Origin of the sequence: Pseudomonas sp. CIP-10 (genome assembly GCF_020911845.1) — a bacterium.
GTDB classification, from domain to species: domain Bacteria; phylum Pseudomonadota; class Gammaproteobacteria; order Pseudomonadales; family Pseudomonadaceae; genus Aquipseudomonas; species Aquipseudomonas alloputida.
In genome coordinates, this window is the sequence record NZ_CP087160.1 from 542,154 (window position 1) to 720,000 (window position 177,847).

Sequence of the window (177,847 nt, forward strand, 5' to 3'; positions counted from 1 at the left end):
TCTTGTATGGTTGGCTCCCCCTGAATCTGAGCCTTGCGGGTTTGTCTATGAAGTCGGTTGAAGAGCAGCTGGCGCTTATCAAGCGCGGTGCGGAAGAAGTACTGGTCGAGTCGGAACTGGTGGAGAAGCTCAAGCGCGGCCAACCTCTGCGCATCAAGGCCGGCTTCGACCCGACCGCTCCGGACCTGCACCTGGGTCACACGGTGCTGATCAACAAGCTGCGCCAGTTCCAGGATCTGGGCCACCAGGTCATCTTCCTGATCGGTGACTTCACCGGCATGATCGGTGACCCGAGTGGCAAGAGCGCCACGCGCCCGCCGCTGACCCGCGAACAGGTGCTGGAGAACGCCGAGACGTACAAGCAGCAGGTGTTCAAGATTCTTGATCCGGCCAAGACTGAAGTCGCGTTCAACTCTACGTGGATGGACAAGCTGACCCCTGCCGACTTCATTCGCCTGGCTTCGCAGTACACCGTCGCGCGCATGCTGGAGCGTGATGACTTCGACAAGCGTTACACCACCAATCAGCCGATTGCCATCCACGAGTTCCTCTACCCGCTGGTGCAAGGCTATGACTCGGTGGCGCTGAAGGCGGATGTTGAGCTGGGTGGTACCGACCAGAAGTTCAACCTGCTGATGGGGCGTGAACTGCAGCGGTCTTATGGGCAGGAAGCGCAGAACATCGTGACCATGCCACTGCTCGAAGGGCTCGACGGTGTGAAGAAGATGTCGAAGTCGCTGGGCAACTATGTCGGCATCCAGGAAGCGCCAGGGGTGATGTACAGCAAGCTGGTGTCGATCCCGGATACCCTGATGTGGCGTTACTTCGAGCTGCTGAGCTTCCGTTCGATGGAAGAAATCGAGCAGTTCCGGGCCGATGTTGCCAATGGCGCCAACCCACGTGACATCAAGATCAAGCTGGCGGAAGAAATTGTGGCGCGCTTCCACGGTGAGGAGGCTGCAGCCAATGCTCACCGTGCTGCCGGTAACCGTATGAAGGAAGGCGAGCTGCCGGAAGACTTGCCGGAGATCGAAGTGGCTGCGGCGGAAGACCTGCCAATTGCTGCGGTGTTGAATCGGGCTGGTCTGGTCAAGAACTCGGCTCAGGCGCGAGATTTGCTGAGTGGCGGCGCGGTGAAGGTTGATGGTGCAGTAGTCGACAAGGACTTCATGTTTGTCCTTGGTGCTACGCATGTGTGCCAGGCGGGCAAGAAGTCGTTTGGCCGGGTCACCCTCAAGGCTGAGTAATTGCCTGGATGGTTTAGCTATATAGAAGCGGGGAGGCCGATAGGCCTCCCCCGCTTCGTTTTCAGCAATATTAAGGTTTCTTGAAATAAAAGGTTGACGCCCTCTCGAATCCCCTTATAATGCGCCCCACTTCCAGCGACATCGGAACGAAAAACTCCTTGAGATTCAATGAGTTAAGTAGTGAAGGCAAAAGCTGGAAGGGCTACGATCGAATGATCGAAAGCGGTTGAAATGGTGGTTGACAGCGCTTCCAAGTGCTGTATGATTCGCCTCCCGCTACGAGAGATCGCAGCGAGCCAAGTGTTTGAAGCTAAACGAGTTTCTCGCAAAAAACTTCAAAATAAACGCTTGACAGGCTCTGAGGAAAGCGTAGAATGCGCGCCTCGGTTGAGATGAAAAGCTCTTAACCAAACGCTCTTTAACAAATTGAATCAAGCAATTCGTGTGGGTGCTTGTGGGTATGGACTGATAGTCAAAAAGATTATCAGCATCACAAGTGACCATGCGAGAAATCACATAGTCATTTGAGATTGCTGAGCCAAGTTTAGGGTTTCTTAAAAACCCAAGCAGTATTGAACTGAAGAGTTTGATCATGGCTCAGATTGAACGCTGGCGGCAGGCCTAACACATGCAAGTCGAGCGGATGACGGGAGCTTGCTCCTTGATTCAGCGGCGGACGGGTGAGTAATGCCTAGGAATCTGCCTGGTAGTGGGGGACAACGTTTCGAAAGGAACGCTAATACCGCATACGTCCTACGGGAGAAAGCAGGGGACCTTCGGGCCTTGCGCTATCAGATGAGCCTAGGTCGGATTAGCTAGTTGGTGGGGTAATGGCTCACCAAGGCGACGATCCGTAACTGGTCTGAGAGGATGATCAGTCACACTGGAACTGAGACACGGTCCAGACTCCTACGGGAGGCAGCAGTGGGGAATATTGGACAATGGGCGAAAGCCTGATCCAGCCATGCCGCGTGTGTGAAGAAGGTCTTCGGATTGTAAAGCACTTTAAGTTGGGAGGAAGGGCAGTAAGCTAATACCTTGCTGTTTTGACGTTACCGACAGAATAAGCACCGGCTAACTCTGTGCCAGCAGCCGCGGTAATACAGAGGGTGCAAGCGTTAATCGGAATTACTGGGCGTAAAGCGCGCGTAGGTGGTTTGTTAAGTTGGATGTGAAAGCCCCGGGCTCAACCTGGGAACTGCATCCAAAACTGGCAAGCTAGAGTACGGTAGAGGGTGGTGGAATTTCCTGTGTAGCGGTGAAATGCGTAGATATAGGAAGGAACACCAGTGGCGAAGGCGACCACCTGGACTGATACTGACACTGAGGTGCGAAAGCGTGGGGAGCAAACAGGATTAGATACCCTGGTAGTCCACGCCGTAAACGATGTCAACTAGCCGTTGGAATCCTTGAGATTTTAGTGGCGCAGCTAACGCATTAAGTTGACCGCCTGGGGAGTACGGCCGCAAGGTTAAAACTCAAATGAATTGACGGGGGCCGCACAAGCGGTGGAGCATGTGGTTTAATTCGAAGCAACGCGAAGAACCTTACCAGGCCTTGACATGCAGAGAACTTTCCAGAGATGGATTGGTGCCTTCGGGAACTCTGACACAGGTGCTGCATGGCTGTCGTCAGCTCGTGTCGTGAGATGTTGGGTTAAGTCCCGTAACGAGCGCAACCCTTGTCCTTAGTTACCAGCACGTTATGGTGGGCACTCTAAGGAGACTGCCGGTGACAAACCGGAGGAAGGTGGGGATGACGTCAAGTCATCATGGCCCTTACGGCCTGGGCTACACACGTGCTACAATGGTCGGTACAGAGGGTTGCCAAGCCGCGAGGTGGAGCTAATCTCACAAAACCGATCGTAGTCCGGATCGCAGTCTGCAACTCGACTGCGTGAAGTCGGAATCGCTAGTAATCGCGAATCAGAATGTCGCGGTGAATACGTTCCCGGCCTTGTACACACCGCCCGTCACACCATGGGAGTGGGTTGCACCAGAAGTAGCTAGTCTAACCTTCGGGAGGACGGTTACCACGGTGTGATTCATGACTGGGGTGAAGTCGTAACAAGGTAGCCGTAGGGGAACCTGCGGCTGGATCACCTCCTTAATCGACGACATCAGCCTGCTGATGAGCTCCCACACGAATTGCTTGATTCATTGTCGAAGACGATCAAGACCCTATATAGGTCTGTAGCTCAGTTGGTTAGAGCGCACCCCTGATAAGGGTGAGGTCGGCAGTTCAAATCTGCCCAGACCTACCAATATGCGGGGCCATAGCTCAGCTGGGAGAGCGCCTGCCTTGCACGCAGGAGGTCAGCGGTTCGATCCCGCTTGGCTCCACCACTTGCTGTACCTTGATCAAACTCAGAAATGAGCATTCGCGTCGAATGTTGATTTCTGGCTTTTGTCAGATCGTTCTTTAAAAATTCGGATATGTGATAGATATAGACTGAACACCAGTTTCACTGCTGGTGGATCAGGCTAAGGTAAAATTTGTGAGTTCTGCTCGAAAGAGCAACGTACGAATTTTCGGCGAATGTCGTCTTCACAGTATAACCAGATTGCTTGGGGTTATATGGTCAAGTGAAGAAGCGCATACGGTGGATGCCTTGGCAGTCAGAGGCGATGAAAGACGTGGTAGCCTGCGATAAGCTTTGGGGAGTCGGCAAACAGACTGTGATCCAGAGATCTCTGAATGGGGGAACCCAGCCAGCATAAGCTGGTTATCTTGTACTGAATACATAGGTGCAAGAGGCGAACCAGGGGAACTGAAACATCTAAGTACCCTGAGGAAAAGAAATCAACCGAGATTCCCTTAGTAGTGGCGAGCGAACGGGGACCAGCCCTTAAGTTGGTTTGAGATTAGTGGAACGCTCTGGAAAGTGTGGCCATAGTGGGTGATAGCCCCGTACACGAAAATCTCTTATCAATGAAATCGAGTAGGACGGAGCACGAGAAACTTTGTCTGAATATGGGGGGACCATCCTCCAAGGCTAAATACTACTGACTGACCGATAGTGAACCAGTACCGTGAGGGAAAGGCGAAAAGAACCCCGGAGAGGGGAGTGAAATAGAACCTGAAACCGTATGCGTACAAGCAGTGGGAGCCTACTTTGTTAGGTGACTGCGTACCTTTTGTATAATGGGTCAGCGACTTATATTCAGTGGCGAGCTTAACCGAATAGGGGAGGCGTAGCGAAAGCGAGTCTTAATAGGGCGTTTAGTCGCTGGGTATAGACCCGAAACCGGGCGATCTATCCATGGGCAGGTTGAAGGTTAGGTAACACTGACTGGAGGACCGAACCGACTACCGTTGAAAAGTTAGCGGATGACCTGTGGATCGGAGTGAAAGGCTAATCAAGCTCGGAGATAGCTGGTTCTCCTCGAAAGCTATTTAGGTAGCGCCTCATGTATCACTGTAGGGGGTAGAGCACTGTTTCGGCTAGGGGTCATCCCGACTTACCAAACCGATGCAAACTCCGAATACCTACAAGTGCCGAGCATGGGAGACACACGGCGGGTGCTAACGTCCGTCGTGAAAAGGGAAACAACCCAGACCGTCAGCTAAGGTCCCAAAGTCATGGTTAAGTGGGAAACGATGTGGGAAGCTTAGACAGCTAGGAGGTTGGCTTAGAAGCAGCCACCCTTTAAAGAAAGCGTAATAGCTCACTAGTCGAGTCGGCCTGCGCGGAAGATGTAACGGGGCTCAAACCATGCACCGAAGCTACGGGTATCATCGTATGATGATGCGGTAGAGGAGCGTTCTGTAAGCCTGTGAAGGTGAGTTGAGAAGCTTGCTGGAGGTATCAGAAGTGCGAATGCTGACATGAGTAACGACAATGCGAGTGAAAAACTCGCACGCCGAAAGACCAAGGTTTCCTGCGCAACGTTAATCGACGCAGGGTTAGTCGGTCCCTAAGGCGAGGCTGAAAAGCGTAGTCGATGGAAAACAGGTTAATATTCCTGTACTTCCAGTTATTGCGATGGAGGGACGGAGAAGGTTAGGCCAGCCTGGCGTTGGTTGTCCAGGTTTAAGGTGGTAGGCTGAAATCTTAGGCAAATCCGGGATTTCAAGGCCGAGAGCTGATGACGAGTTGCCGTTAGGCGACGAAGTGGTTGATACCATGCTTCCAAGAAAAGCTCCTAAGCTTCAGATAACTGGGAACCGTACCCCAAACCGACACAGGTGGTTAGGTAGAGAATACCAAGGCGCTTGAGAGAACTCGGGTGAAGGAACTAGGCAAAATGGCACCGTAACTTCGGGAGAAGGTGCGCCGGCGAGGGTTAAGGACTTGCTCCGTAAGCCCATGCCGGTCGAAGATACCAGGCCGCTGCGACTGTTTATTAAAAACACAGCACTCTGCAAACACGAAAGTGGACGTATAGGGTGTGACGCCTGCCCGGTGCCGGAAGGTTAATTGATGGGGTTAGCGCAAGCGAAGCTCTTGATCGAAGCCCCGGTAAACGGCGGCCGTAACTATAACGGTCCTAAGGTAGCGAAATTCCTTGTCGGGTAAGTTCCGACCTGCACGAATGGCGTAACGATGGCGGCGCTGTCTCCACCCGAGACTCAGTGAAATTGAAATCGCTGTGAAGATGCAGTGTATCCGCGGCTAGACGGAAAGACCCCGTGAACCTTTACTATAGCTTTGCACTGGACTTTGAATTTGCTTGTGTAGGATAGGTGGGAGGCTTTGAAGTGGGGACGCCAGTTCTCATGGAGCCATCCTTGAAATACCACCCTGGCAACTTTGAGGTTCTAACTCAGGTCCGTTATCCGGATCGAGGACAGTGTATGGTGGGTAGTTTGACTGGGGCGGTCTCCTCCCAAAGAGTAACGGAGGAGTACGAAGGTGCGCTCAGACCGGTCGGAAATCGGTCGTAGAGTATAAAGGCAAAAGCGCGCTTGACTGCGAGACAAACACGTCGAGCAGGTACGAAAGTAGGTCTTAGTGATCCGGTGGTTCTGTATGGAAGGGCCATCGCTCAACGGATAAAAGGTACTCCGGGGATAACAGGCTGATACCGCCCAAGAGTTCATATCGACGGCGGTGTTTGGCACCTCGATGTCGGCTCATCACATCCTGGGGCTGAAGCCGGTCCCAAGGGTATGGCTGTTCGCCATTTAAAGTGGTACGCGAGCTGGGTTTAGAACGTCGTGAGACAGTTCGGTCCCTATCTGCCGTGGACGTTTGAGATTTGAGAGGGGCTGCTCCTAGTACGAGAGGACCGGAGTGGACGAACCTCTGGTGTTCCGGTTGTCACGCCAGTGGCATTGCCGGGTAGCTATGTTCGGAAGAGATAACCGCTGAAAGCATCTAAGCGGGAAACTTGCCTCAAGATGAGATCTCACTGGGATCTTGAATCCCCTAAAGGGCCGTCGAAGACTACGACGTTGATAGGTTGGGTGTGTAAGCGCTGTGAGGCGTTGAGCTAACCAATACTAATTGCCCGTGAGGCTTGACCATATAACACCCAAGCAATTTGCTGACGCAGATTGCGGTGGTGAAGACGAAAGACCCGAAAATTCGTAAGACCACAAATATCGCATATCCGAATTCGCTGGGCTGTCCATCTGGACATTCTGGCAACAGAATTTCTTGACGACCATAGAGCATTGGAACCACCTGATCCCATCCCGAACTCAGTAGTGAAACGATGCATCGCCGATGGTAGTGTGGGGTTTCCCCATGTGAGAGTAGGTCATCGTCAAGATTCATTTCGCAAAACCCCTATCTGCACATGCAGGTAGGGGTTTTGTCTTTGTGGGCAAAAAACCTGGCCTGCCACTGCTTCTCTCTGTGATTGCGATACAAGGCCGCTCCTGCAGGCCCTTTTCCTATGCAAGCCAACAGCCCATGGCTATCATGCCTCCCTTATTCCAAGTCGAGACTGGCATGCTGAAGTTGTTGAATCTCCTCAAGGACGGTCGGTTCCATTCCGGAGAAGCTCTGGGGGCAGCCCTAGGGGTGAGTCGCAGCGCAGTTTGGAAGCAGCTGCAGCATCTGGAAAGTGAGCTGAACCTCACCATTCACAAGGTTCGTGGGCGCGGTTACCAGTTGGCCGCGCCACTGGCTTTGCTTGAGGCCCAGGCAATCGCCGAGTTCGCCGTGGGCGAACAGTGGCCGGTATTCATCCACGAAACCATCGATTCGACCAATGCCGAAGGCTTGCGCCTTGCCAGTGAAGGGCGGGCGGCTCCATTCCTGGTTCTGGCTGAGCGCCAGAGCGCCGGACGCGGTCGGCGCGGCCGGCAGTGGGTCAGTCCATTTGCTGAAAATCTCTATTACAGCCTGGTGCTGCGCGTCGATGGAGGCATGCGTCAGCTCGAGGGGTTGAGCTTGGTAGTGGGGTTGGCGGTAATGCGCACCTTGCAGGCGTTCGGTGTAAAGGATGTCGGGCTCAAATGGCCTAACGATGTGCTGGTACGTGGGCAGAAGATCACCGGGATTCTCCTGGAGTTGGTGGGCGATCCTGCAGATGTCTGTCATGTAGTGCTAGGCATTGGTGTCAATGTAAACATGCAGGTAAACGAACAGGTCGATCAGCAGTGGACCTCTATGCGGCGTGAGGTTGGAGCAGCCATAGATCGCAATCACTTGGTAGCGCTGCTCAGTCAGCAGCTACAGCACGAATTGGCGCGCCATCGCCGCTACGGCTTTGCTGCATTCCAGGAGGAGTGGGAGCAGGCACACTTGTGGCAGGGGCGCAATGTATCGCTTGTTGCTGGTAGTACACGTATTGATGGTGTGGTTCTTGGCGTCGACGGGCAGGGTGGTTTGCGCCTTGAGGTGGACGGGATGGAAAAGAGCTTCAGTGGTGGTGAGCTCAGTTTGAGGTTGCGTGATGATTCTTGAGCTCGATTGCGGTAACAGCTTCATCAAGTGGCGGGTGATCCATGTCGCCGATGCTGTGATTGAAGGTGGCGGGATCGTCGATTCCGACCAGGCGCTGGTGGCCGAAGTGGCTGCGCTCGCTTCAGTACGCCTCACGGGATGCCGTATTGTCAGTGTGCGCAGCGAAGAAGAAACCGATGCGCTTTGCGCGTTGATTGCTCAGGCATTTGCCGTGCAGGCAAGAGTTGCCCACCCTGTCCGTGAAATGGCAGGTGTGCGCAATGGCTATGACGACTATCAGCGTCTGGGTATGGATCGTTGGCTGGCGGCGCTGGGGGCATTTCACCTGGCCAAGGGCGCGTGCCTGGTGATTGACCTGGGTACCGCGGCCAAAGCGGACTTCGTGTCTGCAGATGGCGAGCATCTGGGGGGCTACATCTGCCCGGGTATGCCATTGATGCGTAGCCAGTTGCGCACTCACACCCGTCGTATCCGCTATGACGATGCCTCTGCGGAGCGCGCATTGAACAGCTTGTCACCAGGTCGCTCGACTGTCGAAGCGGTGGAGCGCGGTTGCGTATTGATGCTCCAGGGCTTTGCCTACACCCAGCTTGAGCAGGCTCGTGTGCTATGGGGTGAGGAGTTCACCGTGTTCCTCACTGGCGGTGATGCGCCGCTGGTGAGGGCGGCCCTGCCACAGGCGCGGGTCGTGCCTGACCTGGTTTTCGTTGGCCTGGCAATGGCCTGCCCATTGGATTGAGGTGCCTATGCGCTGGTTGTTTCTGCTGTTACTGGTGCTCAACGTCTTTTACTACGTATGGCATCAGCAGGAAGCCCCGCTGAAGGTCAAGGAAGTCGCCCCATTGTCGCTGTACAAGGGGAATCAGCAAGAAATCCGTCTGTTGCGTGAGACAGGTGTGTCGGCACCGCCCAAGCGTCGTGATGAATGCCTGGTAGTCGGAGGCGTGAAGGGGCAGGAGCAGTTGGATGCGCTGCGTCAACGCCTGCTGAGTCTGGATATTGCCACCTCGCCGGTTGCAGGACAGCTGCCTGGGGCGGATGGTCGCTGGCTCAAGGTTGCTCCAGAAAGCGAGCGTTTGTTGGACCAAACGGTGCTCTTGGCTCTTTCCAATGATTTCAAAGACTTAAAACATAAAATTATTTTCTGCCAGGGTATTGCAACTGGCGAATAGCTTGATAGAATGGCGCCCGCTTCACAGGGAACACCACTCAGGTGGTAGAGCTGGAAGCGGTGTCAAAGCAGCTAAGTTTCAGATTTGATTGAAAAAATTTGAAAAAACGCTTGACACTAGGACGGCAGACAAATAGAATGCCGGCCACATCTGGAGGGATTCCCGAGCGGTCAAAGGGGGCGGACTGTAAATCCGTTGCGAGAGCTTCGAAGGTTCGAATCCTTCTCCCTCCACCAGTCTTAGCGAGAGCCGCAAGCTCCGCGGGTATAGTTTAGTGGTAGAACCTCAGCCTTCCAAGCTGATGATGCGGGTTCGATTCCCGCTACCCGCTCCAAGTTTGCTGGATTTTGCACAAAGTGTTTCGCTCTTGTAGCTCAGTTGGTAGAGCACACCCTTGGTAAGGGTGAGGTCAGCGGTTCAAGTCCGCTCAAGAGCTCCATATAAACAAGGCAGATATGAAAATATCTGCCTTTGTTTTATCAGCGCAAGACTATTTCTTCTGCGGAGGATTGTATCGATGGCTAAGGAAAAGTTTGATCGTTCCCTTCCCCACGTTAACGTCGGCACTATCGGCCACGTTGACCACGGTAAGACCACTCTGACCGCAGCTCTGACTCGCGTTTGCTCCGAAGTTTTCGGTTCGGCAATCGTTGAGTTCGACAAGATCGACTCGGCTCCGGAAGAAAAAGCGCGCGGTATCACCATCAACACCGCTCACGTTGAGTACAACTCGACCATTCGTCACTACGCTCACGTTGACTGCCCAGGTCACGCTGACTACGTGAAGAACATGATCACCGGTGCTGCCCAGATGGACGGCGCGATCCTGGTTTGCTCGGCCGCCGATGGTCCGATGCCACAAACCCGTGAGCACATCCTGCTGTCCCGTCAGGTAGGCGTTCCGTACATCGTGGTCTTCCTGAACAAGGCTGACCTGGTAGACGACGCTGAGCTGCTGGAACTGGTCGAGATGGAAGTTCGCGACCTGCTGTCCACCTATGACTTCCCAGGCGACGACACCCCGATCATCATCGGTTCGGCTCGTATGGCGCTGGAAGGCAAAGACGACAACGAAATGGGCACTACCGCTGTTAAGAAGCTGGTAGAAACTCTGGACAGCTACATTCCTGAGCCAGTTCGTGCTATCGACCAGCCGTTCCTGATGCCGATCGAAGACGTGTTCTCGATTTCGGGTCGTGGTACCGTTGTTACCGGTCGTATCGAGCGTGGTATTGTCCGCGTTCAGGATCCGCTGGAAATCGTTGGTCTGCGTGACACCACCACCACCACCTGCACCGGTGTTGAGATGTTCCGCAAGCTGCTGGACGAAGGTCGTGCTGGCGAGAACTGCGGCGTTCTGCTGCGTGGCACCAAGCGTGACGACGTTGAGCGTGGTCAGGTTCTGGTCAAGCCAGGTTCGGTCAAGCCGCACACCAAGTTCACCGCAGAAGTCTACGTCCTGTCGAAGGAAGAAGGCGGCCGTCACACTCCGTTCTTCAAAGGCTACCGTCCACAGTTCTACTTCCGTACCACTGACGTGACCGGTAACTGCGAACTGCCGGAAGGCGTTGAAATGGTAATGCCAGGTGACAACATTCAGATGACTGTTACCCTGATCAAGACCATCGCAATGGAAGACGGTCTGCGCTTCGCTATCCGTGAAGGCGGTCGTACCGTCGGCGCCGGTGTCGTAGCAAAAATTATTGAATAAGTAGTTGATTTACTTGATCAGGCCGGTATAATGGCCGGCCTGATACAGCGTTACAGGTCAGTAGCTCAATTGGCAGAGCGACGGTCTCCAAAACCGTAGGTTGGGGGTTCGATTCCCTCCTGACCTGCCATTTCACCTCGGTGTGATGGCTTTCTTCTTACAGGATCCTCCTCGATGACCCCCAAAACTGAAGCCCAAGAATCGCGTTTTGATCTGTTCAAGTGGCTGGCTGTAGTGGCTTTGGTGGTTGTTGGTGTCGTGGGTAATCAATACTACTCCGCCTCTCCAATCCTGTATCGCGTTCTTGTGCTTCTCGTCCTTGCTGCTGTCGCGGGCTTTGTAGCTCTGCAGACTGCGAAGGGCAAGTCGTTCTTTGCGTTGGCGAAGGAAGCTCGTACCGAGATTCGTAAAGTCGTGTGGCCGACCCGCCAGGAAACCACCCAGACCACGCTGATTGTCGTGGCTGTCGTGCTGGTTATGGCACTGCTGCTGTGGGGGCTCGACTCCCTGCTCGGCTGGGCGGTCTCCTTGATCGTTGGCTAAAGGTGTCCCGTGGCTAAGCGTTGGTATGTTGTGCATGCTTACTCGGGTTACGAGAAGCATGTAATGCGCTCCCTCATCGAGCGCGTCAAGCTGGCTGGCATGGAAGACGGTTTCGGCGAGATCTTGGTCCCGACCGAAGAAGTCGTCGAAATGCGCAATGGCCAGAAGCGCAAGAGTGAGCGTAAATTCTTCCCTGGCTATGTACTGGTCCAGATGGAGATGAATGAAGGGACTTGGCACTTGGTCAAGGACACCCCTCGCGTGATGGGCTTTATCGGCGGTACTGCTGACAAGCCTGCACCGATTACCGATAAAGAAGCTGAGGCCATCCTGCGTCGCGTTGCCGACGGTAGCGATAAGCCGAAGCCCAAGACGCTGTTCGAGCCAGGTGAAGTGGTTCGAGTCATTGATGGTCCGTTCGCTGACTTCAATGGTAGTGTCGAAGAAGTTAACTACGAAAAGAGTCGCCTGCAGGTTGCGGTGCTCATTTTCGGTCGCTCTACTCCGGTGGAGCTCGAGTTCAGCCAGGTCGAAAAGGTCTAGGCGGACGAAGCATCCCATACCCCGCAGCCCTGTGTGCTGCGGGGTTTTGTCGTCACTGGGATAAAACGCAAGTCATCCGGGGAGCCATCAGGCGTTCGTACCCGATTTTGGAGTAGCTCATGGCTAAGAAGATTCAGGCTTACATCAAGCTGCAAGTTAAGGCCGGCCAGGCCAACCCAAGCCCACCCGTTGGTCCAGCTCTGGGTCAACATGGTGTGAACATCATGGAATTCTGCAAGGCCTTCAACGCCCGTACCCAGGGTCAAGAAGCCGGCCTGCCGACTCCAGTGATCATCACTGTCTACAGCGACCGTAGCTTCACCTTCGAGACCAAGAGCACCCCTGCCTCGGTTCTGCTGAAGAAAGCTGCTGGCCTGACCAGTGGTTCGGCTCGCCCGAACACCGTTAAAGTCGGTACCGTTACCCGTGCTCAGCTGGAAGACATCGCGAAAGCCAAACAGGCTGACCTGACTGCCGCTGACCTGGACGCTGCTGTACGCACCATCGCTGGCTCTGCCCGCAGCATGGGCCTGAACGTGGAGGGTGTGTAATGGCTAAGCTGACCAAACGCCAAAAGGCAATCGCCGAGAAAATCGAAGCAGGCAAGGCCTACAACTTCGAAGAAGCGGCAACTCTGCTGGCCTCGCTGCCTGCTGCCAAGTTCGTCGAGTCCTACGACATCGCTGTTAACCTCGGTGTTGACCCGCGTAAATCCGACCAGGTCGTACGTAGCGCTACCGTGCTGCCACACGGCACTGGCAAGACCGTTCGCGTTGCTGTCTTCACCCAGGGTCCAGCTGCTGAAGCTGCTCTGGCTGCCGGCGCTGATCGCGTAGGTATGGACGATCTGGCTGCCGAAATGAAAGGCGGCGACCTGAACTATGACGTCGTTATCGCATCGCCTGATGCCATGCGCGTTGTAGGTCAGCTGGGTCAGGTTCTGGGTCCTCGCGGCCTGATGCCTAACCCGAAAGTTGGTACCGTGACCCCAGACGTAGCCACTGCCGTGAAAAACGCCAAGGCTGGTCAGGTTCGCTACCGTACCGACAAAAACGGTATCATCCACACCTCCGTTGGCAAGATCGGCTTTGAAGCTGACAAGCTGAAGGAAAACGTTGAAGCCCTGATCGCTGACCTGAAGCGTATCAAGCCAGCTTCCTCGAAAGGTATCTACGTTAAGCGCGTCACCCTGAGCACCACCATGGGCCCAGGTCTGGTCATCGATCAGAGCTCGCTGAACGTGTAAGAACATGGCGGCGCGACCAGTCGCGCCGCCAGCAAAAATTGGGGTCCCTGCCTGGCGGGGGCTATCCAAGACCGTAGGCGGCGCAAGCCTTAAAATATCAGCCCACGCAGATGGTGCTCCCGATTCGTTACCGAATCAGACACCAAAACGACATCCGGCCTCGGCCAGATGAAACGGTAAAAACCAGGAGTAAACCCGTGGCAATTAAACTCGAAGACAAGAAGGCCATCGTCGCTGAAGTCAACGAGGCTGCCAAAGTCGCTCTGTCCGCTGTCGTGGCTGATGCCCGTGGTGTGACTGTAAGCGCAATGACCGGACTCCGTAAAGAGGCCCGCGAAGCTGGCGTATACGTACGTGTAGTGCGTAATACCCTGCTCAAGCGCGCTGTTGAAGGCACCGAATTCTCGATCCTCAACGACGCGTTCAAAGGCCCGACCCTGATTGCTTTCTCCAACGAACACCCGGGCGCTGCTGCTCGTCTGTTCAAAGAGTTCGCCAAGGGTCAGGACAAGTTCGAGATCAAGGCAGCTGCGTTTGACGGCAATTTCATTGCAGCGAACCAGATCGACGTGTTGGCTACCCTGCCGACCCGCGACGAAGCTATTGCACGACTGATGAGCGTTATTCAAGGCGCCACCAGCAAGCTGGCTCGTACTCTGGCAGCCATTCGCGACCAGAAAGAAGCTACCGCCGCCTAAGGCGTGCGAACTCTTTCAAAATCATACGTTTAATTTGATGGCTGCGTAGGCTGTCACCCCAATACAGGATTGAGTCATGTCTCTGACTAACGAACAAATCATCGAAGCAATCGGCCAGAAAACCGTTCTGGAAGTTGTTGAGCTGATCAAAGCAATGGAAGAAACCTTCGGCGTTACCGCTGCTGTTGCCGCTGCTGGCCCAGCTGCTGCTGCTGCCGTTGTTGAAGAGCAGACCGAGTTCAACGTTGTTCTGGTTGAAGCCGGCGACAAGAAAGTGAACGTGATCAAAGCCGTTCGCGAACTGACCGGTCTGGGCCTGAAAGAAGCCAAAGAGAAAGTCGATGGCGCTCCTCAGGTTGTAGCTGAAGGCGTTTCGAAAGAAGCCGCTGAAGACGCTAAGAAGAAGCTGGAAGAAGCAGGCGCTAAAGTCGAGCTGAAGTAATCTCGACCTTGCGAAGCCAGCCTGAGCGTTGAGCGAAAGGCTGATGGCTGGTGGCTTATGCCACCGGCCTTTTTCCGTTATTGGTGGCCGGTCAGGCCGGTCCCGATAACGAGCTGCAAGACACCCATGTGGGTGGCGCAAACCAAGGGGTTTGCACGATTTTCTGGCTGCTCCCGCCGGGAGAAGCCAAACAAGCAGGTGACCAAGCTGGGGAACGCTGATGGCTTACTCATACACTGAGAAAAAACGTATCCGCAAGGACTTTAGCAAGTTGCCGGACGTCATGGATGTGCCTTACCTCCTGGCCATCCAGCTGGATTCGTATCGCGAATTCCTGCAAGCGGGAGCATCCAAGGATCACTTCCGCGACGTCGGCCTGCACGCGGCCTTCAAATCGGTATTCCCGATCATCAGCTACTCCGGCAATGCTGCCCTGGAGTACGTAGGCTATCGCCTGGGCGAACCCGCCTTCGATGTGAAGGAATGTGTCCTGCGTGGCGTGACCTTCGCGGTCCCACTGCGGGTCAAGGTGCGCCTGATCATCTTCGACAAGGAATCGTCGAACAAAGCGATCAAGGACATCAAAGAGCAAGAAGTCTACATGGGTGAAATCCCCCTGATGACTGAGAACGGTACCTTCGTTATCAACGGTACCGAGCGTGTGATCGTTTCCCAGCTGCACCGTTCGCCTGGTGTGTTCTTCGACCACGACCGTGGCAAGACCCACAGCTCGGGCAAGCTGCTGTACTCCGCTCGCATCATCCCTTACCGCGGTTCCTGGCTGGACTTCGAGTTCGACCCGAAGGACTGCGTGTTCGTGCGTATCGACCGTCGCCGCAAACTGCCGGCCTCGGTGCTGCTGCGCGCCCTGGGTTACAGCACTGAAGAAGTGCTGAATACCTTCTACACCACCAACGTGTTCCACATTTCCGGCGAAAAACTCAGCCTGGAACTGGTGCCACAGCGTCTGCGTGGTGAAGTTGCAGTCATGGACATCCATGACGAAACAGGCAAAGTCATCGTCGAGCAAGGCCGCCGTATTACCGCGCGCCACATCAACCAGCTCGAGAAGGCCGGCGTCAAGCAACTGGACGTTCCAATGGAATACGTCCTCGGCCGCACTACCGCCAAGGCTATCGTGCATCCGGCTACCGGCGAAATCCTCGCCGAATGCAACACCGAGATGACCACCGAGCTGCTGATCAAGGTCGCCAAGGCGCAGGTTGTCCGTATCGAGACCCTGTACACCAACGACATCGATTGCGGTCCGTTCATCTCTGACACTCTGAAGATCGATACCACCAGCAACCAGCTGGAAGCTCTGGTCGAGATCTACCGCATGATGCGTCCAGGCGAGCCGCCAACCAAGGATGCAGCCGAGACCCTGTTCAACAACCTGTTCTTCAGTGCCGAGCGTTACGATCTGTCCGCCGTAGGCCGCATGAAGTTCAACCGTCGTATCGGTCGTACCGAGATCGAGGGTTCGGGCGTGCTGAGCAAGGAAGACATCGTCGAGGTTCTGAAGACCCTGGTCGATATCCGTAACGGCAAAGGTATCGTCGACGACATCGACCACCTGGGTAACCGCCGCGTACGTTGCGTCGGCGAGATGGCCGAGAACCAGTTCCGTGTTGGCCTGGTGCGTGTCGAGCGCGCGGTCAAGGAACGCCTGTCGATGGCGGAAAGCGAAGGCCTGATGCCGCAAGACCTGATCAACGCCAAGCCGGTAGCGGCGGCGGTGAAAGAGTTCTTTGGTTCCAGCCAGCTGTCCCAGTTCATGGACCAGAACAACCCTCTCTCGGAGATTACCCACAAGCGCCGCGTCTCTGCACTCGGCCCTGGCGGTCTGACCCGTGAGCGTGCCGGCTTCGAAGTCCGTGACGTACACCCGACCCACTATGGCCGTGTGTGCCCGATCGAGACCCCTGAAGGTCCGAACATCGGTCTGATCAACTCCTTGGCGGCCTACGCCCGCACCAACCAGTACGGCTTCCTGGAAAGCCCGTACCGCGTGGTGAAGGAAGGCGTTGTCAGCGACGACATCGTGTTCCTGTCGGCAATCGAAGAGGCGGATCACGTCATCGCACAGGCTTCGGCCGCGATGAACGACAAGAAGCAACTGATCGATGAGCTGGTAGCAGTTCGTCACCTGAACGAATTCACCGTCAAGGCGCCGGAAGACGTCACCCTGATGGACGTTTCGCCGAAGCAGGTTGTTTCCGTTGCAGCGTCGCTGATTCCGTTCCTCGAGCACGACGACGCCAACCGTGCGTTGATGGGTTCGAACATGCAGCGTCAGGCTGTACCAACCCTGCGTGCCGACAAGCCGCTGGTAGGTACCGGCATGGAGCGCAACGTTGCCCGTGACTCCGGTGTCTGTGTGGTTGCTCGCCGCGGTGGTGTGATCGACTCGGTCGACGCTAGCCGTATCGTTGTTCGCGTTGCCGACGACGAAGTGGAAACCGGCGAAGCAGGTGTGGATATCTACAACCTGACCAAGTACACCCGTTCGAACCAGAACACCTGCATCAACCAGCGTCCGCTGGTGAGCAAAGGTGACAAGGTTCAGCGTGGTGACATCATGGCCGACGGCCCGTCCACCGATATGGGTGAGCTGGCTCTGGGTCAGAACATGCGCATCGCGTTCATGGCGTGGAACGGCTTCAACTTCGAAGACTCCATCTGCCTGTCCGAGCGTGTGGTTCAGGAAGATCGCTTCACCACCATCCACATTCAGGAACTGACCTGTGTGGCGCGTGACACCAAGCTCGGCCCAGAGGAAATCACTGCGGACATCCCGAACGTGGGTGAAGCCGCACTGAACAAGCTGGACGAAGCCGGTATCGTTTACGTAGGTGCTGAAGTTGGCGCTGGCGACATCCTGGTTGGCAAGGTCACGCCAAAAGGCGAAACCCAGCTGACTCCGGAAGAAAAACTGCTGCGCGCAATCTTCGGTGAGAAGGCCAGCGACGTTAAGGACACCTCCCTGCGTGTGCCAACCGGCACCAAGGGTACTGTCATCGACGTACAGGTCTTCACCCGTGATGGCGTGGAGCGCGATAGCCGCGCGCTGGCCATCGAGAAGATGCAGCTCGACGAGATCCGCAAGGACCTCAACGAAGAGTTCCGCATTGTTGAAGGTGCAACCTTCGAGCGTCTGCGTTCTGCCCTGAATGGCCAGGTGGTTGATGGTGGTGCGGGCCTGAAGAAAGGCACCGTGATCACTGACGAGGTGCTGGACGGTCTGGAGCACGGCCAGTGGTTCAAACTGCGCATGGCTGAAGATGCACTGAACGAGCAGCTGGAAAAGGCTCAGCAGTACATCGTCGACCGTCGCCGTCTGCTGGACGACAAGTTCGAAGACAAGAAGCGCAAGCTGCAGCAGGGCGATGACCTGGCACCGGGCGTACTGAAGATCGTCAAGGTTTACCTGGCAATCCGCCGTCGCATCCAGCCGGGTGACAAGATGGCCGGTCGTCACGGTAACAAGGGTGTTGTCTCGGTCATCATGCCGGTTGAAGACATGCCGCACGATGCCAACGGTACTCCGGTTGACGTCGTACTGAACCCGCTGGGTGTACCTTCGCGTATGAACGTTGGTCAGATCCTTGAAACCCACCTGGGCCTCGCGGCCAAGGGTCTGGGCGAGAAGATCGACCGCATGCTCGAAGAGCAGCGTAAAGCTGCTGAGCTGCGCGTGTTCCTGACCGAGGTCTACAACGAGATCGGCGGTCGTCAGGAAAACCTCGACGAGTTCACCGACGAAGAGATCCTGGCCCTGGCTAACAACCTGAAGAAAGGCGTGCCGATGGCTACCCCGGTCTTCGATGGTGCCAAGGAGCGCGAGATCAAGGCCATGCTGAAGCTGGCCGACCTGCCAGAGAGCGGCCAGATGGTGCTGTTCGACGGCCGTACCGGCAACAAGTTCGAGCGTCCTGTGACCGTTGGTTACATGTACATGCTCAAGCTGAACCACTTGGTGGACGACAAGATGCACGCGCGTTCCACTGGTTCCTACAGCCTGGTTACCCAGCAGCCGCTGGGTGGTAAGGCGCAGTTCGGTGGTCAGCGTTTCGGGGAGATGGAAGTGTGGGCGCTGGAAGCATACGGCGCGGCATACACCCTGCAAGAAATGCTCACAGTGAAGTCGGACGACGTGAACGGCCGTACCAAGATGTACAAGAACATCGTGGATGGCGATCACCGTATGGAGCCGGGCATGCCCGAGTCCTTCAACGTGTTGATCAAAGAGATCCGTTCGCTCGGTATCGATATCGATCTGGAAACCGAATAACACGTGACGCGAAGGGGAGTGGGGCAGGTAATGCCCGCTCCCTGCTCCGCCAGGAGGAAAGGCCTTGAAAGACCTACTGAATTTGCTGAAAAACCAGGGTCAAGTCGAAGAGTTCGACGCCATCCGCATCGGTCTGGCGTCGCCTGAAATGATCCGTTCGTGGTCGTTCGGTGAAGTTAAGAAGCCGGAAACCATCAACTACCGTACGTTCAAGCCTGAGCGTGACGGCCTGTTCTGCGCCAAGATCTTTGGCCCAGTCAAGGACTACGAGTGCCTGTGCGGCAAGTACAAGCGCCTCAAGCACCGCGGCGTAATCTGCGAGAAGTGCGGCGTTGAAGTTGCCCTGGCGAAGGTTCGTCGTGAGCGCATGGCGCACATCGAGCTGGCCTCGCCGGTTGCCCACATCTGGTTCCTGAAGTCGCTGCCGTCCCGTATCGGCCTGCTGATGGACATGACCCTGCGTGATATCGAGCGCGTGCTCTACTTCGAGAGCTATGTCGTTATCGACCCGGGCATGACTACCCTGGAAAAGGGCCAGCTGCTGAACGACGAGCAGTACTTCGAAGCGCTGGAAGAGTTCGGTGACGACTTTGACGCCCGCATGGGTGCCGAGGCTGTCCGCGAGCTGCTGCACGCTATCGACCTGGAGCACGAGATCGGCCGCCTGCGCGAAGAAATTCCGCAGACCAACTCGGAAACCAAGATCAAGAAGCTTTCCAAGCGTCTGAAGCTGATGGAGGCTTTCCAGGGCTCGGGCAACCTGCCTGAGTGGATGGTCCTGACCGTCCTGCCAGTGCTGCCGCCGGACCTGCGTCCGCTGGTTCCGCTGGATGGTGGCCGTTTCGCGACTTCCGACCTGAACGACCTGTATCGTCGGGTGATCAACCGTAACAACCGTCTGAAGCGCCTGCTGGATCTGTCGGCGCCGGACATCATCGTGCGCAACGAAAAGCGCATGCTGCAGGAAGCGGTCGACGCCCTGCTGGACAACGGCCGCCGTGGTCGCGCCATCACTGGCTCGAACAAGCGTCCGCTGAAGTCCCTGGCCGACATGATCAAAGGTAAGCAAGGTCGCTTCCGTCAGAACTTGCTCGGTAAGCGTGTTGACTACTCGGGCCGTTCGGTAATTACCGTAGGTCCGACCCTGCGTCTGCACCAGTGCGGTCTGCCGAAGAAGATGGCCCTCGAGCTGTTCAAGCCGTTCATTTTCGGCAAGCTGGAAATGCGTGGTCTGGCGACCACCATCAAGGCTGCCAAGAAGATGGTCGAGCGCGAGCTGCCAGAGGTGTGGGACGTTCTCGCCGAAGTGATTCGCGAACACCCCGTACTGCTCAACCGTGCACCGACTCTTCACCGTCTGGGTATCCAGGCGTTTGAACCCGTACTGATCGAAGGTAAGGCTATCCAGCTGCACCCGCTGGTCTGTGCTGCGTACAACGCCGACTTCGACGGCGACCAGATGGCCGTTCACGTGCCGCTGACCCTGGAAGCCCAGCTCGAAGCGCGTGCGCTGATGATGTCGACCAACAACATCCTGTCGCCAGCCAACGGTGAGCCAATCATCGTTCCGTCGCAGGACGTTGTACTGGGTCTGTATTACATGACCCGTGAAGCGATCAATGCCAAGGGCGAGGGTCGCGTGTTCGCCGACCTGCAGGAAGTCGACCGCGTATTCCGCGCCGGCGAAGCCGCCCTGCACGCGAAAATCAAGGTTCGTATCAACGAAACCGTGAAAGAGCGTGATGGCTCGGTGGTCAAGAACACCCGCATCGTCGACACCACCGTCGGTCGTGCGCTGCTGTTCCAGGTTGTGCCAGCAGGTCTGCCGTACGACGTGGTCAACCAGCCGATGAAGAAAAAGGCGATCTCTAAGCTGATCAACCAGTGCTATCGCGTGGTTGGTCTGAAAGAGACCGTTATCTTCGCCGACCAGCTGATGTACACCGGTTTCGCTTACTCGACCATTTCCGGCGTTTCCATCGGTGTTAACGACTTCGTTATCCCGGACGAGAAAGCCCGCATCATCGGTAACGCTACCGACGAAGTGAAGGAAATCGAGAGCCAGTACGCCTCCGGTCTGGTAACCCAGGGCGAGAAGTACAACAAGGTCATCGACTTGTGGTCGAAGGCGAACGACGAAGTGTCCAAGGCGATGATGGCCAACCTCTCGAAAGAGAAGGTCATCGACCGCGAAGGCAAGGAAGTCGAGCAAGAGTCCTTCAACTCGATGTACATGATGGCTGACTCGGGTGCGCGGGGTTCCGCAGCCCAGATCCGTCAGCTGGCCGGTATGCGTGGTCTGATGGCCAAGCCGGACGGCTCCATCATCGAGACGCCGATCACTGCGAACTTCCGTGAAGGTCTGAGCGTACTTCAGTACTTCATCTCGACTCACGGTGCTCGTAAGGGTCTGGCGGATACCGCACTGAAAACCGCTAACTCCGGTTACCTGACTCGTCGTCTGGTGGACGTTGCCCAGGATCTGGTTGTGACCGAGATCGACTGCGGCACCGATCAGGGCCTGGTGATGACGCCACACATCGAAGGCGGCGACGTTGTAGAGCCGCTGGGTGAGCGTGTATTGGGTCGTGTCATCGCCCGTGACGTGTTCAAGCCAGGCACCGAGGACGTTATCGTTCCGGCCGGTACCTTGGTCGACGAGCAGTGGGTTGAGTTCATCGAGCTGAACAGCATCGACGAAGTGATCGTGCGTTCGCCGATCAACTGCGAAACCCGCTACGGCATCTGCGCCAAGTGCTACGGTCGTGACCTGGCTCGCGGTCATCAGGTGAACATCGGTGAAGCTGTCGGCGTTATCGCTGCCCAGTCGATCGGTGAGCCGGGTACCCAGCTGACCATGCGTACGTTCCACATCGGTGGTGCCGCAAGCCGTACTTCGGCTGCCGACAGCGTCCAGGTGAAGAATGGCGGTATGGTGCGTCTGCACAACCTGAAGCAGGTTGAGCGTGCCGACGGTAACCTGGTTGCCGTATCGCGTTCGGGTGAGTTGGCGATTGCCGACGAGTTCGGTCGTGAGCGTGAGCGCTACAAGCTGCCTTACGGTGCGGTGATTTCGGTCAAGGAAGGTGAAAAGGTCGAAGCTGGCGCCATCGTTGCCAAGTGGGACCCGCACACTCACCCGATCGTTACCGAGCTGAAAGGTACCGTGACCTTCGTGGGCATGGAAGAAAACATCACCATCAAGCGTCAGACCGATGAACTGACTGGCTTGACCAACATTGAAGTACTGGACGTCAAGGATCGCCCTGCCGCAGGCAAGGAAATCCGTCCAGCAATCAAGATGGTCGATGCCTCAGGCAAGGACCTGTACCTGCCAGGTACCGACGTACCTGCCCAGTACTTCCTGCCAGCCAACGCCCTTGTCGGTGTGGCTGACGGTGCGCAGATCGGTGTTGGTGACGTTATCGCGCGTATCCCGCAAGAAACGTCGAAGACCCGTGACATTACCGGTGGTCTGCCGCGTGTTGCCGACCTGTTCGAAGCGCGTCGTCCGAAAGAAGCCTCGATTCTGGCTGAAGTCAGCGGCACCATCGCATTCGGTAAAGAGACCAAGGGCAAGCGTCGCCTGGTAATCACTCCGACCGACGGTAGCGATCCGTACGAAGAGCTGATTCCGAAGTGGCGCCACCTGAACGTCTTCGAAGGTGAACAGGTAAACCGCGGCGAAGTTATCTCCGACGGCCCGAGCGATCCGCATGACATCCTGCGTCTGCTGGGTGTGAGCGCGCTGGCGAAGTACATCGTCAACGAGATCCAGGATGTTTACCGTCTGCAAGGCGTGAAGATCAACGACAAGCACATCGAGACCATCCTGCGTCAGATGCTGCGCAAGGTCGAGATCTCCGAGTCGGGCGATTCCAGCTTCATCAAGGGCGACCAGATGGAACTGACTCAGGTGCTGGTAGAGAACGAGCGTCTCGCTGGCGAGGACAAGTTCATCTCCAAGTTCACCCGTGTGCTGCTGGGTATCACCAAGGCCTCGCTGTCCACCGAGTCGTTCATCTCCGCGGCTTCCTTCCAGGAAACCACCCGCGTACTGACCGAAGCGGCTGTAACCGGCAAGCGCGACTACCTGCGCGGCCTGAAAGAGAACGTGGTCGTGGGTCGTCTGATCCCGGCTGGTACTGGTCTGGCCTACCACAGCGAGCGTAAGCGTCGCCGTGATGCCGACAAACCGCTGCGTGTAAGCGCCAGTGAAGTGGAAGCTGCACTGACCGAAGCGCTGAATTCCAGCGGTAACTAAGTACAGGGCAAGGCCCCGGCAAGCCTCGGGCGAGCATCGGCGACATGAAATGTTGCCGATGATCGGGCGGGGAGGGCCGGGGCCTCGTCTTGACTGGGTGCAAGATCCTCTTTAGACTTTTGTACCCTTAAATTTGGTGAGGCTCCGTCTCGCCAATTTTTGGCTTTCTTGCAAGACAATAGAGTCGCAAGACAATCAGTGGAGCTAGTAGATGGCAACTATCAACCAGCTGGTACGTCAGCCGCGTAAGCGTTCGGTCGAGAAGTCCGACGTTCCTGCGCTGCAGAACTGCCCGCAGCGTCGTGGCGTGTGCACCCGTGTGTACACCACCACGCCGAAAAAACCTAACTCGGCACTGCGTAAAGTATGCCGTGTGCGTCTGACCAACGGTTTCGAGGTTTCCTCGTACATCGGTGGTGAAGGCCACAACCTGCAAGAGCACAGCGTCGTCCTGATTCGTGGCGGCCGTGTAAAAGACTTGCCAGGTGTTCGTTACCACACCGTTCGCGGCTCTCTGGATACTTCGGGCGTTAAAGGCCGTAACCAGGGTCGTTCGAAGTACGGTACCAAGCGTCCGAAGTAATCGGTCGTTTGCAGACATCCATTTTTTTGAGTCGATAAGAGTAAGGTCGGGCGTGGGTCGAATGACCTGGTCCCGGGCTAACCTGAAGACCGTTTGAGGGCTTATCATGCCAAGACGTCGTGTAGCAGCAAAACGTGAGATCCTTGACGATCCGAAGTACGGATCCCAGATCCTCGCGAAGTTCATGAACCACGTGATGGAAAGCGGCAAGAAGGCCGTAGCCGAGCGCATCGTTTACGGTGCCCTGGATACCGTCAAAGCACGCAAGAACAGCGACCCCCTGGAAATCTTCGAGAAAGCTCTCGACGCCATCGCTCCGCTGGTCGAAGTAAAGTCCCGTCGTGTCGGCGGTGCCACTTACCAGGTTCCGGTTGAAGTTCGTCCATCCCGTCGTAACGCTCTGGCAATGCGCTGGCTCGTAGACTACGCCCGCAAGCGCGGCGAGAAGTCGATGGCTCTGCGTCTGGCCGGCGAGCTGCTGGATGCTGCCGAAGGCAAGGGTGCTGCAGTCAAGAAGCGTGAAGACGTTCACCGTATGGCTGAAGCCAACAAAGCGTTCTCGCACTACCGCTTCTAATTCAAGCATCAATCTTTTTGCGAGGGCTTTATGGCTCGTACTACAGCAATTAACCGCTACCGTAACATTGGTATCTGTGCCCACGTTGACGCGGGCAAGACCACCACTACCGAGCGGATCCTGTTCTACACAGGTCTGAGCCACAAAATGGGCGAGGTGCATGACGGCGCCGCGACCACCGACTGGATGGTGCAGGAGCAGGAGCGGGGTATCACCATTACCTCCGCTGCCGTTACCACCTTCTGGAAGGGTTCCCGTGGTCAGTATGACAACTACCGCGTAAACGTCATCGATACCCCTGGCCACGTTGACTTCACCATTGAAGTAGAGCGTTCGCTGCGTGTACTCGACGGCGCGGTCGTTGTGTTCTGTGGCACCTCCGGCGTTGAGCCGCAGTCCGAAACCGTATGGCGTCAGGCCAACAAGTACGGCGTTCCGCGTGTTGTTTACGTGAACAAGATGGACCGTGCTGGTGCAAACTTCCTGCGCGTCGTAGGTCAGATCAAGAACCGTCTGGGTCACACTCCGGTTCCTGTTCAGCTGGCCATCGGTTCGGAAGATAACTTCCAGGGTCAGGTTGACCTGATCAAGATGAAGGCTATCTACTGGAACGACGACGACAAGGGTACTACCTACCGCGAGGAAGAAATTCCTGCGGATATGGTCGAGCTGGCTAACGAATGGCGCAACAACATGGTTGAAGCCGCCGCCGAAGCCACCGAAGAGCTGATGAACAAGTACCTTGAAGAAGGTGAGCTGTCCGTCGAAGAGATCAAGGCAGGCCTGCGCGCGCGCACCCTGGCCAGCGAGATCGTTCCGGCTGTCTGCGGTTCGTCGTTCAAGAACAAGGGTGTTCCCCTGGTTCTCGATGCCGTTATCGACTTCCTGCCAGCTCCGACCGAGATCCCTGCGATCAAGGGTATCCACCCTGACCTGATCGACGTGCCTAAGGACGAAGTCAAGCCAGAGCAGTTCGACGAGCGTCATGCTGACGACGACGAGCCGTTCTCGGCCCTGGCCTTCAAGATTGCCACCGACCCGTTCGTTGGTACTCTGACCTTCGTTCGCGTTTACTCGGGCTTCCTGACCTCCGGTGACTCCGTCATCAACTCGGTCAAAGGCAAGAAAGAGCGCGTTGGTCGTATGGTCCAGATGCACGCCAACCAGCGTGAAGAGATCAAAGAAGTACGTGCAGGCGACATCGCTGCTCTGATCGGCATGAAGGACGTCACCACTGGTGATACCCTGTGCAACGCCGACAAGCCGATCATCCTTGAGCGTATGGACTTCCCTGAGCCTGTGATTTCGCTCTCTGTAGAGCCGAAAACCAAGCAGGACCAGGAGAAGATGGGTATCGCACTGGGCAAGCTGGCTCAGGAAGACCCATCGTTCCGCGTCAAGACCGATGAAGAAACCGGTCAGACCATCATCTCCGGTATGGGTGAGCTGCACCTGGATATCCTCGTTGACCGCATGAAGCGCGAATTCAACGTCGAAGCCAACATCGGCAAGCCGCAGGTTTCGTACCGCGAGAAGATCACCAAATCCAACGTCGAGATCGAAGGCAAGTTCGTTCGTCAGTCGGGTGGTCGTGGTCAGTTCGGTCACTGCTGGGTTCGCTTCTCCGAGCCGGACGTGGACGACAAGGGCAACATCACTGAAGGTCTGGTGTTCTCCAACGAAGTCGTTGGTGGTGTGATTCCTAAGGAATACATCCCTGCGATCCAGAAGGGTATCGAAGAGCAGATGAAAAACGGCGTTGTTGCCGGTTATCCTCTGATCGGCCTGAAGGCCGCGGTATTCGACGGTTCGTACCACGACGTCGACTCCAACGAAATGGCGTTCAAAATCGCTGCTTCGATGGCGACCAAGCAACTGGCCCAGAAGGGCGGTGGCGTGGTTCTCGAGCCGATCATGAAAGTCGAAGTTGTAACCCCGGAAGACTACCTGGGTGACGTGATGGGTGACCTGAACCGTCGTCGTGGTCTGGTCCAGGGTATGGATGAGTCGGTCTCTGGCCGTGTCGTCCGTGCTGAAGTACCGCTCGGAGAAATGTTCGGTTACGCAACCGACGTTCGTTCCATGTCTCAGGGTCGCGCAAGCTACTCCATGGAATTCTCCAAATACGCCGAAGCTCCGTCGAACATCGTCGAAGCACTCGTTAAAAAACAAGGCTAATCCCCTTTAGGCAAGAGGTTCACTGTCGTGGCTAAAGAAAAATTTGATCGTTCCCTTCCCCACGTTAACGTCGGCACCATCGGCCACGTTGACCACGGTAAGACCACTCTGACCGCAGCTCTGACTCGCGTTTGCTCCGAAGTTTTCGGTTCGGCAATCGTTGAGTTCGACAAGATCGACTCGGCTCCGGAAGAAAAAGCGCGCGGTATCACCATCAACACCGCTCACGTTGAGTACAACTCGACCATTCGTCACTACGCTCACGTTGACTGCCCAGGTCACGCTGACTACGTGAAGAACATGATCACCGGTGCTGCCCAGATGGACGGCGCGATCCTGGTTTGCTCGGCCGCCGATGGTCCGATGCCACAAACCCGTGAGCACATCCTGCTGTCCCGTCAGGTAGGCGTTCCGTACATCGTGGTCTTCCTGAACAAGGCTGACCTGGTAGACGACGCTGAGCTGCTGGAACTGGTCGAGATGGAAGTTCGCGACCTGCTGTCCACCTATGACTTCCCAGGCGACGACACCCCGATCATCATCGGTTCGGCTCGTATGGCGCTGGAAGGCAAAGACGACAACGAAATGGGCACTACCGCTGTTAAGAAGCTGGTAGAAACTCTGGACAGCTACATTCCTGAGCCAGTTCGTGCTATCGACCAGCCGTTCCTGATGCCGATCGAAGACGTGTTCTCGATTTCGGGTCGTGGTACCGTTGTTACCGGTCGTATCGAGCGTGGTATTGTCCGCGTTCAGGATCCGCTGGAAATCGTTGGTCTGCGTGACACCACCACCACCACCTGCACCGGTGTTGAGATGTTCCGCAAGCTGCTGGACGAAGGTCGTGCTGGCGAGAACTGCGGCGTTCTGCTGCGTGGCACCAAGCGTGACGACGTTGAGCGTGGTCAGGTTCTGGTCAAGCCAGGTTCGGTCAAGCCGCACACCAAGTTCACCGCAGAAGTCTACGTCCTGTCGAAGGAAGAAGGCGGCCGTCACACTCCGTTCTTCAAAGGCTACCGTCCACAGTTCTACTTCCGTACCACTGACGTGACCGGTAACTGCGAACTGCCGGAAGGCGTTGAAATGGTAATGCCAGGTGACAACATTCAGATGACTGTTACCCTGATCAAGACCATCGCAATGGAAGACGGTCTGCGCTTCGCTATCCGTGAAGGCGGTCGTACCGTCGGCGCCGGCGTTGTGGCCAAAATCATCGAGTAATCACTCGACCGATTGAAAAAAACCCCCGCTCAGCGGGGGTTTTTTTTATTGGGTTGACACTAATTGGGGGCGTCTATAGAATCACGCCTCCTTTTAGCGGGCGTAGTGCGTCCGTTGGGAACAGCCTGGAGTCTGAAATCCAATGCAAAATCAGCAAATCCGTATCAGGTTGAAGGCTTTCGACCATCGCCTGATCGACCAATCCACCCAGGAAATCGTGGAAACCGCGAAACGTACTGGTGCACAAGTGCGTGGTCCAATTCCACTGCCTACCCGCAAAGAGCGTTTCACCGTTCTGGTCTCCCCGCATGTCAACAAAGACGCGCGTGACCAGTACGAGATTCGCACTCATAAGCGTGTTCTGGACATCGTCCAGCCAACGGATAAAACCGTTGACGCGCTGATGAAGCTTGATCTGGCGGCAGGTGTGGAAGTACAGATCAGCCTCGGCTAAGACTTCGGTCTAGTCGTGTAACGCTCTGAAATGGGCGGCCATAGCGGGTGAAAGCCCCGTACACTCATGAGGTTTACAACATGACTATTGGTGTAATCGGTCGCAAGTGCGGTATGACCCGCATTTTCACCGAAGAAGGTGTCTCCATTCCGGTCACGGTCATTGAGATCGAGCCGAATCGCGTCACCCAGTTCAAAACTGAAGAAACCGATGGCTACCGTGCAGTGCAAGTCACTGTCGGCGAGCGTCGTGCTTCGCGTGTGACTGCCGCTCAGGCAGGCCACTTCGCCAAGGCCAACGTTGCCGCTGGTCGCGGTGTTTGGGAGTTCCGTCTTGAAGAAGGCGATTTCCAGGCTGGCGATCTGATCAAAGCTGAACTCTTCACTGCAGGCCAGCTGGTTGACGTTACTGGTCAGTCCAAAGGTAAAGGCTTCGCCGGTACCATCAAGCGCTGGAACTTCCGTGGTCAGGACAACACCCACGGTAACTCCGTGTCGCACCGTGTTCCTGGTTCCATCGGCCAGTGCCAGACTCCTGGTCGTGTGTTCAAGGGCAAGAAAATGTCCGGTCACATGGGCGCCGAGCGCGTGACTGTTCAGTCCCTGGAAGTAGTTCGCGTAGACGCTGAACGCAACCTGCTGCTGATCAAGGGTGCCGTACCTGGCGCTACTGGCGGCGACGTGGTTGTACGTCCAGCTGTCAAGGCTCGCGGTTAAGGGGAAACTGACATGCAACTTAATGTAAATGACGCTCAGGCGATCGAAGTTTCCGAACTGACTTTCGGTGGCGAATTCAACGAGACGCTGGTTCACCAAGCAGTCGTGGCCTACATGGCTGGCGGCCGTCAGGGTACCAAGCAGCAGAAGACCCGTTCCGACGTGGCTGGTGGCGGTAAGCGCCCATGGCGTCAGAAGGGTACTGGCCGTGCTCGTGCTGGTACCACTCGTGGTCCGATCTGGCGTGGCGGTGGTGTAACCTTCGCAGCTCGCCCTCAAGATCACTCGCAAAAGCTCAACAAGAAGATGTATCGCGCAGCTCTGCGCTCCATCCTCGCTGAGCTGGTGCGTAGCGACCGTCTGGTCGTGGTTCAGGACTTCGCTGTTGAAGCACCGAAAACCAAAGATCTGCTGAACAAGCTGAACGGCATGGGTCTGAGCGACGTATTGATCGTTTCCGACGCTGTTGATCAGAACCTGTACCTGGCTGCTCGTAACCTGCCGCACGTCGATGTACGTGACGTACAAGGTTCCGACCCGGTCAGTCTGATCGCATACGAGAAAGTGTTGATCACTGTCTCGGCCGTGAAGAAATTCGAGGAGCTGCTGGGATGAACCAGGAACGCGTATTCAAAGTCCTCCTTGGCCCGCACGTTTCCGAGAAGGCTACCGTTCTGGCTGAGAAAAAAGGCCAGTTCGTATTCAAGGTTGCTACTGATGCAACCAAGCTGGAAATCAAGAAAGCTGTCGAAGGCCTGTTCAACGTAAAAGTTGAAAACGTGTCGACTGTTAACGTTCTGGGTAAAACCAAGCGTACCGCACGTGGTCTGGGCAAGCGTAATGACTGGAAGAAGGCGATCGTCTCCCTTCAGCCAGGCCAAGATCTCGATTTCAGCAGCAGTGCTGAGTAAGGAAGGGGTGCATCATGGCAATCGTTAAATGCAAACCGACTTCCCCTGGCCGCCGTTTCGTGGTCAAGGTGGTCAACAAGGAGCTGCACAAAGGCGCTCCTCACGCACCGCTGATCGAGAAAAAATCGAAGTCTGGTGGTCGTAACAACAATGGCCGCATTACCACTCGTCACGTTGGTGGTGGTCACAAGCAGCATTACCGTCTGGTCGACTTCCGTCGCAACGACAAAGATGGCATTCCAGCCACTGTCGAGCGTATCGAATACGATCCAAACCGTACTGCTCACATCGCCCTGCTGTGCTACGCAGACGGTGAGCGTCGCTACATCATCGCGCCTAAAGGCGTGAGCGCTGGCGACCAGCTGATCGCAGGTGCCCTGGCCCCAATCAAGGCCGGTAACTCCCTGCAGCTGCGCAACATTCCAGTAGGTAGCACCATTCACGGCATCGAACTGAAGCCGGGTAAAGGTGCTCAGATCGCTCGTTCCGCTGGTGCTTCGGCTCAGCTGATCGCTCGCGAAGGTGTCTACGTGACCCTGCGTCTGCGCTCTGGTGAAATGCGTAAAGTCCTGGCTGAGTGCCGTGCGACCCTGGGCGAAGTCTCGAACTCCGAGCACAGCCTGCGTTCGCTGGGTAAAGCTGGTGCCAAACGCTGGCGCGGCGTTCGCCCAACCGTTCGTGGTGTTGCCATGAACCCGGTTGACCACCCACACGGTGGTGGTGAAGGTCGTACCTCCGGTGGTCGTCATCCGGTATCGCCATGGGGCTTCCCAACCAAGGGTGCTAAAACCCGTGGTAATAAGCGTACCGACAACATGATCGTCCGTCGTCGCAAGTAACTAGAGGGATACGACAGTGCCACGTTCTCTGAAAAAAGGTCCTTTTATCGATCTTCACCTGTTGAAGAAGGTCGAAGTGGCGGTGGAGAAGAACGATCGCAAGCCAGTTAAAACCTGGTCGCGCCGTTCGATGATCCTGCCACAAATGGTCGGTCTGACCATCGCGGTTCACAACGGTCGCCAGCATGTTCCAGTTCTCGTGAACGAAGACATGGTCGGCCACAAACTGGGCGAGTTCGCCGGTACCCGCACCTATCGCGGGCACGTGGCTGACAAGAAAGCCAAGCGTTAAGGGGTAAGGAAATGGAAGTAGCCGCTAAGTTGTCGGGCGCTCGCATCTCCGCCCAGAAAGCCCGCTTGGTCGCCGACCAGATCCGCGGGAAGAAGGTGGGCGAAGCGCTCAACCTGTTGGCCTTCAGCAGCAAAAAAGCCGCTGAAATCATGAAGAAAGTCCTCGAGTCGGCCGTAGCCAACGCCGAACACAACGAAGGCGCAGACGTTGATGACCTGAAGGTCTCCACCGTCTTCGTCAACGAAGGGCGTTCGCTGAAGCGCATCATGCCACGTGCCAAAGGCCGTGCTGATCGCATCGTCAAGCGGTCTTGCCATATCACTGTCAAGGTTGCGGACAAGTAACGGAGTCGATCAGATGGGTCAGAAAGTACATCCCACTGGCATTCGCCTGGGAATCGTCAAGGAGCACACCTCCGTCTGGTACGCAGACGGTGCTACTTACGCAGATTACCTGTTGAAGGATCTGAAAACGCGTGAGTACCTCCAAGACAAACTAAAAAGCGCGTCCGTAAGCCGTATCGATATTCATCGTCCGGCTCAAACTGCACGCATCACCATCCACACCGCTCGTCCCGGTATCGTTATCGGTAAGAAAGGTGAAGATGTCGAGAAGCTGCGTCAGGACCTGACCAAGCAGATGGGTGTGCCTGTGCACATCAACATCGAAGAGATCCGCAAGCCGGAACTCGACGCTATGCTGGTTGCGCAGAGCGTAGCTCAGCAGCTGGAACGCCGTGTAATGTTCCGTCGCGCCATGAAGCGCGCGGTACAGAACGCCATGCGTATTGGTGCCAAGGGCATCAAGATCCAGGTGAGCGGTCGTCTCGGCGGTGCTGAGATTGCTCGTACCGAGTGGTATCGCGAAGGTCGTGTGCCTCTGCACACCCTGCGTGCCGATATCGACTACAACACCTACGAAGCTCACACCACTTATGGTGTGATCGGTGTGAAGGTTTGGATCTTCAAAGGCGAAGTTATTGGTGGTCGCCAAGAAGAACTGAAACCACAAGCACCAGCGCCTCGTAAAAAAGCTGCTAAGTAAGGGGTACGCCAAATGTTGCAACCAAAGCGTACAAAATTCCGCAAGCAGATGACTGGCCACAACCGTGGTCTGGCACTGCGCGGTAGCAAAGTCAGCTTCGGCGAATTCGCCCTGAAAGCTGTTGCTCGCGGTCGCCTCACCGCTCGCCAGATCGAGTCCGCACGTCGTGCGCTGACCCGTCACGTTAAGCGTGGCGGTAAGATCTGGATCCGTGTGTTCCCGGACAAGCCGATCTCCAAAAAACCTCTTGAGGTTCGTATGGGTAAAGGTAAGGGCTCCGTGGAATACTGGGTTGCCCAGATCCAGCCAGGCAAAGTCCTGTACGAGATCGAGGGTGTTTCTGAAGAGCTGGCGCGCGAAGCTTTCGCCCTGGCTGCTGCAAAGCTGCCTCTCGCCACCTCCTTTGTTAAGCGGACGGTGATGTGATGAAAGCGAATGAACTTCGTGAAAAATCGGCACAGCAACTGAACGAGCAACTGCTCGGCTTGCTGCGCGACCAGTTCAATCTGCGTATGCAGAAAGCAACTGGCCAGTTGGGGCAGTCGCACCTGCTCTCGCAAGTTAAGCGTGACATCGCTCGCGTGAAAACTGTGCTCAACCAGCAGGCAGGTAAGTGATCATGGCTGAAGCTGAAAAAACCGTCCGTACGCTGACTGGCCGTGTCGTCAGCGACAAAATGGACAAGACCATCACCGTTCTGATCGAGCGTCGCGTAAAGCACCCGATCTACGGTAAATACGTTAAGCGTTCGACTAAGCTGCACGCGCACGACGAAGCCAACCAGTGCAAGATCGGCGACAAGGTTTCCATCCGTGAAACCCGTCCGCTGGCCAAGACCAAGTCCTGGGCACTGGTTGAAGTCCTCGAACGCGCTGTTGAAGTCTAAGGGCTAGGGGTCGGAGAAATTTTATGATTCAGACTCAATCCATGCTCGATGTGGCCGATAACAGCGGCGCTCGTCGCGTCATGTGCATCAAGGTACTCGGCGGTTCGCACCGCCGTTACGCCGGTATCGGTGACATCATCAAAGTAACCGTCAAGGAAGCAATTCCGCGCGGTAAGGTCAAAAAAGGCCAGGTGATGACCGCTGTCGTCGTACGTACCCGTCATGGTGTTCGTCGCGCTGACGGTTCCATCATTCGTTTCGACGGCAACGCTGCTGTTCTGCTGAACAACAAGCAAGAGCCGATCGGCACTCGCATCTTCGGGCCAGTGACCCGTGAACTTCGTACTGAGAAGTTCATGAAGATCGTCTCGCTCGCCCCTGAAGTGCTGTAAGGAGATCCGACATGCAAAAGATTCGTCGTGACGACGAGATCATCGTGATCGCCGGCAAAGACAAAGGTAAGCGCGGTAAGGTGCTGAAGGTTCTGGCTGATGACCGTCTGGTTATCGGTGGCGTGAACCTGGTCAAGCGTCATACCAAGCCTAACCCGATGGCGGGCGTACAGGGCGGTATCGTCGAGAAAGAAGCGCCTCTGCACGCTTCCAACGTTGCCATCTTCAACGGTGAAACCAACAAGGCTGACCGCGTTGGTTTCAAAGTAGAAGACGGTAAAAAAATTCGTGTCTTCAAGTCGACCCAAAAAGCGGTTGATGCTTGAACACTGCTAGGTAGAAGACCATGGCACGACTGAAAGAGATTTACCGGAACGAAATCGCTCCTAAGCTTAAGGAAGAACTTAAGCTGTCGAACGTGATGGAAGTTCCGCGCGTTACCAAGATCACCCTGAACATGGGTCTGGGCGAAGCGATCGGCGACAAGAAAGTCATCGAGCACGCTGTTGCCGACCTGGAAAAGATCACCGGTCAAAAGCCGGTCGTGACTTTCGCTCGCAAATCCATCGCTGGCTTCAAAGTCCGCGAAGGCTGGCCGATCGGCGTCAAGGTGACCCTGCGTAGCGACAAGATGTACGAATTCCTGGACCGCCTGCTGGCGATCTCCCTGCCTCGGGTTCGCGACTTCCGCGGCCTGAATGCCAAGTCCTTCGATGGTCGTGGCAACTACAGCATGGGCGTGAAAGAGCAGATCATCTTCCCGGAAATCGACTACGACAAGATCGATGCTCTGCGCGGTTTGGACATCACCCTGACCACCACTGCTCGTTCGGACGACGAAGGCCGCGCTCTGCTGCGTGCTTTCAAGTTCCCGTTCCGCAACTGATTGGAGTAGGAAAATGGCCAAGAAGAGCATGAAGAACCGCGAGCTGAAGCGTCAGCTCACGGTAGCAAAGTTCGCTAAGAAGCGTGCTGAGCTGAAAGCGACCATCGTCAACCTGAACGCCTCTCCAGAAGAGCGTTTCGCTGCCGTTGTCGCTCTGCAGAAGCAGCCACGCGACGCTAGCGCCTCGCGCCTGCGCAACCGTTGCCGCCTGACCGGTCGTCCTCACGGTGTATACCGTAAGTTCGGCCTGGGCCGTAACATGCTGCGTCAAGCTGCAATGCGCGGTGACGTACCAGGCCTGGTCAAGGCCTCCTGGTAATCGCTGCAGGCAAGGCGCGGGTGGAAGGGGAGCAATCTTCCGACCGCCGGTGACCTTGCCAACAAACAAGCCCCTATATGGGGCTTGTTTCGTTTCTGCCTTGTGTCTAGAATGACCGGCTCACCTGAGCCTGGGTTTTTGCCCAAGCCGTTCGGGTGGTTGTCATAGCCGCAAGGCTAATAATTCTTGTATCAGGAGCATCTAGCCCATGAGTATGCAGGACCCGTTAGCGGACATGCTAACTCGCATCCGTAATGCCCAGATGGCTGAAAAGTCCGTCGTAAGCATGCCTTCCTCTACCCTGAAGGTCGCGGTTGCCAAAGTTCTGAAGGACGAAGGTTACATCGCTGGCTACCAGGTAACTGGTGAGGCCAAGCCTTCCCTGTCGATCGAACTGAAGTACTTCGAAGGCCGTCCGGTCATCGAGGAACTGAAGCGCTCCAGCCGTCCAGGCCTGCGCCAGTACAAGGCCGTCACCGATCTGCCGAAAGTACGTGGCGGTCTGGGCGTGTCTATCGTCTCCACCAACAAAGGTGTGATGACTGATCGCGCTGCGCGCGCTGCCGGTGTCGGCGGCGAAGTTCTGTGCACAGTGTTCTAAGGGGGGGTAGACATGTCTCGCGTCGCTAAGAACCCCGTTAAGCTGCCATCCGGTGTCGAAGTCAAATTCGCCGGTCAGCAGCTTTCGGTGAAGGGTGCCAAAGGTACTCTCGAACTGAACGTTCACTCGTCTGTTGAAGTTACCGAAGAGTCTGGTGAGCTGCGTTTCGTCGCTCGCAATGGTGACCAGCAAGCTCGTGCCATGGCCGGTACCACCCGCGCTCTGGTCAACAACATGGTCCAAGGCGTAAGCCAAGGCTTCGAGCGCAAGCTCCAGCTGGTCGGTGTTGGTTACAAGGCACAGGCTAAAGGCACCGTCCTGAACCTGGCCCTGGGCTTCTCTCACCCAGTGGACTACGAACTGCCAGCCGGTATCACCGCTGAAACACCTAGCCAGACCGACATCCTGATCAAGGGTATCGACAAGCAGCTGGTAGGTCAGGTGGCCGCTGAAATCCGCGACTTCCGTCCGCCAGAGCCTTACAAAGGTAAAGGTGTGCGTTACGCGGACGAAGTAGTCCGTCGTAAAGAAGCCAAGAAGAAGTAGGGCCTAGTAAATGACCGACAAAAAAGTTATTCGACTGCGTCGCGCTCGCAAAGCACGTCTCAAGATGCACGAACTCGAAGTCGTGCGCCTGTGCGTGTTCCGCTCCTCGCAGCACATCTACGCCCAGGTCATTTCGGCCGACGGCAGCAAGGTTCTGGCAAGCGCCTCGACCTTGGACAAAGACCTGCGTGATGGCGCCACTGGCAACATCGACGCGGCCACTAAGGTTGGCAAGCTGGTAGCTGAGCGTGCGAAAGCCGCCGGTGTATCTCAAGTTGCCTTTGACCGTTCCGGCTTCAAGTACCATGGCCGCGTCAAAGCGCTGGCTGATGCTGCTCGTGAAGGCGGGCTGGAGTTCTAAGTTATGGCAAATAACGATCAAAAGCGCGACGAAGGCTACATCGAGAAGCTGGTTCAAGTTAACCGCGTTGCCAAAACCGTAAAAGGCGGCCGTATCTTCACCTTCACCGCGCTGACCGTGGTTGGTGATGGTAAAGGTCGTGTTGGCTTCGGCCGTGGCAAGTCGCGCGAAGTACCAGCCGCGATCCAGAAGGCCATGGAAGCTGCTCGCCGCAACATGATCCAGGTTGACCTGAAGGGCACCACCCTGCAGTACGCCACCAAGGCTGCCCACGGCGCCTCGAAGGTTTACATGCAGCCTGCCTCGGAAGGTACCGGTATCATCGCCGGTGGCGCAATGCGTGCTGTCCTGGAAGTTGCTGGTGTTCAGAACGTTCTGGCCAAGTGCTACGGTTCGACCAACCCAGTGAACGTGGTTTACGCCACCTTCAAGGGTCTGAAAGCCATGCAATCTCCTGAATCCATTGCCGCCAAGCGTGGCAAGAGCGTCGAGGAGATCTTCTGATCATGGCAACCGTAAAAGTAACGCTGATCAAGAGCGTCTCGGGCCGTCTGCCTAACCACAAGCTGTGTGTTAAAGGCCTGGGTCTGCGTCGCATCGGTCACACTGTAGAAGTCCAGGATACTCCCGAGAACCGCGGGATGATCAACAAGGCTTACTACATGCTGAAGGTCGAGGGCTAATCGATGAAACTCAATGATCTGAGTCCAGCGCCGGGTTCCCGTCGCGAGAAGCATCGTCCAGGTCGTGGTATCGGTAGCGGTCTGGGTAAGACCGGCGGCCGTGGCCACAAAGGTCAGACTTCCCGTTCGGGTGGTTCGATCGCTCCTGGCTTCGAAGGCGGTCAACAGCCGCTGCACCGTCGCCTGCCGAAGTTCGGCTTCGTTTCCCTGAAAGCCATGGACCGCGCTGAAGTGCGTCTGTCCGAGCTGGCCAAAGTGGAAGGCGACGTGATCTCCGTGCAATCCCTGAAGGATGCCAACGTGATCAACCAGCACATTCAGCGTGTGAAAATCATGCTGTCTGGCGAAGTTACTCGCGCAGTCACCATCAAGGGTATCGCAGCCACCAAGGGTGCGCGTGCGGCTATCGAAGCAGCTGGCGGCAAATTCGAGGAATAAATGGCTAAGCAAGGTGCTCTCTCTTCGCTCGGTAAGGGCGGGATGTCGGAACTCTGGGCTCGTCTGCGCTTTCTGTTCATGGCGATCATCGTCTATCGGATAGGTGCGCATATCCCGGTTCCCGGCATCAATCCGGACCGTCTGGCGGATCTGTTTCGGCAGAATGAGGGGACCATTCTTAGCTTGTTCAACATGTTTTCCGGTGGCGCGCTCGAGCGCATGAGCATCTTTGCACTGGGGATCATGCCGTACATCTCGGCATCGATCATCATGCAGTTGATGACGGCGGTCAGCCCGCAACTGGAGCAGTTGAAGAAGGAAGGTGAAGCTGGCCGTCGCAAGATCAGCCAGTACACCCGCTACGGCACCGTTATCCTGGCACTGGTCCAAGCCATTGGCATGTCCATTGGCCTGGCCAACCAGGGCGTGGCGTTTTCTGCAGGCCTGGGCTTCCACGTCGTCGCTGTTTCCACTTTCGTGGCAGGCGCGATGTTCATGATGTGGCTGGGCGAGCAGATCACCGAGCGCGGTGTGGGCAACGGTATCTCGATGTTGATCTTCGCAGGTATCGTTGCCGGTCTTCCGAGAGCAATCGGGCAGTCTTTCGAGTCTGCACGCACAGGCGATATCAACATTTTCGCCTTGGTCGCCATCGGTTTGCTGGCAGTAGCGATTATCGGTTTTGTGGTGTTCATTGAGCGTGGTCAGCGTCGTATCGCCGTTCATTACGCCAAGCGTCAGCAGGGCCGCAAGGTCTTCGCTGCGCAGACTAGCCACTTGCCGCTGAAGGTGAACATGGCGGGGGTTATCCCGGCCATTTTCGCGAGCAGCATTTTGCTGTTCCCGGCTTCGCTGGGTGCCTGGTTTGGTCAGTCCGAAGGTATGGGCTGGCTGCAGGACATCTCGCAGTCGATCGCTCCTGGTCAGCCGTTGAACATTCTGCTGTTTAGTGCAGGGATCATTTTCTTCTGCTTCTTCTACACAGCGTTGATGTTCAACCCGAAAGACGTAGCGGAAAACCTGAAGAAGTCCGGTGCCTTTATTCCGGGTATCCGTCCTGGTGAGCAGTCGGCGCGCTACATTGATGGCGTTCTGACCCGTTTGACCATGTTCGGTGCTCTTTACATGATGGCCGTCTGCCTTCTGCCCCAGTTCCTGGTGGTGGCAGCAAATGTGCCGTTCTACCTTGGCGGGACCTCGTTGCTGATTGTGGTAGTGGTTGTGATGGACTTCATGTCCCAAGTACAATCGCACCTCGTTTCGCACCAGTACGAATCCCTGATGAAGAAAGCCAACCTGAAAGGCTACGGTGGCAGCGGTTTGCTGCGCTGATACGCCCCTAAGGTTCGAGGAGTCGGTAATGAAAGTTCGTGCATCGGTGAAAAAGCTGTGCCGTAACTGCAAGATCATCCGTCGCGAAGGCGTCGTACGAGTGATCTGCAGCGCGGAACCGCGTCACAAACAGCGCCAAGGCTGAGTGTGATCTGCGCTTCAAACCCAGCAGCTAGTGTGCTGCTGGGTTGATTATTCGTTTCTACAGCGATATTATCTCGCGCCCTATTTCTTGGCTTCCGGGGCGTAGGTAGCTGTCAATTGGAGTCCCACTGAATGGCCCGTATTGCAGGCGTCAACATTCCAGATAACAAGCATACTGTTATCTCGCTGACCTACATCTATGGTGTCGGTCGCACAACTGCACAGAAGATTTGTGCAGACGCTGGTGTAAACCCAGCCGCGAAGATCAAGGATCTGAGCGACGAGCAAATCGAAACCCTGCGTGGCGAAGTCGCGAAGTTCACCACCGAAGGTGACCTGCGTCGTGACATCAACATGAAGATCAAGCGCTTGATGGACCTGGGTTGCTACCGCGGCCTGCGTCATCGTAAAGGTCTGCCGGTTCGCGGTCAGCGCACCAAGACCAACGCACGCACCCGTAAGGGCCCGCGTAAGCCGATCCGCAAGTAATCGCCCAGGAATATAGACATGGCAAAACCTGCTGCTCGTCCTCGTAAGAAAGTCAAAAAGACAGTGGTTGATGGCATCGCCCACATCCATGCTTCTTTCAACAACACCATCGTGACCATCACCGACCGTCAGGGCAATGCTTTATCCTGGGCGACCTCCGGTGGTTCGGGTTTCCGTGGTTCGCGCAAATCCACCCCGTTCGCAGCTCAGATCGCTGCTGAGCGTGCTGGTCAAGCTGCGCTGGAATACGGTCTGAAGAACCTCGACGTTAACGTCAAGGGTCCAGGTCCAGGTCGTGAGTCCGCCGTTCGTGCATTGAACAGCTGCGGCTACAAGATCGCCAGCATCACCGACGTGACGCCAATCCCGCACAACGGGTGCCGTCCGCCGAAGAAGCGTCGCGTGTAATCAGGAGACAGAAGAATGGCACGTTACATTGGTCCAAAATGCAAACTGTCTCGTCGTGAAGGCACCGATCTGTTCCTGAAGAGCGGCGTTCGCGCTCTGGAATCGAAGTGCAATATCGAAGCAGCCCCAGGTATCCACGGCCAGCGCCGTGGCCGTCAGTCCGACTACGGCACCCAGCTGCGTGAGAAACAAAAAGTCCGTCGTATCTACGGTGTTCTGGAGCGTCAGTTCCGCGGTTACTACCAAGCTGCTGCCTCGAAAAAAGGCGCAACCGGTGAGAACCTGCTGCAACTGCTCGAGTGCCGTCTGGATAACGTCGTTTACCGTATGGGCTTCGGCTCGACTCGTTCCGAGTCCCGTCAGCTGGTTTCGCACAAAGCGATCAGCGTCAACGGTAAGACTGTAAACATTCCATCCTACCAAGTTCGTCCGGGTGACGTGGTCGCAGTCCGCGAGAAATCGCTGGGCCAGTTGCGCATTGTTCAAGCCCTTGAACTGTGCGCCCAGCGTGGCCGCGTTGAGTGGGTTGACGTGGATGCTGCTAAAAAGTCGGGCGTTTTCAAGAACGTTCCTGCTCGCAGCGACCTGTCTGCCGACATCAACGAAAACCTGATTGTCGAGCTCTACTCCAAGTAAGGGCTAGAAAATAGGTGCATCCATGCAGATTTCGGTAAATGAGTTCCTGACTCCCCGCCACATTGATGTGCAGGTAGTCAGTCCGACCCGCGCCAAGATTACGCTCGAGCCTCTCGAGCGTGGTTTCGGCCATACCCTGGGCAACGCGCTGCGCCGCATCCTGTTGTCCTCCATGCCTGGCTGTGCAGTAGTCGAGGCCGAGATCGATGGCGTACTCCATGAGTACTCCGCGATCGAAGGTGTTCAGGAAGACGTAATTGAAATCCTGTTGAACCTGAAAGGTCTCGCTATCAAACTGCATGGTCGTGACGAAGTTACGCTGACCTTGTCGAAAAAGGGTTCGGGGGTGGTTACCGCTGCCGATATTCAGCTGGATCACGATGTCGAGATCGTCAACCCCGATCACGTAATCGCGAACCTGGCGTCGAACGGCGCTCTGAACATGAAGCTCACTGTAGCTCGTGGTCGTGGTTACGAGCCGGCCGACTCCCGTCAAACCGACGAAGACGAAAGCCGTAGCATTGGCCGTCTGCAGTTGGACGCCTCCTTCAGCCCGGTGCGTCGTATCGCCTATGTGGTCGAGAACGCCCGTGTTGAACAGCGTACCAACCTGGACAAACTGGTCATTGATCTGGAAACCAACGGCACCCTGGATCCTGAAGAGGCTATCCGCCGCGCTGCGACCATTCTGCAACAGCAGCTGGCCGCGTTCGTCGACCTCAAAGGTGACAGCGAGCCTGTCGTAGTCGAGCAGGAAGACGAGATCGATCCGATCCTGCTGCGTCCGGTTGACGACCTGGAACTGACTGTACGTTCGGCCAACTGCCTCAAGGCGGAGAACATCTACTACATCGGCGACCTGATTCAGCGTACCGAAGTAGAGCTGTTGAAGACTCCTAACCTGGGTAAGAAGTCCCTGACTGAAATCAAGGACGTTCTGGCCTCTCGTGGTCTGTCTCTCGGCATGCGCCTCGACAACTGGCCGCCTGCAAGTCTTAAGAAAGACGACAAGGCGACCGCCTGATCGTCGTAATCACCGAACGTAGTGTTTGGTAAGGAATGAATCATGCGTCATCGTAAAAGTGGACGTCACCTGAGCCGTACCAGCTCTCACCGCAAGGCTATGTTCCAGAACATGGCAGTGTCGCTGATCGAGCACGAGCTGATCAAAACCACCCTGCCGAAAGCCAAGGAACTGCGCCGCGTTGCCGAGCCGCTGATCACCCTGGCCAAGGAAGACAGCGTTGCTAACCGTCGTCTGGCCTTCGACCGTACCCGTTCGAAGTCCGCTGTTGGCAAACTGTTCAACGACCTGGGCAAGCGTTACGCCACCCGTCAGGGCGGCTACCTGCGCATCCTGAAGTGCGGTTTCCGCGCTGGCGACAACGCGCCTATGGCGTACGTCGAGCTGGTTGATCGTCCGGTCGGCGGTGCTGTAGAAGCTGCTGAGTAAGACGTTCTGTCTGCTACAGAAAACCGGGCCTAGTGCCCGGTTTTTTGTTTTTACATCTATTGTTTATTTCTATTGATGTAAGTCATGTAATGAATTTGTTCCTGTAATCTTGCTCGTCAATACTCTCTCTACAGCCGATTAGCCGGCCCTTGAAGACCGAAAAGGAGAGCCCATGAGCAAGATTCTCACCACCGCCAGCGGTGCACCTGTAGCCGACAACCAGAACTCCCGCTCCGCCGGCCCGCGCGGTCCGCTGTTGCTCGACGACTTCCACCTGATCGAGAAGCTCGCCCATTTCAATCGCGAGAACATTCCTGAGCGTCGCGTCCATGCCAAAGGCTCGGGCGCCTACGGTACCTTTACCGTTACTCACGATATCACCGGCTATACCAGCGCCAAGCTGTTCGAAGAGGTCGGTAAACAAACCGAGACTTTCTTACGCTTCTCCACCGTTGGTGGCGAGCGCGGCTCTGCAGATACCGAGCGTGACCCGCGTGGCTTCGCGGTGAAGTTCTACACCGAGGAAGGCAACTGGGACATCGTCGGTAACAACACGCCAGTGTTCTTCATTCGCGACCCATTGAAGTTCCCGGACTTTATCCACACCCAGAAGCGCCACCCGCAGTCCAACCTGAAGAACGCTCAGATGATGTGGGACTTCTGGTCGCATTCCCCAGAAGCGCTGCACCAGGTCACCATCCTGTTTTCCGATCGTGGCATTCCGGACGGCTATCGCCACATGCATGGCTTTGGCAGCCACACCTACAGCCTGATCAATGCAAAGGGTGAGCGCACTTGGGTCAAGTGGCACTTCAAGACCCAGCAAGGCATCAAGAACCTCACCCCGACAGACGCTGCACGCCTGGCAGGTACCGACCCGGATTACGCTCAGCGCGACCTCTTCGAGGCCATTGAGCGTGGCGACTACCCGCGCTGGACTGTCTGCATTCAGGTGATGAGCGAAGCCGAGGCTGCCAGCCGCGACGAGAACCCATTCGACGTGACCAAGACCTGGTCGCAGAAGGATTATCCGCTCATCGAGGTGGGTGTGCTGGAGCTCAACCGCAACCCGCTCAACTATTTTGCAGAGGTCGAGCAGGCCGCGTTCGGCCCGAGCAATATGGTGCCCGGCGTCGGTCTTTCACCGGACCGCATGCTGCAAGGCCGTGTATTCGCCTACGCCGACGCGCACCGCTATCGCGTTGGCACCAACCACCAGCAATTGCCAGTCAACGCGCCACGTTGCCCGGTCAACAGCTATCAGCGCGACGGCTCGATGGCCACCGGCAGTTACGGTAGTGCACCGAACTACGAGCCAAACAGCTACAGCGATGCCCCGAAACAGTCGCCACGTCATGCTGAGCCAGCATTGGCCCTGAATGGTTCGGCTGATCGCTACGATCACCGTGAGGACACTGACTACTTCAGTCATGCCGGCGCGTTGTTCCGTTTGATGAGCGATGAGCAGAAAGCCCTGCTGATCAGCAACATCGCCGGTACCATGGCCGGTGTCAGCGAAGACGTGATTCAGCGTCAGCTACAGTACTTCTTCAAGGCGGATCCGGCCTATGGCGAAGGGATTGCGAAGGCTTTGGGCATCAATCTCGCCTAAGTCGAAGTGATAAGAAGAACCGCCCTCATTTGGGCGGTTTTTCAATGAATATCACTACTGTTTAACCGATTTTTTGCGTCTGATTGCGCGTTTTTCAGTGACCATAGGCAAAAGCTGGTTCACACTATGTGGCATAGACGTTTTCACATGGAGAATCAGGGCGATGCAAGGCCACCCGGATGTAATCAACTATCTCGTCACGCTGCTGAAGGGCGAACTGGCGGCACGCGACCAGTACTTCATTCATTCGCGCATGTACGAAGACTGGGGCCTGTCCAAGCTCTACGAGCGCATCAACCACGAGATGGAGGAAGAGACGCAGCACGCCGATGCCCTGATGCGTCGTATCCTCATGCTCGAAGGGACCCCTGACATGCGTGCGGATGACCTGGAGGTCGGTAGCACCGTGCCGGAAATGATCGAGGCAGACCTCAAGCTCGAATACAAGGTGCGCGGTGCGCTTTGTAAAGGCATCGAGCTATGCGAACTGCACAAGGACTACGTCAGTCGTGACATCCTGCGTGCGCAGCTGGCCGACACCGAAGAAGATCACACCTACTGGCTTGAGAAGCAGCAGGGCCTGATCAAGGCCATTGGGCTGGAAAACTACCTGCAGTCGCAGATGTAAGTTACCCACAGGCTCAAGTAAAAGCCCCTGGCACCCTCGGTACCAGGGGCTTTTTCATTGCGCTGGCAACACTTAGGCCCGGTCCCGCTCCAGCAATGGTTTCAGGTAATGGCCGGTATATGACTGCTTCATCTCGCTCAGCTCTTCTGGCGTACCGCAGGCAATGATCTGCCCACCCTTGGAGCCGCCCTCAGGCCCCAGGTCAACCAGCCAGTCGGCAGTCTTGATCACATCCAGGTTATGCTCGATCACCACCACGGTATTGCCGTGGTCGCGCAGGCGATGCAACACATCCAGCAGCTGCTGGATATCGGCAAAGTGCAGACCGGTAGTAGGTTCGTCGAGGATGTACAAGGTCTTGCCGGTATCGCGCTTGGACAGTTCGCGCGACAGCTTCACCCGCTGCGCCTCACCGCCGGACAACGTGGTCGCTGATTGCCCCAGTTTGATGTACGACAGGCCCACATCCATCAACGTTTGCAGCTTGCGCGCCAGCGCCGGCACCGCATCGAAGAACTCTCGGGCATCCTCGATGGTCATTTCCAGCACCTCGTGGATGTTCTTGCCCTTGTACTTGATCTCCAGGGTTTCGCGGTTGTAGCGCTTGCTCTTGCACACGTCACACGGCACGTAGATGTCCGGCAGGAAGTGCATTTCCACCTTGATCAGGCCATCGCCCTGGCAGGCCTCGCAACGGCCCCCCTTGACGTTGAATGAGAAACGCCCCGGACCATAACCACGCGAGCGTGACTCCGGTACACCGGAGAACAGCTCGCGGATCGGGGTGAAGATGCCGGTGTAGGTCGCCGGGTTGGAGCGTGGTGTGCGGCCGATCGGGCTCTGGTCGATATCCACCACCTTGTCCAGGTGCTGCAGGCCGTCCATGCTGCTGTGCGGTGCGGCTTCCAGACTGCTTGCGCCATTGAGTGCCGTGGCGGCCAAGGGGAAAAGGGTGTTGTTGATCAGCGTCGATTTGCCCGAGCCGGATACACCAGTCACGCAGGTCAGCAGGCCGATTGGTACTTCCAGGTCGACGTTCTGCAGGTTGTTGCCACGCGCGCCTTTGAGCTTGAGCTGCAGCTTCTTGTTGCGCGGCGTGCGCTTGGCCGGCACGACGATCTTCTTGCGCCCGGACAGGTACTTGCCAGTCAGCGAATCGGGATGGTTCATGACCTCCTGGGGCGAGCCCTCGGCGACGATCTGCCCACCGTGAACACCGGCGCCTGGGCCGATATCGACCACGTAGTCGGCCAGCCGAATGGCGTCCTCGTCGTGTTCCACCACGATCACCGTGTTGCCCAGGTCGCGCAAATGGTTCAGGGTGGCCAACAGGCGGTCGTTGTCGCGTTGATGAAGGCCGATGGACGGTTCATCGAGGATGTACATCACCCCCACCAGACCGGCGCCGATCTGGCTGGCGAGTCGGATACGTTGCGCTTCACCGCCGGACAAGGTGTCGGCGCTACGATCCAGGGTCAGGTAGTCGAGGCCGACATTGACCAGGAACTGAAGTCGTTCGCAGATTTCCTTGAGGATTTTTGCCGCGATTTCGCCACGGCGGCCGGTGAGGGTCAGTTGACCAAAGTAGTTGCTGGCTTCACCGATCGGCAAATTGGTTACCGCCGGCAGGGTTTTCTCGCCCACCCACACATGGCGCGCCTCGCGGCGCAGGCGCGTACCCCGGCAATCCGGGCACGGTTGCGTACCAAGGAACTTGGCCAGTTCTTCACGCACTGTGGCCGATTCGGTTTCGCGGTAGCGGCGCTCAAGGTTCGGCACAATGCCTTCGAACGGGTGCGATCGCTTGACGATATCGCCTCGGTCGTTGAGGTATTTGAAGTCGACACTCTGCTTGCCGCTGCCCTGCAGGATCACCTTCTGGTGTTCGGCCAACAGCTCACCGAAAGGCTCCTCCAGGCTGAAGCCGTAGTGCGCTGCCAACGAACCGAGCATCTGGAAGTAGTACACGTTACGCCGGTCCCAGCCGCGGATCGCGCCTTCGGCCAAGGTCAGTTCCGTGTTGACCAGGCGTTTGGTGTCGAAGAACTGCTTGACCCCCAGGCCGTCGCAAGTCGGACAGGCGCCCGCCGGGTTGTTGAAGGAGAACAGCTTCGGTTCCAGCTCGCTGATCGCGTGGCCGCACACCGGACAGGCGAAGCGCGCGGAGAAGATCGTCTCCTCGCCTTGTTCGTCGTCCATCGGTGCCACCAGGGCAATACCGTCGGCCAGCTTCAACGCGGTCTCGAACGATTCGGCCAGGCGCTGTTGCAGGTCGGCGCGGACTTTGAAGCGGTCCACCACCACATCGATGCTGTGCTTCTTCTGTTTGTCCAGCTTGGGCAACTCATCGAGTTCGTAGAGCTTGCCGTTGACCCTGGCCCGCACGAAGCCCTGGGCGCGAAGCTCGTCAAACACCGCCAGGTGTTCGCCCTTGCGCTCGCGCACCACCGGCGCGAGCAGCATTAGCTTGCTGCCTTCCGGGCGCTCCAGCACCAGGTCGACCATCTGGCTGATCGTTTGCGCCTCCAGCGGGATATCGTGGTCCGGGCAGCGTGGAGTACCGACGCGGGCGTACAACAGGCGCAGATAGTCGTAGATTTCGGTGATGGTGCCGACCGTGGAGCGCGGGTTGTGCGAGGTCGACTTCTGCTCGATGGAAATCGCCGGTGACAGGCCTTCGATGGTGTCGACGTCGGGCTTTTCCATCATCGACAGGAACTGCCGGGCGTAGGCCGACAGCGATTCCACGTAGCGGCGCTGGCCTTCGGCGTACAAGGTATCGAACGCCAGGGACGACTTGCCGGAACCGGACAGGCCGGTGATCACGATCAACTTGTCCCGGGGCAGGGTCAGGTCGATGTTCTTCAGGTTGTGGGTACGTGCCCCACGAATCAGGATCTTGTCCACTGCGGCCTCGCTTGGCGGGCATAAACAAGGAAGTATACGGCGCGCCAGTATGACGCGGCAAAGCGTCGCGTTGATGCCGTCAAGCTGTCGGACTGATAGAATCGCCGCCGGTTCACACGAGGTTAATCCATGCACGACACCCACAACGAGCGTATGAGTGGCGGCGAAACCCGCGCCGCTGGCGGCCTTGCCCTGGTCTTTGCCTTTCGTATGCTGGGCATGTTCATGGTCTTGCCGGTACTGGCCACCTACGGCATGGACCTGGCTGGTGCCACGCCTGCCCTGATCGGCCTGGCCATTGGTGCCTATGGCCTGACTCAGGCGGTATTGCAGATCCCGTTCGGGATGGTTTCTGACCGCATCGGTCGCCGACCGGTGATTTATCTGGGGCTGGTGATCTTTGCCCTGGGCAGTGTGCTGGCGGCCCAGGCTGACTCTATCTGGGGCGTGATTGCCGGGCGCATCCTGCAGGGCGCGGGGGCAATTTCTGCCGCGGTGATGGCACTGCTGTCGGACCTCACCCGCGAACAACACCGGACCAAGGCCATGGCCATGATCGGCATGAGCATCGGCCTGTCGTTTGCTGTCGCCATGGTCGTTGGTCCATTGCTGACAAGTGCCTTTGGTTTGTCAGGTTTGTTCCTGGTTACGGCCGGGCTTGCCTTGGTCGGCATCCTGTTGATCGCGTTTGTCGTACCCAACACCCACAGCATTTTGCAGCACCGCGAGTCGGGGGTGGCGCGCCAGGCCATCGGCCCGACACTGCGTCATCCGGACCTTCTGCGCCTGGACATAAGCATTTTCATCCTGCACGCCGTCCTCATGGCCAGCTTCGTTGCGCTGCCACTGGCGTTCGTCGAGCGTGGCGGCCTGCCCAAGGAGCAGCACTGGTGGGTGTACCTGACTGCGCTGTTCATCTCATTTTTTGCAATGGTCCCGTTCATCATCTACGGCGAAAAAAAGCGCAAGATGAAACGAGTGTTGGCCGGCGCAGTCAGTGTCCTGCTGCTGACAGAGATATACTTCTGGGAGTGGGCTGACGGTTTGCGCGGACTGGTGATTGGCACCGTGGTATTCTTTACCGCATTCAACCTGCTGGAGGCTTCGCTGCCTTCTCTGGTGAGCAAGGTATCGCCTGCCGGTGGCAAGGGGACGGCAATGGGGGTGTATTCCACCAGCCAGTTCCTCGGTGCAGCGTTAGGCGGGATCCTTGGCGGCTGGTTGTTCCAGCACGGTGGGCTGAACACGGTGTTCCTCGGTAGCGCGGTGCTGTGTGCTATCTGGCTGATCGTCGCCTTGCGCATGAACGAGCCGCCATATGTGACCAGCCTGCGCATGCCCCTGACGCCTGAGGCGGTCCGGGAAGCCGGCCTGACCGAGCGCCTGATGGCCGTGCCGGGTGTGACCGACGCTGTGGTGGTGGCAGAAGAAGCCGCCATCTATATCAAACTGGATACGAAAATTTTGGACCGTGCGACCCTCGAGCGACTGGTGAATCCAGCCTCTTCGGCGTGCGAAGCCTAGGAGAACGTTATGGCCCGTGGGGTTAACAAAGTCATTCTGGTCGGTACCTGTGGCCAGGATCCCGAAGTCCGCTACCTGCCCAACGGTAACGCCGTGACCAACCTGAGCCTGGCCACCAGCGAGCAGTGGACTGACAAGCAGTCGGGCCAGAAGGTCGAGCGTACCGAGTGGCACCGTGTGTCGCTGTTCGGCAAGGTTGCCGAAATCGCTGGCGAGTACCTGCGCAAGGGTTCGCAGTGCTACATCGAAGGCAAGCTGCAGACCCGCGAGTGGGAAAAAGACGGCATCAAGCGCTACACCACCGAGATCATCGTCGACATCAACGGCACCATGCAGCTGCTCGGCGGTCGTCCGCAAGGCCAGCAGCAGGGCGGCGACCCGTACAACCAGGGTGGCGGCAATTACGGTGGCGGCCAGCAGCAACAGTACAACCAGGCACCGCCACGCCAGCAGGCCCAGCGCCCGCAGCAGGCCCCTCAGCGCCCAGCGCCGCAACAGCCTGCGCCGCAGCCGGCGGCTGACTTCGACAGCTTCGATGACGATATTCCGTTCTGATCAGAGCGATAAGGCGTTCAGCAAGACCAGAAACCCAGGGCAATTGCCCTGGGTTTTTTTATGGGCAGCACCGCGTATCTGGCATCGCTTTCAGTAGAACAACCGCGGCTCCGCCGAATCCAGCAGGCTTGCCAGCTTGGTCAGGGCAAAGCCCAGTGCCTGGCGGCTGGGTGCCATCAGGGCGATGCGCACACCGCTGGTGGGGTGGCTGCGTTCTGGCAGGAACTGGCTGCCGCTGACCACCGTTACGCCGTTATCACGCGCCAGGTTGGCAAACTCGTCGCTGGTCCACGGTTCTGGCAGCTCCAGCCAGATATGGAAGCTGTGAGGCTGGGTGCGGATCTTGTATTGGCCAAGAATCTCCCGGGCCATGTGCTGGCGCGCGGCCGCCTCCTGTTGCTGCATACGCACCAGCTGGTCGGCCTTGCCGCTGTTGATCAGGTTACTGGCCAGTTGCGCCATCAGTGGCGATGGCATCCACACGCTGCTGCGTACCATCGATGATAACCGCGACAGGGTTTGCGGCGGGGCGTACAGGTAGCCGATGCGCAGTGCCGGCAGCACGCTTTTGGACAGGCTGGTGAGGTACACCGAGCGTTCAGGCGCATACGCTGCAAGCGGCTTGTAGCCCGGGTCGGGCTCGAGAAAACCGTAGATATCGTCATCCACGATGAACAGGTCGAACTCACGGGCGATCTCGGCGATAGCCTGGCGCCTTGCTGGGGGCATGATCGAGTTGGTCGGGTTCTGGTGCGTGGTGACGCACACCAGCAGGGAAGGGCGGTGTTCCAGGCAGGCCGCGCGCAATGCCTCCGGGATGAGCCCGTGTTCGTCCATGGCGACGCCGCGCAGGCGCCGGCCCAGGCTGTGGGCCAGGGATATGATGCCCGGGTAGCAGAGCGACTCGCACAGCACCACATCGTCACTCTTCGACAGGCTGCTGATGGCCACCAGCAGCCCATGCTGGGCGCCAGCAGTCAGTACCACCTGCTGCCAGCGAGCATCAGGCAGCCAGCGCTGTATCCAGGTCGCACCGGCTTGTTTGTGGGACGTGTGGCCACCTTCTGTCACATAGTCGAGTACCTGCCCCAAGTCCGAGGAGGCGGCCAGTTCGCGGATAGCCGTGCCTAGCCACTCGCTCATGTGAGCGTCGTTGGGCTTGATGATCGAGAGGTCGATCTGGCTACTCTCGCCGGCAACGGGTGTGGGCACCGACGGGGCGGGTAATGGCTGCCGCAGTTGCCTGACAAATGTGCCTCGGCCTACCTCGCCAGCCACCAAACCACGCTTGGCTGCTTCGTCGTAGGCCCTGCCAACCGTGCCGGGGGTTACATTCAGCGCCTCGGCGAGGTCCTTGAGCGTGGGTAAGCGATCGCCTTCTGCAAGCCGACCACGTTCGATGTCCTGTTCAAGGGCATCAGCGATCATCAGGTAAACCGGCTGTGTTTGATGGCTGTATTGGGGGACCCACATGGAGATGGCACCAGGCTCTGCAAGAGCGCGAAAGCCTAGCATGAAAGCTCGGATGCAGGTAATGATGGTAATTGGTTAAATTGAATTGAATTTATTTGAGATTGAATCGATTCAATTTTTGAAATTACAATCATCGCACCGATCAGGCCAGCCGCTCTCAGGCTGCGCCTGGCATAACGCTCCACTGGATGGACTTTGCTATGGACATGTTGGGTTCTTACTGGGCGGAGCACGGGTTGCTGGCAATCCTCATGCTTGGCGCGATCGCTTTTGTTGCGGGCTTCGTCGACAGCATTGCCGGGGGTGGAGGTTTGTTCCTGGTGCCGGGTTTTCTGCTGGTTGGCATGCCGCCCCAGGTGGCACTGGGCCAGGAAAAACTGGTCAGTACCCTCGGCACGCTGGCGGCTATCCGCAACTTCCTGGCCAACAGCAAGATGGTCTGGCAGGTAGCGTTGGTGGGGGTGCCGTTTTCGCTATTAGGCGCCTACCTGGGGGCACACCTGATCGTATCGATCTCGCAGGAAACGGTGGGCAAGATCATCCTGGCACTGATCCCGCTCGGCATTCTCATTTTCCTTGCCCCCAAGGATCGTCCGGTCGAGGAGCGCGAGCTGTCTTCGCGAATGCTGTACACCGTAGTGCCGTTGACTTGCCTGGTCATCGGCTTCTATGACGGCTTCTTCGGCCCCGGTACCGGCAGCATGTTCATCATCGCTTTCCATTACCTGCTGCGCATGGATCTGGTCTCCAGTTCAGCCAACTCCAAAACCTTCAACTTCGCTTCCAACATCGGTGCTTTGGTGGCGTTCGTCAGCGCAGGCAAGGTCGTCTACCTGCTGGCATTGCCACTTGTGGCCTGCAACATCCTCGGTAACCACCTGGGCAGTTCCCTGGCCTTGCGTAAAGGCAATGACGTGGTGCGCAAGGCGTTGGTGTTCTCGATGCTCTGTCTGTTCATCAGCCTGGGCGTGAAGTACCTGACCTGACCCATTGATAGGAGATAACCAATGAAAACCGCATTTGTAACCGGTGCTTCCTCAGGCTTTGGCCGCGCCATCTGCTGCACCCTGATCGGCAAAGGCTACCGGGTGATCGGTGGCGCCAGGCGCATGGACAAACTGAAAGCACTGGAGGCCGAACTGGGCGTCAATTTCATTCCGCTGGCGCTGGATGTCACTGACCCCGTATCGCTTGAGAAGGCGGTCGAGCAGCTGCGTGAGGCGTCGCTGCAGATCGATCTGCTGGTCAACAATGCGGGGCTGGCGCTGGGCGTGGACCGTGCCCAAACCAGCAGTGCCGCAAACTGGCAGCAGATGATCGACACCAACATCACCGGCCTGGCCATGGTCACCCACAAGATCCTGCCGCAAATGGTGGAAGCCGATAGCGGCATGATCATCAACATCGGCTCGATCGCCGGCACTTACCCCTACCCGGGCGGTAACGTGTATGGCGCCAGCAAGGCGTTCGTCCGCCAGTTCAGCCTCAACCTGCGTGCCGACCTGGCTGGCACCCGGGTGCGGGTGAGCAACATCGAGCCGGGGCTGTGCTCAGGCACGGACTTCTCGGTGGTGCGCCTCAATGGTGATATGGACGCCGTGCAGGCCTTGTATCGGGATGTAGAGGCCCTTCTGCCGGAGGACATTGCAGCGACGGTAGCCTGGGTTGCCGAGCAGCCGGCGCATGTGAATATCAATACCATCGAGATCATGCCTGTGGCGCAGAGCAGTGCGGCGCTGAATGTGGTGCGCAACTTGCCACGTGCCTGATCGGGGCCGCACCACTGACCCAGGTCATCGCACCTTCTGGATTCTTGACTAGTCTTATCCTTTGGCGGCCATCAATTGGCCGCCACCGTGACTACCAAGAGGCGCCGGCAATGTTCCGCGCGTCCACCACCTGATCAGGAGTGCACGATGGACCTGAACCGTCGGCAGTTCTTCAAGGTCGCCGCCGTCGGCCTTGGAGGCTCGAGCCTTGCGGCGTTGGGCATGGCCCCAACGCCGGCATTCGCCGAGCAGGTGCGTCACTTCAAGCTGGCGCATACCAAAGAAACCCGTAACACCTGCCCCTACTGTTCGGTCGGCTGCGGCCTGATCCTGTACAGCCAGGGCGATGCGGGGAAAAACGTCAAACAGAACATCATCCATATCGAAGGGGACGCCGACCACCCGGTCAACCGCGGCACACTTTGCCCGAAAGGCGCCGGCTTGCTGGACTTTATCCACAGCCCGAGCCGCCTGCAGTACCCCGAGGTTCGCAAGCCGGGCAGCAAAGAGTGGGTGCGGGTCAGCTGGGACGAGGCACTGGACCGCGTCGCCGACCTGATGAAGCAGGACCGCGATGCCAACTTCATCGAGAAGAATGCCCAAGGCCAAACGGTCAACCGCTGGCTCACCACCGGTTTTCTTGCCGCTTCCGCTGCTTCCAGCGAGGCTGGCTACCTGACCCACAAGGTCATCCGCGCAACAGGCATGCTGGGGTTCGATAACCAGGCACGTGTCTGACATGGCCCGACGGTGGCAAGTCTTGCCCCGACGTACGGCCGTGGCGCCATGACCAACCACTGGTCCGATATCGCCAACGCGAATCTGGTCCTGGTGATGGGTGGCAACGCAGCAGAAGCGCATCCGTGCGGCTTCAAGTGGGTGACCGAGGCCAAAGCGCACAACAAGGCGCGGCTTATTGTGGTCGACCCGCGGTTTACCCGTACCGCTTCGGTGGCGGACTACTACGCGCCGATCCGTACCGGCACCGATATCGCCTTCATGGGCGGGCTGATCAACTACCTGCTCAGCAACGACAAGATCCAGCACGAGTACGTGCGCAACTACACTGACGTGTCGTTCATCGTCAAAGAGAACTATGGCTTCGAGGATGGCCTGTTCAGCGGCTACGACGAGGCCAAGCGTGTGTACGCCGACAAGTCCGGCTGGGGTTACGAGCTGGGTGAGGACGGCTATGCCAAGGTCGACCCGACACTGCAGCACCCTCGCTGCGTGTTCCAGCTGATGAAGCAGCATTACAGCCGCTATACCCCGGAACTGGCGAGCATGACCTGTGGCATGCCACAGGACGCCATGATGAAGGTCTGGGAAGAGATCGCCTCCTGCTCGGTTCCGGGCAAGACCATGACGATCCTTTATGCGCTAGGTTGGACGCAACATTCGATCGGTGCGCAGATTATCCGCAGTGCGGCCATGGTCCAGCTGCTGCTCGGCAACGTCGGCATGCCCGGTGGCGGGGTCAATGCCCTGCGCGGGCACTCCAACATCCAGGGCCTGACCGACCTCGGCCTGCTGTCCAACTCGCTGCCGGGCTACCTGACCCTGGCCGGTGACGCCGAGCAGGACTACGCCGCCTACATCGACAAGCGCGCTTCCAAGCCGCTGCGGCCTGGGCAGTTGTCGTACTGGCAGAACTACGGCAAGTTCCACGTCAGCCTGATGAAGGCCTGGTACGGCGCCAACGCCACGGCGGAAAACAACTGGGGTTATGACTGGCTGCCCAAACTCGATGTACCGGCCTACGACGTGCTGCGCATGTTCGAGATGATGGGCCAGGGCAAAGTCAATGGTTATATGTGCCAGGGCTTCAACCCGATCGCCGCGCTGCCGGACAAAAACCGCGTCACTGCGGCACTGGGCAAGCTCAAGTGGCTGGTGATCATGGACCCCTTGGCCACCGAGACCTCGGAATTCTGGCGTAACGTCGGGCCGTTCAACGATGTCGACACGGCCTCTATCCAGACCGAAGTAATCCGCTTGCCCACGACCTGCTTTGCCGAGGAAGACGGCTCGCTGGTCAACAGCAGCCGCTGGCTGCAATGGCACTGGAAGGGCGCAGACGGCCCGGGCGAGACGCGTACCGACGTGCAGATCATGAGCGAGCTGTTCCTGCGCCTGCGCCAACGTTACCAGGCCGAAGGGGGGGCCTACCCTGACGCGATAATGAATATCAGCTGGCCGTACAAGATCCCTGAAGAGCCCTCCCCGGAGGAGCTGGCCAAGGAGATGAACGGCTGGGCGGTGGCTGATGTCACCGACCCGACTGGCGCGGTGATCAAGGCGGGCCAGCAACTGGCGGGCTTCGGTCAGCTCAAGGACGACGGTAGCACCGCGTCTGGCTGCTGGATCTTTGCCGGTAGCTGGACCGAACAGGGCAACCAGATGGCTCGCCGCGACAACAGCGACCCGTATGGCATGCATCAGGTGCAGAACTGGGCCTGGGCCTGGCCGGCCAACCGCCGCATCCTTTACAACCGTGCCTCCAGCGACCCGCAAGGCAAGCCGTGGGACCCGGAGAAAAAGCGCCTGGTATGGTGGAACGGCAAGGCCTGGACCGGCACCGACGTGCCGGACTTCAAGGTCGATTCGCCGCCCGAAGCGGGGATGAACCCCTTCATCATGAACCCCGAAGGCGTGGCGCGTTTCTTCGCCATCGACAAAATGGCCGAAGGCCCGTTCCCTGAGCACTATGAGCCCTTCGAAACACCGATCGGCATCAACCCGCTGCACCCGCAGAACAAGAAGGCCACCAGCAACCCGGCCGGGCGCATCTTCGATTCTGTGTGGGACACCCTCGGCACGCACGATGAGTTCCCTTATGCGGCGACCACCTACCGGCTGACCGAGCATTTCCACTTCTGGAGCAAGCATTGCCGGCTCAACGCCATTGCCCAGCCCGAGCAGTTCGTCGAGATAGGCGAGGTGCTGGCCAACGAGAAAGGCATCAAGGCCGGCGACCGGGTACGGGTGTCGAGCAAGCGTGGGCATATCGATGCGGTGGCGGTGGTGACCAAGCGGATTCGCCCGCTGCAGGTCAACAATCAGACCGTGCACCAGATCGGCATTCCGCTGCACTGGGGCTTCACCGGCGCTACCCGGCATGGCTACCTGACCAATACCTTGGTGCCGTTCCTCGGTGACGGCAACACGCAGACGCCAGAGTCCAAGTCGTTCCTCGTGAAAGTGGAGAAACTCTGATGGCCAGCCAAGACATCATCGCCCGCTCGGCCACCACTACCGTGCCGCCCTCGGTGCGTCAGCAGGAGGAGGTCGCCAAGCTGATCGACACTACCAAGTGCATCGGCTGCAAGGCCTGCCAGGTGGCGTGCTCGGAGTGGAATGAACTGCGTGACGAGGTTGGCCACAACCACGGCACCTACGACAACCCCCAGGACCTCACTGCCGAGACCTGGACACTGATGCGCTTTACCGAGCACGAGCGCGACGACGGCAACCTGGAGTGGCTGATTCGCAAGGACGGTTGCATGCACTGTGCCGAACCAGGTTGCCTGAAGGCCTGTCCGAGCCCGGGTGCGATCATCAAGCACGCCAACGGTATCGTCGATTTCAACCAGGACCACTGCATCGGCTGCGGCTACTGCATCACCGGCTGCCCGTTCAACATCCCGCGTATCTCGCAGAAAGACCACAAGGCGTACAAGTGCACCCTGTGTTCCGATCGCGTCAGCGTGGGGCTGGAGCCGGCGTGTGTGAAAACCTGCCCGACCGGGGCGATCGTGTTCGGCAGCAAGGACGAGATGAAAGTGCATGCGGCCGAGCGCATCGTCGATCTGAAGTCGCGGGGCTACGACAAGGCCGGGTTGTACGACCCGGATGGCGTCGGTGGTACCCACGTGATGTACGTGCTGCACCATGCCGACACACCGAAGCTGTATGCCGGCCTGCCGGACCAGCCAGTGATCAGCCCGTTGGTGGGGTTGTGGAAGGGCTTCACCAAGCCGCTGGCGCTGTTGGCCATGGGCGCGGCGGTGCTGGCGGGGTTCTTCCACTATGTGCGGATCGGCCCACAGCGTGTCGAGGAGGATGAACACCCGACACCGCCGGACGAAAGCGTGCATCAAGTGGACCCGTCGGTCCATGTCTATGATCCGAAGCAGCCCGGTGGGCAAGGGGAGCAGCGGCCATGAACGACAACAAACCCATCCTGCGCTACAACGCCAACGAGCGTAGCAACCACTGGGTGGTGGCGATCCTGTTCATCCTGGCTGGGCTGTCGGGGCTTGCGCTGTTCCATCCGGCGCTATTCTGGCTCAGCAACCTGTTCGGCGGCGGGCCGTGGACGCGCATTCTGCATCCCTTCATCGGGGTGGCGATGTTCGTGTTTTTCCTCGGCCTGGTATTGCGCTTCTGGCGGGCCAACTTCATCACCGCCAATGACCGCCTGTGGCTGCGCCGGGTGGACCGGGTAATGCGCAACGAGGAGGAGGGCGTACCGCCGATCGGCAAGTACAATGCCGGGCAGAAGCTGCTGTTCTGGACCCTGCTGGTGTGCATGCTGGTGCTGCTGGTCAGTGGCGTGGTGATCTGGCGCGCATACTTCAGCCATTGGTTTGGCATCGATGTCATTCGCTTGTCTGCGCTGCTGCATGCGCTGGCGGCCTTCGTGCTGATTCTCAGCATCATCGTGCACATCTACGCCGGCATCTGGATCAAGGGCTCGATCGGCGCCATGCTGCATGGCTGGGTCAGCCGCGCCTGGGCCCGCAAGCATCATGAATTGTGGTACCGCGAAGTGACCGGCGACAAGACGCCGGGTGATCACGGACGAAAAGAAGGATGAGCGCTTGAGCATCATACTTGAACCCGGGCAGATCGAAGCGTCGGCAGTCACGCCGCCATTTCTGCACCTGCCTGCCGCCAACCTGTTTGAACTGCGCGCCGCCCGCCTGGAGCAACTGGCTGAGGGCAACGCGCTTGGCGACTACCTGAGGTTGATTGCGCGGTTATGCCGCATCCAGCAGCAGCTTGTGGATAATCCGCCCGGCGGCATACCGGTGGCCGAGGCGCGTCAGCGCCTGTGCATGGACCATGGTTTGCCGCCGCTGGCGGCTGACAGCCTGGTGCGTGAAGGGCCATGGCTGGTCTGGTTGCAGGCACTGCTAGAGCACCTCAGCGGCGAAACCCGTGGCCCGATGGGTGAGGCCCTGCAGGTGCTACGAGGCAGTGATGACAATCAGCGCAAGGGCTGGGGCATTGCTTTGCTGGCAGGCCAGTACGATGGTGTGCCTGCAGCACTGGTGCCGTTTCTCGGTGCCGCGTTGCAGGCGGCCTGGTCCAGCTGGTTGCTGGCGCTGCCCGCACACCAGCTCAAGCCTGCCGGCAGCCTGGCCCAATGCCCGGCTTGTGGTTCGCCGGCGATGGCCGGGGTGGTGCGCAACCGTGGAAAGCACAACGGCTTGCGTTACCTGGCCTGTTCGTTGTGTGCCTGTGAGTGGCATGTGGTGCGGGTCAAGTGTGTGTACTGCGAGTCGAGCAAGGATTTGCGTTACACCAGCCTTGAGGATGATCGCCATGCGCCAGGCAAAGCGCCGCTGCGCGCGGAATGCTGCCCCGGGTGCGACAGCTACCTGAAGCAGAACTACCTGGAGAACGATGCGGCGGCCGAGCCGCTGGCCGATGATCTGGCCAGCCTGGCCCTGGATATACGTCTGGACGGGGAGGGCTTCCATCGCCTGGCGCCCAACCTGATGCTCGCGCCCGGTGGCGGGTGAGTGTCTACACTGAAAGATCGACTTGCCTTCTTCGCGGTCAAACCCCTGCCTACAGGTAATTGCGCCAACCCGCTGTACTTGTAGGAGCGGGTTCACCCGTGAATGGGCCAGCACAGACAACGGATCAGTCCAAGGTAGTACCGCATGTCCAACAGCCTTGCCAGCGACACCCCACGCCTGCCGTCCATCGATACCCTCCTTCGCCACCCGGCTTGCCTCCCTCTGATCGATCGCCACGGCCGTGACGCCGTGCTGAATACCCTGCGCCAGTTGCTCGACGACCTGCGCGAGCCCGCCCGTCATGGCGAACTCGGCAGCGCCGAACTGGCTCCGGAAATCCTCCTTGGCCGCAGCGGCGAACGCCTCGCCCTCCAGCAACGCAGCCAGGTTCGCCGCGTGTTCAATCTCACCGGGACCGTGCTGCACACCAACCTGGGCCGCGCCTTGCTACCGGAAGAAGCCATCGAGGCCATGCAGACCGCGGCTCGTTACCCGCTCAACCTGGAATTCGACCTGGCCACCGGCAAACGTGGCGACCGTGATGACCTGATCGAAGGCCTGATCCGCGAGCTGACCGGCGCCGAAGCCGTCACCGTAGTCAACAACAATGCCGCCGCCGTGCTGCTAGCGCTCAACAGCCTGGGCGCGCGCAAGGAAGGCATCATCTCTCGCGGCGAGCTGATCGAGATCGGTGGTGCCTTCCGCATTCCCGACATCATGGCCCGTGCCGGCGTGAAGCTGCACGAGGTTGGCACTACCAACCGTACTCACGCCCGCGACTACGAGGCCGCCATCGGCCCGCGCACTGGTCTGCTGATGCGGGTGCATTGCAGCAATTACAGCATCCAGGGCTTCACCACCCAGGTGCCTACTGCCGAGCTGGCACGTATCGCCCACCAACATCAACTGCCACTGCTTGAAGACCTGGGCAGCGGCAGCCTGCTCGACCTTACCCGCTGGGGCCTGCCCGCCGAACCCACGGTACGCCAGGCCCTGGCCGATGGTGCCGATATCGTCACCTTCAGTGGCGACAAGCTGCTGGGGGGGCCGCAAGCCGGGATCATTGTCGGCCACAAGGACTTGATCACCAGGATCAAGAAAAATCCGCTCAAGCGTGCCTTGCGCGTCGACAAGATCACCCTCGCTGCACTCGAAGCGGTGCTGGCGCTGTACCGTAACCCCGATCGCCTGGCCGAGCGCCTGCCCAGCCTGCGCCTGCTGACTCGCAGCCAAGCCGAGATCCAGGCCCAGGCCGAGCGCCTGGCGCCTGAGCTCCAGGCGCGCCTCGGCGAGCAATGGGCCATCCGTGTAGAGCCTGCGTTGGGCATGATCGGCAGTGGCAGCCAGCCGGTTGCGCGCTTGCCCAGTGCCGCGCTGTGCCTGCGCCCGCAAGTGTCGAAGAAGTTGCGCGGGCGCAGCCTGCATGTGCTGGAGCGCGCCCTGCGCGACCTGCCGGTGCCGGTGCTGGGCCGCATTGACGACGATGCCCTGTGGCTGGACCTGCGTCAGCTGGATGACGAAGCCCAGTGGCTGGCCCAGTTGCCAGCCCTGCAGCTGGGGCCGGTGCAGTGATCGTTGGTACCGCCGGCCACATCGACCACGGCAAGACCGCACTGCTGCTGGCGCTGACCGGCCAGGCCGGCGACCAGCGGCAAGAAGAGCGCGCCCGCGGCATGACCATCGACCTTGGCTACCGCTATGCGGCGCTGAGCGAAGGCGCGCCGCTGACCGGCTTCATCGATGTGCCGGGCCACGAGCGTTTTATCCACAACATGCTGGCCGGCGCCCATGGCATCGACCTGGTGTTGTTGGTAGTGGCGGCCGACGACGGTGTCATGCCACAGACCCGTGAACACCTGGCGATCATCGAGCTGCTGGGCATTCCCCAAGCGTTGGTGGCGATCAGCAAATGCGACCGGGTCGAGCCGTCGCGTCTGGCCGAGGTGCAGATGCAAGTCAGTGAACTGCTGGCGCCTGGGCCATATGCCGGTGCGCGGCAGTTTCCGCTGTCGAGCATCAGCGGGGAGGGCGTGGACGCGTTGCGTCAGGCCCTGCTGGAGGCCGAAGCAGGAACACGGCAGCGTAGTGTCTTCGGTGGTTTTCGCCTGGCCGTCGACCGTGCCTTTGCGGTTACCGGCGCCGGAGTGGTGGTCACCGGCACGGCACTGGCCGGGCGGGTCAGTGCGGGTGATACGTTGTTGCTGGGCAAGGCCGGCAAGGTGGTACGCGTGCGTGGCCTGCATGCACAGAACCAGGCCGCGTTGGTGGCAGAAGCAGGCCAACGGGTGGCGCTGAACATCGCTGCCGAGCGCCTGGCCGTGGAGCAGGTGCACCGGGGCGACTGGCTGGTGCCCGAATGGTTGCATGCGCCCAGTGTTCGGGTGGATATCGAGCTTAACCTGTTACCTGGCGAGAAGCGTGCTTTCGAACATTTCAGTGCTGTGCATGTGCACCTCGGCACCCAGGATGTAACGGCCCGGGTCGCCTTGCTCGAAGGCGAAAGCCTGGCTGCCGGCCAACGCATGTTTGCCCAGTTGTTGCTCAACGCGCCGTTGCAGGCCGTGCACGGTGACCGCCTGGTGCTGCGCGATCAGCGCGCCCAACGCACACTGGGCGGCGGCAAGGTGCTCGACCCGTTCGCCCCAAGCCGCCAACGCCGCAGCGATGACCGTCTGCAGCAGTTGCAGGTGCTGCGCGATGCAGCGGATCTGGAGCAGGCACTGCCAGCACTGCTTGCCAGTGCACCGGGCGGCATTAGCCCGCAGCGACTCGAGCGGCAGTTCAACCGCCTGCGGGAAACCTGGCAGTTACCGGATGATGTGCGGGTGGTGGCCACCCGGCAGGGCCAACTGCTGTTCGCCAACGCCCAATGGCAGGCGCTCAAGCAGCAGGTTCTGGAACAGCTGGCGCGCTTTCACGAGCAAGAGCCCGACCAGCTCGGCCCGGACCGCGATCGCCTGCGGCGCTTTGTAGCCTTGCCCCTGGAACGGCCGGCTTTCGTCAGCCTGCTGGATGAACTGCTCGACGACAGCGCCATCGCCAGCAGCGGGCCATGGCTGCATCTGCCCGACCACAAGGTGCAGTTGAGCGAAGCCGACAGTGCATTGTGGGCACGTCTACAGCCGAAGTTGATCGCAGGGCAATACGACCCACCTTGGGTCAGGACGCTGGCGGGTGAGGACAACCGTGCCGAAGCCGATGTGCGCCTGTTACTGCGCAAGTTGGCCCGGCTGGGCCTGGTGCATCAGGTGGTGCGCGACCTGTTCTATCCAGAGGCTACGCTGCAGCGCATGGCAGCGTTGATGCTGGGGCAGGCCAGCGAAACGCAGATAGTGCAGGTTGCCGCGTTTCGCGATATGTTGGGCATCGGTCGCAAGCGCAGTGTGCAGATTCTGGAATACTTCGACCGCATCGGTCTGACCCGGAGGGTGGCCGACCAGCGTCACATCCGCGCCGACAGCGCCCTGGCCCAACAGCAGGCCAGGCACTGAGTTCAAGGAAGGCAATCGCGCCCGGTGGCGCGGCCGGGCTTCAAACCCGGTTGGGGACGGCAGCCGTTCCCGGGCAGGTTCGACTCCCGCTGCCTTCCGCCATTTTTTCACCCTTTAGGGCCTCTTCGCGGGTGAACCCGCTCCTACACAGGAAACGCAATCGTCGTAGGCGCGGGTTTACCCGCGAAGAGGCCCTCAAAGGCGCTGATCAAGCCCGTTCGCCACACAGGTCCAGGACAAACCAGCGGTCCGCTGCGTCAGCATCCAACCCTGCGCCCAGTAGCGCCACCATCTTGCCCAGCGCTGCTTCACGGGTCATGCCACCGCCACTGACCAGGCCGGCCCCGCGCAAGCGGTTGCCCGCTGCATAGGTGTCGAACACCACCGAGCCTTCCGGGCACTGGCTGATAGCCGCCAGCATCACGCCGCGCTGGCGCGCTGTGCTCAGCACATTCAGCAGCGCCTGGTCATCCGATGGCCCGGTACCGCTGCCGTAGCACTCCAGCAGCAAACCCTGCACACCACTGTCTATCAAGGCCTGCAAATGCCCGGCCTGAAGCCCTGGGAATACTGGCACAACCGCCAGGTTGACCGGCTTGCGCGGCTGCTTGTAGCCCAGTTCGGCAGGGATCGTATCGGCCCGCTCAGCGTCACGGTGGCGTGGCAGCGCAGCAAAGGCATCGAACGCTTCGCTGCGTAGCTTCGACGCCCGACAGCCATGCAGCAGCTGACCGTGGAAGTACAACTGCACGCCATCTTCCAGGCCGTGTTCGAACTGGCGCAATGCGCCGCACAGGTTGTCCCAGGCATCGCTGTCCGGGGCACCTGCCGGCAGCATCGAGCCGGTCAGCACTACCGGTGCTGGCAGGCCCAGCAACAGGAACGACAACGCAGCAGCGCTGTAGGCCATGCTATCGGTACCGTGCAGCACCAACACGCCATCGTGGCCCGCGACATCCACCGCCGCGACGATGGCATCGCGCATCGCCAGCCAGTTGTGCTGTTGCATATTGGCGCTGTCGAGCAGCGGGTTCAGCTCGTGCAGTGTCCATTGCACCTGGGGTGCATTGGCCATCTGGGCAAAGTGTTCACGCATCCGCGCGTCAAAACCACCGGCCGGTGCCAGGCCTTCGGGGGTTTCGAGCATGCCGATGGTGCCACCGGTATAGAGAACGAGAAGATTCTTTACTGCGCGCATGGAAAGCATCCGTAGCGGTGAGCGGACAAAGAAAAGCCGCCCGCGGAAGGGGCGGCTGGGCAGGGGAGGATATCAGCGCTGTGTCTGAACTTGGCCGACTGCTTTGTCAGTGGCTGTTTCCACCTGCGGATTGGCAGGCCAGGCATTGCGGTCCAGGTCCAGGTCGGCAAACTTGGACGAGTCGAACACAGGCTGCTTTACACCGGCCTTGCGCTGGTCGTCATAGTCGCGCATGACTCGCAGGCCGACCTTGAACAGCAGGGCCAGGGCCACCAGGTTGACGAAGGCCAGGCAGGTCATGGTGATGTCGGCGAAGGCGAACACGGTCGACAGGTCTTGCATCGAACCCCACACGACCAGTGCCAGCACCAGGCCACGGAACACCATCAACACTGCGCGGTTACGGCTGAGGAATTGCAGGCTGTTCTCGCCGAGGTAGTAGTTGTAGAGGATGCAGGTGAAGACGAACAGCGACAGCGCCACGCTGACGAACACGCGCCCCCAGTCACCGACTACGGCGGCCAGCGAGTTCTGGGTCAGGACGATGCCGTCACCTTCGAAGCCCGGAGTGTAGAAGCCCGACAGCAGGATCAGCAAGGCGGTGCAGGTGCAGATCACGAAGGTGTCGAGGAACACGCTGAAAGCCTGGACCACGCCCTGCGCGCCCGGGTGTTTCACGGCAGCCACGGCAGCGACGTTCGGTGCACTGCCCAGGCCTGCTTCGTTGGCGAATACGCCACGTTTCACGCCCATGACGATGGCGCTGCCGAGCAGGCCGCCAAACGCCGGGTCGAGGCCGAAGGCGCTCTTGAAGATGGTTTCCAGCATGGCTGGCACGTGTTCGATCTGGGTGCCGATCACGTACAGGGTCACGCCGATGTAGGCCAGGGTCTTGACGGGTACCAGCAGGTCCGACACTGCCGCGATGCGCTTGATGCCGCCGATGAAGGTGATGGCCAGCAGTACGGCCAGCACAATACCGGTGTGGCTTGGGTCGAAGGCAAAGGCATTCTGCAGCGAGTGGGTGACGGTGTACGACTGCAGGCCGATGAAGGCGAAGCCGTAGGTGACCAGCAGCAAGATCGAGAACACGATGGCCATGCTCTTGCGCTTCAGCCCGTGCTGGATGTAGTAGGCCGGGCCGCCACGGTACAGGCCGTCGCCATCAGCGCGCTTGTACACCTGGGCCAGGGTGCACTCGAAGAAGCTGCTGGACATGCCCACCAGTGCGGTAACCCACATCCAGAACACGGCACCAGGGCCACCCAGGGTCACTGCGATACCGACACCGGCGATGTTGCCGGCGCCCACGCGGCCGGCCAGGCTCAGCATCAGGGCCTGGAAGGAGCTCAGCTGGCCTGCCTGGCCACGCAGCGATTCCTTGAACACGCTGAACATATGGGTGAAGTGGCGGAACTGGACGAACCGGGAGCGAATGGTGAAGTAGCTACCCAGCCCGACGATCAGCACGATGAGGAGTTTCCCCGAAAGGAAATCGTTGATTACTTCGAGCATTGGAAAATGACCTCGATTCTTATTCTTCGTGTGGAAAGACCAGCGGACGGCAGGCGCACCGCTATTCGTTGGGGCGCATGGTTGGCTATGACAAGAGTGGTTACAATTTCGCGGATTGCTCTGACTTGATGCGACTTGATGCTACAATGGCGTCATTCGCGTCACCCGGATTCCGCATATGAGCGATCACTTCGCTACAAACCTCAAACTTGCCTGCAGTCACTACCGCTCTATTTCCGAAGTTTGCCGCCAGCTGTCGATCAACCGCGCGCAGTTCAACAAGTACCTGAGCGGGCAAAGCCGTCCGACGGCTTTCAACCTGAAGCGTATCGGCGACTTCTTCGGTGTCGAGGATTACGAACTGAACCTGCCCGCCGAGCAGTTCGCCCGTCTGATCGGTGCGCGGGTATCGCCCCAGGCCCAGCAGCCCAGTGACCCGATCAGCGAGTTGTTCCGCCCGTTGCACGAACATGGCGGCAACCTTTCGCGCTATTGCGGTTACTACTTCGAGTACTCCAACTGCATGTCGGTGCCGGGCACGACCCTCGTGTCGCTGGTGCACCTGTGGGAAGAGCGCGGCCGTTTTTTGTTCGAGCGCCAGGAACGGCAGGAGCGCTCCAGCGCCACCGATCAGCATGCCGAGGTACGCTGCCGCTACCTGGGTGCGGCGTTCCAGCTGCAGGACCGGATGTTCCTCATCGACTACGAGTCGCTGACATTCAACGAAATGAGCCAGACCATCCTCATCCCCAGCTTCAAAAGCCGCATTACCCGGCTGAATGGCCTGAAGGCCGGCGTATCCAGCGGCGACCGGCGCAACCCGGCCTGTACCCGGGTGGTGTGGGAATACCTGGGCGAGGAGATCAATCGCATCAATGCGTATAGGCAGGTGAAACTGTACCGGCCGGATGATCCGCGCATAGATGACGATGTGCGTGAGCGGTTGAGTGTGGCGCCGTTGCGCAACGGTCTGTTCGAGATCGAGTAATGCTCAACGCCTCAAGCATTGTCGAGGATGAACGTTGCTACTGCGTCCGCAACCTGGTCCGCTATTGTTGGAGTACTGCGCAAATGAGCCGCGATGCCATGGTCGCAGTCGGTAAGAAACAGGCATTGCAAACGTGACGCTGAAACTGCTCGCATCAAGGCGAGGGTAACTTCTTCAGGAATCGGGCTATAGCGTTCAGTGCCAGCAAGCCACAGGTTGCCAGCGCTGGTGCCGGGGCCTTTGCCGAATCGCTGGGAGTTGAGCCCGTCGTACTCGCCGATCACCATCAATACTCTTCCTCGAAACTGGTTGAGGAAGGTGTAGCTATCGCTCTCCAGAAAACCGAAAGGCTTGTTGATGGCGGCAGTGAATGCCGGGCCGAACGGCGCCTGGTGGGCATCGTCTGGATAAACAGCAGGGCAGATCAATACGATGTTGTCCACTTGTGGCAACTGTGCTGCAAGCTTAAGCGTAATGGCCGCGCCAAGGCTGTGGCCAATGAGCGTTCGGCATCGAGGCGCGATATGCGCGTGGAAACGCTTTGCTTCATCAAGGTTCGTCGCCAGTGACGGCGCCGTTGCGCCTGGCTCGCTGGCGAGGCTATGACCTGACAGATTGCCAGTGAGTGAACCAATGCCTGCGGTTTGCAGGCGATAAAGCAGAGGGTTGAGCCGGGTAAAGTCGGAACGCGCGCCCCCCAAAACGAATGCGGGGGCTGCGCGCTCGATATCAGGTACCAGCAATCGCGCCTGTTGCTGGTAGTTTTCAAAGACTTCATTGATGAACAGCTCTTTGCCCGGAGCGGGCTCGTCAAACTGCCACTTCACGCGCTGCGGGGAAGCCTTTTGAATGTGCATGGTGCTCTCTAGAAGAACTGGTTGAGCCATTCGCCGAGCGGGTTGCCGGTATCGAGCAGCAGTTTGAGTGCCATGATGCAGCAGACACTGACCAGCAGCGGTTTTATGAGGCGCGAGCCGAAGCGCACTGCGCAGCGAGCCCCCAATTGTGCGCCCAGAAAGGCGGCGAGCGCCATTGCCAGCGCCAGCGGCCAGATGATCGCCCCGCTGAGAGAAAAAACTGACAATGCGCCCAGGTTACAGGCCGCGTTCAAAAGCTTGCTGGACAAACGTCAAGTCGATTTCGATTATGGAGTATTTTTCTGTGCTCAACCACGGACCAGCAGCGGGTCTTCAGTGAGCACCTTTCTCGAGTTGATCGGCGAATATACGAGCACTGAAGTGCCACTCCTTTAGCCTCCGCTCCACCCAAATCAGCAAGGGTTTGGCTTGCAAAGGCTATGGCTTGGCTTTGCTCTGGGTAGAAATCCAGGTAGGCAGCTTCCGAATGAAGCATTGAACGTTCCTTGTCGTTTTTAGGTGAAACTCCCTGGCTGGCAAGTGGGGAGTCGACTATTCAATGCAGTTATGCCGAGACGTGGTAGTCAGCCCATTCCTCGTATGTCGTAGGAGATTTCTGTCTGTGGCGGTATTGAGCAGTGAAACGGTGGAATCACCCCCCTGTGGCATCGAACGGGTCCGGTGTTGGACTTCCCGGGCAGGAAACCGCAAAATGACTCTTTTTTCTCATCAACCTCTCCGGATCTGCTGACTCTATGCGTATGCGCCTAATGCTGTTGGGTGGTGGCAATGCCCTCGGGCAAGCGCTGATTCGTCTTGGGGCCGAGGAGGACATCGCATTCCTGGCACCGCGCCCGCCCGAGAACGGCTGGGCGCCCTCAAGCCTCACTCAGCTGCTCGATGACCATCGCCCCGACGCGCTGGTCAACCTGGCCTATTACTTCGACTGGTTCCAGGCCGAGTCGGTCAGCGAGCAGCGCCTGGCTCAACAGGAGCGGGCGGTGGAGCGGTTGGCAGAGCTGTGCCAGCACCATCAGATCACCTTGGTGCAGCCCTCCAGCTACCGTGTGTTCGATGGTTCGCGGGCCACGGCCTATAGCGAAAAGGACGAGCCAGTGCCGCTGGGCTTGCGTGGCCAGGCCCTATGGCGCATAGAGCAGAGCGTGCGTGCGGCCTGCCCGCAGCATGTGTTGCTGCGCTTTGGCTGGTTGCTGGACGAGAGCATCGATGGCGCGTTGGGCCGCTTCCTGACCCGTGCCGAGCAACCACAGGAACTGCTGCTGGCCGATGATCGACGTGGCAACCCGACGCCGGTTGATGATGCCGCCCGAGTGATCCTGTCGGTGCTCAAGCAACTGGATTGCAAAGCGCCGCTGTGGGGCACCTACCATTACGCCGGCAATGAGGCGACCACGCCGCTGGCGCTGGGCCAGGCGATCCTCGCCGAGGCCGGTCAATACCGCCAGCTGGCCGTTCAGGCCCCCACGCCGCAGGCCCATGCCGCGCGCCCGGATGCCAGCGAAGAGCCACAGCACGCGGTACTGGCCTGCAAGAAAATCCTTCATACCTTCGGTATCAAGCCGCGTGCCTGGCGCGCTGGTTTGCCACCTCTACTGGACCGGTTCTACCGCCATGGCTGACGCCCCCATCCTGATCACCGGCGGTGCCGGCTTCATTGGCTCCCACCTGTGCGATGCGTTGTTGGACAAAGGCTACGCCGTACGCATTCTCGACGACTTCTCCACCGGCCGGCGAAGCAATCTGCAGGTCGACCACCCACGGCTGGAACTGATCGAAGGTGATGTTGCCGATGCAGGGCTGGTCACTCAGGCTGCGGCTGGCTGCCGTGCTGTGGTGCATCTGGCGGCGGTAGCGTCGGTTCAGGCCTCGGTCGAAGACCCGGTGCGTACCCACCAGAGTAACTTCATCGGTACCCTCAACGTTTGCGAAGCCATGCGCGTGCATGGCGTGCGCCGGGTGCTCTTCGCCTCCAGCGCAGCGGTGTACGGCAACAATGGTGAAGGGGAGTCGATTTCCGAAGACACGCCCAAGGCGCCGTTGACCCCTTATGCCGTGGACAAGCTGGCCAGTGAGCAGTACCTGGACTTCTACCGTCGCCAGCATGGTCTGGAGCCGGTGGTGTTTCGCTTCTTCAATATCTTCGGGCCACGGCAGGACCCTTCCTCACCGTATTCCGGGGTGATCAGCATCTTCTGCGAGCGCGCTGTGCAGGGCTTGCCGATTACAGTGTTCGGTGACGGCGAGCAGACCCGTGACTTCCTTTACGTGGGCGACCTGGTGCAGGTGATGGTGCAGGCACTGGAGCAGCCGCAGGTCGAGGAGGGGGCGGTGAATATCGGGCTGAACCAGGCGACCTCACTGAACCAGTTGCTGGCTGCGCTGGAGAAGGTTGTTGGGAGCTTGCCAGCGATCAGCTATGCGGCGGCGCGATCGGGTGATATCCGCCATTCGCGAGCGGATAACCAGCGGTTGTTGGCGCGGTTCAAATTTGCGCAGGTAACGCCGATGGTTGAAGGCCTGACAAAGCTTCTCGGTAAAGGCTGAGCCCCGCGGGGCTGCTCAGCAGCCCTGACATCACCCATGCCGCACCCTTCTGCGCTGGCAATCTTCGGGATGTAAGACCCGCCCATCCTGGCCACGGACCTGCAATATTTCAAGCGCCTGCCCCGTCACGCCGTCCACCAGTTCCGAACGCGCTTCTCCCGCCTCGAACAGAAACCGCTCCCCCCACTGCCTCAAACCAACCACCACTGGAAACACCGACCGCCCTTTGTCGGTCAGCACATATTCTTTATAGGCACTGCCATCCGACGCCGGCTGTGTCATCAGCAACCCACTTTCCACCAACAGCTTTAGCCGCGAGGTGAGGATGTTCTTCGCCAGCCCCAGGTTCTTCTGAAATTCACTGAAACGCCGTAGGCCGTCAAAGGCATCGCGCAGGATCATCAGCGCCCAACGGTCACCCAGCACCTCCAGAGCGCGGGCCACGGGGCACTGCGCATTGTTTTCATCGAGCATGGGGCAAGCCTGTCTTGATTACCTGGTTGCAGATTAAAACCACATTTGCTAAATAGCCAGCATGTGGTTTCAAATTGAAACCAGATTCCAGAGGTTTTGCCCGATGACACCTTCGCTGACACGCTGGATAACCCTGTTGCTTGCCACCACCAGTGCGATGGCTGTGGCGACGGTGTACTTCGCTCAACCGCTGCTTGAGTCGATGGCTGCTGAGTTGGGGGTGGCGCAGCAGCAGATTGGCTGGGTCGTTGGCGCGACCCAGGGGGGTTACGCCCTGGGGCTGCTACTGATTGTGCCGCTCGGGGACTTGGTCGACCGTAAACGTCTGTTGCTTGGCCAGTTGCTGTTCTCGGCGCTTGCGCTGGTCGGCGTTGGCATGGCGCCGAACTGGGCAATATTGCTGCTGGCTCTGGCTATCGCCGGGTTGATGGCAGTCATGGTGCAGGTGATGGTGGCTCATGCCGCGAGCCTGGCCTCACCTGGCCAGCAAGGGCAGGCGGTAGGCACCGTCACCAGTGGTGTGGTGCTGGGTATTCTGCTGGCACGGCTGGCTTCGGGCGGGCTCGCTGACCTGGCCGGTTGGCGAAGTGTGTACCTGGTCGCCGCAGGGCTCTTGATGGTGTTGGCGCTGGTGCTGTGGCGCAGTCTGCCCGGCGGGCAGCCGATGAGGAGTCGGCCGGGTTACCGGGCGCTGATCATGGCTCAGTTCAGCCTGTATCGGCACGACCGGTTGCTGCGCCAGCGCGGCGTGTTCGGTGTGTTGATCTTCGCCGCATTCAGCGTGCTGTGGAGTGCCATGGTCATGCCACTCAGCGCTGCGCCGCTGACACTGAGCCATACCGAGATCGGCCTGTTTGGCCTGGCAGGTGTGGCGGGCACGCTGGCGGCTTCGCATGCCGGTCGTCTGGCCGACCTTGGACGGGGTGAGCGTACGACCGGGGTGTCGTTGGCCCTGCTGACGCTGTCATGGCTGCCAACAGCGTTCGTCGAGCATTCATTGCTGGCCTTCGTGCTGGGTGTGCTGATGCTGGACTTTGCCGTGCAGGCAGTGCATGTCACCAACCAGAGTCTGTTGCTGGCCGGGCGTGGTGCGATGGCTAGCCGTTTGATCGGCGCCTACATGTGTTGCTATTCGCTGGGCAGCGGTTTGGGGGCGGTGTTGGCGAGCTGGGTGTTTGCACACTGGGGCTGGGTTGCGGTGTGTGGGCTTGGCATGGGCATCAGTGCCGCCGCACTGTGCTACTGGCTATGGCTGCAACGCGCGAGGGCGGCCGAGGCCGCCCTGCGATGTTCAGGTCAGAACTTGTAGCCAAGGCCGACCATGTATACCCATGGGTCGACGTCGACGTTGACCTTGGTCTTGCTGTAGCCAAGGGCGGTCGGGCCGTTGACGCTGGCCTTGGTGTCGATGTCGACGTACCAGACCGAGGCGTTTACCAGCAGGTTGTCGGTCAGCAAGTAGTCCATGCCCAGTTGGCCGGCGATACCTACCGAATCCTGCAGCTTGAGGTTGCTGAAGCCTTGTTGCTTGCGTGCGCTGCTCAAGTCTTCGTCAAAGAACAGGGTGTAGTTGATACCGACGCCAGCGTACGGCTGGAAGCGCGAATTCGGTTCCATTGGGTAGTACTGCAGCGACAGCGTCGGTGGCAGTTGCTTGATGTCTGCCAGCTTGCCGTCCAGCCCGCCGCCCAGGCCTTTTACGGCGACGGTGTGCTTGAACGGGGTAGCTGCCAGCAGCTCCAGGCCGATGTGGTCGGTGAGCATGTAGGCAAAGGTCAGGCCCAACTGGGTATCGCTGTCCAGGGTCGCCTTGGTGCCCGACACCTTGTTGCCGTCGAACTTGAGGTCGCCGCTGCTCTCGTTCGGGGCGGTGGTGATGGCGCCTGCGCGCAGGATCATGTCCCCCGCCTGATAGGCGTGGGCGGCAGGGGCGGCGAGCGCAAGGGCCACAAGCGAGGCACCCAGCAAGGACTTGTTCATGGAAGCTCCCAAAGGACGTTATTAATCGAGTGGTCCAATGGTACGGAGCTGGTTAAACGGAAAGTTTGACCCAGCTCAAAGAAGCGTCTTCACGAATTCGAAACAGTTCTCATCTCAGCTCATAAGCGTAGATTTTCTCGGCTTCCATCTGGTAGCCGGCGTCGGCCAACTCGCTGCTGGAAGCTCTAACCTGCATCTTTCCCTCGATCCAGTAGGGCTGGTAGAGGTCTTCGACGCGCACGCCCATCTCGCTGAAAATGTGCACGATCTGGTTCGGCGGTGGCGGCGGCACGTGGATGCACGCGCCATAGTAAGGGACCAGCAGGAATTCGGTGGTGCGGCCTTCTTCGCTGACCTCCAGTGGCACGATGTAGCCGGGTAGTTTGACCTGTTGGCCGTCGAGGCTTTTTACCACTGGCGCGTCGGGCGCCTGTTGGCGCGCAGGTGGGGCGGATTCGGCAGACAGGGCGTTGCTGAGCTGTGACATGTCGTGCAGCGGGGTGAGTTGCGGCGGGATGACCGGGGCGCCTTCGGGGATCAGGGCGGGCCAGTCGAGTTCGCGGGGTTCCGAAGCCCACAAGGGCATCGCTACGGTAATCAGCAGGCTCAGTAGTATCTGCAGTGCTGGCCTCTTCGCGGGTGAACCCGCTCCTGCAAGGGGAACACGACCCGGTGTAGGAGCGGGTTTACCCGCGAAGAAGTGCAGGAGGTAATGGATCATTCCGCGCTCTCAGAGGTGTAGGGTCAAACCATCGGCCAGCGACTGCCGATAGGCCCGCCATGCCGGCACGCTGCCCATCAGCAACGCTGCGCCAAGGATAATCGCTAGCAAGGTCCACTCATGAATGCTCGGCAGCGCCAGCGGCAGATACAAACCATAGTTGGCCTGCACATAACCCTGCGCCAGGGCGATACCCGCATATAGCAAGCCAAGCCCGGCCACGATCCCGACCGAGGCCAGTGACAGTGCTTCCAGTACCAGCAACCCCGCAATATGCCAAGGCCGGGCCCCGACCGAACGCAGTATCGCCATCTCTCGGCGGCGTTCGTTGAGGCTGGTGAGAATCGCCGTGAGCATGCCGATCAAACCGGTCAGCACCACGAACAGTGACACCACGAACAATGCCTGTTCTGCAGTGCCCATCAGGCTCCACAGCTCCTGCAGGGCGACCCCTGGCAGGATCGCCAGCAGCGGCTCGCTGCGGTACTCGTTGATCTCTCGCTGCAAACTGAAGGTTGCGATCTTGCTGTTAAGGCCAAGCATGAACGCAGTGATGGCGGCAGGTTGCAGGTCCATGGTACGGGCCTGCTCGGCGCTGATGCGGCCGGCGCCACGGGCGGGTACGCCGTTGTGCCAGTCGATATGGATCGCTTCCATGCCGCCCAGGCTGATATGCAGGGTGCGGTCGACGGGTGTGCCGGTGCGCTTGAGTACGCCGACCACGGTAAACGGCTTGTCGTCGTGCTTGACCAGGCTGATTGCGGCCACACCGTGGGCCAGCACCAGCTTGTCACCCAGCTTGTAGTGCAATGCCTCGGCCACTTCGGCGCCGAGCACCACTTCGAACGGGTCGTTGGCGAACGTACGCCCCTGGCTCAGTTCCAGGTGCTGGCGGCGGCCGTACTGGTAATGGCTGAAGTAATCCGTGGTGGTACCCATCACTCTGTAACCGCGGTGCGAGTCGCCCAGCGAGATCGGGATTGCCCACTTCACCCGTGGGTCCTGTGCATAGTGCTGGAAGCTGTCCCAGCGGATGTTGTTGGTCGCGTTGCCAATGCGGAACACCGAGTACAGCAGCAGGTTCACCGAGCCGGAGCGTGCACCGACAATCAGGTCGGTGCCGCTGATGGTGCTGGCGAAGCTGGCACGGGCTTCGGTACGGACCCGCTCGACAGCCAGCAGCAGGCACACCGACAGGGCAATGGCAAAGGCGGTCAGAAACGCCGTGAAGCGGCGGTTGGCCAGGCTGGCCAAGGCAAGGCGGAGCAGGTACATCAGGCCTCCTGGGGCTTGGCAGCGCGGTTCAGTTCGGCAAGCGACAGGTGGCGGTCGAACAGCGGTGCCAGGCTCTGGTCGTGGCTGACGAACAACAAGCTGGCACCGGCGGCACGGCACTCATCGAACAGCAGGCGGATGAACGCTTCGCGGGTGTCTGCATCCAGTGCCGAGGTCGGTTCGTCGGCAATCACCAGCTCAGGCTGGCCGATCAGAGCGCGGGCGGCGGCGACCCGTTGCTGCTGGCCGATCGACAGGCTGTCGGCGCGGCGGGCGAGCATGGCAGGGTCGCCCAGGCCCAGGTGGGTCAGCAGCGTGCTGGCCGCCTGGTCAACACTGCCATGGCGCTGCTCGGCGCGGGCCTTGCGGCTGCGCGAGAAGCGGCAGGGCAGCTCGACGTTTTCACGTACCGAGAGGAACGGCAGCAGGTTGAACTGCTGGAAGATATACCCGGTGTGATCGACCCGAAAGCGGTCGCGGGCGCCCTGGCTTAGGCTGCCAAGGTCCTGACCGAGCAACTGGATGCGGCCCTGGACCGGCACGTTCACCCCGCCCAGCAGGCCCAGCAAGGTCGTCTTGCCACTGCCGCTGGGGCCCTTGAGAAACAGCGCTTCACCAGCGTCCAGGCGTAATGCCGGAATATCCAGCAGCGGCGGGTGACCTGGCCAGGCGAACATCAGGTCATGCAGATCGATCAACGGCTGGTTCATTCAGAAGGCGACCGTTGCCTTGGCCGGCGTGGTTTCCACGCCTTTCTGGCCATTGGGGCCGATCAGTTGCACGTTGATTTTCTGGGTGGCGGGGAAGGCCTTGAACAGCGGCGCCAGGTCCAGCTCTGTCAGTTTGTCGGGGGTGGCGCAAGTCAGCTGATAATGGGCGCCGATGTCGCTGTGCTGATGGCCGTGCTCGTGCTCGTCACCCTCGTCGTCGGCCTTGGAGGCGTCAACGAAGAGAGGGCTTTCCAGTGCCTGCTGGTCTTCCTTGCAGCCTGCGGCGGCGGAAAGGCCGAACAGCTTCAGTGGTTGTTCAAGTTGCTGGCGCACGGCGGCGACTTTGGCCTTGTCGGCATCGTTGCTGGCGGCATGCTCGAAGCCGACCAGGTTCATTGCCGGGCTGTCCAGTTCCAGTTCCAAGGTATTGCCATCGAGCACTGCGTTGAGCTTGGCTACGCCATGCTCGTGGGCGCCGAGGGAGCCGTGGGTGTGGTCATGATCATGGTCATCGTGAGCATGGGCCACGGCCAGTGGCAGCAAAGCGAAGGGCAGGGCGAGCAGCAGGCGACGCATGGACGACTCCGGAGCGGGCTGAAAGATAGAGTTATGTTATAACAGCTTCTTGGCGTGCCGCCAGCCTGTGTGGCGCATGTTTCATGTTGCGGTAGCATGGCTGCATTGATTTGGGCTCAAGGAATGCATCATGAGAATTCGTGGACAGATTGGTGATTGGCCGGTGGACCTGACCATCGAGCTGACGCCTGAAGAGTGGGCGCAACTGGGGCGGCAGACCGAGGTGCCGATGGTAGCCCAGGCGGCCGCGACAGCTGCGGTGGTCGCGCCGCGCCAAGATGACGGTCAGTGGGCTGCGGCGCGTGATGTGTTGCGTCTGGCAGGACAGATGAGCGGGCCGGAATTGCTGGACCGGCTGGAAGGGTTGGCGGGGAGTACGGCGGCGGGTAAACGGTTGCTGGTGCGCTTGCGGCACAGCAGTGAGGTAAAGGTAGAAAGTGGCGTGGATGCGCCGATGTATCACTGGGTGGGGTGAGTGCTGTTTTCGCTGTTGGAGCCAAGCCTGCGCGCTCGCCTGTAGGAGCGGGTTTACCCGCGAACACCGGCAGAGCCGGTGCCAGCCACTGCGTTGGCTTCTTCGCGGGCATGCCCGCTCTCAAAATCTGAAAAGCCTGCGCGCTCGCCTGTAGGGGCGGGTTTACCCGCGAACACCGGCAGAGCCGGTGCCTCCACTGCGCTGGTTCCTCGCGGGCATGCCCGCTCTCACAGGTCCAGCGCAGGCTTCAAGGTCACTCAGAACATCGCCGCCGACAGCTTGCGACGATAAACACCAACCAGCGGGTGATCGCCACCCAGCAATTCGAACACCTGCAACAGCGCCTTCTGCGGCAGCCCGTTCTCGTAGCCACGGTTACGCTGGAACAGCTTCAGCAGCCCCTCCAGCGCCGCCTCATACTGCTGGCGCGCCAGTTGCTGAATGCTCAGCTGATAAGCCGCCTCGTCGTCTTGCGGGTTCTGCGCCAGACGGCTTTTAAGGTCTGCCACTTCCGGCAGGCTGGCAGCCTGGCGCAGGAAGGTCAGCTGGGCCTTGGCACCGGCCAGTGCAGCTTTGTGTTCGTCAGTCTTGACCGCATCCAGCACCACTTGCGCTTCGCCCAGCTCGCCACGCTCGGCCAGGCAGCGGGCATACAGGATCAGCGCCTCGACATTGCTGTTGTCCTCACCCAGCAGCGCCTGCAACAGCGCTTCGGTTTCGGCAAAACGGCTTTCGGCAAACAGCGCCTTTGCCTGCTCCAGTGGCGAGGCGGTGGGCGCGGCTGGCAGTTGTACATGCGGCTCGAGCATGGCGCGGATCGCCGACTCCGGTTGCGCCCCGGCAAAACCGTCCACCGGCTGACCGTCCTTGAACAGCACCACTGTCGGCAGGCTACGGATGCCGAACTGGGCAACCACCTGTTGCTCCACGTCGCAGTTGATCTTGGCCAGCAGCAGTTCGCCCTGGTAACCCTCGGCAATCTTTGCCAGCAATGGCATCAGCGCCTTGCACGGCGCGCACCACTCGGCCCAGAAGTCCACCAGCACTGGCTTGTGGAAGGAGTTCTCGATCACCAGTTGCTGGAAGTTGGTATCGGTGGCGTCGAAAATGTAAGGCGTGTCTTGGGTCATCGCGACTCTCGCAAACTCGTGTATGGCACCACTATAAGGTGTCGCGGCTGGCGTGGTACAGGCTGACCCGGCGGAATTCGTGTGGCTCGGCCAAGTCCGGCAGGGTCAGTGCTTCGAGCACGCCCAATTGCTGGTACAACGGGTGGTGAAAGTCACGTACCCGCGAGTCGGCCACCAAGGCCTGCCGACCGCGGCTCAGGAAGGCATCCAGCAGCGGCAGGTTGGCGCGGTCGTACAGCACATCGGCAACCAGGATCAGGTCGAAGCGGTCTTCCTCGGCAAAAAAATCGCTGCTGTAGCGTAATGTCACCCCGTTCAGTGCTGCATTCGCACGGCAGGCATCGAGGGCCAGCGGGTCGAGGTCGCAGGCCACCACTTCCCGTGCACCGGCGCGTGCAGCAGCAATACCGGCGATACCAGAGCCGGCGCCAAAGTCCAGCACGCGCTTGCCCGCCACCCACTCCGGGCGTTCGGCCAGGTAGCGGGCCATTGCCAGCCCGCTGGCCCAGCAGAAGCTCCAATAGGGAGGTTCTTCAAGAATGCGCCGGGTTTCTTCGCTGCTGAAGGCGCGATCCATGTTCTGGTCGTCGATCAGCCATAGCTTCAGGTCACAGTCGGGCAGTTCGCTGACGATCAGGCGTGCTTCGCCGATCAGGCCGCTGAGGGCCTGTTGCAGGGCCAGCGGCATCACTTAAGGCGCCTTCTCGAAACGCAGCGGGCCGGTGGCCTGGGTTTGTGCTTGGGTAATGCGCACCGGGGGCAGGTGCATGATCAGCTGGCCGGAGTTGCTGGCGCGGCCACGCAGTTCGACCCGGGCACCGGGCGGGAAGGCTTCGGGGTTGAAGCGCAGGTGGTAGGGCAGTGCCTGGCCGGTACCGGTCAGATTACTGCTGGCCAGCAGGCGCTGCGGGCGGTCGCGTTCGTCGATCACCAGCAAGGCCAGTTCCACCTCGGCACCCGCCGGAATTTCCAGCAAGGTGCCGCTCAGCTCGCGCTGGTAGGCCGGCAGCGGGCCCAGTACTTCGGCCTTGGCCGAAGGGGCTGGCGCGGGCACTGGGTTGTCGGTCTTTGGCCTGTCGCTGCCGCAGGCGGCAAGCAGAGCGGCGCAGCACAGCACGACGAGCGCTCGGTAGTGCATGGGGGAGTCCTTCACGGGCATATTTCCCATGGATGTTAACCCCTTTGGCTTGTCTTGCCAGTGCAATGCGCTACCATGGCCCTCCCTTTTTTTGTTGCCTGCCACCATGCACTGTCCCTTTTGCGGTGCCAACGACACCAAGGTCATCGACTCTCGCCTCGTCGCCGAGGGCGAGCAGGTGCGCCGCCGCCGTGAATGCGTGGCCTGCGGCGAGCGCTTCACCACCTTCGAAACCGCCGAGCTGGTGCTGCCCCGGCTGATCAAGCAGGACGGCACGCGCCAGCCCTTCGACGAAGAAAAGCTGCGCGCTGGTATGCAACGGGCCCTGGAAAAGCGTCCGGTCAGCGTCGAGCGCCTGGAAGCTGCGCTGGCGCACATCAAGAGCCGGCTGCGTGCCACAGGCGAGCGCGAAGTCAAATCGCTGGTGGTCGGTGAAATGGTCATGGCCGAGTTGCGCAAACTCGATGAAGTGGCCTATATCCGCTTTGCTTCGGTGTACCGGCGCTTCCAGGACCTCGACGAGTTCCGCGAAGAAATCGACCGCCTGGCCCGTGAGCCAGCTAAAGAGTGAACATGCCCAGCCAAGCTGCCATTCTCGACGCTCACTACATGGCCCGCGCGCTGGAGCTGGCGCGTAAAGGCCTGTACACCACCCACCCGAACCCGCGCGTAGGCTGCGTGATCGTGCGCGATGGCGAAGTGGTCGGTGAAGGCTGGCACGTGCGCGCCGGCGAGCCCCATGCCGAAGTGCATGCTCTGCGCCAGGCCGGTGAACTTGCCCGCGGTGCTTGTGCCTACGTCACCCTGGAACCATGCAGCCACCATGGCCGTACGCCACCGTGTGCCGAAGCACTGGTCAAGGCCGGCGTGGCGCGTGTCGTAGCCGCCATGCAGGACCCTAACCCACAAGTGGCGGGGCAGGGCCTGCGGCGCCTGGCCGAAGCCGGAATCGAAGTGGCCAGCGGAGTGCTCGAAGCCGAGGCCCGCGCCCTCAACCCAGGCTTCCTCAAACGCATGGAGCACGGCCTGCCGTTCGTTCGCGCCAAGCTGGCCATGAGCCTGGATGGCCGCACTGCCATGGCCAGTGGTGAAAGCCAGTGGATCACCGGGCCGGCCGCGCGCTCAGCCGTGCAGCGCTTGCGCGCCCGCTCCAGCGTGGTGCTGACCAGCGCCGCCAGCGTGCTGGCAGACAACGCACGCATGACCGTGCGTGGCGCCGAGCTGGGCCTGGATGCCGAAACAACCGCCCTGGCACTCAGCCGCACACCCTTGCGGGTGCTGGTCGATGGCCGCCTGCGCCTGCCACTGGCGGCGCCGTTCTTCCAGGCGGGCCCAGCACTGGTGGTGACTGCTGTCGCAGATGACCCGCGCTATGCCGCTGCCGGCCACGAATTGCTCAGCTTGCCGGGCGACAATGGCCAGGTCGACCTGGCGGCGCTGCTTCGCGCCCTGGCTGCCCGCGGCGTCAACGAAATCCTGCTGGAAGCCGGTGCCGGCCTGATCGGTGCCTTCGCACGGCAAGGCCTGGTCGACGAGTACCAGCTGTTCGTCGCTGGCACCTTCCTCGGCTCTCAGGCCCGGCCACTGCTGGACTGGCCGATGGACAAGATGAGCGAAGCACCACGGCTGAAAATTACCGAAATGCGCGCAGTGGGCGATGACTGGCGGGTCACGGCCATCCCCCTGCTAGCGCCCGGCGTATAATGCCGGGCTTGCCCCGCGCAAACCGTTTTTGAGGAAGACCCCATGTTCACCGGCATCATCGAATCCATCGGCACCATCCGCAGCCTGACTCCCAAGGGTGGTGACGTGCGCGTCTACGTAGAAACCGGCAAGCTCGACCTGGGGGACGTCAAGCTCGGCGACAGCATCGCCGTCAACGGTGTATGCCTCACGGCCGTAGAGCTGCCGGGTGACGGCTTCTGGGCCGATGTCAGCGTCGAAACCCTCAAGCGCACCGCCTTCATCGACCTCAAGAGCGGCAGCAAGGTCAACCTGGAAAAAGCCCTGACCCCCACCACCCGCCTGGGCGGGCACCTGGTCAGCGGCCACGTCGACGGGGTTGGCGAAATCATTTCGCGCAGCGATAACGCCCGCGCCATCCAGTTCCGCGTGCGTGCACCGAAGGAACTGGCCAAGTACATCGCCCACAAGGGTTCGATCACCGTCGACGGCACCAGCCTGACGGTCAATGAGGTCAATGGCGCCGAGTTCGAGCTGACCATTGTCCCGCACACTCTGTCCGAAACCATCATGGCCGATTACCGTGCAGGGCGTCGGGTAAACCTTGAGGTCGACCTGCTGGCCCGTTACCTGGAGCGCTTGCTGCTGGGTGACAAGGCCGCCGAACCGAGCAAGGGCAGTGGCATTACCGAAAGCTTCCTGGCCGCCAATGGCTTCTTGAAATCCTGATTGAGAAGGGGGTGCCGCGTGGCGCTCAACAGCATCGAAGAACTGGTCGAAGACATCCGCCAGGGCAAAATGGTCATCCTGATGGATGACGAAGACCGCGAGAACGAAGGCGACATCATCATGGCGGCCGAATGCTGCCAGCCGGAGCACATCAACTTCATGGCCAAGCATGCCCGTGGCCTGATCTGCATGCCGATGACCCGCGAGCGTTGCGAAACGCTGAAGCTGCCGTTGATGGCACCGCGCAACGGCTCGGGCTTCGGCACCAAGTTCACCGTGTCGATCGAGGCCGCCGAGGGCGTCACCACCGGTATTTCCGCCGCCGACCGCGCCCGCACTGTGCAGGCTGCTGCTGCCAAGGACGCCAAGGCCGAAGACATTGTCAGCCCTGGTCACATCTTCCCGCTGATGGCCCAGCCGGGCGGTACGCTGGCGCGTGCCGGCCACACCGAAGCCGCCTGTGACCTGGCGCGCATGGCCGGTTTCGAGCCAAGCGGCGTGATCTGCGAAGTGATGAACGACGACGGCACCATGTCGCGCCGCGCCGAACTGGAAGTGTTCGCCGCCGAGCACGGCCTGAAGATCGGCACCATCGCCGACCTGATCCACTACCGCATGATCCACGAGCGCACCGTGCAGCGTGTTTCCGAGCAATCGGTGGAGAGCGAGCTGGGTGAGTTCAACCTGGTCACCTACCGTGACGCGGTCGAAGGCGACGTGCACATGGCCTTGACCCTGGGCAAGATCTGCGCCGAAGAGCCGACCTTGGTACGGGTACACAATATGGACCCACTGCGTGACCTGCTGCTGGTCAAGCAGCCAGGCCGCTGGAGCTTGCGCGCGGCCATGGCCGCAGTGGCCGAAGCCGGCAGTGGCGTGGTGCTGCTGCTGGGGCACCCGCTGGACGGCGACGTGCTGCTGGCGCACATCCGCGAAAGCGCGGGCGATGCACCGGCCAAGGCACCGACTACCTACAGCACCGTGGGGGCCGGTTCGCAGATCCTGCGCGACCTCGGTGTGCGCAAGATGCGCCTGATGAGTTCGCCGATGAAGTTCAACGCGATATCCGGATTCGATCTGGAAGTTGTAGAATACGTGCCCTCCGAGTGACTTGAGGCGGCATTGACGCCCTCTGCTCGAGTCCAGACCCCTGTCGAGGCCGCTTGTATGCGGCCTCGCTCTTGAAGATGAGAATATCGGAATGACCCTGAAGACCATCGAAGGTACCTTCATCGCCCCCAAAGGTCGCTATGCTTTGGTGGTTGGCCGCTTCAACAGCTTCGTTGTCGAAAGCCTGGTAAGCGGTGCCGTTGATGCCCTGGTACGCCACGGTGTCAGCGAAAGCGACATCACCATCATCCGTGCCCCGGGTGCATTCGAGATCCCGCTGGTGGCACAGAAGGTCGCCCAGCAAGGCGCCTACGACGCGATCATCGCCCTGGGCGCCGTGATCCGTGGCGGTACCCCGCACTTCGAATACGTGGCGGGCGAGTGCACCAAGGGCCTGGCCCAGGTGTCCATGGAGTTCGGTGTTCCGGTGGCCTTCGGCGTACTGACCGTCGACTCCATCGAGCAAGCCATCGAGCGTTCTGGCACCAAAGCCGGCAACAAAGGTGCTGAAGCTGCCCTGTCCGCACTGGAAATGGTCAGCCTGCTGGCGCAGTTGGAGGCCAAGTGATTAGCGACGAAAGCGATCGTTTCAACCCGCGCGATCCAAAACCTGCGGATGCCGGCAAGCCCTCGAAGAGCGCCAAGCGCCGCGAAGCCCGCAAGCTCGCGACCCAGGCCCTCTACCAGTGGCACATGGCCCAGCATTCGCTGAACGAGATCGAAGCGCAGTTCCGGGTGGATAACGATTTCACCGATGTCGACGGTGCCTATTTCCGCGAGATCCTGCATGGGGTCCCGGCAATCAAGGGCGAAATCGACAAAGCGCTGGTGCCTTGCATGACCATCGCACTGGAAGAGCTCGACCCGGTCGAGCTGGCCGTGCTGCGTCTGTCCACCTGGGAACTGATCAAACGCGTCGACGTGCCGTACCGCGTCGTGATCAACGAAGGCGTGGAGCTGGCCAAGGTCTTCGGTGCCACTGACGGCCACAAGTTCGTCAACGGCGTGCTCGACAAGCTAGCCCCGGCGCTGCGTGAAGCAGAAGTCAAGGCGAACAAGCGCTGATCCTGGCGCTGCCTGGTCATGGGTGAGTTCGAGCTGATCAACCATTACTTCGCCGCTGCGCCCTGTGCGCAGGGCGGCGAGGGCGTGGCGCTGGGTATCGGCGACGACTGTGCCCTGCTGGACCTTCCCCCCGGTGAGCAACTGGCGGTGTCGACCGACACCCTGGTCGCCGGGGTGCACTTTCCTGCTGTTTGCGATCCGTTGCTGCTTGGCCAGCGATCGTTGGCTGTGGCGGCCAGTGACCTGGCAGCCATGGGCGCGACTGCAATCGGCTTTACCCTCGCACTGACCCTCCCTGACGTTGGCCCTGACTGGCTGGCGGCCTATGCCAACGGCCTTGGTCGCATGGCCCACCGTTGCCGCATGAGCCTGATCGGTGGTGACACGACGCGCGGCCCCTTGAGTATCACCGTCACCGTGTTCGGCCGCGTGCCGGCTGGCCAGGCCTTGCGCCGCAGCGGTGCAAGGCCGGGTGACCTGTTGTGTGTCGGCGGTTCGCTGGGCAAGGCCGCCGGTGCCTTGCCCTTGGTGCTGGGCGAGCGCGAGGCGCCTGCCGCGCAGGCCGAGCCGCTGCTGGCCCATTACTGGTCACCGATGCCGCAGCTCACCCTCGGTGCCCTGCTGCGTGGCCGGGCCACGGCGGCGCTGGACATCTCCGACGGGCTGCTCGCCGACTGTGGGCATATTGCCAAGGCATCCGGTGTCGCGTTGGAGGTGAACCTGGCGCAAGTGCCAGTGTCTCCTGCTCTGGAGGCCTTCCTCGGCCGTGAAGCCGCCGTGCAGGCGGCGCTTACCGGTGGCGACGATTACGTACTGGCCTTCACCTTGCCACCCGAGGCGCTGGCGCCCTTGGCAGCCTTCGATTTTATCGAAGTGCATACCGTCGGTCGTGTGCTCGAAGGGCAAGGCGTGACCTTGCGCGACGCACAGGGCCAGGACATAACCCCCGTCCAGCGGGGCTATCAACACTTTAGGGAGAGACCGTGACCGATCACCCCAACCAGGTGCCTGCGGAGTTCGTTCCGCCTTCGGTCTGGCGCAACCCGTGGCACTTCATCGCTTTTGGCTTCGGTTCTGGCACCTTGCCCAAGGCGCCAGGTACCTGGGGCTCGCTGGTGGCCATACCGTTTATCCCGCTTTGGCAGATGTTGCCCGACTGGGGATACTGGCTGTTGCTCGGCGTGAGCATGCTGTTTGGCTTCTGGTTGTGCGGCAAAGTTGCCAATGACTTGCGTGTACACGACCATGAAGGCATTGTCTGGGACGAGATTGTCGGCATGTGGATCACCCTCTGGCTGGTGCCGGAGGGCTGGCAGTGGCTGTTGGCAGGGTTCCTGATGTTCCGCTTCTTCGACATCCTCAAGCCGTGGCCGATCCGCTGGATCGATCGTCATGTGCACGGGGGCGTCGGCATCATGCTCGACGATATCCTGGCCGGCGTGTTTGCCTGGCTGGGCATGCAGGTTCTGGTGTGGGCGGTTGCCTGAAACAGGGAGTGCGTGAATGGCCGTAAGGACTGTACTGCTGGCAATGCTGCTGAGTATTGCCCCGTGGGTAACAGCTGCCGAGGGCATCCCGAAACAGATCCATCTGGTTAGCGAGGAGTGGCTCGACTACACCAATGCCGACGGTACCGGGGTGGCCTGGGATGTGCTGCGCAAAGTGTTCGAGCCGGCCGGCGTCGAGGTGGTTACCCAGAGCGCGCCCTACAGCCGGGCGGTTGGCCTGGTCAAGCGCGGCGAGGCTGATGCCTGGGTTGGCTCGTACAAGGAAGAGAACGACGACAACCTGTACCCGCGCTGGCACTTCGACATGGACCACATCTATGCCCTGGGGCTGGCCAGCAAACCTGCGCCTACCCTGGATACCATCGGCAAGTACCGGTTGGCTTGGGTGCGTGGTTATGATTACGGCAGCTACTTGCCCAATGTGCACGAATTCCGCGAAATCCAGCGTCGCGAGGGCATTTTGCCGATGCTCGAGCACGACCGGGTGGACTACTACATCGACGCACTGACCGAGGTCGACTACGTGCTAGGGCAAGCCTCCCAGCCTGAGCGCTTCCGCCGTACCCACGTGGCCGAGTTGCCGTTGTACCTGGCTTTTGCCCGTAACGACCAGGCCAAGGCCCTGTGCGACCTGTTCGACAAGCGCATGAAGGAGCTGGTGCGTAGCGGCGAACTGAAACCGATTTTCGAGCACTGGAAACAGCCCTATCCGTTCAACGCGGGTAGTCACCCGCACTGAGGCTGAATACACCAAGGTACATCGCGGCCCCCTGTGGCAGCGGGCTTGTGATTGAGCGATGGCTTTTTAATAAGTATCGAACTTTTCGATCTTAAGCCACCGTATACAGCCAGCCCACATCCCCCAACCTGCTGATACAATCGGCCCACGAGAAATTTCCTACTTATTCCAGGAGCACAACGTGCCCGTCGTCTTTGTTGCCGCCTCTAAACTCCCGACGCCCTTCGCGACCTTCACCATGCATGGCTTTCTCGACGAAGCCACAGGCCGTGAGCATGTGGTGCTCAGCCTGGGTGATATCGCGGACGGCCAGCCGGTACTGGGGCGCCTGCATTCCGAGTGTCTGACCGGCGATGCACTGTTCAGCCAGCGCTGCGACTGCGGCTCGCAGCTGGAAGCCGCGCTGCAGGCCATCGCCCGCGAAGGCCGTGGGGTGCTGTTGTACCTGCGTCAGGAAGGCCGTGGCATCGGCCTGCTGAACAAGATCCGCGCCTACGAGCTGCAGGATGGTGGCGCCGACACCGTCGAAGCCAACGAACGCCTGGGCTTCGCTGCCGACCAGCGTGACTACGCCATATGCCTGCCGATGCTCGAGCACCTGGGCGTGAAGTCGCTGCGCCTGATGACCAACAATCCGCGCAAGGTCAAAGCCCTGACCGACATGAACATCGTGGTTGCCGAGCGTGTGCCGCTGCACACCGGGCATAACCCGCACAACCGCTACTACCTGGCGACCAAGGCCGGCAAGTTGGGCCACATGCTGGGCAACGAACACCAGGGCGAGGTGCCCCAGGCGTGACTCGCGCCGAGGTCAAGCGGCGCCTGGCGCTGGCCTGGTGGCAGTACCTGGCGGTGGGCCTGGTGCCGCTGCCAGTCATGGCTTGGGCCTTTGGGGGCGGTGATGCACTGATCCCGGTGTTGGCCATGCCACTGTTCATCGCCGGTGCGGCCACCATGTTCCTCAGCCTGCCGCGCTTCGGTGCCTACAAGCGCGCACTTATCGCCACCTCAAAGGTGCTCGGTACGGGCGAAGAAGCCGCTGCCTGGATCGAACTGGCGCGGGTGCGGCGCATGGCCATGCTGTATGCCTGCTTCCCGGCTTGGGTCGCCGCACTGTCGGTGCTGGTCGGTCTGGAGGCAGTGCCGCAGATCCTCCTCGCATTGTCTACCGTTGTAGTGCTGTACCTCTATCGCATTCCGCGCCAGCTGGGCTGATGCGACTGCTACCTGGCCTGCTGGCGTTGTTCGCCTGCACTATACTGGCTGCAGAACCGCTGCGTGTCGTCAGTCTGGCCCCCTCGATGAGCGAGATCATGCTTGAGCTGCAGGCAGACGACCTGCTGGTGGGCGTGCTCGACGGTGGCGAACGGCCTGCTGCGCTGCGCCATTTGCCTTCGGTCGGGCGCCAAGGGCAACTGGACATGGAGCGCCTGCTCAGCCTGCGCCCCGACCTGTTGCTGCTGTGGCCAGGCAGTGTGCCGCCGGCCCAGCGCGACCAACTCAAGCGCCTGGGTATGGCCACCTTCAGCGCCGAACCCCACGATATCAGCCAGCTGATCGAGCAGATCGAGGCCATTGCCGGGCGTATCGGGCGTGCCGAGCAAGGCCATTCATACGCACGAGCGCTGCGTGAGCGGCTGCAGCAGCTGCGCCAGCAGTATCGGCGTGACGAACCCTTGCAGGTGTTTTATCAAGTCTGGGATCGGCCGTTGTACACGCTCGGTGGCCGGCAGGTCGTGACCGACGCCCTGGCCGTGTGTGGGGCGCGCAATGTGTTCGCCGACCTTGGCCAGCCGGCGCCACAGGTGAATGTGGAGTCCGTGCTGCAGCGTAATCCGCAGGTCATCCTGGCAGCTGATGAGGCGCAACTGGCCAGCTGGAAGGCTTGGCCGCAGATTCGAGCGGTGGCTGATGGGCGCCTGCTGGTGGTGCCGGACAAAGGGCTGGAGCGCCCCAGCGGGCAGATGATCGAAGCCACCGCTCGCTTGTGTGCGTTGCTGGACGCTAAAGCGCCGGTGTCCAGGTAATGCTCAAGAGCCAAGTGCGTCTTTCTTCGCGATAGCCGTAGTCGTTGCCCTGATGGTTGTAGTGGACGCGGCTGTACTGCTTCCCCAGCAGGTTATCCAGCTTCAGGTCGAGCGTAAGCTCGCGGCTTGCTACCCAGCTTCCGCGCAGGCCCACGATGCCGTAGCCTGCAATGGGGTCACTATTGCCTTCATCGTTGTAACTGCTGCTGACTGCCTGCCAGGTAGCGCCAACAGCGAAGCGGTCGAACTGGCGGTCCACGTCCAGGCTCAAGGTGCGCCGTGCCCGGCGAGGTAGGGTATGGCCATTCTCCCTGTTGCGCGGGTCGATCAGTGCCAGGCCCAGTTGAGACGTCCAACTGTTCCATTCTTGGCTCAGGGCTATCTCGAAACCGTCGATGCGCGCGGTGCCGACATTCTCGGGTCGTTCGCTGTATTCGATCGCGTCACGCAGGTCGGTGCGGTATAGCGAGGCCTCCAGTTTGCTGTTTTTGCTCAGTTGGCTGCGCCATTGCAACTCATAACTTTTCGAGTGTTCGGGCTTGAGCTCCGGGTTGTTGTAGCCGGGGAAGTAAAGGTCGTTGAAGGTGGGGGCGCGGAAACCTTCGCTGTACGACAGCAACACATCATTGGCCTCGTTGAGCGGTACCGTCAGGCTGCCGCTCCAGGTGGTCTGCCCACCAAACTGCTGATTCTTGTCGTGGCGCAGGCCAAGCTCGGTGGAAAAGTATTCGCCATGAAAGCGATGCTGGACGAACAGCGCATGATTCCAGCGGCTGTCTTCCGTGAAGTCCTCACTCGCATGGACACGGTCTTCGTACCAGTCGCTACCCAACAGCAGGCTGTTGTGTTCACCCAGGGCTAGGTTGTTTTGCCAAGTTGCTTGGTCGCGGTAGGTATTGAAAGGTGAGCTTGAGTGGCTGAGCTTGTCTCGGCTTTCATCGCGGTTTTCGCTGTGGGCCAGCTCAAACCTAGTGCTCCACTGCTCGGTGACCTGGGCATCCAAGTAGCTGCCGATGCTGCTGACAGCGAAGTTCGAATACGGCACCTGAGGGCTTGCACCGCGCGGCTCGTCGAATTCGCGGCGACCACGGCTGTCGAGCAGGTTCAGGCCGGCCTCGAAGCGCTCACCGAAGGTGTGGCTCAGGCTCAGGTTCAACGCCTTGTTGCGGTAGGCGTCGTGGTCACCATCGCTGGCGAAGGATGGCCCGGTCGAGTCGATGCCGGCAGTTTCGTCCAGGCTGGCGCCAAGGTTGAAGCGGGTCGTGTCGTTGCCGCCAGAAAGCCCCAGGCTGTGTTGGAATGTCTGGTTGCTGCCGGCGGCCATGCGCAGGCGTGGCTGCAGACCGGGGCCACTGCTGCGTCGGGTGAAGATCTGGATCACCCCGCCAATGGCATCGCTGCCGTACACCGCTGAGCGCGAGCCGCGCAGTACTTCGATGCGCTCGATCTGGTCGATGTCCAGAAACTGCAGGCCGCTGTCGCCCGAGGTGGCATTGGCGATGCGCACGCCATCGACCAGCACCAGGCTTTGCGCGGCCTTGGTGCCACGGATAAAGATGCCCGGCAGGCTACCACGGCCACCGGTAGGTGCCACTTGCACGCCCGGCACGCGGGAGAGCAGGTCGGTAACGCTGGTGGGTTGCAGGCGGTCGATGTCGGTGCGGGTGAAGACCGTGTTGGCAGCGCTGGTGGCGGTACGCGATTCGACCTGGCGGCTGGCGCTGATCAGCACGTCGGGGAGTTTGAGGGCGTCGTCGCGCTCAGCGGCCAGAAGGAATGTAGGGGCACAGAGAATCGTGGTACAGGCTAATTTTTTCATGGGCAGTTCCAAAGGGTTTCCACAGCACTGTGCTGTCCCCGTAGGAGCGGGTTTACCCGCGAAAGGGCCGGCCCTGCTGGCCAATTTCCACCCGCCGTTCACCGTTGCCGGCGCTACCGTATTCGCGGGTAAACCCGCTCCTACAGTGAGCACACATCGGTGATCGGGCGCAGGCCGTCGTAGGAGCGGGTTCACCCGCGAAAGGGCCGGCCCTGCTGGCCAATTTCCACCCGCCGTTCACCGTTGTTGCCGCTACCGTATTCGCGGGTAAACCCGCTCCTACAGTGAGCACACATCGGTGATCGGGCGCAGGCCGTCGTAGGAGCGGGTTCACCCGCGAAAGGGCCGGGCCTGCAGGCCAATTTTCACCCGTCGTTCACCGTTGTTGCCGCTACCGTATTCGCGGGTAAACCCGCTCCTACAGTGAGCACACATCGGTGATCGGGCGCAGGCCGTCGTAGGCGCGGGTTCAGCCGCGAAAGCGCCCTAGAGCCCGAGCTTGACCATGCGGGCCTTCACCGAAGCCTCGATCCCGGCCGCATCCAGCCCGCACTCAGCCAGCATTTGCGCAGGCTTGGCATGCTCGACATAGATATCCGGCAGCCCCAGGTGCAGAAGCGGCTTGAGCACTGCCTGGCTGGCAAGGAACTCACCCACCGCAGCGCCCGCGCCACCCATGATGGCGTTTTCTTCAATGGTTACCAGCAGTTCATGGCTGCCTGCCAGCTCCAGCACCAGCGCCTCGTCCAGCGGCTTGACGAAGCGCATGTCGACCACCGTGGCGTTGATCTGTTCGGCCACTTGCATGGCCTCGGCCAGTTGTACGCCGAACACCAGCAAGGCCACTTTCTCGCCTTGGCGGCGGACCACACCCTTGCCGATCTCCAGGGGTTGCAGGTCACCGCTGATCGGCGCATTCGGGCCGGTACCACGCGGGTACCGTACAGCGGCCGGACCGTTGTACAGGTGGCCGGTGCTGAGCATCTTGCGCAGTTCGTTCTCGTCGCTGGGGGTCATCACCAGCATGCCCGGGATGCAGCGCAGGTACGACAGGTCGTAGCTGCCGGCGTGGGTCGGGCCGTCCTCGCCGACCAGGCCGGCGCGGTCGATGGCGAACAGCACGTCGAGGTTCTGCACCGCCACGTCGTGGATCAGCTGGTCGTAGGCGCGCTGCAGGAAGGTGGAGTAGATCGCCACCACCGGCTTGCTGCCCTCGCAGGCCATGCCGGCCGCCAGGGTCACGGCATGCTGCTCTGCGATCGCAACGTCGAAGTAGCGCTCAGGGTAGCGCTCGCTGAAGTCGACCAGGTCCGAGCCTTCCTTCATTGCCGGGGTAATGCCCACCAGGCGGTTGTCGGCGGCGGCCATGTCGCACAGCCACTGGCCGAACACTGCGGAGTATTTCGGACCGCTGGCTTTCTTCGGCGCAGCTGGCTTGTCGGCCGGCTCCAGCTTGGTAATGGCGTGATAGCCGATCGGGTCAATCTCGGCAGGGGCGAAGCCTTTGCCCTTCTTGGTCACCACATGCAGGAACTGCGGGCCTTTCAGGTCACGCATGTTGCGCAGGGTGGCGATCATGGTGGGCAGGTCGTGGCCGTCGATCGGGCCGATATAGTTCCAGCCCAGTTCTTCGAACAGTGTGCCTGGCACCAGCATGCCCTTGGCGTATTCCTCGGTGCGACGGGCAATTTCCCAGGCGCCTGGCAGTCGCGACAGCACTTTCTTGCTGCCTTCGCGCATGCTCGCGTAGGTGCGGCTGGAGAGGATCTTGGCCAGGTAGTTGGACAGGCCGCCGACGTTGCGCGAAATCGACATGTCGTTGTCGTTGAGGATCACCAGCATGTCGGCATTGACTTCCTGGGCGTGGTTCAACGCCTCGAACGCCATGCCGGCGGTCAGCGCGCCATCACCGATCACCGCGATCGACTTGCGTGCGCTGTTCTGCAGACGGGCAGCAATGGCCATGCCCAGCGCGGCGCTGATCGAGGTGCTGGAGTGGCCAACGCCAAAGGTGTCGTACTCGCTTTCGCTGCGGCGCGGGAAGGCCGCGATGCCGTCCTTCTGGCGCAGGCTGAGCATGCGGTTACGACGCCCGGTGAGGATCTTGTGCGGGTAGGCCTGGTGCCCTACGTCCCACACCAGCCGGTCGTCCGGGGTGTCGAACACGTAGTGCAGGGCGATGGTCAGCTCGATCACGCCCAGACCGGCACCAAAGTGCCCACCGGTCTGCCCGACGGTGTAGAGCAGTTCCTGGCGCAGTTCGTCGGCCAGCGTCTCCAGGTCGGCTTCGGCCAACCGGCGCAGGCCGGCAGGCGTGTCAGCGCGGTCGAGCAACGGCGTGACCGGGCGTTCGCGGGGGATCTCTTGAAACGTCGTGGGCATCAGGCGAGTCGTTATAGGTGTGTGAAGACGCGGCAGTTTACCCCATTGTGGGAAAAGTGCCCATTCGACCACAGGTTACGCGGTCCCCTGTGGGGGCGGGTTTACCCGCGAATGCGTCGGCAAATTCAAGATCGCATTCGCGGGTAACCCGCTCCTACAGGGATCGGTGAAGCTGTTTAGTTACGGCGTTCGACGATGTAACGCGCCAAGGCCCGCAGCGGTTCGGCCGTTTCGCCGAACCCTTGCAGTGCAGCCAGCGCCTGGTCGCGCAGTTCGATTGCATAGGCTTTGGCGGCTTCCAGGCCCAGCAGGGCCGGGTAGGTCGGTTTGTCACGCGCTATGTCTGCACCTTGGCGTTTGCCCAAGGTAGCAGTGTCGCTTTCCACGTCGAGGATGTCGTCCTGCACCTGGAATGCAAGGCCAATGGCCTGTGCATAAGTCTGCAGGGCATCCAGCTGCGCCGGTTCGGCACGGGCACTGGCCAGGGCGCCGAGGCGTACGCTGGCTTCGATCAGCGCGCCGGTCTTGTGCCGGTGCATGAACTCCAGCGCCTGCTGGTCCAGCTTCTGGCCCACCGAACCGAGATCGATCGCCTGGCCGCCAACCATGCCGGCCGGGCCGGCAGCTTTGGCCAGTACCTGAACCATGGCCAGGCGAATGCTGTCGATCTGAGGGCTCAGGCATGGGTCGAGCAGGGCACTGAAAGCCAGGCTCTGCAAGCCGTCGCCCGCGAGGATTGCGCACGCTTCGTCAAACGCCTTGTGGGTGGTCGGCTGGCCGCGACGCAGGTCGTCGTCGTCCATGGCCGGGAGGTCGTCATGCACCAGCGAGTAAGCATGGATCAGCTCTACCGCGCAGGCTGCGCCGTTGGCCTGTTCGGCCGGGGCGCCCAAGGCTTCGCAGGCCGCATAGGCCAACAGCGGGCGCACGCGTTTGCCGCCGTTCATCACGCTGTAGCGCATGGCGGCGTAAAGGCGTTCCAGCTCTTTGCTCGGGGCGATGAACAGCGGTTCGAGGGCTGCGTCGACTCGGGCCTGGCAACTGGCCTGGTAGGTGCCAATCATGCTTCCGGCTCCGCGTCGAAGGGCTGGGCAGCCAGTTCACCGTCGCGCTCCAGCAGAATTTGCACCTTCTGTTCGGCCTGGGCCAGGGCGCCCTGGCAGTCACGGGTCAGGGCGATGCCTTGTTCAAAGGCGGCCAGCGACTCTTCCAGCGACAACTCGCCGTTCTCCAGGCGCTCGACCAGTGCTTGCAGGTCTGCGAGGGATTGCTCGAAATCGAGGGAGGCTTTTTTGCGGGCCATGGCGACTGTCTCGGTGGCATTCAGAACGGCGCGACACTAGCAGAGCGGGGCGGGGGGAGCAAACTTCCGGCAACTGCATCGGCTGATGCAGACCGATGGAGGAGCGGCCCTGTGTCGCGAAAGGGCCGCTCACACAAGGACCGCAAAGCGTCCCGGTTCGGTGGATCAGGCCGGCTCTGCTTCCCGTTCCAGCATCGCCTCACGGTACCGCGCCAGCTCCTCGATGGTCAGCACCGGCAAATTGTACTGCCGTGCATATACCGCCACCTGCTCGCCACGGGCCATGCTGCCATCGGGGTTCATCAGCTCGCACAAGACCGCTGCCGGGCGCAGGCCGGCCAGGCGCGCCAGGTCTACCGAACCTTCGGTGTGCCCACGGCGGGTCAGCACACCGCCATTGCGGGCGCGCAGCGGAAAAACATGCCCCGGGCTGACGATATGGCGCTGTTCGGCGCTGGAACGCAGTGCTGCGTCAATGGTGGTGATGCGGTCCTGGGCGCTAACCCCGGTGGTGATACCTTCGGCCGCCTCGATGGTGACGGTGAAACCGGTGCCGTGGCGGGCCTGGTTGTTCTGCACCATGGGTGCCAGTTGCAGTTCGTCGACGGTGGCTTCGTCCAGGCAAAGGCAGACGATGCCGCTGCAATCGCGAATCATCATGGCCATGGTCTGCAGCGTAATGTTCTCGGCGGCGGCAATGATGTCCGCTTCGTCCTCGCGGTCGTCATCGTCGAGCAACAGTACAGGGCGCCCGGCCTGGAAGGCGGCGATGGCGGCGGAAACAGTGGGAAATTGCGTGTGGTGCTGGGTGAACATGAAACGCTCCTCGTGAATGATCGATGAACGTCTCGGGGCGAACAAAATGCGCGCGCAAGGGCGCCCGGATGGCCCCTGCATGACGCCTTCTTTCATCCGGACTATGACCGTCGGCTCTGGAGTTGCACCAGATCTGCTGACCCCCGACATGGTCGGGGCGCTCGCGGGCTCATCTTTCGATTTACCGCCGGTGGGGACTTACACCCCGCCCTGAAGACCGACCCAGCATACAGCACAGGGCCACCCCAGTGGCAACCCGCGGTTCTACTACCTTCGACGAGACTTGCAGCAGTAACCATCTACCCCTTTGCACTTGCCGCAGCGCTTACCTTCGTGACGGTCACATTGGCAAACCTAGGAAACGAACCGTCATGTCCTCTCTCTATCCTTTTACCGATACCGATCTCCATCTCGCATTCAGAAAGGTCGTCGACACTTTGTTCGACAAGAAGCGCGACTACGTCGACGGCGTGCTCAAGCCCAAAATGCTCATCATTGCCGGTACACAAGGCTCGGGTAAGACGTACTTGCTGGAAAACACGCTGCTGAAGAGCGGGCGCTACGACAATTATGTTCGCCTTTACGAAACCCATTTTCGTGAACTGCACCCTCATTATCGGGCGATGGAAGACAAAGGCGTGCTGCATGTCTATGAGCATACCGAGTCGTTCATCTGGCGACTGGGGGCCATGATTTGCACGTATGCGATGGAAAACAAATACAACATCATCATGGAGACCGCGCTCGACAGCCCTCATTTCGCTGATTTTCCACCTGAAGCCGCCCGGCAGGGCTATCAGAGCGAGGTCCATCTGATAGCGTGTCAGAAAGAGTTCAGCCACTGGTCGACCCTGGACCGTGTGGTCAACAGCGTTGGCAATCATGAGATCGAGCGTGTGGTCAGCCTGACGCAGATCGAAGAGGCGCAAATCAATGGCAGGTCCATCATCGATGCTTTCGAAAACGCCTGTATCGAGGTACCGGGTTCCGAAATCGTGATCTATCGACGTGGCCTGGAGACGGAAAAGAACAGCCTGCCGGTCTGTTACAGCACCTGTCCTGAAAAAGGGCTCCTCGTGCCCCAGCAGACCTACCAGGGCAGAGCATTCTTCCGCGGGGCAGACCTGAAGATCAACTTCAAGGTCCAGCGCAGTCCCCAGGCCGATTTCCCCTGTTCCTATATTCAGTATGCGCAGGTGGTGCATGCCGGCCTGCTGGGTTCGGAACACCGTCGGGCGATGGCCGAACTCAATTGCAAAACCCTCGGCCAGGCTCAGAGGCTGATGTCGCAGTTGCCTGTCGATGTCTACCGCGAGCTGTGCCTGTACGTGCTCAAGTACGCGCAACGTTGAGCCGGGCAGGCACAGGGCTGGTCACTGGCCAGACATGCCTTCGATCACCCTGCGCAGGGAGGCGCCCAGCATGGGCCCATGCCCCAGACCCTCGAAGCGCTCAAAGCGCACGTCGAGGCCTTTGATCGCGGCCAGATCTGCCGCCAGTTGGCGCGCAGGCAACTCGTCGTTCTCGTGCGGCGAACCATGCGGGCTGGCGGGCTCCTGCCCGCCGCGCATCAGCAACAGGTGCGGGCGCGCCTCGCCAAGGCGTGAGGGAAGCCCTTGCGCCTCCCGGACAATCACACCATCGCGCCACCACAGTGACGGGCTGGCAGCAGCGTAAAGGCTGAATTCGCCGGGGCAGGTAAACAGTGCGTGAAGCACAGCCAGGCCACCATAGGAGTGCCCCCACAGCGTCTGTCGTTGCGGATCGATCGGCGCCACAGCCGACACCATCGTGCGCATGCGCCCGGTCAGAAGCTTCAGGAACGCATCGACCCCGCCGCTGGGCTGGCCGGTCAGCGGATCACGCTGCTGCACCTGCTCCGGCAGCGCCGGGGTATAGTCCAGCGTGCGGCCGGCCCTGTCGATGCGCAGTTCGGTCCGGTAACCCACCGCCACCAGCAGGGGCGCCTGGCCCGCGGCGAGCCTGTCCAGTTGCTGCTGATCCAGCGTCCCCAGTGCAGCATTCCCATCGAGCATCCACAGCACCGGGTACCCCGATGCTGGCGCTGGACGATTCGGCTTGCCAACCCACAGGCGGTAGTGACGCAGGCCATCGGCCGAGTCCAGATCAAGCTGGCTGAAGTGATAGGCCAGGTCCTGGCGCTGTAACACCGACGTGTCCATCTTCTGGTCATGCTCGGGCTGGGCCAGGACAAGAGGGGCCGCCAGGGCAAGTGCCAAGGCCAGCATCAGGGTCTTCTTGCTCATCGGGCGTCTCGTCAGGGCTTTGCAAGGAGCGCAAGGCTTGAGCGCCCAGATGATAACCAGTCCCGATCGAGCGTAAAGCGCATTAACTTTCTAAACAGTCTCAGGCCGCAGGCAAGGTCATGTGCAGGCACAGGCCCGGGTGCCCATTGCTGGCCCACAACCGCCCGCCTTGCAGTTCGATGGCGCGGCGGGCGATAGCCAGGCCCAGGCCGAAGCCTGCGCCACTGTCGGCCAGGCGCTGGTAGGGCTTGAAAATGCGCTCAAGGTCGGTATCCGGTACGCCTGGCCCTTGGTCGCTCAGGCGCAGGTGCCAGCATGCGCCCTCGCGCCAGCCATCAAGGCTGACCCGGCCTTCGGTCGGCGAGTGGCGAATGGCATTGCGCAACAGGTTTTCCAGGGCCTGGGCCAGACTGTCCAGATGGGCCTGCAGCAGGCAGTCAGTGCCAAGTGAACACGGCAGGCGCGCACGGTCCCAGCCGCTTTCGAAACAGACGTCCTCGCACAAGGCTTCCCACACGGAAAGCACCAATACCGGCTCGGTCGACAGGCTGGGTTGTTCGGTGTCCATCCACGCCAGGTCGAGGGTGTTTTCCAGCAACTTCTGCATGTCGGCCACCTCACGGTCCAGGCGCTCGCGCAACTGCGGCGGTGGCAAGTCGCTGTCATGGGCGATGCGCAGCCGCGCCAGCGGCGTGCGCAGTTCGTGAGACAGCGTGCGCAACAGCAGGCGCTGTTGCTCAAGGCTCTGGCGCAGGCGCCCGGCCATGTGCTCGAAGGCCTGAGCCAGTTCGCCCAGCTCATCACGGCGTTGCTGCAGGGGCAGGGCGGGGCTGTCAAGGTCATCGGCCCGCAGGGCGTCGGCGCGGTCGCGCAGGCGGTTCAGCGGCACGACAAGGTGCCGGTATAGCGCAAGGCCCAGCAGCAGGGCCAGCAGCGCGGGGGCAACGCCATGAGTCACCACATGGGTCCAGGGCGTCAGGCCTGTGGGTAGCAGCCGTTCGGGCAATTGCAGCACCAGGCGGCCATGCTCGGGGTGTTGCGGAAATTCGATGCTGACGTATGGCAATTCATCCTGCAGGCGCCGGCTCATCGGCCAGTCGAGCTTGCGCATGAATGTCAGGTGGCTGGCTTCCTCGGCGCTCAGCGGGGTGGTGCCAAGGCTCTGAAGGTGTGGGCCTATCACGGCCACCCAGGTGTCCTCGGCCAGTGCCACCTGCTTGCGCCAGGCTTCGGTGCCGGCTGCGCCGTCCTGCTCCCACGCCTGTTCGGCCTGTTGAGCATAACGCGCCAGGTAGTCCTGGTCGGCCTGGGACAGAAAATAGGTACTGCGTTCCACCGAAAGGCCCCAGGTCCAGATGAGCCAGATCAGCAACAGGCAGAAGCTGACTTGCAGCAAGGCCAGTTTCCACAGCAACGGGTGGCGACGCATCAGGCCTGCTCCGTGTCGACCAGGATGTACCCTTGGCCACGCACGGCCTGGATCTGCAGGTGCTGGGCGTTGATGTCGGCCAGTTTGCGGCGCAGGTTGCACACATGCACATCCAGGCCTCGGTCCAGTCGGGTATAGGCCCTGTGCAGCACGGTCTGGTACAGGAAGGGCTTGCTCAACGCTTCGTCGGGGTGGGCCAGCAGCGTGACCAGCAAACGGAATTCGGAAGCGGTAAGGCCAGCGGCGTTGCCGTTGTGGATAACGTCCTGGCGGTCGTGGTCCAGCATCACCTCCCCCACGTCGGCACGCAGCGCCGTACCACGATCGAATGCCACGCGACGCAGCAAGGCATCTACCCGTGCGTCCAGCTCTGCCAGGCTGAAGGGCTTGGGCAGGTAGTCGTCTGCACCACGGGTGAAGCCGCTGATGCGATCCTGCTCGGCCCCTAGTGCCGACATCAGCATGACCGGCACGGCCTGCTGGCGGCGCAGGGCGTCGAGCAGGCTGAGGCCGTCGATGCCTGGCAGCATGATGTCCAGCAGCACCAGTTCGAACTGCGATTGCTGTATGGCATTCAGGGCCTGGGTGCCGCTGGCGCAGGCGTGCACCTGGAAGCCGCGGTTGCGGAAATGACGGTCCAGGTCCTGAAGCAGGCGTGGGTCGTCTTCGGCAAGGAGAAGTGAGGTTGGCACGGCGAGCCTTGATGAGAACTTTTATCAGTTGCGAATCATCCCACTGGCTGCAGGGAAAGGGCAACGCCTTGATGTGTTAAGAAGGTTAATCCTGCTGCACCCTGGTTTTCGCTCCGGTATCGTTCGCAAAAAGCAACTTGTTTCGTTTGCGATTCAATATCATTTGGGCGAAGGGTGTGTCATGACCGGTTTCAAAAGTGTGGGCAGCTTACAGCGGGTTCGGGGATGGCTGGCGCTGGGGTTGCTGGCGCCGTTTTCTTTATCGGCAGTGGCCGAAACGGTAGCGGCCCAGGTGGCGGCCGAAGACAACTCGCTTGATCTGCCTGCATTGACCATCGAAGGCAACCGCCTGTACGACATGCTGCCTTCGGAAGAAACCGGCGGTTACAGCGTCGATGCCGCTACCGTGGGCACCAAGACGCCGGCAGCGCTCAAGGACATCCCGCAGTCGATCACTGTCTACACCCAGGACTACGTCAAGGATCGCCAGTTCGTGCACCTGGATGACCTGGCCAAGTACACCGCTGGCCTGCGCACCCTGACCAATGACAGCGGCCGCTCGTCGATCTACGCCCGTGGCTACGAGTACAGCGAGTTCAATATCGACGGCCTGCCGGCGCCCATGGCCAGCATCTTCGGTACTGTCCCGTCGTTGGCGGCGTTCGACCGCGTCGAAATCATGCGCGGGCCGGCCGGGCTGTTCAGCAGTACCAGCGAGCTGGGTGGCATCGTCAACATGGTGCGCAAGCGCCCGACCGCCGAGTTTCAGGGGCATATCGAAGGCAGCTACGGCACCTGGGACACCAATCATGAGGAAATCGACCTGAGCGGGCCGCTGGACGAGGCCGGTCGCGTGCGCGGGCGCTTCATCGCATCCCGTGACGACACCAATGGTGAAATGGACTACAACGCCAACACCAGCAACACCTACTACGGTGCGCTGGACATCGACCTGGACGACGCCACCACCCTGTCGTTCGGCCTGATGCATGAAGTGAAGAACATCACCCCGCACAACGGCTACCCGGCCACGTTGTCCGGCGAGGTGCCCGACTTCAGCCATTCGCGTTTCCTGGGGGCCGACTGGAACTACTTCGACGGCAAGACCACTGACCTGGTCGCCGAGCTGACCCACCGCTTCGACAATGGCGGTTACGGCCGTGTCGCGGCCCGTGGCTCGCACCGCGACACCAACTATCTGTACGCCTTCACTGCAACCAATGCCACCACAGGCGCCAACTCCGAGCGCGCCAGCGCCCGTGATTTCACGCAAGACACTTATTCGCTGGACGCCAGCTACAGCCAGCCGTTCGAGACCTTCGGGCAGGTAAGCGAGTTTGTGGTCGGGAGTGACTACAAGAACTACGACACCGAGTACCTCAACGGCACCACCAATCTCGGCGCGATCAACGTGAATACTTACTCGCCGAAGCAGTTCGCCAAGCCGTCGCCCAACTACAGCACCGAGACCGGCATGCAGGAAGAGGAGTACGGCCTGTACTCCAAAGTGACCTTCCGCCCGGTGGAACGCCTGGCGCTGATTGCCGGTGGCCGCTTCAGCTGGTATCGCGGTGACTTCTACACCACCACCCTTAGCAGCGGCGCCACCACCAATGACAGCAAACGCGTCGACGGCCACTTCACCCCTTATGGTGGCCTGGTCTATGACCTGACCGACAACCACGCGCTGTACGCCAGCTATTCGCAGGTGTTCAAGCCGCAGTCCGACACCGACAGCAATGGTCGGGTGCTGAAACCGCGTGAAGGCGAGCAGTACGAGTTCGGCCTCAAGAGCAGCTACTTTGGCGGCGACTTGAATACGCGCTTCTCGGTATTCCGCCTGACCGACAAGAACCGCGCTACCACCGTGTACGATGCTGATGGTGTGGCCACCACCGACTCTGTTGCATCCGGCAAGACCCGCGTGAAGGGCGCGGAAGTGGAAGTGAGCGGCAAGCTGACGCCAAACTGGGAACTGCTGGCTGGCTACACGTGGATGGAGACCGAAACCGTCAAGGGGGACGCCGAAACCACGTTCTTCATCATGCCGCGCAACCAGGCTTCGCTTTGGAGCAAGTACACCATCAGCCAAGGGCCGCTGACTGGCTTGGCCGTGGGTGGCGGTATATCGGCGATGAGCAACTTCCATTCCGAGAGTGGCGGCGTGCGTATCGATGCACCGGGCTATGCCACGGTGGACGCGATGCTGTCTTACCCGGTGACTTCGAAGCTGACGGCCACCCTCAACGTCAACAACCTGTTCGACCGGGACTACCTGTCGCGGGTGGGGTCTACCTCGACGTTCAACTTCTACGGGCCGTCGCGCAGCATGATGGTTGGGGTGCGGTATGACTTCTGACGAAGTCTGTGGCTGCTAGGTGCGCCATAAAACAAGGCCGCGCCGGCAAAGGGCGCGGCCTTCAGGCTGAATGATGAGAAGCGTGGGAGCGTATCTGCACCCTCGGGTATCAGGGCCATAAAATTGTGAGGCCGCGTGTTAATAAGTAGCGTGCTTTTAATTCAAGAAAATTAAATCTACGCGGGGTGCCATTGATGCTTTATTTCCTGCCATTGGGTGTCTGACAACCACTTGTCTGCCACCGGAAAGAAAATATTCTCCTCGGCATCCATATGGTCATAATATTTCTTGATGAAGTCTTCGATCGTGTCGGCGATTACTCTCGCTTCTTGCGTTGACTGCTCCAACATCTTGAGCTGTCCGGCAATTCGCTTGAAGGCTTTATGATCTTGCTCGATCGCCATGACCCGTTGGTGAATCGGTGCGTCGGTTGCCAGCAAGGCCAGCCGAATAAGCTCTTCATTTTCATGGTGGTGTCGCTCTGCATCACCATGCAAGGCTTCCAGCTGCTTAAACAACAGCTTGCAGTCATCGGCACCCGCGGATCCGTGCCTTATCCTCTCCAGTAACTCTTTGATCTGAGTAATTTTGGTAGCCACCTCATGATGATAGGCGTGCAGCTCTTTCAACATGGCGTTCATGCTAAGTCCTCATCACTACACCAAGCCGTTACAGATTAAATATTATTATTAAGCAATCTCCAAGGATAGCTGCACGTGTCGGCCTACATCTAATCCTTTAATTATAGTCTAGTGCGAAACGCTCACCTTCAAAAAAGCCGCCCCCTTGGAAGATTTCGAAATATCAATTTGATGTCTCTATGCATTGCAAGAAGACGCAGGCACACCAGGATCGCTTGCGTGCTGTCCTTGAACAGCGGGGGGCTGAGCACAACAGGAGGTGCAAGGGGCTGCGTGCTATGCACGTAGGTCGGGGGTGGATACCCGCGGATTGTGACTGCTGTTTTTAAAGGCTTGTTAAATTAAGAAGCCGGCTTATGGTTGGTTTTTAAAAACTATTCATATGATTAGTATTGGTTTTTAACCTTTTTAAAGCGTTGAAACCCGCCACTTTTGGGTCGTTTTTGACCGGCTTTTTCTGCGACTTATGACGGCTGATTCATGGGAGGATCGTAATCAGCCTTCATGGGTATGCTCCGCACCATCACGGTGAATAGGCTTCTTCTGAGCCGGCTTTGAGTGGTGATCACTGCCGGTTTCGTCATGGCCGTGGTGTTCAGGTGCGGGCTCTGGTGATGGTGATTTGGGATGGTGTGCCTCTGCATGTCCCCTGTCATGATGATCTCTCCCCGAGACTGCCTCTGCAGGGTGATTGGGCACGTTGTCGCCGTGTTGGCCTTCATGGCTGTGCATTTCACTTTCACCTCCACCATGCTGGTGACCGCCACTGATCGCTACCATCGCGTTGTACTGTTGGGCGTTCATCTGGGGTAGTTGATCCAGAAATGCAACGAGTCCCCAGATGTACTCATCGCCCATGCTCTTGCCCCAGGCAGGCATGCCAGAGGCTTTGATGCCGTGCTTGATGGTCCAGAATGCTACGGCGGGTTTACCACCGATCCCAAGCTTGCCAAGGTTGGGAGGAGACGGATAAAGCGCCTGGCTGAGCTCTGTTTTCTCGACGCCAGGGGCAAGATGGCAACCGATGCACATGGCGTTGTAGTTGCCGGCGCCGACACGAATCAGGTTTTCATCCTTGAGGTTCGGTACCTCGATGTTTCTTGCGCGTACCTCAATGGAGCGATCCCGAGCCATGACCAGAAATGCATGCACTGCAGGGAAATGCGGATCGTCAGCGCCGACGTTGACCAGGCCAAGGTAAGCTGCACCCAATACCCCTGCACTGGCCGCGGCACCCGCTACTACGAGCGTTGTAATTGTTCTTTTCATGTAAGGCTCTCAAAACCACATGCGGATACCGGCAACGAAACGCGCTTCATCCACATCCCCACCCTCATCGCGGATGAAGTCTGCGGTCTTGCCGTAGGAGCGGCTCCAGGTGACGCCTATGTAGGGTGCGAACTGACGGACGATTTCATACCGTAGCCGCAGTCCGACTTCGGTATTCGCGAGGCCGGAACCTACGTCGCGCGCGGGATCGTTCTTGCCATAGAAATTGGCTTCAACTGTTGGCTGCAGGACGAGGCGATTAGTCAGGAGAATGTCGTAGTCGCCTTCCAGACGAGCGGCGGTCTGACCGTTTTCACCGATGAATGCAGTGGCTTCGGCTTCGAAGTCGTAAAGTGCCATACCCTGAATACCGAACGCCGCCCAGGTCTGGGGGGATTCGGGTTTGAAGTCCTGGCGCACCCCGGCAACCACATCCCACCAGGGGCTTATAGAACGGCCATAGAGGACTTGCAACTCGGCATCTTCAGTGACGCCGTTAGTGCGTTCACCTTCGGAGCGGAGCCAGAGCCGGTTGATATCGCCGCCTATCCAGCCAGAAGCGTCCCACGACAGCGCACTGCCGTCGTCTGCGTCCTGATACTCCAGTTGATCCAGCAAGAAGAAGCTGTTGATCGCGCTGTCGTGCATCTGATGCCCGCCCAGTGGGGGGAAGGCCGCTTGGCGGTCCGCGTCCGTTAGTTCGGGAATCGGGGTACGGCTGCTGGTCGCAGGCTCGCCAGAGCCATGGTTCATCGTAGAGTGATCCATCGCCCCATGGTCCATGCCTGGCATCGAGTCATGCGACGGGGCCCTGCCCATTTTCATGGACCCGTGCCCCATTGCCGAATGGTCCATTTCGTCAGCGGCAAAGCTGGGCACAGCGCCTAGCATGCCGGCTGAAAGGGTCAAGGCCAGCAGCGATGGTCGCGCCAGGCTATTGGCCATCTTTCCCTGCCTTAGCTTTGTCGCTGCCATGTGATTCCATCATTTTTTTGTGGTCCATGCCCTTCATCGAGTCATGGTCCATACCCATCATGGATTCATGATCCATGCCCTTCATCGAGTCATGATCCATACCCATCATGGATCCATGATCCATGCCCTGGGAACCTTTGCCTTTCGCAGCATCGGCAGTTTTCTGGGCGTGCTGCTCATGGTCATCGCTGGACCACGACAACGGGGCATAAATAGCAAACAGGCCAGCCATCGCAGCGGAGAGGAAAAACGTGCTTCGTTTCATTGGTTTGCTCATCTCGGATCTCCCGTTCATTCGTCCACACGGACTTCTCGGAACATGCCCGTTTCCATATGGAACATGAGGTGACAGTGATAGGCCCAACGCCCCAAAGCATCCGCAGTTACGCGATAGCTTCGTTTTGAGCCTGGTGGCATGTCGATGGTGTGTTTTCGAACCATGAAGTTGCCGTTCTCATCCTCCAGGTCGCTCCACATGCCATGAAGGTGGATGGGGTGAGTCATCATGGTGTCGTTAATCAAGGTGATACGAAGGCGCTCTCCGTACTTGAGGCGCAGGGGGGCGGCATCGGAAAACTTGATGCCGTCGAAGGACCAGGCGAATTTCTCCATGTGACCCGTCAGGTGCAGCTCGATATTCCGGCTAGGCTCTCGTCCATCTGGGTCGATGAAGGTGCTCCGCAGGTCTGCATAGGTCAGGACGCGGCGGCCGTTGTTACGTAGCCCGATGCCCGGGTCATCCAATTTTGCCGTTGGGGTCATCGTCTGCATGTCGACCAATGGGTTGTTGAGCTCTGAGTCTGGATGACTCTGCATTTCCTTACTCATGCCGGCCATGCTGCCGTGGTCCATGCCAGCCATCTTGCTGTGATCCATGCCGGCCATGCTGCCGTGGTCCGTGCCAGCCATCTTGCTGTGATCCATGCCGGCCATGCTGCCGTGGTCCATGCCAGCCATCTTGCTGTGATCCACGCCGGCCATGCTGCCGTGGTCCGTGCCAGCCATCTTGCTGTGATCCATGCCGGCCATGCTGCCGTGGTCCGTGCCAGCCATTTTGCTGTGATCCATGCCGGCCATGCTGCTGTGGTCCATGCCCATATCATTCATGGAAATGAGGGGGCGTGGGTCAACGGTTGGAACAGCAGCTTGCAAGCCTTCACGGATGGCCAGGGTGCCCCTGGAAAAGCCCGTACGGTCCATGGATTGAGCGAAGATGGTGTATGCCTGTTCGTCTTCTGGCTCAACAATGACATCGTAGGTTTCGGCTACTGCGATACGGAACTCGTCGACCGAGACCGGATGGACATACTGCCCATCCGCTGCAACCACTGTCATTTTCAGGCCAGGAATGCGTACATCGAAATACGTCATGGCGGAGCCGTTGATGAACCGAAGCCGGATTTTCTCGCCAGGCTTGAAAACACCCGTCCAATTTCCATCCGGAGCCTGGCCGTTCATGAGGTAGGTGTAGGTATACCCGCTCACATCCGCGAGATCAGTGGGGCTCATCTTCATCTCGGCCCACATCTTGCGATCGGCCATCGCAGCAGACCAGCCCATTTCGCTTACGTCGTTGACGAAGTCACCCACGGTCCGCTTGTGGAAGTTGTAGTAGTCAGACTGCTTCTTAAGCTTGGATAGAACGTGGGCAGGGTCCTCATCCGTCCAGTCGCTTAGCATAACCACGTAATCCCGGTCATAGGCGAAAGGCTCGGGTTCTTTCGCGTCGATGACCAGTGCGCCATACACCCCGACTTGCTCCTGGAAGCCCGAGTGGCTGTGGTACCAGTAGGTGCCGTTTTGATGGAGTTTGAACTTGTACTCATACATGCCATCTGGTGCGATGCCATGGAAGCTCAGGCCTGGGACACCGTCCATGTTCGCCGGCAGGATGATGCCGTGCCAGTGGATCGAGGTGTCCTGTTTCAAGCGGTTGCGCACACGAAGCGTAACGATATCGCCTTCACGCCACCGAAGCGTTGGGCCAGGTACAGAACCATTGATTGCCATGGCTGTCCGTTTTGCACCTGTGATATTCACCGGCAGTTCACCGATGTAGAGATCAAAGTCGGTGCCCGTCAGCACATTCGGCTGGCCAGGACTGGTCAACGCCCACACTGGCATGCGCCACATGCCCAACCCGCCGAGTATTCCGGTAGCAGCCAGGCCTTTGACGAAGGAGCGTCTGGTGGTTTTACTTTGCATGCCGTTGCGCCCACTCATATGGATTGCTGGTGTCCAGGCTGCTGGATGTAGCAACCTACGGTTTCAATAGCGCTCCCATCAGCCTCGACGACGTTCAAAAGAGCACAAGCTTTACGGGGGAAAGAAGCTCGACGCTGCCATCGTTTTGATGCTGGGGTAATTACATTTTTGGAAGCGCGTCTCAGCAACTCGTGTGCCGGTTTGCTTGCCTTCCTAATCAAGCGGACAGGCCTGATGGCGCTATGCTCAAGGACAATCTAGCTACCTGATGCTGTCAGATAACTGAGCCCGACATTACTTTTCTGTCAGCTTCCCGTGGGTTGCGTTACTTGCTGCAAACTGAAAGGGCCAAGAGCAGGGGGCAATTTCTTCATTGCGAGTAATGGGCAGGGCTTCTCCTTGGCGCAACGGGTAAAGAAGACCGAGTAACCTCGTACCAAGGAACAGCACTTCGCTTGCGCCTCAATACGCAATCACTCACAAACTACGATGAAATGCTGACGCGATTCCGTGTATCACGCTGCTCGACAGTTCTGGGGTGATCAAGCTATTGAGCCGTCAATGGCTTCGACGATGCTATCCCGAGATTTTCAGGCCAAGTGAGAAATAGCTTGCCTTCATTCTCATGCCGACTTGGCACAGATAGATGCGGGGGATGTGCTTTGACAGAGCATGGGCTGACCTTGGCCTAGCACAAATTCTCTTTTACTTCAGAGGGTTAGGAATTAAAAAGCCGGCTTGTGGCCGGCTTCTCGGGGACGCTTCCGACTAATTTATGGTAAGTCGCAATCGCCTTAACTGTGTGGCCATCAAGGGCCTGAAAGAGATGGCAGATGCCCGTGTGGGATATCGCCGAGCCCTCTGGAACGCGGCTCGCGCCGGTCGGGGCTTAATGTGCGGCGTAGCATACAAGGGCGGGCGGCGGATGCCCAGCAAAAAATTGCCCAGGGCGCTTCAACTGGGCCGCTGCTGGCGGAAATGTGACCAGTGGAACACCCAGCCAAGAATTTCCAGGCCCTGCGCCTGACGCTGGGCAGCGGTGTAGCGTTCGACCGTGTAGTTGCGCCGGTCATGGCTGTGCAGGTACAGGGTGCCGTGCGGGCCAAGACTGAGGTTGTTTACCCTGAGCATGCCGTTTTGCAGCAGGGCATAGGTTTCGCCCTCGACCACCCGGGTCATGCCCAGATCAATGGCCAGGGTAGCTTCCAGGGGAATCAGCGGGAGCATGTTGCTGGCCGGCATTGCCAGGCAGATTGCGTTGCCGGCTTGCACACCCAAACCCTTCAGGGCTTTTGCCGGCAAGCGCAGGTGCTTGCTGCTCACTGGCGACAGCAAGCCGTTGCTCACTTCGTAGTAGGGCACCTTCAATAACCGGCCACGATGGCTCGACAGCGGGGTAAGCGGGTTGGCGGGCACTGGCCGTGGAAGGCCGTTGCGCAGGAGTGGATTGGGGTGTTTGGGGCCTTCACCGGTGCGCAGCCAGCGTCGGTGCACACAGAACAGATCGGCCAGTTCATCCAGCCGGGCCAAAGGTACACCGCGTTTGAACCAGTTGTTGACGTGCTGTGCTGTGACGCTGCGCTGGGCGGCGAAATCGGAAGGGGTCAGGCCACATTCTTGGAGCAGGGCCCTGAGGCGGTCGCCGGAAGTGTTCATGGCGGCGAGTGTAGCGGCGAATTGCCAGACAGGATATGAACCGGATGTTGACGGGGTTTGTATGAAAAGTGGTTGTTTGTAAGGCTCTGGTGTAGGACGGCGTAGGATTTATTACCAGTAATGTGCGTATTGCCCATTCCTGCATAAAAAAACCCCGCCTAAGCGGGGTTTCTCCTGCAATCGGAATCAGCCCTTGTAGGCAGCGACCGATTTGGTGATCGCGGCACGGGCGGCGTCGGCGCCTTCCCAGCCTTCGATCTTGACCCACTTGCCCTTCTCGAGATCTTTGTAGTTGGCAAAGAAGTGCTCGATCTGCTGGATCAGCAGGGCTGGCAGGTCGGTGTATTCCTTGACGTCAACGTACAGCTGCGACAGCTTGTCGTGAGGAACAGCGATGACCTTGGCGTCGCCGCCACCGTCGTCGGTCATGTTCAGCACGCCAACCGGACGGGCGCGGATAACCGAGCCTGGGGCCACTGGGTAAGGGGTAACCACCAGCACGTCCAGCGGGTCACCGTCGTCAGCCAGGGTGTTCGGGATGAAGCCATAGTTGGCTGGGTAGAACATTGGGGTAGCCATGAAACGGTCGACGAACAGCGTGTCGCTGTCCTTGTCGATTTCGTATTTGATCGGCGCGTGGTTGGCCGGGATCTCGATGGCGACGTAGATGTCGTTCGGCAGGTCTTTGCCCGCCGGAATCTTGCTGTAGCTCATTGGGCAGTGCCCCCGTGTTTGACCAAAAAGTGGCGGCGATTATAGGCACATTCTGCCGGGGCATGCCACGCTTGGCCTGATGTGCGGGCCCGTCAGGCGTGGCTTTCGCGGTACTCGGGGTGTTCCGCCTGCAGCTGGCACAGGCGCGCCAGCGGGTCTTGCCGGTAGAACAGCGACAACTGGCGGTAGACCTGTGGATAAGCCTGATGAAGCAGGTCGGGGGCACTAAAGAAGTACTCGCTGGTAACGGCAAAGAACTCTGCCGGGTTTTCCGCAGCGTAGGGGTCGATGGCGGTTTCGGCGTCGGGGTTGGCGTCCAGTTGGTGGTTGAGGTCGTCGTAGGCCTGCTGCATGGCTGTTGCCCACTCATCAACTGGCATGCTGCTGTGCAGCGGTGGCAGGCCGTTGGCATCGCCATTGAGCATGTCGAGCTTGTGCGCCAGCTCATGGATGACCAGGTTGTAAGCCTCCCAGCCACCACTGGCCTGCACGCCGTTCCAGGCCAGGATGATCGGCCCCTGCTGCCACGCCTCGCCGCTGTGTTCGCCGTCCCACACATGCTCAACGCCGCTGGCATCGCGATGGCGTTGCGGGCTCTTGAAGTCGTCTGGGTACAGGATGATTTCGTGGAAACCCTGGTACCAGTTCAGCTCACCCAGGTGAAGCAGCGGTAACTGTGCCTGGGCGGCCAGCATCAGGCGCTGCTCGTCGTCCAGCTCGACACCGGGCAGGCAGGTGAGGTGCTTGTCGAGCAGGAACAGGATGCAGGCTTCGCGCAGCCAGCGGTCTTCAGCGTCGCTGATGCCGTCCAGCATCGGCAGCCGCTCGCGTACGGCCTGCCATTGCTGTGGCGTGATCGGGTAACGCGCCAGAGTACGCTTGCGCCGCCAGGCGCTGAATGACCACATGCCGTTTGTTCTTTACCTGTTCAGTGAGCCTTGGCCGTACGGCCCAGGCGCCCACGCAGCAAGCCGAGAATCATCGGCACCAGCGACAGGATGATGATGCCCACCACCATCAGCGACAGGTGCTGCTTGATGAACGGCACGTTGCCGAAGAAGTAGCCCAAGGTGACCAGGCCGCCGACCCAAAGCAGCGAACCGGCAACGCTAAAGCCGAGGAAGCGTGGGTAGTGCATGTGGGCGATGCCCGCGACGAACGGTGCGAAGGTGCGCAAGATGGGCAGGAAGCGCGCCATGGTCACGGTCTTGCCGCCATGGCGTTCATAGAAATCGTGGGTACGCTGCAGGTAGTCGCGGCGGAAGATCTTGGAGTTGGGGTTGTTGAACAAACGCTCGCCGGCTGTTCGGCCGATCACGTAATTGGTGCTGTCGCCCAGGATTGCAGCGGCCATCAGCAGGCCGGCCAGCAGCACCGGGTCCATGCCGCCACCCGCCGCCACGGCGCCGGCGATGAACAGCAGCGAGTCGCCTGGCAGGAATGGCATCACTACCAGGCCGGTTTCGCAGAAGATCACGGTGAACAGGATGGCGTAGATCCAGGGACCGTAATTGGTGACCAGCAGATCGAGGTAGGCATCGAGATGCAGGATAAGGTCCAGCGGGTTGAAATCCATGTACAGCACCTGTGTTCTTGGGCGTAGGCTTGGTTACCGGGGGGAGGGTAAATTTTCACACATGACAGGTGAGCCATTATACGGCTAAGTCAGGAACATGCCCGGAGAGTTTGTAGCGGGGGGTTACGGTAGAGGGGTATTCCTTTGCCAACCGCTTCGCGGGCACGCCCGCTCCCACAAGGATCACTACCTTGCTTGTGGAAGCGGGCGGTGCCAGTCAATCCTGGCTGATTGGCAGGATGTAGCTCTTGAACTCGGTATCCTCACGAAACCCGATGGATTCGTAAGTCTTGTGCGCCACTTCATTGTTCGCGCTGGTTGACACGCGCATGCGCACGGCATTGGTCTCCTTGGCCATTTTCTTCGCTTCGCGAATCAGGTGGTCGGCGACCAGCATGCGCCGGGAGTCCTCGGCTACATAGATATCGTTGAGAATCCATACCCGCTTCAACGACAGCGACGAGTAGCTCGGGTACAGCTGGCAAAAGCCCAGCAGTTTGCCGTCGTCATCATCCGGAAGTGCCAGGTAAATCACCGATTCGTCCCGCTTCAGGCGCTTTTCCAAAAAACTGCGCGAGCTGTCGGGGTAGGGCAGTTGCCCGTAGAACTCACGGTATTTGACGAACAACGGGGTGAGCAGGTCGAGGTGTTCCAGGGTTGCTTTGATGATGCGCATGTGCGGCCCTCAGAGTCCATTTGGGAAACAGCGGAATGCCAGCAGCGTTCAAGGGCATGCTGCCCAATGCACGGCACAAGTGCAATCCGCCTTCCGTGACAGGTTTTTTACTCTTTGCCGAGCAGGAAGTTACCTTTCTGGCTGGCGCTGTCTTCATTCTCCAGGCTATGGACCTCGGCTTCGTCCTTCAGATTCACCCCGGAAAGCTGGCGCCGGCAGGCTTCGCGCATCAAGTACAACAGGCGGTGCGCCGCCATGCCATAGCTCAGCCCCTCCAGGCGGATATTGGAAATGCAGTTGCGGTAGGCATCGGTCAGGCCGACCTTGGGTGCGTAAGTGAAATACAGGCCAAGGCTGTCGGGCGAGCTCAGCCCCGGGCGCTCGCCGATCAGCATCACCGTCATCCGGGCGCCCAGCAGCTCGCCGACCTCGTCGGCCACTGCCACGCGGCCCTGCTGCACCAGTACCACCGGGGCGCTGGTCCAGCCGTCGGCGGCAGCCTGTTCGTCGAAGCGGGTCAGGAACGGTAGCGTGTGGCGATGCACGGCCAGTGCCGAGAGGCCGTCAGCCACCACGATGGCCAGATCGACGCCGCCGGGGTTGGCCTGGGCGTGCTGGCGAAGCGTCGTAATCGAGTCTTCGTTCAGCCGCCGTCCAAGGTCCGGGCGCTGCAGGTACTGGTGGCGGTCGCTGGCAGCGCTGTGCAACACCAGGCTTTCGCGCCCGCGGTCACTCAGCTGGCTGGCCAGGCCGGCGTGGTCGAAAGCCAGGTGCACGGCATCTCGTGCCTGGGCATGGGCGAACTGGAAGTCCAGCTGCGCCCCGGTCGGCAGGCTGGTGCCGGTGCGGCCCAGGGCGATGCGCGCCGGGGTCAGGTTGCGCAGGGCCAGCCAAGGGTTGTCGGGGGTAGGCGTGCGATGGTCCATGGTCGTCCCTATGCAAGCTGTGCCAAGGCCTGGCGGAAAGCCGGCGGCAGGTTGTCACCGAAGCGCACCCGGCCATCGGCCTGGGTGAAGATGCCGGTGCGGGCCAGCCATGCCTCGAATTCCGGGCCGGGCTTCAGGCCCAGGGTCTGGCGCGCGTACAACGCGTCGTGGAACGAGGTGGTCTGGTAGTTGAGCATGATGTCGTCGGAGCCGGGGATGCCCATGATGAAGTTGATGCCGGCCACACCCAGCAGCGTCAGCAAGGTGTCCATGTCGTCCTGATCGGCTTCGGCATGGTTGGTGTAGCAGATATCGCAACCCATCGGCACGCCCAGCAGCTTGCCGCAGAAATGGTCTTCGAGGCCGGCGCGGATGATCTGCTTGCCGTTGTAGAGGTATTCCGGGCCAATGAAACCGACCACGGTGTTGACCAGGAACGGCTTGAAGTGGCGAGCCACGGCATAGGCGCGGGTTTCGCAGGTCTGCTGGTCGACGCCGTGGTGGGCGTTGGCCGAGAGCGCGCTGCCCTGGCCGGTTTCGAAATACATCAGGTTCTGCCCGAGGGTGCCGCGTTTCAGCGACAGACCCGCTTCGTAGCCTTCCTGCAACACGTTCAGGTTGATGCCGAAGCCGGCGTTGGCCGCCTCTGTGCCGGCGATGGACTGGAACACCAGGTCCAGTGGCACGCCGCGGTTGATTGCTTCAATCGAGGTGGTGACGTGGGTCAGCACGCAGGACTGGGTGGGGATGTCGTAGCGCTGGATGATGGCGTCGAGCATTTCCAGCAGGGCGCAGATCGAAGCGATGCTGTCGGTGGCCGGGTTGATGCCGATCATGGCGTCGCCGTTGCCGTACAGCAAACCGTCGAGAATGCTGGCGGCAATACCGGCCGGTTCGTCTGTCGGGTGGTTGGGTTGCAGCCGGGTCGACAGGCGCCCGCGCAGGCCCATGGTGCCGCGGAACCGGGTGACCACGCGGATTTTCTGCGCCACCAGCACCAGGTCCTGCACGCGCATGATCTTCGAAACGGCAGCGGCCATTTCCGGGGTCAACCCGGGCGCCAGGGCGCGCAGGCTGTCTTCGTTGGCTTCCTCGCTCAGCAGCCAGTCGCGCAGGCCACCCACGGTCAGGTGGCTGACCGGGGCGAAGGCCTGGGCATCGTGGGTGTCGATGATCAGGCGGGTCACTTCATCTGCTTCGTAAGGGATCAGTGCTTCATTGAGAAAGTGCGTCAGCGGAATATTGGCCAACGCCATCTGCGCGGCGACGCGCTCACCGTCGTTGCTGGCCGCGACACCTGCCAGGCAGTCCCCGGAGCGTGCCGGGCTGGCCTTGGCCATCACGTCCTTGAGGCTGTCGAAGCGGTAGACCAAGTGGCCGACCGTGTGTACGAAACTTGCCATACAGAATCTCCAGAGCCGCGGGTTGCCCCGCGGCGGGTGGCGGCGATCAGTGCAGGGCCTCTTCGGCCTTCTGGATGGCGGCGAATTCCTCTTCCGGTGTGCCCGCAACCAGGTGGTGGCGGCTGTAGAAAGCAAAGTAGGCAATTAATACCGCATAGATCACTGCAGCGCCAATGACTACTCGCGGGTCAACCAGGAATCCGGCGACCACGGCGATGCACGCCAGCACCAGCGCCAGGCCGGATGTGAAGATGCCACCCGGGGTGCGGTAGGGGCGTTCCATCTTTGGCCGGCGGATGCGCAGGGTGATGTGCGCAGCCATCATCAGCACGTAAGACAGGGTAGCGCCAAACACTGCCACCAGGATCAGCAAGTCACCCTGGCCCGTCAGCGACAGGGCAAACCCGATGATGCCAGGGATGACCAAGGCCAGTACCGGGGCCTTGCTCTTGTTGGTTTCCGACAGTTTGCGCGGCAGGTAACCGGCGCGGGACAGGGCGAAGATCTGCCGGGAATAGGCATAGATGATCGAGAAGAAGCTGGCGATCAGCCCGGCCAGACCGACCAGGTTGACGAACCCGCCCATCCAGGTGGAGCCGCCGTAGGCCTTCGACAGGGCTTCGACCAGCGGGTTACCGGAGGCCTTCAGCGCCTCGGAGCCTGCGCCGCCTGGGCCGACCACCAGGATCAGCAAGGCGAAGGCCAGCAGTACCAGCATGGCGCCGATCAGGCCGCGTGGCAGGTCACGCTTGGGGTTCTTGGTTTCTTCTGCGGCCAGCGGCACGCCCTCGACGGCAAGGAAGAACCAGATGGCGTAGGGGATGGCTGCCCACACGCCGACATAGCCAAACGGCAGGAAGCTGCTGGCGCCGACGGCGTCCGTTTTGGCGATGTCGAACAGGTTGGCTGCATCAAAATGGGGCACCATGCCTATCAGGAATACGGCCAGGGCAATGGCGGCGATGGCGGTGATGATGAACATCAGCTTCAGTGCCTCACCCACGCCGAAAATGTGGATGCTGATGAACACGATGTAGAACGCCAGGTAGATCATCCAGCCGCCGATACCGAACAGCGATTGACAGTAGGCGCCGATGAACACCGCGATGGCGGCAGGGGCGATGGCGTATTCGATCAGGATCGCCGTGCCGGTCAAAAAGCCGCCCCAGGGGCCGAAGGCACTGCGGGCAAAGCCATAGCCACCGCCAGCGGTGGGGATCATCGACGACAGCTCGGCCAGCGAGAAGCACATGCACAGGTACATGGTTGCCATCAGCAAGGTGGCCAGGAACATGCCGCCCCAGCCGCCCTGCGCCAGGCCGAAGTTCCAGCCGGCGTAATCGCCGGAAATGACGTACGCCACGCCCAGGCCGACCAGCAGTACCCAACCGGCGGCGCCTTTTTTCAGTTCACGTTGCTGGAAATAGTCAGAGCCGACTTTCTCGAAGTCGACGGAAGAGCCTGCCGGCGATCCGGCGGAATGTTCGCTTGGCATAGATTCACCTGTTTTTTTTCTTGGTGGCCGGAAGGGTTCCGGGCCGATGGTGATGGGTGCTGCAGGAAGCGAGCCAGAGCGGCTGGTGCACGGTTGCCGCCCTGGGTTTAAGGTATGCCGGCCTGGCCTCTTCGGGGTTGAACCCGCTCCTACAGGCATTGCGCAAGATTCAACACCAGCGCAGGACCTGTAGGAGCGGGTTTACCCGCGAAGAAGGCGACGCGGTCTAGAAGAAGCCCAACGGGTTGATGTCGTAGCTCACCAGCAGGTTCTTGGTCTGCTGATAGTGATCCAGCATCATCTTGTGCGTCTCACGCCCAACCCCCGACTTCTTGTAACCGCCGAACGCGGCATGCGCCGGGTACAGGTGGTAGCAGTTGGTCCACACACGGCCAGCCTTGATGCCGCGGCCCATGCGGTAGGCACGGTTGATGTCGCGGGTCCACACACCGGCGCCCAGGCCGAACTCGGTGTCGTTGGCAATCGCCAGTGCTTCGGCTTCGTCCTTGAAGGTGGTGACGCTGACCACCGGGCCGAAGATTTCTTCCTGGAACACGCGCATCTTGTTGTTGCCCTTGAGCAGGGTCGGCTGGATGTAGTAACCGGTAGCCAGCGAACCTTCCAGCTTCTCGACCTTGCCGCCGGTGAGCAACTCGGCGCCTTCGTCCTGGGCGATCTGCAGGTACGAGAGGATCTTTTCGAACTGCTGCTGCGAGGCCTGGGCGCCGACCATGGTGTCGGTGTCCAGCGGGTCGCCGCGCTTGATCTGCAGCACCTTCTTCATCACCACTTCCATGAACTGCGGATAGATCGACTCTTGCACCAGGGCTCGCGACGGGCAGGTGCACACTTCACCCTGGTTGAAGAACGCCAGCACCATGCCTTCTGCCGCCTTCTCGATGAAGCTTGGCTCGGCCTGCATGATGTCTTCGAAGTACACGTTCGGCGACTTGCCACCCAGTTCGACGGTGGACGGGATGATGTTCTCGGCGGCGCATTTCATGATGTGCGCGCCGACCGGGGTAGAGCCGGTGAAGGCGATCTTGGCGATGCGTTTGCTGGTGGCCAGGGCTTCACCGGCTTCGCGGCCATAGCCTTGCACTACGTTGAGCACGCCAGGTGGCAACAGGTCGCCAATGACTTCGAGCAGCACGGTGATGCCCAGCGGCGTCTGTTCGGCAGGCTTGAGCACCACGCAGTTACCAGCGGCCAGTGCCGGGGCAAGCTTCCAGGCAGCCATCAGGATCGGGAAGTTCCAGGGGATGATCTGCCCGACCACGCCCAGTGGCTCGTGGATGTGGTAGGCCACGGTGCCTTCATTGATTTCGGCAGCGCCGCCTTCCTGGGCGCGGATGCAGCCAGCGAAATAGCGGAAGTGGTCGACCGCCAGCGGAATGTCGGCGTTGAGGGTTTCGCGGATCGGCTTGCCGTTGTCCCAGGTTTCGGTAATGGCCAGCAATTCGAGGTTCTGCTCGATACGGTCGGCGATCTTCAGCAGCACGTTGGAACGATCCTGCACTGAAGTGCGGCCCCAGGCGTCGGCCGCAGCATGGGCGGCATCCAGGGCCTTCTCGATGTCTTCGGCAGTAGAGCGGGGGAATTCAGCGATCAGCTTGCCATTCACCGGGGAGGTATTTTCGAAGTACTGCCCCTTTACCGGAGTAACGAACTCACCACCGATGTAGTTGCCGTAGCGGCTCTTGAAGGAAACCTTCGCGCCTTCGGTACCGGGATGTGCATAACGCATGGTGTGTCTCCTTGGTATTGTGCTTTTTAGGGAGTTGGAAAGCATAGAGCAAGGGTTGGGCCAGTGTTGGCCACGCCAGGCAAATCAATGACTTGAGTCATTTTTACGGGGCTGATCAAGGGCCGCTGTACCGGTGCCGGTACGCCTGGGGTGACATTTTGTGCCGTTTGCGACACATCACAGGCGTGTGCATTGCAAAGCCTACCCGGGTGGAGGATGCTGGGCTGACGCTCTATCTGCGGAGAATTACAACAATGCAGAGCAATCACTTCACGCGCCATGCCCGGCAGGTGCATAGCGTTGCCCATGGTGGGGCCGGGGAGGGCGGCAGTGACCCGTCCATCGCCCGCTCCTGGCTGCGCTGCCTGGAGGATTACCACCTCGACCCGGCGGTGATCGAAGCGCCGGTGGTGCTTGAGCATGGGCGCCTGCTGGAAAGCCGCGAGCGCCTGCATCAGGTGCTGCAAATTGCCGACCATGAGATGAACAGCCTGCACCAGCAGCTTTCCGGCGCAGGCCACGCGGTGCTGTTGACCGACGCCCGTGGGGTGATCCTCAATTGCGTCAGTACCCCCACCGAGCGGCGCAGCTTCGAGCGTGCGGGGCTGTGGTTGGGCGCTGACTGGAGCGAGGCGCGCGAGGGCACCAATGGCATCGGCACCTGCCTGGTCGAGCGCCAGGCGCTGACCATCCATCAGAACGAGCACTTCCGTGGCCGTCACACCGGGCTGACCTGCTCGGCCAGCCCGGTGTTCGACCCGCATGGCGACCTGCTGGCGGTACTCGACGTGTCCTCTGCGCGCCCCGACGTATCGCGGCAAAGCCAGTTCCACACCATGGCGTTGGTCAACCTGTCGGCAAAGATGATCGAAAGCTGCTATTTCCTGCGCCATTTCGAGCAGCAATGGTTATTGCGTTTTCACCTGCAAGCCGAGTCGGTCGGCCTGTTCAGCGAAGGCTTGCTGGCGTTCGACGGCGATGGGCGCATTTGCGCTGCCAACCAAAGCGCACTGAACCTGCTGGGCACGGTACGGGGCGGCGTGCTGGGCAAACCGTTGGCGTGCTTTTTCGCGTGCAGCCATGACGAAATGTTCAGCCGTGCCACGCCCGGCGGCAGTACTGCCTGGCCGCTGCGCACCCTGGACGGTCGCCAGGTGTTCGCCAGCCTGCGGGGGCAGGCCCGGGCGCCGGTGTGGTCGGTGCCGGCCGCCCAGCCGCGGCCCGCAGGTGAAGTGGAGCCGCTGGTCTGTCTGCTGGACCCTGCGTTGCAAAATGATTTCCGCCGCAGCGTGCGGGTGTTCGAGCGCGATGTGCCATTGCTGCTGCGCGGCGAGACCGGCTGTGGCAAGGAGGCCTTCGCCCAGGCTGTGCATCAGGCCAGTGAGCGGCGCGGCAAGCCGTTTGTCGCCATCAACTGCGCGTCTATCCCGGAAAGCCTGATCGAGAGTGAGCTGTTCGGGTACCGCGGCGGCAGTTTTACCGGCGCGCGCAAGGAGGGCATGCGCGGCAAGCTGTTGCAGGCCGACGGCGGCACCTTGCTGCTGGACGAGATCGGCGATATGCCGCTTGCCCTGCAAACCCGACTGCTGCGGGTACTGGAGGAGCGCCAGGTGGTGCCGATCGGGGGAGAGCCACAGGCGGTGGACGTGCGCATCGTCAGCGCTACGCACCGTGACCTGCTGGAACGGGTTGAACAGGGCAGTTTCCGCGAGGACCTGTATTACCGCCTCAATGGCCTGGAGGTCGCGCTGCCGGCGGTGCGCGAACGCAGTGACAAGGCGCAGTTGCTGGACTTTCTGCTACGCCAGGAGACGCAGGGGCAACGGATAGACATCGAGCCCAGGGCGCGGCAGGCGCTGCTCGCATTTAACTGGCCGGGGAACGTGCGGCAGATGCGCAATGTGCTGCGTACCCTGGTAGCGCTTTGCGAAGATGCCCGCATCACCTTTACGGACCTCCCCGCAGTCATTCGCGCCAGCCCACCTCCCGTGGGGGCGGGCGAGCCCGCGAAGATGTCCGACCAGGCAATAGAGGGCGAGGGCGTTGCCCTCGTTCGCGGGCAAGCCCGCCCACACAGGTCCGGCGGTGCCGCTGAGATTGTGGGTGAATCTGGAGGGACCGAGGTTCTGCTCGACGCAGAGCGGCAAGCGCTGAAGGAGGTACTGGAGGCAAAACACTGGCATCTCACCCGTGTCGCCGAGCACTTGGGCATCAGCCGCAATACCTTGTATCGAAAACTGCGCAAACACGGCATTACCAGGGGTGACTGAGCGAAACAGCGGGTGCGATTTGTCGCGCCCTGGGCTACCCTGCCTCGATGTTTTGCGAGGTCGACCATGCATATTCACATTCTCGGTATTTGCGGCACTTTCATGGGTTCGCTGGCGGTGCTGGCCAAGGAACTTGGCCACCGCGTCACTGGCTCCGACGCCAACGTCTATCCCCCAATGAGCACCCAGCTCGAAGCCCAGGGTATCGAACTGACCCAAGGCTATGACCCGGCCCAGCTGGATCCGGCGCCAGACCTGGTGGTCATCGGCAACGCCATGTCGCGCGGCAACCCAGCGGTTGAATACGTGCTGAACAAGGGCCTGCCCTACGTCTCCGGCCCGCAGTGGCTGGCCGACCACGTGCTGCAAGGCCGCTGGGTGCTGGCCGTTGCCGGTACTCACGGCAAGACCACCACCAGCAGCATGCTGGCCTGGGTGCTGGAGCACGCCGGCATGAGCCCGGGCTTCCTGATTGGTGGCGTGCCGCAGAACTTCTCGGTGTCGGCCCGCTTGGGCGACACGCCGTTCTTTGTGGTGGAAGCCGACGAGTACGACAGCGCCTTCTTCGACAAGCGCTCGAAGTTCGTCCACTATCACCCGCGTACCGCAATCCTCAACAACCTTGAGTTCGATCACGCGGACATCTTCCCGGACCTGGCCTCGATCGAGCGGCAGTTCCACCACCTGGTGCGGACTATCCCCAGCGAAGGCCTGGTCATCCACCCGACCACCGAGCAAGCGCTGGAGCGTGTGATCGGCATGGGCTGCTGGACCCCTGTGCAAACCACCGGGGAGGGCGGCCAGTGGCAAGCCCGCCTGCTCAGCCCAGATGGCTCGCGCTTTGAAGTCCTGTTCGAGGGCGAAGTGCAGGGTGTGGTGGACTGGGCGCTGACCGGCCAGCACAACGTCGCCAATGCCTTGGCCACCCTGGCAGCAGCGCGTCATGTAGGCGTGGTGCCGGCCATGGGTATCGACGGCCTGAGTGCGTTCAAGAGCGTCAAGCGGCGCATGGAGAAGGTTGCCGAAGTACAAGGTGTGACCATCTACGATGACTTCGCCCACCATCCGACCGCCATTGCCACCACGCTCGACGGCCTGCGCAAGCGGGTGGGGGAGGCGCCTGTGATCGCGGTGATCGAGCCTCGCTCCAACTCGATGAAACTCGGTGCCCATCGTGACGGCCTGCCAGAAAGCGTCAACGACGCCGACCAGGTGATCTGGTATGCACCGGCCAACCTCGGCTGGGACCTGGCCGCCACCGCTGCGCAGTGCAAGGTACCCAGCGTGGTGGCCGACAGCCTCGAAGCGATCATCGAGCGGATCAAAGGCCAGGCTCGCCCAGGCACTCATGTGGTGATCATGAGCAACGGCGGCTTCGGCGGCCTGCACGGCAAGCTGGCCGAGGCGCTGAAGTGAACGGGCCGGAACGCATCACCCTGGCCATGACGGGCGCCTCGGGTGCCCAGTATGGCCTTCGCCTGCTCGATTGCCTGGTACGCGAAGACCGCGAGGTGCACTTCCTGATCTCCAAGGCCGCACAGTTGGTGATGGCCACCGAGACGGATGTTGTGTTGCCGGCCAAGCCCCAGGCGATGCAGGCCTTCCTGACGGAATACACCGGCGCGGCCGATGGGCAGATCCGTGTGTATGGCAAGGAAGACTGGATGTCGCCGGTAGCCTCGGGTTCTGGCGCCCCGGCGGCAATGGTGGTGGTCCCCTGTTCCACTGGCACCTTGTCGGCCATCGCCACTGGCGCCTGCAACAACCTGATCGAGCGGGCTGCCGACGTCACCCTCAAGGAGCGTCGCCAGCTGATCCTGGTGCCACGCGAAGCGCCGTTCTCCACCATCCACCTGGAAAACATGCTCAAGCTGTCGCAAATGGGCGCGGTGATCTTGCCGGCGGCTCCGGGGTTCTATCACCAGCCGCAGACCATCGACGACCTGGTCGACTTTGTCGTGGCGCGTATCCTCAACCTGCTGAACATCCCCCAGGATATGTTGCCGCGTTGGGGCGAGCACCACTTCGGGGTGGATGATTGAAGCGAGCACTGGCGGGATTGCTGGCGCTGGTGATGCTGGGTGGGTGCGCCACGGTGCGCACGCTGGATGCCAACAAGCCCGGCGCACCGGTGGTGTATGCCGGTACCCGGCTGGATTGGTATGTGATCAATGGCGGGTGTTGCCCGCGGGATCATTACGGGGCGGACGCTCCGGCGTATCCGCGCCTGGATCTGCCGGGGAGCATGTTGCTTGATACCCTGCTGCTGCCGTTGTCTTTGCTGACAGCGGCCGGCATAGGCTTCCAGGCTAGCGGCGGCCTGTGATGGCCTTTGCGGGCACAGGCGCAGCCTAGATCCTGCCCAACCTGCGCAATTCATCCGACTCCACAACCCGCACGCCGTCTTCTTCCTCCAGCGCCAACCGCCACAGGGCACGGGCCAGGGTACAAGCCTCGATTCCCCGGTATTTTCCGGGTATGAACCGGGAAAACGGTGCAACTAGCTGTTCAGTCAGCCGTGGCTCCAGTCGCTCGCCCAGCAGGAACGAGGGCCGCACGATGGTCAGCTGTGGCCAGTCCTGAGCCTTGAGCGCTTCTTCCATCTCGCCCTTGACCCGGTTATAGAAAATTGACGACTTAGGGTCGGCGCCCACTGCACTGATCACCAGCAGATGCCGTGCGCCCATTTCCCGGGCACGCTTGCTGAAGGCGACCACCATGTCCAGATCCACTGCGCGGAAAGCCGATTCGGAACCCGCCTGCTTCAGTGTGGTGCCCAGGCAGCAGTACGCGATGTCGACCCGCCCGGCCAGTTGCGGAAGGAATACCGCCGGGTCGCCCACCGGGTTTTCCAGGTGCGGGTGCTCGGCCAATGGCCGGCGTGTAGGCGCCAGGACACGGGTGATGGTGGGCTCGTTGAGCAGGCGGTCTAGCAGGTGTTCACCGGTCAGGCCGGTGGCTCCGGCAAGCAGGACATGCTGAGGCGTCAAGTACATGATGTCTCTCCCTTGTTACACACAAGTCTAGTGAGTGCCGGGCATTTTTGCCTGTTCCCTCACGTTGGCCTGTGTGGTGTTACGCAATGCTTCTTCGGCTTGTTGCTGGCGCAGGTGATGCCAGTGCTCAAGCACGGCCGGCGGTGCCCACAGCTGCGGCTCGGAGGCCTCGAAGCCTTCCCTTTGTTCTCTTTCGGCAACGCTGGCACGTGCCAGTTCAAACGCCTGTTTCAGGTCGTCGGTCTGGTTCAGCGCTTCAGCGAACAGGGCATCGCCAAAGTAGGTGAAGTCGGCTTCCTCCGAGCAACCGAAGGAGACGCGGTCGGCCCGGGCAGCGGTCATGATGAGCGTGCGCTCGTCTTTGAGCGGAGCGATATAGCCCCCTGAATAGCAGGCGGAGATGACGATGACCTTGTCGCGATCCTTCAGCGGCGCCAAGGCAGTGGCCAGCTCGTCAGCGGCCAGGTCGGCCAGTTGCAGACGGGGCTGGTCGAGCACCAGCTGGTGGTCCTGGCTGCCATGGCTGGTGAGGTAGATGAACACCAGGTCTTCGGGGCCGCTGCGCTCTGCCAGGGTGGCGGCAGCGCGGGAGAGGTTTTCGCGGGTGGCCATGGGGCGTGTGGCCATGTGGTCGCGGTGGTTGACCAGGGTCACTTGGCCACGGGCGCCAAAGCGCACCTTTAGCAGGTTGCTGACGTAGTCGGCTTCGCGCAGGAATACGCTTTGCTGGCCATCGCCGGCCACGACCAGGCTATACAGCTGGATCGGTGGCGCCGAGCGAGGTACCCGAGCCAGCGCCTCGTCCAGCAGCCGGCCCTGGTTGAGCAACGCCAGGTCCAGTGGGTCTGGCAGCAGCTTGCCATTCTGGTCGCGCACGCGCACGCCGTTGGCCCATGTTCCGCTTTCGACCTTGCCACTGGGCAGAATCAGCCGCCCATGGCCATGGTAGGCATCGTTCAGGAAACCGCCGATGTACTTGCTGCCGTCGGCCAGTTGCAGGCTGCCCTGGCCCGACAGACGCCAGTCGGCGAACTCACCCTTGTAGTGGCTGCCATCGCTGCCCAGCAACTCGCCTTCGCCGATCAGCGAGCCGTCCTTGAATTCACCGATCCACACGTCGCCATCAGCATTTTCGTAGCGGCCTCGGCCCTCCAGGCGGTTGTCCTTGAACTCGCCGATGTACTGCTCGCCATCAACGCTGTCGTAGGTGCCGGCGCCTTGTAGCTGGCCGTTGACGAAGTGGCCGCTGAACTGGTTGCCGCTGGCATCGCTGCGCACCCCGGCGCCGTTAGGCTTGCCCTTGGCGAACAGGCCTTGGTAGCGACTGCCGTCGGCCAGTTCCAGTTGGCCTGCACCGTCGTACAGGTCGTCCTTGAACTGACCGCGGTATGTCTGGTCGGCTTGCTTGAGGGTGCCCTCGCCGTCGCGGCGGCCGTGGCGGAAGGTGCCGCTATAGTGGCTGCCTGGGGTGATCAGGTCACCCAGGCCCTGAAACAGCCCCTCGGCGAACTGGCCGCGGTAGACCTCACCGTTCTGGCCATGCCATTCGCCCTGGCCGTGCCACTGGCCGTCCTTGAAGCTGCCGGCGTACCAGCTGCCGTTGGGGTAGTCGATCCGGCCCTCACCCTGCAGCAGGCCATCGACCACCTGCCCCCGGTAACGCCCACCGTCAGGCAGCCGTGCGTCCGGCGGGAGCAGCGATTCGCCATCGCCACAGGCGGCGAGCAGCAGGACCAGGGTAATGGGGAGCAATGGACGCATGGCGATGACCGGGCAATAGGTCTGCCGAGTATGACGCAGAATGGGATCCTGAGACAGCGAGCCCCTGTGTCGGCGCACAGGCCTTGTACCCGGCGCGAACCCTGTAGGAGCGGCTTCAGCCGCGAACACCGGCGAAGCCGGTGCCCTCCACCGTGTTGCATTGTTCGCGGGCCCGCCCGCTCCCACAGGTGCCACGTTGCCTTCAAGGTGCAATCAGCGCACACCTGGTGAAACGATGATCTTCACGTTCTCCTCTTTGTTGTTCACCAGTTCCTCGAAGCCCAGCTCGACAATCTGCTCCAATCCGATCCGGCCGGTTACCAGCGGGCGAATATCCAGCCGACCATCAGCAATGAAGGCAATCACGTCAGCAAACTCGCCGTTGTACGCCAACGCCCCCAGCACCTGTTTCTCGGTGGACACCAGCTCGAAGAAGTTGAACTCGCTGGGCTCTTCGAAAATACCCACCAGCACGCACTTGCCTGCTTTGCGGAGGGTGTCGATGGCCAGCTTGGCCGTATGTTTGTTGCCGATGCACTCAAAACTCACATCGGCGCCCAGCCCTGCAGTCAGTGCGCGGATTTCCGCCAGGGCATCGCACTGGCTGGGGTCCAGCACCACGTTGGCGCCAACCTCTTTGGCCTTGGCTTTGCGTGCTGAGGACATTTCCAGGGCGATAACCTGCGCTGCGCCCGCGGCTTTGGCGCACATGATGGTGCAAAGGCCGATGGTGCCGGCCCCCACCACTACAACGGTTTGCCCAAGCAGGCTGCCGGCCTTTTTCACCGCGTGCATACCCACCGCCAGCGGTTCGATCAGTGCCCCGGCTTCGGCAGGGAAGCCCTGCGGCAGCCGGTAGAGCAGGTTGGCGGGCACGTTGACCAGCTCGGCGAAGGCACCGTTGTTCATCAGGCCGGTGAACGCCAGGCGTTCGCAGATGTTGTACAGGCCATGGGTGCAGTAATAGCAGGTACCACAATGCTGGCACGCGTCTGCCGCCACCGGGTCGCCTACGGCATAGCCTTCCACGCCTTCGCCAAGCTTGGCGATGTGGCCGCAGAATTCGTGGCCGAGGATGCACTGGCCCTGAATGCCGGTCAGCGGGTGCGGGGCCTCTACCGGGATGAACACCGGGCCGGCAACATATTCGTGCAGGTCGGAGCCGCAGATGCCGCACCAGTCCACCTTGATCTGCACCCAGCCCGGCGCTGGGTCGGCCGGCAAAGGTACCTGTTCGACACGAATATCGTTGCGGCCATGCCAGACGGCCGCGCGCATGTGGGTGTGGCTCAGGTCATTCATTGTTGTTCTCCAGGCTCACGAAAAGGGCTTAGTGCTTGCGCAGGAATGCGAGCAGTTGCTGGTTGACCTGTTCGGCCGCCTCCATCTGCACCATGTGGCCGGCCTCTGGCAGCACCAGTACTTCGGCCTCCAGGCCCTCGGCATGGCTGGCCGGGATGATCGCATCCTTGCCACCCCACACCACCAGTGCCGGGTGATTGCCAAGGACCCCGCGCAAGTCGTGGCGCTGCCGGTCGCCGTCGGCGAGCGCCCCTGCCAGCTGCTGCAGGGCCTGGTCCACACCTTCCAGGCGCTTGAACTTGAGCATGTCCTCCAGCATTTGCCGGGTGACCAGCGCCGGGTCGGCAAACAATTGCACCATCTGCGGTTTGAGTGCATTGCGGTTGGCCGCGGTGACGAAACCTTGCAAGTACTGCCCGTTGATCGCTTCGCCCAGACCGGCGCTGGCCACCAGGCTCAGGCTGGCCACCCGCTGCGGGGCCAGGCGCGCCACGTTGAGGCTGACGGCACCGCCCATGGAATGGCCGGCCAGGTGGGCCTTGGCGATGTCCAGGTGGTCGAGCAGGGCGAGCACGGTTTCGCTCAACTCATCCAGGTCGCCCCGCTGCAGGGCCTTGGCCGACTCGCCGTGGCCCGGCAGGTCGAGGGCGATGACCCGCCGCTCGGCAGCCAGCGCCGGGTGGTTGAACAGCCAGTTGTTGAGGTCACCGCCAAACCCGTGCACCAGCACCAGCGGTGTGCCGCCTTCACCCAGCTCGAACCAGCGCAGCAGGCGCCCGCCGACTTCCGCCTTCTGAGGGGCCGGCCCCTGGCTCTGGTCGGCGCCGCCTTCGGCGACGAACTCGGCCTGGAAGCGCTGTACCACGGCATCGATCTCGGCCTCTTCTGCTTCGCCTTCGACCACCACCGCCAGCAGTGCGCCGACGGGCAGGGTTTCATCCGGCTTGGCCACCTGGCGGCGCAGCACGCCGCTGAACGGCGCTTCGACGCTGCTGCTGATTTTGTCGGTCTCGACGTCCAGCACTTCGTCGCCCTTGCTGATTTCGTCACCTTCCTGCTTGAGCCAGGTGTCCACCCGGCCCTCGGTCATCGACAGGCCCCATTTGGGCATGGTCAGGGTATGGATCTGGCTCATGCGGCACTCCTTGCGGCTTCGATCACCTTGCGCACGGCGGCTTCGATCTTCGCCGCGTCAGGGATGTACAGGTCTTCCAGGGCGTCGGAGAACGGCACCGGGGTATGTGGCGCGGTGACCATTTCGATCGGCCCCTTGAGTGCGCCAAAAGCCTTCTGTGCCACCAGCGCGCTGATGTCGGTGGCCATCGAGCAGCGCGGGTTGGCTTCATCGATCACCACCAGGCGGCCGGTCTTCTCCACACTTTCCAGAATGCTGTCCTCGTCCAGCGGGCTGGTAGTGCGCAAGTCCAGTACCTCGCAGTCGATGCCCTGGCGGGCCAGGTTGTTGGCGGCCTCCAGCGCCACATGCACCATGCGCCCGTAGGTAACGAGGGTCACGTCGTCGCCATCGCGCAAGAAGTTGGCTTCGCCGAACGGTACGGTGTACACCTCTTCCGGCACCTCGCCCTGCATGCTGTACAGCAGTTTGTGTTCGCAGAAGATCACCGGGTCGTTGTCGCGGATCGCCTGGATCAACAGGCCCTTGGCATCGTAAGGCGAGGATGGGCACACCACCTTCAGACCGGGGATGTGCGTCCATAGCGAAGTGAGCATCTGCGAGTGCTGGGCTGCCGCACGCAGGCCGGCGCCATACATGGTGCGCATCACCAGCGGGGTCACGGCCTTGCCGCCGAACATGTAGCGGAACTTGGCGGCCTGGTTGAGGATCTGGTCCAGGCAGCAGCCGGCGAAGTCGACGAACATCAGTTCGCACACTGGGCGCAGGCCCTGGGTGGCGGCACCGACGGCCGCGCCGACGTAGCCGATTTCCGACAGCGGCGCGTCAAGCACGCGGCCGGGGAATTGGTGATACAGGCCTTTGGTCACGCCCAACACGCCACCCCAGGCGTCATCCTCGCCGGGCGCACCGGCGCCGCCGGCGACGTCTTCGCCAATGATGAACACTGTGCTGTCGCGACGCATTTCCTGGGCCAGGGCTTCGTTGATGGCCTGCTGGTAGCTGATCTTTCTTGCCATGGTGGTTCTCCTGTTGTTCTTGTAATCCGCGGCTCAGGGGTAGGCGACGTAGACGTCGGTGAGCAGGTCGGCGGGCTGTGGCTTGGGATCGGATTTGGCGCGGCGTACGGCGTCTTCGATCAGGTCCTCGACGCGGGCGTCGATGGCGTCCAGTTGCTCGGCCGTGAGCAGGCCGGCGCGGGTGGTCTTGTTGCGAAATTGCATGAGGCAGTCGCGGGATTCGCGCAGGTTCTTCACTTCATCAGGGGCGCGGTAGGTTTGCGCATCGCCTTCGAAATGGCCGTAGTAACGGCTGAGCTTGACCTCGATCAGCGACGGCCCTTGCCCGGAGCGGGCGCGCTCGATGGCAGCGCCGGCGGCCTCGTAGACGGCAAAGAAGTCAAAGCCGTCGATGGTGACCCCTGGCATGCCGAAGCCGGCAGCGCGGTCGGCAATGTGGTCGCAGGCTACGGACCAGTTGGAGGCAGTGGCCTCGGCGTAGCCGTTGTTCTCGGCCACGAAGATGCAGGGCAGGTTCATGATCGACGCCATGTTCATGGCCTCGAACACGGCGCCCTCGTTGGATGCCCCATCGCCGAAGAAGGCTACCGACACGTCATCGCGGCCCTTGAGCTTGGCCGCCAGCGCCGCCCCGGCCACCAGTGGTGCGCCGGCGCCGACGATACCGTTGGCACCGAGCATGCCCTTTTCCAGGTCGGCAATGTGCATCGAGCCGCCTTTACCACCGCACACGCCGGTCTTCTTGCCGTAGATCTCGGCCATCATGCCGTATACGTCCACGCCTTTGGCGATGCAGTGGCCATGGCCGCGGTGGGTCGAGGCGATGCAGTCGCTGTCGCGCAGGTGGGCCATGACCCCGGCTGCAGAGGCTTCTTCGCCGGCATACAGGTGGACGAAGCCGGGAATTTCGCCGGTGGCGAACTCCACATGCAGGCGTTCTTCGAAGGCGCGGATGGTCCGCATGACTTCATAGGCATGCAGCAGTTGATCAGTACTGAGTTGATTGGACATCTTGTTGTTCTCCGGGGTTGTCTCAACACGGGTTTGCAGGGTGCAACCGGTGGCCGCGCGGGACGGCCAGCAGGTGGTGGCGGGCGGCATGCGCCAGCACGGCCTCGACGTCCACACTGAGTGGGCCTTGGTGGTCGAGGGTGATGGTGGGGGTGTCATGCTCGGCAAATTCGATTTCGCGTTCGCCGTCCAGGGCCAGGGTGCCGCTGGCGAGGCTCAGGCGCTGGGCGATGCCGGGTGTCAGCGGACCGCAGGCCGTGATGCCGCAGGCTTGCAGCAGGCCGGGCGCCAACGGCGCCAACAGTGCCTGTTCGGCGTCGGGGGCCAGGCGTACCCAGGCGCCGTGCGGGTCTTGCCGTGACACCGGGCACCATAGGCCGCACAGGGCCGACAGGCCGATGGCGTGGGGTTCGGCGAAGCAGGCGAAGACTTCGCAGAGGTCCTCGCTGCGGCTGAGCGCACGGGCACCGATGAAGCGCTGCGGCGACACGGCCACCTCGACCAAGGCCCATTCGGCCAGCTGTTGTTCAGGCACGTTCACCAGTAAGCGTTTGTTGCGGCGCAAGCCGATGCTGGCCGGTACCCGGCCACTGGCAAGCAGGCCACCGGCCAGGCCCGCGCTGGTGGCTTCACGAAGTTCGGGGAAGGCGTTGTTGGTGCCGGTGGACAGGGTCAGCAGCGGCACGTCAGCGGCCTCGGCGGCGACCGCCTTGTGGGTGCCATCACCGCCCAGCACGGCGATCATCGCCACGCCGCGCTCGACCATGCGCCGGGTTGCCAGGCGGGTATCGGCCACGGTCTGGGTCAGTGGCAGGTCGAGGATCTCGATGGCCGGCCAGTGCTGGTCACGGGCCCCTGGGCCCTGGCTGGCCTTGAGCACTGCGGCAGCGATGCCGGTCATGTCGCTGGGCAACAACACCTGGCCAATGCCGGTGGCGCCGAAAGCGGCCAGCAGGCGCTGGATAGCCGAGGCCTTGTCGGTGCTTGAATAGAGCCCGGCATTGGCGGTCAGGCGGCGCAGGTCGCGGCCAGAGGCAGGGTTGGCAATGATCCCGACAATCGGGGCGGGTAGCGGCATGGCGCACCTCGTATTTTTGTTTGCAAGGGCAGGAGCAAGCGGGGTGCCAGCTTTCTTCGCGATGGCTGAAGTGGCCGGGCTAGAGGGTTCTGGTCGTGTTCGGGCAGGTCTTCACGGGTGTGGCGGCGAGACGCCGGGTGCCAGCGCCGGGCCAGCGTTGCCGAGACGCTGAGACGCTGCGTCTCAAGCCAGCCGGTAATCACACAGTGCTTGTCGGGGCATGCCCAGAGGCGCTTAATGGCCGGACAACGATAAAAACAGCAACGAGAACCGGAGGGCCTGAATGCTTGCCGCGAACTCCCGAGCCCATGTGGACTGCGTCAGCAGGGTGTTGAAGAATGCCGACCGCCTGCCGCAGGCGCCGGTACCACCGCTGATCCTCGATTCATGGCGTCGCTCCATGGATGTGTACCGCCTCGACCCCGGTTCCCAGCAGGGGCCGCGGATCCTTTCCCAAAGCCTGCTCAACGAATGCCGCGAACGCGCCGAGCTGTTCCTGCGCATCGCCAGCGATGCCGTGGCGCGCTTGCACGAACGGGTGCGCGGCGCTGACTACTGCGTGCTGCTTACCGATGCCCAGGGGCGCACCATCGATTACCGGGTCGAGTCGGCCATCCGCAACGACTGTCGCAAGGCCGGGCTGTATCTGGGGACCTGCTGGTCGGAAGGCGAGGAGGGCACATGCGGTGTGGCGGCGGTGCTGACCAGCAAGGCCCCGGTCACGGTGCACAAGCGCGATCACTTTCGCGCCGCCTTCATCGGCCTGACCTGCACAGCGGCGCCGGTGTTCGACCCATTGGGCGAGCTGCTGGGCGTGGTCGATGTGTCGGCCTTGCAGTCGCCGGACGATCGGCGCAGCCAGCACCTGATCCGCCAACTGGTCGAGCAGACCGCCCGCGAGATCGAAAACGCTTTCTTCATGCACAGCGCCCAGGGCCACTGGGTGATGCGCGCGCATGGCACGCCGGGCTATGTGGAGAGCCAACCCGATTACCTGCTGGCCTGGGATGCCGATGGCCGTTTGCAGGCAATCAACAGCCTGGCGCGGCAACGGCTGGTGGAGCGCCTGGGGCGCTTGCCTGAGCATATTGGCGAACTGTTCGACATCGACCAACTGCGCCGGGTGAGCGCGTCGTCCGCCCAGCGCCTGCCTGGTCTGGGCGGTTTGTATGGCCGGGTCAGCGCACCGCAGCAACGCCAGCGTGCGCAGCCTTTGCGCCAGGCCCAGGACACCCGTATCGAGCAACACCTGCGGTTGGCCACGCGGGTCAAGGACTGCAACCTGGCGGTGCTGGTACTGGGTGAGACCGGGGCCGGCAAGGAGGTATTCGCCCGCCAGCTGCACCAGCAAAGCCAGCGCTGTGATGGCCCGTTCGTTACCCTGAACTGCGCGGCCATTCCGGAAACCTTGATCGAGAGCGAGTTGTTCGGCTATGTGGCCGGGGCCTTCACCGGGGCTTCCAGCAAAGGCATGCAAGGGCTGTTGCAGCAGGCCGATGGCGGCACGCTGTTCCTCGACGAGATCGGGGACATGCCGCTGAACCTGCAAACCCGCCTGCTGCGGGTGCTGGCGGAGGGCGAGGTGGCGCCGCTGGGTGCGGCGCGGCGGGAGCGGGTGGATATTCAGGTGATCTGTGCGACCCATCGCGATCTGGCGGCGATGGTGGAGGACGGGCGATTTCGTGAAGACTTGTACTTCCGCCTGGCCAATGCCCGCTTTGAGCTACCCCCCTTGCGTGAGCGTGATGACCGGCTGGGGCTGATTCACCAGTTGCTGGCCGAAGAGGCTGCGGCCTGCGGGGTGGAGGTGGTGTTGGCGGATGACGCGCTGCAGGCGCTGCTGGTTTATCGCTGGCCGGGCAATTTGCGCCAACTGCGGCAGGTGTTGCGGTATGCCTGTGCGGTGAGTGAAGGCGGGCAGGTGCGGCTTCAGGATCTGCCGCAGGAGGTGCGCGGTGAAGCGGTTGGCTCGGCTGAAAGCGGGGTGTCGTGCCCGGCACGGCAGTTGTTGCTGGACGCGCTGATTCGCCATCGCTGGAAGCCGGCTGATGCGGCGCGGGCTTTGGGTATTTCGCGGGCGACGCTTTATCGGCGAGTGCATGAGCATCGCATCGACATGCCGCGGATGAAGGGGTAGAGCCCTGGGGGCGCGCTGCGCCCCTTTCGCGACGCAAGGCCGCTCCCACAAGGACGGCGTCAGTCCTGAGGCATGCGCGCAACCTGTGGGAGCAACTGTCTTGCTCAATTTCTAAAAGCTGGCGCGATCTCTGTGGGAGCGGCCTTGTGTCGCGATAGGGCCGCAACGCGGCCCCAGCTTCAGGCAGGCAATAAAACAACCTGGCACAGAGCCGGGGTGCCCACAAGGACGGCGTCGGTCCTGAGGCATGCGCGCAACCTGTGGGAGCGGCCTTGTGTCGCGATAGGGCCGCAACGCGGCCCCAGCTTCAGGCAGGCAATAAAAAACCCCGGCACAGAGCCGGGGTGCCCACAAGGACGGCGTCGGTCCTGAGGCACGCGCGCAACCTGTGGGAGCGGCCTTGTGTCGCGATAGGGCCGCAACGCGGCCCCAGCTTCAGGCAGGCAATAAAAAACCCCGGCACAGGGCCGGGGTTCTGGTACATCACACTACACGATCACTCCTGGTTGGCCAGTTTGTGCTCGAGGTAGTGAATGTTGACGCCGCCTTTGCAGAAACCTTCATCACGCACCAGGTCGCGGTGCAGCGGGATGTTGGTCTTGATGCCGTCGACGACGATCTCGTCCAGGGCATTGCGCATGCGCGCCATGGCTTCGTCGCGGTCCTTGCCGTAGGTGATCAGCTTGCCGATCAGCGAGTCGTAGTTCGGCGGAACCGAATAACCGCTGTACAGGTGCGAATCGACGCGTACGCCGTTGCCGCCCGGGGCGTGGAAGTGCTTCACCTTGCCTGGGCTCGGGATGAACTTCTTCGGGTCCTCGGCGTTGATCCGGCACTCCAGCGAGTGGCCGCGGATTACCACGTCTTCCTGGCGGAACGACAGCTTGTTGCCAGCGGCGATGCTCAGCATCTCCTTGACGATGTCGATGCCAGTGACCATCTCCGACACCGGGTGCTCAACCTGCACGCGGGTGTTCATCTCGATGAAGTAGAAGCGGCCGTTTTCGTACAGGAACTCGAAAGTACCCGCACCACGGTAGCCGATCTCGATGCACGCATCGACGCAGCGCTTGAACACTTCCTGGCGGGCTTTCTCATCGATGCCCGGGGCTGGTGCTTCTTCCAGGACCTTCTGGTGACGGCGCTGCAGCGAGCAGTCACGGTCGCCCAGGTGAATGGCGTTGCCCTGGCCGTCGGACAGTACCTGCACTTCCACGTGACGTGGGTTGGTCAGGAACTTCTCCAGGTAAACCATCGGGTTGCCGAAGGCAGCACCGGCTTCGGTACGGGTGAGCTTGGCCGAGGAAATCAGGTCCTCTTCCTTGTGCACCACGCGCATGCCGCGACCACCACCGCCACCGGCGGCCTTGATGATCACCGGGTAGCCGACGTCACGGGCAATCGCCAGGGCGACTTCTTCGTCTTCCGGCAGTGGGCCATCGGAGCCCGGTACGGTCGGTACGCCCGACTTGATCATCGCGTCCTTGGCCGAAACCTTGTCGCCCATCAGGCGAATGGTGTCGGCTTTCGGGCCGATGAAGGCGAAACCGGATTTTTCCACCTGCTCGGCGAAATCGGCGTTTTCAGCCAAGAAGCCGTAACCCGGGTGAATCGCGGTGGCGCCAGTCACTTCGGCGGCAGCGATGATCGCCGGGATGTGCAGGTAGGAATCCTTCGACGATGCAGGGCCGATGCAGACCGACTCGTCTGCCAGGCCCAGGTGCATCAGTTCACGGTCGGCAGTGGAGTGCACGGCGACGGTCTTGATGCCCAGCTCTTTGCAGGCACGCAGGATCCGCAGGGCAATTTCCCCGCGGTTGGCGATCAGGACTTTTTCGAGCTTCCCAGACATCGTTGGCTCTCCGCGATTCAAACGATGGTGAACAGCGGCTGGTCGAACTCAACCGGCTGGCCGTCTTCTACCAGGATGGCGTCGATGACACCGCCAACATCGGCTTCGATGTGGTTCATCATCTTCATGGCTTCGACGATGCACAGGGTGTCGCCTTTCTTCACGGACTGGCCAACTTCAGCGAAGTTAGGCGAGGTCGGCGAAGGCTTGCGGTAGAAGGTACCTACCATTGGCGAACGGATCAAGGTGCCTTTCAGGGCCGGGGCGGCAGCAGTGGCTTCGGCGGCTGGCGCAGCAGCGGCAACCGGCGCAGCGGCAGGGGCGGCGGCCATAGGCGCCGGTGCGTAGAACTGCTGGGCAGCTGGGGTCTTGCTGTGACGGCTGATACGGACCGACTCTTCGCCTTCCTTGATCTCCAGTTCGTCGATGCCAGACTCTTCCAGCAGCTCGATCAGTTTCTTGACTTTACGGATATCCATTAATCATCAACTCCCAAAGGTTCGGTCAGGGGGCGAAATACAAAAAAACGTATCTGAAACGTTTCTCTCGAACCCCGGCCCACTTAGGCCAGGGTTTTCATCATTTGGGCTGTGCGTTGGCAGCCAGTTGTTCCAGCGCGGACTCCAGGGCCAGGCGATAACCGCTGGCGCCCAGACCGCAGATCACCCCTACGGCAACATCGGAAAAGTAGGAGTGGTGACGGAACGGTTCGCGTTTGTGCACGTTGGACAGGTGCACTTCGATGAATGGGATGCTCACCGCAAGCAATGCGTCACGTAATGCGACGCTTGTGTGGGTGAAAGCAGCCGGATTGATCAGGATGAAGTCCACACCCTCGTTGCGTGCGGCGTGAATGCGGTCGATCAGTTCGTATTCGGCATTGCTCTGCAGGTACTGCAGATGGTGGCCTGCGGCGCGGGCGCGTTGCTCCAGGTCCTGGTTGATCTGAGCCAGGGTCACGGCGCCGTAGTGGCCTGGCTCGCGAGTACCGAGCAGGTTGAGGTTGGGGCCGTGGAGCACCAGTAGCGTTGCCATCTGCGGATTCCTTGGATTTGTAGGGCAATTCGACACAGCGCGGCGAGTGTGCCGTAAAGCAACGGCAAGTGTCCAGTTCCCGGCAATAGCCAGCACGATGTCCGAGGTTCGCGCGAAGTATGTGACCGAATAATTAAATCCGGTCACTCATTTCAGGATTTTTCCCGGCTCGCGGGAAGTTATAGACCGACTTTGCCGCGCACGCGCGTCAGAATCTGCGCAAATTCAACGGCATTTATCTCGCCAATCACCCGATCAGCGGTAATTTCGCTGCCGTTCGCAGCAAAAAACAGCAGGGCGGGGGGGCCGAACAGCTGGTAGCGGTCGAGCAGCGTGCGTTGCTCGGCATTACTGTCGGTGATGTCGAACCGCAGCAGTTTGAAGCCGGCCAGCTGTGTTTGCACTTGCGGTGCATTGAGCACCTCATGCTCGATCACCTTGCAGCTGATGCACCAGTCGGCGTACCAGTCCAGCAGCACTGGCTGGCCGGCGGCCTGGGCTTGCGCCAGGGCTGCGTCCAGAGCATCAGGTGTGGTGATGGTCTGCCAGGCATCGGCTTTTGCCGTCGGGAGGCTGCCGCTGGCGGCCAGTGACGCCCCCGGCAGTGGGCGCAGTGGGTCGCCCTGGCCAGTGAGTGCGCCGTACCAGCAAGCCAGCGCGTACACCAGCAAGGCCAGGCCGAGCAGTTGCGCCAGGCGCTGGGCCGCCGTCTTGACGACGAATTCCAGCGCGCCGAGGAACAGTGCCACACCCGCGGCGAGGAAACCGACCAGCAGCAAGGTCACAGGGCCTGGCAGTACACGGCTGAGCAAACCGATGGCCAGCCCCAGCAGCAGTACGCCAATGGCGTTTTTCACCGTGTTCATCCATGGGCCGCTTTTGGGCAGCCAGGCCGCGCCACCGGTGGCCACCAGCAGCAGTGGCGCACCCATGCCCAAACCCAGGGTGAACAGCTTGAGCGCGCCACCCAGGGCATCGCCGCTGGCGCTGATATAGAGCAAGGCACCGGCCAGGGGGGCCGAGACACATGGAGAAACCAGCAAGCTGGAGAGTACACCGAGCACTGCTGCACCCAGCAGCGAGCCGCCGCGGGTGTGGTTGGCGACGTTGTTCAGGCGGTTGCTCAGGGCCTGGGGCAGCCTCAGTTCGAAGAGGCCGAACATGGCCAGGGCGAACACCACGAAAAACAGCGCGAAAGGTACCAGCACCCAGGCCGACTGCAGGCGCGCCTGCAGGTTCAGGCTTGCGCCGAACAGGCCCATCAGTGCGCCGAGCACCGCGAAGCTGGCGGCCATTGGCAGCACGTAGGCCAGCGACAGCGCCAGGCCGCGCACGCCACCAACCTGGCCGCGCAGCACCACACCGGAAAGGATCGGTAACATTGGCAGGACGCAGGGGGTGAAGGTCAGGCCGACCCCAGCGAGGAAGAACAGCAGCAGCGACTTCCAGTTCCAGCCGTGTTCGCGGGTGGCTGGCGTGTTTGCAACGCCCTCGCCATCGATACTCAGGCGTGCGGTTTCCGGCGGGTAGCACAGGCCCTTGTCGGCGCAACCCTGGTAGCCCACCAGCAGGGTGAAGGCGCGTGGGTCTTTGCGTGGCAACTCGATATCGAGCACGCCGTGGTACACCTCGACGTCGCCGAAGAATTCATCGTGCTTGGCCTCACCTTTGGGGATGTTCGGCGTGCCCAGGGTGATGTCGGCCGGTTCCGTGTGGAACTGGAAGCGGTGGCGGTAGAGGTAGTAGCCATCGGTGGCGACGAAGCGCAGCTTGATGGTTTGCGCATCGGCCTGGACCAGGTTGAGCTTGAAGGCCTCGTGTACCGGCAGAAAGTCGGCGTTGTTGGCCAGCGAAGCGGCGCCAAGGGTGGCGCTTGGGCGGTTGTCGAGCAGGCCTGCGGCGAAGGCAGGGCTGGCCAGCAGCAGGAACAGCATGAAAAACAGGCGACGCATGGCGGACTCGCGAGGTGGAACGTGCTCGGCATAATAACGGATGCGCAGGAATAATTGGCCCGAAACAAACGTAGGAGCGGGTTTACCCGCGAAGCGCTCGATCTCCCAGGCGCAGCACATGTCCCGTCAAACACCACCCAACTGCTACACCTGTCCTGGCGACCACCCCGCTGACTCAGACCCTGAACGCTCGCACGGCCCGGTTCAGCTCACCGCCCAGGCTCAGCAGCTGTTCACCCTGTTCACGCCCCTCGCCAATGCGCTGCAGGTTGTCTTCACCCAACGCGTGAATCCGTTCGCTGTGGTCACGAATCTCGCTCACCGCGCCACTCTGCTGTGCCGTGACATCGGCAATCCGCACCGCTGTATCGGAAATGGTGCGAATGGCACAGACAATCTCATCCAGTGCCCCATCCGCCGCCTGGGCTTGGTTGGCCGTGGCCTCGGCATGCTCCAGTTGCGCGCGCATCCCCGCCACCGAACTTCTGGCGGCCTGCTGCAGGCGGTCGATCAACGCCTGGATCTCGCCGGTAGCCCCCGTGGTGCGCTGAGCCAGTGAGCGCACCTCATCGGCGACCACGGCAAAGCCACGGCCCATCTCGCCGGCACGGGCCGCTTCGATCGCGGCATTCAGTGCCAGCAGGTTGGTCTGCTCGGCAATCGCGCGGATCACCGTCAGTACCCCGCCAATGGTGGCCGACTCTTCCGCCAATTGTTCGATCATGCGGGCGTTGCCTTGCACTTCATCGACCAGCTCACGCAAGCCCGACAGGCTTTGGCCGATTACCGCCTGGCCTTGTTCCACCGCACGCCCGGCATCGCGGCTGGCCTCGGCGGCTGCGCTGGCATCACCAGCCACTTGTTGAATGGTCGCTTCCAGCTCGCCCAAGGCATCGCGGATCTGCCCGGTATCGCCGGCCTGTCGCTCGGCGCCGCCGTGCAGCGCAGCGCTCATGCCGGCCAGGGCGTGGCTGCTGCCGGCCACCTGCTCGGCGTTATGGCGGATGGTGCCGACCAGCTCCACCAGGTACTGACGCAGGCGGTTGAGCGACTCCTGGATGTCGTGCAGTTCGCGGTTGGTCTTGCCCAGGGCGATGGCTTGGGCGAAGTCGCCCTCGGCCCAGCGTGACAGGGCCGGGGCCAGTCCGGTCAGGGTACGGGCCAGGCGCCGTTGCAGCGTGTCGATCAGTAGGGCGATCAGCAGGATCAGGCCGATCATGAGGCCTTGGATAATGCGCACCTCGGCAGCGATTTTCGCATGCTGGCCGCGCACTTCGGGTTCCAGCGCGGCGATGGCCTGTTGTACGGCTTCCAGGTGCTGGCCGGTGGTGGTGGCCAGCGCGACGCGGCGCTCGATCTGTTCGCGGGTGCGTTGCAGTTCGGCCGGGTAGCGGTTGAGCAGGCTTTGCAATTCACGCTTAAGGCCCACGGCAATGTCTTCCTGCTGGGCGCTGCTCTGGGATTCCAGGCCCATCATCGCAGCGAAGTCGTCGGCTCCGGATTCGGCCGTGCGGGTTACGCCGAGCAGTGGCAGGCCGTCGACCGTCTGGGCCTGGGCGCGGATCAGTTGCAGCTCGCGCTCCACCTCGTCGGCCAGCTCCGGGCGGCCGCTGCTGACCAGCTTGTCGCGAGCCAATGACAGCCGCCCCAGGTGCAGGGTGGCGTCGAGCAAGGGCAGCAAGTAGCGATTGGCCTCGGCGTTGCCACTGTCGCGGGCGTAGCTGGCCATCTGCTCGAAGTTCGCCCCCAGCTCCCGCTCGGCTTGCAGCAGCAGGGCTTGTGGGTCGCCGGCCAGCTTACCGGCGGCCAGCAGTTCGTTGGCGGTGAAGGCCTGCAGGCTATCCAGGCTGGGGCGCAACTTCTCGGCCAGCTCTACGGGCCAATCCGTCAGTGCGGCCTGCAACTGCTGGGTCGCCTCCATGGCGGCGGCCTGACGCAGGGCATCGCCGCTGCCCAGGTAGGCCTGGATATTGCGCGCCGCCTGGTTCTGGAACTGCTGAGACAGGCCCAGATAGCGCTCCATCAGCTGGTAGGGGCGCTCGAGGGCGCGCTGCGACCACCACAGGGTGGCGCCCAAGGCGATACACACGGTCACCAGCAACAGGGTGTTGAAATTGGTCAGCCACTTCAGGCGCATAGCCGCGAACTTCCTGCGCAGGGGAGAGGTAGGCGCCTGAAGTTATTGCGATTTTGTGACGGGGTGATGACGCCAGGGGCTTGGTGTCAGAAAAAAGTGGCACAGTGCCTCTATTGGTGTGGCCGGCACAGTGAGTGCGAATCTCAGGGCTCTACACGAACGACGCAATTACGCCCCGCATGCTTGGCCCGGTACAGCGCCTCGTCCGCTGCACTGGCCATGGTCAGTGCATCCAACCCCTCGTCCAGTTGCACCACCCCTGCACTGAAGGTGCACTGCAAATCGCGCGGCTGCGCCGGGTAGAGAATTTCGGCAAAGCGCCGGCGAATTTCGTCCAGCACCTTGTGTGCGGCATCCAGCGCGGTATTGGGCATGACGATGGCGAACTCCTCGCCACCGTAGCGGCCAATGAAGTCGGTCTTGCGCAAGCGCTGCTTGAGGAATAGGGCAAGGCTCTTGATCACGCGGTCGCCCATGGGGTGGCCGTGGCGGTCGTTGATCTTTTTGAAGTGGTCGATGTCGAGCATGGCAAAGCTCAACGGCTGCTGCTCACGGCGGGCGCGGAAGCTGCAGTCTTCCAGCAACTGCAGGATATGGGTGTGGTTGTACAGCCCGGTCAGGCTGTCGCGGACCATGCGTGCCTTCAAATGGCGGGCGCGGGCGGCGCGGTTGCGCACGGTAGTGATCAGGTGGCGTGAGCGAAACGGCTTGGTCAAAAAGTCATCACCGCCTTCGCTCATGGCATCCAGTTGCTTGTCCAGGTCGTCCTCGGCAGACAGGTAGATGATCGGCACACTCACATAACGGTCACTGTGGCGGATTACCTTGGCCAGCTCCGGGCCGGTGCAGGCCGGCATGTACAGGTCGAGGATGATCAGGTCGGGCTGGAAGTCGGCAAGCTCGGCCATGGTGCGGATCGGGTCGGTCAGGCTGCGGGTGAGCATGCCGGCGCCGGCCAGTACACGCTCGGTGTACAGGGCCTGGGTGCGCGAGTCGTCGATGATCAGCACGCGCAACGGGTCGTGCGGGGCGGTGTTGGTCAGCAGTTCGACCTTTTCCAGCAAGCTGGAAGCTTCCAGGCTGCCGGTGAGAAAGTCCTGACCACCGGCGCGTACTGCGGCAAGGCGGGTCGGGGTGTCGGCTTCGTGATGGCTGAAGAACAGCAACGGAATGGCGCGTGCCAGGCCCTGCTGCACTTGGGCGGCCAGCAGCAAGCCCAGGCCGGCGCCGGTGAAGTCGACATCCATGATGATGGCCGAAGGCGGGTACTCGCTGATCGAGGCGAGAAACGCCGCTGTGCTGGGCAACGCTTGCACCACCAGGCCAAAGAATTCCAGTTGCTGGGCCAGGCGCTGGGCACGCTCGTGGTCCTGCAGCAGGATGTACACCGGTTTGCGCACCGGCAGCAGCAGCGGGTCGAGCGGGTCGTCCTTGCGCAGGCCGTTACGCGTCAGCTGTTGGACGGGGCACTGCGGGCTCGGCTCGACTGCTTGGCTCATGTCCTGGCTACTTATAGGTTGGGATGTGCAGGGGCAATGATGGCTCTATGCTAGCAGCTCTTTTCACGTGCGTGAGTGCCCTGCGTCAACAAAGCGGGCAGAACGAATATTCAGTTGCTGACTGAATGGTCGCTTATGCGTACGGTGGTGTCTGCTTTATAGTGCAGCCATTCGGGCTTCCCGTGGCACGCTAGCGCAGGCCTGTGGTCAAAGCCCCTGAACCGTCGTGACTGATTAAGGACAAAGCCATGCTGGACTGGAAAAACCGCGAGGCCAAAGCCGAGCCCCGTGAGCGTGTCGACGGGCGCGGCGCTGCCGCCCGTAGCTACCTTGGCGGCCTTTGGAGCCGTGCCCTGGGGACCCTGATCGGGTTGTACCTGCTGGTGTGTATCGGCCTGGGCTGGTACTGGAGCCAGGAGCCTGCTCTGTTCCCGGTGCAGCAAAACGCCCAGGCCGCAGCCGAACGTACTGGCCAGCAGATGGTGGTGGGCTATACCACCGTCGAAACCCTCAAGACCGTGGCCGGCACCTTGCTGAACAAGCCGGGCGGCTACATTTCCAACGACCGCTTCCCGCCAGGGCTGTGGATGGACAACATGCCAAGCTGGGAATATGGCGTGCTGGTCCAGGTCCGCGACCTGTCCCGTGCCCTGCGTAAAGACTTCGCCCGTTCGCAGTCGCAGTCCACCGAAGACGCCGACCTGGCCAAGGCCGAGCCGCGCTTCAACTTCGACAACAAGAGCTGGATCCTGCCATCGAGCGAGTCGGAGTTCGAAGAGGGCATCAAGTCGCTGACCCGCTACCAGACCCGTCTGGCTGCCGGCGACAAGGGCGCTATCTTCTATACCCGCGCCGACAACCTGAACAACTGGCTGGGTGACGTGGCCACCCGCCTGGGTTCGCTGTCGCAGCGCCTGTCGGCCAGCGTTGGCCGGGTCAAGCTCAACACCACGCTGAAGACCGAGTCGGTCGTTGCCGGCCAGGCGCCGCAGGTGGATGAGGAGCTGGTGGAAACCCCATGGCTGCAGATCGACAACGTGTTCTATGAAGCCCGTGGCCAAGCCTGGGCGCTGTCGCACCTGCTGCGAGCCATCGAGGTGGACTTCGCCGACGTGCTGGCGAAGAAGAATGCCACCGTCAGCGTGCGTCAGATCATCCGTGAGCTGGAGGCCTCGCAAGAGCCGCTGTGGAGCCCAATGGTGCTCAACGGCAGTGGCTTCGGCATGTGGGCCAACCACTCGTTGGTCATGGCCAACTACATTTCCCGGGCCAACGCTGCGGTTATCGATCTGCGTCAGCTGCTGTCGCAGGGTTGATGATGGCTATCGGCCCAACCGAGGCCGCCCATCGGGCGGCTTCCGACCGCGAGCTGGTCACCTGGGTGGACGAAACCGACCAGGTACTGGGCGCCTTGCCCCGTGCCGAGCTGCGCGAGCGTGGCCTGATCGGTCGCTGCACGTTCATTCTGCTGTTCAACAGTGCCGGTGAATTGTGTGTACACCGGCGTACCCTGAGCAAGGCGCTGTACCCCGGGTATTGGGATGTGGCGGCGGGCGGCATGGTCACGGCTGGGGAAGCGTATGCCGAGTCGGCCGCGCGCGAGCTGGCCGAAGAGCTGGGCATCGAGGGCGCCGAGCTGCGCTTTCACGAGCGGTTCTACTTCGACCAGCCGGATAACCGCTTGTGGTGTGCGGTGTATTCGGCGGTGTCGGATGCACCGTTGCGGTTGCAGCCGGAAGAGGTGATCGAGGCGCGCTTCATCGGTCTGGAACAGGCTGAGCAGGAAAGCCTGAGCAAGCCTTATTGCCCGGACTCGTTGGCGGCGTTGCAGCGCTATAAGGCCACTTTGTAGGCTCGGGTTTGCCCGCGAAATACCGGCCCAGACACCCGTTTCGCAGGGCAAGGGCTTTGCCCTTGTTCGCGGGTAAACCCGCTCCTACACAACCGGCGTATTTATCGTTACACTGCGCGCCCTTTTCGGGCTGCCGCAATTCTTGCGGCAGTAGCGCCGCCCCTGCCAGAGTGGGGCTTCGCGGTCGGCCTCAACCCCAAGGCACGACCAGTTTTTGTCCTCAGCACCGAGGAACAAAAGTGGCCAAGAAAGCTTCTTCTTTTTCCGCCCTTGGCGGTCTCGTGTACTCCACCGACGCCGGTCGGCACTGCCCCGACTGTGGCCAGCCGGTGGACGCCTGCACCTGCAAGCAGCAAATCATCCCCGAAGGCGACGGCATTGCCCGCGTGCGCCGCGAAAGCAAAGGCCGTGGCGGCAAGACCGTGACCACTGTCACCGGCGTGCCGCTGCCGCCCGACCAGCTCAAGGAGCTGGCGACCACGCTCAAGCGCCGCTGCGGTACCGGCGGCGCCCTGAAGGACGGGGTTATCGAGATCCAGGGCGACCATGTCGAGCTGTTGATCGGCGAGCTGACCAAACAGGGTTTCAAGGCGAAAAAGTCCGGCGGCTGAGGCCATCGCGCGATTTTTTGCCCAGCGCTTTCTAAACTCGTTCCCGTGGTCAGAGTCTATGCCTGAGCACGGATGAATCGTCATTTTCAGCTTTTACACTCGCCCCGCTGCCTGCGGGCAGTGTCTTCGACTTATCTATAGGGGACTTGAATGTCCGTACGACGCACACGCAAAGACGATGGTAGCCAATGGACCGTGGCCGACAGCCGCAGTGTTTATGGCATCCGCCATTGGGGCGCTGGCTATTTCGCCATCAATGAAGCCGGGCGCGTCGAAGTACGCCCCAACGGCCCTCAAAGTGCTCCGATCGACCTGTTCGAACAGGTCGACGAACTGCGCCAGAGCGGCTTGTCGCTGCCCTTGCTGGTGCGCTTCCCTGACATTCTGCAGGACCGTGTGCGCCAGCTGACCGGTGCCTTCGACGCCAACATCGCGCGCCTGGAATACCAGAGCCAGTACACCGCGCTGTACCCGATCAAGGTCAACCAGCAGGAAGCGGTGGTGGAAAACATCATTGCCACGCAAAACGTTTCCATCGGCCTGGAAGCCGGCTCCAAACCCGAGTTGCTGGCAGTGCTGGCGCTGGCGCCGAAGGGCGGCACCATCGTCTGCAATGGCTACAAGGACCGTGAGTTCATTCGCCTGGCGCTGATGGGTCAGAAGCTTGGCCACAATGTGTTCATCGTCATCGAGAAAGAGTCGGAAGTGGCCCTGGTGATCGAAGAGGCTGCCGAGCTCAAGGTGAAACCACAGGTTGGCCTGCGCGTTCGCCTGTCGTCGCTGGCCTCGAGCAAGTGGGCCGACACCGGTGGCGAGAAGTCCAAGTTCGGTTTGTCCGCCGCCCAGTTGCTTTCGGTGGTGCAGCGCTTCCGCGATGCGGGCCTGGATCAGGGCATCCGCCTGCTGCACTTCCACATGGGTTCGCAGATCGCCAACCTGGCTGACTACCAGCACGGTTTCAAGGAAGCCATCCGTTATTACGGCGAACTGCGTGCGCTGGGCCTGCCGGTCGACCACATCGACGTGGGTGGCGGCCTGGGTGTGGACTACGACGGCACTCACTCGCGCAATGCCAGCTCGATCAACTACGACATGGACGACTACGCCGGCGTGGTGGTGGGCATGCTCAAGGAGTTCTGCGACGCACAGGGCCTGCCGCACCCGCACATCTTCTCGGAGAGTGGCCGTTCGCTGACCGCGCACCACGCCATGCTGGTGATCCAGGTGACCGACGTCGAGAAACACAATGACGACGTACCGACTATCGAGAACAAGGAAGCCCTGCCCGAGACCGTGCAGTGGCTGGTCGACCTGCTTGGCCCGACCGACATCGAGATGGTCACCGAGACCTACTGGCGCGCCACCCACTACATGGGTGATGTGGCCGCGCAGTACGCTGATGGCAAGATCAGCCTGGGCGAGAAAGCCTTGGCCGAGCAGTGCTATTTCGCCGTGTGCCGCCGTCTGCACAACTCGCTGAAAGCCCGCCAGCGCTCGCACCGCCAGGTGCTGGACGAGCTGAACGACAAGCTGGCCGACAAGTACATCTGCAACTTCTCGGTGTTCCAGAGCCTGCCAGACACCTGGGCCATCGGCCAGGTCCTGCCGATCATCCCGCTGCACCGCCTGGACGAAGAGCCGATGCGGCGTGCGGTATTGCAGGACCTGACTTGCGATTCCGACGGCAAGATCAACCAGTACGTTGACGAGCAGAGCATCGAAACCAGCATGCCGGTGCATGCGGTGAAGGAGGGCGAGGATTACCTGCTGGGCGTGTTCCTGGTGGGTGCCTACCAGGAAATCCTGGGTGACATGCACAACCTGTTCGGTGACACCGACTCGGTGAACATCTACCAGAATGCCGACGGCAGCGTGTACCACGCGGGTATCGAGACCCACGACACCATCGAAGACATGCTGCGCTACGTGCACCTGTCGCCGGAAGAGTTGATGACGCATTACCGCGACAAGGTCGCCAGCGCCAAGATCACTGCGCGTGAGCGGACCCAGTATCTGGATGCCTTGCGCCTGGGCTTGACCCGGTCTTCGTACCTGTCGTCGTAATTGACGGGGCCGCCCCGCAAAAACTGCACGGTTTGCTTGTTTTTGTGGGCGCGGCCTCGCGTCGCGATATGAGGGCGAAGCCCTCACCGTGTCATACCCGGTAATGGTCCTGTCCTCGCCCGTCGCATTCGCGGCGCTAACTTTGAATGCACAATTCAAAGGAGAACGACATGGAACGTCCAGGCTCCCATCGTTTACGTAATGGCCGGGTGTCCGAATCCGGGCGCCTCTACCTGTTGACTACAACTACCCGCAGCCGAACGCCGTTGTTCAAAGACTTCCGATTCGCCAGGACCGTGATCCAGCAGTTGCGGTTCAGCGATGAGCGCAAGGCTTGTCGATCGCTGGCATGGGTGTTGATGCCGGATCACCTTCACTGGCTCATCGAGCTGGGTCCAGTGAGCCTGGGTAGGCTGATGTGCGAATTCAAATCCAGAAGCAGCTGTGCCTTGTACAAGGCCGGTGCTGAAAGACGGCATATCTGGCAAACCAGCTTTCATGACCGGGCTTTGCGTCGCGAGGAGGATGTGCGAGCGGTGGCCCGCTACATCATCGCCAACCCCATTCGGGCCGGCCTGGTGCGGCGGGCTGGCGAGTATCCCCACTGGGACTGTGTATGGCTGTGAGCATGTGAGGGCTTCGCCCTCATTTCGCGACACAAGGCCGCTCCCACAGGGACCGCGAAAGCAGGCCGACCCGCTATCCCATGTGGGAGCGGCCTTGCGTCGCGATGGGCCGCAAAGCGGCCCCAATCAGCCAAACCACAGGTCTCTCTGCTGCAACCGCCACCCGACCCACCCCAACGTCACCGCCCGCAACCCCATGAACCCAAGAAACGCCATCCACAACCCATGGTTGCCCAACCCGCTCATGGCCAGTGCCACCGGCAGCGCAATCAACACCGAAACCAGCATTGCATTACGCATTTCCCGCGCCCGGGTCGCGCCGATGAACAAGCCATCCAGCAAGTAACTCCACACCGCGATCAACGGCAGCAACGCCAGGTAGGGCAAATACGGATAAGCCGCCGCCCGCACACTGTCGATATCAGTCTGTAAGTCGATGAACAGGTGCCCACCCAGCAGGAACAGCCCGGCAAACCCCACGCTGGTGATCAGTGACCAACCACAAGCGACCACCAGCGAGCGGCGCAAAGTGTCGCGGTCACGGGCACCAATGGCATGGCCGCACAAGGCCTCCACCGCATGGGCCAGCCCATCCAGCGCATAGGCCGTCAGTAGCAGGCCATTGAGCAACAGGGCGTTGGCCGCCACGGTCGCTTCACCCAGACGCGCGCCCTGCACGGTGATCAGCAGGAACACCAGTTGCAGTGCCAGGCTACGCAGGAAGATGTCGCGGTTCACCGCCAGCAGTGGCCTCCAGGCCTGCCAGCGCTTGAGCGCTGCCCACACGATCTGCCCCGGGTAAGCCCGCAGGGCCGGGCGGGTCAGGGCCAGGCCGAGCAGGGCGGCACTCCATTCGGCAATTACCGACGCCCGCGCCGAGCCCAGTACACCCCAGTCCAGGCCCAGCACGAACCACAGGTTCAAGGCGATGTTCAGCAGGTTGGTGGTCAGCAGGATGGCCAGTGGCGCCCTGGCGTTCTGGGTGCCGAGGAACCAGCCGACCAGCGCGTAACTGGCCAGCGCCGCAGGCAGGCCAAGCAGGCGGGTATGGAAGAAGTCTTCGGTGGATTGCTGCAGGGCTGCGCTGGGTTGCATCGCATGGAGTGCGAGCTGGCTGAAGGGCAGGGCCAGCAGGCCGATCAACAGGGCGAAGCCGACCGCCAGCAGCAGCCCTTGCACCAGTACCTGGCGTAGCGCTGCACCGTCGCCACGGCCGGCGGCCTGGGCAGCGAAGCCGGTGGACCCCATGCGCAGGAAGCCCATCAGGCCGACCATGAAGGTGAACAAGGTGGCGCCCACGGCCACGGCGCCCAGTTGGTGGGCGTGCGGGAGATGACCGATGACCGTGCTGTCGACCAGCGCCACCAGCGGTACCGAGATGTTGGACAGGATCATCGGCGCGGCCAGCGCCCAGACCTTGCGGTGGGTGGGGCGGTGGCGCCAGTCGGCAGCGAGTTGGGGCATGTGCATTCCATGAGATTTTGGGGCCGCTGTGTGCCCCTTCGCGGGCTTGCTCGCTCCCACAGGAAAGTGTTGCTCTTGCGGCCGGCGCCAAACCTGTGGGAGCGGGCAAGCCCGCGAAGGGACGCCATGCGGCCCCTTTAACGAATGGCCACAGTGTAACGACCAGGCAACCATTTAGCGCGACCATGGTCTGACCTGGCGCGCAACGCCGGGTGCTGCACCTGACGTTGCGCTATAGTTGCTGCCCTCACGTACACGCTGCCCAAGAGTTCCTATCTCATGTTCAACAAAGGATTGTTGCTGGCCTGCGCGCTGGCGTTGCTCAGTGCCTGTGACTCTTCCACGCCGGGCAAACCGGCGCCGGTCGAGAAAACCGTGGCGCCCGCGCCCGCCGAAACCCCCGCCCCCAAGCGTGAGGACCCGGCCGTGCTCGCCAAGCGCTACGAGGGCCGCGAACTCACGGTGCTGGACGTATCGGAAGTGCAGCTCGATGGCGCGGCAACGCTGTCGATCAGCTTCTCAGCACCGCTGGATGCCAAGCAGGACTTCGCTACCAAGGTGCACCTGGTCGACACCGTCAAGGGTAAGCTAGATGGCGCCTGGGAACTCTCCGACAACCAGATGGAGCTGCGCCTGCGCCACCTGGAGCCGCAGCGCAAGCTGGTGCTGACCGTCGACAAGGGGCTGCTGGCAGTCAACGGCAAGCAGCTGGACAGCGAGTCGATCACCCGCCTGGAAACCCGCGACATGCAGCCGACCATCGGCTTTGCCAGCCGCGGCTCGCTGCTGCCTACCCGCCTGGCCGAAGGCCTGCCGGTGATTGCCCTGAACGTCGACAAAGTGGATGTCGAGTTCTTCCGCGTCAAGCCAGACATGCTCTCGACCTTCCTGGCCAACTGGGGACGTAACAGCAGCCTGTACTACTACCAGTCCAAGGAAACCCTGGACATGGCCGAGCTGGTCTACAGCGGCCGCTTCGATCTGAACCCGGCGCGCAACACGCGCGAGACCGTGTTGCTGCCGATTGCCGGCATCAAGCCGTTGCAGGCGCCAGGGGTGTACCTGGCAGTGATGCGCGCCTCGGGTACCTACGATTATTCTCAGCCGGCAACCCTGTTCACCCTCAGCGACATCGGCGTGTCGGCCCACCGCTACCGCGACCGTATCGACGTGTTTGCGCAAGCCCTGGAAGGCGGCAAGGCGCTGAGCGGCGTCAACCTGGAAATCCATGACGAAAAGGGCAAGCTGCTGGCCCAGGCCACCACCGATGGCAAGGGGCATGCCCAACTGCCGATCACGCCAAAGGCCGATACCCTGATTGCCACCCAAGGCGTGCATACCACGCTGCTGCGCCTGAACACCGCAGCCCTGGACCTGGCCGAATTCGACATCACCGGGCCTCAGGCCAACCCGCTGCAGTTCTTCATCTTCGGCCCGCGTGACCTGTACCGCCCGGGTGAGACGGTGCTGCTCAACGGCCTGCTGCGCGACCAGGACGGCAAGCCGGTCAAAGCCCAGCCGGTGAGCGTGGAAGTGCGTCGCCCGGATGAACAGGTGAGCCGCAAGTTCGTCTGGGAAGCCGACAGCAATGGCTTGTACCAATACCAGTTGCAACTGGCCACCGAGGCCCCGACTGGCCGTTGGCAACTGCTGCTCGACCTGGGTGGCGGGCGCAAGCAGGTCTATGAATTCCTCGTTGAAGACTTCCTGCCCGAGCGCCTGGCGCTGGAGCTCAAGGGCAGCAACACACCGCTTTCGCCGGATGAAGATGCGCGTATCCAGGTCAATGGCCGTTACCTCTATGGTGCGCCGGCCGCCGGCAACCGCCTGAGCGGTCAGGCCTATGTACGCCCGCTGCGCGAGGCAGTACCGGCGTTGCCTGGCTACCAGTTCGGCTCGGTCACCGAAACCGATCTGAACCAGGACCTGGAACTGGACGAAGTCACCCTTGACCAGGCCGGCAAGGCGGTGGTCGATATCGAAAGCCGTTGGGCCGAAGCCCGCTCTCCGCTGCAACTGACCGTGCAGGCCAGCCTGCAGGAGTCGGGGGGCCGGCCGATCACCCGGCGCCTGGAGCAGCCTATCTGGCCGGCTGAGCGCCTGCCGGGCCTGCGAGGCCTGTTCGAAGGTGAGGAGACCGATAGCGACGGGCCCGTGGAATTCGAATTCCTGGTGGCCGACCGCGACGGTAACAAACTGGCGGCCGACGCGCTTAAGGTGCGCCTTGTTCGCGAACGCCGCGATTACTACTGGAATTACTCGCAAAGCGACGGCTGGAGCTACGCCTACAACGAGAAGTTCCTGACCCAGAACGAAGAGACGATCAGCGTCAAGGCAGGTTCCACCGCCAAACTCAGCTTCCAGGTTGAGTGGGGCCCGTACCGCGTCGAGGTCGAAGACCCGCAGACCGGTCTGGTGTCCAGTGAGCGCTTCTGGGCCGGCTATCGTGCCCAGGACAACGCTGAGGGCGGCGCGGTGCGGCCGGACCAGGTCAAGCTGGCGCTGGACAAACCCTCCTACACCGATGGCGCTACTGCCAAGGTCACCGTCACCCCGCCCGCTGCGGGCAGCGGCTACCTGATGATCGAGTCCAGCGATGGCCCGCTGTGGTGGCAGGAGATCGATGTGCCCGCCGAGGGCAAGACCTTTGACGTGCAACTGGACAAGGCCTGGGCCCGTCACGACCTGTACATCAGCGCGCTGGTTATCCGCCCTGGTGAGCGCAAGGCCAATGCCACGCCCAAGCGCGCCGTGGGCGTGCTGCACCTGCCGCTGGACCGCGCCGAGCGCAAGCTTGCGCTGAGCCTGCAGGCGCCGGAAAAAATGCGCCCGAAACAGCCTTTGACAGTGAAGGTAAAGGCCGCCAACGCCGATGGCAGTGTGCCCAAGCAGGTGCATGTGTTGTTGTCGGCGGTGGACGTGGGCATCCTCAACATCACCGATTTCAAAACCCCCGACCCGTTCGCCAGCCTGTTCGGGCGCAAGGCCTATGGTGCCGATCAACTGGACATCTACGGCCAGTTGATAGAGGCCGGCCAAGGCCGCCTGGCCAGCCTGGCGTTCGGTGGTGACGCAGCGATGGCCAAGGGGGGCAAGCGCCCCAACACTACGGTAACCATCGTCGCCCAGCAGAGCCTGCCGGTGACGCTGGACGACAAGGGTGAGGGCCAGGCCACGGTCGACATCCCCGACTTCAACGGTGAACTGCGGCTGATGGCGCAGGCCTGGACCGAAGAGCACTTCGGCATGGCCGAAGGCAAGACCGTGGTCGCCGCGCCGTTGATTGCCGAGCTTTCGGCCCCGCGCTTCCTGGCCGGTGGCGACCGTACCAGCCTGGCACTGGACCTGGCCAACCTGTCCGGCCGCGCCCAGCAACTGAGCGTCGAAATCACCACGGATGGGCAACTGAGCCTGGCGGCCAATGCCGTGCAGAGCGTTAACCTGGCCGAAGGGCAGCGCTCGACGCTGATGATTCCGGTGCAGGCCCAGGGGGGGCTGGGGCAGGGCAAGGTGCATGTCCGGGTGACGGGCCTGCAACTACCGAACGAGCCGGTCAATGCGTTCGAACGTGAGTGGACGCTGGGCGTGCGCCCGGCCTACCCGGCAATGCTCAAGCACTACCGTGTGGCCTTGAAGGACCAGCCGTGGACTCTGCCCGAAGCAGACCTGGCCGCCTTCGAACCCGCAGGCCTGGAAGCCAGCCTGGCCTTGTCGAGCCGGCCGCCGCTGAACCTTGCCGAGCAGATTCGCGCGCTGCAAGCCTACCCCTACGGCTGCCTCGAACAGACCACCAGCGGCCTGTACCCCTCGCTGTACGCCGATGCCGACAGCCTCAAGCGCCTTGGCATCAAGGGCGAGCCGGCGGATGTGCGCAAACGCAAGATCGAAATGGGCATCGAGCACCTGCTGGGGATGCAGCGCTACAACGGCAGCTTTGGCCTGTGGAGTTCGGACAGCGAGGAAGAGTACTGGCTGACCGCCTATGTGACTGACTTCCTGCTGCGTGCCCGTGACCAAGGGTATGGCGTACCCGCCGAGGCATTGAAGAAGGCCAGTGAGCGCCTGCTGCGTTACCTGCAGGAACGCAACCTGATCGAAGTCGACTACAGCGAGAATGCCGACCACACGCGCTTTGCGGTGCAGGCCTACGCGGCGCTGGTGCTGTCGCGCAGCCAGCAGGCGCCGTTGGGTGCCCTGCGCGGGCTGTTCGAACGCCGCGCTGATGCCCGCTCCGGTCTGCCGCTGGTACAACTGGCAGTGGCGCTGGACAAAATGGGCGACAAACCGCGTGCCGAGCAAGCCTTGCAGGCGGGCCTGGGCATCAGCCGTGGCAAAGGCTGGCTGGCCGATTATGGCAGCGCCCTGCGTGACCAGGCACTGATCCTGGCGCTGCTGCAGGAAAGCAACCTGGCCAGCAGCCAGGTCGATCAGCGCCTGTTCGCCTTGTCGGATGAACTGGCGGCCAACCGTTGGCTGTCGACCCAAGAGCGCAATGCACTGTTCCTCGCTGGCCGTGGCCTGCTGGGCAAGCCGGAAGGCCAGTGGCAGGCACGCCTGGACAGCGCGGGTGAAGTGCGCGAGTTGAACAATGCCGAGGCCGGTATGAAGCTGGAAGGCCCGTTACTGGCCTCGCCTCTGAGCGTGCAGAATGAAGGCAACGAGACGCTGTACCAGCAACTGACCTTGTCCGGCTACCCACGACAGGCACCTGCTGCTGGCGGCAACGGCCTGCAGATTCACAGAGAGTACCTGGGCATGAATGGCCAGCCGCTGGACCTGCACAACCTGCGCAGTGGCGACCTTGTGCTGGTGCACCTGGCGCTCAAAGCTGAGGACCGCGTGCCGGATGCGTTGGTGGTGGACCTGCTGCCGGCCGGCCTGGAGCTGGAAAACCAGAACCTGGCTCAAAGCGCCGCCAGCCTGGACAACGCCAGCAGTGCAGTGAAGGCGTGGCGCGAGTCGATGCAGAACGCCAGCGTGGTGCATCAGGAGTACCGTGATGACCGTTATGTTGCCGCGCTCAAGCTTGACGGCTATGGCACCACCCACCTGCTGTACCTGGCGCGAGCAGTGACCCCGGGCACCTACCGCGTGCCGCCGCCGCAGGTCGAGTCGATGTATCGGCCGAACCTGCAGGCCGTGGGCGATGGGCAAGGGGAGATGACGGTGAAAGCCCGCTAGAGACCCGCTCTACGCGGAAAGTGTGGGAGCGGCCTTGCGTCGCGATAGGGCCGCAAAGCGGCCCCGACAATTCAAGCGGCGAAGCTGAAAGCCTGGGGCTGCTGTGCAGCCCTGTCGCGACGCAAGGCCGCTCCCACAAAGACCGCGCAGATCAGTGGATCACCCAGCTCATCACCCACAGCCCCAGCACCAGCCAGATGATTCCGAGGATGATCGAGGCGCGCATGAATGCGCGGATTGCCGAGTACAGCAGCATCAGGCCGATGATCAGGGCCAGGATGCTCAGCAGCGAAGTGTCCATGCCCAAGGTGCGCGACAGGCCATCGATGAAGTTGCCACCGGCATTGGCCAGCAGGTTGAACAACCCGCTCAATGCGTCGACGATGAAGCGGATCAACGACCCCAGTGCCTGGCCCAGCCACTCGAAAAAACCTTCTACATGCATAGTTGCTTCCTGATGAAAAAATCGGCGAGGTTGTCGTCCCAAAGCCTTTGGCCATTACCTGGCCAGGTCGGTTCCCGATGCCAAGCTTAGCGCGACCACGGTGCCGTGCGGGCAGGTTGTTGCGTGCCACGCTGATCAGTCTGCTGGTGCTCGGCAGCCTGTTCTGGCTGGCTGATCGTATCTGGCCGCTGCCGCTGCCGGGTGATGACCTGGCCCGGGTAGTGCTGGCCGAAGACGGCACACCCTTGTGGCGCTTTGCCGATGCTGATGGCGTGTGGCGCTACCCCGTGAGCCCTGAAGAGGTTTCGCCGCTTTACCTGCAGGCTTTGCTGACTTATGAGGACCGTTGGTTCTACAACCACCCAGGGGTCAACCCGCTGGCATTGGGCCGCGCGGCCTGGCTGAACCTGCGCGGCGGGCGTGTTGTGTCGGGCGGCAGCACATTGTCGATGCAGGTGGCACGCCTGCTCGACCCGCACGACCGTACCTTGGTCGGCAAACTGCGCCAGCTATGGCGCACCTTGCAGCTGGAATGGCACTTGTCCAAGCGCGACATCCTGCAGATCTACCTGAACCGCGCACCTTTCGGCGGCACGCTTCAGGGCGTGGCGGCAGCCAGCTGGGCGTACCTGGGCAAGTCGCCCCTGCACCTGACACCTGCCGAAGCGGCACTGCTGGCCGTGCTGCCCCAGGCACCCAGCCGGCTGCGCCCGGACCGCCACCCCGAGCGTGCCCAGCGTGCCCGGGACAAGGTGCTGCAGCGCCTGGCTGAGTACCAGGTATGGCCGGCCCAGCAAATTCGCGAGGCGGCCGAGGAGCCGCTGGTGTTGGCGCCACGCCAGGAGCCGGCCCTGGCGCCATTGTTGGCCCGGCGCCTGAACAGCGCTGACAGCCCGCCGCTGATCCGTACCACGCTTGACGCTGCGCTTCAGCGGCGCCTCGAAGACTTGCTGCTGGGCTGGCGCGCACGGCTGCCGGAGCGTACCTCGGCCGCCATTCTGGTGGTCGAAGCGCAGAGCATGGCGGTGCGCGCGTACCTGGGCTCGATAGATTTGTCTGATGAGCGCCGCTTTGGCCATGTCGACATGGTGCGCTCGTTACGTTCGCCCGGCTCCACCCTCAAGCCGTTTCTTTACGGCATGGCGCTGGACGATGGCCTGATCCATTCCGAATCGCTGTTGCAGGATGTTCCACGACGCTATGGCGACTATCGCCCTGGCAACTTCTCCATGGGGTTCAGCGGGCCGGTGTCGGCCAGCTCGGCGCTGGCCCTGTCGCTCAACCTGCCCGCCGTGCAATTGCTGGAGGCCTACGGCCCGAAACGCTTTGCCGCACAACTGCGCATGGCGGGCATGCCGTTGATACTGCCACCCCTTGCCGAGCCCAACCTGTCGTTGATCCTGGGCGGTGCCGGCAGCCGGCTGGAGGACCTGGTCGGCGGCTACGCGGCGCTGGCGCGGGGTGGCAACAGTGCGCAGGTGCGCTTGCAGCCACAGGCCCCCTTGGTGGAGCACCGGTTGCTGTCACCGGGGGCGGCGTGGATCATCCGGCGTATCCTCAGTGGCCAGGCGCGCCCGGATCGCGACCCGCACGCCGAACTGGTGCAGCGCCCGCTACTGGCCTGGAAGACTGGCACCAGCTACGGCTTTCGCGATGCCTGGTCGATTGGCGTGGGGCCGCGTTACCTGATCGGCGTATGGATTGGCCGCCCCGACGGTACACCGGTGCCTGGGCAGTTCGGCCTGGCGTCGGCGGCGCCGCTGATGTTGCAGGTGCACGATCTGTTGAGCAATCGCGACAGCCAACGCGGCATCAGCGTCCCGGTAGCGCCGGTACCTGCGAATATCGGCGTTGCGGCGATCTGTTGGCCGCTGGGCCAGCCGATGAGCAAGCAGGACACCAACTGTCGGCGTCAGCGCTTTGCATGGACCCTGGACGGCACCACGCCACCCACCTTGCAGGCAGCCGACCAGCCGCTAGGCCTGGGCTTGCGCGAAAAAGTGTGGGTCAACGAGCAGGGCTTGCGGGTGGATGGTAGCTGCCCGGGCGCCAAGGCGCGTGACATCGCCCTGTGGCCGGCGCCGCTGGAGCCTTGGCTCCCCCGTGTCGAGCGGCGCATGGCACGTTTGCCGGCCATCGACCCGGCCTGCCCGCCGCAGGCGCCGGCCAGTGCACCACCGCTGTCGATTGTCGGCGTGCGCCCAGGCGACAATCTGCGCCGCCCGGCCACCAGCACTGAGCCGTTGCAATTGCAGGTCTCTGCCTTGGGGGGTGGTGGACGGCGCTGGTGGTTCCTCAACGGCCAGCCGTTGGGTGAAACCCAGGGGCAGGACAGCCTGTTGCTGCGTTTGCCACAGGTGGGGCAGGCCGAACTCAGCGCGCTGGACGAAAGCGGTCAGACGGCGCGGGTGGCGTTCCAGGTCAGTGAGTAGGTGTTCGACGACAGCCGGGCCAGCACCTACGCTTGCAAGTGACGGGTGTGACCGGCTGGCGCCCCGCAACCCATGGGAACATGGAGTGCCCTATGCGTCCTCTGGTCGTGCCCCTGATGTTGCTGCTTTGGGCACTTGCTGCCCACGCCGACCCGTTGCCGGGGTTTCTCGACAGCCATGAATACGAGCGGCGTCTGCCCAGCGCCAACCTGCCGATGACGGACTACTCCCCTGCGAGCCCCCGCATACGGCTGGCCGGGGCGGCTATCGACAACCCCGACTGGGCCCCGGCCAACACCCGGCTGGTACTGCATAAAGTGCGCTTCGAGGGCGGCACGGTGTTCCCCCTGGGCGACCTGCGCGAACACTATCAGCCGCTGATCGGGCGCGAAACCACGGTGGGTGAATTGCAGCAATACACCCAGCGCCTGACCCAACGCTACCGGCAGGAGGGCTACTTGCTGTCGTATGCCTACTTGCCTGCTCAGGATGTGGCCGATGGCAGGGTCAACGTGGTGCTGGTCGAAGGTTACGTACGTGATTACCGCGTGGACGGCGATATTGGGCCGGCCAGCGAGTATTTGCAGCAGCTGCTGGCGCGCATTGAGGCCGAGCGCCCACTGACCCGCGAAACGCTGGAGCGCTATCTGGGCCTGGCTACGCGCATGCCAGGGGTTGTGGTAGAGGCCGAACTGGCAATGGCGCGGGCTGCCGATGGTGTCGCCCAGCTGACCGTGCATGCACGGCGCAAGCCGCTCAGCGCCGCTGTGACCGTGGCCGACTCCAGCCGTGATGCTGCACAGGCCCTGATCACCGTAGCCAGCAATGCCCAGACCCGCCATGGCGAACTGGTCACGGCCAGCTGGCTGCTGCCCCCTGGCAATGACCGGGTCTACTACCAGCGTCTCGATTACAGCCAGTACCTGGACGCCGCCGGTAGCCAACTGCTGCTGTCGGCGTCGCGCTACCGCAGCGAGCCCGGCACGCGCATACGTTTGAACGATGGCCGCGATATCACCCGCGAGCACGACAGTGAGCGCTATGCGATCGGCCTGCGTCAGCCGGTGGTTGTCAGGCCGAATGAGTGGCTGGCGGTGCAGGGGCACGTGTACTCGGTCAGTGAGCATGATGAAGACCGGATGGCCGAGCAGCCATCGTCTCGCAAGTACGACACCTATGTGCGGGCGCTGTCATTCGAAGGTGACTGGCGCAAGGTGGAGCAGGGGCGTTTGCGTATCGTCAGTGCCGGGGTCCATCAGGGGCTGGACTACCTGGGGGCGCGCAGCGATGCTGACTACGATCTCGACTTCCTGCGCTTGCGGCTTTCCGGTTTGCAGAGCGACACCCTGTTGGAAAACGGGCAGGGGGTGGTGTCCGGGGCGTTGTACTGGAGTGATGATCGATTGCCCGACAGCGAGCGTGCGGGGTTTGGCGGGCAGCATTTCGGGCGCGGTTACCCGCGCGATCAGGCGGACGGTGACAAGGGCTGGGGTGTGGCTTACGAGCTCAACTACAGCGTGCGCAGTCGCTGGCTTGCGCGGGTTCAGCCCTATGCGGTGGTGGATACCGCTCAGGCCTGGCACAACCGGGGACCGGTGGAGGACGCCCATCTGGCGTCGGTGGCGCTGGGTGTGCGGTTAGGGGGTGGGCATGTGTTCAATGTGGCGCTGGAAGTGGCCAAGCCGTTGGCGGATGTGGCGCTGGATAGCCTGGACCGTGGGCCTCGGCTGTCGTTGAACCTGGCGATCCAGTTGTAGCAGGCAATTGTGGGCTTGCAGGAGCAGCCTTTCGCAGCGCAAGGCCGCTCCAGAATGGTGTGCCGAGCCTTCACTCAATGGGTCGTGAACCGCTGGTGCACGGGCGACGAGCTGGGGGTCAGCGCCAGAGCCAGTTGGGTGCGGTTGTGCATATGCGTCAAACGCAAAACCTGAGACACATACAGCTTCACGGTGTTTTCGGTAATGCCCAGTTCACAGGCGATCTGGTAATTGGTCTTGCCCTTGCTAACCAGGCGCGCCACTTCCAGCTGGCGTGGTGACAGTTTCTCGAACGCTGCTGGCAGCTCGCTTTCGCTTTCTTCTGCATCACTGGCACGCCGGTGGGTGCCTTGGCCACGGGCTTTTTCCAGGTCCTGATACAGTTCGTCCACCGACTCGGCCAGTTCCTGCAAGCGCTGGTTCAATCCACCCAGATCGCGGATGTTGCGCTGGCGCTCCAGCAAGGCCTCTTCCTGCCGGCGGACGCCTGCCAGCAGTTCATCAAGGTCCATCGGCTTCTGGTAGTAATCGGCAAACCCTTCGCGTATCGCCCGGATCAAGTCCTGTTTCTCGGCACGCCCTGTCAACATGATGGCTTCGAACGTGCGCTGGCTGCCGTTGATTTCCTTCAAGGCGCGCACTAGCTCGATGCCATCCCGATCTGGCATGTGCAGGTCACAGATGAGCAAGCCGATGGTCGGGTCTGCCACATAGTGCTCGATGGCTTCGTCGGTTGAGAGGGCTGTAACGCAGGTATAGCCCTTGGTTTGGAGGAATTCACTCAGCTGTTCGACAATGACCGGTTGGTCATCAACCACCAACACCTTTACTTCACTCACTGATCTGGACACGATCAACTCCCTGTTCTTATACAGCCCTGCTCCCGTGCCAGACGCTCTGGCAGCTTAAAAGTAGTCGCACTCAGCGAATATGTACAAGGCGTGTACAGGTTATCGGACCACTGGAAGGCTTATTGGATCCATACGGCTGTTAGAAGAAAACCTGATAACACATAGGGGACGAACGCCTGCTTGTCGCCCATTTCCTCGGTCAGGGCCTGCAAACGCTTCTTTACCTTGGGGTTGAGCAGCGTCCACAGGCGCCGGCGGGTCAGTAGCCAGACCAGTACAGTGACACCCGCGCCAATGAAGGTGCCGAGCACATATTGCGGGCTGGTGGCCAGGGCCAGGGCGCCCATCAGCTTGACGTCGTCGGCGCCGAAGCGGCCGAGCATGTAGCCTGGCAGGGTCAGCAGCATGACGATGGCCAGCGCCCAACCGGCCTCGTTGGCTTCGGCGCCTATCCAGCTGTGGCCGGTGCTGAACAGCCAGGCCAGGGCGCAGCCAGCCACTCCCAGGGTCAGCACGTTGGAGATCTGGCGTTGACGCACATCCTGTTCGGAGCACAAGGCAAGCCACAGCAGGAGAACAATGCTTTGCATTGGCAGGTCGCCTTTCCCAAATGTTGAACACTTCTACCCGGTCAGTCAGGTTTCCTTAAATGAAGATAGACGGGAACGTGCGGGGGAGTGCGGTTGGCATCGGAAAAAAGGCGTGCGTGCAATGGATTTTGTCGCAGCTGACACAAGCCAGGTCGGTGATGCAGTCGTACTTCGAATCACGATCGCTGCAGGCGCGGGTTCAACCGAGAACACCCGCGAAGCCGGTGCCATGCACCGTGCCACTTTCTTCGCAGGTAAACCTGCTCCCGCAGGGGCACGGTGCATGCAAAGGCCGCGGTCCAACGCTATTTTTTGCTGCCCGGTGGGTAGTTGCCCAGCACCTTGGCCACGGTGTTGCGGATTGCGCTGTTACGTTCTTCCGGGCTTGGCGGGTAGTTGTTCATGATCTGCTCGGCACTGCCGCGCCATACCAGCTTGCCGTCACGCCCATCGAACATGTCGACCTGGATGGTGGCGACCTTGTAGTCGACACTGCGGGTTTCGTTGTACATCGGGCCACCCCAGTAGCCGCCCCAGTAGCCACCCCAGCCACCGCCGTAGTTGGTGGTGATCTGTTGTTGCCGCTGCTCCACGATCAGGTATGTGCGTACTGCCAGGTCGGGCCGCGCTCCGCCTTGTACCGGACGCAGGCCGCGTTGGTCGAGTTGGTCTGCCACCGCCTGGCGAATGCGCTGCTCGGTGAGGTCGCTCTTGATCCGCGGGTCATCCGGGCGGTACTGCAGGCCTGGCTCCTGCCATGCCCAGCTGCGGTAGGTGGCAAAATCGCGGCTGGCATCGAAATCCTGCTGGACGTTATTGCTCGAGCAGGCAGCGAGCAATAACGCGAATGACAGTAGAACGAGACGGCGCAACATGATGGTTCTCCGTTAGCTATTAACTGGGAGGATAGCCGCTGAGTGCCTTGTGCACAGAATCGCGCAAGGCGCTTTCGCGTTCGCGGGGCGAGTCCTTGTTGCTGCTGCTTTCGGCGCTGGCGCTCCAGACCGGCTGGCCGCTGCGGGCGTCGTACAAGTCGATGCGCACCACCAGGACTTCGACCTCGTAGGTACGCACGATGGGCACGCTGGCATAGCCTCCATAACCGTGGCGGTAGCCGCCATAGCCGACCCCCCCATAGGGATACGGCCCGTAGTAGGGGTCGTAGGTGTCGTAGTCACGCACTTGGCGCAAGCGTTTTTCCAGGCGCATATCGGCGCTCACCAGCAAGTCGCCAGGGCCTGTGCGAGCGGGGCGCAGGCCATGCTGGTCGAGCGCACCGCTGACGGCATCGGCCAGTTGCGCCGGGTCGGCATCGACAGCGCCGCTGGGCAACTGGCCGTTGCGCCAGCTCCAGCTGCGGTAGTGCCCATAATCACGAGCGGGCGCAGGGTATGCACTGGCGTCGAAGGTGGTGGCCGCCTGGGCAGGGGCTGGTGGTAACGGGCGGCTGCTGGCCACATAAGGGTTGCTGCCCTGGCAGCCAGCCAGGGCAATGGGCAGCAGGGCCAGGCACAACAGACGGTACGGCATGTGTTCCTCCTGGCGCGGCGGATTAGCGGGGGCGGCAAACCCAGTGCAGGTAGCGGCCAAGCCCGGCGAAGGTGGGGTGGCGACGGTGGGCCAGTTCCATTTCCAACAGGTCGAGCAGCTCGGCCTTGCTCTGGAATTCCTTGGGCATATAGTCGTGAAACACCCGCACGCCGCTTTCGCTTTCAACCTGCCACATAGGCTCAAGTTGCGCCTTGAGTTCGCGTGGATCAAGCGGTTTCTGTGGGGTCAGGCTCTGCTTTTCACCTTCCAGCCGGTTGCTGCGCAACTTGCGGAAATGGCCCTTGAGCAGGTTGCGATAGACCAGTGCGTCGCGGTTGTAGAAGGCCAGCGATAACCAACCGCCGGGGGCCGTGAGCTGGTGCAGCACCGGCAGGATGCTCTCGGGTTCGGCCAGCCATTCGAGCACGGCGTGGCAGAGCACCAGGTCGTAGCGCTCGGTCAGCTGACCGAGCAGGTCTTGCCAGGGCGCCTGGATGAAGGTCGCGGTCTGGCCGGCTTCGGCAAAGCGCGCCCTGGCGCCGTCAAGCATGGGCGCCGCGGGTTCGGCCAGGGTCAGCTGGTGGCCGCGCTCGGCCAGCCACAAGGCCATGTGGCCCAGCCCGGCGCCGATGTCGAGGATGCGTAGCGGGCGGTCGGGTAGCGCTTCGGCCAGGTCGGCCTGCAGCACGGCCAGGCGGATCGCACCCTTGGCGCCGCCATAGATCTTTTCGGCAAAGCGAGTGGCCAGCTCATCGAAATGACGGTCGTTCATCGGGCGAAGCGCCTCTCGCTGTCGGCCAGCTTGGCACGCACCACTTGGTCCATGTCCAGACCCAGTTCGCTGCACAGCAGCAACAGGTAGAGCACCACGTCACCGATTTCCTGGCCGGCGTGGGCCAGTTTGTCGGCAGGCAGCTGGCGCGATTCGTCCTCGCTCAGCCACTGGAAGATTTCTACCAGTTCGGCCATTTCGACGCTGGCGGCCATGGCCAGGTTCTTCGGGCTGTGGAAGCCGCGCCAGTCATTGGTATCGCGGATCTGATGCAGGCGTTGGGTGAGTTCTTGCAGGTTCATCGGGGGTCTCCTATTGCTGCATAGCTTCTGCCCAGGCCCGATGCAAAGCAAGCGTATACCGCCAGGACAGGCCCGGCCCTACAGGCACTCCCAACGGCCGACCATATGCAGCACGTCCCCGTGCCCGTCCAGGCGCAGTTGGCCCGAAGGGCCCGCTTCACTGGCACTGAGCACCACCTCTGAAGGCAACCTGACCGGCTTGCGGAAGTCCACCTCAAAGGCAAAGCCACTGTGCGGCAAGTGCCCGCGCAGCGCGGCCAAGGCCATGGCCTTGGTCCACATGCCATGGGCAATGGCCGTTGGAAAGCCAAATAACCGCGCACTGACAGCACTGAGGTGGATAGGGTTGTAATCCCCGCACACCTTGGCATATCGCCGGCCGATATCACTGTCGGCATACCAGCGGGTGGCCTCGGGCAATGAATCAGGCGCCGTGTCGGCGGGCTCACTTGCCTCGCCTTCCAGGGTCAAGCCACGCACCAACATGCGGCTGGTCTCGCGCCAGAGCAGGCCGATGCCATCTTCAGCCTCGGTGACCAGGTCGAAGGTGCCACCTTTGGCGTGGCGCTGCAGGTTGTGCGCGTACACCGCAAAACGCAGCCCTTCGACAGCACCCAGGGGGCGCAGCACTTCGATGCGGTTGTGCAGGTGTACCAGACCCAGCAGCGGGAAGGGGAAATCATCGGCTGTCATCAGCTGCAATTGCAGGGCAAACGCCATCACATGAGGATAGGTCCCCGGCAGGCGGCCATCATCGGGAAAGTGGCAAAGCCTTCGATAGGCACCCAGATTGCCCGGTTGGACCCGCATGAAACAGCGCAGCCCATCGTCCGGCAGCCGGTCGCCGCTGATGGAGCGTTTGCTGGCTGCGCGCAGGTACAGGCTGGCGCGGGCGGCCGGGTTGTGCAGGTCGTGCCATTGTCGGCTCATGTTCAAGCCCCCATCAATGCCTGGCCGCACACCCGCAGCACCTGGCCGTTGACCGACCCGGAGCCTGGCTGGCTGAGCCACGCAATGGCTTCGGCGACATCCTGCGGGCGCCCACCCTGGCCCAGCGAACTCAAGCGCCGGCCCGCCTCGCGCAGGCCCATGGGCATGGCTGCAGTCATGTGGGTTTCGATGAAACCTGGGGCGATGGCGTTGATGCTGCCACCGCGCTCGGCGAGCCGTGGCGCCCAGGCCTGGGCCAGGCCGATCAGCCCGGCCTTGCTCGCGGCATAGTTGGCCTGCCCGCGGTTGCCGGCAATGCCGCTGACCGAGGCCAGCAGGGTGATGCGCGCGTTTTCCCCCAGCGCGCCGTTGTCATACAACGCCTGGGTGAGCACTTGCGGTGCCTTGAGGTTCACGGCCAGCACGGCGTCCCAGTATTCCGGCGTCATGTTGGCCAGTGTCTTGTCGCGGGTGATACCGGCGTTGTGCACCACGATATCGATGCCGTCGGGCAGGGCCGCGAGCAGTTGCGTTGCCGCATCGCTAGCGCATATATCCAGTGGCAGTGCCTTGCCGCCGAGGCGTGCAGCGAGGGCGTCGAGGTCCTGGCTGGCCTGCGGTACATCCAGCAGCAGTACATCGGCGCCGTCCCGTGCCAAGGTTTCCGCAATGGCGGCGCCGATACCGCGCGCAGCCCCCGTGACCAGCGCACGGCGGCCGCCGAGTGGGCGGGTCCAGTCCTCCACCTGTCCGGTGCAGGCTTGCAGGCGCAGTACCTGGCCAGAGATGAAGGCACTCTTCGGCGAGAGGAAGAAGCGCAGGGCGCCTTCCAGCTGATCTTCGGCACCGGGGGTGACATACAGCAGCTGGGCAGTGGCGCCGTTGCGCAGTTCCTTGGCCAGTGAGCGGCTGAAACCCTCAAGGGCACGCTGTGCAACGCTGGCCAGTGGGTCGTCGAGGCTTTCCGGTGCACGGCCCAGCACCAGGACATGGGCGCATGGGGCCAGGCTGCGTAGCAGCGGCTGGAAAAATTCACGCAACTGCTTCAGTGCATCGCTGTCGGACAAGTGACTGGCATCGAATACCACGGCCTTGATTTTCGGCCCCAGGCCGGCCACCCAGGCTTCAGCCTGCAGGTTGTCGGCATTGAAGCTGTATACCTCGTCAGTGAGGCGCGGGGCGATGGCTTCGACCTGCTTCGCCAGTGGCCCGCCACCCAGTACCAGGGCACCTTCCACCGGCCGCAGGCGGCCAGCCTGCCAGCGCTCCAGTGGCGCCGGGCGTGGCAGGCCAAGGGCATCCACGAGGCGGCGGCCGAGATTGGAGTTGGCAAAACCGAGGTAGCGATCGCTCATGAGTGGTCTCCCGAAAGGCAAGCTTGAAAGTGTGGACCAACTTTGCGGCAGGGTCGTTCGAATGCGGTGAAAACACCTAGGCTGTACCGAACAAATTGTTTCAGGAGGAACACGCGCATGCGTTCAACTCGCCGGGTCGCGATCCTGGGCGGCAACCGGATCCCTTTCGCCCGCTCCAATGGCGCCTACGCCACGGCCAGCAACCAGGCGATGCTCACGGCCGCGCTTGAAGGCTTGATCGAACGCTATTGCCTGCACGGGCTGCGGTTGGGCGAGGTGGTGGCCGGTGCCGTGCTCAAGCACTCGCGCGACATGAACCTGACCCGCGAGTGCGTGTTGGGTTCGCGCCTGTCACCGCAGACCCCGGCCTATGACATCCAGCAGGCCTGCGGTACCGGGCTGGAGGCTGCGCTGCTGGTGGCCAACAAGATTGCCCTGGGGCAGATCGACTGCGGTATTGCAGGCGGTGTCGACAGCACCTCCGATGCGCCGATCGCCGTCAACGAAGGCTTGCGCCATATATTGCTGCAGGCCAACCGTGGCAAAAGCCTTGGCGAACGGTTACAGCCCTTCCTCAAGCTGCGGCCTCATCACCTGAAACCCGAGCTACCACGCAATAGCGAGCCGCGTACGGGGTTGTCGATGGGCGAGCATTGCGAGCGCATGGCCCACACTTGGCGCGTTGGCCGCGCCGAGCAGGACGAATTGGCGCTGCTTAGCCACCAGAAGCTGGCTGCTGCCTATGCCGAGGGTTGGCAGGACGACCTGTTGACGCCGTTTCTTTCGCTGGTGCGGGACAACAACCTGCGCCCCGACCTGAGCCTTGAGCAGTTGGCCAGGCTCAAACCAGCCTTTGACCGCAGCGGGCAGGGCACGTTGACGGCGGGTAATTCCACGCCGTTGACCGATGGTGCTTCGCTGGTGCTGTTGGGCAGCGAAGCGTGGGCGCAGCAGCAGGGGTTGCAGGTGCTTGCCTATCTGGTCGATGGCGAAACCGCTGCGGTGGATTTTGTCACGGGGCGCGAAGGGTTGTTGATGGCGCCGGTGTATGCCGTGCCACGCTTGCTGGCACGCAATGGCCTGACGCTGCAGGACTTTGACTACTACGAAATCCACGAAGCCTTTGCTGCCCAGGTGCTGTGCACGCTCAAGGCCTGGGAAGATGCCGATTACTGCCGTGAGCGGTTGGGCCTGGAGGCGCCGCTGGGCGCGATCGACCGCAGCAAACTCAATGTGAAGGGCAGTTCGCTGGCGGCCGGGCACCCGTTTGCGGCAACCGGTGGGCGGATATTGGCCCACCTGGCCAAGCTGCTGGCGACGGCGGGTAAGGGGCGCGGGCTGATTTCGATCTGTGCGGCAGGCGGGCAGGGGGTGACCGTTATCGTCGAGCGCTGAAGCACCTCCAGGGTAACTGCAGAGGCGGTGAGTGCCTCGATCATGATCCAGCTGTTAGGCTTGTCTGGTCAGAACTACAAGAACATACCATGCCGATCATCGGACACCCCCGCGCTATCCCCGCGCTGGAACACCTGCCCAGACCGCTCTACGCCCGTGCCGAAAGCCTTGGCGCCGGTTCGTGGACTACCCGCCACCAGCACGACTGGGTGCAGTTCTCCTACGCCATCAGCGGTGTACTTGGCGTGTACACACGCGACGGCAGTTACTTTGCCCCACCGCAGTGGGGTGTGTGGATTCCTGCCGATGCCGAGCATGAAGTGGTCACCTCGATGCAAGCCGAGATGCGCAGCCTGTATGTGCGCCGCGATGCCTGCCCATGGGCGCCGGAACAATGCCGAGTGCTGGAAGTCACGCCGCTGGCGCGCGAGCTGATCAAGCAGTTCTGCCTGTTCCCGGCAGATTACCCAGAGGACGACAGCGCCGAATCGCGTCTGGTGGCAGTGCTGCTCGATCAGTTGCGCACCTTGCCGGAAGTCGGTTTTTCGCTGCCGTTGCCCCGCCACCCTGGTTTGCTGGCGCTGTGCAATGGCTTGATCGCTGCACCAGACCAGCCGCAGACCTTGCAGCAATGGGCGCGGGAGCTGGGGTGTTCGGAGAAGACGCTGATGCGGCTGTTTCAACGGGAAACCGGGTTGAGCTTTCGTAATTGGCGCCAGCGCATGCGGTTGTTGTCGTCGCTGGCGTTGCTGGAGGCGGGGGAGAATGTGACCGAGGCGGCGCTGGGGTGTGGGTATGACTCCACGTCGGCCTACATTGCGGCGTTCAAGCAGCTGTTTGGCGCGACACCGGGGGAATTGAAGCTCTGATTTTCGGTTGCCTGTGCCGGCCCTTTCGCGGGGTTATCCGCGAAAGGGCCGGCACAGGCCATACGTCAGGTGCGGAACCTGCGCACCAGCGTATCCAGCTCATTGGACAGCCCGGCCAGGCTCTCGGAGTCCTGGCGCGCCGCCTGGGCCAGCTCGGCCACCAACTGCGCATCCCCGTGAATCTGGCTGATGTGCCGGTTGATGTCCTCAGCCACCTGATGCTGTTCTTCGGCTGCCGTGGCGATCTGGGTGTTCATGTCGCGGATCACATCCACCGACTCACGGATCTGCCCGAAGCTGTCGCGGGCCAGACCAATGCGGCTCACCGACTGCTGCGACACTTCCAGGCTGGCGTGCATCTGCTCGGCCACTTCGGCGGTACGGCTGGCCAGGTTGCCCAGCAAACCGTCGATTTCAGCGGTGGAGTCGGCAGTACGCTTGGCCAGCGCCCGTACTTCGTCGGCCACCACGGCAAAGCCGCGGCCCTGCTCACCGGCACGGGCCGCTTCGATGGCGGCGTTCAGGGCCAGCAGGTTGGTTTGTTCGGCAATCGAACGGATGGTGCCGAGGATCGACTGAATGGCGTTGCTGTCACGCTCCAGTTGCTGGATCGACTGGGCCGATTGCTCGATCTCCTGGCTCAGGCGATCAACGCTGTGTACCGCTGCATCGATCTGTTGCTGCCCTTCGCGGGCCTGCTGCTGGCCGCTGTCGGCCGACTGCGCGGCCTGGCTGCAGGACCGTGCCACTTCATTGGCGGTGGCGACCATTTCGTGGAATGCAGTGGAAACCATATCCACGGCTTCGCGCTGGCGGCCGGCCGCCTCGGCCATGTCGCTGGAGACGCGGGTCGAGCTGCTGGACGTGCTGAGGATCTTGCTGGCGGCAGCACCGATGTGCTGGATCAGGCTGCGAATGGCACCGAGGAACTGGTTGAACCAGCTGGCCAGTTGCGCGGTTTCGTCGCGGCCGCGGATTTCCAGGTTGCGGGTCAGGTCACCCTCACCTTGGGCAATGTCCTCCAGGCCGTTGGTGACGCTGTTGATCGGGCGCACGATCAGTTTGGCGAAGGCCGCACCGACCACCGCGAACAGCGAGGCCAACACCACAGCGATGACACCGATCAGCCAGGTGAGCCGGGTGGTGGTCTGCATCACTTCGCTTTGTTCGATCAGGCCGATGAAGGTCCAGCCCAGCTGCTGATCGGGGTAGACGTTGGCCATGTAGTGCACGCCATTGAGTTCGACCTCGACCAGGCCTTTGCCGGCTTTGGCCAGCTTGGCGTAACCGTCGCCAAAGCTTCCCAGCTGCTTGAAGTTGTGGGCGGCGTCGCGCGGGTCGACCATCACGTTGCCGTTGCTTTCCACCAGCATCAGGTAGCCGCTTTCGCCCAGTTTGATCTGCTTGACGATTTCGGTCAGGCCCTTGAGCGACACGTCGATGTTGACCACGCCGCCGGGGTTGCCCAGCTGGTTGGCCACGGTGCGCACGGTGCTGACCAGCACCGCATCGTCGGCGGCCCAGTAGTAGGCGCCGGTACGCATCGTCTTGCCAGGGTTGGCCATGGCAAGTTGGTACCAGGGGCGCGTGCGTGGGTCATAATTGACAAACTTCTGGCCGGCCGGCCAGCCAGTGTAGCCGCCGTCATTCACCCCGTAGGACAGGTAGGCGTAGGCGGGGTGTGAGTTGGCCAGGCGAGTCATGAAGTCGAGAATTTTGCTGGCCTGCTCGCCCAGTTCGTAGGACGGGGTTGCGCTCATGTACTTGTTCAGCTCGCTGCCCGTGGCGGCAACCATTGGCTGGGAAGCCATGTACTCGACGTTCTGGTTGATCCCCTGGAAGAAGATGTTCATCGCGTTGCTGACCTGGCGGATTTCCCGGCTGCTGCTGTCGAGGAATCCGTCGCGGGCTTCGCCGCGCAGGTTGATGACCACCAGGGTGGCCACGAGAACGATGGGCAAGCCGGCGATGACCGCGAATGCCCAGGTCAGTTTCTGTTTGATGCTCATCGACGCTCCCGGAATTTTTGTTTTCGACACACGAGGCAGGTAGCAACTGCATCGGCAGCATCCGGGTTTTATGAAGCCAAAACGCCCGTATTTATTGGATAAAGTCGTGGTTGGTGACTATTCGGTCGTGTTTGGACATTTATGGCATGCCAAAGGCGCGTGGCAGCTCAGTGACAGCAGCTGCCCGCAGCGCCATTGGCCAGGTCTTTGAGGATCGGGCAGTCCGGACGGTCGTCACCCTGGCAGTGCGAAACCAGCTCGCCGAGGGTGTCGCGCAGGCTCACCAGCTCCTCGATGCGCCGGTTCAGTTCATCGATGTGGTGCATGGCCAGCGCCTTCACATCGGCGCTGGCACGTTGGCGGTCCTGCCACAAGGTCAGCAACTTGCCGACCTCTTCGAGGGAAAAGCCCAGGTCGCGGGAGCGTTTGATGAAGGCCAGGTTGTGCAAGTCTTGCGCCTGGTACAGGCGGTAGCCGCTGTCGCTGCGAGTGGCGGGTTTGAGCAGGCCGATGGACTCGTAGTAACGGATCATCTTGGTGCTGAGCCCGCTGCGGCGGGCGGCCTGGCCGATATTCATTGCGCCTCCTGGGTGCTGCTGGTGGGTTTCCACGTTTTAAGCCACAGTGCATTGCTGACGACGCTGACACTGGACAGGGCCATGGCAGCTCCTGCCAGTACCGGGTTGAGGTAACCCAGCGCGGCGAGCGGAATGCCGATCAGGTTGTAGATGAAGGCCCAGAACAGGTTCTGGCGGATCTTCGCGTAGGTCTTGCGGCTGATTTCCAGCGCGGCGGGCACCAGGCGCGGGTCGCCACGCATCAGGGTGATGCCGGCGGCCTGCATGGCCACGTCGGTACCGCCACCCATGGCAATGCCGATGTCGGCCGCGGCCAACGCCGGTGCATCGTTGATGCCATCGCCAACCATGGCGACCACCCCATCCTGCTTGAGCGCGGCCACGGTCGCGGCCTTGTCGGCCGGTAGCACTTCGGCGTGCACATCGTCGATGCCCAGTGCCTCGGCAACCACTTTGGCGCTGCCACGGTTGTCACCGGTCAGCAGGTGGCTGCTGATGTGTTGGGCGTGCAGGGTTTCGATGGCCTGCGCGGCGCCAGGCTTGAGGCTGTCACCAAAGGCGAACAGGCCCACGACTCTCGGTTGCGCGCCGCGCTCGATCAGCCACGACAGTGTGCGCCCTTCCGCTTCCCAGGCCTGGGACTGGGCGGCCAAATCGCCGGGCTGCAGACCGCTTTCGTCAAGCAGTCGGCGGTTGCCCAGCGCCAGTTCACGGCCTTCAACGCGCCCGGCAATGCCGCGCCCGGTCAGTGACTGGCTGTCGGCAACGGTTGGCACGTCCAGCCCTTGCTCTGCACAGGCCACCAGTACCGCCTTGGCCAGCGGGTGTTCACTCCCGCGCTGCAGGGCGCCGGCCAGGCGGTGAAGGTCGGCACTGTTGCCGTCCAGCGCCTGACTGTGAACCACCCGCGGGCTGCCGGAGGTGAGGGTACCGGTTTTGTCGAACACTACGCGGTTGACCGCATGGGCACGCTCCAGGGCTTCGGCATCCTTGATCAGGATGCCGTGGCGGGCGGCGACCCCGGTACCGGCCATGATCGCGGCGGGCGTGGCCAGGCCGAGGGCGCAGGGGCAGGCGATGACCAGCACGGCGACGGCGTTGATCAGCGCGGTTTCCAGCGGTGCCCCAGCCAACCACCAGCCGATCAGGGTGATCAGGGCCAGTACCAGCACGGCCGGGACGAACACCTGGCTGACACGGTCGACCAGCTTCTGGATCGGTGCTTTGGCGGCCTGGGCGTCTTCCACCAGGCGGATGATGCGCGCCAGCACGGTCTCGGTGCCCAGCGCCTGGGTACGCACCAGCAGCCGGCCTTCACCATTGATGGCGCCACCGGTGACGCTGTCGCCGGGCTGCTTGGGCACTGGCAAGCTCTCGCCGCTGATCAGGGCCTCATCGGCATGGCTGCTGCCGTCTTCGACCACGCCGTCGACCGGGAAGCGTTCGCCGGGCTTGACCAGTACCAGGTCGCCCAAGCGCAAGTGGGCGATGGCCACGTCCTCTTCCACGCCGTCGACCACGCGCAGGGCGCGTTCCGGGCGCAGGGCTTCGAGGGCTCGGATGGCACTGGCGGTCTGGCGTTTGGCGCGGCTTTCCAGGTACTTGCCCAGCAATACCAGGGCAATCACCACGGCTGAGGCTTCGAAGTACAGGTGCGGGGCCATACCGGCGGGAGCCTGTGCCCATTGGTACAGGCTCAGGCCATAGCCAGCGCTGGTGCCCAGGGCCACCAGCAGGTCCATGTTGCCGGCACCGGCGCGCACGGCCTTCCAGGCTGCAATGTAGAAGCGGGCACCGAGAATGAACTGCACGGGTGTGGCCAGCAGGAACTGCGCCCAGGCGGGTAGCATCCAGTGCAAGCCGAACGGTTGTACCAGCATGGGTAATACCAGCGGCAGGGCCAACAGCAAGGCTGCACCGACTGCCAGGCGCTCGTTGCGCAGGCGGCGCTGGACAGCGCTTTGGTCGTCCTTGGTCGATTGCGGCAGGCTGGCGCTGTAGCCTGCCTTTTGCACAGCGTCGATCAGCAGGTTGTCATCAAGGGCCGCAAGCACTTCGAGGTGCGCGCGTTCGCTGGCCAAGTTGACGCTGACCCACTCGACCCCGGCCAATTTGCCCAGGGCGCGCTCTACTCGGCCGACACAACTGGCGCAGGTCATGCCGCCTATCTGCAGTTCGAGGGTGCGGGTTGGTACCCCGTAACCGGCCTCGCGCACGGCTTCGACCAAGGCTGGCAGGCTGGCAGGCGGGGCTACAACCCGGGCTTTTTCAGTGGTGAGGTTTACGCTGACCTGTTCAGCGCCGGTGACCTTGCGCAGGGCGCGCTCGACCCGGCCAGCACAGCTGGCGCAGGTCATGCCGGAGATCGGCAGGTCGTATGTGGTGGATGCGGGCATGGCTCTCCTCCTTGGACAGGCCTCCAGCATCAACCTTGCCACGCAGGCAAGGTCAATAGCCCAGGTCGGCTCGTTTCAACTCCAGCCCATATTGCCCCATGGCGATGCGGTATTTGTTGATCTGGCCCGCCTGCAGATTCAAACGCGTGCTGCGCTGGTCCTCTATACCTGCGGCGCAACCCGGCATTTGCCCAGGCAGCAGGCGCAGGCGCACATCCACCGGGCCAGGCGGCAGGTTGAACGAGGTGGACTGCTCCTGGAAAACGCGCCCGGAAAGCTGGTCGTTGAGGTATACGCCGATTTCGCAACTGGTGGCCACTTCCAGGCGCTCCCGGGAAATGATCAGTACGCTGTAGGCCGAGTTGCCCTCGGCGAATGCCGGTGGCACCACAGCCAGCGCGCCCAAGAGCCCGACGACGCCCAATGCTGCCCTGAACATGAAAAATCTCCTGCTTGCCTGATCGTCAAAGGCGCAGCTTGGCCGACGCGGACGCGGATTTCCACCCCGGGCGTTGCAGGCAGGGCTTGACCTTGCCCTCATGGCAAGCTTGAGACTTGTGAAAAACCTGAAGGAGGTAACCCCCATGCAAGTGTTCAATGGACAAGGCATGACCTGCGGCCATTGCGTGAAAGCCGTGACCCGCGCGGTGCAGGAGCAGGATGCGGCAGCCAGGGTGGAAGTTGATCTGGCAGGTAAACAGGTGCGTGTGCAGAGCGAGTTGGCGCAGGAGCAGATTCTCACTGCGATTCGCGATGAGGGGTATCAGGCCGAAATCGCCTGAAGACCTGATTGCTCCCACCGGGGGTAACAGTGTTGCAAATGTTTTCACATTGACAGGGTCCACAGCAGGTAGAATCAGTCACTTGCTTAGCCTGCTATGGATTCCTGATGAACCTGCGAATGGTGCTCATCCTGGGCGCACTCAGTGCGTTCGGGCCCTTGGCGATCGACTTTTACCTGCCAGCCTTCCCGGCCATGGCGCAAGCGTTCGCCACCGATGAAAAACACGTCCAGGCCACATTGGCCGCCTACTTCCTGGGCCTGTCTATCGGGCAGTTGGCCTATGGGCCGGTTGCCGACCGCTTTGGCAGACGCAAACCGCTGATGTTCGGCGTTACGCTGTTCACCTTGGCATCACTGGCCTGTGCCTACGCCCCCAACCTCGATGCCTTGGTGGTGGCGCGTTTCATCCAGGCACTGGGTGGTTGTGCCGGCATGGTGCTTTCGCGAGCCATCGTCAGCGACAAGTGCGACCCGGTAGCTTCAGCCAAAGTGTTTTCGCAACTGATGCTGGTCATGGGCTTGGCGCCGATCCTGGCACCGATGCTGGGTGGGGTGCTGGTGAACCTGGCCGGCTGGCAGTCGATCTTCCTTGCGCTGAGCCTGTTCAGTGCCGGCTGCCTGCTGGCGGTAAGCCTGGGCCTGCCGGAAAGCCTGCCCGAGCATATACCCCGGCAACCGCTGTCTGGCGCCTTGCGCCAGTACCTGCGGCTGCTGGCTGACCGGGTTTTCCTCGGCCATGCCCTGACCGGCGGTATCGCCATTGCCGGCATGTTTGCCTATATCGCCGGTTCACCTTTCGTGTTCATCAAACTGTATGGCGTGCCCGCTGAGCACTACGGTTGGCTGTTCGGCACCAACGCCGCAGGTTTTATTCTGGTGGCGCAGGTGAACGCCCGCCTGCTGGCCAAACGCGGGCCGGCCTTCCTGCTGGGCCGTGCGGTGTGGCTGTATCTGGTTGCGGGCCTGGTGTTGCTGGGCGTGGCGGCGTTGCGCCCTGCGCAACTGTGGCCGCTACTGGTGCCGCTGTTCATCTGTATCGCCAGCCTTGGTTGCATCATTCCCAATGCTTCGGCCTGCGCCATGAGTGGACAGGGCGCGCGTGCCGGCAGCGCCTCGGCACTGATGGGCTGTGTGCAGTTCAGCGTAGCTGCGGGTGCTGCGGCGCTGGTCGGGCTGCTGCATGATGGCAGTGCGGTACCCATGGCAATCGTGATCAGCCTGTGCGGGGCGCTGGTGGTCAGTGTTGCGCTGTTGACCCGGCGTTTGCAGGCCAAGGCTCCCGCATGAGCGGGTGAGGTGCCTGCAGCCGGGTTTCCAGCGTGGCGACGAAGGCACGCGCCTCAGCCTCGCTGCGGAAACTGACCACATGCTGATCGAGCTGGACTTGCCAAGGGCAGGCGGGGTTTCGGCTCGACGCACTTACGATAATTTTCATCGCTGCATACCTCCAGGAAGGGGAGCCGCTCAAGTGTAGCGCTGGCCCGCCAGCCTGCCATGACACGGCTTCAGCGTCCTGACTGACGGTAAGTGTGTGCATTTTTCTGGCGGTGTCTCCTACTTTGGGCGCAATGCCTGCAAACCCGCAGAACCTTCGCTTTGTTTCGCACTATTTGTGGAAGGTTGCTGTGGGCCACATCTGAAATGGCTGCAAGTTTGTTTTCATCAAGATGTTTCAGCGCGTTTGTGTGGGCGTACCGGTGCCTTGATTGACTGGGTGCCGGGGCGTTTTCGAAGCCGCCTCGCTGCTTGCCATGGGTAGGCATACCCAGTGGTTTTTCGTCATGAGTACGATGGCACCTGGCCGTCTGAACCGGCGTTTTCTGCGGCTTATACTGGCGAGCCAGGCCAGTGCCAGCGAGAGGCGCTTCCCTGGCAGGGTTGGCCATCGCATCCCCACAGTGAACTTGCAGGGAGTTACAAGGACATGAACGCAGCCAGCAGTATCAGCCAGATCGCCAGCCTGATGGCCGACCCCAAGCGCAGTGCCATGTTGTGGGCATTGATCGATGGCACACCGCGGTTGGCCAATGAGCTCGCGATAATGACTGGCCTGACTTCATCGTCAGCCTGCGCACACCTTTCGCTGCTGTCGTCGGCCGGTTTGCTCAGGCATGAAGCCAGGGGCCGCAAACGTTACTTCTGCCTGGCTACCCCGCAGGTCGGAGCGGCGGTAGAGGCCTTGGCCAGCGTACAGCTGGAAAGCGCCAGGGGAGAGCGTGCCGAAGCGCCGGTATCGTCGCTGCCGCTGTCGATGCGCCGGGCGCGCCGTTGTGGCGATCACCTGGGTGGGGAGTTGGCCAGTGAGCTGTACCATCGCATGGTGGTGGCTGGCTGGTTGGAAGGCAGCGGACGGCACTTGAGGGTCAGTGACGAGGGGCGGGCGCAGTTGGCCTTGGTCGGGGTGTACATCGATGCCCTGGCGCCACACCAGCAACGAGGTTGCGTGATCTGCCGCTGCACCGAATGGAATGACCAAGGCCCGCATCTGGGTGGCGTACTGGGTCAGGCCTTGTTCAGGTTGTTCCTGCAATCTGGCTGGATGCGCGAGATAGAGGACTCACGGGCACTGCATATTTCGGCGCTGGGTATCCAGCAGATCAATCGCATAGCCCGCGTGGCGACGTTGCAGGTCGGTTGAGCGCAACGTCGTCATGCTACTCAAACCAGCCGTGCGTCCAGGCTGTTCTGCGCCAGGCGACGAGCCTGGTCTTCGGTCATGCCCAAGTGGGTATGCAGAGCGTGGAAGTTCTCCGTGACGTAGCCACCGAAGTAGGCCGGGTCGTCCGAGTTGACCGTGACTTTCACACCACGCTCGAGCATGTCGAGGATGTTGTGCTGGCTCATGTGGTCGAACACGCAGAGCTTGGTGTTGGACAGCGGGCACACCGTGAGCGGGATCTGCTCGTCGATGATGCGCTGCATCAGGCGCTCGTCCTCGATGGCGCGCACGCCATGGTCGATACGTTTGATCTTCAGCAGGTCGAGGGCTTCCCAGATGTACTCGGGCGGGCCTTCTTCGCCAGCATGGGCAACGGCGACGAAGCCTTCGCTACGGGCGCGGTCGAACACCCGCTGGAACTTGCTGGGCGGGTGGCCCATCTCCGAGCTGTCCAGGCCTACGGCAATGAACGCATCGCGGAACGGCAAGGCCTGATCGAGGGTCTTGTGCGCTTCATCCTCGCTGAGGTGGCGCAGGAAGCTGAGGATCAGGCCGCTGCTGATGCCCAGTTGTTCGCGGCCATCCTTGAGCGCCTGGCTGATGCCGTTGAGCACCACTTCGAAAGCAATGCCGCGGTCGGTGTGGGTCTGCGGGTCGAAGAAGGGTTCGGTGTGGATCACGTTCTGGGCCTTGCAGCGTTGCAGGTAGGCCCAGGTCAGGTCGTAGAAGTCCTGCTCGGTGCGCAGCACATCTGCGCCCTGGTAATACAGGTCGAGGAACTCCTGCAGGTTGTTGAAGGCATAGGCACCGCGCAAGGTCTCCACATCGGCCCAGGGCAAGGCGATCTTGTTGCGCTCGGCCAGGGCGAACAGCAACTCGGGCTCCAGTGAGCCTTCCAGGTGCAGGTGCAGTTCGGCCTTGGGCAGGGCGTTCAACCAGTCATACATAGTGGTCATCTCAATCAGGTACGGTTGCGGCCATTCTACAGGGGCTGGCTGGGCAATGCGCCCAGCCGGGCTGCGACCTGGTGAATCACCAGACCAAGGGTTCGCCCTTGTAGTTGATGAAACGCAGGCCGCCCTTGCCGCTTTGGGCCTTGATCTGTTCGATCATGCCGCGGGTGCTGGTGAGCACATCGATTTCGGCGTTTTCGCCACCCATGTCAGTTTTCACCCAGCCCGGGTGCATGGCCAGCACGCACAGGTCCGGGCGCTGCTGCTCAACGAAGAAGCTGTTGATCATCGAGTTCAGTGCCGCCTTGCTGGCCTTGTACAGGCAGATTTCGCCACCGTCTGGGATGGTGACGCTTCCCAGGATCGAGCTCATGAAAGCCAGCACACCACTGCCTTCGCGTATTTGACCCACCAGGCGGCGAGCCACGCGTATCGGCGCCACAGCGTTGGTCATGAACAGATCGCCAATGTCGCTGTTGTGGACTGCCTCCAGGTCTTGCGGCAGGGGGCCCATGACTCCGGCGTTGACGAATATCAGGTCGAACACCTGGCCTTGCAGGCGTTGCTTCAGGCTGTCGAGCTGAACGGTGTCGTTCATTTCCAGCTGCTCGATATGCACGCCGGGCACGTTCGCCAGGGCGCCGGGCTGCTGCGGGTTACGGACGGTGGCAGTGATGTGCCAACCGTCTTCGTGCAGGCGTTGTACCAAGCCCAGGCCAAGCCCGCGCGAGGCGCCGATGATGAGGGCAGTTCTTGAATTGGCCATAGGAACATTCCTTTATCGGTGTAGGAGAAAGGAATTGAGCATACGTCACGGCGAATACGCGTGCCTGGTTTGCGTCTGGTTAAAAAATGGTCAGTTTTGTCTGGGCCTTGCGGGGCCGGGCGCTTCGCCTGTTGGCGCACGGGTTATCCACAAGCTGGTCCACAGTTATTGTGTGCAAGGTGAGCAAGCGGGGTGCGGCTTGGATGGGCGGTTCGCTGGGGATAAGTCGCGCACATTCAGCAGTTTACGACTGTCATCAAATAGTGATCAAAATATGATCAAAGCTCTGGGGGCCTCGAAATCACTAGCCTGCAAGAGAGTGCCCCAAGCTTATCCACAGGCAGGCCCACAGTTGTTGTGGGCAATGTTCAGCGTGCTTCGAGCAAAATACGCCCGCGGCTCAGGTCCGCCAGTTGCTGTTGCAATGGCGCCAGGTGGGCGTCACCGAGAGCAACCACCAGGTCCACACCATTGGCGGTGAACTGTTCATCCAGGACCAGGCCGTCAATCTCGGCCAGGCGCAACTTCACCAGCGCCAGTTCGCTGAAACTGCAACTGCAGCTGAAGTGGCTGCGCTGCACCAGTAGGCGCTTGGGCGCCTGTTGCAGGCACTTGTTGGCGCCGCCGCCATAGGCCCTGGCCAGGCCGCCGGTACCCAGCTGGATGCCGCCGTACCAACGGATCACCAGCACCACCACCTGGTCGCAGTCCTGCGCTTCAATGGCCGCCAGTATCGGCCGCCCTGCAGTGCCGCCGGGTTCGCCGTCGTCACTGCTGCGGTACTGCGCGCCGAGTTTCCAGGCCCAGCAGTTGTGGGTAGCGGCCAGGTCGCTGTGGCGTTCGATGAAACTCATCGCTTCGGCGGCGCTGCTGATCGGCCCGGCGAGGGTGATGAAGCGGCTTTTGCGGATTTCCTCGCGGTATTCGCAGAGGTCGAGCAGGGTAGAAGGCATAAAGGACAGTCAGGCAGACGGCTTGATGCCGCAGCCCTTCAAAATGATGTGGATAAGGTTGTTGCTCGCGTCTTCCATGTCCTGCTTGGTCAGGCGGCTGCGGCCAGTCACCTGGCAGATCTGGGTGGCGAAGTCGGCATAGTGCTGGGTGCTGCCCCAGAGCAGGAAGATCAGGTGCACCGGGTCGACCGGGTCCATTTTGCCTGCTTCGATCCAGGCCTGGAATACCGCAGCACGGCCGCGGAACCATTCGCGGTAATCGGCACTGAAGTATTCGGTCAGGCAGGTGCCACCGCTGATCACTTCCATGGCGAAAATGCGCGAAGCTTGCGGGTTGCGCCGGGAGAACTCCATTTTGGTGCGGATGTACTGGCTCAGGGCTTCACCGGGGTCGTCATCGACGCTCAAGGCGTTGAAGGTGCTGTCCCACAACTCGATGATGTTGCTGAGCACGGCGATGTACAGGCCCAGCTTGTTGGTGAAGTAGTAATGCAGGTTAGCCTTGGGCAACCCCGCCTTGAGGGCGATGGTGTTCATGCTGGTGCCCTTGAAACCATGGCGGGCGAACTCATCTTCGGCGGCCTGGATAATGGCCTGTTCGTTCTTCTGGCGGATACGGCCCGCGGGCTTGCCCGAGGCGGAGAGGCGATGCGCAGGGACTTCTAGGGTCATGGACGATTCCGTACGGGGCAGTGGCTGCGGCTGTGGGACAAGATTACCTGCCTGTGCCGAAGTGACAAGCGTTTGCGGCACAGACTGGCATCAACGTGTCGCAGCCAGGCTTTCGAGGAAGCTTTCCAACACCAGGTTGGGGCGCCGGCCTTTGCGGGTAACCCAGCTCAGGCTCAGGTCATAAAAGCGCTCCTTGGGCTTGAGCGCACGCAAACGGCCTTGCTGTACCCAGAACATGGCGTAGTGGTCGGGCAGATAGCCAATGTAACGCCCGGTGAGGATGAGAAACGCCATGCCCTCGCGGTCAGAAGCACTGGCTGTGCAATTCAGCGCCTGGTAGTGCGCCTGGATGTCGGCCGGCAGGCGGAAGGTGGGGGTGATGGCTTCCTGGCTGTTGAGGCGTTCGTCGTCTATCTGCTGGTCGTCGGCGTAGAACAGCGGGTGGCCGACTGCGCAGTACAGCAGCGAGCGTTCGCTGTACAGCGGTTGGTACTCAAGCCCCGATAGCGGGCTGGTCTGTGGGACGACGCCAACGTGCAGGCTGCCGTCGAGCACGCCGTGCTCGACCTGGCTGGGGGCGATCATACGGATCTGGATGCGTACATCAGGGCCGCGGTCCTTGAGTTCCGCCAGGGCATGGGTGATACGCATGTGCGGCAGGGTCACCAGGTTGTCGGTCAGGCCAATGTTCAGCTCGCCGCGCAAATGCTGGTGCAGGCCATTGACCTCGGTGCGGAAGGTTTCCAGCGCGCTGAGCAGTTGCAGGGCTGAATGGTAGACCTCGCGGCCTTCCTCCGTCAGCGAGAAACCGGCGCGGCCGCGCTGACACAGGCGCAGGCCGAGGCGTTGTTCGAGGTCGTTCATCTGCTGGCTGATGGCCGAGCGACCAATGCCCAGTACGTTTTCGGCAGCGGAGAAGCCACCGCACTCGACGACGCTGCGATAGATCTTCAGCAGGCGGATGTCGAAATCGCTGACTTGGGCGAGTGGATCGGGTCTTCGGCTCATCAGTTTAGTCTCGGCCTGCCTGAAGGTTAGAAATGTAGGCTTTTTCAGACTCTATCGCCGTGCCAACTTAGCTGCAACAACATCCATCGTTGCCTAATCGTCTTCCGAGGAACCGCCGATGAACATGCCCGAAACCGCCCCCACGGGTATCGCCAGCCAGCTCAAGCTGGACGCCCACTGGATGCCCTATACCGCCAACCGCAACTTCCAGCGCGACCCACGCCTGATCGTGGCGGCCGAAGGCAACTACCTGGTCGATGACCACGGGCGCAAGATCTTCGACGCCCTGTCTGGCCTGTGGACCTGCGGCGCAGGGCACACTCGCAAGGAAATCGCTGACGCGGTGACCCGCCAACTGAGTACGCTGGACTACTCCCCAGCGTTCCAGTTCGGCCACCCGCTGTCGTTCCAGCTGGCTGAAAAGATCGCCGAGCTGGTTCCGGGCAATCTGAATCACGTCTTCTATACCAACTCCGGTTCCGAGTGCGCCGATACCGCGCTGAAGATGGTGCGTGCCTACTGGCGCCTGAAAGGCCAGGCAACCAAGACCAAGATCATCGGCCGTGCCCGTGGTTACCATGGCGTGAACATCGCCGGTACCAGCCTGGGTGGCGTCAACGGTAACCGCAAGATGTTTGGTCAGCTGCTGGACGTCGACCACTTGCCTCACACCGTGTTGCCAGTGAACGCCTTCTCCAAAGGCATGCCGGAAGAGGGCGGTATCGCGCTGGCTGACGAAATGCTCAAGCTGATCGAGCTGCACGATGCCTCCAACATCGCAGCAGTCATCGTCGAGCCGCTGGCCGGTTCGGCCGGTGTGCTGCCGCCGCCGAAGGGTTACCTGAAGCGTCTGCGTGAAATCTGCACCCAGCACAACATTCTGCTGATCTTCGACGAAGTGATCACAGGCTTCGGCCGCATGGGCGCGATGACCGGCTCGGAAGCCTTCGGCGTTACCCCGGACCTGATGTGCATCGCCAAGCAGGTGACCAACGGCGCCATCCCGATGGGCGCAGTGATTGCCAGCAGCGAGATCTACCAGACCTTCATGAATCAGCCGACCCCGGAATACGCCGTGGAATTCCCACACGGCTACACCTACTCGGCACACCCGGTAGCCTGTGCCGCCGGTCTCGCCGCGCTGGACCTGCTGCAGAAGGAAAACCTGGTGCAGTCCGCGGCTGAACTGGCGCCGCATTTCGAGAAGCTGCTGCACGGCGTGAAGGGCACCAAGAATATCGTCGATATCCGTAACTACGGCCTGGCCGGCGCCATCCAGATCGCCGCCCGTGACGGTGATGCCATCGTTCGCCCATATGAAGCGGCCATGAAGCTGTGGAAAGCCGGCTTCTATGTACGCTTTGGTGGCGACACCCTGCAGTTCGGCCCAACCTTCAATACCAAGCCGCAGGAATTGGACCGCCTGTTCGATGCTGTAGGCGAAACCCTGAACCTGATCGACTGATCTTTCCGATTTTGATGCCAGGCGCATGCCCGCAGCGCGTGCCTGGCTCTCCTTTGTTTATCTGGAGTTTTGCATGAGCATTGTTCAGCACCTGATTCACGGCGAACTGGTTACCAAGGGTGAGCGCACCGCCGATGTCTTCAACCCGTCCACTGGCCAGGCCGTTCGCAAGGTCGAACTGGCCAGCCGCGCAACCGTGCAGGAAGCGATCGACTCGGCCAAGGCAGCCTTCCCGGCCTGGCGCAACACCCCTCCGGCCAAGCGCGCCCAGGTGATGTTCCGCTTCAAGCAACTGCTGGAGCAGAACGAAGCCAAGATTTCGCAGATGATCAGCGAAGAGCACGGCAAGACCCTGGAAGACGCCGCCGGTGAACTGAAGCGTGGTATCGAGAACGTCGAGTTCGCGTGTGCAGCCCCTGAAGTGCTGAAGGGTGAGTACAGTCGCAACGTCGGTCCGAACATCGACGCCTGGTCCGACTTCCAGCCGCTGGGCGTGGTTGCCGGTATCACCCCATTCAACTTCCCGGCCATGGTGCCGCTGTGGATGTACCCGCTGGCCATCGCCTGCGGCAACGCATTCATCCTCAAGCCTTCCGAGCGTGACCCGAGCTCGACCCTGTACATTGCCCAGTTGTTGCTGGAAGCCGGCCTGCCGAAGGGCATCCTCAACGTCGTGCACGGTGACAAGGAAGCGGTGGATGCGCTGATCGAAGCGCCGGAAGTCAAAGCACTGAGCTTCGTGGGCTCGACCCCGATCGCCGAGTACATCTATGCCGAAGGCACCAAGCGTGGCAAGCGTGTACAAGCCTTGGGTGGCGCGAAGAACCACGCGGTGCTGATGCCGGATGCCGACCTGGACAACGCAGTCAGTGCACTGATGGGCGCGGCTTACGGTTCGTGTGGCGAGCGTTGCATGGCCATTTCGGTCGCCGTGTGCGTGGGCGACCAAGTGGCCGATGCCCTGATTGCCAAGCTGGAGCCACAGATCAAGGCGCTGAAGATTGGTGCCGGCACCTCGTGCGGCCTGGACATGGGCCCGCTGGTGACTGCGGCAGCGCGTGACAAGGTCGTGGGTTACATCGATGACGGTGTTGCTGCTGGCGCCAAGCTGGTGGTGGATGGTCGTGGTTTCCGAGTGGCGGGTAATGAAGATGGCTACTTTGTGGGTGGCACCCTGTTCGACAAGGTGACCCCGGAGATGCGCATCTATAAAGAGGAGATTTTTGGCCCGGTGCTGTGCGTGGTCCGTGTGAATAGCCTGGAGCAGGCCATGCAGCTGATCAACGATCACGAGTATGGCAACGGCACCTGCATCTTTACGCGTGACGGTGAAGCGGCCCGTCTGTTCTGTGACGAGATCGAAGTGGGTATGGTGGGTGTGAACGTACCGCTGCCGGTGCCGGTGGCCTACCACAGCTTCGGTGGTTGGAAGCGTTCGCTGTTTGGTGATCTGCATGCCTATGG

General features: G+C 61.2%; 165 protein-coding genes, 7 tRNA genes, 3 rRNA genes, 2 pseudogenes and 1 riboswitch (1 of these 178 running past the window's edge). Of the genes and pseudogenes, 106 read left to right on the top strand and 71 right to left on the bottom strand.

Annotation, left to right across the window (positions count from 1 at the left end; translation table 11 throughout):
• Positions 1-47 precede the first annotated feature (47 nt).
• The 56 genes from tyrS (at position 48) to bfr (ending at position 43,648) form a co-directional block, all read left to right on the top strand.
• Positions 48-1,247: a tyrosine--tRNA ligase gene (gene tyrS, locus LMH93_RS02385; protein WP_004574941.1), complete on the top strand. Its 1,200-nt coding sequence runs from the start codon at positions 48-50 to the stop codon at positions 1,245-1,247.
• A 574-nt stretch (positions 1,248-1,821) separates the two neighbouring features.
• Positions 1,822-3,356: ribosomal RNA gene (locus LMH93_RS02390) — 16S ribosomal RNA — on the top strand.
• Between the two features lie 77 nt (positions 3,357-3,433).
• Positions 3,434-3,510: transfer RNA gene (locus LMH93_RS02395), tRNA-Ile, on the top strand.
• Positions 3,511-3,516: 6 nt separating this feature from the next.
• Positions 3,517-3,592: transfer RNA gene (locus tag LMH93_RS02400), tRNA-Ala, on the top strand.
• Between the two features lie 234 nt (positions 3,593-3,826).
• Positions 3,827-6,717 (top strand): 23S ribosomal RNA (locus LMH93_RS02405).
• A gap of 131 nt (positions 6,718-6,848) precedes the next feature.
• Positions 6,849-6,964 (top strand): 5S ribosomal RNA (gene rrf, locus LMH93_RS02410).
• Together the 16S, 23S and 5S rRNA genes with 2 tRNA genes alongside form the textbook arrangement of a ribosomal RNA operon.
• Before the next feature lie 182 nt (positions 6,965-7,146).
• Complete coding sequence (birA, locus tag LMH93_RS02415) at positions 7,147-8,106, top strand: bifunctional biotin--[acetyl-CoA-carboxylase] ligase/biotin operon repressor BirA (RefSeq protein WP_185279918.1); 960 nt, start codon at positions 7,147-7,149, stop codon at positions 8,104-8,106.
• Entirely contained in the window at positions 8,096-8,845 is a 750-nt protein-coding gene (locus LMH93_RS02420) for a pantothenate kinase (protein WP_004575793.1), read from the top strand. Before birA ends, LMH93_RS02420 begins: the two co-directional genes overlap by 11 nt.
• Positions 8,846-8,852: 7 nt before the next feature.
• Positions 8,853-9,278, top strand: coding sequence for a hypothetical protein (locus tag LMH93_RS02425; protein WP_003255504.1), 426 nt, complete (start codon positions 8,853-8,855; stop codon positions 9,276-9,278).
• Positions 9,279-9,430: 152 nt separating this feature from the next.
• Positions 9,431-9,514: transfer RNA gene (locus LMH93_RS02430), tRNA-Tyr, on the top strand.
• A 24-nt stretch (positions 9,515-9,538) separates the two neighbouring features.
• Positions 9,539-9,612 (top strand) — tRNA-Gly (locus LMH93_RS02435).
• A gap of 29 nt (positions 9,613-9,641) precedes the next feature.
• Positions 9,642-9,717, top strand: a tRNA-Thr gene (locus LMH93_RS02440).
• A gap of 78 nt (positions 9,718-9,795) precedes the next feature.
• Positions 9,796-10,989: an elongation factor Tu gene (gene tuf / locus LMH93_RS02445; RefSeq protein ID WP_003255489.1), complete on the top strand. Its 1,194-nt coding sequence runs from the start codon at positions 9,796-9,798 to the stop codon at positions 10,987-10,989.
• A 54-nt stretch (positions 10,990-11,043) separates the two neighbouring features.
• Positions 11,044-11,119: transfer RNA gene (locus tag LMH93_RS02450), tRNA-Trp, on the top strand.
• A gap of 44 nt (positions 11,120-11,163) precedes the next feature.
• Positions 11,164-11,532: a preprotein translocase subunit SecE gene (gene secE / locus LMH93_RS02455; protein ID WP_003255502.1), complete on the top strand. Its 369-nt coding sequence runs from the start codon at positions 11,164-11,166 to the stop codon at positions 11,530-11,532.
• 9 nt (positions 11,533-11,541) lie between these two features.
• Entirely contained in the window at positions 11,542-12,075 is a 534-nt protein-coding gene (gene nusG / locus LMH93_RS02460; protein WP_003255501.1) for a transcription termination/antitermination protein NusG, read from the top strand.
• A 119-nt stretch (positions 12,076-12,194) separates the two neighbouring features.
• A complete protein-coding gene (gene rplK / locus LMH93_RS02465; protein ID WP_003255500.1) occupies positions 12,195-12,626 on the top strand; it encodes a 50S ribosomal protein L11 in 432 nt (143 codons plus the stop codon).
• Complete coding sequence (gene rplA, locus LMH93_RS02470) at positions 12,626-13,321, top strand: 50S ribosomal protein L1 (RefSeq protein WP_003255499.1); 696 nt, start codon at positions 12,626-12,628, stop codon at positions 13,319-13,321. Before rplK ends, rplA begins: the two co-directional genes overlap by 1 nt.
• Positions 13,322-13,518: 197 nt before the next feature.
• Entirely contained in the window at positions 13,519-14,019 is a 501-nt protein-coding gene (gene rplJ / locus LMH93_RS02475) for a 50S ribosomal protein L10 (protein ID WP_003255497.1), read from the top strand.
• A 76-nt stretch (positions 14,020-14,095) separates the two neighbouring features.
• Positions 14,096-14,461, top strand: a complete 366-nt coding sequence (gene rplL, locus LMH93_RS02480; protein ID WP_003255496.1) for a 50S ribosomal protein L7/L12 — start codon at positions 14,096-14,098, stop codon at positions 14,459-14,461.
• Between the two features lie 220 nt (positions 14,462-14,681).
• Complete coding sequence (gene rpoB / locus LMH93_RS02485) at positions 14,682-18,755, top strand: DNA-directed RNA polymerase subunit beta (protein ID WP_003255495.1); 4,074 nt, start codon at positions 14,682-14,684, stop codon at positions 18,753-18,755.
• Between the two features lie 64 nt (positions 18,756-18,819).
• Positions 18,820-23,019, top strand: a complete 4,200-nt coding sequence (gene rpoC, locus LMH93_RS02490) for a DNA-directed RNA polymerase subunit beta' (protein ID WP_003255493.1) — start codon at positions 18,820-18,822, stop codon at positions 23,017-23,019.
• Between the two features lie 211 nt (positions 23,020-23,230).
• Positions 23,231-23,602 (top strand): 30S ribosomal protein S12, encoded by a 372-nt coding sequence (gene rpsL, locus LMH93_RS02495; protein WP_003255492.1) that lies wholly within the window; start codon positions 23,231-23,233, stop codon positions 23,600-23,602.
• 106 nt (positions 23,603-23,708) lie between these two features.
• Entirely contained in the window at positions 23,709-24,179 is a 471-nt protein-coding gene (gene rpsG, locus LMH93_RS02500; RefSeq protein ID WP_003246741.1) for a 30S ribosomal protein S7, read from the top strand.
• A gap of 30 nt (positions 24,180-24,209) precedes the next feature.
• On the top strand, positions 24,210-26,357 hold the full coding sequence (gene fusA, locus LMH93_RS02505; RefSeq protein WP_003255490.1) for an elongation factor G: 2,148 nt from the start codon (positions 24,210-24,212) through the stop codon (positions 26,355-26,357).
• A gap of 27 nt (positions 26,358-26,384) precedes the next feature.
• Positions 26,385-27,578, top strand: coding sequence for an elongation factor Tu (gene tuf / locus LMH93_RS02510; protein ID WP_003255489.1), 1,194 nt, complete (start codon positions 26,385-26,387; stop codon positions 27,576-27,578).
• A gap of 142 nt (positions 27,579-27,720) precedes the next feature.
• Positions 27,721-28,032 (top strand): 30S ribosomal protein S10, encoded by a 312-nt coding sequence (gene rpsJ / locus LMH93_RS02515; RefSeq protein WP_003186070.1) that lies wholly within the window; start codon positions 27,721-27,723, stop codon positions 28,030-28,032.
• A gap of 80 nt (positions 28,033-28,112) precedes the next feature.
• Complete coding sequence (rplC, locus tag LMH93_RS02520) at positions 28,113-28,748, top strand: 50S ribosomal protein L3 (RefSeq protein ID WP_003255486.1); 636 nt, start codon at positions 28,113-28,115, stop codon at positions 28,746-28,748.
• 12 nt (positions 28,749-28,760) lie between these two features.
• Positions 28,761-29,363, top strand: a complete 603-nt coding sequence (gene rplD, locus LMH93_RS02525; RefSeq protein ID WP_003255485.1) for a 50S ribosomal protein L4 — start codon at positions 28,761-28,763, stop codon at positions 29,361-29,363.
• Complete coding sequence (rplW, locus tag LMH93_RS02530; protein WP_003255484.1) at positions 29,360-29,659, top strand: 50S ribosomal protein L23; 300 nt, start codon at positions 29,360-29,362, stop codon at positions 29,657-29,659. Before rplD ends, rplW begins: the two co-directional genes overlap by 4 nt.
• Before the next feature lie 14 nt (positions 29,660-29,673).
• The gene (rplB, locus tag LMH93_RS02535; RefSeq protein ID WP_003255483.1) at positions 29,674-30,498 is read left to right on the top strand and encodes a 50S ribosomal protein L2; all 825 of its coding nucleotides are present in this window, start codon (positions 29,674-29,676) and stop codon (positions 30,496-30,498) included.
• A 16-nt stretch (positions 30,499-30,514) separates the two neighbouring features.
• Complete coding sequence (gene rpsS, locus LMH93_RS02540) at positions 30,515-30,790, top strand: 30S ribosomal protein S19 (RefSeq protein WP_003255482.1); 276 nt, start codon at positions 30,515-30,517, stop codon at positions 30,788-30,790.
• A gap of 11 nt (positions 30,791-30,801) precedes the next feature.
• On the top strand, positions 30,802-31,134 hold the full coding sequence (gene rplV, locus LMH93_RS02545) for a 50S ribosomal protein L22 (RefSeq protein WP_003103908.1): 333 nt from the start codon (positions 30,802-30,804) through the stop codon (positions 31,132-31,134).
• A 13-nt stretch (positions 31,135-31,147) separates the two neighbouring features.
• Positions 31,148-31,834: a 30S ribosomal protein S3 gene (gene rpsC, locus LMH93_RS02550; protein ID WP_003255481.1), complete on the top strand. Its 687-nt coding sequence runs from the start codon at positions 31,148-31,150 to the stop codon at positions 31,832-31,834.
• Positions 31,835-31,846: 12 nt separating this feature from the next.
• A complete protein-coding gene (rplP, locus tag LMH93_RS02555) occupies positions 31,847-32,260 on the top strand; it encodes a 50S ribosomal protein L16 (RefSeq protein ID WP_003255479.1) in 414 nt (137 codons plus the stop codon).
• Positions 32,260-32,451 (top strand): 50S ribosomal protein L29, encoded by a 192-nt coding sequence (gene rpmC, locus LMH93_RS02560; RefSeq protein ID WP_002555481.1) that lies wholly within the window; start codon positions 32,260-32,262, stop codon positions 32,449-32,451. The genes rplP and rpmC overlap by 1 nt, the downstream gene beginning before the upstream one ends.
• 2 nt (positions 32,452-32,453) lie before the next feature.
• Positions 32,454-32,720, top strand: a complete 267-nt coding sequence (rpsQ, locus tag LMH93_RS02565) for a 30S ribosomal protein S17 (protein ID WP_003255478.1) — start codon at positions 32,454-32,456, stop codon at positions 32,718-32,720.
• Between the two features lie 23 nt (positions 32,721-32,743).
• Positions 32,744-33,112 carry a 50S ribosomal protein L14 gene (gene rplN, locus LMH93_RS02570; RefSeq protein ID WP_002555479.1) on the top strand — a complete coding sequence of 123 codons (369 nt, stop codon included), beginning with the start codon at positions 32,744-32,746 and terminating at the stop codon, positions 33,110-33,112.
• An 11-nt stretch (positions 33,113-33,123) separates the two neighbouring features.
• Positions 33,124-33,438: a 50S ribosomal protein L24 gene (gene rplX, locus LMH93_RS02575; RefSeq protein WP_003255476.1), complete on the top strand. Its 315-nt coding sequence runs from the start codon at positions 33,124-33,126 to the stop codon at positions 33,436-33,438.
• A 20-nt stretch (positions 33,439-33,458) separates the two neighbouring features.
• Entirely contained in the window at positions 33,459-33,998 is a 540-nt protein-coding gene (gene rplE, locus LMH93_RS02580) for a 50S ribosomal protein L5 (RefSeq protein ID WP_003255474.1), read from the top strand.
• A gap of 13 nt (positions 33,999-34,011) precedes the next feature.
• On the top strand, positions 34,012-34,317 hold the full coding sequence (rpsN, locus tag LMH93_RS02585; RefSeq protein WP_003255472.1) for a 30S ribosomal protein S14: 306 nt from the start codon (positions 34,012-34,014) through the stop codon (positions 34,315-34,317).
• A gap of 208 nt (positions 34,318-34,525) precedes the next feature.
• Positions 34,526-34,918, top strand: a complete 393-nt coding sequence (gene rpsH, locus LMH93_RS02590; RefSeq protein WP_003255471.1) for a 30S ribosomal protein S8 — start codon at positions 34,526-34,528, stop codon at positions 34,916-34,918.
• 12 nt (positions 34,919-34,930) lie between these two features.
• The gene (rplF, locus tag LMH93_RS02595) at positions 34,931-35,464 is read left to right on the top strand and encodes a 50S ribosomal protein L6 (RefSeq protein WP_003255469.1); all 534 of its coding nucleotides are present in this window, start codon (positions 34,931-34,933) and stop codon (positions 35,462-35,464) included.
• Between the two features lie 10 nt (positions 35,465-35,474).
• Entirely contained in the window at positions 35,475-35,825 is a 351-nt protein-coding gene (gene rplR, locus LMH93_RS02600; RefSeq protein ID WP_003255467.1) for a 50S ribosomal protein L18, read from the top strand.
• 3 nt (positions 35,826-35,828) lie between these two features.
• Positions 35,829-36,329, top strand: coding sequence for a 30S ribosomal protein S5 (gene rpsE / locus LMH93_RS02605; protein WP_003255465.1), 501 nt, complete (start codon positions 35,829-35,831; stop codon positions 36,327-36,329).
• Positions 36,330-36,331: 2 nt separating this feature from the next.
• Positions 36,332-36,508 carry a 50S ribosomal protein L30 gene (gene rpmD, locus LMH93_RS02610; RefSeq protein ID WP_003255463.1) on the top strand — a complete coding sequence of 59 codons (177 nt, stop codon included), beginning with the start codon at positions 36,332-36,334 and terminating at the stop codon, positions 36,506-36,508.
• 3 nt (positions 36,509-36,511) lie between these two features.
• Positions 36,512-36,946 carry a 50S ribosomal protein L15 gene (gene rplO, locus LMH93_RS02615; RefSeq protein WP_003255461.1) on the top strand — a complete coding sequence of 145 codons (435 nt, stop codon included), beginning with the start codon at positions 36,512-36,514 and terminating at the stop codon, positions 36,944-36,946.
• Positions 36,947-38,278: a preprotein translocase subunit SecY gene (gene secY, locus LMH93_RS02620; RefSeq protein WP_003255459.1), complete on the top strand. Its 1,332-nt coding sequence runs from the start codon at positions 36,947-36,949 to the stop codon at positions 38,276-38,278.
• A gap of 28 nt (positions 38,279-38,306) precedes the next feature.
• Positions 38,307-38,423, top strand: coding sequence for a 50S ribosomal protein L36 (gene rpmJ, locus LMH93_RS02625; protein ID WP_002555468.1), 117 nt, complete (start codon positions 38,307-38,309; stop codon positions 38,421-38,423).
• A 131-nt stretch (positions 38,424-38,554) separates the two neighbouring features.
• Complete coding sequence (gene rpsM, locus LMH93_RS02630) at positions 38,555-38,911, top strand: 30S ribosomal protein S13 (RefSeq protein ID WP_003255457.1); 357 nt, start codon at positions 38,555-38,557, stop codon at positions 38,909-38,911.
• A gap of 18 nt (positions 38,912-38,929) precedes the next feature.
• Positions 38,930-39,319, top strand: a complete 390-nt coding sequence (gene rpsK / locus LMH93_RS02635; RefSeq protein WP_003255454.1) for a 30S ribosomal protein S11 — start codon at positions 38,930-38,932, stop codon at positions 39,317-39,319.
• Positions 39,320-39,334: 15 nt separating this feature from the next.
• On the top strand, positions 39,335-39,955 hold the full coding sequence (rpsD, locus tag LMH93_RS02640; RefSeq protein WP_003255453.1) for a 30S ribosomal protein S4: 621 nt from the start codon (positions 39,335-39,337) through the stop codon (positions 39,953-39,955).
• A 22-nt stretch (positions 39,956-39,977) separates the two neighbouring features.
• A complete protein-coding gene (locus tag LMH93_RS02645) occupies positions 39,978-40,979 on the top strand; it encodes a DNA-directed RNA polymerase subunit alpha (RefSeq protein WP_003255452.1) in 1,002 nt (333 codons plus the stop codon).
• 42 nt (positions 40,980-41,021) lie between these two features.
• Positions 41,022-41,408 (top strand): 50S ribosomal protein L17, encoded by a 387-nt coding sequence (gene rplQ / locus LMH93_RS02650; protein ID WP_003255451.1) that lies wholly within the window; start codon positions 41,022-41,024, stop codon positions 41,406-41,408.
• Positions 41,409-41,580: 172 nt separating this feature from the next.
• A complete protein-coding gene (locus LMH93_RS02655) occupies positions 41,581-43,020 on the top strand; it encodes a catalase (RefSeq protein WP_014860902.1) in 1,440 nt (479 codons plus the stop codon).
• Between the two features lie 163 nt (positions 43,021-43,183).
• Positions 43,184-43,648, top strand: a complete 465-nt coding sequence (gene bfr / locus LMH93_RS02660) for a bacterioferritin (protein ID WP_003255449.1) — start codon at positions 43,184-43,186, stop codon at positions 43,646-43,648.
• Between the two features lie 72 nt (positions 43,649-43,720).
• Here bfr and uvrA read toward each other — a convergent pair whose 3' ends face one another.
• The gene (gene uvrA / locus LMH93_RS02665; protein ID WP_003255448.1) at positions 43,721-46,555 is read right to left on the bottom strand and encodes an excinuclease ABC subunit UvrA; all 2,835 of its coding nucleotides are present in this window, start codon (positions 46,553-46,555) and stop codon (positions 43,721-43,723) included.
• A 129-nt stretch (positions 46,556-46,684) separates the two neighbouring features.
• Between uvrA and LMH93_RS02670 the strand changes: the two genes are divergently transcribed.
• Positions 46,685-48,079 (top strand): MFS transporter, encoded by a 1,395-nt coding sequence (locus tag LMH93_RS02670; protein WP_003255447.1) that lies wholly within the window; start codon positions 46,685-46,687, stop codon positions 48,077-48,079.
• A gap of 9 nt (positions 48,080-48,088) precedes the next feature.
• Positions 48,089-48,634, top strand: coding sequence for a single-stranded DNA-binding protein (locus LMH93_RS02675; RefSeq protein ID WP_003255446.1), 546 nt, complete (start codon positions 48,089-48,091; stop codon positions 48,632-48,634).
• Positions 48,635-48,724: 90 nt separating this feature from the next.
• On the opposite strand, the gene LMH93_RS02680 is transcribed toward LMH93_RS02675, so the two are convergent.
• Positions 48,725-50,107, bottom strand: a complete 1,383-nt coding sequence (locus LMH93_RS02680) for an aminotransferase-like domain-containing protein (protein ID WP_003255445.1) — start codon at positions 50,105-50,107, stop codon at positions 48,725-48,727.
• A 200-nt stretch (positions 50,108-50,307) separates the two neighbouring features.
• Here LMH93_RS02680 and LMH93_RS02685 point away from each other — a divergent pair, with 200 nt between their 5' ends.
• From LMH93_RS02685 to LMH93_RS02725, 9 genes are all read left to right on the top strand, one after another.
• Positions 50,308-51,093: a sulfite exporter TauE/SafE family protein gene (locus LMH93_RS02685; protein WP_047605319.1), complete on the top strand. Its 786-nt coding sequence runs from the start codon at positions 50,308-50,310 to the stop codon at positions 51,091-51,093.
• Between the two features lie 21 nt (positions 51,094-51,114).
• The gene (locus tag LMH93_RS02690; protein WP_185279919.1) at positions 51,115-51,876 is read left to right on the top strand and encodes an SDR family NAD(P)-dependent oxidoreductase; all 762 of its coding nucleotides are present in this window, start codon (positions 51,115-51,117) and stop codon (positions 51,874-51,876) included.
• A gap of 147 nt (positions 51,877-52,023) precedes the next feature.
• A complete protein-coding gene (gene fdnG / locus LMH93_RS02695) occupies positions 52,024-55,092 on the top strand; it encodes a formate dehydrogenase-N subunit alpha (RefSeq protein WP_143494999.1) in 3,069 nt (1,022 codons plus the stop codon).
• Positions 55,092-56,042 carry a formate dehydrogenase subunit beta gene (fdxH, locus tag LMH93_RS02700; RefSeq protein WP_100774414.1) on the top strand — a complete coding sequence of 317 codons (951 nt, stop codon included), beginning with the start codon at positions 55,092-55,094 and terminating at the stop codon, positions 56,040-56,042. Before fdnG ends, fdxH begins: the two co-directional genes overlap by 1 nt.
• A complete protein-coding gene (locus LMH93_RS02705) occupies positions 56,039-56,695 on the top strand; it encodes a formate dehydrogenase subunit gamma (protein WP_003255435.1) in 657 nt (218 codons plus the stop codon). The genes fdxH and LMH93_RS02705 overlap by 4 nt, the downstream gene beginning before the upstream one ends.
• Before the next feature lie 4 nt (positions 56,696-56,699).
• Positions 56,700-57,626 (top strand): formate dehydrogenase accessory protein FdhE, encoded by a 927-nt coding sequence (fdhE, locus tag LMH93_RS02710; RefSeq protein WP_033726056.1) that lies wholly within the window; start codon positions 56,700-56,702, stop codon positions 57,624-57,626.
• A 144-nt stretch (positions 57,627-57,770) separates the two neighbouring features.
• Positions 57,771-59,198 (top strand): L-seryl-tRNA(Sec) selenium transferase, encoded by a 1,428-nt coding sequence (gene selA, locus LMH93_RS02715; RefSeq protein WP_019750300.1) that lies wholly within the window; start codon positions 57,771-57,773, stop codon positions 59,196-59,198.
• Positions 59,195-61,117 (top strand): selenocysteine-specific translation elongation factor, encoded by a 1,923-nt coding sequence (selB, locus tag LMH93_RS02720; RefSeq protein ID WP_230064810.1) that lies wholly within the window; start codon positions 59,195-59,197, stop codon positions 61,115-61,117. The genes selA and selB overlap by 4 nt, the downstream gene beginning before the upstream one ends.
• A 6-nt stretch (positions 61,118-61,123) precedes the next feature.
• Positions 61,124-61,219: transfer RNA gene (locus tag LMH93_RS02725), tRNA-Sec, on the top strand.
• A 106-nt stretch (positions 61,220-61,325) separates the two neighbouring features.
• On the opposite strand, the gene LMH93_RS02730 is transcribed toward LMH93_RS02725, so the two are convergent.
• Positions 61,326-62,324 (bottom strand): asparaginase, encoded by a 999-nt coding sequence (locus LMH93_RS02730; protein ID WP_081384650.1) that lies wholly within the window; start codon positions 62,322-62,324, stop codon positions 61,326-61,328.
• 63 nt (positions 62,325-62,387) lie between these two features.
• Entirely contained in the window at positions 62,388-63,830 is a 1,443-nt protein-coding gene (locus tag LMH93_RS02735; protein WP_060538757.1) for an alanine/glycine:cation symporter family protein, read from the bottom strand.
• A 178-nt stretch (positions 63,831-64,008) separates the two neighbouring features.
• Here LMH93_RS02735 and LMH93_RS02740 point away from each other — a divergent pair, with 178 nt between their 5' ends.
• On the top strand, positions 64,009-64,818 hold the full coding sequence (locus LMH93_RS02740; RefSeq protein WP_003255426.1) for a helix-turn-helix domain-containing protein: 810 nt from the start codon (positions 64,009-64,011) through the stop codon (positions 64,816-64,818).
• An 11-nt stretch (positions 64,819-64,829) separates the two neighbouring features.
• On the opposite strand, the gene LMH93_RS02745 is transcribed toward LMH93_RS02740, so the two are convergent.
• Together LMH93_RS02745 and LMH93_RS02750 are read right to left on the bottom strand one after the other, a co-directional pair.
• Positions 64,830-65,675, bottom strand: coding sequence for an alpha/beta hydrolase (locus LMH93_RS02745; RefSeq protein ID WP_047605323.1), 846 nt, complete (start codon positions 65,673-65,675; stop codon positions 64,830-64,832).
• A gap of 8 nt (positions 65,676-65,683) precedes the next feature.
• Positions 65,684-65,941, bottom strand: a pseudogene (locus tag LMH93_RS02750) (TSUP family transporter); the annotation flags it as partial.
• A gap of 489 nt (positions 65,942-66,430) precedes the next feature.
• Between LMH93_RS02750 and LMH93_RS02755 the strand changes: the two are divergent.
• Together LMH93_RS02755 and LMH93_RS02760 are read left to right on the top strand one after the other, a co-directional pair.
• The gene (locus tag LMH93_RS02755; RefSeq protein WP_230064811.1) at positions 66,431-67,315 is read left to right on the top strand and encodes a sugar nucleotide-binding protein; all 885 of its coding nucleotides are present in this window, start codon (positions 66,431-66,433) and stop codon (positions 67,313-67,315) included.
• Positions 67,308-68,240 (top strand): NAD-dependent epimerase/dehydratase family protein, encoded by a 933-nt coding sequence (locus tag LMH93_RS02760; RefSeq protein ID WP_003255418.1) that lies wholly within the window; start codon positions 67,308-67,310, stop codon positions 68,238-68,240. The genes LMH93_RS02755 and LMH93_RS02760 overlap by 8 nt, the downstream gene beginning before the upstream one ends.
• Before the next feature lie 30 nt (positions 68,241-68,270).
• Here LMH93_RS02760 and LMH93_RS02765 read toward each other — a convergent pair whose 3' ends face one another.
• Positions 68,271-68,714 (bottom strand): winged helix-turn-helix transcriptional regulator, encoded by a 444-nt coding sequence (locus LMH93_RS02765; RefSeq protein ID WP_010951791.1) that lies wholly within the window; start codon positions 68,712-68,714, stop codon positions 68,271-68,273.
• Positions 68,715-68,817: 103 nt separating this feature from the next.
• Here LMH93_RS02765 and LMH93_RS02770 point away from each other — a divergent pair, with 103 nt between their 5' ends.
• Positions 68,818-70,023, top strand: a complete 1,206-nt coding sequence (locus LMH93_RS02770; RefSeq protein WP_230064812.1) for an MFS transporter — start codon at positions 68,818-68,820, stop codon at positions 70,021-70,023.
• Here LMH93_RS02770 and LMH93_RS02775 read toward each other — a convergent pair.
• The 5 genes from LMH93_RS02775 to LMH93_RS02795 form a co-directional block, all read right to left on the bottom strand.
• A complete protein-coding gene (locus LMH93_RS02775) occupies positions 70,011-70,694 on the bottom strand; it encodes an OmpW/AlkL family protein (RefSeq protein ID WP_003255412.1) in 684 nt (227 codons plus the stop codon). The genes LMH93_RS02770 and LMH93_RS02775 overlap by 13 nt on opposite strands.
• A gap of 109 nt (positions 70,695-70,803) precedes the next feature.
• The gene (locus LMH93_RS02780; RefSeq protein WP_033726071.1) at positions 70,804-71,316 is read right to left on the bottom strand and encodes a DUF3299 domain-containing protein; all 513 of its coding nucleotides are present in this window, start codon (positions 71,314-71,316) and stop codon (positions 70,804-70,806) included.
• A gap of 108 nt (positions 71,317-71,424) precedes the next feature.
• Positions 71,425-72,690, bottom strand: a complete 1,266-nt coding sequence (locus LMH93_RS02785; RefSeq protein WP_004576905.1) for an ABC transporter permease — start codon at positions 72,688-72,690, stop codon at positions 71,425-71,427.
• A complete protein-coding gene (locus LMH93_RS02790; protein WP_014860917.1) occupies positions 72,690-73,400 on the bottom strand; it encodes an ABC transporter ATP-binding protein in 711 nt (236 codons plus the stop codon). Before LMH93_RS02790 ends, LMH93_RS02785 begins: the two co-directional genes overlap by 1 nt.
• The gene (locus tag LMH93_RS02795; protein ID WP_230064813.1) at positions 73,401-73,976 is read right to left on the bottom strand and encodes a DUF2796 domain-containing protein; all 576 of its coding nucleotides are present in this window, start codon (positions 73,974-73,976) and stop codon (positions 73,401-73,403) included.
• Positions 73,977-74,106: 130 nt separating this feature from the next.
• Between LMH93_RS02795 and LMH93_RS02800 the strand changes: the two genes are divergently transcribed.
• Entirely contained in the window at positions 74,107-74,451 is a 345-nt protein-coding gene (locus tag LMH93_RS02800) for a hypothetical protein (protein WP_003255407.1), read from the top strand.
• A gap of 257 nt (positions 74,452-74,708) precedes the next feature.
• Here the strand turns inward: LMH93_RS02800 and trxA are convergent, their stop codons facing one another.
• From trxA to LMH93_RS02815, 3 genes are read right to left on the bottom strand one after another with little or no spacing between them, the layout of a single operon-like run.
• Complete coding sequence (gene trxA / locus LMH93_RS02805; RefSeq protein ID WP_003255406.1) at positions 74,709-75,581, bottom strand: thioredoxin; 873 nt, start codon at positions 75,579-75,581, stop codon at positions 74,709-74,711.
• Between the two features lie 31 nt (positions 75,582-75,612).
• Positions 75,613-76,269 (bottom strand): class I SAM-dependent methyltransferase, encoded by a 657-nt coding sequence (locus LMH93_RS02810; RefSeq protein ID WP_003255405.1) that lies wholly within the window; start codon positions 76,267-76,269, stop codon positions 75,613-75,615.
• A gap of 3 nt (positions 76,270-76,272) precedes the next feature.
• On the bottom strand, positions 76,273-76,719 hold the full coding sequence (locus tag LMH93_RS02815) for a YbaY family lipoprotein (RefSeq protein ID WP_003255404.1): 447 nt from the start codon (positions 76,717-76,719) through the stop codon (positions 76,273-76,275).
• Positions 76,720-76,825: 106 nt separating this feature from the next.
• Between LMH93_RS02815 and nrdR the strand changes: the two genes are divergently transcribed.
• The 12 genes from nrdR (at position 76,826) to LMH93_RS02875 (ending at position 85,580) form a co-directional block, all read left to right on the top strand.
• Complete coding sequence (nrdR, locus tag LMH93_RS02820) at positions 76,826-77,290, top strand: transcriptional regulator NrdR (protein ID WP_003255402.1); 465 nt, start codon at positions 76,826-76,828, stop codon at positions 77,288-77,290.
• 2 nt (positions 77,291-77,292) lie between these two features.
• Entirely contained in the window at positions 77,293-78,423 is a 1,131-nt protein-coding gene (gene ribD / locus LMH93_RS02825) for a bifunctional diaminohydroxyphosphoribosylaminopyrimidine deaminase/5-amino-6-(5-phosphoribosylamino)uracil reductase RibD (protein ID WP_185279922.1), read from the top strand.
• A gap of 42 nt (positions 78,424-78,465) precedes the next feature.
• On the top strand, positions 78,466-79,131 hold the full coding sequence (locus LMH93_RS02830) for a riboflavin synthase (RefSeq protein WP_003255399.1): 666 nt from the start codon (positions 78,466-78,468) through the stop codon (positions 79,129-79,131).
• An 18-nt stretch (positions 79,132-79,149) separates the two neighbouring features.
• Positions 79,150-80,241 (top strand): bifunctional 3,4-dihydroxy-2-butanone-4-phosphate synthase/GTP cyclohydrolase II, encoded by a 1,092-nt coding sequence (gene ribBA, locus LMH93_RS02835; protein WP_003255398.1) that lies wholly within the window; start codon positions 79,150-79,152, stop codon positions 80,239-80,241.
• Between the two features lie 91 nt (positions 80,242-80,332).
• On the top strand, positions 80,333-80,809 hold the full coding sequence (ribH, locus tag LMH93_RS02840; RefSeq protein WP_003255395.1) for a 6,7-dimethyl-8-ribityllumazine synthase: 477 nt from the start codon (positions 80,333-80,335) through the stop codon (positions 80,807-80,809).
• Positions 80,806-81,306, top strand: coding sequence for a transcription antitermination factor NusB (gene nusB / locus LMH93_RS02845; protein WP_003255393.1), 501 nt, complete (start codon positions 80,806-80,808; stop codon positions 81,304-81,306). The genes ribH and nusB overlap by 4 nt, the downstream gene beginning before the upstream one ends.
• Before the next feature lie 18 nt (positions 81,307-81,324).
• Positions 81,325-82,293, top strand: coding sequence for a thiamine-phosphate kinase (thiL, locus tag LMH93_RS02850; protein ID WP_003255392.1), 969 nt, complete (start codon positions 81,325-81,327; stop codon positions 82,291-82,293).
• Positions 82,290-82,793 carry a phosphatidylglycerophosphatase A family protein gene (locus LMH93_RS02855; protein ID WP_003255391.1) on the top strand — a complete coding sequence of 168 codons (504 nt, stop codon included), beginning with the start codon at positions 82,290-82,292 and terminating at the stop codon, positions 82,791-82,793. The genes thiL and LMH93_RS02855 overlap by 4 nt, the downstream gene beginning before the upstream one ends.
• Positions 82,794-82,809: 16 nt before the next feature.
• Positions 82,810-83,553: a substrate-binding periplasmic protein gene (locus LMH93_RS02860; protein WP_003255390.1), complete on the top strand. Its 744-nt coding sequence runs from the start codon at positions 82,810-82,812 to the stop codon at positions 83,551-83,553.
• 181 nt (positions 83,554-83,734) lie between these two features.
• On the top strand, positions 83,735-84,352 hold the full coding sequence (gene ribA / locus LMH93_RS02865) for a GTP cyclohydrolase II (RefSeq protein ID WP_003255389.1): 618 nt from the start codon (positions 83,735-83,737) through the stop codon (positions 84,350-84,352).
• Complete coding sequence (locus LMH93_RS02870; protein WP_003255388.1) at positions 84,349-84,768, top strand: hypothetical protein; 420 nt, start codon at positions 84,349-84,351, stop codon at positions 84,766-84,768. The genes ribA and LMH93_RS02870 overlap by 4 nt, the downstream gene beginning before the upstream one ends.
• A complete protein-coding gene (locus LMH93_RS02875; RefSeq protein WP_230064814.1) occupies positions 84,768-85,580 on the top strand; it encodes a cobalamin-binding protein in 813 nt (270 codons plus the stop codon). Before LMH93_RS02870 ends, LMH93_RS02875 begins: the two co-directional genes overlap by 1 nt.
• Here the strand turns inward: LMH93_RS02875 and LMH93_RS02880 are convergent.
• From LMH93_RS02880 to ribB, 5 genes are all read right to left on the bottom strand, one after another.
• Positions 85,558-87,399 carry a TonB-dependent receptor domain-containing protein gene (locus tag LMH93_RS02880; protein ID WP_230064815.1) on the bottom strand — a complete coding sequence of 614 codons (1,842 nt, stop codon included), beginning with the start codon at positions 87,397-87,399 and terminating at the stop codon, positions 85,558-85,560. The two genes, LMH93_RS02875 and LMH93_RS02880, sit on opposite strands and share 23 nt — an antisense overlap.
• A gap of 486 nt (positions 87,400-87,885) precedes the next feature.
• Positions 87,886-89,781, bottom strand: a complete 1,896-nt coding sequence (gene dxs / locus LMH93_RS02885; protein ID WP_003255384.1) for a 1-deoxy-D-xylulose-5-phosphate synthase — start codon at positions 89,779-89,781, stop codon at positions 87,886-87,888.
• 176 nt (positions 89,782-89,957) lie between these two features.
• A complete protein-coding gene (gene ispA, locus LMH93_RS02890; RefSeq protein ID WP_004577210.1) occupies positions 89,958-90,845 on the bottom strand; it encodes a (2E,6E)-farnesyl diphosphate synthase in 888 nt (295 codons plus the stop codon).
• On the bottom strand, positions 90,842-91,084 hold the full coding sequence (locus tag LMH93_RS02895) for an exodeoxyribonuclease VII small subunit (RefSeq protein WP_003255380.1): 243 nt from the start codon (positions 91,082-91,084) through the stop codon (positions 90,842-90,844). The genes ispA and LMH93_RS02895 overlap by 4 nt, the downstream gene beginning before the upstream one ends.
• Positions 91,085-91,249: 165 nt before the next feature.
• A complete protein-coding gene (gene ribB, locus LMH93_RS02900; protein WP_003255379.1) occupies positions 91,250-91,900 on the bottom strand; it encodes a 3,4-dihydroxy-2-butanone-4-phosphate synthase in 651 nt (216 codons plus the stop codon).
• Positions 91,901-91,980: 80 nt separating this feature from the next.
• Positions 91,981-92,122: riboswitch (FMN riboswitch) on the bottom strand.
• 149 nt (positions 92,123-92,271) lie between these two features.
• Between ribB and LMH93_RS02905 the strand changes: the two genes are divergently transcribed.
• The gene (locus tag LMH93_RS02905) at positions 92,272-93,252 is read left to right on the top strand and encodes a zeta toxin family protein (protein WP_033726968.1); all 981 of its coding nucleotides are present in this window, start codon (positions 92,272-92,274) and stop codon (positions 93,250-93,252) included.
• A gap of 21 nt (positions 93,253-93,273) precedes the next feature.
• Here LMH93_RS02905 and LMH93_RS02910 read toward each other — a convergent pair whose 3' ends face one another.
• The 3 genes from LMH93_RS02910 to LMH93_RS02920 form a co-directional block, all read right to left on the bottom strand.
• Complete coding sequence (locus LMH93_RS02910) at positions 93,274-94,167, bottom strand: alpha/beta hydrolase (RefSeq protein ID WP_060546053.1); 894 nt, start codon at positions 94,165-94,167, stop codon at positions 93,274-93,276.
• Positions 94,168-94,267: 100 nt separating this feature from the next.
• Positions 94,268-95,596, bottom strand: a complete 1,329-nt coding sequence (locus tag LMH93_RS02915; protein ID WP_054889214.1) for a HAMP domain-containing sensor histidine kinase — start codon at positions 95,594-95,596, stop codon at positions 94,268-94,270.
• Positions 95,596-96,288 carry a response regulator transcription factor gene (locus LMH93_RS02920; RefSeq protein WP_060539117.1) on the bottom strand — a complete coding sequence of 231 codons (693 nt, stop codon included), beginning with the start codon at positions 96,286-96,288 and terminating at the stop codon, positions 95,596-95,598. The genes LMH93_RS02915 and LMH93_RS02920 overlap by 1 nt, the downstream gene beginning before the upstream one ends.
• Before the next feature lie 181 nt (positions 96,289-96,469).
• On the opposite strand from LMH93_RS02920, the gene LMH93_RS02925 reads away from it, so the two are divergent.
• The gene (locus LMH93_RS02925) at positions 96,470-98,647 is read left to right on the top strand and encodes a TonB-dependent siderophore receptor (protein WP_230064816.1); all 2,178 of its coding nucleotides are present in this window, start codon (positions 96,470-96,472) and stop codon (positions 98,645-98,647) included.
• 176 nt (positions 98,648-98,823) lie between these two features.
• Here LMH93_RS02925 and LMH93_RS02930 read toward each other — a convergent pair whose 3' ends face one another.
• The 14 genes from LMH93_RS02930 to exaC all read right to left on the bottom strand — a co-directional run bounded on the left by LMH93_RS02930 (position 98,824) and on the right by exaC (position 113,930).
• Entirely contained in the window at positions 98,824-99,288 is a 465-nt protein-coding gene (locus tag LMH93_RS02930; RefSeq protein ID WP_003255371.1) for a hemerythrin domain-containing protein, read from the bottom strand.
• Between the two features lie 495 nt (positions 99,289-99,783).
• Entirely contained in the window at positions 99,784-100,557 is a 774-nt protein-coding gene (locus LMH93_RS02935; protein WP_080756829.1) for a c-type cytochrome, read from the bottom strand.
• A gap of 9 nt (positions 100,558-100,566) precedes the next feature.
• Complete coding sequence (locus LMH93_RS02940) at positions 100,567-101,502, bottom strand: copper resistance protein B (RefSeq protein WP_003255369.1); 936 nt, start codon at positions 101,500-101,502, stop codon at positions 100,567-100,569.
• Positions 101,492-101,827: a hypothetical protein gene (locus tag LMH93_RS02945; RefSeq protein WP_003255368.1), complete on the bottom strand. Its 336-nt coding sequence runs from the start codon at positions 101,825-101,827 to the stop codon at positions 101,492-101,494. The genes LMH93_RS02940 and LMH93_RS02945 overlap by 11 nt, the downstream gene beginning before the upstream one ends.
• Positions 101,824-103,737, bottom strand: a complete 1,914-nt coding sequence (locus LMH93_RS02950; RefSeq protein ID WP_230064817.1) for a copper resistance system multicopper oxidase — start codon at positions 103,735-103,737, stop codon at positions 101,824-101,826. Before LMH93_RS02950 ends, LMH93_RS02945 begins: the two co-directional genes overlap by 4 nt.
• Before the next feature lie 954 nt (positions 103,738-104,691).
• Positions 104,692-105,393, bottom strand: coding sequence for a LexA family transcriptional regulator (locus LMH93_RS02955; RefSeq protein WP_014861392.1), 702 nt, complete (start codon positions 105,391-105,393; stop codon positions 104,692-104,694).
• 186 nt (positions 105,394-105,579) lie between these two features.
• Positions 105,580-106,107 carry an inorganic diphosphatase gene (ppa, locus tag LMH93_RS02960; protein ID WP_003255365.1) on the bottom strand — a complete coding sequence of 176 codons (528 nt, stop codon included), beginning with the start codon at positions 106,105-106,107 and terminating at the stop codon, positions 105,580-105,582.
• Positions 106,108-106,199: 92 nt separating this feature from the next.
• Positions 106,200-107,015 carry a zinc-dependent peptidase gene (locus LMH93_RS02965; RefSeq protein ID WP_019750343.1) on the bottom strand — a complete coding sequence of 272 codons (816 nt, stop codon included), beginning with the start codon at positions 107,013-107,015 and terminating at the stop codon, positions 106,200-106,202.
• 20 nt (positions 107,016-107,035) lie between these two features.
• Positions 107,036-107,683, bottom strand: a complete 648-nt coding sequence (locus LMH93_RS02970; RefSeq protein ID WP_003255361.1) for a DedA family protein — start codon at positions 107,681-107,683, stop codon at positions 107,036-107,038.
• Positions 107,684-107,900: 217 nt separating this feature from the next.
• Positions 107,901-108,359, bottom strand: coding sequence for a GNAT family N-acetyltransferase (locus LMH93_RS02975; RefSeq protein WP_003255360.1), 459 nt, complete (start codon positions 108,357-108,359; stop codon positions 107,901-107,903).
• 107 nt (positions 108,360-108,466) lie between these two features.
• On the bottom strand, positions 108,467-109,285 hold the full coding sequence (gene eutC / locus LMH93_RS02980) for an ethanolamine ammonia-lyase subunit EutC (protein ID WP_003255358.1): 819 nt from the start codon (positions 109,283-109,285) through the stop codon (positions 108,467-108,469).
• Positions 109,286-109,293: 8 nt separating this feature from the next.
• Positions 109,294-110,688, bottom strand: a complete 1,395-nt coding sequence (locus LMH93_RS02985; protein ID WP_003255356.1) for an ethanolamine ammonia-lyase subunit EutB — start codon at positions 110,686-110,688, stop codon at positions 109,294-109,296.
• 46 nt (positions 110,689-110,734) lie between these two features.
• Positions 110,735-112,183: an ethanolamine permease gene (gene eat, locus LMH93_RS02990; RefSeq protein ID WP_003255355.1), complete on the bottom strand. Its 1,449-nt coding sequence runs from the start codon at positions 112,181-112,183 to the stop codon at positions 110,735-110,737.
• Between the two features lie 226 nt (positions 112,184-112,409).
• Positions 112,410-113,930 carry an acetaldehyde dehydrogenase ExaC gene (gene exaC, locus LMH93_RS02995; protein ID WP_014861396.1) on the bottom strand — a complete coding sequence of 507 codons (1,521 nt, stop codon included), beginning with the start codon at positions 113,928-113,930 and terminating at the stop codon, positions 112,410-112,412.
• A 254-nt stretch (positions 113,931-114,184) separates the two neighbouring features.
• On the opposite strand from exaC, the gene LMH93_RS03000 reads away from it, so the two are divergent.
• The 4 genes from LMH93_RS03000 (at position 114,185) to LMH93_RS03015 (ending at position 118,526) form a co-directional block, all read left to right on the top strand.
• Positions 114,185-116,200, top strand: a complete 2,016-nt coding sequence (locus LMH93_RS03000) for a sigma-54-dependent Fis family transcriptional regulator (RefSeq protein WP_230064818.1) — start codon at positions 114,185-114,187, stop codon at positions 116,198-116,200.
• A 66-nt stretch (positions 116,201-116,266) separates the two neighbouring features.
• Positions 116,267-117,616, top strand: coding sequence for a UDP-N-acetylmuramate:L-alanyl-gamma-D-glutamyl-meso-diaminopimelate ligase (gene mpl / locus LMH93_RS03005; RefSeq protein ID WP_003255349.1), 1,350 nt, complete (start codon positions 116,267-116,269; stop codon positions 117,614-117,616).
• Entirely contained in the window at positions 117,613-118,242 is a 630-nt protein-coding gene (gene ubiX, locus LMH93_RS03010) for a flavin prenyltransferase UbiX (RefSeq protein ID WP_003255348.1), read from the top strand. Before mpl ends, ubiX begins: the two co-directional genes overlap by 4 nt.
• On the top strand, positions 118,239-118,526 hold the full coding sequence (locus tag LMH93_RS03015; RefSeq protein ID WP_004577011.1) for a YceK/YidQ family lipoprotein: 288 nt from the start codon (positions 118,239-118,241) through the stop codon (positions 118,524-118,526). The genes ubiX and LMH93_RS03015 overlap by 4 nt, the downstream gene beginning before the upstream one ends.
• Before the next feature lie 25 nt (positions 118,527-118,551).
• Here the strand turns inward: LMH93_RS03015 and LMH93_RS03020 are convergent, their stop codons facing one another.
• The 7 genes from LMH93_RS03020 to LMH93_RS03050 all read right to left on the bottom strand — a co-directional run bounded on the left by LMH93_RS03020 (position 118,552) and on the right by LMH93_RS03050 (position 126,502).
• A complete protein-coding gene (locus LMH93_RS03020) occupies positions 118,552-119,196 on the bottom strand; it encodes an oxidoreductase (protein ID WP_010951825.1) in 645 nt (214 codons plus the stop codon).
• A gap of 27 nt (positions 119,197-119,223) precedes the next feature.
• On the bottom strand, positions 119,224-120,957 hold the full coding sequence (locus LMH93_RS03025; RefSeq protein ID WP_221100834.1) for a C13 family peptidase: 1,734 nt from the start codon (positions 120,955-120,957) through the stop codon (positions 119,224-119,226).
• Between the two features lie 213 nt (positions 120,958-121,170).
• Positions 121,171-122,235, bottom strand: coding sequence for a 2,3-butanediol dehydrogenase (locus tag LMH93_RS03030; protein ID WP_230065343.1), 1,065 nt, complete (start codon positions 122,233-122,235; stop codon positions 121,171-121,173).
• A gap of 52 nt (positions 122,236-122,287) precedes the next feature.
• Positions 122,288-123,394 (bottom strand): acetoin dehydrogenase dihydrolipoyllysine-residue acetyltransferase subunit, encoded by a 1,107-nt coding sequence (locus LMH93_RS03035; RefSeq protein WP_003255342.1) that lies wholly within the window; start codon positions 123,392-123,394, stop codon positions 122,288-122,290.
• Positions 123,391-124,413, bottom strand: coding sequence for an alpha-ketoacid dehydrogenase subunit beta (locus tag LMH93_RS03040; RefSeq protein WP_010951829.1), 1,023 nt, complete (start codon positions 124,411-124,413; stop codon positions 123,391-123,393). The genes LMH93_RS03035 and LMH93_RS03040 overlap by 4 nt, the downstream gene beginning before the upstream one ends.
• Before the next feature lie 33 nt (positions 124,414-124,446).
• Positions 124,447-125,424, bottom strand: a complete 978-nt coding sequence (locus tag LMH93_RS03045) for a thiamine pyrophosphate-dependent dehydrogenase E1 component subunit alpha (RefSeq protein WP_003255338.1) — start codon at positions 125,422-125,424, stop codon at positions 124,447-124,449.
• A gap of 22 nt (positions 125,425-125,446) precedes the next feature.
• Entirely contained in the window at positions 125,447-126,502 is a 1,056-nt protein-coding gene (locus LMH93_RS03050) for an ATP-NAD kinase family protein (RefSeq protein ID WP_180688909.1), read from the bottom strand.
• A 283-nt stretch (positions 126,503-126,785) separates the two neighbouring features.
• Between LMH93_RS03050 and LMH93_RS03055 the strand changes: the two genes are divergently transcribed.
• A complete protein-coding gene (locus LMH93_RS03055) occupies positions 126,786-128,639 on the top strand; it encodes a sigma-54-dependent Fis family transcriptional regulator (protein ID WP_003255335.1) in 1,854 nt (617 codons plus the stop codon).
• 496 nt (positions 128,640-129,135) lie between these two features.
• Here the strand turns inward: LMH93_RS03055 and accC are convergent, their stop codons facing one another.
• The 6 genes from accC to LMH93_RS03085 all read right to left on the bottom strand — a co-directional run bounded on the left by accC (position 129,136) and on the right by LMH93_RS03085 (position 137,114).
• A complete protein-coding gene (gene accC, locus LMH93_RS03060; RefSeq protein ID WP_003255333.1) occupies positions 129,136-130,491 on the bottom strand; it encodes an acetyl-CoA carboxylase biotin carboxylase subunit in 1,356 nt (451 codons plus the stop codon).
• Positions 130,492-130,508: 17 nt separating this feature from the next.
• Positions 130,509-130,970 carry an acetyl-CoA carboxylase biotin carboxyl carrier protein gene (accB, locus tag LMH93_RS03065; RefSeq protein WP_230064819.1) on the bottom strand — a complete coding sequence of 154 codons (462 nt, stop codon included), beginning with the start codon at positions 130,968-130,970 and terminating at the stop codon, positions 130,509-130,511.
• Between the two features lie 100 nt (positions 130,971-131,070).
• A complete protein-coding gene (gene aroQ / locus LMH93_RS03070) occupies positions 131,071-131,526 on the bottom strand; it encodes a type II 3-dehydroquinate dehydratase (protein WP_003255330.1) in 456 nt (151 codons plus the stop codon).
• 179 nt (positions 131,527-131,705) lie between these two features.
• Complete coding sequence (locus tag LMH93_RS03075; protein WP_230064820.1) at positions 131,706-133,478, bottom strand: protein-disulfide reductase DsbD; 1,773 nt, start codon at positions 133,476-133,478, stop codon at positions 131,706-131,708.
• A gap of 175 nt (positions 133,479-133,653) precedes the next feature.
• Complete coding sequence (locus LMH93_RS03080) at positions 133,654-135,615, bottom strand: methyl-accepting chemotaxis protein (protein WP_230064821.1); 1,962 nt, start codon at positions 135,613-135,615, stop codon at positions 133,654-133,656.
• Positions 135,616-135,758: 143 nt separating this feature from the next.
• On the bottom strand, positions 135,759-137,114 hold the full coding sequence (locus LMH93_RS03085) for a diguanylate cyclase (RefSeq protein ID WP_003255323.1): 1,356 nt from the start codon (positions 137,112-137,114) through the stop codon (positions 135,759-135,761).
• A gap of 248 nt (positions 137,115-137,362) precedes the next feature.
• Between LMH93_RS03085 and LMH93_RS03090 the strand changes: the two genes are divergently transcribed.
• The 5 genes from LMH93_RS03090 to LMH93_RS03110 all read left to right on the top strand — a co-directional run bounded on the left by LMH93_RS03090 (position 137,363) and on the right by LMH93_RS03110 (position 142,267).
• On the top strand, positions 137,363-138,430 hold the full coding sequence (locus LMH93_RS03090; RefSeq protein WP_003255321.1) for a DUF2333 family protein: 1,068 nt from the start codon (positions 137,363-137,365) through the stop codon (positions 138,428-138,430).
• A gap of 2 nt (positions 138,431-138,432) precedes the next feature.
• A complete protein-coding gene (locus LMH93_RS03095) occupies positions 138,433-138,966 on the top strand; it encodes an NUDIX hydrolase (RefSeq protein WP_180688906.1) in 534 nt (177 codons plus the stop codon).
• A 239-nt stretch (positions 138,967-139,205) separates the two neighbouring features.
• A complete protein-coding gene (locus LMH93_RS03100) occupies positions 139,206-139,577 on the top strand; it encodes a translation initiation factor Sui1 (protein WP_003255318.1) in 372 nt (123 codons plus the stop codon).
• Positions 139,578-139,727: 150 nt separating this feature from the next.
• Complete coding sequence (gene speA, locus LMH93_RS03105) at positions 139,728-141,641, top strand: arginine decarboxylase (protein WP_003255317.1); 1,914 nt, start codon at positions 139,728-139,730, stop codon at positions 141,639-141,641.
• Positions 141,642-141,811: 170 nt separating this feature from the next.
• On the top strand, positions 141,812-142,267 hold the full coding sequence (locus LMH93_RS03110) for an REP-associated tyrosine transposase (RefSeq protein WP_047605341.1): 456 nt from the start codon (positions 141,812-141,814) through the stop codon (positions 142,265-142,267).
• A 126-nt stretch (positions 142,268-142,393) separates the two neighbouring features.
• Here the strand turns inward: LMH93_RS03110 and LMH93_RS03115 are convergent, their stop codons facing one another.
• The gene (locus LMH93_RS03115; RefSeq protein WP_230064822.1) at positions 142,394-143,731 is read right to left on the bottom strand and encodes an MATE family efflux transporter; all 1,338 of its coding nucleotides are present in this window, start codon (positions 143,729-143,731) and stop codon (positions 142,394-142,396) included.
• A 279-nt stretch (positions 143,732-144,010) separates the two neighbouring features.
• Between LMH93_RS03115 and LMH93_RS03120 the strand changes: the two genes are divergently transcribed.
• Positions 144,011-148,912, top strand: a complete 4,902-nt coding sequence (locus LMH93_RS03120) for an alpha-2-macroglobulin family protein (RefSeq protein ID WP_060546063.1) — start codon at positions 144,011-144,013, stop codon at positions 148,910-148,912.
• Positions 148,913-149,063: 151 nt separating this feature from the next.
• Here the strand turns inward: LMH93_RS03120 and LMH93_RS03125 are convergent, their stop codons facing one another.
• Entirely contained in the window at positions 149,064-149,357 is a 294-nt protein-coding gene (locus LMH93_RS03125) for a hypothetical protein (RefSeq protein WP_004577004.1), read from the bottom strand.
• A gap of 77 nt (positions 149,358-149,434) precedes the next feature.
• Between LMH93_RS03125 and pbpC the strand changes: the two genes are divergently transcribed.
• Positions 149,435-151,789 carry a peptidoglycan glycosyltransferase PbpC gene (gene pbpC / locus LMH93_RS03130; protein WP_033726053.1) on the top strand — a complete coding sequence of 785 codons (2,355 nt, stop codon included), beginning with the start codon at positions 149,435-149,437 and terminating at the stop codon, positions 151,787-151,789.
• Positions 151,790-151,881: 92 nt separating this feature from the next.
• Positions 151,882-153,546 (top strand): ShlB/FhaC/HecB family hemolysin secretion/activation protein, encoded by a 1,665-nt coding sequence (locus LMH93_RS03135; RefSeq protein ID WP_230064823.1) that lies wholly within the window; start codon positions 151,882-151,884, stop codon positions 153,544-153,546.
• 74 nt (positions 153,547-153,620) lie between these two features.
• Here LMH93_RS03135 and LMH93_RS03140 read toward each other — a convergent pair whose 3' ends face one another.
• The 8 genes from LMH93_RS03140 to LMH93_RS03175 form a co-directional block, all read right to left on the bottom strand.
• Complete coding sequence (locus LMH93_RS03140; protein ID WP_003255308.1) at positions 153,621-154,397, bottom strand: response regulator transcription factor; 777 nt, start codon at positions 154,395-154,397, stop codon at positions 153,621-153,623.
• Positions 154,398-154,516: 119 nt separating this feature from the next.
• Complete coding sequence (locus tag LMH93_RS03145; protein ID WP_003255306.1) at positions 154,517-154,987, bottom strand: A24 family peptidase; 471 nt, start codon at positions 154,985-154,987, stop codon at positions 154,517-154,519.
• A 305-nt stretch (positions 154,988-155,292) separates the two neighbouring features.
• Entirely contained in the window at positions 155,293-155,862 is a 570-nt protein-coding gene (locus LMH93_RS03150; protein ID WP_003255304.1) for a DUF4136 domain-containing protein, read from the bottom strand.
• A gap of 19 nt (positions 155,863-155,881) precedes the next feature.
• Complete coding sequence (locus LMH93_RS03155) at positions 155,882-156,517, bottom strand: DUF4136 domain-containing protein (protein ID WP_003255302.1); 636 nt, start codon at positions 156,515-156,517, stop codon at positions 155,882-155,884.
• A 22-nt stretch (positions 156,518-156,539) separates the two neighbouring features.
• Complete coding sequence (locus tag LMH93_RS03160) at positions 156,540-157,289, bottom strand: methyltransferase domain-containing protein (RefSeq protein WP_004576999.1); 750 nt, start codon at positions 157,287-157,289, stop codon at positions 156,540-156,542.
• On the bottom strand, positions 157,286-157,591 hold the full coding sequence (locus LMH93_RS03165) for a MazG-like family protein (protein ID WP_003255298.1): 306 nt from the start codon (positions 157,589-157,591) through the stop codon (positions 157,286-157,288). The genes LMH93_RS03160 and LMH93_RS03165 overlap by 4 nt, the downstream gene beginning before the upstream one ends.
• A 78-nt stretch (positions 157,592-157,669) precedes the next feature.
• Positions 157,670-158,521, bottom strand: a complete 852-nt coding sequence (locus LMH93_RS03170; RefSeq protein ID WP_003255296.1) for a MaoC family dehydratase — start codon at positions 158,519-158,521, stop codon at positions 157,670-157,672.
• A 2-nt stretch (positions 158,522-158,523) separates the two neighbouring features.
• Entirely contained in the window at positions 158,524-159,876 is a 1,353-nt protein-coding gene (locus LMH93_RS03175) for a 3-oxoacyl-ACP reductase (protein WP_019750363.1), read from the bottom strand.
• Between the two features lie 117 nt (positions 159,877-159,993).
• Here LMH93_RS03175 and LMH93_RS03180 point away from each other — a divergent pair, with 117 nt between their 5' ends.
• Together LMH93_RS03180 and LMH93_RS03185 are read left to right on the top strand one after the other, a co-directional pair.
• Positions 159,994-161,271, top strand: a complete 1,278-nt coding sequence (locus LMH93_RS03180; RefSeq protein WP_230064824.1) for an acetyl-CoA C-acetyltransferase — start codon at positions 159,994-159,996, stop codon at positions 161,269-161,271.
• Positions 161,272-161,360: 89 nt separating this feature from the next.
• Positions 161,361-162,140: an AraC family transcriptional regulator gene (locus LMH93_RS03185; RefSeq protein WP_003255291.1), complete on the top strand. Its 780-nt coding sequence runs from the start codon at positions 161,361-161,363 to the stop codon at positions 162,138-162,140.
• A gap of 65 nt (positions 162,141-162,205) precedes the next feature.
• Here LMH93_RS03185 and LMH93_RS29765 read toward each other — a convergent pair whose 3' ends face one another.
• From LMH93_RS29765 to LMH93_RS03205, 5 genes and pseudogenes are all read right to left on the bottom strand, one after another.
• Entirely contained in the window at positions 162,206-162,973 is a 768-nt protein-coding gene (locus LMH93_RS29765) for a methyl-accepting chemotaxis protein (RefSeq protein WP_370626959.1), read from the bottom strand.
• Positions 162,974-163,063: 90 nt separating this feature from the next.
• Positions 163,064-164,149 (bottom strand): annotated as a pseudogene (locus LMH93_RS29770) (HAMP domain-containing protein); the annotation flags it as partial.
• A gap of 167 nt (positions 164,150-164,316) precedes the next feature.
• Positions 164,317-164,727: a Cu(I)-responsive transcriptional regulator gene (gene cueR, locus LMH93_RS03195; protein WP_004576995.1), complete on the bottom strand. Its 411-nt coding sequence runs from the start codon at positions 164,725-164,727 to the stop codon at positions 164,317-164,319.
• Positions 164,724-167,123: a heavy metal translocating P-type ATPase gene (locus LMH93_RS03200; protein ID WP_230064825.1), complete on the bottom strand. Its 2,400-nt coding sequence runs from the start codon at positions 167,121-167,123 to the stop codon at positions 164,724-164,726. The genes cueR and LMH93_RS03200 overlap by 4 nt, the downstream gene beginning before the upstream one ends.
• Before the next feature lie 52 nt (positions 167,124-167,175).
• Positions 167,176-167,562, bottom strand: coding sequence for a hypothetical protein (locus LMH93_RS03205; protein ID WP_003255287.1), 387 nt, complete (start codon positions 167,560-167,562; stop codon positions 167,176-167,178).
• 145 nt (positions 167,563-167,707) lie between these two features.
• On the opposite strand from LMH93_RS03205, the gene LMH93_RS03210 reads away from it, so the two are divergent.
• Together LMH93_RS03210 and LMH93_RS03215 are read left to right on the top strand one after the other, a co-directional pair.
• Positions 167,708-167,905, top strand: coding sequence for a heavy-metal-associated domain-containing protein (locus LMH93_RS03210; RefSeq protein ID WP_230064826.1), 198 nt, complete (start codon positions 167,708-167,710; stop codon positions 167,903-167,905).
• Between the two features lie 107 nt (positions 167,906-168,012).
• Positions 168,013-169,194 (top strand): multidrug effflux MFS transporter, encoded by a 1,182-nt coding sequence (locus tag LMH93_RS03215; protein ID WP_230064827.1) that lies wholly within the window; start codon positions 168,013-168,015, stop codon positions 169,192-169,194.
• On the opposite strand, the gene LMH93_RS03220 is transcribed toward LMH93_RS03215, so the two are convergent.
• Positions 169,145-169,342: a hypothetical protein gene (locus tag LMH93_RS03220; protein WP_003255284.1), complete on the bottom strand. Its 198-nt coding sequence runs from the start codon at positions 169,340-169,342 to the stop codon at positions 169,145-169,147. The genes LMH93_RS03215 and LMH93_RS03220 overlap by 50 nt on opposite strands.
• A gap of 489 nt (positions 169,343-169,831) precedes the next feature.
• On the opposite strand from LMH93_RS03220, the gene LMH93_RS03225 reads away from it, so the two are divergent.
• Positions 169,832-170,545, top strand: coding sequence for an ArsR/SmtB family transcription factor (locus tag LMH93_RS03225; RefSeq protein WP_004576993.1), 714 nt, complete (start codon positions 169,832-169,834; stop codon positions 170,543-170,545).
• Between the two features lie 20 nt (positions 170,546-170,565).
• Here LMH93_RS03225 and LMH93_RS03230 read toward each other — a convergent pair whose 3' ends face one another.
• The 5 genes from LMH93_RS03230 to LMH93_RS03250 form a co-directional block, all read right to left on the bottom strand.
• Complete coding sequence (locus tag LMH93_RS03230) at positions 170,566-171,513, bottom strand: adenosine deaminase (RefSeq protein ID WP_003255282.1); 948 nt, start codon at positions 171,511-171,513, stop codon at positions 170,566-170,568.
• An 85-nt stretch (positions 171,514-171,598) separates the two neighbouring features.
• Positions 171,599-172,285, bottom strand: a complete 687-nt coding sequence (locus LMH93_RS03235; RefSeq protein ID WP_003255281.1) for an SDR family oxidoreductase — start codon at positions 172,283-172,285, stop codon at positions 171,599-171,601.
• 368 nt (positions 172,286-172,653) lie between these two features.
• Entirely contained in the window at positions 172,654-173,238 is a 585-nt protein-coding gene (locus LMH93_RS03240) for an IMPACT family protein (protein WP_185279750.1), read from the bottom strand.
• A gap of 9 nt (positions 173,239-173,247) precedes the next feature.
• Positions 173,248-173,910: a TetR/AcrR family transcriptional regulator gene (locus LMH93_RS03245; protein WP_230064828.1), complete on the bottom strand. Its 663-nt coding sequence runs from the start codon at positions 173,908-173,910 to the stop codon at positions 173,248-173,250.
• Between the two features lie 90 nt (positions 173,911-174,000).
• A complete protein-coding gene (locus tag LMH93_RS03250) occupies positions 174,001-174,921 on the bottom strand; it encodes a LysR family transcriptional regulator (RefSeq protein WP_029380767.1) in 921 nt (306 codons plus the stop codon).
• A gap of 115 nt (positions 174,922-175,036) precedes the next feature.
• Between LMH93_RS03250 and LMH93_RS03255 the strand changes: the two genes are divergently transcribed.
• Together LMH93_RS03255 and LMH93_RS03260 are read left to right on the top strand one after the other, a co-directional pair.
• Positions 175,037-176,383, top strand: a complete 1,347-nt coding sequence (locus tag LMH93_RS03255; RefSeq protein ID WP_004576992.1) for an aspartate aminotransferase family protein — start codon at positions 175,037-175,039, stop codon at positions 176,381-176,383.
• Positions 176,384-176,456: 73 nt separating this feature from the next.
• Positions 176,457-177,847 carry the 5' portion of a CoA-acylating methylmalonate-semialdehyde dehydrogenase gene (locus LMH93_RS03260; protein ID WP_003255276.1) on the top strand. 103 nt of this gene lie beyond the right edge of the window, so 1,391 of the gene's 1,494 nt are visible here — the first part of the coding sequence; it begins with the start codon at positions 176,457-176,459; its stop codon lies off the right edge, out of view.

What these genes read in the sequence shown, in the direction of transcription:
- tyrS (WP_004574941.1), top strand. Translation starts at nt 48, where the DNA reads ATGAAGTCGGTTGAAGAGCAGCTGGCGCTTATCAAGCGCGGTGCGGAA.
- birA (WP_185279918.1), top strand. Translation starts at nt 7,147, where the DNA reads ATGCTGAAGTTGTTGAATCTCCTCAAGGACGGTCGGTTCCATTCCGGA.
- LMH93_RS02420 (WP_004575793.1), top strand. Translation starts at nt 8,096, where the DNA reads ATGATTCTTGAGCTCGATTGCGGTAACAGCTTCATCAAGTGGCGGGTG.
- LMH93_RS02425 (WP_003255504.1), top strand. Translation starts at nt 8,853, where the DNA reads ATGCGCTGGTTGTTTCTGCTGTTACTGGTGCTCAACGTCTTTTACTAC.
- tuf (WP_003255489.1), top strand. Translation starts at nt 9,796, where the DNA reads ATGGCTAAGGAAAAGTTTGATCGTTCCCTTCCCCACGTTAACGTCGGC.
- secE (WP_003255502.1), top strand. Translation starts at nt 11,164, where the DNA reads ATGACCCCCAAAACTGAAGCCCAAGAATCGCGTTTTGATCTGTTCAAG.
- rplK (WP_003255500.1), top strand. Translation starts at nt 12,195, where the DNA reads ATGGCTAAGAAGATTCAGGCTTACATCAAGCTGCAAGTTAAGGCCGGC.
- rplA (WP_003255499.1), top strand. Translation starts at nt 12,626, where the DNA reads ATGGCTAAGCTGACCAAACGCCAAAAGGCAATCGCCGAGAAAATCGAA.
- rplL (WP_003255496.1), top strand. Translation starts at nt 14,096, where the DNA reads ATGTCTCTGACTAACGAACAAATCATCGAAGCAATCGGCCAGAAAACC.
- rpoB (WP_003255495.1), top strand. Translation starts at nt 14,682, where the DNA reads ATGGCTTACTCATACACTGAGAAAAAACGTATCCGCAAGGACTTTAGC.
- rpsL (WP_003255492.1), top strand. Translation starts at nt 23,231, where the DNA reads ATGGCAACTATCAACCAGCTGGTACGTCAGCCGCGTAAGCGTTCGGTC.
- rpsG (WP_003246741.1), top strand. Translation starts at nt 23,709, where the DNA reads ATGCCAAGACGTCGTGTAGCAGCAAAACGTGAGATCCTTGACGATCCG.
- fusA (WP_003255490.1), top strand. Translation starts at nt 24,210, where the DNA reads ATGGCTCGTACTACAGCAATTAACCGCTACCGTAACATTGGTATCTGT.
- rpsJ (WP_003186070.1), top strand. Translation starts at nt 27,721, where the DNA reads ATGCAAAATCAGCAAATCCGTATCAGGTTGAAGGCTTTCGACCATCGC.
- rplC (WP_003255486.1), top strand. Translation starts at nt 28,113, where the DNA reads ATGACTATTGGTGTAATCGGTCGCAAGTGCGGTATGACCCGCATTTTC.
- rplD (WP_003255485.1), top strand. Translation starts at nt 28,761, where the DNA reads ATGCAACTTAATGTAAATGACGCTCAGGCGATCGAAGTTTCCGAACTG.
- rplW (WP_003255484.1), top strand. Translation starts at nt 29,360, where the DNA reads ATGAACCAGGAACGCGTATTCAAAGTCCTCCTTGGCCCGCACGTTTCC.
- rplB (WP_003255483.1), top strand. Translation starts at nt 29,674, where the DNA reads ATGGCAATCGTTAAATGCAAACCGACTTCCCCTGGCCGCCGTTTCGTG.
- rplV (WP_003103908.1), top strand. Translation starts at nt 30,802, where the DNA reads ATGGAAGTAGCCGCTAAGTTGTCGGGCGCTCGCATCTCCGCCCAGAAA.
- rpsC (WP_003255481.1), top strand. Translation starts at nt 31,148, where the DNA reads ATGGGTCAGAAAGTACATCCCACTGGCATTCGCCTGGGAATCGTCAAG.
- rplP (WP_003255479.1), top strand. Translation starts at nt 31,847, where the DNA reads ATGTTGCAACCAAAGCGTACAAAATTCCGCAAGCAGATGACTGGCCAC.
- rpmC (WP_002555481.1), top strand. Translation starts at nt 32,260, where the DNA reads ATGAAAGCGAATGAACTTCGTGAAAAATCGGCACAGCAACTGAACGAG.
- rpsQ (WP_003255478.1), top strand. Translation starts at nt 32,454, where the DNA reads ATGGCTGAAGCTGAAAAAACCGTCCGTACGCTGACTGGCCGTGTCGTC.
- rplN (WP_002555479.1), top strand. Translation starts at nt 32,744, where the DNA reads ATGATTCAGACTCAATCCATGCTCGATGTGGCCGATAACAGCGGCGCT.
- rplX (WP_003255476.1), top strand. Translation starts at nt 33,124, where the DNA reads ATGCAAAAGATTCGTCGTGACGACGAGATCATCGTGATCGCCGGCAAA.
- rplE (WP_003255474.1), top strand. Translation starts at nt 33,459, where the DNA reads ATGGCACGACTGAAAGAGATTTACCGGAACGAAATCGCTCCTAAGCTT.
- rpsN (WP_003255472.1), top strand. Translation starts at nt 34,012, where the DNA reads ATGGCCAAGAAGAGCATGAAGAACCGCGAGCTGAAGCGTCAGCTCACG.
- rpsH (WP_003255471.1), top strand. Translation starts at nt 34,526, where the DNA reads ATGAGTATGCAGGACCCGTTAGCGGACATGCTAACTCGCATCCGTAAT.
- rplF (WP_003255469.1), top strand. Translation starts at nt 34,931, where the DNA reads ATGTCTCGCGTCGCTAAGAACCCCGTTAAGCTGCCATCCGGTGTCGAA.
- rplR (WP_003255467.1), top strand. Translation starts at nt 35,475, where the DNA reads ATGACCGACAAAAAAGTTATTCGACTGCGTCGCGCTCGCAAAGCACGT.
- rpsE (WP_003255465.1), top strand. Translation starts at nt 35,829, where the DNA reads ATGGCAAATAACGATCAAAAGCGCGACGAAGGCTACATCGAGAAGCTG.
- rpmD (WP_003255463.1), top strand. Translation starts at nt 36,332, where the DNA reads ATGGCAACCGTAAAAGTAACGCTGATCAAGAGCGTCTCGGGCCGTCTG.
- rplO (WP_003255461.1), top strand. Translation starts at nt 36,512, where the DNA reads ATGAAACTCAATGATCTGAGTCCAGCGCCGGGTTCCCGTCGCGAGAAG.
- secY (WP_003255459.1), top strand. Translation starts at nt 36,947, where the DNA reads ATGGCTAAGCAAGGTGCTCTCTCTTCGCTCGGTAAGGGCGGGATGTCG.
- rpmJ (WP_002555468.1), top strand. Translation starts at nt 38,307, where the DNA reads ATGAAAGTTCGTGCATCGGTGAAAAAGCTGTGCCGTAACTGCAAGATC.
- rpsM (WP_003255457.1), top strand. Translation starts at nt 38,555, where the DNA reads ATGGCCCGTATTGCAGGCGTCAACATTCCAGATAACAAGCATACTGTT.
- rpsK (WP_003255454.1), top strand. Translation starts at nt 38,930, where the DNA reads ATGGCAAAACCTGCTGCTCGTCCTCGTAAGAAAGTCAAAAAGACAGTG.
- rpsD (WP_003255453.1), top strand. Translation starts at nt 39,335, where the DNA reads ATGGCACGTTACATTGGTCCAAAATGCAAACTGTCTCGTCGTGAAGGC.
- LMH93_RS02645 (WP_003255452.1), top strand. Translation starts at nt 39,978, where the DNA reads ATGCAGATTTCGGTAAATGAGTTCCTGACTCCCCGCCACATTGATGTG.
- rplQ (WP_003255451.1), top strand. Translation starts at nt 41,022, where the DNA reads ATGCGTCATCGTAAAAGTGGACGTCACCTGAGCCGTACCAGCTCTCAC.
- LMH93_RS02655 (WP_014860902.1), top strand. Translation starts at nt 41,581, where the DNA reads ATGAGCAAGATTCTCACCACCGCCAGCGGTGCACCTGTAGCCGACAAC.
- bfr (WP_003255449.1), top strand. Translation starts at nt 43,184, where the DNA reads ATGCAAGGCCACCCGGATGTAATCAACTATCTCGTCACGCTGCTGAAG.
- LMH93_RS02670 (WP_003255447.1), top strand. Translation starts at nt 46,685, where the DNA reads ATGCACGACACCCACAACGAGCGTATGAGTGGCGGCGAAACCCGCGCC.
- LMH93_RS02675 (WP_003255446.1), top strand. Translation starts at nt 48,089, where the DNA reads ATGGCCCGTGGGGTTAACAAAGTCATTCTGGTCGGTACCTGTGGCCAG.
- LMH93_RS02680 (WP_003255445.1), bottom strand. Translation starts at nt 50,107, where the DNA reads ATGTGGGTCCCCCAATACAGCCATCAAACACAGCCGGTTTACCTGATG.
- LMH93_RS02685 (WP_047605319.1), top strand. Translation starts at nt 50,308, where the DNA reads ATGGACATGTTGGGTTCTTACTGGGCGGAGCACGGGTTGCTGGCAATC.
- LMH93_RS02690 (WP_185279919.1), top strand. Translation starts at nt 51,115, where the DNA reads ATGAAAACCGCATTTGTAACCGGTGCTTCCTCAGGCTTTGGCCGCGCC.
- fdxH (WP_100774414.1), top strand. Translation starts at nt 55,092, where the DNA reads ATGGCCAGCCAAGACATCATCGCCCGCTCGGCCACCACTACCGTGCCG.
- LMH93_RS02705 (WP_003255435.1), top strand. Translation starts at nt 56,039, where the DNA reads ATGAACGACAACAAACCCATCCTGCGCTACAACGCCAACGAGCGTAGC.
- selA (WP_019750300.1), top strand. Translation starts at nt 57,771, where the DNA reads ATGTCCAACAGCCTTGCCAGCGACACCCCACGCCTGCCGTCCATCGAT.
- LMH93_RS02730 (WP_081384650.1), bottom strand. Translation starts at nt 62,324, where the DNA reads ATGCTTTCCATGCGCGCAGTAAAGAATCTTCTCGTTCTCTATACCGGT.
- LMH93_RS02735 (WP_060538757.1), bottom strand. Translation starts at nt 63,830, where the DNA reads ATGCTCGAAGTAATCAACGATTTCCTTTCGGGGAAACTCCTCATCGTG.
- LMH93_RS02740 (WP_003255426.1), top strand. Translation starts at nt 64,009, where the DNA reads ATGAGCGATCACTTCGCTACAAACCTCAAACTTGCCTGCAGTCACTAC.
- LMH93_RS02745 (WP_047605323.1), bottom strand. Translation starts at nt 65,675, where the DNA reads ATGCACATTCAAAAGGCTTCCCCGCAGCGCGTGAAGTGGCAGTTTGAC.
- LMH93_RS02755 (WP_230064811.1), top strand. Translation starts at nt 66,431, where the DNA reads ATGCGTATGCGCCTAATGCTGTTGGGTGGTGGCAATGCCCTCGGGCAA.
- LMH93_RS02760 (WP_003255418.1), top strand. Translation starts at nt 67,308, where the DNA reads ATGGCTGACGCCCCCATCCTGATCACCGGCGGTGCCGGCTTCATTGGC.
- LMH93_RS02765 (WP_010951791.1), bottom strand. Translation starts at nt 68,714, where the DNA reads ATGCTCGATGAAAACAATGCGCAGTGCCCCGTGGCCCGCGCTCTGGAG.
- LMH93_RS02770 (WP_230064812.1), top strand. Translation starts at nt 68,818, where the DNA reads ATGACACCTTCGCTGACACGCTGGATAACCCTGTTGCTTGCCACCACC.
- LMH93_RS02775 (WP_003255412.1), bottom strand. Translation starts at nt 70,694, where the DNA reads ATGAACAAGTCCTTGCTGGGTGCCTCGCTTGTGGCCCTTGCGCTCGCC.
- LMH93_RS02785 (WP_004576905.1), bottom strand. Translation starts at nt 72,690, where the DNA reads ATGTACCTGCTCCGCCTTGCCTTGGCCAGCCTGGCCAACCGCCGCTTC.
- LMH93_RS02790 (WP_014860917.1), bottom strand. Translation starts at nt 73,400, where the DNA reads ATGAACCAGCCGTTGATCGATCTGCATGACCTGATGTTCGCCTGGCCA.
- LMH93_RS02795 (WP_230064813.1), bottom strand. Translation starts at nt 73,976, where the DNA reads ATGCGTCGCCTGCTGCTCGCCCTGCCCTTCGCTTTGCTGCCACTGGCC.
- LMH93_RS02800 (WP_003255407.1), top strand. Translation starts at nt 74,107, where the DNA reads ATGAGAATTCGTGGACAGATTGGTGATTGGCCGGTGGACCTGACCATC.
- trxA (WP_003255406.1), bottom strand. Translation starts at nt 75,581, where the DNA reads ATGACCCAAGACACGCCTTACATTTTCGACGCCACCGATACCAACTTC.
- LMH93_RS02810 (WP_003255405.1), bottom strand. Translation starts at nt 76,269, where the DNA reads ATGCCGCTGGCCCTGCAACAGGCCCTCAGCGGCCTGATCGGCGAAGCA.
- LMH93_RS02815 (WP_003255404.1), bottom strand. Translation starts at nt 76,719, where the DNA reads ATGCACTACCGAGCGCTCGTCGTGCTGTGCTGCGCCGCTCTGCTTGCC.
- nrdR (WP_003255402.1), top strand. Translation starts at nt 76,826, where the DNA reads ATGCACTGTCCCTTTTGCGGTGCCAACGACACCAAGGTCATCGACTCT.
- ribD (WP_185279922.1), top strand. Translation starts at nt 77,293, where the DNA reads ATGCCCAGCCAAGCTGCCATTCTCGACGCTCACTACATGGCCCGCGCG.
- LMH93_RS02830 (WP_003255399.1), top strand. Translation starts at nt 78,466, where the DNA reads ATGTTCACCGGCATCATCGAATCCATCGGCACCATCCGCAGCCTGACT.
- ribH (WP_003255395.1), top strand. Translation starts at nt 80,333, where the DNA reads ATGACCCTGAAGACCATCGAAGGTACCTTCATCGCCCCCAAAGGTCGC.
- thiL (WP_003255392.1), top strand. Translation starts at nt 81,325, where the DNA reads ATGGGTGAGTTCGAGCTGATCAACCATTACTTCGCCGCTGCGCCCTGT.
- LMH93_RS02860 (WP_003255390.1), top strand. Translation starts at nt 82,810, where the DNA reads ATGGCCGTAAGGACTGTACTGCTGGCAATGCTGCTGAGTATTGCCCCG.
- LMH93_RS02875 (WP_230064814.1), top strand. Translation starts at nt 84,768, where the DNA reads ATGCGACTGCTACCTGGCCTGCTGGCGTTGTTCGCCTGCACTATACTG.
- LMH93_RS02880 (WP_230064815.1), bottom strand. Translation starts at nt 87,399, where the DNA reads ATGAAAAAATTAGCCTGTACCACGATTCTCTGTGCCCCTACATTCCTT.
- dxs (WP_003255384.1), bottom strand. Translation starts at nt 89,781, where the DNA reads ATGCCCACGACGTTTCAAGAGATCCCCCGCGAACGCCCGGTCACGCCG.
- ispA (WP_004577210.1), bottom strand. Translation starts at nt 90,845, where the DNA reads ATGATTGGCACCTACCAGGCCAGTTGCCAGGCCCGAGTCGACGCAGCC.
- LMH93_RS02895 (WP_003255380.1), bottom strand. Translation starts at nt 91,084, where the DNA reads ATGGCCCGCAAAAAAGCCTCCCTCGATTTCGAGCAATCCCTCGCAGAC.
- ribB (WP_003255379.1), bottom strand. Translation starts at nt 91,900, where the DNA reads ATGTTCACCCAGCACCACACGCAATTTCCCACTGTTTCCGCCGCCATC.
- LMH93_RS02905 (WP_033726968.1), top strand. Translation starts at nt 92,272, where the DNA reads ATGTCCTCTCTCTATCCTTTTACCGATACCGATCTCCATCTCGCATTC.
- LMH93_RS02910 (WP_060546053.1), bottom strand. Translation starts at nt 94,167, where the DNA reads ATGAGCAAGAAGACCCTGATGCTGGCCTTGGCACTTGCCCTGGCGGCC.
- LMH93_RS02915 (WP_054889214.1), bottom strand. Translation starts at nt 95,596, where the DNA reads ATGCGTCGCCACCCGTTGCTGTGGAAACTGGCCTTGCTGCAAGTCAGC.
- LMH93_RS02925 (WP_230064816.1), top strand. Translation starts at nt 96,470, where the DNA reads ATGACCGGTTTCAAAAGTGTGGGCAGCTTACAGCGGGTTCGGGGATGG.
- LMH93_RS02930 (WP_003255371.1), bottom strand. Translation starts at nt 99,288, where the DNA reads ATGAACGCCATGTTGAAAGAGCTGCACGCCTATCATCATGAGGTGGCT.
- LMH93_RS02935 (WP_080756829.1), bottom strand. Translation starts at nt 100,557, where the DNA reads ATGAAAAGAACAATTACAACGCTCGTAGTAGCGGGTGCCGCGGCCAGT.
- LMH93_RS02940 (WP_003255369.1), bottom strand. Translation starts at nt 101,502, where the DNA reads ATGGCCAATAGCCTGGCGCGACCATCGCTGCTGGCCTTGACCCTTTCA.
- LMH93_RS02945 (WP_003255368.1), bottom strand. Translation starts at nt 101,827, where the DNA reads ATGAACGGGAGATCCGAGATGAGCAAACCAATGAAACGAAGCACGTTT.
- LMH93_RS02950 (WP_230064817.1), bottom strand. Translation starts at nt 103,737, where the DNA reads ATGCAAAGTAAAACCACCAGACGCTCCTTCGTCAAAGGCCTGGCTGCT.
- LMH93_RS02955 (WP_014861392.1), bottom strand. Translation starts at nt 105,393, where the DNA reads ATGAACACTTCCGGCGACCGCCTCAGGGCCCTGCTCCAAGAATGTGGC.
- ppa (WP_003255365.1), bottom strand. Translation starts at nt 106,107, where the DNA reads ATGAGCTACAGCAAGATTCCGGCGGGCAAAGACCTGCCGAACGACATC.
- LMH93_RS02965 (WP_019750343.1), bottom strand. Translation starts at nt 107,015, where the DNA reads ATGTGGTCATTCAGCGCCTGGCGGCGCAAGCGTACTCTGGCGCGTTAC.
- LMH93_RS02970 (WP_003255361.1), bottom strand. Translation starts at nt 107,683, where the DNA reads ATGGATTTCAACCCGCTGGACCTTATCCTGCATCTCGATGCCTACCTC.
- LMH93_RS02975 (WP_003255360.1), bottom strand. Translation starts at nt 108,359, where the DNA reads ATGCGCATCATCAAAGCAACCCTGGAACACCTCGACCTGCTCACCCCG.
- eutC (WP_003255358.1), bottom strand. Translation starts at nt 109,285, where the DNA reads ATGGACCATCGCACGCCTACCCCCGACAACCCTTGGCTGGCCCTGCGC.
- LMH93_RS02985 (WP_003255356.1), bottom strand. Translation starts at nt 110,688, where the DNA reads ATGGCAAGTTTCGTACACACGGTCGGCCACTTGGTCTACCGCTTCGAC.
- eat (WP_003255355.1), bottom strand. Translation starts at nt 112,183, where the DNA reads ATGCCAAGCGAACATTCCGCCGGATCGCCGGCAGGCTCTTCCGTCGAC.
- exaC (WP_014861396.1), bottom strand. Translation starts at nt 113,930, where the DNA reads ATGCGTTATGCACATCCCGGTACCGAAGGCGCGAAGGTTTCCTTCAAG.
- LMH93_RS03000 (WP_230064818.1), top strand. Translation starts at nt 114,185, where the DNA reads ATGCAGAGCAATCACTTCACGCGCCATGCCCGGCAGGTGCATAGCGTT.
- mpl (WP_003255349.1), top strand. Translation starts at nt 116,267, where the DNA reads ATGCATATTCACATTCTCGGTATTTGCGGCACTTTCATGGGTTCGCTG.
- LMH93_RS03020 (WP_010951825.1), bottom strand. Translation starts at nt 119,196, where the DNA reads ATGTACTTGACGCCTCAGCATGTCCTGCTTGCCGGAGCCACCGGCCTG.
- LMH93_RS03025 (WP_221100834.1), bottom strand. Translation starts at nt 120,957, where the DNA reads ATGCGTCCATTGCTCCCCATTACCCTGGTCCTGCTGCTCGCCGCCTGT.
- LMH93_RS03030 (WP_230065343.1), bottom strand. Translation starts at nt 122,235, where the DNA reads ATGCGCGCGGCCGTCTGGCATGGCCGCAACGATATTCGTGTCGAACAG.
- LMH93_RS03035 (WP_003255342.1), bottom strand. Translation starts at nt 123,394, where the DNA reads ATGAGCCAGATCCATACCCTGACCATGCCCAAATGGGGCCTGTCGATG.
- LMH93_RS03040 (WP_010951829.1), bottom strand. Translation starts at nt 124,413, where the DNA reads ATGGCAAGAAAGATCAGCTACCAGCAGGCCATCAACGAAGCCCTGGCC.
- LMH93_RS03045 (WP_003255338.1), bottom strand. Translation starts at nt 125,424, where the DNA reads ATGTCCAATCAACTCAGTACTGATCAACTGCTGCATGCCTATGAAGTC.
- LMH93_RS03050 (WP_180688909.1), bottom strand. Translation starts at nt 126,502, where the DNA reads ATGCCGCTACCCGCCCCGATTGTCGGGATCATTGCCAACCCTGCCTCT.
- LMH93_RS03055 (WP_003255335.1), top strand. Translation starts at nt 126,786, where the DNA reads ATGCTTGCCGCGAACTCCCGAGCCCATGTGGACTGCGTCAGCAGGGTG.
- accC (WP_003255333.1), bottom strand. Translation starts at nt 130,491, where the DNA reads ATGTCTGGGAAGCTCGAAAAAGTCCTGATCGCCAACCGCGGGGAAATT.
- accB (WP_230064819.1), bottom strand. Translation starts at nt 130,970, where the DNA reads ATGGATATCCGTAAAGTCAAGAAACTGATCGAGCTGCTGGAAGAGTCT.
- aroQ (WP_003255330.1), bottom strand. Translation starts at nt 131,526, where the DNA reads ATGGCAACGCTACTGGTGCTCCACGGCCCCAACCTCAACCTGCTCGGT.
- LMH93_RS03075 (WP_230064820.1), bottom strand. Translation starts at nt 133,478, where the DNA reads ATGCGTCGCCTGTTTTTCATGCTGTTCCTGCTGCTGGCCAGCCCTGCC.
- LMH93_RS03080 (WP_230064821.1), bottom strand. Translation starts at nt 135,615, where the DNA reads ATGCGCCTGAAGTGGCTGACCAATTTCAACACCCTGTTGCTGGTGACC.
- LMH93_RS03085 (WP_003255323.1), bottom strand. Translation starts at nt 137,114, where the DNA reads ATGAGCCAAGCAGTCGAGCCGAGCCCGCAGTGCCCCGTCCAACAGCTG.
- LMH93_RS03090 (WP_003255321.1), top strand. Translation starts at nt 137,363, where the DNA reads ATGCTGGACTGGAAAAACCGCGAGGCCAAAGCCGAGCCCCGTGAGCGT.
- LMH93_RS03095 (WP_180688906.1), top strand. Translation starts at nt 138,433, where the DNA reads ATGGCTATCGGCCCAACCGAGGCCGCCCATCGGGCGGCTTCCGACCGC.
- speA (WP_003255317.1), top strand. Translation starts at nt 139,728, where the DNA reads ATGTCCGTACGACGCACACGCAAAGACGATGGTAGCCAATGGACCGTG.
- LMH93_RS03110 (WP_047605341.1), top strand. Translation starts at nt 141,812, where the DNA reads ATGGAACGTCCAGGCTCCCATCGTTTACGTAATGGCCGGGTGTCCGAA.
- LMH93_RS03115 (WP_230064822.1), bottom strand. Translation starts at nt 143,731, where the DNA reads ATGCCCCAACTCGCTGCCGACTGGCGCCACCGCCCCACCCACCGCAAG.
- LMH93_RS03120 (WP_060546063.1), top strand. Translation starts at nt 144,011, where the DNA reads ATGTTCAACAAAGGATTGTTGCTGGCCTGCGCGCTGGCGTTGCTCAGT.
- LMH93_RS03125 (WP_004577004.1), bottom strand. Translation starts at nt 149,357, where the DNA reads ATGCATGTAGAAGGTTTTTTCGAGTGGCTGGGCCAGGCACTGGGGTCG.
- pbpC (WP_033726053.1), top strand. Translation starts at nt 149,435, where the DNA reads ATGCCAAGCTTAGCGCGACCACGGTGCCGTGCGGGCAGGTTGTTGCGT.
- LMH93_RS03135 (WP_230064823.1), top strand. Translation starts at nt 151,882, where the DNA reads ATGCGTCCTCTGGTCGTGCCCCTGATGTTGCTGCTTTGGGCACTTGCT.
- LMH93_RS03145 (WP_003255306.1), bottom strand. Translation starts at nt 154,987, where the DNA reads ATGCAAAGCATTGTTCTCCTGCTGTGGCTTGCCTTGTGCTCCGAACAG.
- LMH93_RS03150 (WP_003255304.1), bottom strand. Translation starts at nt 155,862, where the DNA reads ATGTTGCGCCGTCTCGTTCTACTGTCATTCGCGTTATTGCTCGCTGCC.
- LMH93_RS03155 (WP_003255302.1), bottom strand. Translation starts at nt 156,517, where the DNA reads ATGCCGTACCGTCTGTTGTGCCTGGCCCTGCTGCCCATTGCCCTGGCT.
- LMH93_RS03160 (WP_004576999.1), bottom strand. Translation starts at nt 157,289, where the DNA reads ATGAACGACCGTCATTTCGATGAGCTGGCCACTCGCTTTGCCGAAAAG.
- LMH93_RS03165 (WP_003255298.1), bottom strand. Translation starts at nt 157,591, where the DNA reads ATGAACCTGCAAGAACTCACCCAACGCCTGCATCAGATCCGCGATACC.
- LMH93_RS03170 (WP_003255296.1), bottom strand. Translation starts at nt 158,521, where the DNA reads ATGAGCCGACAATGGCACGACCTGCACAACCCGGCCGCCCGCGCCAGC.
- LMH93_RS03175 (WP_019750363.1), bottom strand. Translation starts at nt 159,876, where the DNA reads ATGAGCGATCGCTACCTCGGTTTTGCCAACTCCAATCTCGGCCGCCGC.
- LMH93_RS03180 (WP_230064824.1), top strand. Translation starts at nt 159,994, where the DNA reads ATGCGTTCAACTCGCCGGGTCGCGATCCTGGGCGGCAACCGGATCCCT.
- LMH93_RS03185 (WP_003255291.1), top strand. Translation starts at nt 161,361, where the DNA reads ATGCCGATCATCGGACACCCCCGCGCTATCCCCGCGCTGGAACACCTG.
- LMH93_RS29765 (WP_370626959.1), bottom strand. Translation starts at nt 162,973, where the DNA reads ATGGCCGAGGCGGCCGGCCGCCAGCGCGAAGCCGTGGATATGGTTTCC.
- cueR (WP_004576995.1), bottom strand. Translation starts at nt 164,727, where the DNA reads ATGAATATCGGCCAGGCCGCCCGCCGCAGCGGGCTCAGCACCAAGATG.
- LMH93_RS03200 (WP_230064825.1), bottom strand. Translation starts at nt 167,123, where the DNA reads ATGCCCGCATCCACCACATACGACCTGCCGATCTCCGGCATGACCTGC.
- LMH93_RS03205 (WP_003255287.1), bottom strand. Translation starts at nt 167,562, where the DNA reads ATGTTCAGGGCAGCATTGGGCGTCGTCGGGCTCTTGGGCGCGCTGGCT.
- LMH93_RS03210 (WP_230064826.1), top strand. Translation starts at nt 167,708, where the DNA reads ATGCAAGTGTTCAATGGACAAGGCATGACCTGCGGCCATTGCGTGAAA.
- LMH93_RS03215 (WP_230064827.1), top strand. Translation starts at nt 168,013, where the DNA reads ATGAACCTGCGAATGGTGCTCATCCTGGGCGCACTCAGTGCGTTCGGG.
- LMH93_RS03220 (WP_003255284.1), bottom strand. Translation starts at nt 169,342, where the DNA reads ATGAAAATTATCGTAAGTGCGTCGAGCCGAAACCCCGCCTGCCCTTGG.
- LMH93_RS03225 (WP_004576993.1), top strand. Translation starts at nt 169,832, where the DNA reads ATGAACGCAGCCAGCAGTATCAGCCAGATCGCCAGCCTGATGGCCGAC.
- LMH93_RS03230 (WP_003255282.1), bottom strand. Translation starts at nt 171,513, where the DNA reads ATGTATGACTGGTTGAACGCCCTGCCCAAGGCCGAACTGCACCTGCAC.
- LMH93_RS03235 (WP_003255281.1), bottom strand. Translation starts at nt 172,285, where the DNA reads ATGGCCAATTCAAGAACTGCCCTCATCATCGGCGCCTCGCGCGGGCTT.
- LMH93_RS03240 (WP_185279750.1), bottom strand. Translation starts at nt 173,238, where the DNA reads ATGCCTTCTACCCTGCTCGACCTCTGCGAATACCGCGAGGAAATCCGC.
- LMH93_RS03245 (WP_230064828.1), bottom strand. Translation starts at nt 173,910, where the DNA reads ATGACCCTAGAAGTCCCTGCGCATCGCCTCTCCGCCTCGGGCAAGCCC.
- LMH93_RS03255 (WP_004576992.1), top strand. Translation starts at nt 175,037, where the DNA reads ATGAACATGCCCGAAACCGCCCCCACGGGTATCGCCAGCCAGCTCAAG.